The organism is Marinomonas sp. AWM4_232, assembly GCF_056158325.1.
On record NZ_JBSWTA010000001.1, the window covers coordinates 2,282,501 to 2,513,186 of the forward strand.

Annotated in this window: 185 protein-coding genes, 3 tRNA genes, 2 rRNA genes and 2 pseudogenes (2 of these 192 cut by a window edge); 127 read left to right on the forward strand and 65 right to left on the reverse strand. The window is 45.2% G+C overall.

From position 1 onward, the window contains the following. A 23S ribosomal RNA gene (locus ACXAC1_RS10940) occupies positions 1 to 2,129 on the forward strand; it begins 758 nt to the left of the window's first position. Between the two features lie 211 nt (positions 2,130 to 2,340). Beyond that, a 5S ribosomal RNA gene (gene rrf, locus ACXAC1_RS10945) occupies positions 2,341 to 2,455 on the forward strand. A gap of 146 nt (positions 2,456 to 2,601) precedes the next feature. Here the strand turns inward: rrf and ACXAC1_RS10950 are convergent. Together ACXAC1_RS10950 and ACXAC1_RS10955 are read right to left on the reverse strand one after the other, a co-directional pair. Continuing rightward, positions 2,602 to 3,765 carry an IS256 family transposase gene (locus tag ACXAC1_RS10950; protein ID WP_475061497.1) on the reverse strand — a complete coding sequence of 388 codons (1,164 nt, stop codon included), beginning with the start codon at positions 3,763 to 3,765 and terminating at the stop codon, positions 2,602 to 2,604. Positions 3,766 to 4,023: 258 nt separating this feature from the next. After that, complete coding sequence (locus tag ACXAC1_RS10955; RefSeq protein WP_475061498.1) at positions 4,024 to 5,727, reverse strand: protein adenylyltransferase SelO; 1,704 nt, start codon at positions 5,725 to 5,727, stop codon at positions 4,024 to 4,026. Between the two features lie 202 nt (positions 5,728 to 5,929). Between ACXAC1_RS10955 and ACXAC1_RS10960 the strand changes: the two genes are divergently transcribed. Further along, entirely contained in the window at positions 5,930 to 7,234 is a 1,305-nt protein-coding gene (locus ACXAC1_RS10960) for an MFS transporter (protein ID WP_475061499.1), read from the forward strand. Positions 7,235 to 7,238: 4 nt separating this feature from the next. Here ACXAC1_RS10960 and ACXAC1_RS10965 read toward each other — a convergent pair whose 3' ends face one another. The 6 genes from ACXAC1_RS10965 to gap form a co-directional block, all read right to left on the reverse strand. Continuing rightward, positions 7,239 to 7,712 carry an Lrp/AsnC family transcriptional regulator gene (locus ACXAC1_RS10965; protein WP_475061500.1) on the reverse strand — a complete coding sequence of 158 codons (474 nt, stop codon included), beginning with the start codon at positions 7,710 to 7,712 and terminating at the stop codon, positions 7,239 to 7,241. A gap of 186 nt (positions 7,713 to 7,898) precedes the next feature. Further along, complete coding sequence (gene purK / locus ACXAC1_RS10970) at positions 7,899 to 8,969, reverse strand: 5-(carboxyamino)imidazole ribonucleotide synthase (RefSeq protein WP_475061501.1); 1,071 nt, start codon at positions 8,967 to 8,969, stop codon at positions 7,899 to 7,901. Between the two features lie 3 nt (positions 8,970 to 8,972). Next, positions 8,973 to 9,464 carry a 5-(carboxyamino)imidazole ribonucleotide mutase gene (purE, locus tag ACXAC1_RS10975; protein ID WP_133563642.1) on the reverse strand — a complete coding sequence of 164 codons (492 nt, stop codon included), beginning with the start codon at positions 9,462 to 9,464 and terminating at the stop codon, positions 8,973 to 8,975. 205 nt (positions 9,465 to 9,669) lie between these two features. Next, complete coding sequence (locus ACXAC1_RS10980) at positions 9,670 to 10,125, reverse strand: methylglyoxal synthase (RefSeq protein ID WP_475061502.1); 456 nt, start codon at positions 10,123 to 10,125, stop codon at positions 9,670 to 9,672. Further along, on the reverse strand, positions 10,125 to 11,570 hold the full coding sequence (gene pyk / locus ACXAC1_RS10985; protein ID WP_133563638.1) for a pyruvate kinase: 1,446 nt from the start codon (positions 11,568 to 11,570) through the stop codon (positions 10,125 to 10,127). The genes ACXAC1_RS10980 and pyk overlap by 1 nt, the downstream gene beginning before the upstream one ends. 81 nt (positions 11,571 to 11,651) lie before the next feature. Beyond that, positions 11,652 to 12,665: a type I glyceraldehyde-3-phosphate dehydrogenase gene (gap, locus tag ACXAC1_RS10990; RefSeq protein ID WP_475061503.1), complete on the reverse strand. Its 1,014-nt coding sequence runs from the start codon at positions 12,663 to 12,665 to the stop codon at positions 11,652 to 11,654. 376 nt (positions 12,666 to 13,041) lie between these two features. Between gap and edd the strand changes: the two genes are divergently transcribed. After that, positions 13,042 to 14,856: a phosphogluconate dehydratase gene (gene edd, locus ACXAC1_RS10995; RefSeq protein WP_475063815.1), complete on the forward strand. Its 1,815-nt coding sequence runs from the start codon at positions 13,042 to 13,044 to the stop codon at positions 14,854 to 14,856. A 191-nt stretch (positions 14,857 to 15,047) separates the two neighbouring features. Here edd and putP read toward each other — a convergent pair whose 3' ends face one another. After that, a complete protein-coding gene (putP, locus tag ACXAC1_RS11000) occupies positions 15,048 to 16,541 on the reverse strand; it encodes a sodium/proline symporter PutP (RefSeq protein ID WP_475061504.1) in 1,494 nt (497 codons plus the stop codon). A gap of 351 nt (positions 16,542 to 16,892) precedes the next feature. Beyond that, positions 16,893 to 17,756 (reverse strand): transcriptional regulator HexR, encoded by an 864-nt coding sequence (gene hexR, locus ACXAC1_RS11005; protein WP_133563632.1) that lies wholly within the window; start codon positions 17,754 to 17,756, stop codon positions 16,893 to 16,895. Between the two features lie 89 nt (positions 17,757 to 17,845). Between hexR and ACXAC1_RS11010 the strand changes: the two genes are divergently transcribed. Beyond that, positions 17,846 to 18,727 carry a phosphotransferase gene (locus tag ACXAC1_RS11010; RefSeq protein ID WP_475061505.1) on the forward strand — a complete coding sequence of 294 codons (882 nt, stop codon included), beginning with the start codon at positions 17,846 to 17,848 and terminating at the stop codon, positions 18,725 to 18,727. A gap of 2 nt (positions 18,728 to 18,729) precedes the next feature. After that, complete coding sequence (gene ung, locus ACXAC1_RS11015) at positions 18,730 to 19,413, forward strand: uracil-DNA glycosylase (RefSeq protein ID WP_133563628.1); 684 nt, start codon at positions 18,730 to 18,732, stop codon at positions 19,411 to 19,413. Positions 19,414 to 19,480: 67 nt separating this feature from the next. Here the strand turns inward: ung and ygfZ are convergent, their stop codons facing one another. Beyond that, positions 19,481 to 20,392 (reverse strand): CAF17-like 4Fe-4S cluster assembly/insertion protein YgfZ, encoded by a 912-nt coding sequence (ygfZ, locus tag ACXAC1_RS11020; RefSeq protein ID WP_475061506.1) that lies wholly within the window; start codon positions 20,390 to 20,392, stop codon positions 19,481 to 19,483. A gap of 248 nt (positions 20,393 to 20,640) precedes the next feature. Between ygfZ and xylB the strand changes: the two genes are divergently transcribed. After that, the gene (gene xylB, locus ACXAC1_RS11025) at positions 20,641 to 22,152 is read left to right on the forward strand and encodes a xylulokinase (protein ID WP_475061507.1); all 1,512 of its coding nucleotides are present in this window, start codon (positions 20,641 to 20,643) and stop codon (positions 22,150 to 22,152) included. A 76-nt stretch (positions 22,153 to 22,228) separates the two neighbouring features. Here the strand turns inward: xylB and ACXAC1_RS11030 are convergent, their stop codons facing one another. From ACXAC1_RS11030 to ACXAC1_RS11055, 6 genes are all read right to left on the reverse strand, one after another. Continuing rightward, positions 22,229 to 23,119, reverse strand: a complete 891-nt coding sequence (locus tag ACXAC1_RS11030) for a cupin domain-containing protein (protein WP_475061508.1) — start codon at positions 23,117 to 23,119, stop codon at positions 22,229 to 22,231. Between the two features lie 169 nt (positions 23,120 to 23,288). After that, positions 23,289 to 24,719: a mannitol dehydrogenase family protein gene (locus ACXAC1_RS11035; protein WP_475061509.1), complete on the reverse strand. Its 1,431-nt coding sequence runs from the start codon at positions 24,717 to 24,719 to the stop codon at positions 23,289 to 23,291. Continuing rightward, positions 24,712 to 25,815 (reverse strand): ABC transporter ATP-binding protein, encoded by a 1,104-nt coding sequence (locus ACXAC1_RS11040; RefSeq protein ID WP_475061510.1) that lies wholly within the window; start codon positions 25,813 to 25,815, stop codon positions 24,712 to 24,714. Before ACXAC1_RS11040 ends, ACXAC1_RS11035 begins: the two co-directional genes overlap by 8 nt. 18 nt (positions 25,816 to 25,833) lie before the next feature. Further along, positions 25,834 to 26,664 carry a carbohydrate ABC transporter permease gene (locus ACXAC1_RS11045; protein WP_133563618.1) on the reverse strand — a complete coding sequence of 277 codons (831 nt, stop codon included), beginning with the start codon at positions 26,662 to 26,664 and terminating at the stop codon, positions 25,834 to 25,836. A gap of 10 nt (positions 26,665 to 26,674) precedes the next feature. Continuing rightward, positions 26,675 to 27,535: a carbohydrate ABC transporter permease gene (locus ACXAC1_RS11050; RefSeq protein ID WP_133563616.1), complete on the reverse strand. Its 861-nt coding sequence runs from the start codon at positions 27,533 to 27,535 to the stop codon at positions 26,675 to 26,677. 105 nt (positions 27,536 to 27,640) lie between these two features. Next, positions 27,641 to 28,948 carry an ABC transporter substrate-binding protein gene (locus tag ACXAC1_RS11055; RefSeq protein ID WP_475061511.1) on the reverse strand — a complete coding sequence of 436 codons (1,308 nt, stop codon included), beginning with the start codon at positions 28,946 to 28,948 and terminating at the stop codon, positions 27,641 to 27,643. A gap of 657 nt (positions 28,949 to 29,605) precedes the next feature. Between ACXAC1_RS11055 and hsdR (ACXAC1_RS11060) the strand changes: the two genes are divergently transcribed. The 7 genes from hsdR (ACXAC1_RS11060) (at position 29,606) to ACXAC1_RS11090 (ending at position 41,903) form a co-directional block, all read left to right on the forward strand. Next, on the forward strand, positions 29,606 to 32,077 hold the full coding sequence (gene hsdR, locus ACXAC1_RS11060; RefSeq protein ID WP_475061512.1) for an EcoAI/FtnUII family type I restriction enzme subunit R: 2,472 nt from the start codon (positions 29,606 to 29,608) through the stop codon (positions 32,075 to 32,077). Positions 32,078 to 32,166: 89 nt separating this feature from the next. Continuing rightward, a complete protein-coding gene (locus ACXAC1_RS11065) occupies positions 32,167 to 33,666 on the forward strand; it encodes an N-6 DNA methylase (protein ID WP_475061513.1) in 1,500 nt (499 codons plus the stop codon). Further along, the gene (locus ACXAC1_RS11070; protein WP_475061514.1) at positions 33,666 to 35,651 is read left to right on the forward strand and encodes a restriction endonuclease subunit S; all 1,986 of its coding nucleotides are present in this window, start codon (positions 33,666 to 33,668) and stop codon (positions 35,649 to 35,651) included. Before ACXAC1_RS11065 ends, ACXAC1_RS11070 begins: the two co-directional genes overlap by 1 nt. Before the next feature lie 11 nt (positions 35,652 to 35,662). Next, complete coding sequence (locus tag ACXAC1_RS11075) at positions 35,663 to 37,252, forward strand: AAA family ATPase (protein WP_475061515.1); 1,590 nt, start codon at positions 35,663 to 35,665, stop codon at positions 37,250 to 37,252. Continuing rightward, on the forward strand, positions 37,245 to 38,075 hold the full coding sequence (locus tag ACXAC1_RS11080) for a hypothetical protein (RefSeq protein WP_475061516.1): 831 nt from the start codon (positions 37,245 to 37,247) through the stop codon (positions 38,073 to 38,075). The genes ACXAC1_RS11075 and ACXAC1_RS11080 overlap by 8 nt, the downstream gene beginning before the upstream one ends. Positions 38,076 to 38,265: 190 nt before the next feature. Continuing rightward, entirely contained in the window at positions 38,266 to 40,599 is a 2,334-nt protein-coding gene (locus ACXAC1_RS11085) for an AAA family ATPase (protein ID WP_475061517.1), read from the forward strand. Next, positions 40,599 to 41,903, forward strand: coding sequence for an McrC family protein (locus tag ACXAC1_RS11090; RefSeq protein WP_475061518.1), 1,305 nt, complete (start codon positions 40,599 to 40,601; stop codon positions 41,901 to 41,903). Before ACXAC1_RS11085 ends, ACXAC1_RS11090 begins: the two co-directional genes overlap by 1 nt. A 48-nt stretch (positions 41,904 to 41,951) precedes the next feature. Here the strand turns inward: ACXAC1_RS11090 and ACXAC1_RS11095 are convergent, their stop codons facing one another. Next, positions 41,952 to 42,881 carry a restriction endonuclease gene (locus tag ACXAC1_RS11095; RefSeq protein ID WP_475061519.1) on the reverse strand — a complete coding sequence of 310 codons (930 nt, stop codon included), beginning with the start codon at positions 42,879 to 42,881 and terminating at the stop codon, positions 41,952 to 41,954. A gap of 524 nt (positions 42,882 to 43,405) precedes the next feature. Between ACXAC1_RS11095 and ACXAC1_RS11100 the strand changes: the two genes are divergently transcribed. From ACXAC1_RS11100 to ACXAC1_RS11165, 14 genes are all read left to right on the forward strand, one after another. Further along, positions 43,406 to 44,230, forward strand: coding sequence for a TnsA endonuclease N-terminal domain-containing protein (locus ACXAC1_RS11100; protein WP_475061520.1), 825 nt, complete (start codon positions 43,406 to 43,408; stop codon positions 44,228 to 44,230). Further along, positions 44,223 to 46,412, forward strand: coding sequence for an integrase catalytic domain-containing protein (locus tag ACXAC1_RS11105; protein ID WP_475061521.1), 2,190 nt, complete (start codon positions 44,223 to 44,225; stop codon positions 46,410 to 46,412). Before ACXAC1_RS11100 ends, ACXAC1_RS11105 begins: the two co-directional genes overlap by 8 nt. A 55-nt stretch (positions 46,413 to 46,467) precedes the next feature. Beyond that, the gene (locus ACXAC1_RS11110; protein ID WP_475061522.1) at positions 46,468 to 47,919 is read left to right on the forward strand and encodes a TniB family NTP-binding protein; all 1,452 of its coding nucleotides are present in this window, start codon (positions 46,468 to 46,470) and stop codon (positions 47,917 to 47,919) included. After that, a complete protein-coding gene (locus tag ACXAC1_RS11115; protein ID WP_475061523.1) occupies positions 47,920 to 48,804 on the forward strand; it encodes a TniQ family protein in 885 nt (294 codons plus the stop codon). 1 nt (position 48,805) lies between these two features. Continuing rightward, positions 48,806 to 49,708, forward strand: a complete 903-nt coding sequence (locus ACXAC1_RS11120) for a TniQ family protein (protein WP_475061524.1) — start codon at positions 48,806 to 48,808, stop codon at positions 49,706 to 49,708. A gap of 50 nt (positions 49,709 to 49,758) precedes the next feature. Further along, entirely contained in the window at positions 49,759 to 50,043 is a 285-nt protein-coding gene (locus tag ACXAC1_RS11125; protein ID WP_475061525.1) for a hypothetical protein, read from the forward strand. 145 nt (positions 50,044 to 50,188) lie between these two features. Further along, entirely contained in the window at positions 50,189 to 50,323 is a 135-nt protein-coding gene (locus ACXAC1_RS11130) for a hypothetical protein (RefSeq protein ID WP_475061526.1), read from the forward strand. Positions 50,324 to 50,568: 245 nt separating this feature from the next. Beyond that, positions 50,569 to 52,740, forward strand: a complete 2,172-nt coding sequence (locus ACXAC1_RS11135; protein ID WP_475061527.1) for a hypothetical protein — start codon at positions 50,569 to 50,571, stop codon at positions 52,738 to 52,740. Positions 52,741 to 53,037: 297 nt separating this feature from the next. Then, entirely contained in the window at positions 53,038 to 55,485 is a 2,448-nt protein-coding gene (gene hsdR / locus ACXAC1_RS11140) for an EcoAI/FtnUII family type I restriction enzme subunit R (RefSeq protein ID WP_475061528.1), read from the forward strand. An 89-nt stretch (positions 55,486 to 55,574) separates the two neighbouring features. After that, entirely contained in the window at positions 55,575 to 57,074 is a 1,500-nt protein-coding gene (locus ACXAC1_RS11145; protein WP_475061529.1) for an N-6 DNA methylase, read from the forward strand. Continuing rightward, positions 57,074 to 58,858 (forward strand): restriction endonuclease subunit S, encoded by a 1,785-nt coding sequence (locus tag ACXAC1_RS11150; protein WP_475061530.1) that lies wholly within the window; start codon positions 57,074 to 57,076, stop codon positions 58,856 to 58,858. Before ACXAC1_RS11145 ends, ACXAC1_RS11150 begins: the two co-directional genes overlap by 1 nt. An 8-nt stretch (positions 58,859 to 58,866) precedes the next feature. Beyond that, complete coding sequence (locus tag ACXAC1_RS11155; RefSeq protein WP_475061531.1) at positions 58,867 to 59,889, forward strand: hypothetical protein; 1,023 nt, start codon at positions 58,867 to 58,869, stop codon at positions 59,887 to 59,889. Then, complete coding sequence (locus ACXAC1_RS11160) at positions 59,889 to 60,329, forward strand: type II toxin-antitoxin system death-on-curing family toxin (RefSeq protein ID WP_475061532.1); 441 nt, start codon at positions 59,889 to 59,891, stop codon at positions 60,327 to 60,329. The genes ACXAC1_RS11155 and ACXAC1_RS11160 overlap by 1 nt, the downstream gene beginning before the upstream one ends. Positions 60,330 to 60,515: 186 nt before the next feature. Then, a complete protein-coding gene (locus tag ACXAC1_RS11165; protein ID WP_475061533.1) occupies positions 60,516 to 60,743 on the forward strand; it encodes a hypothetical protein in 228 nt (75 codons plus the stop codon). Positions 60,744 to 60,793: 50 nt separating this feature from the next. Here the strand turns inward: ACXAC1_RS11165 and ACXAC1_RS11170 are convergent, their stop codons facing one another. Beyond that, a complete protein-coding gene (locus ACXAC1_RS11170; protein ID WP_475061534.1) occupies positions 60,794 to 61,228 on the reverse strand; it encodes a pseudoazurin in 435 nt (144 codons plus the stop codon). Between the two features lie 237 nt (positions 61,229 to 61,465). On the opposite strand from ACXAC1_RS11170, the gene ACXAC1_RS11175 reads away from it, so the two are divergent. Beyond that, positions 61,466 to 61,750 (forward strand): FAD assembly factor SdhE, encoded by a 285-nt coding sequence (locus tag ACXAC1_RS11175; protein WP_133563610.1) that lies wholly within the window; start codon positions 61,466 to 61,468, stop codon positions 61,748 to 61,750. 55 nt (positions 61,751 to 61,805) lie between these two features. After that, complete coding sequence (locus ACXAC1_RS11180; RefSeq protein ID WP_475061535.1) at positions 61,806 to 62,180, forward strand: hypothetical protein; 375 nt, start codon at positions 61,806 to 61,808, stop codon at positions 62,178 to 62,180. On the opposite strand, the gene nadB is transcribed toward ACXAC1_RS11180, so the two are convergent. After that, positions 62,113 to 63,747, reverse strand: coding sequence for an L-aspartate oxidase (nadB, locus tag ACXAC1_RS11185; protein ID WP_475063817.1), 1,635 nt, complete (start codon positions 63,745 to 63,747; stop codon positions 62,113 to 62,115). The two genes, ACXAC1_RS11180 and nadB, sit on opposite strands and share 68 nt — an antisense overlap. A gap of 198 nt (positions 63,748 to 63,945) precedes the next feature. Here nadB and rpoE point away from each other — a divergent pair, with 198 nt between their 5' ends. From rpoE to ACXAC1_RS11215, 6 genes are all read left to right on the forward strand, one after another. Continuing rightward, positions 63,946 to 64,557, forward strand: a complete 612-nt coding sequence (gene rpoE, locus ACXAC1_RS11190; protein ID WP_133563604.1) for an RNA polymerase sigma factor RpoE — start codon at positions 63,946 to 63,948, stop codon at positions 64,555 to 64,557. 2 nt (positions 64,558 to 64,559) lie between these two features. After that, positions 64,560 to 65,210, forward strand: coding sequence for a hypothetical protein (locus tag ACXAC1_RS11195; protein WP_475061536.1), 651 nt, complete (start codon positions 64,560 to 64,562; stop codon positions 65,208 to 65,210). Further along, entirely contained in the window at positions 65,207 to 66,151 is a 945-nt protein-coding gene (locus tag ACXAC1_RS11200) for a MucB/RseB C-terminal domain-containing protein (protein ID WP_475061537.1), read from the forward strand. Before ACXAC1_RS11195 ends, ACXAC1_RS11200 begins: the two co-directional genes overlap by 4 nt. Further along, entirely contained in the window at positions 66,144 to 66,611 is a 468-nt protein-coding gene (locus ACXAC1_RS11205; RefSeq protein WP_133563598.1) for a SoxR reducing system RseC family protein, read from the forward strand. Before ACXAC1_RS11200 ends, ACXAC1_RS11205 begins: the two co-directional genes overlap by 8 nt. 61 nt (positions 66,612 to 66,672) lie before the next feature. After that, entirely contained in the window at positions 66,673 to 68,073 is a 1,401-nt protein-coding gene (locus ACXAC1_RS11210) for a DegQ family serine endoprotease (protein ID WP_475061538.1), read from the forward strand. Positions 68,074 to 68,205: 132 nt separating this feature from the next. Beyond that, positions 68,206 to 68,631, forward strand: a complete 426-nt coding sequence (locus ACXAC1_RS11215; protein ID WP_475061539.1) for a chemotaxis protein CheW — start codon at positions 68,206 to 68,208, stop codon at positions 68,629 to 68,631. A gap of 40 nt (positions 68,632 to 68,671) precedes the next feature. Here ACXAC1_RS11215 and argA read toward each other — a convergent pair whose 3' ends face one another. Both argA and argE read right to left on the reverse strand, forming a co-directional pair. Then, complete coding sequence (argA, locus tag ACXAC1_RS11220; protein WP_475061540.1) at positions 68,672 to 69,994, reverse strand: amino-acid N-acetyltransferase; 1,323 nt, start codon at positions 69,992 to 69,994, stop codon at positions 68,672 to 68,674. Then, positions 69,975 to 71,156, reverse strand: coding sequence for an acetylornithine deacetylase (gene argE, locus ACXAC1_RS11225; protein WP_475061541.1), 1,182 nt, complete (start codon positions 71,154 to 71,156; stop codon positions 69,975 to 69,977). Before argE ends, argA begins: the two co-directional genes overlap by 20 nt. A 112-nt stretch (positions 71,157 to 71,268) precedes the next feature. Between argE and ACXAC1_RS11230 the strand changes: the two genes are divergently transcribed. Then, entirely contained in the window at positions 71,269 to 72,240 is a 972-nt protein-coding gene (locus tag ACXAC1_RS11230; RefSeq protein WP_475061542.1) for a CYTH domain-containing protein, read from the forward strand. A gap of 31 nt (positions 72,241 to 72,271) precedes the next feature. After that, entirely contained in the window at positions 72,272 to 75,187 is a 2,916-nt protein-coding gene (glnE, locus tag ACXAC1_RS11235) for a bifunctional [glutamate--ammonia ligase]-adenylyl-L-tyrosine phosphorylase/[glutamate--ammonia-ligase] adenylyltransferase (RefSeq protein ID WP_475061543.1), read from the forward strand. Between the two features lie 80 nt (positions 75,188 to 75,267). Here glnE and ACXAC1_RS11240 read toward each other — a convergent pair whose 3' ends face one another. Beyond that, positions 75,268 to 77,199 carry a TonB-dependent receptor domain-containing protein gene (locus tag ACXAC1_RS11240; RefSeq protein ID WP_475061544.1) on the reverse strand — a complete coding sequence of 644 codons (1,932 nt, stop codon included), beginning with the start codon at positions 77,197 to 77,199 and terminating at the stop codon, positions 75,268 to 75,270. A 146-nt stretch (positions 77,200 to 77,345) separates the two neighbouring features. On the opposite strand from ACXAC1_RS11240, the gene ACXAC1_RS11245 reads away from it, so the two are divergent. Beyond that, entirely contained in the window at positions 77,346 to 78,245 is a 900-nt protein-coding gene (locus ACXAC1_RS11245; protein ID WP_475061545.1) for a LysR family transcriptional regulator, read from the forward strand. A gap of 34 nt (positions 78,246 to 78,279) precedes the next feature. Here ACXAC1_RS11245 and ACXAC1_RS11250 read toward each other — a convergent pair whose 3' ends face one another. The 4 genes from ACXAC1_RS11250 to ACXAC1_RS11265 are packed head-to-tail and all read right to left on the reverse strand — an operon-like array spanning position 78,280 to position 82,181. Beyond that, entirely contained in the window at positions 78,280 to 79,137 is an 858-nt protein-coding gene (locus ACXAC1_RS11250; RefSeq protein WP_475061546.1) for an ABC transporter ATP-binding protein, read from the reverse strand. Beyond that, positions 79,134 to 80,204 carry a FecCD family ABC transporter permease gene (locus tag ACXAC1_RS11255; protein ID WP_475061547.1) on the reverse strand — a complete coding sequence of 357 codons (1,071 nt, stop codon included), beginning with the start codon at positions 80,202 to 80,204 and terminating at the stop codon, positions 79,134 to 79,136. The genes ACXAC1_RS11250 and ACXAC1_RS11255 overlap by 4 nt, the downstream gene beginning before the upstream one ends. Positions 80,205 to 80,214: 10 nt before the next feature. Next, positions 80,215 to 81,246 (reverse strand): FecCD family ABC transporter permease, encoded by a 1,032-nt coding sequence (locus ACXAC1_RS11260; RefSeq protein ID WP_475061548.1) that lies wholly within the window; start codon positions 81,244 to 81,246, stop codon positions 80,215 to 80,217. A gap of 2 nt (positions 81,247 to 81,248) precedes the next feature. Beyond that, on the reverse strand, positions 81,249 to 82,181 hold the full coding sequence (locus tag ACXAC1_RS11265) for an ABC transporter substrate-binding protein (RefSeq protein WP_475061549.1): 933 nt from the start codon (positions 82,179 to 82,181) through the stop codon (positions 81,249 to 81,251). Between the two features lie 263 nt (positions 82,182 to 82,444). Here ACXAC1_RS11265 and ACXAC1_RS11270 point away from each other — a divergent pair, with 263 nt between their 5' ends. Further along, positions 82,445 to 82,639: a hypothetical protein gene (locus tag ACXAC1_RS11270; RefSeq protein ID WP_133563575.1), complete on the forward strand. Its 195-nt coding sequence runs from the start codon at positions 82,445 to 82,447 to the stop codon at positions 82,637 to 82,639. Positions 82,640 to 82,694: 55 nt separating this feature from the next. Here the strand turns inward: ACXAC1_RS11270 and epmB are convergent, their stop codons facing one another. Next, positions 82,695 to 83,717, reverse strand: a complete 1,023-nt coding sequence (gene epmB, locus ACXAC1_RS11275; protein ID WP_475061550.1) for an EF-P beta-lysylation protein EpmB — start codon at positions 83,715 to 83,717, stop codon at positions 82,695 to 82,697. 165 nt (positions 83,718 to 83,882) lie between these two features. Here epmB and efp point away from each other — a divergent pair, with 165 nt between their 5' ends. The 5 genes from efp to ACXAC1_RS11300 all read left to right on the forward strand — a co-directional run bounded on the left by efp (position 83,883) and on the right by ACXAC1_RS11300 (position 90,066). Beyond that, positions 83,883 to 84,458, forward strand: coding sequence for an elongation factor P (efp, locus tag ACXAC1_RS11280; protein WP_475061551.1), 576 nt, complete (start codon positions 83,883 to 83,885; stop codon positions 84,456 to 84,458). A gap of 100 nt (positions 84,459 to 84,558) precedes the next feature. Then, entirely contained in the window at positions 84,559 to 85,533 is a 975-nt protein-coding gene (gene epmA, locus ACXAC1_RS11285) for an EF-P lysine aminoacylase EpmA (protein WP_475061552.1), read from the forward strand. A gap of 32 nt (positions 85,534 to 85,565) precedes the next feature. Further along, positions 85,566 to 87,839, forward strand: a complete 2,274-nt coding sequence (locus ACXAC1_RS11290; protein WP_475061553.1) for an ATP-binding protein — start codon at positions 85,566 to 85,568, stop codon at positions 87,837 to 87,839. 18 nt (positions 87,840 to 87,857) lie between these two features. Next, a complete protein-coding gene (locus tag ACXAC1_RS11295) occupies positions 87,858 to 89,216 on the forward strand; it encodes a sigma-54-dependent transcriptional regulator (RefSeq protein WP_475061554.1) in 1,359 nt (452 codons plus the stop codon). Positions 89,217 to 89,313: 97 nt separating this feature from the next. Beyond that, positions 89,314 to 90,066, forward strand: coding sequence for a sulfite exporter TauE/SafE family protein (locus ACXAC1_RS11300; RefSeq protein WP_475061555.1), 753 nt, complete (start codon positions 89,314 to 89,316; stop codon positions 90,064 to 90,066). Here the strand turns inward: ACXAC1_RS11300 and ACXAC1_RS11305 are convergent. Then, positions 90,041 to 90,952 carry a LysR substrate-binding domain-containing protein gene (locus tag ACXAC1_RS11305; RefSeq protein ID WP_475061556.1) on the reverse strand — a complete coding sequence of 304 codons (912 nt, stop codon included), beginning with the start codon at positions 90,950 to 90,952 and terminating at the stop codon, positions 90,041 to 90,043. The genes ACXAC1_RS11300 and ACXAC1_RS11305 overlap by 26 nt on opposite strands. Positions 90,953 to 91,072: 120 nt before the next feature. Here ACXAC1_RS11305 and ACXAC1_RS11310 point away from each other — a divergent pair, with 120 nt between their 5' ends. Genes ACXAC1_RS11310 through ACXAC1_RS11320 form a run of 3 tightly spaced genes read left to right on the forward strand, consistent with a single transcriptional unit; the run spans position 91,073 to position 95,216 of the window. Beyond that, entirely contained in the window at positions 91,073 to 92,128 is a 1,056-nt protein-coding gene (locus ACXAC1_RS11310; RefSeq protein ID WP_475061557.1) for a 4-oxalomesaconate tautomerase, read from the forward strand. A 34-nt stretch (positions 92,129 to 92,162) separates the two neighbouring features. Then, positions 92,163 to 93,233: a Bug family tripartite tricarboxylate transporter substrate binding protein gene (locus ACXAC1_RS11315; protein ID WP_475061558.1), complete on the forward strand. Its 1,071-nt coding sequence runs from the start codon at positions 92,163 to 92,165 to the stop codon at positions 93,231 to 93,233. A 33-nt stretch (positions 93,234 to 93,266) separates the two neighbouring features. Continuing rightward, positions 93,267 to 95,216, forward strand: coding sequence for a tripartite tricarboxylate transporter permease (locus tag ACXAC1_RS11320; protein WP_475061559.1), 1,950 nt, complete (start codon positions 93,267 to 93,269; stop codon positions 95,214 to 95,216). A 63-nt stretch (positions 95,217 to 95,279) separates the two neighbouring features. Here the strand turns inward: ACXAC1_RS11320 and ACXAC1_RS11325 are convergent, their stop codons facing one another. After that, positions 95,280 to 97,196, reverse strand: a complete 1,917-nt coding sequence (locus tag ACXAC1_RS11325; RefSeq protein ID WP_475061560.1) for a TonB-dependent receptor domain-containing protein — start codon at positions 97,194 to 97,196, stop codon at positions 95,280 to 95,282. 19 nt (positions 97,197 to 97,215) lie between these two features. Further along, positions 97,216 to 98,274 (reverse strand): MBL fold metallo-hydrolase, encoded by a 1,059-nt coding sequence (locus ACXAC1_RS11330; RefSeq protein ID WP_475061561.1) that lies wholly within the window; start codon positions 98,272 to 98,274, stop codon positions 97,216 to 97,218. Positions 98,275 to 98,387: 113 nt separating this feature from the next. On the opposite strand from ACXAC1_RS11330, the gene ACXAC1_RS11335 reads away from it, so the two are divergent. Further along, positions 98,388 to 99,287 carry a LysR family transcriptional regulator gene (locus ACXAC1_RS11335; protein ID WP_475061562.1) on the forward strand — a complete coding sequence of 300 codons (900 nt, stop codon included), beginning with the start codon at positions 98,388 to 98,390 and terminating at the stop codon, positions 99,285 to 99,287. 254 nt (positions 99,288 to 99,541) lie between these two features. Next, on the forward strand, positions 99,542 to 100,177 hold the full coding sequence (locus tag ACXAC1_RS11340; protein WP_475061563.1) for a LysE family translocator: 636 nt from the start codon (positions 99,542 to 99,544) through the stop codon (positions 100,175 to 100,177). Between the two features lie 60 nt (positions 100,178 to 100,237). Here ACXAC1_RS11340 and ACXAC1_RS11345 read toward each other — a convergent pair whose 3' ends face one another. The 12 genes from ACXAC1_RS11345 to ACXAC1_RS11400 all read right to left on the reverse strand — a co-directional run bounded on the left by ACXAC1_RS11345 (position 100,238) and on the right by ACXAC1_RS11400 (position 115,105). Then, positions 100,238 to 101,851, reverse strand: coding sequence for a TRAP transporter large permease (locus ACXAC1_RS11345; protein WP_475061564.1), 1,614 nt, complete (start codon positions 101,849 to 101,851; stop codon positions 100,238 to 100,240). Positions 101,852 to 101,868: 17 nt separating this feature from the next. Then, positions 101,869 to 102,546, reverse strand: coding sequence for a TRAP transporter small permease (locus ACXAC1_RS11350; protein ID WP_475061565.1), 678 nt, complete (start codon positions 102,544 to 102,546; stop codon positions 101,869 to 101,871). Positions 102,547 to 102,684: 138 nt separating this feature from the next. Next, complete coding sequence (locus ACXAC1_RS11355) at positions 102,685 to 103,677, reverse strand: TRAP transporter substrate-binding protein (RefSeq protein ID WP_475061566.1); 993 nt, start codon at positions 103,675 to 103,677, stop codon at positions 102,685 to 102,687. Between the two features lie 235 nt (positions 103,678 to 103,912). Further along, positions 103,913 to 105,931, reverse strand: coding sequence for a GNAT family N-acetyltransferase (locus ACXAC1_RS11360; RefSeq protein WP_475061567.1), 2,019 nt, complete (start codon positions 105,929 to 105,931; stop codon positions 103,913 to 103,915). A gap of 102 nt (positions 105,932 to 106,033) precedes the next feature. Further along, positions 106,034 to 108,073, reverse strand: coding sequence for a methyl-accepting chemotaxis protein (locus ACXAC1_RS11365; RefSeq protein ID WP_475061568.1), 2,040 nt, complete (start codon positions 108,071 to 108,073; stop codon positions 106,034 to 106,036). Positions 108,074 to 108,321: 248 nt separating this feature from the next. Further along, positions 108,322 to 109,806 (reverse strand): 2-methylcitrate dehydratase, encoded by a 1,485-nt coding sequence (gene prpD / locus ACXAC1_RS11370; RefSeq protein ID WP_475061569.1) that lies wholly within the window; start codon positions 109,804 to 109,806, stop codon positions 108,322 to 108,324. 473 nt (positions 109,807 to 110,279) lie between these two features. After that, a complete protein-coding gene (gene prpC, locus ACXAC1_RS11375; RefSeq protein WP_475061570.1) occupies positions 110,280 to 111,407 on the reverse strand; it encodes a bifunctional 2-methylcitrate synthase/citrate synthase in 1,128 nt (375 codons plus the stop codon). 285 nt (positions 111,408 to 111,692) lie between these two features. Then, positions 111,693 to 112,574, reverse strand: coding sequence for a methylisocitrate lyase (gene prpB, locus ACXAC1_RS11380; RefSeq protein WP_475061571.1), 882 nt, complete (start codon positions 112,572 to 112,574; stop codon positions 111,693 to 111,695). Between the two features lie 26 nt (positions 112,575 to 112,600). Continuing rightward, on the reverse strand, positions 112,601 to 113,302 hold the full coding sequence (locus ACXAC1_RS11385; protein ID WP_475061572.1) for a GntR family transcriptional regulator: 702 nt from the start codon (positions 113,300 to 113,302) through the stop codon (positions 112,601 to 112,603). 155 nt (positions 113,303 to 113,457) lie between these two features. After that, entirely contained in the window at positions 113,458 to 114,171 is a 714-nt protein-coding gene (locus ACXAC1_RS11390; RefSeq protein WP_475061573.1) for an SDR family NAD(P)-dependent oxidoreductase, read from the reverse strand. A 66-nt stretch (positions 114,172 to 114,237) separates the two neighbouring features. Then, positions 114,238 to 114,642: a thiol-disulfide oxidoreductase DCC family protein gene (locus tag ACXAC1_RS11395; RefSeq protein ID WP_475061574.1), complete on the reverse strand. Its 405-nt coding sequence runs from the start codon at positions 114,640 to 114,642 to the stop codon at positions 114,238 to 114,240. A gap of 16 nt (positions 114,643 to 114,658) precedes the next feature. Beyond that, positions 114,659 to 115,105 (reverse strand): DUF3429 domain-containing protein, encoded by a 447-nt coding sequence (locus tag ACXAC1_RS11400; RefSeq protein WP_475061575.1) that lies wholly within the window; start codon positions 115,103 to 115,105, stop codon positions 114,659 to 114,661. 228 nt (positions 115,106 to 115,333) lie between these two features. Between ACXAC1_RS11400 and ACXAC1_RS11405 the strand changes: the two genes are divergently transcribed. Beyond that, a complete protein-coding gene (locus ACXAC1_RS11405; RefSeq protein ID WP_475061576.1) occupies positions 115,334 to 116,713 on the forward strand; it encodes a glycine--tRNA ligase in 1,380 nt (459 codons plus the stop codon). Between the two features lie 82 nt (positions 116,714 to 116,795). On the opposite strand, the gene ACXAC1_RS11410 is transcribed toward ACXAC1_RS11405, so the two are convergent. The 3 genes from ACXAC1_RS11410 to ACXAC1_RS11420 all read right to left on the reverse strand — a co-directional run bounded on the left by ACXAC1_RS11410 (position 116,796) and on the right by ACXAC1_RS11420 (position 120,197). After that, positions 116,796 to 117,179 carry a rhodanese-like domain-containing protein gene (locus tag ACXAC1_RS11410; RefSeq protein ID WP_475061577.1) on the reverse strand — a complete coding sequence of 128 codons (384 nt, stop codon included), beginning with the start codon at positions 117,177 to 117,179 and terminating at the stop codon, positions 116,796 to 116,798. Between the two features lie 201 nt (positions 117,180 to 117,380). Then, positions 117,381 to 119,318, reverse strand: coding sequence for a bifunctional 2',3'-cyclic-nucleotide 2'-phosphodiesterase/3'-nucleotidase (locus tag ACXAC1_RS11415; protein ID WP_475061578.1), 1,938 nt, complete (start codon positions 119,316 to 119,318; stop codon positions 117,381 to 117,383). Positions 119,319 to 119,504: 186 nt separating this feature from the next. Further along, positions 119,505 to 120,197 (reverse strand): alpha/beta hydrolase, encoded by a 693-nt coding sequence (locus ACXAC1_RS11420; protein ID WP_475061579.1) that lies wholly within the window; start codon positions 120,195 to 120,197, stop codon positions 119,505 to 119,507. Positions 120,198 to 120,532: 335 nt separating this feature from the next. Here ACXAC1_RS11420 and nfsA point away from each other — a divergent pair, with 335 nt between their 5' ends. From nfsA to ACXAC1_RS11435, 3 genes and pseudogenes are all read left to right on the forward strand, one after another. Next, entirely contained in the window at positions 120,533 to 121,270 is a 738-nt protein-coding gene (gene nfsA, locus ACXAC1_RS11425; protein ID WP_475061580.1) for an oxygen-insensitive NADPH nitroreductase, read from the forward strand. Positions 121,271 to 121,367: 97 nt separating this feature from the next. Beyond that, a tRNA-Ile gene (locus ACXAC1_RS11430) sits at positions 121,368 to 121,444 on the forward strand. A 514-nt stretch (positions 121,445 to 121,958) separates the two neighbouring features. Beyond that, a pseudogene (locus tag ACXAC1_RS11435) lies at positions 121,959 to 122,324 on the forward strand (IS66 family transposase); the annotation flags it as partial. Positions 122,325 to 122,391: 67 nt separating this feature from the next. On the opposite strand, the gene ACXAC1_RS11440 reads toward ACXAC1_RS11435, so the two are convergent. Together ACXAC1_RS11440 and ydiJ are read right to left on the reverse strand one after the other, a co-directional pair. After that, positions 122,392 to 122,583 carry a helix-turn-helix domain-containing protein gene (locus tag ACXAC1_RS11440; RefSeq protein WP_475061581.1) on the reverse strand — a complete coding sequence of 64 codons (192 nt, stop codon included), beginning with the start codon at positions 122,581 to 122,583 and terminating at the stop codon, positions 122,392 to 122,394. A 253-nt stretch (positions 122,584 to 122,836) separates the two neighbouring features. Beyond that, positions 122,837 to 125,890 (reverse strand): D-2-hydroxyglutarate dehydrogenase YdiJ, encoded by a 3,054-nt coding sequence (ydiJ, locus tag ACXAC1_RS11445; RefSeq protein ID WP_475061582.1) that lies wholly within the window; start codon positions 125,888 to 125,890, stop codon positions 122,837 to 122,839. 79 nt (positions 125,891 to 125,969) lie between these two features. On the opposite strand from ydiJ, the gene ACXAC1_RS11450 reads away from it, so the two are divergent. From ACXAC1_RS11450 to ACXAC1_RS11475, 6 genes are all read left to right on the forward strand, one after another. Beyond that, positions 125,970 to 126,905 (forward strand): LysR family transcriptional regulator, encoded by a 936-nt coding sequence (locus ACXAC1_RS11450; protein WP_475061583.1) that lies wholly within the window; start codon positions 125,970 to 125,972, stop codon positions 126,903 to 126,905. Between the two features lie 184 nt (positions 126,906 to 127,089). Further along, entirely contained in the window at positions 127,090 to 127,740 is a 651-nt protein-coding gene (locus ACXAC1_RS11455) for an ABC transporter permease (protein ID WP_475061584.1), read from the forward strand. Between the two features lie 38 nt (positions 127,741 to 127,778). Next, entirely contained in the window at positions 127,779 to 128,909 is a 1,131-nt protein-coding gene (locus ACXAC1_RS11460) for an ABC transporter ATP-binding protein (protein ID WP_475061585.1), read from the forward strand. After that, on the forward strand, positions 128,906 to 129,628 hold the full coding sequence (locus tag ACXAC1_RS11465; RefSeq protein ID WP_475061586.1) for an ABC transporter permease: 723 nt from the start codon (positions 128,906 to 128,908) through the stop codon (positions 129,626 to 129,628). The genes ACXAC1_RS11460 and ACXAC1_RS11465 overlap by 4 nt, the downstream gene beginning before the upstream one ends. A 36-nt stretch (positions 129,629 to 129,664) precedes the next feature. Beyond that, positions 129,665 to 130,558: a glycine betaine ABC transporter substrate-binding protein gene (locus ACXAC1_RS11470; RefSeq protein WP_475061587.1), complete on the forward strand. Its 894-nt coding sequence runs from the start codon at positions 129,665 to 129,667 to the stop codon at positions 130,556 to 130,558. A gap of 85 nt (positions 130,559 to 130,643) precedes the next feature. Continuing rightward, a complete protein-coding gene (locus tag ACXAC1_RS11475) occupies positions 130,644 to 131,519 on the forward strand; it encodes a nitrilase-related carbon-nitrogen hydrolase (protein WP_475061588.1) in 876 nt (291 codons plus the stop codon). Positions 131,520 to 131,589: 70 nt separating this feature from the next. Here the strand turns inward: ACXAC1_RS11475 and ACXAC1_RS11480 are convergent, their stop codons facing one another. The 8 genes from ACXAC1_RS11480 to ACXAC1_RS11515 form a co-directional block, all read right to left on the reverse strand. Next, entirely contained in the window at positions 131,590 to 132,555 is a 966-nt protein-coding gene (locus ACXAC1_RS11480; protein ID WP_475061589.1) for a GlxA family transcriptional regulator, read from the reverse strand. Between the two features lie 137 nt (positions 132,556 to 132,692). After that, on the reverse strand, positions 132,693 to 134,561 hold the full coding sequence (locus ACXAC1_RS11485; RefSeq protein WP_475061590.1) for an amidohydrolase family protein: 1,869 nt from the start codon (positions 134,559 to 134,561) through the stop codon (positions 132,693 to 132,695). A gap of 549 nt (positions 134,562 to 135,110) precedes the next feature. After that, positions 135,111 to 136,406 carry a DEAD/DEAH box helicase gene (locus ACXAC1_RS11490; RefSeq protein ID WP_475061591.1) on the reverse strand — a complete coding sequence of 432 codons (1,296 nt, stop codon included), beginning with the start codon at positions 136,404 to 136,406 and terminating at the stop codon, positions 135,111 to 135,113. Positions 136,407 to 136,438: 32 nt separating this feature from the next. Next, the gene (locus ACXAC1_RS11495; RefSeq protein ID WP_475061592.1) at positions 136,439 to 137,320 is read right to left on the reverse strand and encodes a transglutaminase family protein; all 882 of its coding nucleotides are present in this window, start codon (positions 137,318 to 137,320) and stop codon (positions 136,439 to 136,441) included. Further along, a complete protein-coding gene (locus ACXAC1_RS11500) occupies positions 137,317 to 139,887 on the reverse strand; it encodes a circularly permuted type 2 ATP-grasp protein (RefSeq protein WP_475061593.1) in 2,571 nt (856 codons plus the stop codon). Before ACXAC1_RS11500 ends, ACXAC1_RS11495 begins: the two co-directional genes overlap by 4 nt. A 22-nt stretch (positions 139,888 to 139,909) precedes the next feature. Then, positions 139,910 to 143,263 carry a transglutaminase family protein gene (locus tag ACXAC1_RS11505; protein WP_475061594.1) on the reverse strand — a complete coding sequence of 1,118 codons (3,354 nt, stop codon included), beginning with the start codon at positions 143,261 to 143,263 and terminating at the stop codon, positions 139,910 to 139,912. After that, a complete protein-coding gene (locus tag ACXAC1_RS11510; protein WP_475061595.1) occupies positions 143,260 to 144,207 on the reverse strand; it encodes an alpha-E domain-containing protein in 948 nt (315 codons plus the stop codon). The genes ACXAC1_RS11505 and ACXAC1_RS11510 overlap by 4 nt, the downstream gene beginning before the upstream one ends. Before the next feature lie 2 nt (positions 144,208 to 144,209). Then, the gene (locus ACXAC1_RS11515; RefSeq protein WP_475061596.1) at positions 144,210 to 145,664 is read right to left on the reverse strand and encodes a circularly permuted type 2 ATP-grasp protein; all 1,455 of its coding nucleotides are present in this window, start codon (positions 145,662 to 145,664) and stop codon (positions 144,210 to 144,212) included. A gap of 262 nt (positions 145,665 to 145,926) precedes the next feature. Between ACXAC1_RS11515 and ACXAC1_RS11520 the strand changes: the two genes are divergently transcribed. Both ACXAC1_RS11520 and ACXAC1_RS11525 read left to right on the forward strand, forming a co-directional pair. After that, on the forward strand, positions 145,927 to 147,132 hold the full coding sequence (locus tag ACXAC1_RS11520; protein ID WP_475061597.1) for an FAD-dependent monooxygenase: 1,206 nt from the start codon (positions 145,927 to 145,929) through the stop codon (positions 147,130 to 147,132). A gap of 34 nt (positions 147,133 to 147,166) precedes the next feature. Continuing rightward, positions 147,167 to 148,057, forward strand: coding sequence for a DMT family transporter (locus ACXAC1_RS11525; protein WP_475061598.1), 891 nt, complete (start codon positions 147,167 to 147,169; stop codon positions 148,055 to 148,057). On the opposite strand, the gene ACXAC1_RS11530 is transcribed toward ACXAC1_RS11525, so the two are convergent. Beyond that, complete coding sequence (locus ACXAC1_RS11530; protein ID WP_475061599.1) at positions 148,054 to 148,626, reverse strand: TetR/AcrR family transcriptional regulator; 573 nt, start codon at positions 148,624 to 148,626, stop codon at positions 148,054 to 148,056. The two genes, ACXAC1_RS11525 and ACXAC1_RS11530, sit on opposite strands and share 4 nt — an antisense overlap. A 101-nt stretch (positions 148,627 to 148,727) precedes the next feature. Between ACXAC1_RS11530 and ACXAC1_RS11535 the strand changes: the two genes are divergently transcribed. After that, complete coding sequence (locus tag ACXAC1_RS11535) at positions 148,728 to 149,921, forward strand: efflux RND transporter periplasmic adaptor subunit (protein ID WP_475061600.1); 1,194 nt, start codon at positions 148,728 to 148,730, stop codon at positions 149,919 to 149,921. Positions 149,922 to 149,939: 18 nt separating this feature from the next. Next, on the forward strand, positions 149,940 to 153,047 hold the full coding sequence (locus tag ACXAC1_RS11540; protein WP_475061601.1) for an efflux RND transporter permease subunit: 3,108 nt from the start codon (positions 149,940 to 149,942) through the stop codon (positions 153,045 to 153,047). Between the two features lie 73 nt (positions 153,048 to 153,120). On the opposite strand, the gene ACXAC1_RS11545 is transcribed toward ACXAC1_RS11540, so the two are convergent. After that, entirely contained in the window at positions 153,121 to 155,028 is a 1,908-nt protein-coding gene (locus ACXAC1_RS11545; protein ID WP_475061602.1) for an alkaline phosphatase D family protein, read from the reverse strand. A gap of 395 nt (positions 155,029 to 155,423) precedes the next feature. Here ACXAC1_RS11545 and tagH point away from each other — a divergent pair, with 395 nt between their 5' ends. The 34 genes from tagH (at position 155,424) to ACXAC1_RS11715 (ending at position 193,608) form a co-directional block, all read left to right on the forward strand. Beyond that, on the forward strand, positions 155,424 to 157,037 hold the full coding sequence (gene tagH, locus ACXAC1_RS11550; protein ID WP_475061603.1) for a type VI secretion system-associated FHA domain protein TagH: 1,614 nt from the start codon (positions 155,424 to 155,426) through the stop codon (positions 157,035 to 157,037). Continuing rightward, positions 157,034 to 157,540 carry a type VI secretion system lipoprotein TssJ gene (tssJ, locus tag ACXAC1_RS11555; protein WP_475061604.1) on the forward strand — a complete coding sequence of 169 codons (507 nt, stop codon included), beginning with the start codon at positions 157,034 to 157,036 and terminating at the stop codon, positions 157,538 to 157,540. The genes tagH and tssJ overlap by 4 nt, the downstream gene beginning before the upstream one ends. Positions 157,541 to 157,546: 6 nt before the next feature. Further along, complete coding sequence (tssK, locus tag ACXAC1_RS11560) at positions 157,547 to 158,869, forward strand: type VI secretion system baseplate subunit TssK (protein WP_475061605.1); 1,323 nt, start codon at positions 157,547 to 157,549, stop codon at positions 158,867 to 158,869. Between the two features lie 22 nt (positions 158,870 to 158,891). Beyond that, entirely contained in the window at positions 158,892 to 160,214 is a 1,323-nt protein-coding gene (gene tssL / locus ACXAC1_RS11565; protein WP_475061606.1) for a type VI secretion system protein TssL, long form, read from the forward strand. Further along, positions 160,214 to 163,780 carry a type VI secretion system membrane subunit TssM gene (tssM, locus tag ACXAC1_RS11570; protein ID WP_475061607.1) on the forward strand — a complete coding sequence of 1,189 codons (3,567 nt, stop codon included), beginning with the start codon at positions 160,214 to 160,216 and terminating at the stop codon, positions 163,778 to 163,780. Before tssL ends, tssM begins: the two co-directional genes overlap by 1 nt. Continuing rightward, a complete protein-coding gene (gene tagF / locus ACXAC1_RS11575; RefSeq protein WP_475061608.1) occupies positions 163,780 to 164,490 on the forward strand; it encodes a type VI secretion system-associated protein TagF in 711 nt (236 codons plus the stop codon). Before tssM ends, tagF begins: the two co-directional genes overlap by 1 nt. A 9-nt stretch (positions 164,491 to 164,499) precedes the next feature. Further along, on the forward strand, positions 164,500 to 165,234 hold the full coding sequence (locus ACXAC1_RS11580) for a PP2C family protein-serine/threonine phosphatase (protein ID WP_475061609.1): 735 nt from the start codon (positions 164,500 to 164,502) through the stop codon (positions 165,232 to 165,234). Next, entirely contained in the window at positions 165,231 to 166,592 is a 1,362-nt protein-coding gene (locus ACXAC1_RS11585) for a hypothetical protein (protein WP_475061610.1), read from the forward strand. The genes ACXAC1_RS11580 and ACXAC1_RS11585 overlap by 4 nt, the downstream gene beginning before the upstream one ends. 36 nt (positions 166,593 to 166,628) lie before the next feature. Beyond that, entirely contained in the window at positions 166,629 to 167,747 is a 1,119-nt protein-coding gene (gene tssA / locus ACXAC1_RS11590) for a type VI secretion system protein TssA (protein WP_475061611.1), read from the forward strand. Positions 167,748 to 167,858: 111 nt separating this feature from the next. Next, positions 167,859 to 168,371, forward strand: a complete 513-nt coding sequence (gene tssB, locus ACXAC1_RS11595; protein WP_475061612.1) for a type VI secretion system contractile sheath small subunit — start codon at positions 167,859 to 167,861, stop codon at positions 168,369 to 168,371. A gap of 11 nt (positions 168,372 to 168,382) precedes the next feature. Continuing rightward, complete coding sequence (tssC, locus tag ACXAC1_RS11600; protein WP_475061613.1) at positions 168,383 to 169,879, forward strand: type VI secretion system contractile sheath large subunit; 1,497 nt, start codon at positions 168,383 to 168,385, stop codon at positions 169,877 to 169,879. Between the two features lie 74 nt (positions 169,880 to 169,953). Next, on the forward strand, positions 169,954 to 171,390 hold the full coding sequence (tssC, locus tag ACXAC1_RS11605; protein ID WP_475061614.1) for a type VI secretion system contractile sheath large subunit: 1,437 nt from the start codon (positions 169,954 to 169,956) through the stop codon (positions 171,388 to 171,390). Positions 171,391 to 171,392: 2 nt separating this feature from the next. After that, positions 171,393 to 172,232 carry a type VI secretion system accessory protein TagJ gene (locus tag ACXAC1_RS11610; protein ID WP_475061615.1) on the forward strand — a complete coding sequence of 280 codons (840 nt, stop codon included), beginning with the start codon at positions 171,393 to 171,395 and terminating at the stop codon, positions 172,230 to 172,232. A 78-nt stretch (positions 172,233 to 172,310) separates the two neighbouring features. After that, the gene (gene tssE / locus ACXAC1_RS11615; RefSeq protein ID WP_475061616.1) at positions 172,311 to 172,781 is read left to right on the forward strand and encodes a type VI secretion system baseplate subunit TssE; all 471 of its coding nucleotides are present in this window, start codon (positions 172,311 to 172,313) and stop codon (positions 172,779 to 172,781) included. Continuing rightward, positions 172,781 to 174,604 carry a type VI secretion system baseplate subunit TssF gene (gene tssF, locus ACXAC1_RS11620; RefSeq protein ID WP_475061617.1) on the forward strand — a complete coding sequence of 608 codons (1,824 nt, stop codon included), beginning with the start codon at positions 172,781 to 172,783 and terminating at the stop codon, positions 174,602 to 174,604. The genes tssE and tssF overlap by 1 nt, the downstream gene beginning before the upstream one ends. Next, positions 174,601 to 175,683: a type VI secretion system baseplate subunit TssG gene (gene tssG / locus ACXAC1_RS11625; RefSeq protein ID WP_475061618.1), complete on the forward strand. Its 1,083-nt coding sequence runs from the start codon at positions 174,601 to 174,603 to the stop codon at positions 175,681 to 175,683. The genes tssF and tssG overlap by 4 nt, the downstream gene beginning before the upstream one ends. 12 nt (positions 175,684 to 175,695) lie before the next feature. Next, entirely contained in the window at positions 175,696 to 177,363 is a 1,668-nt protein-coding gene (locus tag ACXAC1_RS11630) for a protein kinase domain-containing protein (RefSeq protein WP_475061619.1), read from the forward strand. After that, complete coding sequence (tssH, locus tag ACXAC1_RS11635; RefSeq protein ID WP_475061620.1) at positions 177,360 to 180,002, forward strand: type VI secretion system ATPase TssH; 2,643 nt, start codon at positions 177,360 to 177,362, stop codon at positions 180,000 to 180,002. The genes ACXAC1_RS11630 and tssH overlap by 4 nt, the downstream gene beginning before the upstream one ends. Positions 180,003 to 180,006: 4 nt before the next feature. Next, a complete protein-coding gene (locus ACXAC1_RS11640; RefSeq protein ID WP_475061621.1) occupies positions 180,007 to 180,645 on the forward strand; it encodes a hypothetical protein in 639 nt (212 codons plus the stop codon). A 287-nt stretch (positions 180,646 to 180,932) separates the two neighbouring features. Next, positions 180,933 to 181,409 (forward strand): Hcp family type VI secretion system effector, encoded by a 477-nt coding sequence (locus ACXAC1_RS11645; protein ID WP_199461235.1) that lies wholly within the window; start codon positions 180,933 to 180,935, stop codon positions 181,407 to 181,409. Between the two features lie 139 nt (positions 181,410 to 181,548). Continuing rightward, positions 181,549 to 183,768, forward strand: coding sequence for a type VI secretion system Vgr family protein (locus ACXAC1_RS11650; RefSeq protein WP_475061622.1), 2,220 nt, complete (start codon positions 181,549 to 181,551; stop codon positions 183,766 to 183,768). A gap of 12 nt (positions 183,769 to 183,780) precedes the next feature. After that, positions 183,781 to 184,938, forward strand: a complete 1,158-nt coding sequence (locus tag ACXAC1_RS11655; protein WP_475061623.1) for a DUF2169 family type VI secretion system accessory protein — start codon at positions 183,781 to 183,783, stop codon at positions 184,936 to 184,938. Between the two features lie 26 nt (positions 184,939 to 184,964). Further along, positions 184,965 to 185,327 carry a DUF4150 domain-containing protein gene (locus tag ACXAC1_RS11660; RefSeq protein ID WP_417505256.1) on the forward strand — a complete coding sequence of 121 codons (363 nt, stop codon included), beginning with the start codon at positions 184,965 to 184,967 and terminating at the stop codon, positions 185,325 to 185,327. Positions 185,328 to 185,381: 54 nt separating this feature from the next. Continuing rightward, positions 185,382 to 186,350 carry a GH-E family nuclease gene (locus ACXAC1_RS11665; RefSeq protein WP_475061624.1) on the forward strand — a complete coding sequence of 323 codons (969 nt, stop codon included), beginning with the start codon at positions 185,382 to 185,384 and terminating at the stop codon, positions 186,348 to 186,350. Between the two features lie 14 nt (positions 186,351 to 186,364). Beyond that, positions 186,365 to 186,946: a suppressor of fused domain protein gene (locus ACXAC1_RS11670; RefSeq protein WP_475061625.1), complete on the forward strand. Its 582-nt coding sequence runs from the start codon at positions 186,365 to 186,367 to the stop codon at positions 186,944 to 186,946. Between the two features lie 208 nt (positions 186,947 to 187,154). Next, on the forward strand, positions 187,155 to 187,502 hold the full coding sequence (locus ACXAC1_RS11675; RefSeq protein ID WP_475061626.1) for a hypothetical protein: 348 nt from the start codon (positions 187,155 to 187,157) through the stop codon (positions 187,500 to 187,502). Between the two features lie 53 nt (positions 187,503 to 187,555). Beyond that, on the forward strand, positions 187,556 to 189,184 hold the full coding sequence (locus ACXAC1_RS11680) for a type VI secretion system Vgr family protein (RefSeq protein WP_475063819.1): 1,629 nt from the start codon (positions 187,556 to 187,558) through the stop codon (positions 189,182 to 189,184). Beyond that, a complete protein-coding gene (locus ACXAC1_RS11685) occupies positions 189,185 to 189,712 on the forward strand; it encodes a bacteriophage T4 gp5 trimerisation domain-containing protein (protein WP_475061627.1) in 528 nt (175 codons plus the stop codon). It abuts the gene before it with no gap. Positions 189,713 to 189,724: 12 nt separating this feature from the next. Next, positions 189,725 to 190,882: a DUF2169 family type VI secretion system accessory protein gene (locus ACXAC1_RS11690; protein ID WP_475061628.1), complete on the forward strand. Its 1,158-nt coding sequence runs from the start codon at positions 189,725 to 189,727 to the stop codon at positions 190,880 to 190,882. A gap of 27 nt (positions 190,883 to 190,909) precedes the next feature. After that, positions 190,910 to 191,272, forward strand: a complete 363-nt coding sequence (locus tag ACXAC1_RS11695) for a DUF4150 domain-containing protein (protein WP_417505256.1) — start codon at positions 190,910 to 190,912, stop codon at positions 191,270 to 191,272. 134 nt (positions 191,273 to 191,406) lie between these two features. Then, entirely contained in the window at positions 191,407 to 192,210 is an 804-nt protein-coding gene (locus tag ACXAC1_RS11700) for a hypothetical protein (RefSeq protein ID WP_475061629.1), read from the forward strand. A gap of 11 nt (positions 192,211 to 192,221) precedes the next feature. Continuing rightward, on the forward strand, positions 192,222 to 192,656 hold the full coding sequence (locus ACXAC1_RS11705) for a hypothetical protein (RefSeq protein ID WP_475061630.1): 435 nt from the start codon (positions 192,222 to 192,224) through the stop codon (positions 192,654 to 192,656). A gap of 3 nt (positions 192,657 to 192,659) precedes the next feature. Continuing rightward, positions 192,660 to 193,091, forward strand: coding sequence for a tetratricopeptide repeat protein (locus ACXAC1_RS11710; RefSeq protein WP_475061631.1), 432 nt, complete (start codon positions 192,660 to 192,662; stop codon positions 193,089 to 193,091). Between the two features lie 94 nt (positions 193,092 to 193,185). Beyond that, positions 193,186 to 193,608, forward strand: a complete 423-nt coding sequence (locus ACXAC1_RS11715) for an ankyrin repeat domain-containing protein (RefSeq protein WP_475061632.1) — start codon at positions 193,186 to 193,188, stop codon at positions 193,606 to 193,608. Here ACXAC1_RS11715 and ACXAC1_RS11720 read toward each other — a convergent pair. Both ACXAC1_RS11720 and ACXAC1_RS11725 read right to left on the reverse strand, forming a co-directional pair. Beyond that, entirely contained in the window at positions 193,605 to 194,747 is a 1,143-nt protein-coding gene (locus ACXAC1_RS11720) for an IS4 family transposase (RefSeq protein ID WP_475061633.1), read from the reverse strand. The genes ACXAC1_RS11715 and ACXAC1_RS11720 overlap by 4 nt on opposite strands. 98 nt (positions 194,748 to 194,845) lie before the next feature. Further along, positions 194,846 to 195,331, reverse strand: coding sequence for an ankyrin repeat domain-containing protein (locus ACXAC1_RS11725; protein WP_475061634.1), 486 nt, complete (start codon positions 195,329 to 195,331; stop codon positions 194,846 to 194,848). Between the two features lie 89 nt (positions 195,332 to 195,420). On the opposite strand from ACXAC1_RS11725, the gene ACXAC1_RS11730 reads away from it, so the two are divergent. The 4 genes from ACXAC1_RS11730 (at position 195,421) to ACXAC1_RS11745 (ending at position 199,312) form a co-directional block, all read left to right on the forward strand. Then, a protein-coding gene (locus ACXAC1_RS11730; protein WP_475058452.1) for an IS3 family transposase occupies positions 195,421 to 196,496 on the forward strand; the annotation gives its coding sequence in 2 pieces (ribosomal slippage) (positions 195,421 to 195,682 and positions 195,682 to 196,496; 1,077 coding nt in all). 630 nt (positions 196,497 to 197,126) lie between these two features. After that, the gene (locus ACXAC1_RS11735; RefSeq protein WP_475061635.1) at positions 197,127 to 198,209 is read left to right on the forward strand and encodes a beta propeller repeat protein; all 1,083 of its coding nucleotides are present in this window, start codon (positions 197,127 to 197,129) and stop codon (positions 198,207 to 198,209) included. A gap of 183 nt (positions 198,210 to 198,392) precedes the next feature. Continuing rightward, positions 198,393 to 198,827, forward strand: coding sequence for a DUF5675 family protein (locus ACXAC1_RS11740; RefSeq protein ID WP_199461248.1), 435 nt, complete (start codon positions 198,393 to 198,395; stop codon positions 198,825 to 198,827). Then, complete coding sequence (locus tag ACXAC1_RS11745) at positions 198,824 to 199,312, forward strand: hypothetical protein (RefSeq protein WP_475061636.1); 489 nt, start codon at positions 198,824 to 198,826, stop codon at positions 199,310 to 199,312. Before ACXAC1_RS11740 ends, ACXAC1_RS11745 begins: the two co-directional genes overlap by 4 nt. Positions 199,313 to 199,319: 7 nt before the next feature. On the opposite strand, the gene ACXAC1_RS11750 is transcribed toward ACXAC1_RS11745, so the two are convergent. Further along, positions 199,320 to 201,326, reverse strand: a complete 2,007-nt coding sequence (locus tag ACXAC1_RS11750) for a GTP-binding protein (RefSeq protein ID WP_475061637.1) — start codon at positions 201,324 to 201,326, stop codon at positions 199,320 to 199,322. Positions 201,327 to 201,618: 292 nt separating this feature from the next. Between ACXAC1_RS11750 and prfC the strand changes: the two genes are divergently transcribed. From prfC to ACXAC1_RS11780, 6 genes are all read left to right on the forward strand, one after another. Next, positions 201,619 to 203,208: a peptide chain release factor 3 gene (gene prfC / locus ACXAC1_RS11755; RefSeq protein ID WP_475061638.1), complete on the forward strand. Its 1,590-nt coding sequence runs from the start codon at positions 201,619 to 201,621 to the stop codon at positions 203,206 to 203,208. 89 nt (positions 203,209 to 203,297) lie between these two features. Next, entirely contained in the window at positions 203,298 to 203,639 is a 342-nt protein-coding gene (gene erpA / locus ACXAC1_RS11760; protein ID WP_133563479.1) for an iron-sulfur cluster insertion protein ErpA, read from the forward strand. A gap of 143 nt (positions 203,640 to 203,782) precedes the next feature. Next, positions 203,783 to 204,880, forward strand: a complete 1,098-nt coding sequence (locus ACXAC1_RS11765; protein WP_475061639.1) for a polyamine ABC transporter substrate-binding protein — start codon at positions 203,783 to 203,785, stop codon at positions 204,878 to 204,880. 82 nt (positions 204,881 to 204,962) lie between these two features. Continuing rightward, positions 204,963 to 206,084 (forward strand): polyamine ABC transporter ATP-binding protein, encoded by a 1,122-nt coding sequence (gene potA, locus ACXAC1_RS11770; protein WP_475061640.1) that lies wholly within the window; start codon positions 204,963 to 204,965, stop codon positions 206,082 to 206,084. Continuing rightward, the gene (locus tag ACXAC1_RS11775) at positions 206,081 to 206,995 is read left to right on the forward strand and encodes an ABC transporter permease subunit (protein ID WP_475061641.1); all 915 of its coding nucleotides are present in this window, start codon (positions 206,081 to 206,083) and stop codon (positions 206,993 to 206,995) included. The genes potA and ACXAC1_RS11775 overlap by 4 nt, the downstream gene beginning before the upstream one ends. Then, positions 206,992 to 207,807 (forward strand): ABC transporter permease subunit, encoded by an 816-nt coding sequence (locus ACXAC1_RS11780; protein ID WP_475061642.1) that lies wholly within the window; start codon positions 206,992 to 206,994, stop codon positions 207,805 to 207,807. The genes ACXAC1_RS11775 and ACXAC1_RS11780 overlap by 4 nt, the downstream gene beginning before the upstream one ends. Before the next feature lie 4 nt (positions 207,808 to 207,811). Here the strand turns inward: ACXAC1_RS11780 and ACXAC1_RS11785 are convergent, their stop codons facing one another. Together ACXAC1_RS11785 and ACXAC1_RS11790 are read right to left on the reverse strand one after the other, a co-directional pair. After that, positions 207,812 to 208,612, reverse strand: coding sequence for a hypothetical protein (locus ACXAC1_RS11785; protein WP_475061643.1), 801 nt, complete (start codon positions 208,610 to 208,612; stop codon positions 207,812 to 207,814). A 131-nt stretch (positions 208,613 to 208,743) separates the two neighbouring features. Next, positions 208,744 to 209,046, reverse strand: coding sequence for a YhbY family RNA-binding protein (locus ACXAC1_RS11790; RefSeq protein ID WP_273106879.1), 303 nt, complete (start codon positions 209,044 to 209,046; stop codon positions 208,744 to 208,746). Positions 209,047 to 209,659: 613 nt separating this feature from the next. Here ACXAC1_RS11790 and ftsH point away from each other — a divergent pair. From ftsH to ACXAC1_RS11880, 18 genes and pseudogenes are all read left to right on the forward strand, one after another. After that, complete coding sequence (ftsH, locus tag ACXAC1_RS11795) at positions 209,660 to 211,648, forward strand: ATP-dependent zinc metalloprotease FtsH (protein WP_475061644.1); 1,989 nt, start codon at positions 209,660 to 209,662, stop codon at positions 211,646 to 211,648. A gap of 37 nt (positions 211,649 to 211,685) precedes the next feature. Further along, positions 211,686 to 212,525, forward strand: a complete 840-nt coding sequence (gene folP / locus ACXAC1_RS11800; protein WP_475061645.1) for a dihydropteroate synthase — start codon at positions 211,686 to 211,688, stop codon at positions 212,523 to 212,525. Continuing rightward, positions 212,518 to 213,876 (forward strand): phosphoglucosamine mutase, encoded by a 1,359-nt coding sequence (glmM, locus tag ACXAC1_RS11805; protein ID WP_475061646.1) that lies wholly within the window; start codon positions 212,518 to 212,520, stop codon positions 213,874 to 213,876. Before folP ends, glmM begins: the two co-directional genes overlap by 8 nt. A 77-nt stretch (positions 213,877 to 213,953) precedes the next feature. Further along, complete coding sequence (gene tpiA / locus ACXAC1_RS11810; protein WP_475061647.1) at positions 213,954 to 214,697, forward strand: triose-phosphate isomerase; 744 nt, start codon at positions 213,954 to 213,956, stop codon at positions 214,695 to 214,697. Between the two features lie 4 nt (positions 214,698 to 214,701). Next, on the forward strand, positions 214,702 to 215,058 hold the full coding sequence (gene secG / locus ACXAC1_RS11815; protein ID WP_475061648.1) for a preprotein translocase subunit SecG: 357 nt from the start codon (positions 214,702 to 214,704) through the stop codon (positions 215,056 to 215,058). Positions 215,059 to 215,078: 20 nt separating this feature from the next. Further along, positions 215,079 to 215,164, forward strand: a tRNA-Leu gene (locus ACXAC1_RS11820). Positions 215,165 to 215,210: 46 nt separating this feature from the next. Next, positions 215,211 to 215,287, forward strand: a tRNA-Met gene (locus tag ACXAC1_RS11825). A gap of 155 nt (positions 215,288 to 215,442) precedes the next feature. Continuing rightward, complete coding sequence (gene rimP / locus ACXAC1_RS11830) at positions 215,443 to 215,904, forward strand: ribosome maturation factor RimP (protein ID WP_475061649.1); 462 nt, start codon at positions 215,443 to 215,445, stop codon at positions 215,902 to 215,904. A 31-nt stretch (positions 215,905 to 215,935) separates the two neighbouring features. Then, positions 215,936 to 217,426 (forward strand): transcription termination factor NusA, encoded by a 1,491-nt coding sequence (gene nusA / locus ACXAC1_RS11835; protein WP_475061650.1) that lies wholly within the window; start codon positions 215,936 to 215,938, stop codon positions 217,424 to 217,426. Between the two features lie 25 nt (positions 217,427 to 217,451). After that, on the forward strand, positions 217,452 to 220,028 hold the full coding sequence (gene infB, locus ACXAC1_RS11840; protein WP_475061651.1) for a translation initiation factor IF-2: 2,577 nt from the start codon (positions 217,452 to 217,454) through the stop codon (positions 220,026 to 220,028). 14 nt (positions 220,029 to 220,042) lie between these two features. Beyond that, entirely contained in the window at positions 220,043 to 220,435 is a 393-nt protein-coding gene (rbfA, locus tag ACXAC1_RS11845; RefSeq protein ID WP_133563452.1) for a 30S ribosome-binding factor RbfA, read from the forward strand. 9 nt (positions 220,436 to 220,444) lie between these two features. Then, entirely contained in the window at positions 220,445 to 221,374 is a 930-nt protein-coding gene (gene truB / locus ACXAC1_RS11850; RefSeq protein ID WP_475061652.1) for a tRNA pseudouridine(55) synthase TruB, read from the forward strand. A gap of 87 nt (positions 221,375 to 221,461) precedes the next feature. Next, positions 221,462 to 221,731: a 30S ribosomal protein S15 gene (rpsO, locus tag ACXAC1_RS11855; RefSeq protein ID WP_067206182.1), complete on the forward strand. Its 270-nt coding sequence runs from the start codon at positions 221,462 to 221,464 to the stop codon at positions 221,729 to 221,731. Positions 221,732 to 221,905: 174 nt separating this feature from the next. Then, entirely contained in the window at positions 221,906 to 224,017 is a 2,112-nt protein-coding gene (pnp, locus tag ACXAC1_RS11860) for a polyribonucleotide nucleotidyltransferase (RefSeq protein WP_475061653.1), read from the forward strand. Positions 224,018 to 224,474: 457 nt separating this feature from the next. Then, positions 224,475 to 224,765 (forward strand): annotated as a pseudogene (locus ACXAC1_RS11865) (type II toxin-antitoxin system RelE/ParE family toxin). After that, entirely contained in the window at positions 224,758 to 225,039 is a 282-nt protein-coding gene (locus ACXAC1_RS11870; protein ID WP_475061654.1) for a helix-turn-helix domain-containing protein, read from the forward strand. The pseudogene ACXAC1_RS11865 and the gene ACXAC1_RS11870 overlap by 8 nt, the downstream one beginning before the upstream one ends. A 362-nt stretch (positions 225,040 to 225,401) precedes the next feature. Beyond that, positions 225,402 to 225,890 carry a type VI secretion system amidase effector protein Tae4 gene (locus ACXAC1_RS11875; protein ID WP_475061655.1) on the forward strand — a complete coding sequence of 163 codons (489 nt, stop codon included), beginning with the start codon at positions 225,402 to 225,404 and terminating at the stop codon, positions 225,888 to 225,890. Beyond that, positions 225,887 to 226,240: a hypothetical protein gene (locus ACXAC1_RS11880; protein WP_475061656.1), complete on the forward strand. Its 354-nt coding sequence runs from the start codon at positions 225,887 to 225,889 to the stop codon at positions 226,238 to 226,240. Before ACXAC1_RS11875 ends, ACXAC1_RS11880 begins: the two co-directional genes overlap by 4 nt. A 108-nt stretch (positions 226,241 to 226,348) precedes the next feature. On the opposite strand, the gene ACXAC1_RS11885 is transcribed toward ACXAC1_RS11880, so the two are convergent. Next, the gene (locus tag ACXAC1_RS11885) at positions 226,349 to 228,811 is read right to left on the reverse strand and encodes an EAL domain-containing protein (protein WP_475061657.1); all 2,463 of its coding nucleotides are present in this window, start codon (positions 228,809 to 228,811) and stop codon (positions 226,349 to 226,351) included. Between the two features lie 301 nt (positions 228,812 to 229,112). Here ACXAC1_RS11885 and ACXAC1_RS11890 point away from each other — a divergent pair, with 301 nt between their 5' ends. Continuing rightward, positions 229,113 to 229,733 carry a cache domain-containing protein gene (locus tag ACXAC1_RS11890; protein ID WP_475061658.1) on the forward strand — a complete coding sequence of 207 codons (621 nt, stop codon included), beginning with the start codon at positions 229,113 to 229,115 and terminating at the stop codon, positions 229,731 to 229,733. Here the strand turns inward: ACXAC1_RS11890 and ACXAC1_RS11895 are convergent. After that, positions 229,698 to 230,686 carry the 3' portion of an EAL domain-containing protein gene (locus ACXAC1_RS11895; protein ID WP_475061659.1) on the reverse strand. 631 nt of this gene lie beyond the right edge of the window, so the window shows 989 of its 1,620 coding nt (coding positions 632–1,620); its start codon lies off the right edge, out of view — the gene reads right to left on this strand; it ends in the stop codon at positions 229,698 to 229,700. The two genes, ACXAC1_RS11890 and ACXAC1_RS11895, sit on opposite strands and share 36 nt — an antisense overlap.

A 230,686-nucleotide genomic window follows, 5' to 3' on the forward strand; every position in this document is an offset into this window, starting at 1 on the left:
ATAGGAGTGAAAGGCTAATCAAGCTCGGAGATAGCTGGTTCTCCTCGAAAGCTATTTAGGTAGCGCCTCGCGTATTGCCATTGGGGGTAGAGCACTGTTTGGGCTAGGGGGTCATCCCGACTTACCAACCCCATGCAAACTCCGAATACCAATGAGTATGAGCGCGGGAGACACACGGCGGGTGCTAACGTCCGTCGTGAAAAGGGAAACAACCCAGACCGTCAGCTAAGGTCCCAAAGTTACAGTTAAGTGGGAAACGATGTGGGAAGGCTTAGACAGCTAGGAGGTTGGCTTAGAAGCAGCCATCCTTTAAAGAAAGCGTAATAGCTCACTAGTCGAGTCGGCCTGCGCGGAAGATATAACGGGGCTCAAACTGTACACCGAAGCTACGGGTTTACACGTATGTGTAAGCGGTAGAGGAGCGTTCTGTAAGCCGTTGAAGGTCAAGCTGTAAGGCAGGCTGGAGGTATCAGAAGTGCGAATGTTGACATGAGTAACGATAAAGGGAGTGAAAACCTCCCTCGCCGGAAGACCAAGGGTTCCTGTCCCATGCTAATCAGGGCAGGGTGAGTCGGCCCCTAAGGCGAGGCTGAAAAGCGTAGTCGATGGGAAACGGGTTAATATTCCCGTACCGATGTATATTGCGATGGAGAGACGGAGAAGGCTAGGCCAGCACGGCGATGGTTGTCCGTGTTTAAGGCGGTAGGCTGAGTACTTAGGCAAATCCGGGTACTTAAGGCCGAGAACTGATGACGAGTCCTCTTTTGGACGAAGTGGTTGATGCCATGCTTCCAGGAAAAACTTCTAAGCTTCAGATATACATTGACCGTACCCCAAACCGACACAGGTGGTCAGGTAGAGAATACCAAGGCGCTTGAGAGAACTCGGGTGAAGGAACTAGGCAAAATGGCACCGTAACTTCGGGAGAAGGTGCGCCGGTTAGGGTGAAGGACTTGCTCCGTAAGCTCTGACCGGTCGAAGATACCAGGTGGCTGCGACTGTTTATTAAAAACACAGCACTCTGCAAACACGAAAGTGGACGTATAGGGTGTGACGCCTGCCCGGTGCTTGAAGGTTAATTGATGGGGTTAGCGTAAGCGAAGCTCTTGATCGAAGCCCAAGTAAACGGCGGCCGTAACTATAACGGTCCTAAGGTAGCGAAATTCCTTGTCGGGTAAGTTCCGACCTGCACGAATGGCGTAACGATGGCCACACTGTCTCCACCCGAGACTCAGTGAAATTGAAATCGCAGTGAAGATGCTGTGTATCCGCGGCTAGACGGAAAGACCCCGTGAACCTTTACTATAGCTTCACAGTGAACTTTGAACCTACTTGTGTAGGATAGGTGGGAGGCTTTGAAGTGCAGACGCCAGTTTGCATGGAGCCAATCTTGAAATACCACCCTGGTATGTTTGAGGTTCTAACTCAGGTCCCTAATCGGGATCGAGGACACTGTGTGGTGGGTAGTTTGACTGGGGCGGTCTCCTCCCAAAGAGTAACGGAGGAGCACGAAGGTGCGCTCAGCATGGTCGGAAATCATGCAAAGAGTGTAAAGGCAAAAGCGCGCTTAACTGCGAGACAGACACGTCGAGCAGGTACGAAAGTAGGTCTTAGTGATCCGGTGGTTCTGTATGGAAGGGCCATCGCTCAACGGATAAAAGGTACTCCGGGGATAACAGGCTGATACCGCCCAAGAGTTCACATCGACGGCGGTGTTTGGCACCTCGATGTCGGCTCATCACATCCTGGGGCTGAAGCCGGTCCCAAGGGTATGGCTGTTCGCCATTTAAAGTGGTACGCGAGCTGGGTTTAGAACGTCGTGAGACAGTTCGGTCCCTATCTGCCGTGGACGTTTGAGATTTGAGAAGAGTTGCTCCTAGTACGAGAGGACCGGAGTGAACGAACCTCTGGTGTTCCGGTTGTCACGCCAGTGGCATTGCCGGGTAGCTACGTTCGGACGGGATAACCGCTGAAAGCATCTAAGCGGGAAGCCTCCTTCAAGATAAGATCTCACTGGAACTTAGAGTTCCCTAAAGAGCCGTTCGAGACTAGGACGTTGATAGGTTGGGTGTGTAAGCGTTGTGAGGCGTTGAGCTAACCAATACTAATTGCTCGTGAGGCTTGACCATATAACACCAAAGTGGTTTTACTGAGATTGTTCCAGACAATCTCGAGTACTTCCTCCATCCATGGAGGTCGTGCACTACAAAGAATTTACGATACAAACCAACGGTTTGACCTTGGTTATCGACTACTTCAAAGTCTAATTGTTAAAGATATCAAGTTTACGAACTTGCGTGTTTTGATCAAACAGAATCAGAACGAACGCAAACCAGTTTGCTTGACGATCATAGAGGCGTTGAACCACCTGATCCCATCCCGAACTCAGAAGTGAAAAGCGCCATCGCCGATGGTAGTGTGGGAGATCCCATGTGAGAGTAGGTCGTCGTCAAGCTTTTCATTAAGAAGCCCTGATCGCTAGCGCGGTCAGGGTTTTTTTGCGTTTGTCGAAAATGCTCAGCCTTGATCTCCCCTGGGGTTCTATCCGGTACCGTCCCATTGAGTGTGTCTCTGCTCTCATCAAACATCTTTATTTATCTCTTATTTAAATAAATTGCTCTTTTGGAATCGACTCACTGGGTGACGATAAGTACTGCTATTCATATCAATCGCAACCTTGCTTAAAAGAGTTAACACTGATTCAACATTAGGCATCGAGTTTCTAATTTTCAATGTTCTTTTGAAGGCTTTGTTCAGTCGCTCAATCCAGTTGGTGGTGTAAATCATATTTCGGATATCATACTCGAAGCTTAGATAAGTTGAGTAATATGAGAGCCAATATGGATCAGCTAGCCTTTTCATATGAGGGTAGTAGCGCTGCCACCGTTGGGCCACTTGTTGTGCTCTGTCTAGCAACTGTTCTTTTGTATCCTCCCGATTTTCAATTTGAAAAATCTCATTCAAGTCACTGACGACGGCTAGGCGATGCTGCTTTTTGACCTTGTTCAGTATGGATCGCTTGAGATGTAGCACACACTTTTGAATTGAAGCATCAAAGTGCTTTTCTAATGTGCTATCGAGTTCGGTAAGGTTATCGATGACGAATAAGTCTGTTTGCTGCATTCCCCTGTCTTTAAGATCTTGGCAAATCTCATCCCAAAAACTTGATGACTCTGTTGGTGCATTATAGATACCAATCACTTCTCGAGTCATATCAGGTAAAACCGCTAACGCTATGTAATACGCCTCACTGGAGACTCTTTCTCGTTTGGTTTTCACAAACGTGGCATCAAGATATACGATGGGATAATAGCTGTTTAGTGGCCGTTCTCTAAACTCTCGCATTGCATCGGACAAGCTAACAGTAATACGAGAGATCTGGCTTTTTGACAGATGCTGACCGTAGATAGTATGTGTAATGGATTCGATATCACGCGTTGTTAAGCCCTTAGCATACAGCTCAAAACACAACTCATTCAGCGTGTCCGATTGATTCCTCATAATATTGAGTAGTGTCGGCTTGAAGTGCCCTAATCGATCCCTTGGGATTTGCAGTGATAAAGCCTCTCCGATACCAAAACCATTCACGTTGCGATAGCCATTCGCTTTATTGCCTTGTACAGCAGCCTCAAGATAAGCTGCTCGCTCGGCCTTCACCAGGCTGTTGATCGCCATCTCGAGTAATTTATTGATACCGTCAGGCTGCAAAGTTAGCTGATCAACGGCGGCTTGTATCTGTTGAGTGTTTAGTTTTAAAGTGTCCATAGTCTCTCTTTTGTTAAATGGTTTGTTTTTTGGTCGAAACAAAAACATTTAATGAGAGAGAGGCGCCTAATACAACGTCCTTTACTAGACACACTTCTGGGGACGGTATGTTCTATCCCCGATAGAATCGTACGAGCTGTCTCCTGACAGCGACTCAGATGGTTGTACGAGATCGCTTTCCCGCGCCAAGGGCGGTCCTACAATTCAAGAGCAATAACTTTGTAGGACTTCGCTGTGCGAAGGAAGGAATAGGCAAACTTAGGAAGAACAGCTGTAATGGCTAACGCCACCCATTCGGTAAAACTCTTCTGGGCGAAGTCGATAGTACTTATTTTCTATCTCTTGCGACTGTGCTTGGTAAGGGTTGTTAAGGACTTCTTGTAACTCTTTAATCAGGGCATAGTTAGCTTGTTCTGCTTGTTGATATGCAGGAACGATAAGCCATTCACGCCAAGTGTATTTAGGGTTTACTTGCTTCATTGCTTGGCTGACGCTGTCTTGCTGCTTTTCAGCATTAATGGCGATGCGCCATTGATCCAACCAATGCTGCCATTGGGTTAATTGATCTTCGGTTGGCTGTTTATAAAAGGTGCTACATAAAGCTGAGGCGTCTTTTGGCACATGAGATAACTCACGGAATAACATATTGAAATCAGTACGTGTACTGATCATTAATTTCAATAATGGTAGTACAAGCTCTGAGTCGTATTGATTAAGGCCTAGCTTAAGAGCCCACATGTTCTCAACTTTCTGTTCCATTACATGAATAAATCCATCACGGATTTGCAACAATTCCTCGTGGGCTTTTGGCTCGTCCTGCAACAATGGCTCCAGAGACTTGCAAAACATGCTGAAGTTTTGCTGTGCAGCCAAGGGCTGATTTAAAAAAGAGAAGTGGCGTCCGCCACCTGTCCAAGGCTGAAATGCAGGATCAAACATTTCGCAGAAGCCAAATGGGCCATAATCTAGTGTGTAGCCGCCAGCTGGGCAGTTATCACCATTAAAGTTGCCTTGGCAGTACCCTACTCGAATCCAGTTGGCGACCAATGAGCTTAGGCGTTCACGGAATAATTCAGCAAGTTTGATCAGTTGTTTAGAAAAAGACAACGCTAGATCGATTTCACCTTTGTACTCTCTATCGATCAGGTGTTGCACTATCATCTCAAGCTCTTTTAACGAATTGGGGTGCTCGTTAGTTCGTGCTCTACGTGCAAATAGTTCGAGCTGACCAACACGTATAAACGACGGTGCTACTCGTGTTGAAATCGCTACAGGATTAGACACCATAATTTCAGGTTCAGTAGACTGTGAGCCATTGTGATACCAAGGGCGATGCACCTGTTCAGTTTTCGAAACAAATAGGCTAAGAGAGCGGGATGTTGGAATACCCAAGGCATGCATGGCTTCTTGCGCAAGAAATTCTCGTACGCTTGAACGTAGAACAGCGCGACCATCACCACCACGGCAGTAAGGTGTGCGCCCGCCGCCTTTTAACTGCATTTCCCAACGTTTACCTTTAAATACCCCTTCAAATATGGACATGGCACGCCCATCACCATACCCGTTTCCTGTTCTGAAAGGGCACTGCTGAGTGTACTCTGTGCCGTAAATAGATAATGCGTAACCTGTTGCCCAACCTGATCTCAACATCGGTGTTGGAACGTTTGACAGGTCCCCAGAAAAGACTTCTTGAAATGTTTCTGTGAGTGCTAAGGCATCATCTAAGCCGAGCTCTTTAAAGAGTGTATTGCTATGAGCAACGTATTCGAAGTCTGGCAAAGGCGTGGGTTTCACTGGTACATAGTGTCCTGAAAAGACTTGTCTCGGATGATGCTCGTTGCCATCTGAATCGCTTTCTGGGTCAGCGTTAAGTGAATCCACTAGAGAATAGTCAGCTAGCTTAGCAAAGTCTTTCATCGTCGTGACTTTAGGGTTGAGGTCGCTGCTGTTGTCATGTGCCATGTTGGGATCTTCTCTTGAATTAGTGATAAGCGGATTCGACTTACTTTTAATAAATTGTATTTATGCTAAGACTTGATAGATAGTCCTACTTAAACTTTCTTACCCTGAACCTCATTACTTTAAGATTAGCTGCGCAATTAATTAAACTGTTTCTATAAAATAGTACGTACGTTATTAAGTCGTGAAAATAAGGATTTGGTGAATGAATCGTCAATCATGGGTAGTGAGTCTGTATAACTGGATGGTGAAGTCAGACGAGAAAAAGGATGAAGACAAGCCTTCTGTAGCAAGGAATTTTATTCGCTTAATTACGGCTCAGTTTTTGACTAATACGGGTGATGCAATCGTTAACCCTAAGGTGACTCTTCCTTGGCTGTTGCAGTCGGTTGGGGCACCAACATTCTTAGTGGCTTGGCTGGTGCCAATTCGAGAATCCGGTTCGCTATTACCTCAGTTATTCATTGCCAGTGCTATGCGCCGCTTAACCATACGTAAGTGGGTGTGGGTAGTAGGAAGTGTTATTCAGGCTTTGTCTTTGTTGTTGATGGCTCTCGCTGCCAGTTCACTTGAGGGCTATATTGCAGGCATTAGTATCATATTGTTGCTGGCGTGCTTTAGCTTAGCTCGTGGACTTAATTCTGTTGCGACAAAAGATATCTTAGGTAAAACCATCCCTAAGTCAGAGCGAGGCCAAGTGACAGGGCTGTCTGCCAGTGCAGCAGGTCTAGTAACGATCGGAATTGGCTTCATGATGGCTCTTAGCTATGCCTACGATTGGCAGACATCGTCTTACTTTATATGGGGGTTGATTGCCGGTGCAGTACTTTGGTTGTTATCTGCACTTATCTTTTCTAGGGTTGATGAGCCTAAAGGGGAGGCGGACGACACGGACTTCAGTGTGATGCGCTCCTTGTCTCAGCTATCACTGCTAATATCTGATAAGGAGTTTCGCCATTTCGTTATAACACGAGCGTGTTTCTTAGGAACCGCTTTAGCGGCACCTTATTACGTTCTGTTAGCAGAGGAACGAATTGGTGACTCGATTTGGGTGTTAGCCATGTTTATGGTGATCAGCGGCTTAGCTGGTCTCGTCTCAGGGCCTTTTTGGGGGCGCTTTTCTGATGTCTCAAGCCGTAAAGTTCTGATCTTAGCATCGAGTTTAGGAGCGCTGACAAGTATTGCTCTTTTTGCTATCGCTCAGTGGCTACCGGAGGCGCTTGAGAGCTTTTGGTTATTACCAGGCTTGTATTTTTTGCTGACCGTTTTCCACCAAGGCATTCGTGTTGGCCGTAAAACCTATTTAGTTGATATGGCTGAGGGAAATAAGCGTACTAGCTTCGTAGCGGTAGGAAATACGGCAATAGGGATGATGCTGCTAGTATTCAGTTTGATTGGCTTGCTAAGTGAAGTAGTGACGCTAGATAGTCTGATTTTTATTTATGCTCTGATCACGATCGTTGGAGTATTAATGGCAATACGTTTACCAGAGGTATCTAAGCGCTCATGAGCGCTTAGTTTGGTAGGGGGACGAAAGTGCAGTACTTGATTTTGTTTAATGCAAGAGTCGAGCTGACGTCTCGTACACCTTCCATGTTTGAAAGCTCATCACTCAGAAAGTCTGATAAGGCCGTAAGGTCCTGCGCAATGACTCTAAGCCAATAGTCACAATGCCCTGTCACCGAATAGCACTCTTGTACAGTCTCCATTGTCGAGACCCGTTCTTGGAAGTTCTTCCGAGCCAGACTGTTACCTTTGTCTAAGGTGATCGAAACGAATGCTGTGACTTGATAGCCTAGCTCCGTGCTGTTTAAGCGAGTGCTATACGCTTCAATCAAGTGGCTTTGTTCTAAGCGTTGTAAACGTCTAGAGCATTGTGATGGCGATAGGTTGACCTGTTCTGATAAGGCAACATTGGATAGGCGAGCATTGCTCTGGAGCGCTTTCAGTAGCTTCCAGTCATAGGAGTCGAGTTCTAAGTGGTTCATTCAAGGTTCCTTAGAATACTGCTTGGCATATTTAGTTTTAAGTTAGTTGTCGAGCCAAGTCTGTATGTTATATCCTATGGTATTCTCAGGAATAAACAAGCACATTGCTTGCTTTTTTGGGGAAATAAAAGCAGAAAAGTGCAGCGCGATATAAAAAAAGGCTGCATGTAGCAGCCTTTTTCGCAATTAACCTGTAGGTAGGTTTTCGCTCAACCAAGCCAGCGCTTGGTCATAAGGCTCTGGCATGGAGCTCAATGACTTCAGAATCGACTGCAGCTGATCGAGATCTCCTGAACAAGCATTCAGGTGGCCCACTTTACGGCCTGGGCGTACTTCTTTACGGTACCAGTAAAGCTCTAGACCCTTGATGGAAAGCCAGTTGTAGTCAACGTCAACACCGATTAAGTTCACCATCATGCTCTGGTTTTTTACTTCAGCAGGTGCTAAAGGTAAACCCGCTACGGCACGGATATGGTTTTCGAACTGGTCAACACTTGCACCAGCTTGAGTCCAGTGGCCACTGTTGTGAACACGTGGAGCCAATTCGTTGATCAATAGTTTGTCGCCGCAACGGAAACATTCCATTGCCATCACACCGACGTAATCAAGTGCGTCCATTAGCTTACCAAGCATACCTTCAGCTTGTTCTTGAAGGTGCTCAAGGCGCTGCAGAGGTGAAATGGATGCGTACAGAATGCCGTTAATGTGTAGATTTAGGGTAAGTGGGTAAAAGTATTTTTCACCGTTTTTACCACGAACACCAACAACTGATACTTCTTCATCAAAGTTGATGGCTTGCTCAGCAATCGCCAGGCCTTTCCAGTCGTCTGGGATTTCAGTGCCTTCAGCTTGCTTCAACCAGTACTGACCTTTGCCATCGTAGCCACCACGGCGGCGCTTCATCAATACGCGCTCGCCTAAGGTTTGATAAGCTTTTTCAGCCGTTGAGTCATCTTCAACAGGGAACCAAGGCGCTGTGGCTAGGTTCAGTTTATCGATCCACTGCTTCTGTGTCAGACGATCGGCTAACTGTGGGAACGTTTTCAAGTTGACGAAGTTCGGATGGGCTGCAAGCTGCTTCGTTGCAGCCGTTTCAGGCCAGTCTTCACGCTCTGCTGTGACGATGTCATCTGCTTGTAGAGGAAGCGTTTCATCGGTTTCAATATCAACAGGTTTAACGTCTAAGCCAAGTGGGTTGGCTGCCTGTTTAAGCATGGCGCCAAGTTGACCTGCGCCGAGTACCCAAATAGATGACATGGATTAAGCCTCGCGTGGATCTGGGTTAGAAAGAACCGTATCTGTCTGTTCGTTGCGGAACGCTTCAATACGCTCTGCAAGCTCAGCATCTTCATTTGCAAGGATTTGACAAGCTAATAGGCCGGCGTTGAAAGCGCCCGCTGTACCAATGGCTAGCGTGCCTACTGCTACGCCTTTTGGCATTTGTGCAATCGATAACAAACTATCCATGCCGTTCAATGCTTTGCTTTGGACTGGAACACCTAGCACAGGAAGGCGAGTGTGTGCCGCAACCATGCCTGGTAGGTGAGCTGCACCGCCAGCGCCGCCAATGATAACCTTAAAACCACGTTCAACTGCGCTTTCAGAAAACTCTGCTAGCTTAACCGGTGTACGGTGTGCTGATACCACTTCAACATGGTACGCAACGCCTAGTTTATCCATGATTTCAGCGGCTGCTTCCATGGTTGCCCAGTCACTTTTAGATCCCATAATAAGGGCTACTTTCGCTTGCAAAATTGTTCTCCTGCGCTGTTCTCCAACGGGTATGAGGGGATATGTCGGAGTTTGATTTCAAGTCTTCAAGGGAGCTGTATTCAACTCCTGCAAATAGGGGCGATAATATAGCCGATTTTCGTCGAAACCGCGAGTTGAGGGAGTGCCTAGAGGCGACTTTTTTATTTTAGAAAAGTGCCGTGTCTGAAATGAAAAAAGGCGAGACTTAAAGTCTCGCCTTTAGATAACTATCGTAATCTGGAATTTGTTTCTCAAATGGCTCATCAAACAGTGGTGAGCTGATTAAGAAGTTTGCCGACGATACACTACAAGCAATGGGAATGTTCCACACAGCGGCTACGCGTAAGAGCGCTTTAATATCCGGATCATGGGGCATTGGCTCAAATGGATCCCAGAAGAAGATTAAGATATCGACCTTGCCTTCTGCAATCATACCGCCAAGTTGTTGATCACCACCTAATGGGCCGCTAATTAAAGCGTTTACAGGGACACCTAATTGCTTTTGCAAAAGGTTACCGGTGGTGCCTGTTGCCATGAGTTCATGCTTGATCAGCTTATCTTTATGCTGCACAGCCCAAGTGGTCAACTCTGGCTTCATGTTGTCATGTGCAACAAGGGCAACGCGTTTGCGCGCTGCCGTTGTAACCGTCTTCTTATTCATTACGCAACCGCGCCGACTTCAACCACTTTGATCATGTTAGTCGTGCCGTGTGAAACAAGGTGGTCACCTTTGGTCACGATCACTAGGTCGCCGTCTTTAACGAAGCCTAATGATTTCACTTTATTCACTAGACCTGAAATGATGGTGTCAATGTTGTGCTCTTGAGAAGAGAACGCAACGGGTGTCACACCACGGTATAGTGCTGTTTTATTCAATGTTTCTTGGTTTGGTGACAATGCGTAGATTGGCAAACCAGATGAAATACGTGATAACAACAATGGTGTTGTACCTGAAGCGGTTAAACTAATAATCGCTTTTACGCCTTCAAGGTGGTTGGCTGCGTACATCGCTGACATAGCAATCGTTTCAGAGATTGACGTGAATGTCACATCAAGACGGTGCTTTGAACGCATTACTGAAGGATGTTTCTCTGCGCCAAGACAGACACTATCCATCTTTTTAACCACTTCTTCAGGGAAAGAACCAGCAGCGGTTTCTGCAGATAGCATAACGGCATCAGTGCCATCTAGAACAGCGTTGGCAACGTCGAACACTTCTGCACGAGTTGGCATTGCTTGTGTGATCATAGTTTCCATCATCTGAGTTGCAGTGATCACAGGACGGTTAAGTTGACGACAGCGCTTGATCATGTGTTTTTGTACACCGATCAACTCAGCGTCACCGATCTCAACGCCTAGGTCGCCACGAGCCACCATTACCGCATCAGAAGCTAGGATAATAGCATCTAGTGTTTCGTTGTCAGCCACCGCTTCAGCACGCTCAACTTTAGCTACGATACCTGTTTCAAGACCTGCCGCTTTAGCCAGCTCACGAGCTTCCTCAAGATCTGCTGCACTACGCGGGAAAGAAACCGCTAGGTAATCTGCTTTTAAGGCGGCTGCCGTTTTGATGTCTTCTTTGTCCTTGTCGGTCAACGCTGCTGCAGACAGGCCACCACCTTGACGGTTGATGCCTTTGTTATTGGACAGTGCGCCACCAACGATGACTTTAGTGTGAACTTCCATGCCGATCACTTCAGTGACTTCCAGCACAACACGGCCATCATCAAGAAGCAGCACGTTGCCTGGAGAAGAGTCTTCTGCAAGTTGAGGGTAGTCGATACCGACACGCGTTTCATCGCCTGCGTTCTTGTCGAAACCCACGTCTAGGATGAACTTCGCGCCTTCTTGTAGCGTTACTTTTGTATCCTTAAAGCGAGCGATACGAATTTTTGGACCTTGAAGGTCTCCAAGAATAGCAACATGACGCTTATTCTTTGCCGCCATTTCACGCACGACATTAGCGCGATTGATGTGATCTTCAGGTTGGCCGTGTGAGAAGTTCAAACGAAAAACGTTTGCTCCAGCCAAAATAAGTTTCTCAATCATCTCTGGTGAGCTAGAGGATGGTCCTAATGTGGCAACGATCTTTGTTCTGCGGGTCATATCTATTCCAAAAAAGTGATAATGCGTCAGGGAAGTATAAGAGATGAAAAAGGCTGCGTCAGCAGCCTTTTGGATTTAGTCTTACTTGGCGTTCATCAAAGCGATGGTGTTATCCAGCATTCGGTTTGAGAAGCCCCACTCGTTATCATACCAAGCCATGACTTTAACAAGCTTTCCTTGTACACGAGTTTGTGTCGCATCAAAGTTAGAAGTGTAAGTGCTGTGGTTAAAGTCAGAAGACACTAGTGGCTCATTGTTAATACACAGTACTTGTGCCAAAACTGGGTCTGCCGCAATAGCGTCTTCGATGATTTGGTTAACTTCTTCAGCCGTTGTTTCACGCGGTGCTTGGAATGTTAAATCTACTAAAGACACGTTAATCGTTGGTACACGAACAGCCATGCCGTCAAACTTGCCTGCAAGTTCAGGAACCACTAGGCCTACAGCCGCTGCTGCACCCGTTTTAGTTGGGATCATATTCATTGCCGCAGCGCGAGCACGGTACAAATCAGAGTGGTACACATCTGATAGACGCTGATCGTTAGTGTAAGCATGGATGGTCGTCATCAAACCACTTTCGATGCCAAGCTTATCGTTAAGCGGCTTCGCGATTGGAGCAAGACAGTTCGTGGTACAAGAAGCGTTTGAGATAACCGTCATATCGGATGTCAGAACATCTTGGTTAACACCGTAAACAACCGTTGCATCTACTTCTTTACCAGGTGCAGAGATAATAACTTTCTTTGCGCCAGCAGTAATGTGAGCACCTGCTGTTTCTTTGGTAGTAAAGAAGCCAGTACACTCGTAAACCACATCAACGCCTAGATCCGCCCAAGGCAGTTTTGCTGGGTCGCGCTCAGAGAACGTTAGGATTTTATCTTCGTTGATGTAGAGCGCTTCGGCATCAAAATTCACATCCGCATTGAAACGTCCGTGAACTGTGTCATATTTAGTTAAGTGAGAGTTGATTTTAGAATCACCAAGGTCGTTAATGGCTACAACTTGGATCTGGTCACGTTTTCCTGACTCGTAAAGTGCTCGAAGTACGTTGCGTCCGATACGTCCATAACCGTTAATAGCTACCTTAATCGTCATATCTCACTCCTAATATTCGAAGATAAAGTCTGTCCTAAAAAATTAGTGTAGGACAGAATTCTTTCAATGTTATTGTAAAAACACTACAAAAATAAAATTCCTCAATGACTGAATCTACCAAGAGAGTGCTGTACGTGCAAAAAGCATACAGCATTTTGTAATGTTCTGTCATTTAGCCTGTTATATGGCTCTATTCTAAAGAAAAAAAAGTGTATTGCTAATATTTTTTGGTAAATTTATTACATAAATGTGCCTTATAGCGAAATTTAGTCTTGTTTGTTGGTTTTAAATTCTTAAAATGTAGTAAAATTACATAAAACGGCTCTGGTTCCTTAGGCGAACTGATAGTTAGCCAGAGTCCAAGCGGAGAGAGATGATGAACCCTATTGTGGAAAAAGTGACCCAAGCCATTATTGAACGTAGTAAACCACTACGTTCTCAATATTTAGCGGATATGCAGCAGGCTGAGTTAAAAGGTCCACACCGTGGTTCGTTGTCATGTGGCAACTTAGCCCACGGCTTTGCAGCATGTCAGCCTCAGGAAAAGCAAAAGCTTAAGCTGATGGATGAAGCCAACATCGGTATCGTTACTTCCTACAACGATATGTTGTCCGCTCACAAACCTTACGAAACCTACCCAGATATCATTCGTAGTGCTGTTGCCGAAATGGGCTCTGTGGCGCAAGTGGCTGGGGCTGTGCCAGCTATGTGTGATGGTGTGACACAAGGTCAAGAAGGCATGGAATTATCGCTTTTTAGCCGTGACAACATTGCTCAAGGTGCGGCCATTGCTCTGTCCCACAATATGTTTGATGCAGCGCTTTTCTTAGGTATCTGCGACAAAATCGTTCCGGGATTATTGATCGCCGCATTACGTTTCGGTCATTTACCTTGTTTATTTGTCCCTGCTGGTCCGATGCCATCAGGCATTACTAACGCGCAAAAAGCCGCTGTTCGCCAGCGTTTTGCGAAAGGCGAAGCCAGCCGTGATGAGCTACTTGAGGCTGAATCTGCTTCATACCACAGTGCTGGTACTTGTACTTTCTACGGTACAGCTAACTCTAACCAATTATTGGTTGAAATGATGGGGCTGCAGCTACCAGGGTCTTCTTTTGTCAATCCTGATAGCCCAATGCGAGATGCGTTAACGCGCTACACAGCACAATTGGCCACCAAAACAACGGCACTCGGCAAAGATTACCGACCAATCTATAAAGTGATTGATGAGCGTTCCATTGTGAATGCCATGGTCGGTTTGTTGGCAACAGGTGGTTCAACAAATCACACCATGCATATTGTTGCGTTTGCTCGTGCGGCGGGCATCGTGATCAACTGGCAAGATTTCTCAGAGCTGTCAAAGGTTGTGCCACTTTTGACACGTATCTACCCGAATGGGCAAGCAGACATTAACCATTTCCAAGCCGCAGGCGGTATGGCTTTCCTAACTAAGCAGTTATTGAAAGCTGGCTTAGTACACGAAGACGTGAATACCATTGTAGGTCATGGCCTAACGCATTACACCAAAGAGCCTTTCATGGAAGGCGGCCAGCTAGTATGGCGTGATGGTGTGGAAGCCAGTTTAGACGATGAAGTCGTTCGATCCATTGATAACCCATTTAGCAAAGAGGGTGGTTTATCTTTGTTAGAAGGTAACCTCGGCCGTGCGGTGATTAAGGTTTCAGCAGTAAAAGAAGAGAACCGCGTGATCGAAGCGCCTGCTGCTGTTTTCCACGATCAAAATGATTTGGCTGAAGCGATTCGTACTGGTGAATTAAAGCGAGACTGTGTTGCGGTAGTACGTTACCAAGGCCCGAAAGCCATTGGTATGCCAGAACTACACAAGTTGACGCCTTTCCTTGGCAACTTGCAGGACCAAGGCTACAAAGTAGCACTTGTTACCGATGGGCGTATGTCTGGTGCCTCTGGTAAGGTGCCTGCTGCTATTCACTTGACTCCTGAAGCATTGGCAGGCGGTCTCATTGGCAAAATCCAAGATGGTGACTTGGTTCGCTTGGATGCGAATAAAGGCACGTTATCTGTATTGGTAAGCGATGCTGAACTGGCTAAACGTGAGCAAGCTAGCTGTGATCTGACGGCTTCCCATCAAGGAATGGGGCGTGAGATGTTTGCTGGATATCGCATGCTAGTTAATGGCGCTGAGCAGGGCGCTTGTTCACTTTTCCCCGAGTAACAGATTTCTCTGACTACTAACGTTTGTTAGTAATGGTGTTTAGGCCTCCTTTTGGAGGTCTTTTTTTTGATCTCTAGAAAAAGGTTTTGTAACGAGAGCTTGGACGGATATTCGGCAAAGAGAAGTTGTCAGATAGCCACAAAAAAGCCGAGCGCTAGACTCGGCTTTGAAGAGATGAAGACTCTAGAGCATTAGTCTAGTGTGTTCAACTTACCTTCGTATGATTCAAAAGAATCCAATACTTTCTTCTCTGGAGTGCCAGACATAAGGCTAACTACAACAATGGCAATGGTCGATAAGATGAAGCCTGGAACGATTTCATAGACATCAAAGATACCGCCAGAAATTTGTTTCCAAACAACGATCGTAATACCACCCACTAGGATACCTGCTAGGGCACCATTGCGGTTCATGTTGCGCCAGAATAGACTCAAAATGATGGCTGGACCAAAGGCTGCACCAAAACCAGCCCAAGCGTAAGACACTAAGCCAAGTACCGAGCTCTCTGGGTTAAAGGCTAGAATAAGCGCGATAATCGATAGAGCAACAACACCAAAACGACCGATGTTTACGATTTGCTTTTGTGTAGCATTTGGGTTGATCCAAGCTTTGTAGAAGTCTTCCGCTAACGCAGATGAAGACACCAACAACTGAGAGTCAGCTGTACTCATGATCGCAGCAAGAATGGCTGCTAGTAGAATACCGGCTACCACTGGGTTAAATACCGCATTAACCAAGATCATAAAGATCTTTTCGCCGTCTTCTAGCGCGCCGCCCATATTTGTGTCTACGTAGACGATACCCACTACACCAATCAATAGTGCACCGACCATTGAAAGAGCTGTCCAAACAACGGCAATACGACGTGCGGTAGTGATGTCTTTATTGGAGCGAGCCGCTTTGAAGCGAGCAAGAATGTGAGGCTGACCGAAGTAACCTAGACCCCAAGCAACCAATGAAATGATACCAATAATGCTCAGAGGCTCACCATTTACATCGCGCCATAAGGATAGTAGCTCTGGATTTTTTGCTTCTAGTGTCGCTGGTAGCTGCGACCAGTCGCCTTCCATAATTGCGATTGGCACGATAACCAATGCCGCACACATCAACAGGCCTTGCACTAGGTCTGTCCAAGACACAGCTAAGAAACCACCAAATAGTGTGTAAGACACAACACATACCGTGCCGATTACAACTGCCCAACGGTAGTCTAGGCCAAATACTGTTTCGAAAAGTTTACCGCCTGCAACTAAGCCAGAACTTGTGTAGAACAAGAAGAATAACAAGATAAAGAACGCAGAAATGGTTTGAATCAGTTTTGATTTATCTTGGAAACGAGTAGACAGGTATTCAGGTAAGGTTAGAGAGTTGGCTTCGATACTGTAAGTACGAAGGCGTTTCGCACAGATCAACCAGTTTAACCATGTACCAAGAAGTAGACCGCCTGCTAGCCAAAGTGATTCCATACCGGCCGCGAATGCGTAACCTGGAAGCCCTAGTAATAACCAGCCACTCATGTCCGATGCACCAGCCGATAGGGCAGTAGGCCAAGGGCCTAGAGAACGACCACCTAGGAAGTAGTCTTCTGAGCTGGATGTGCGTTTGTATGCGTATAAACCGATCCCTAGCATCACCACTAAATAGGCTAGGAAGGTAAAGCTTATCGCTAAGCTGTTTTCAATCATTATAGTCCCCATGATTCGATTTTTTATAACGAAGTCTACTGTGCCGCGTTCTGATAAGTTGGATCAAACGTAGACCAAAACCTAGCATCTAGCGAGGCTTTGGAAGCATGTCATCTTCGGGTGTTAGATTGCCTAAAATAATCAGATTGATGTTCCTCGCTCGAATGGTGATTTTTTTGACAAAAAATTACCATTTCACAACCTGACCGGCGATTCTATGAAGAGGATGAGGAATTATCTTTCAAAATCCTCTGGTAAAATGTCAAATTTCTCTTATTAGAGGGTATTAACATTTGTTAAGCGTGGATTTGTTACAAAAAAGAAAGGCGCTTTGCAGCGCCTTTGAATACTTTAGTTATCCTGCTTAGGAAGGCGCGTATCTTGAACGCTGAGTTTCAACTTGCGCAGATGCTCGTTGAATTCTGGACCGCGCTTCAGCAGTACACCTGTTGCCAGTGCATCGATCAGTGTCAGATACACGATACGTGAACTCATCGGTGTGTAGATGTCCGTATCTTCGGTTTCTTCGATGGGAAGCACAATAGAACAATGTTCCGTCAATGGCGAACCCGGGTTGGTAATACCGACGACCGTTGCTCCGGCTTCACGTGCGACACGGGCGGTTTCGATCAATGGCAAAGTACGACCAGATAATGAAATCAGTACCACTGCGTCTCCTGGGTGAGTCCCCGCCGCCGCCATACGTTGAACCAAGATGTCGGTGTAAGCGACAACTGGCATATTTAAGCGGAAGAACTTATGGTGCGCATCTTTCGCGACAGGGCCAGATGCTCCCAGTCCATAAAATTCGATACGGCGTGCTTGTGCTAAAACATCCACTACACGACTAATTAATGTTTCAGGAAGTAGTTCCTGTGCGCGAGTAAGGTTGTTTTTCGCTGCCTCAAAAATCTTATGAGTAATGGCGCCTGGCGCATCATCTGGCTCAACATTAAGGTTCACATAAGGTGTCCCTTTCGCTAGGCTTTGTGCTAATGCGACTTTGAAGTCCGGAAAGCCGCTGCCAATTAAGCTGCGACAAAAACGGTTCACCGTTGGCTCACTGACCTCGGCACGCGCGGCAAGCTTCGCAATGCTGGAGTGAATAGTCGTTTTAGGGTCGGCTAAAATGGCTTCAGCAACCTTACGCTCAGATTTACTCAGCGTACTTAGTTTTTCTTGGATTCTGCGAATAATGTCTTCGTGCTTATTCATTTATGTGCTTCAACAGTAAAATATTGACTCAAATGGGTATCAAGGACATTCTGACAGCGGTTTCCCCCTCTGGCAATAAGTGATTGAAAATGTATGCACTTTCTGAGTATTTGAAGCAAATGAACTCCATTTTACCGAAAGATGGCGTATACGAATTAGTGCCTCTGGAGGAAGGGTTCTCCAACCAAACTTTTTGCATCCGTTGGTGTAATCAGCCTCAGCTGGTGCTGCGTTTAATGCAAGAAAGTGATGATCTATTTGGTGTAAACCGTGAGCTTGAATTCCATATTTGGCGACAAGCAGCCCAGCAGGGGTTAACCGCGAACATCGTTTGGCAACAGCAATCGTGCGTGGTTAGCCAGTTTTTAGCGGGCTATACCTTTTCTTGGGCTGTTGCTCATCAAGACGCAACCTTAAAGCCCGTCTGTGAGGTGGTGCAGCGTTTACATCAACAACCAAGCGTTTCTCAAGAATACTGTGTGTATGCGTTATTAGAGCGCTGGCTACAGGCCTTGTCAGAGAATCATTGCGATTCGGATATGCTGACGCCTATAGAGCAAGTACAACGTTTCTATCGCATGTTACCGAAGGCACCACGGCCTGATACATTGGTGCTATGTCACAACGACTTGAACCCTAAAAACGTTATTCTCAAGTCCAATAGAGCTTGGCTTATTGATTGGGAATGCGCTGCGATGAACGATCCCTTGTTTGACTTGGGGGTTTTGGCTCATGCGCATCACTTGAATTACGAACAACTCCAGCAGGCTTATTCAATCATTATTGGTGGTGCGTTAGATAAAGAGCACCGCTACCGCATCGAATGCTATCGTCAGGCCTATGTCTTACGTGAGTTGGTCTGGTTGTTACTGAGACAGGTAATGGGTGGCACTCATGAATTGGATGGTGTGCAGTGGTATCATGCGCTATTAAATGACCCTGTGTTTAACCCTTATTTTAAAACTGAGTAATTATGAATCTTGCATCCGACTGGCAGGCACATTTAGCCGATGAATTTAACAAAGACTACATGCAGCGTTTGCGTGAATTTTTAGTGCAGGAAAAAGAAGCTCGAAAAGTGATTTTCCCTCACTCAAATGATTGCTTCAATGCTCTAAACGAGACGCCTTTTGAGCAAGTGAAAGTGGTTATTCTTGGGCAAGACCCTTACCACGGTCCAAACCAAGCCCATGGTCTGTCGTTCTCAGTGAAACCTGGTATCAAAACACCGCCATCTTTGGTCAATATCTACAAAGAATTAGAAGCTGACTTAAATATACCGATTGCCAATCATGGTTACCTGATCAATTGGGCGCGACAGGGTGTGCTTTTACTCAACAGTGTATTGACTGTTGAAGCATCAAAAGCTGGCTCACACCAGAATAAGGGCTGGGAAACTTTCACAGATCAAGTGATTCAATTAATCAACGAGCACCATCAAGGGGTGGTATTTATGCTGTGGGGTTCTTACGCTCAGAAAAAAGGTCGCCATATCGATCGCTCTAAGCACTGTGTTTTAGAGAGCGTGCATCCATCACCATTGTCTGCTTACCGTGGCTTCTTTGGTTGTGGGCATTTCTCAAAAGCGAATCAATACCTTGAAAGTATCGGTAAAGCGCCAATCGATTGGAGTGCCCATTTACAGTCGGCAGAGTAGTCGCCTGAGAGATAAAAAAAGCGCGCTTGGATACCCTAAGCGCGCTTCTCTTTTGAACTTCGAAAAATTAGTTGCCCAGCTCATAGGGTAGAGGCAGTAGATTAATATCGTAGCCTTCTACTGTGGCGCTGCCAACGTCGTTTTGATCAACATTTAGGATCAATTGAGCGACTTGTACGTCAGCCAAAGGTGCAACATCAAAGACTGATCCAATCGCTTTTCCTTCTTCGTTCATCACATCCGCACCCATCTTCATTGGGCCTGAACAGGTACCAAGCGCTAAGTGCTTTTTCGACTTGCCACGGTATTTCATACGGGCAACGATTTCCTGTCCGGTATAGCAACCTTTAGTAAAGCTGATGCCGCCGTTGCGTTGCATATTGATCCATTGCGGTAGGATCTCTTCGAGGTGCTCTTTGCCGAGCAGTGGGCGTGCTGCCAACAAAGCCATTACTTTATGTGCAGCCGGATCTTCCGCATCAGGAAGCTCTTCTGAAGCAGGGGCAACGGTTAGTGTTTCTTGGTAATAGGTGTTGTTCAGTACCAATTGGCTGCAACCATCTTGGTGGCTGGTTGGGATTGCCAATTCATACTGTGTTTGTGGCTCAACTGTGTCTGTTAGCGCAAACAAGGAGCTGACATGGTACTGAGTACTGACATCGGCAAGCTCCGTTTTGAAAAATACGGCGTACTTTTTCAAATGGGCTAACAATGTTTCGAGCACATCCCGCTTCACCACCACTAAAAAAGAGTCTGCTGCGTTCTGCAAAATATAGAAATTGGCAATGATGCGCCCCTTCGGTGTACACACAGCGCCGAATACACTGGTTTGTTCGTTAACCAGCTTCAAGTCAGCTGTGGTCTGACCTTGTAGCAATTTAACGCTGTCAGGACCTTGGACAGAAATCACACCTAGGTCTTGGCTATGACCGTAGCTGGTAGCAGGAAGTGTTTCACTGAGAAGCTGCTGGAGCTGCATAAAGACCTCAAAAAACCGATAAATGAATTGTTTTAATTATGTGGGGCAAGATTGAGTGAAATCAATGCATCCAGAGTGCAAATCCACCCTCTATGCAAAAAGTGCGTCAAATTGATGCATTTTGTCTTGGACTGATACGTAAAAAGCAGATTACTGATCAGCCATTGACTAAATAGTCACAACTTCTGACACTCGATGAATACACAACAATAACGATTCACTGCAATCATATTTAGCAGGTAAGAAATATGTTCTTAGGGTTAGATTTAGGTACGTCTGGGTTAAAAGGAGTGGTCATTAATGATGAGGGGCAGGTTGTTGCACAAGCCAGCCAAGCACTGAATGTGAGCGCTCCTCATCCAACTTGGTCAGAGCAGGCTCCGAGTGATTGGTGGGAGGCCGTTGGGCAAGTATGTGAGCAACTGTCTCAGAGAGTGAATCTTACGCGTATTGAGGCCCTTGGTTTATCCGGTCAGATGCACGGGGCGACGTTATTAGATAGGCAAGGGCAAGTTCTGCGTCCCTGTATTTTGTGGAACGATGGTCGCAGTAAAGCGCAGTGTGACGAAGTGATGCAAGCCCATCCTGAGTTACTAGCGCTTTCGGGCAACTTGGCGATGCCAGGCTTTACGTTGCCAAAAGTACTTTGGTTGAAAGAGCATGAGCCAGACATTTTTCAAGCCATCGATAAGATTTTACTGCCCAAAGATTACCTTGTATATCGCCTAACGGGATTATTCACCAGTGATTGTTCCGATGCTGCCGGAACGTTATGGCTTAATCCTGAAACACGTCAATGGGACGATCAATTACTTGCCATGACAGGCCTAACAAAGGCGAACATGCCGACGGTTTATGAAGGCCAGCAAGTGATTGGTTGCTTAAGTGATGAGGTGGCCAAGCAGCTTGGTTTGCATACTATTCCTGTTGTAGCGGGAGCCGGAGACAATGCGGCGGGCGCTGTAGGAATGGGGGTGACTGAACCGGGACAAGGCTTTGTTTCACTTGGTACTTCTGGAGTCTATTTTGCGGTGTCAGAAGCGCACAACGCCAAGCCTGAAAATACTGTACACGCGTTTTGTCATGCCTTACCTAATCGTTGGCATCAAATGGGGGTGACCCTCAGTGCGGCAAACTCTTTGGCTTGGTTTGCCAATCTTGTGTCTAAGCTGGTACCGGACTTACTCGAAGAGCTCGAACATAGTTCGATTACCCAAACATCCGTTGTGTTTCTGCCTTATTTAAACGGCGAACGAACGCCCATTAATGACCCTCTAGCAAGTGGGCAGTTCTATGGTTTGGTCAATAGCACTCGTCGCGAGGAAATGACCTTGGCGGTACTAGAGGGCATTGCGTTCTCTATTTTGGACTGTCAAAACGCTCTGGAAAGTGCAGGCACTGTTGTTGATGAGCTGTCATTGATTGGTGGTGGCGCGCGCAGTGAGCTTTGGTGTCAAATCATCGCGAACGTGTTGGCAAAAACGCTAACTTACCGTGACGGTGGAGAAGTGGGCCCAGGGCTTGGTGCGGCGCGTCTTGCTCTGATTGGTTTAAAGGCGCAACAAGGTCATGAGGTGGAGTCGCTGATTAAAGCGTATTGCCCATTACCGGAGGTTATCGCAACGCATACTCCGAACCACTCGGTTCAACCCTATTATCAAGCCAAGTACGAGATTTATCGTCAGCTATATCAACAAACCAAAGTACTCAATGCATCGTTGGATCAGTTACGTACTACAGCACAGTATAGTAAGTGCTAAAAAAGCCGCCACGGTTGTGGCGGCTAAACTTCCCTTCAGTAGGGCTATAACTACTGGGGGAAACACAATGAGAGAGCTACTGGCCTTCAATACGTTTGTAGTATTGGGTACGAAAATCTCTAGGTGTGACGCCTTTTAATTCATGAAAACGACGGTTAAAGTTCGCTACGTTATTGAACCCAACTTGGAAACAAATGTTGGCAATTTGTTGATCGGTTTCGGTGAGTAAGTTGCAGGCTCGGCTGATACGCATGCGATTCACAAATTCGGTGAAACGGTTTCCGGTGGCCTTCTTGAAAAAGCGAGAAAAGTGGCTGTCAGACATGCCAATTAAACTGGCCACATCCGCCAGTGTAATGTCATTGGCATAGTTCTTAGACACATAGTCAACGACAGTATTGATCTTGCGTTGCAGTGTTTCACTGGACTTTAAGTCAATCTGGACCGTCGACAGCAAGCGGTAGTTACGGCTCTGGGAAAGTTTGTGTAGCAGTGGTAGGGCGTTGATCACACGCTGTAAACCGGACGAGTCACGGACCTTCTCAAATACACTTTTGAGGAAGTCGTAATCTAAATCGAAAAACTCAATGCCTGATTTTGCACGCAACAACATCGGCATAACTTCGGCTAGCTCAGGGAATATTTTCGCACCGTATTCAAACGACTCGTGATCAAAGCGAATCACCATATCGCGCAGAGGCACATTGGTATCACCGTCTTGGCAGATCCAGTTATGGGGCAGGCGTGGCCCTGTTAAAATCAGCTGCCCTGGCTTGTAGTTGCCGATGTAATCGCCGACAAATACTTTACCTTGCGAAGCCACAATAAAGTGCAGCTCATAGTCGTCGTGGGCATGCCAGCGAATTAACTCACTAGGGAAGCCATGTTCCAAATAGCGAATGGTTTCGATGCCATCGTCTACGAGTTCATATTCGGGGGTGACCCTTTTTGTTATTGTAGTAGCCATATTTATACCAACTTCGATTTTGCCGGATAGCAAACGGGTTAATGTCTCTGCAGCGCTTGCTCCGGCGTATCGCAAGACGTAAATCCATGGTCGTCTAGCTTGTATGTTACAGCTTAGAACATTCAGAAGCGCTGATGAGCGTTACGGCCTATCAGCGCTTCCTATGTCGCTAAGCGTATTGCGATTGCATTGCGTTGATCGCTGCTGTGAGATCGTCTTTGAATGTAGGGTATTCTGTCGGAATTTCTCCCCAAAGAAAACTATCAGAGACAAACGCTGCGATTCCTTGAGGGTCATCCGTAAATGGCTCAAGCGCTTCTAAGTTCGGTTCATGATACGGTGTTGCCACCGTGCCCGCTCGCGACTTTTGTACATAGACAAACCATGCTGCAATCCCTTGAAGGGTTTTCGCTGGTGTGCGTCCAATTTTGTAACAGCCTACTAAAGAAGGGTACACAAAGATCGGGAACTTAGCGTAGCCATCGGTACAGATTCGCTCTACCGTATCGCCAATGTTAGCGTTACTGAAACGACGTGCGATGATTTTATGGTAGGCCGGCAAATCAACGATGGACTCCCCAATCGCGGGGATGGAATCCTCAGTGATAAAGCGGTCAAAGTAATCTCTTAGCTCTTCGTCACGCATGGCCTCATCAAAGAACTGCATGCCTTTCAATGCCGCTTGGTACACCACATTGGTATGACCAGCATTAAGAATGCGAATTTTTGCTTCTTCGTATGCTACGACATCGTCAACAAACTGTGCATTGACTAAGTCTAGGGCAGGCTTGTCTGTTGCAAAGTGATCTTGAATGACCCACTGTAGGTAGTCTTCACCCATCACCGTCATTTGATCATCTATACCAAACGTTTCTTGCACATCTTGCACATGCACAGGGCTAGGCTTCGGTGTAATACGATCGACCATGGAACAAGGGAAAGTCACATTTTCTTCTACCCAAGCCGCAAGTTCAGCATCGCCTTTTGCCGCTAGGAATTGCATCAGACCTGCTTCCATCACTTCACCGTTATGACGCAAATTATCGCAACATAACAAAGTGATCTTCGCTTTCGAAGTTTGGCTACGACGTTTTAGTCCTGCGTAAAGGAAGGCGTAGATAGTATTACGCCCACCCGCAATGTCGGCTTCGATTGCTTCATGATCCAGCATGAGTTGGCGGTTTTCATCTAAATAGTAACCGCCTTCCGTGACCGTCGATGTAATCAACTTAATGTTTTCGCTGGCCATGGTTTCATCGACCAGTTCAGGAGTCTGAGCCCCGTCAATTTGTCCGATGATGGCACGAATATGTTCATATTCTGTATGGCCTTCAGGATCCATAGTCTTTAGAACGTATTCGCCTTTTTGCGCTACAAAACGACTAAATGCTTGTGAATCATGGGGGCGTAAATTCACCCCAATGATGCCCCAGTTTTTGCCTTCTGGTGTTTCCAGCAATCGATCAAAGTACACGGCTTGGTGTGCTCGGTGGAAAGCCCCGACACCAAGATGTATGACACCTGCTTGAATGTCTGAGCGATCATAATTGCGCACCAATAACTTATCCGCATTACGCGTAGCATGTAATTGATTACTCATGGCCAGCTTCCTCAGCAACAACAGAAAACACGCGATCGTTCTCATTGAATAGAATGATTTCTTCGCGATCTACGCGAATTTGAACTTCTTCGCCATCCTTGATGTTGGTTCGAGCAGACGTTTTCACGATGATGGTTTGATCATTGGCTAAACGAATGTGGGTATATGCTTCAGAGCCAAGGTGCTCAATCAGTTCAACTTTACCCATGACATCGCCGTCACTTTCAACGATGTGCATGTGCTCTGGGCGAATCCCCATGATTGCATTGTCTGGCAATGGACCATGTGTTCTAGCGACAGGGAAGTCGATGCTAGCATTCAGTAATTTGAGGTGCAGTGTATCGGCTTCGCGCACCACGTTGTCCAGTTCAATCAGGTTCATCTTAGGTGTACCGATAAACTCTGCAACGAAGCGGCTGTTTGGTGAGCGGTACAACTCAAGTGGAGTACCCACTTGCTCAATTTGACCAGCGTTCAGGATTACCACGCGATCGGCCAAAGTCATGGCTTCTACTTGGTCGTGGGTCACGTAGATCATAGTCGTGCCAAGTTTTTTGTGAAGACGTGCTAGCTCTAAACGCATTTGTACACGTAATGCCGCGTCTAGGTTGGACAGAGGCTCGTCAAATAGGAAAACCTTTGGTTGGCGCACAATCGCGCGACCGATGGCCACACGTTGGCGCTGACCGCCGGACAGTTCTTTCGGTTTACGTTCTAGCAACTTATCAAGCTGTAGTGAGGCTGAAACCGATTTCACTTTCTCGTCAATTACGCTTTGTTCTTCTTTCGCTAGGCGCAGGGCAAAGCTTAGGTTGTCGGCCACAGTCATGTGTGGGTACAAAGCATAAGATTGGAACACCATGGCCAAGTCGCGCTTAGAAGACGACAACTCGGTGATGTCGCGGCCATCTAATTTGATGGTGCCACCAGTGCTGGATTCTAAGCCTGCAATGGTACGAAGTAGTGTCGATTTACCACAACCAGACGGACCAACGAAGACAATGAATTCGCCTTCTTCGATGGCTAAGTTAATGCCGCGCAGTGCGTGGTAGTTGTCATAGTGTTTTTGTAATTCAGTTATGTTTAAGTAAGCCATTCTTATTATTCCTATAAACTATTTCACTGCGCCGAATGTTAGGCCTTGTACCAATTGTTTCTGACAGAACCAGCCAAAAATCACGATAGGGGCACAAGCAAGTGTGGATGCGGCAGATAATTTCGCCCAGAACAAGCCTTCAGGGCTTGAGTAAGAAGCGATCATTGCTGTGAGAGGCGCTGCCTCTGATGCGGTTAAGTTCAATGACCAGAATGCTTCATTCCAGCACAATACGATGGATAGCAAACCCGTTGACGCAATACCGCCAACAGAAAGAGGCAACACAACCTTAATCATTTCATCCCAAGGTGTTGCACCGTCCATACGCGCCGCTTCCAAGATTTCTTTTGGTAGATCTTTGAAGTACGAGAACAGCATCCAGACAATGATCGGCAGGTTCATCAGGGTAAAGATAATCACTAGACCCAGTTTCGAATCCAGCAGACCGTAGTCGCGAGATAGGATGTAAATAGGCACCAGTACACCTACTGCTGGAAGCATTTTGGTGGACAGCATCCATAGCAGAATGTCTTTGGTTTTCTTACCCGGGAAAAAGGCCATGGAGTACGCTGCTGGAATCGCAATGATCAGAGCCAAGATAGTGGCACCAAATGACGTTACCACGGAGTTCCAAGCATGCTTAAGGTAATCACTACGCTCCTGAACAATTGAGAAGTTCTCAAAGGTTGGTTCAAAGAACAGCTGTGGCGGTACAGAGATCGCTTGCAGCTCAGTTTTGAACGACGTGATAAACATCCAAAAAATCGGGAAGAACAGCAGCAAAGCAACTGCCCATGAGGCCAGCCCTACTAAAATGGTTTTTAATTTTCGTTGTTGCGTTAAAGTCATGATCGTCCCCTTACACCGTTAGATTTTTGCCGACAGCGCGGATTAAGAAGAACGCTACAATGTTGGCGAGTAGTACAGCGAATAAACCACCAGCTGAAGCAACACCGACGTCATATTGAAGCAAGGCTTGGTTGTAAATCAGGTAAGCAAGGTTGGTACTGTCGTAACCTGGACCACCACCTGTCGATACGTAAATTTCAGCAAATACTGCCAGTAGGAAAATGGTCTCGATCATGACAACGACAGCGATAGGGCGTGCCAGATGAGGAACCGTTAAGTAGCGGAAAATATGCCAGCCATTCGCGCCGTCCATTTGAGCCGCTTCTTTTTGCTCGGTATCTTGTGATTGCAATGCTGTGACAAATACTAGAATAGCGAAGGGTAGCCATTGCCAGCTCACCATAATGATGATGGACATCAGCGGATAATTGGACAGCCAATCAATCGGCTCAAGCCCTAAAGAGTTCGAAATCCAAGCGAAAATACCGTACACCGGGTTCATCATCATGTTTTTCCAGATCAAGGCGTTAACCGTTGGCATGATGAAAAATGGTGAGATCAGTAACACGCGGACGATGTTTCGCCCGAAGAATGGTTTATCAATCAACGCAGACAGCGCAACACCCAGCACCACTGTGATGACCAATACCGACCCTAACAAAATCAATGTGTTAGAAACGGCTATCCAGAACCCTGGATCGGTTACAAAGAATTCAAAGTTCATCCAACCAACAAAGTTGTTACGACCAGGGTAGAGCAGGTTGTAATTGATGGTTGAGAAATAGATAGTCATTGATAATGGCACTATCATCCAGACCAACAGCAGAATGACTGAAGGCGCCATTAACAAGCGAGTGATGGAACGCTTCATGGGATTTTCTCTCGTGATTAGCTTTTAGCGCGTCTCGCGACGATTTATAAGAGGCAAGAGAGCAGGGCTAGGCCCTACTCTCAAGCGATAACGTCAAAACGTTATTTAGTAGTAACCAGCCTGACGCATTTGGCGATCCGCCGAACGGTTTGCAGACTCTAGCGCTTTATCGACCGACATGCTGCCGGACAAGGCACCAGAAACCATTTGGCCAGTGGTTGTACCAATTGCTTGGAACTCAGGAATCGCAGCAAACTGCACACCAACATATGGCGATGGTTTTAGTGTGCTGTCATTAGGGTTAGCAGAGTTGATGGCTTTTAGCTCAGCCTCTGCAAACACCGCGGCTTTTGTGAACTCAGGATTTTCATAAGTCGATGTACGAGTACCAGTTGGAACAGCGCCCCAACCATTGTGCTCAGCCACTAACTTGATGTATTCCTTAGACGTTGCCCAGCGAACGAACGTTTGTGCTGCTTCAGCATGTTTTGTTGCTGCAGGGATGCCCAATGCCCAAGACCATAGCCAGTTTGCACCTTTTTCAGTTACCGCAAACGGAGACTGAGCAAAAGCGACTTTGTCAGCGACTTTTGACTGCTTAGGATCCGTTACGAAAGATGCTGCGATTGTGGCGTCAATCCACATACCACACTTACCTTCGTTGAACAGCGCCAAGTTTTCATTGAAGCTGTTACCGCTGGCACCTGGAGGTCCGTATTCATTTAGCAGGTCAACGTAGAAGTTAACCGCGTTTTTCCACTCATCACTGGTCAACTGTGGTTTCCAGTCCATATCAAACCAACGAGCTCCGAAAGAGTTCGCCATTGCCGATAGGAAGGCCATATTGTCACCCCAGCCGGCTTTACCACGAAGACAGATACCGTAAACGCCGTTATCAGGATCATTCATAGCTGCCGCAGCATCACGAATGTGTTCCCAGCTATCACGGTCACCGATGGTTACGCCAGCTTTATCAGCTAAGTCCTTGCGGTACATAACCATAGAGCTTTCACCATAGAATGGCGCTGCATACATAGTGTCGTTGTAAGATAGGCCCCCACGAATAGACGGAAGAATATCTTCAACATCATAGTCGCCACTTGTGTCAATCGGCTCTAACCAACCGCGCTCACCCCAAATCGGAGCCTCATACATACCGATGGTCATCACATCATACAAGCCACTGCCGTTAGCAATATCTTGAGTAACGTTTTGACGCAAAACACCTTCTTCAAGTGTGACCCACTTCAATTTGATGTCAGGATATTGTTTCTCGAACTCTGGGGTCAGTTTTTGCATTTCGATCATGTGACCGTTGTTAACGGTAGCGATCGTAATTTCAGTTTCTGCGAATGCATTGAAGGCAGCTAGAGAGACAGCACATGCGATGGCTGTTTTGGTAAGACTTTTCATAGGTTCTCCCATTTGGGTAAGTTTCTTTTTATTGTCGCACCTAGTGGCTTGAACACTTTTAAATCAAGCCCGGTAAATATAGAACAAGTCTCAATTGACTCACTAGTACACAAATAGCCACTATTGGTACTTTTTTGTTTGTATATGTGAAATTTGACTAAAAATGTAGTCAAAATAATACTCTTTTGACTTTGCTGTATTTGATTGTTTTATGAGCAGAGTTTAGTGGTGTTCCAATTCAATAAAAACGAAGAATGGAGTAATTCAACGAAGAGGAGGGGCTAATCTTCGTTTTTTGAGTGATATATTGAAAATTATGGCTAGTACAAAAAAGTATCAGGGGATTTGAATAGTACTTCCCAAGAACTGTCATATTGGTCTTGGCAGAATGAGGTAAGAAGTAAGTGAAATCGGCAGTGTTACGAGGGAGAGTGTTGAGGTTCTGAGGCTCTTGTAGTTCGACAAATCCATATGCCGCCCAATTTGACTCAAATAACTAGCTATTCAAATCATGTAATGATGCGAATAAGGTGATTTTTCACATCATCATTAACTGATATAAGCTACTTAGTTCTTGTGCATCACATTGGTTCTATCGGAATGGTCTAAAAAGTAAGTTATTATCAAGTTATCTAAATATAGTTATGGATTACTTGCATGTCTCAAGGGATTAACAAAGCCAAGCTTACCGAAACCGATATCATCACCAAACTCGTCCTGCCTGCGATTAAGAGTGCTGGTTGGGATGATATGACCCAGATCCGCCAGGAAGTGAAACTGAAAGATGGTAAGGTGGTGGTTCGAGGACAAATGGCTGCTCGCCAAAAAGTCAAAGCCGCAGATATCGTGCTGTATCACAAAACGGGTATGCCGTTAGCGGTCATCGAAGCCAAAGCCAATAAGTTTGAAATTGGCAAAGGGATGCAACAAGCCCTTGGCTACGCTGAGCTGTTAGAAGTGCCGTTTGTATTTTCCACCAATGGCGATGGCTTTTTACTTCATGACAAAACCAATATCACACAGATTGAAACTGAAATCGCGTTAGAAGACTTTCCAACGCCTGAGCAACTATGGCTTAAGTTCGCGCAATGGAAAGGCTATGAAACCGATCAGTTGCCAATCGTGACGCAAGACTATCATGACGATGGCACAGGCAAAGCTCCGCGTTACTATCAGCTTCAAGCTATCAATAAAACGGTTGAAGCGATTGCCCGAGGGCAAGACCGTAACTTACTTGTGATGGCAACTGGTACGGGTAAAACCTATACCGCCTTTCAGATCATTTGGCGTTTATGGAAAGCACGAGCGAAAAAGCGCATCTTGTTCTTAGCGGATCGTAATGTCTTGGTCGATCAGACCTTTATTAATGACTTTCAGCCGTTTGGCTCAGCCATGACCAAGGTGAAAAATCGTAAGGTTGACCCCTCTTATGAGATTCATCTAGCGCTGTATCAAGCGTTAACGGGCCCTGAAGAATCACAAAAAGCCTATAAACAAGTTGATCCTGATTTCTTCGACTTAATTGTTATCGACGAGTGTCATCGTGGTAGTGCTTCAGAAGAAAGTGCTTGGCGTGAAATTCTAGAATATTTCAGCGGTGCCACGCAGGTGGGCTTAACCGCCACACCAAAAGAAACCGAAGAAGTCTCCAACATTGAATACTTTGGCGATCCGATTTACACCTACTCGCTAAAACAGGGCATCGAAGATGGCTTCCTTGCGCCTTATAAAGTGATTCGTGTCGATATCGATATCGATGTACAAGGCTGGCGTCCCAACAAAGATCAAGTTGATAAAGACGGTCACTTAATAGAAGACCGTATCTACAACCAAAAAGACTTTGATCGAACCATTGTCATTGATGATCGGACTCAGTTGGTGGCGCAAACCATTACCAATTATTTGAAGCGCACCGACCCGATGGCTAAGACAATCGTCTTCTGTAACGACATCGACCACGCGGAGCGTATGCGTCAGGCATTGGTGAACTTAAATCCTGAGCAGGTCGCCAAAAACGAAAAATATGTGATGCGCATTACGGGTGATGACGCGATAGGTAAAGCGCAACTGGATAACTTTATTAATCCCAAGAAAGCGTACCCAGTGATCGCCACCACGTCAGAGCTGATGACTACAGGTGTAGACGCCAAGACTTGTAAACTGGTGGTACTGGATCAAGGTATCCAATCGATGACCAAGTTTAAGCAGATTATTGGCCGTGGCACACGTATCGACGATAAATACGGTAAGCTGTGGTTTACCATTTTAGACTTCAAAAAAGCCACCGAACTGTTCGCCGATCCACGCTTTGATGGTGAACCAGAGCAAGTCAAAGTCACTTCAGCAGGGGACTTTGAAGATGATGACACCCTCGACGATATCATTGATGAAGGGGCTGAAACGGACCTTTCTGAAGAAGGCGATATCGACCTCGAGACAGTACAGGAGCCAGAAGCCGATTATCAGCATGATGGCAATGATTCATCTGACCACTGGGATTCATCAGATAACAGTGACTACCACCTGACTGATGATGACTGGAATGACGAAGAGAAAGTACGCAAATTCCACGTTAAAGGCGTCAAAGTCAAAACGCTAGCGGAGCGTATTCAGTACTACGACACCGATGGAAAATTGGTTACGGAATCCTTCAAAGACTACACCCGAAAAGCCATCGCTAAGCAATTTACCAGCTTGGATGAGTTTGTGAAAAAATGGCAAGGCGCGGATAAAAAGCAAGCCATTATCGATGAGCTGGAAGAGCAGGGCGTGATCTGGGAAATCCTAGAGCAAGAAGTCGGTAAAGACCTTGATCCGTTCGATATGATTTGCCATATCGTATATGATCAGCCGCCTTTGACGCGCCAAGAGCGTGCCAACAACGTCAAAAAGCGTAATTACTTCACCAAGTATGACGGCGTAGCCCAAGAAGTGCTTAGCCGCTTGCTCGATAAGTACGCCGATGCAGGTGTGAGTGAAATTGAAAATATCAATGTGCTTAAAGTCACACCCTTTGATGAGTTAGGTCGCCCATTAGAAATTATTAAAAAAGGTTTTGGTAATAAAGAGTCTTACCTAGCCGCCGTACATGATTTAGAAAACGAGCTTTATCAACCTAAATCCGCATAATACACAGCATCACAGCCTTTGCTAGTATCGCGTTGGCTGTGCGGCGATGACGTTTACGTCACTTCAGAATTCAGTTAATAGAGAATCTTATGTCCATCAGTACCGTAATCAAATCCATCCAAGACATTATGCGCAAAGACTCCGGTGTAGACGGCGATGCCCAGCGCCTTGGTCAAATGTCTTGGCTACTATTCTTGAAAGTCTTTGACGCCCAAGAAGAAGAGCTAGAATTTGAATTAGACGACTACAAAGCGCCGATTCCAGAGAATTATCTGTGGCGTAACTGGGCGGCTGATCCTGAAGGTATCACTGGTGAAGAACTTTTAGACTTCGTAAACGATGATCTATTTCCTGATATGAAGGCGCTAAACGCTCCACGCGATTTAAACCCGCGTGGCTTTGTGGTGAAAGAGGCGTTTAGTGATGCCTACAACTACATGAAAAACGGCACCTTGCTGCGTCAGGTGATCAATAAACTCAACGAGATTGATTTTACCGACTCTCAAGAGCGTCATTTGTTTGGTGATATTTACGAGCAGATCCTGCGTGACCTACAAAGCGCGGGTAATGCGGGTGAGTTCTATACACCACGCGCTGTGACTAAGTTTATTGTTAATCGTCTTAATCCTAAGTTGGGCGAGAACATCATGGACCCAGCAGCGGGCACAGGTGGTTTCCTTGCCTGTAGTTTTGACCATGTTAAAGACAACTACGTGAAAACCGCAGAAGACCATCAAACCCTGCAAAAGCAAATCCATGGCGTAGAGAAGAAGCAGCTGCCGCATTTGCTATGTATCACCAATATGATGCTTCATGGTATCGAAGTGCCTTCACAAATCCGCCACGGCAATACGCTTAATAAGCCGCTTTCTAGCTGGGACAGCGATATTGATGTGATCGCCACCAACCCACCCTTTGGCGGTACGGAAGAAGACGGTATCGAAAAGAACTTCCCAGCGGAGATGCAAACCCGTGAAACAGCGGATTTGTTTTTACAGCTCATCATTGAGGTGCTTCGCGACAAGGGACGAGCTGGCGTGGTATTGCCAGATGGAACTCTATTTGGCGAAGGTGTGAAAACCAAGATCAAAAAGCTACTGACCGAAGAATGTAACCTGCACACCATCGTGCGTTTACCCAATGGCGTATTTAACCCATACACCGGTATCAAGACCAATATTCTGTTCTTTACCAAAGGCCAGCCAACCAAAGACGTTTGGTTTTATGAACACCCGTACCCAGAAGGTGTGAAGAACTACAACAAATCCAAACCGATGAAGTTTGAAGAGTTTCAAACGGAAATCGATTGGTGGGGCAAGGAAGAAGATGGCTTCGCTAGCCGTGTTGAGACCAACCAAGCGTGGAAAGTGTCCATTGATGACATCATCGCTCGTAACTTCAACTTGGATATTAAAAACCCATACCAAGAAGCAGTGGAAGTGCACGATCCAGAAGAGCTACTGGCAACCTACCAACAGCAACAGACCGAAATCAGCGAACTGCGCCTACAGCTGAAAAATATCTTAGGCGATGCGCTAATGAGCACGGCAAACAGCCAGCGGGACGACTTGGAAGAGGAGCGTGGCTAATGGCTGAGCTTCACAACATACAAACACTAATTACCCAGCATATTGACCTTTGGACGGGTGCGGTTAAAGACAAATCCAGTGCAGGTCGTGGTGGCAGTAGTAAGCGAGAACTTTATGGCATAAAAAAACTGCGCGAGCTGATTTTAGAATTGGCGGTACGTGGCAAGCTGGTTTCTCAAGACCCGAGTGATGACCCCGCTTCGGTCTTATTGGAACGCATCGCTGCTGAGAAAGAAGAACTGGTTAAACTAGGCAAAGTCAAAAAGCCCAAAAAACTTCCAGATATTAGCGAAGACGAAAAGCCCTTTAAACTTCCGGAAGGGTGGGAGTGGTGCAAGCTCGGTCATTTGGTTGAAATGTACAATGGTAGAGCTTTTAAATCATCAGAGTGGTCAGACAAAGGTCTTCCTATCGTTCGGATTCAGAATTTAAATAATGAAAATTCTGAGTTTAACTACTTTTCTGGGGAATTAGCTACCCACCATAAAATTGACAATGGGTCTTTTTTGATCAGTTGGTCTGGTACTCCAGGAACTTCGTTTGGTGCCTTTGTATGGCAGCGTGGCGAAGCCGCATTAAATCAACATATCAATAATTGTATTTTTTTCGATCAGTCGCCTAACTTAATGTTTATGAAGTTAGCAGTTAATGGCTGTATGTCATACTTGATTTCATCAGCTCAAGGTGCAGTCGGATTGAAGCATGTTACCAAAGGTACGCTCGAAAACTCTATTATTGCTATGCCGCCTGAGTATGAACAGGCAAGAATTGTAGCTAAAGTTGATGAACTAATGGCACTGTGCGATCAGTTGGAAAAGCAAACTGAATCCAGCCTTGATGCTCATCAAACCTTGGTGCAAACCCTACTGGATACCCTGCTACAAAGCGGCGGTGCCGAAGAACTAGAGCAAAATTGGCAACGCCTAAGCGCCCATTTTGATCTGTTATTTACCACCGAGCAAAGCATCGATCAGCTAAAACAAACCATCCTGCAACTTGCCGTGATGGGCAAGCTTGTGCCCCAAGACCCAAACGACGAACCTGCGTCCGAGCTACTCAAACGCATCGCCACCGAAAAAGAAGAACTGGTTAAACAAAAGAAAATCAAAAAACAGAAACTACTACCGCCGATTAACGACGATGAAAAACTATTTCAACTGCCTAAAGGGTGGGTGTGGTGTCGGTTAGGAGCCTGCATGCATTTAATTTCTGGGCAGCACCTAAAACCTAACGAATATAGCGAGAGTGAAATTGATAGTGGTCTACCTTATATCACTGGGCCAGCAGAGTTTGGAGAAGTGCATCCGAGCTATAGCAAATTTACAGTTGAAAAAAGAGCGATTGCTGAGTCCAAAGATATCCTGATTACTTGTAAAGGGGCCGGTCTTGGTAAGCTAAATGTAGCTAATTGCGCAATTGCTATAAGTCGTCAGCTGATGTCAATACGCCCAATTCAAGTTAATGGAAAGTACTTATATTGCTACTTGAACTCACAGTATGATTATTTTCAATCTAAAGGCGTAGGGATTGCAATTCCTGGCATATCTAGAGAAGACGTTACCAATTTAGCGACAATGTTACCTCCATATGAAGAACAACACCGTATTGTTGCGAAAGTTGATCAGCTAATGGCTATTTGCGACCAGCTAAAAGCCAAGCTGCATAATGTAAGAGAAACTCAAATTAATCTAACTGATTCTATTTTGAACAGCTTTTTGGGCTCATCGCCTATATCAAATGTAGGAAATAAAGAGAAGGTAAATCAGAGTATGAATATATCGACTGTTTTAGTTGTTGCTCACGGAAGAGTTGATGAAAACTCTCCTTTATCTTCTTTGGTTATGGAAAATGGAGGGAGCGCAGATGCAAAAGAAATTTGGAAGGAGAGTGCTCTTTCACTGCCAGATTTCTATAAACAGTTAAAGAAAGAAATTGAAGCAGGGCATCTGAAAATGCCTGAACCTGCAATAGCTGATAATAATTAAGGAAAGACGTTGTGAAGTTAAAGCGGCTATTTATACCAAACTACAAAGGCTTTGTAGATTTTGAAACGACATTTAGTGAACGCGAAGCTGTTACAACCATCATTGGTGTAAATGGAGTTGGCAAGTCCAATCTAATAGAGTTAATTGTTTCTATTTTTAGAGCGATAGATTTAGATGATACTACGTCGTTTGATTATGAGATTAGCTATGAATGCCGCGGCCATGACATTGATATATCGTATTTTATGGACAAAAAAGACGAGAGTGTTGTGTTTATTGATGGCGAAAAAAAGACGTTTTCATATTTGAGAAGAATGGCAAATGAGTACTTGCCTCTCAATATTTTTACTTATTATTCTGGAACAAATGAACGGGTTGAGCAGCTTTTTAATAAACACCAAACTCGGTTTTATAACGCGCTAACTAATGGCGATGATGGACTAATTCGGCGTTTTTTCTATTGCCGTGAAGTGCACAGTTTCTTTGTCTTATTAGCCTTCCTTGTTGATAAAGATCCTGCTTGTAAAGAAATTTTGAATAATCTCGGAATACAGTCCCTTGATTCCGTCTTATTTTGTCTCAAAAAGCCCTATTGGTATAAAAACAAGCCGTCTCAGATCATGCTAGAGGAAGGTGATTCCCGTTTTTGGTATTCGAGGGGAGTTGTTAGAGACTTTCTAAGTACTATGTGGAAGTACGCGATAGCACCTATTGATAATAAGGAGCGGAAAACTATTGACTTCAGAGGCCGTACAGAAAATCAAGAAAGGCTATATTTATTTCTTCCAGATGATCAATCGTTGAGAGGTTTAGCCAATGAATATCCCGACACAACCTCTCTATTTAAAAATTTAGAAAGTACTTATATTGCTGATTTACTAGAAAATGTGGAAGTAGCGGTAACATTGACGAATGGCCAGCAGGTCACCTTTGATCAGTTATCCGAAGGGGAGCGTCAGCTACTTACAGTTCTTGGGTTAATGCGGTTCACTCGCAATGATGAGTCATTATTTCTACTTGATGAGCCCGATACCCATCTTAACCCAAGATGGAAACTTAAGTACTTCGATAGAATTGAAACCATTCTCAATCATAAAATTGAAGGCTCAAAAAAATCAGCTCTGGACTCCAGCCAAATATTACTTACAACCCATGATCCACTAATGCTGACTTCACTAAATGCAGACCAGGTTAGGGTTCTTTCATGGGATAGTACAACGGGTAAAAAAATATCAGAGATTCCTGAAATAGATCCTCATACGATGGGAGTTGAAGCTATTATTCAGTCGGATCTCTACGGTATTCGGACTAGTCTCAATGAAGAACTTCAAAATAAAATTGATACTAGAAATAAATGGTTATCTTCACTGAAAGAGGGTGAAGATATTCCTCAACAGCTTATTGACCTTAACGATGAACTGGATCAGATAGGCATATCTCAAGCTCATCCTAATCCATATTACTCGAATTTTGCCAAAGCCCTATCGCGTAACCCTCGGTTTAGAAAGCCGACATTTTCTCCTGAAGAGTATGAGCAGCTTCAGATGTTTACTGATGAACTTCTAGAGAAAATTCTCAGCCAGGAGAGTGGTGATGATTAAAATTGACTTACCTTCAGAGCTGCCTCAAGAGATTATTGAATGGCAAAGAGAAGCTGAGCAAATAACACAGCAATTGCTGAAAGCTCAGACATTAAAAGAAAAACACCGAATTATTGATAGTAATCAGCAGCATTGGCGTAAGCAGGAACTGGTAAAATGGCTATCAGATCTGAGCTTTGAGAAGTGTTGGATTACCGAAACAAAATTTGGTGGTGACTATCAAGAAGTTGAGCATTTTCGACCAAAGAAAGGAACTAAAGAGCGAGATGGATCAAAGTGTGTTGATCATAATGGCTACTACTGGTTAGCCTTTGATCTAAAAAACTATAGATTGTGTAAACGTCGGCCAAACGTTAAAAAAGGAAATTTTTTCCCTATCTGTGATAACAGATTTAGGGCTTCGAAGCCTCAAGACGCATGGTGTGATGAGATCCCTCTTTTTTTAGACCCGTTAAAGCAAAGCGATGTTTTGTTACTAAGTTTTAATGATGATGGGGCTCCCGTCCCACAAGATGGCATCGGGGCAGTAGATATTGATCGAGTAAAATTTACTATAGAAAGATTCTATCTTGATGAACGGATTCTAAACGATAGAAGAATGCAGACATGGCGTACCACAAGAGCTTTGTACAATGATTACTCTCATGCTGTTCTCGAAGCCAATAGAAACGGCAGCATAGCTAAAAGAACAGAAGCTGAGCAAAAACTGATTCAAATACAACAGCTTTGTGCTCGCAATGCTGAGTTTTCAAGTGTGGCGAGAGAATCCTTAATGAAGCTGCCTGATCGTATGGCTTGGCAGATAGCTAGTAGAGTTGCTTAGTTAGCTGGTGGAGTAGGTTTGCATTTAGCATACCCTCGCTCTCTTAATCAAACCGATGCCCTTGCTGATAGGGCAGCTGCTTAATGCATTCGAAGAACGAATTCGGTGAGTCGGCTTCACCGAAACAAGTTAGAAAACTCGTTTACACAGCTTCTAGCGAGTAAGAAACAGATTAAAAAGGATGATTTAAATGGCTGACTACAGCTGGATAGACACATTTAGCGCACTAGCAAATAAGCTTTCGAAGTATGAAAATCGTCAGCCAGAACTCGTAGAAATTTTACGTGCGATTGGCGTTGATAAAGGGTTAGAAGATAAGTTGGTGGATGGAAGCCGTTCTACCTTAGAAGTAATTGACCCTTTCACGTTTTTTTCTACCTTTATGAAATATGGTATTCAGACACGTCTACAGTTTTTTAGTGAGCTAGCTAAACAAACTGAATGGGAAGTTCCTGTTCCTACTGGTTTTGACGGAGTGCCTTCCGCTCAGCCATTAAAAGTCTGGTTATTTCCGTATGAAGGAAAGCGCACCGACGAAATGATTCCTAGCTTATGGGCGTTATTTCATAAAGCTCGAAAACGAAATATAGATGAACAGCTATTTGACTTTGTTTTAAGTATCCCAAGTGTAGGCCTTGCAAAGTTAACACAGTGCTTGTTTTACATCGATCCTAACTATTACTTTCCGGTTGATGGACAAACCAAGCCTTGGTTGAGGGAAAATAACTACTCAATTCCGACAGATAATTGGAATAGTTATAAAGCTCTACTGGATATGCTGAAGGAAAAAAATACTAAGCCGATTTATGAAATTTCGTATGAAGCTTGGTTTGCTAATCAGTCTCAAAAAAGTACGAATACAGCGGTCTCTGTTCAGGCTCCAGTTACAAGCAACGGGGTAGCGACAGGTAATATATCCGAGCAAGGTTCCATTTATACAAAATCATCAGCCGCACTAAACCAGATTCTGTATGGGCCTCCAGGCACAGGTAAAACTTATGCTACGACAGAGCTTGCGGTAAAAATTACAGACCCTGAAGTCTACAAAGCATTATGTGAAAAGTATGTCGATGAAGATCTCCACGATGCAATTAAAGCCAAATACGATGATCTGGTAAGCCGTGGCCGTATAGACTTTGCAACATTTCATCAGAGCTTTTCATACGAAGATTTCGTTGAAGGTATTCGTGCAGAAACGTCTGATGATGACGGTAGTTTGACGTATAAAGTTGCTGAAGGTGTTTTTAAGCGTATTGCTGACTTGGCTTCCAAAACTATCGGTGGAGAAAATTCTTTGGGCTTAGCCGAGTCTCCGACTATTTGGAAGATTTCCATTGGTCGTCGTGATGAAGTCGATATGCGAAACCATTATATAAATGCCGGAGAGGCGCGAATCGGATGGAATGATACAGGAGACCTGTCTATACCACTGGATGATCGTGATGAGTACGAGCAGAAGTATTGGAATGGTCTGACAAGCCCAAATCACAATGTTCTGAATGATTTCAGTGAGAGCATGAAAGTTGGTGACGTTCTACTTTGCTTCAAGGACCAGTACACAGTCAGAGCTATTGGTGTTGTTACATCAGAATATCGGTTTGATGCTAATGCGTCTGAGTTAGGCAGCAGATATTATTCACATGTGCGTGATGTGAATTGGTTGGTAAAAGGTATTAGTTTAGATGTACGGCATCTAAACGGCGGAAAAAGGATGGTCCAGAAAACGCTTTATGCACTTGGGCGTATGAACTGGAAATCGTTGATTTCTGAAGTGAAGCGTCAAGGGATTCACATACCAGGTATAGACTCAACAGATGAATCTAAACCATCTCCAAACCACGTCATTATCATTGATGAAATTAACCGAGGTAATACGGCGCGTATCTTTGGCGAACTAATTACTCTTTTGGAGCCAGACAAACGCAAAGGTGGTTCTGATGAAAGAACAGTCATCCTTCCATACTCTAAAGAGCCGTTCACTGTCCCCTCCAATCTTTATGTGATTGGCACCATGAACACCGCAGATAAGTCTCTAGCTCAGTTAGATTTAGCTCTGCGTCGCCGCTTTGAATTTGTTGAGGTAATGCCTGATGCATCACTGCTGGAAGATGTAACTGTTCATGGTGTTTTTATACAAGACTTGCTGCAAACCATTAATGACCGAATAGAAGTACTACTGGATCGTGATCACTTAATTGGCCACAGCTACTTTTGGCCGCTGAAATCAGCTAAAGATGAGCCTTCTAAAGTTCATTTACTTTCAGATATTTTCAAAAAACGTGTCATTCCATTACTACAAGAATACTTCTTTGCTGACTGGGAGAAGATTGGTTGGGTGCTGAATGATATTGGCAAACCAAAAGAGTTCCGCTTTGTGCAGTTGGGTGAATCTGAGAAGAAGCTCGATGAGTTATTTAATGCAGACATCGCTATTGAGTTAGTTGACCGTCGTTACCAAATAAATCAGGAAGCCTTTAGTAAGCCACAGGCTTACCAAGGGATTTTTCTTGGAAGTCATGAGTAATGATCAGGGTTCGTGAATATGCACGTCTGACAACTGATGCAGAGGCCCAACCAAGTTTAGATTGTGGTGTGATTACTCAAGCAACATTTGATTGGCTTCAGGATTTCACTGCGGATTGGAAAGGCAGTACCCCTGTGACTCTTATTAATGGTCATCGCTCCCTGAAACTGGGGAGCTATGTTGGCTTTCTGCGGAGTCCTTCAGGGGAATCTATCGAGGTTCTGCCAAAGACTCGGTTGGGGGTTGAAAGCCCAGAGGAAGCCAGAAATATTCTGCAACGAATGTTATTGGCTTCATTTGGCATTAAGCCAAGAGTAGTCGGTTCTGCTAGTTTGCTACGTAAGAACGAACCTTTGCATGAGTGGATTTTTAGCCAATTTCTGGCCGAACTTCAGCTATTAGTTCAGCGGGGGCTTCGCTTTGATTATGAGAGAGTTCAGGAAGAAAGTCGGTTTATTCGTGGACGTTTGCAAGTCAGCCAACAGCAGCGTCAGCTTCCAGGAAAGCAGCACCTCTTTCATATCGAGCATGATGTGTTCTCACCTAATCGGGTTGAAAACCGATTGCTTAAATCGGCTCTGGAGTCGGTAAGACTTTGCTGTAAATCCAATGAAAACTGGCGGGTGGCAAATGAGCTGTCTCATTTAATGGCTGATATTCCATCGGATGCCTCTCCACTACATAACTTAGATAAATGGGCTAGTAATAAGCTGATGCAAGGTTATGAGCCAGTGCAGCCATGGTGTCGGTTAATTATTGAGAAGCTCAATCCTAACTTCCAGAAGGGGTTACATAAAGGGATCTCCTTGCTGTTTCCAATGGAAGTTTTATTCGAGAAATATGTGGAAGCTTCTTTGTCAAAAGTTGTTGCGACAGGGACATCCCTAAAGGCACAAGCCAGCTCCCGCTATTTGGTAAGCCATAAACCAGTAGAATCTGATGTTGCTTCCAAGATGTTTCAGCTTAAACCGGATCTTATGTTGGAAACAGGACAACAAAAGCAGGTATTGGATACTAAGTGGAAGCTACTGGATCAACAGGCAAGCAATTCGAACGACAAGTACGGCATTTCGCAGTCAGATTTGTATCAACTATTTGCTTATGGTCATAAATACCAAAATGGTTCGGGTCATATGATGCTGATCTATCCGTCGCATGAAGGGTTTGAAAGCCCGCTTCCAAGATTCGACTTTTCAGAACAGCTAATTCTTTGGGTTGTTCCGTTCTGTTTAAAAAGTGAAATGATTATCGGCGGAGATTGGAGCGGATTCTTCCAACTATACAGGGAAAATGAGCCGATTTAGGCTCATGGCAGAGATTTGGCTATCTTTCAGTTCACACTTAAGAACTTATTACCTTTCAAAAAACTCTTCATCAATCTTCTTAAGGTGAAGAGTCTGCTCATTACGACTACCAATGTTGTAGCGCAACATTAGTTTTGCGAGTTGCTGCCCGTTAATTAGAACTATGCGCGATCCAAGGTCTCTTGCAGTGCTTGTAGCAGAGGCAGTGAAATCTGATGTAGTGATGAATAGGCCTTTCTGAGCTCGCTTCAGATTAAGCGCTCCAAAGAAATCCCTTATATCGCCAGAGCTAACATTGTTGCCAGCCGCGTAGCGCTTAGCTTGAATGTAGATCTGATCTATCCCAAGAGGGTCTTGGTTGATCACGCCATCCACACCGTTATCTCCGCTTTGACCCAGTGCATGAGCGGTACTTTCACCTGTTCCACCGTACCCCATCGCCATTAGTAGATCGATCAGTAGCTGCTCAAAGAATGCCGGAGAGACTTTTCTAGTTCGAGTTAGAAGCTCTTCTTGAAGTGCTTGGTTAATACGGTGATAGGCCTTAAGTAACGCTTCATCTGGGGTGATGTCATCATCATTATCAAGAGGTTCAGACGTGTCACCATTGTTATCAGCACTCTCTATCTCATTGCTTTTATTCTTAAAAGCAATGAACTCGTCGAACTTCTTTAGGTACTCATTATTGATTTCTACGTTTTCAGATAAAGCTTGTTTACCACGTTCTGTAATAACGAAATGAGCTCGTTTAGGGCTGTCTATAAGGCCTGCTTTCAGCAGATAAGTACGAGCCCAGCCCACACGATTATCGATCATTCGCTGCTTACCACTTGGCAAAAGCTCGTTCCTTTCCTCGTCAGAGAGGCCAAAATGAGACGATATTTGATTAATTAGGTCGCGAAGCTTGCACTCATTTTCTTGATCTAAATTAAGAAAATGAAGGAATGGGCGCATGATTTCTTGGTAATTTGGGATCAATTTGCTCGTCCTTAAGCGCTCAAAAGAGGCCTTTTTGGCATGATTTTTTGAGATTTACGGGACTTATTATACAGGTATTAGGTCTTAAAAATGACTATTCAACGCCTCACATCTGCATTTTTTCAGGCCCAAATCTGATTTTTTTACACCTAAGATCTTACTTTTTTGCGGCACCTTATCTCGGGTGATGCGGCTTTCTGAAACGAAATCCAACCCTTGAAATCAGCTAACCATCAGAAATTAAAGACATTTCCCTATCACAAGACTGTGATCCTCACTGACGTAAAATCTGACTTATTATACACGAAATGAAATAGCCTTAAATTAGTGACAAATTTTACCATTTGTTTTTCATTATTTCGAAATGTATATAAAAAATCAGATGGTTTTAGATAATATACACGAAATAATATCAATAAATTCAAATACTTATGATTTAAAAAGTTCTTGACGGAAACGCTTTTGTTGGCTAATTCTATATGTATGTTTTAGTGACACTATCAATCATTTTGGAGTTAGGTGAGATGGGAAAGAAGCTAAAGGGGGTAACTATTGAGAGGCAGCAAAAGTGGTATGAAGAACACATTCAGAGTTTGAAGCCTGGATATATGTACAAACCTTTCTGGCGAGCAGATGACATAAGAAGCTCTGGAGTTAAAGTGAAAATTCCCCATAAATTCACTCAAGGACGCTTAGTTCATCTGCTTTCACAAAATGAGCTATGGATGTATTTGCATCTTGCTCGTAACCCGTTAGTAGTTGATGTGTATGAACAATACGCAGTGCCATTAGACTTTAGTTTGTCAGTTGCACATGAGGCTGGGATTAAGCATCCCACTCATCTTCATGTTAAGACACCTGCAATCCAAACGATTGATTTTGTTGCCGAGCTAATCAACCCAGAAACGGGGGAATACGAATACCATGTGATTGCAGTTAAGCATGAGGAAGAGCATGACCTGTCTTTTCGAACAATTGAAAAGCTGGCTCTTCAAGAAGCTTACGCACTTGAATACAACATGAAGTACCACCTTGTAACAGGTAGTGAGCTCAGAACCGAGCTGAGTGTGACCTTAGAGCGTCTTTATCGCCATCGAGACTTGCCACAATATTTAGCCACGCTTTCTCAAAGCTGGTTGAGTAACTTTGCAGGTGCTCTTGCTGATAGCCCTAATGAACAAACCGCTCATTTAATCTCAGAGGCATCTGAGATAACTGGCTGTAGCAATTGGATTGGTGTGCGGATTTTTTACAACGCCCTTTGGCATAAAAAGCTTACATGGGACTGGACTCAATCTTTAAAGCTTGAGATGGCGGCATCTGATTTAGAGGTTCGCTTAAATGACTGATCTAGTCGAAGGCTATATCCAAGACGAACCTAATGACGATTTACTGCCATTAACTTTGAAAGTAAATGTTGGTCTGATGAAATCTGAGACCGAAGAGTCTTATGAGTTTGGTGTGGTCGAGGTGTCTACCTCCTATCTTGTCGTTCGAATCGAAGAGGATCGGGATAAACTTTGGCTGATTAACCATGACAAAACACCAACTTTTCCATTCTATGTCTCCTACCAGGATATGCGTCAATTTATCGAGGATGATTGCGTTGATCTCATTGAAATACAGCAAAACCATCTAGCATACAGGGCATTAGATGACCTTTCTGATAGGCAGCGACAGCGGGCACTTGAGCGATATGAAGTGATAAAACCACTGGTAGGTGATTTAGATGCATTATTCACTAATCACCGCCGAGGTGATCTCGTTCAATCTGTTGTAAAGGCATCTAATCGAAGTGAGCAATATGTCTATGATGTTCTGAATGCATATTTCTACTACGGGCAGCGTATAGCGGCTTTAGCATTACCAATTGGAAAGAATATTCATGCTAAGTCTAAGAAGAAGACCGAGCAAAATAAGAAGCGTGGTCGTCCTAATTCATACGGTAAAAAAGGAAAGGCTTTAAATAGCCAAGACATTGAAGCTATGGATCGTGCTTACTCTTGGTATAACACCAAGAATGGTCCAAATATGGCCGAAGTTTACCTAAAAATGCTACGAAAATTCTATCGTGCAAAGAAGGTCAAGCTTAGTAAGCAAGAAGCGCTTGTTGAGGGAGAAGAGTTTCGAATTATTTTAAAAGGTCCTACGGAATGCCCAACTTTAGACCAGCTAAAATGGCACTTTCGTAAAAAGGGTAATGGAATTATTCCTGTTCGTGATCGAAATAGAAATAATGAGATCGAGCGAAAAAAAGATAAAGCAGGCCGAACCGGTAATGCATTTGCTGAATGTACGGCCTTTGGGCAAGTTTTTGAAATAGACGAAACGCCTTTTCCTGAGGAGCTTGTTTCAGTTTTTGACAGCACTCGCCGAACAAAAATTGGTAAAGCGACTCTGTACTTCGTGATAGACCGATTCTCAAAGTACATTATCGGAGTTTACATTACGACCGAGAACCCTTCCTATAACACAATTCGCCAAGCGATACTGAACTCAGCAATAGATAAAACAGAATTCTTGGAGTCATTTGGCTTTAATACGAAGCAAATACGTTGGCAGTATTACGGGATTCCTCAAACTATCTTTGTCGATAATGCTGAGTTCAAAAATAAAGTATCTGAGGGCGCTGTATTTGATCTTCAGACAATGGTCAAGTTTGCTCGTCCTGGTCGAGGTGACGACAAGCCAAACGTTGAAAAGCTATTTGATCTTTTCTCCAGCTTGTTCCAAGGAACAAGCAAGGCCCATCAAACTAAAAGCTTATCAGACATCGCTTCACAGCTTGCTCGTAAACATGCATGCCTAACGATTCGCGAACTTTACATAATTGCAATTATCTATATCAACTACCACAACAATGAGCGCTTGATTAAAGAATATCCATTTGATCTTTCTATGATTTGTGATGGCGTACAAGCTATTCCTTCAAAGTTATGTGAGTGGTCTGAAATATACCGGCCCGGCTACACCATTCATTACCCTGAGCATGAGTTATATCGCAAATTAATGTCGAAAGGCGAAGTAAGCGTCCACCGTGAAGGCATTACTTTTCTAAATAAAGGGCTTCGTTACAACTGTGATTACCTACTAGGCGTAGGATATCAAGACCAAAAGGCTAACCGAAATAAAGCGTTTAAATTCCCGTGTCGATACAACGAGTACTTGGTCGATTTTATATACATTGATACTCCAGATGGCTTAAAGCTTGCGGAGCTGGACAGTAAAGATCAGCGATTCCGAGGTCTTACTTTTAATGAAGCTCGTCAGCAGAAAATCCAAGAGAAGAAGAATGAGCAGGCTTATGAGTTTCATAACTTTGAGCGAAAAGGGGCGGTTTTGGAAACGCTAGAAAACCTTTTAAAAGTTGCAAACAAGGAACGTGAAAAAGGCCCCGTTCCAAATATCACAACGATCAAAGAAAACCGGTACTTCGAGAGTCTGTTGAACCGATTTTCTGATGTTCATTTATACCTGCAAGCTGCTCAGGATTTCTTGGATACGGAAGATGATGGGGAGTATGAGGAATGAGAATCCAATCAAATAAATATCTAAAACTTAATATGATCGTTTACAAGGTTAATCTATGAGCATAACAAAAGCTGTTTACCGTGAAGATATCCCATATGAACTTGCTATCAACCCATTGGTTGCTGCACTCCCACAGCGAATCTCAGAACAAAGGTTTGAAGAAGCTTTAACTCGAATAATTGATCATGCAGATAAAGAGACGCTTAATCAGCATGAGTTAGAAATGGAAATTAAAAAACTGAAGCGCTCATTCATTGTCACGGGAGACCATACCCAGTTTTATTCAGAACTTTATAAGATGATTGAAGAAGGGTATTTGCACCGTAATCCAACGAAGCCTGAAGTCGTTGCATTCAGTTATGACATAGCAGACCCGAAAGTTAACGTATCCGATCTAGTTGCTCAAAATGATATGTATACAAATACGGATACTACATCGGAGGCTATGTTTGTAACGGGCTTCAGTGGAAATGGGAAAAGTCTTATGGTCGAACGAGCGACCACGTTTTGCTTTCCACAAGTGATTGAGCACGACATAGAAGGCTTTCAAGACGCTCAAGTAGTCTTTCTAAAAGTTGATATGCCACATAATGGGTCTCGTTCAGGACTAATTACGGCTATTCTGGAAGAGCTTGATCGAGTCATGGCGCGAAGTAAGTTTGGCCCAACTAATCACTCAGAAGCTTTAAGTGGAACCTCTAAACGTATAACGATTGAGAGAATGACGCAGAAGCTGATCGCAGCGCTAAACCATCACCATGTTGGAGTACTGATCATTGATGAATTTCAGAATTTAGAAGTGACCTCTGCTCGTTATCGTGCTGAAACCATTAACTTGTTTGACCAACTCTCAAATCAGCTAAAAATACCGATTGTGAAAATTGGTACGCCTGACACGATTAGGTTGTTTGGAAACAAGACATATAATCGTCGCCGCTTAGGTAAGCTACAGGAGCTTCAGCCTTTAAGTGACAAAGCTTGGGATAATGCTATGGAGCAATTATTCCGCTTTCAGCCTGTTCCTAAGCCGATTGATCGTGAAGAAAGCATGGAGAAACTTCTTCAGGATTTAACTGCGGGCGTACCTGCTTATTTGTTCAGGTTATGGCAGGAATGCTTATTAGAAGTTCTCTTAACGAATAAGAAATCCATTACCAAAGCGTTAATAGGTCGAGTCTATAGAAAACAATTTCCGCTCTTAGGGACAGCCATTCGGCATATTCGGTTAGGAAAAACGGGCAATTTTTCAGACCTGCTAACAGTTCAGCAATTCTTAGATGAAGGACGACTGAGTGAAGCAGTAAGTGGCCTTGAGAACTTTATCAAGAAAGCTGATTTGAAAGGCTCAGCAGCTCAAGAAATTAAGGAAAGTATTGAGCAAACTATTAGCGTTGATGTATTGAAACCTTCGAGCAAGGCCAAACTTAAAGGACTTTTTTCCACACTAGACTCCAAACGACAAGAAAAGCTTGGACCTCAAACAATCGATCATAAAAAGGAGGACTGAGTGAGTTTCATCCAGCTATATCCTGATGAACATATTTACAGTGCTATTTTACGCTATTGGTATAAATCTGGAGATATGCACTTAACGAGACGCCATCGTTTTAAATTGCATGGGATACCGCACCATTCTTTTAAAGTGAAAGCGCCCATGGGCGCTGATATTAATCGAGTGATAGAGCGTTATACGTTTTCTGAGCCCGACGAGTATCTATTGAGACTCAACCACACCACTTTGCCGCTACAGCTGCTATCGGGAGATTACGAGACATTATACAAGTATGTAGATAGTAAGCATGGGTATTGTTATAAGGAGGCTCGAATCAACTCAGATCATCGTTGGCGCTTTTGTCCGAAATGTTTTGATGAAGAGCGGCTGCGTCTTGGAATAGCGTATTGGCATACTTCTCACCAACTACCAAGCTTGATGTATTGCCCAAAGCACAATGTAAGATTGCATACTCATGACTCGCTGAGTGTCTTAGATGATCAGTTACCTCATCATATTGCTGACTTAACTGTGCCTATCATGGAGACCAATAGTTGGGAAATCCCATGGCAAGCATTCATTGTCAACGTATATAACAAAATGAAAGAAAACCCTAAGTGGATTAACGGTGCTCTAAAAGAAATTGAGAGTGGAAGCCAGCATTGGATAAAGCCGAAAAACTTTAGTCGCACTAAGCATGTTCAGGATTTTCGTAGGATCATAGAAGCTGATACGGGCATTAATTTTAATTCGCTTACGGATTACACAGCGAAGACAGCTAGAGAAGTTTTTGACATGTTCTGGCTGCCTGAAATTCTGCTCATGCAAGAGTTCTCCCCATCTTCGATTCTGCTAGGACTTTATTGGAAACGTAACCATTTAAAGTGTATGGAGATGTAAGGTGTACACCGTCACTATAGAGCCTTATGAAACGATCTATAGCTGGGTTACTCGTATTCATAGAAAGCGAGGTTCTATGGACCTCGCACTAACCAACAGAGAGCTTTTTAATCAGGCTTCTGTGCACATCCACCCTTATTTACCCAACCAGCTTGCTAGGCTTGCTCATGCAACTCGGACAGATTCAAATCAATTAATTCGCTATCACACTCTATTTCCCTTATTTCATTATTTTGTACCACTAGGTGATCGATTTTATAACAGCATGAAGTTTGGTCGAAAGCCTGTCTCACGAGCTCTAAAGCTGCCTTCAACTGGTTTCTCGCAAGCAAATCATTATCGCTTTTGTCCTGTCTGCATTAAAGAAATGAGACTTACTACAGGTGTTGTCATCATAGACATTCGTCATCAACTACCAGGCGTGGAAGGCTGTTTCAAGCATGTTTGTCATTTGAACTCTATTGAGACTTCTAAAGTCTTTGATCGAGAGTTACTTAGTCCATTAACTTTAAGTCCGATTAATCCATGTCTACAGAAGACACATGCCTTTGCGTGCTTCTGCACGGAATTCCTAGCCCTAGCTGTTGAAACCAATTCCGTGTTTGATTTAGTTGTTTATAAAGGTGAGTTAGAAAGACAAGGCTTTTTCAATGAATCTGGTCGTTTGCTGGTCGGTAAAGTGGGTAGAGCCTTATTGGACTTCTATGATGATTTAGAGCTAAGCCAAGAGATGGGGAATGGCTTCTCGATTAGGTCTCTAAGCCGCCTGTTTAATCAACACAATGACTACTACATCCATCCATTGTTTCATATGCTTCTAGGATTTTGGCTGTTCGATGGCGATGTTCAAAAGTTCAGATGGCATGATTCCAAAGCTAGGTTGATAGACCAGCTCGATTTCTAGTAACGATGTCCTATGCTTAGGATTCAAAAGCTGTTTTAAGGAGAATAGCCATGTATATCGATCATGATGTGCTGACGGGCTTGCTTACCTTAGACAAAAAATTTGAGTATCACCCCACCTTAGACATCCAAGAGCGATATGTCTTTGTTTTTCTGAGAATGCTGCAAGAGCTGAACGATCAACCATATTGCTTAGAAGTGCTTCACATTGATGTTGATGACACTTATCAAATCCCCACCGCACAGCTTTACTCAAATAGTCCAAGGAGCGAGATTGATCCAATTTTAGATCACTACGGTCTGCTATTAAGACGAGTTGCAGGACTGAATAGCTAGTACTGTGTTTTCGCTATTTTGTTTATCCAGATTTGGCATTCTAAAAAATAAAAATTTTTCCGCATCACTCCCAGTCGTTTGGTTTTGGGTGTTTCCTTAAAGTGAGCACTGTCCATTACGGATTCAACTAACTAAGGAATGAACAATGACAGATACTACGAAAAAGCCTAAACCACAATCAACACATCCTGATCCAGGTGGGAATTGGCCAGCTAAAACACCAGGTAAGAAATCTGGCAAGCGCCGAGGTAATGCGATTCCCCGTAAACCAAGCGCATAATCAGAAATAATCTATTAACTTACTAATTTAAAAGGAAATAATCATGTCTAAAGGTAGCTCTCGTCCACCATCAACTCACCCTGGCCCAGGCGGTAACTGGCCTTCAACTACAGGCCGTCCATCAGGTGGCGGTCGTGGTAACGCAAAATAAGTAATTTATCAAAGGGGAAGCTTTTTCCCCTTTTTCTTTATCTTGAAGAGTTAGAATGCGTGTCTCAAGGAATAGATTAATAGGATTTATAACATTGGAAACAGTTTACCCAACCCCAGTTGAAGTCATTCGATACATTTCTTTAGTTTTTGATCTCCAGCCAGACTGCAAGAAAAAACTAGATGATAAAAAAGGAGAGATTTTTTTAGACCCAATAGAAATTGAGGAGCTAAAAAATAAGGTCCTATCTGTATTCGAAAATGTTTTAGGTGAAGATATTGGGCGTACATTCTCAAATACCCTTAATAGATTGTACGGCGGCTATATCAATCTAATTTCAACGGTTGATGTAAGTGGGTTAGAGAGGCATGAAGTCTTACCTCAAATCATTGAACGATATTTTATTGATGAGCTTTACAAGGAACTTGAGCATCCGCTTTTCGAGTTCCTACTTAGAAATCCCGGTGTGATTTACAGTGATACTCGTAAGTCTGTTAGTGCTGCGCTGAGTTTTCTCGATGGTATACGTAATGATTATCTTAACCTTTCAAGTAAAGAGGATAAGGATACGGTTTCCTCTTGGCGACGCAGCGAGCACATACCCAATACAGCTACACTAATGCGCATTGTGCCTAGTGAATTAGACAGGTTAATTCTATTGATCTCATCTGCTTTGGATAGGTTAAGAAAGAGTAAGCTAGGGCCGCAGTTTCTTGTTAGTTTGAAGTCCAAAGTTTCTGGAACTAGAGCTAAAGTAATCCCACTTGAGAAAGCTATTCATAACAGAAGAAGTTTCTTTAGACCGTTAATGGAAGAATACGCTAGGGAATCTTTGATTGTTCAAAACGGCCTAATGAGAACCGTTGCAAAAGACGAGTCATCAAAAGATTTAACGGATGATGCTTTAATGGTTTTAGAGGCGTTGTACAGAAATAATGAGTTTATAAACTCTCCTTACTACGCTCATTGGCATAGAGGTCGTTGGCATGTGATGTCAGGTGATCTTGAGTCGGCTATTCAGGAATATAAAAAAGCAGTTGAGCTGGGGGCCTTCATGTTAGGTAATCAGTTTAAGCATGTTTTAACAGAAGCCAAGGTCATAGCAGCATGCCAGCCGAAACCGGATAAAGTTTTTATCAAGAAAGTAAAATGGCTAGAGCTGTTGTTTGGATTCGAGGTGTATTCAGTGGAGAGGCATTCGCCGTCAAACCAGTTTGATGATTCCATTGAAGAGTGGGAGTTGCATGCCCTACGGTCGGACTTAAAACGGTTTTTCCCTGAAAGTGGAATGTTTCCTGGCTACTCTTTGCCGAATTTAAGTCATCGATCTAATTTTATTGTTCCTAAAAAGGTTCCTTTAGATCTCAAATCACCGGATAAAAAGGTCTATGTAGATCAGGATCGTAATAAGAGAAGCTATCAAATCATCTGGTTTGCTGAACAGGCTGACGTGCCTTCAGTTAAGTCGCTTATTGAGGCTGGAGCTCGGGTCGATGTTATATCTGATGTGAATGAAACGGCTTTGATCTTTTCGTTGCAAGAGATGAATCTTTTCGATTTAGATCCCCCTTACTTTGTAAAGCAGAACATCAGTGGTGAGCTCTTCCAATTAATCTCCAATCAGAAGCATAAAGTAGAGACCGTAAATGCCAGAACTCAGAAAAAACGATTAACGGCATTATCTCTAGCGGTTAAAACAGGAAAGTTGGAAGTTGTTAGGAAGGTGTTAAGCATGGGAGCCGATGTTAATCAGCGCTCAGGATCTGACAATCAAACGCCTTTAAATATAGTGCTCAAGTGTATTGGCTGTCTCAAAAGCAAAAATAAGATGAAGTTTGCCGCTGGGCAAAAAGATTTTTCTGATGCTGCAATAGACTCGTTTAGGAGGGAAACTGGTTCACTTTTTGGCGCAGATTTAGATGCAAATAGAAATGCTAAAAAGCTCTATGATCTTCCAATGGAGTCTTATGTCGAAGCGTTATACGCAAACCTCAAAGAACATTCGAGTTTAGAGGAGTTGCGAGCGATTGCACGAGAACTGATCTATGCTGGTAGTGATAGCAATGCAGAGCATTATACACCGCTTGAAGGCTACACGCCGTTGATGCTTGTTGCAGAGAATGATGAGATGGAGCTGTTTAATTTAATGTGTCAAACAGGAGGTGACCCATTTAAGCAGTTTTATAATCCGTCCTTGAAAAAAGGACTTAATGCCTACGAAATACGTGATTTATGGAGAAAAGCTGCTCCAGCTTTTAGTGACTAGATATGCGTTGAAGCCATTTCACGTATATTTTCAGAAAAATGGATTAACTTGCTGAAGTGTAAGGCTTTTTCTCTATTCTTCGCTGAAATTTCATCTTAGGCTCTAAATAGGGCTCCGTCACACGGGGCTTTCAAGCCAGTTTATTCTTCGTTTTTATTCCATCGGGACAGTGGGCGATACAATAAAGTATCGAAACTGGGGATTCGTTTTTAAGGTTTTCCCATAGTCAGTGCTATCGGCATGCTCCAAAAAGTAAGTTAATATCAAGTGATCTACATACCGTTATGGATTACTTGCATGCCTCAAGGGATTAACAAAGCCAAGCTTACCGAAACCGATATCGTCACCAAGCTCGTCCTGCCTGCTGTAAAAAGTGCTGGTTGGGATGATATGACCCAGATCCGTCAGGAAGTGAAACTGAAAGACGGTAAGGTGGTGGTTCGAGGGCAGATGGCCGCTCGTCAAAAGGTCAAAGCCGCAGATATCGTGCTCTATCACAAAACGGGTATGCCGTTAGCGGTTATCGAGGCTAAAGCCAACAAGTTTGAAATTGGCAAAGGTATGCAACAGGCCCTTGGCTACGCCGAGCTGTTAGAAGTGCCCTTTGTGTTTTCCACCAATGGCGATGGTTTTTTATTCCATGACAAAACCAATACCACGCAGATTGAAACTGAAATCGCGTTAGAAGACTTCCCAACGCCTGAGCAACTGTGGCTTAAATTCGCGCAATGGAAAGGCTATGAAACCGATCAGTTGCCAATTGTGACGCAAGATTACCACGATGATGGTACGGGCAAAGCTCCGCGTTACTACCAACTTCAAGCGATCAATAAAACGGTTGAAGCGATTGCCAGAGGCCAAGACCGCATTTTACTTGTCATGGCCACCGGCACCGGCAAAACCTACACAGCCTTTCAGATTATCTGGCGCCTATGGAAAGCCCGTGCCAAGAAGCGCATCTTGTTCTTAGCGGATCGAAATGTCTTAGTCGATCAGACCTTTATTAATGACTTTCAGCCGTTTGGCTCAGCCATGACCAAGGTGAAAAATCGTAAGGTTGATCCCTCTTATGAAATTCATCTAGCGCTGTATCAAGCACTAACTGGCCCTGAAGAATCACAAAAAGCCTATAAACAAGTTGATCCTGATTTCTTCGACTTAATTGTGATCGACGAGTGTCATCGCGGTAGTGCTTCAGAAGAAAGTGCTTGGCGTGAAATTCTAGAATATTTCAGCGGTGCCACGCAGGTTGGCTTAACCGCCACACCAAAAGAAACCGAAGAAGTCTCCAATATCGAGTACTTTGGCGATCCGATTTACACCTACTCGCTAAAGCAAGGTATCGAAGACGGCTTCCTTGCGCCTTATAAAGTCATTCGTGTTGATATCGATATCGATGTGCAAGGCTGGCGTCCCAACAAAGATCAAGTTGATAAAGACGGTCACTTAATAGAAGACCGTATCTACAACCAGAAAGACTTTGACCGCACCATTGTCATTGATGATCGGACTCAGTTGGTGGCGCAAACCATTACCAATTATTTGAAGCGCACCGACCCGATGGCTAAGACAATCGTCTTCTGTAACGACATCGACCACGCGGAGCGTATGCGTCAGGCATTGGTGAACTTAAATCCTGAGCAGGTCGCCAAAAACGAAAAATATGTGATGCGTATTACGGGCGATGACGCGATAGGTAAAGCACAACTGGATAACTTTATTAATCCCAAGAAAGCGTACCCAGTGATCGCTACCACGTCAGAGCTGATGACTACAGGTGTAGACGCCAAGACTTGTAAACTGGTGGTACTGGATCAAGGTATCCAATCGATGACCAAGTTTAAGCAGATTATTGGTCGTGGTACTCGAATTGACGATAAATACGGCAAGCTGTGGTTTACCATTTTAGACTTCAAAAAAGCCACCGAATTGTTTGCCGATCCACGCTTTGACGGTGAGCCAGAACAAGTCAAAGTCACTTCACCAGGGGACTTTGAAGACGCTGACACCCTCGACGATATTATTGATGAAGGGGCTGAAACGGATCTTGCTGAAGAAGATGATATCGACCCCTACACAGTACAGGAGCCTGACTATCAGCACGATGTGGACGAGCCAAATGATGGTCGCGACTATCACCTGACCGATGATGACTGGAATGACGAAGAGAAAGTACGCAAATTTCACGTTAAAGGCGTCAAAGTCAAAACGCTAGCGGAGCGTATTCAGTACTACGATACCGATGGCAAATTGGTCACGGAATCCTTCAAAGACTACACCCGCAAAGCCATCACTAAGCAATTTACCAGCTTGGATGAGTTTGTGAAAAAATGGCAAGATGCGGATAAAAAGCAAGCCATTATCGATGAGCTAGAAGAGCAAGGCGTGATTTGGGAAATCCTAGAGCAAGAAGTCGGTAAGGACCTCGATCCGTTCGATATGATTTGCCATATCGTTTATGATCAGCCGCCTTTGACACGCCAAGAGCGTGCCAATAACGTCAAAAAGCGTAATTACTTCACCAAGTACGACGGCGTGGCGCAAGAAGTGCTTAGCCGCTTGCTCGATAAATACGCCGATGCAGGTGTGAGTGAAATTGAAAATATCAATGTGCTTAAAGTCACACCCTTTGATGAGTTAGGCCGCCCATTAGAAATTATTAAAAAGGGTTTTGGTAATAAAGAGTCTTACCTAGCCGCCGTACATGATTTAGAAAACGAGCTTTATCAACCTAAATCCGCCTAATACACAGCATCACAGCCTTCGCTAGTATCGCGTTGGCTGTGTAGCGATGACGTTTACGTCACTTCAGAATTCAGTTAGTAGAGAAACTTATGTCCATCAGTACCGTAATCAAATCCATCCAAGACATTATGCGTAAAGACGCCGGTGTAGACGGCGATGCCCAGCGCCTAGGCCAAATGTCATGGCTGCTATTCTTGAAAGTCTTTGACGCCCAAGAAGAAGAGCTAGAATTTGAATTAGACGACTACAAAGCGCCGATTCCAGAGAATTATCTGTGGCGTAACTGGGCGGCTGATCCTGAAGGTATCACTGGTGAAGAACTTTTAGACTTCGTAAACGATGATCTATTTCCTGATATGAAGGCGCTAAACGCTCCACGCGATTTAAACCCGCGTGGCTTTGTGGTGAAAGAAGCCTTTAGCGATGCCTACAACTACATGAAAAACGGCACCTTGCTGCGTCAGGTGATTAACAAACTCAACGAGATTGATTTTACCGACTCCCAAGAGCGTCACTTGTTTGGCGATATATACGAGCAAATCCTGCGTGATCTGCAAAGCGCCGGTAATGCTGGTGAGTTCTACACGCCACGGGCTGTCACAAAGTTTATCGTCAATCGTCTTGATCCTAAGTTGGGCGAGAACATTATGGACCCAGCAGCGGGTACGGGTGGCTTCCTTGCTTGTAGTTTTGACCATGTGAAAGACAACTACGTCAAAACCACGGAAGATCACAAAACTCTGCAACAGCAAGTCTATGGGGTAGAAAAGAAACAGCTGCCGCATTTGCTGTGTATTACCAATATGATGCTGCACGGTATCGAAGTACCCGTGCAAATCCGCCACGGTAATACCCTTAATAAGCCCCTATCAAGCTGGGACAGCAATATCGACGTGATCGCCACCAACCCACCGTTTGGCGGCACGGAAGAAGACGGTATTGAAAAGAACTTCCCAGCAGAAATGCAAACCCGTGAAACGGCCGATTTGTTCCTACAGCTGATTATTGAAGTCCTTCGAGACAAAGGACGTGCGGGCGTGGTACTGCCAGACGGCACACTGTTTGGCGAAGGCGTGAAAACCAAGATCAAAAAGCTACTGACCGAAGAGTGTAACCTGCACACCATCGTGCGTTTGCCCAATGGCGTGTTTAACCCGTACACCGGCATCAAGACCAATATTCTGTTCTTTACCAAAGGCCAGCCAACCAAAGAGGTGTGGTTCTACGAGCATCCGTACCCAGAAGGTGTGAAGAACTACAACAAATCCAAGCCGATGAAGTTTGAAGAGTTTCAAACGGAAATCGACTGGTGGGGCGCTGAAGCCGATGGCTTTGCCAGCCGTGTTGAAACCAATCAAGCATGGAAAGTCTCCATTGATGACATCATTGCCCGCAACTTTAACTTGGATATTAAAAACCCATACCAAGAAGCGGTTGAAGTACACGACCCTGAAGAGCTATTAGCTACCTACCAACAGCAACAAACCGAAATCAGCGAACTGCGCCTACAGCTTAAAAACATCCTAGGCGATGCCCTAATGAGCACGGCCAACAGTCAACAAGACGACTCGGAAGAGGAGCGTGGCTAATGGCTGAGCTTCACTCTCCCGAGGAAAACAACCTGCAAAAGCTTATCACCGAACATATTGATCTCTGGACAGGCGCGGTTAAAGACAAATCCAGCGCAGGTCGTGGCGGTAGCAGTAAGCGAGAGCTTTACGGTATTAAAAAACTGCGCGAGCTGATTTTAGAATTGGCAGTACGTGGTAAGCTGGTGGCCCAAGACCCGAGTGATGAACCCGCTTCGGTATTGCTAGAGCGTATTGCCGCTGAGAAAGAAGAGCTGGTAAAACAAAAGAAAATCAAAAAGCCCAAAAAACTGCCTGAGATTAGCGAAGAGGAAAAGCCTTTTGAGCTACCACAAGGATGGGAATGGTGCCGACTTAATGATCTTGGTGAATGGGGAGCTGGTTCAACTCCATTACGAAGTAATAGCGCGTATTATGGCGGAGATATTCCGTGGTTTAAATCAGGGGAACTCAGCAGTGATTTTATCTCTCACTCAGAAGAAACTATTACAGCGCAGGCATTAAAAGAAACATCTGTGCGATTGAACTCTCCGGGAGATGTTCTTGTTGCTATGTATGGTGCAACTATTGGTAAGGCCTCAATTCTTAATGTGGAAGCCACTACCAATCAGGCAGTGTGTGCATGTACACCGTTTACTGGTCTTTCTAATCTTTATTTACTTCTTTTGCTGAAGGCATATAAAGGTCGCCTAACAAGTATGGGAGCTGGTGGTGCACAGCCCAATATTTCGCGAGAGAAGCTAATTAATGTTCCTGTTGCCTTACCATCGAATCAGGAACAGAACCGCATTGTCGCCAAAGTCGATGAGTTAATGGCGCTTTGCGATCAGTTGGAGGAACAAACCGAATCCAGCCTCGATGCTCATCAAACCCTAGTGCAAACCCTACTGGATACCCTGTTACAAAGCGCCGACGCCGAAGAACTAGAGCAAAACTGGCAACGCCTAAGCGCCCACTTTGATCTGTTATTTACCACCGAGCAAAGCTTCGACCAGCTTAAACAAACCATCCTGCAACTCGCCGTAATGGGCAAACTTGTCCCCCAAGACCCCAACGACAAACCTGCATCCGAATTACTCAAACGCATCGCCGCCGAAAAAGAAGAACTGGTTAAGCAAAAGAAAATCAAAAAACAGAAACCACTACCGCCGATCAGCGACGAAGAAAAACCATTCCAGCTGCCTGAGGGGTGGGAGCTGAGCAATCTAGATGACCTTGTAGATATACAAAGCGGAATTACCAAAGGAAGAAAACTTTCTGGCCGCGAGCTTACGACAATCCCTTACCTAAGTGTTGCTAATGTTCAGCGTGGTTTTCTCATTCTCGATAATGTCAAAGAGATTGAGCTACCAATTGATGAGCTGGAAAGATACGAGGTTTTGAAAGGTGATTTACTGATCACTGAGGGCGGTGATTGGGATAAAGTGGGTAGAACCGCTATTTGGGATAATGAGCTGCCTTATGCCGCACATCAAAATCATGTATTTAAAGCCAGGTTATTTTTGCCACAACAACTGCCTAAGTGGTTCGAATTATATCTGAATTCACAAGTCGCACGAGATTATTTCGCAATCTCTAGTAAGCAGACAACTAACTTAGCTTCCATCAATAAAACTCAACTAAGAGGATGTAAGGTAGCAACACCGCCAGTGCAAGAACAGCACCGCATCGTCGCCAAAGTTGATCAACTCATGACCCTCTGTGACCAGCTAAAAGCCAAACTTGCCGATAGCAAAACCACTCAGCTAAACCTAACCGATTCCCTAGTGGCACAGGCGGTGTAGGAGGAAATATGAATACAGACTTAACCTCATCATTGGTAGCTCGACAGAATATTCTGAATAACCAATATGCCATTCAGAAGTTAGAAGAGCATTTGCAATTATCGGGTTTGATTCTTGAGGGGGAGGTGATCTACACCAAGGCTCAGGTTGCCATTATTTTAGATATTGATGAGCGAACAATAGAGCGTTACATCGCTAAGAATGTCGGTGAGTTGAATACCAGCGGCTATCGCGTGATTAAAGGTAAGCTACTGAAAGAATTGAAAAAAAACTATGTCGACGACATGTGTGTCGGTGACATGATTGACCCTAAGTCTCCGTCATTAGGTGTGTTCACTTTTCGCGCAGTCTTAAACTTATCCATGCTAGTGACAGAAAGCGAACGCGCACGGGCAATGCGTAGTCGACTATTAGATATTGCAATTGATGTGATTGCTGAAAAGTCTGGGGGGCATGCGCAATATATTAACCAAAGGGATGCCGATTACCTACCTACGGCATTTATGGAAGAAAGCTATCGCAAGCAATTTACCAATGCTTTGTGTGACTATCTGGATATGGGGAATTTTAAATATGGCCTTTATACCGACAAAATTTATCAGGCTATCTTTAAGGAAAATTCTGCCGAATATAAGAAAGTGCTAAAGCTTGCAGATCGTGATAAAACCCGCGAAACCATGTATGTCGAAGTACTTAAAGTCATTGCAAGTTTCGAACACGGTTTAGCGCAGGAAATGAAAGGGGAATACGAGCGATTAGGCCGTAAGCTGACTCCAATAGAATTGGATCAGCTTATTGATAGAGCGAAAGAGTCTCCTTACATGAAGCCCAGTATTGAGGACGCTCGTGTGCGCATGGCAAGCCGTGATTTGGGCTTTAGAGCAGCGCTTCATCATAAATTGGAAGAATATATCCAAGCCGTACCACAGGGAGATTTCGAACGTTTTCTTGGTGATAAAAGCCGTACTTTGGAAGAGCAGTTGTCAGACACTAAGACGATGGATGTCTTGAGAAGGCTTAAGGATCGATAATGACATTGAAGACACTGTATTTCGATGTTCTACATGCAGTCAATGTTCATGACTGGATTATTGAACACTCTGGCGGGCTAAGTGGTACAAAAGATGTAGGACGTTTGGATAGTGTACTTGAGCATATTCAAAATGATATGTATTACCCGAGCTTTGAGGATAAGCTAACCTACTTGGTTTACGCTATTAACAAGTTCCATGCATTTAATGATGGAAACAAGCGATCTAGTATCGTGCTTGGAGCTTATTTTTTAGAGTTAAATGGCTATGACTACTGTGTTTCTGATTTTGTCATCAGAATGGAAAACATCACAGTATGGTTAGCAGAGGGAAGAGTTTCAAAGGAGTTACTACAAAAGCTCATTACATCTATGATCATTGAGGATGAGTATCCAGAAGAATTGAAACTAGAGCTTCTTTTTGCCGTGGGGGATATCTAGTTTCGAAACGTCAAGGTGGGGAGTAAAGCTGGCCTCGCCCCCTGCTGGGGACGGTGCCGTAACTCCTTCTACACATGGTAGATGAGATATGTGAACTATAAGTACACAACGAGCATTTATCAATATCAAATTGATATATTGAGCTGATTTACACGGTAACTGCTTAATAGGCTGGAGATAGAATCTATGAACAATACCTGCCAACTTTGTGATCAAGGAAATTTGAAAGCAATCGATGAATGGGTTGATGTTGAGTGCGAAGGGCAGTCAGGGATGATCAAAAGCCACTATGCCAAGTGTGATCTTTGTGGCAGCGAGCAAGCTGACAGCAGTGATGTTCATGAGAATAAGCGCGCAATGACTGCTTTTAGAAAACAAACCAAAGCTACCTCAGAGTCAATATGCACGCGTTAGTACTAAAAGTAAGCCGCTAATTAAGTCTAGTTATTGGTGCAATGTAATCTTCAGCGATTCTGGGCATATTCTTTGATGTCATTAAAGCGGCGTTTGGCCTGTTTGGGGAGCGTTTTGGGGATCTTAAACTTCGTGATATCGCCTTCGCCTGCTTGAATGATCATGACCATTCCCATGGTTAAATGTGGTGCGCATTCTATGCCGTAGAAGCCTTCTTTATTAATGGTCATGGTGATGGGTTTGCCTATGTCCCCGCGATAGCGATTTGCGCCGGTTGGGATCATGTAATTGATGGTGACAGCATTATGTCCTGGTGTGGTGGGTTCAAATGTTACAGTGTCACCTACTTTAACTTTCAGAAAACTTGGCTCAAAGGACATGTAGCCCCATTCACTTTGATTAAGCATTTTGACCGTATGCTCTGCAGCGTACGTGGCCGTTATTGGCAGTGTTAGCAGCATTAAAGTGATCAGTTGTTTTAACATGGCATCTTTTACCTTTAATTGTGTCGACAAGTTGGTGTATTGAGTTTTGCTAGGGACTTTTTTGTACTGAAGAAATCGTTAAGTCGATCAATTTTTCTAGGGTAACGTTATCTTGTGCGGAACTTTCCTGCAATCGTGGCAGATAAACGTCAACATTGCGGTATTTTGCCATGATGGTGAGTTGCCGACGCACAGTGAACCGCTATAATGGCGCGTACTTATTGGGGAGTACCAATCATGACAGATAAAATCGAATCAAAAGATTCTGCGGGCTTTAAGCGATTGAAATGGCAATGTCGCCGCGGCATGCTGGAATTAGATGTGTTGTTTGAACCGTTTTTGGATGAAGTGTTTCTAACACTGGATGACGAAGACAAACAGCGTTTTTATAAGCTTATCGAATGTGAGGACCAAGAGATCTTTCCTTGGTTTATGCAGAAGGAAGTGCCAGAAGATCCTGATTTAGCTCGCATCGTTCACTTGATTGTTACTCGTGTACAGCCTGAGAACTATCGCGCTTAAACGTTCTCGGTTGGGCTTGTTATCAAGCCTCGTCGGTTCGCTCGCAGTAGGGCTTTTGATCGTCCTGCTGCAGTGGTCCGTAGTGTGGCAAAGCGTTGGTTTTCTGGCTGTGTTGGCCTTTTTAGTTTATACACGATTAGCTCCGCTGCCGACGCTTGAAGTATTGGAAGAAACTGTTCGCTGGCAAAGTCCCCGTTGGCAGGCTGATGTCACGTTGCTGTATTTAAACGAGTATTGGATGTTGCTCGTGATGCATGCCACCCCAAACGCCACACTATGGCAGCGTCTGGTCATCTATTGCGTTAAGTACCAAGTAGTCTATCGGGACCAATTTATTGAGTCTGAATACCGAGAACTACGTTCTAGGCTTTGTGTGCAGAAGCTGCTTGGTTTGCCAGCTCAGAAGAGCGAATCCGAGGCTTCAAAATAGTGGGGCCAGTTTGCTCTAGCTTATCCGGGTAATCTAAAGTGAAGTGCAATCCGCGACTTTCTTTACGAGCCATAGCGGACTGGATGATTAAATCCGCTACCACTGCCAAGTTGCGCAGTTCAAGTAAATCCGCCGTAACACGATAATTGGAATAGAATTCGTCAATTTCAGACAGTAGCAAATCTACTCTGTGCTTTGCACGAAGCAGACGCTTGTTTGTTCTCACAATGCCTACGTAATCCCACATAAAACGTCTGAGTTCATGCCAGTTGTGGGTGATGACGACGTCTTCATCTGAGTCAGTCACCTTGGAAGCATCCCAATCTGGGATCTGGTAAGTAGCCCTTAGCGCGTTGTCCGACAAAATCTGCTGCGCCGCTGAGCGTGCGTAAACAATACACTCTAACAAGGAATTACTAGCTAGACGGTTCGCCCCATGAAGCCCTGTGTAAGAGGTTTCACCAATGGCATACAGGTCTTTGACATCTGTCGCACCAAACTGATCTACGACCACACCACCGCAAGTATAATGTGCCGCTGGTACTACGGGGATAGGGCCTTTGGTCATGTCATGACCGTAATTTAAGCAGCGCTTATAAATGGTAGGGAAGTGTTCTTTGATGAATTCTGGATCTTTATGAGAGATGTCCAGCAAGACGTGTTTCACTCCTAAACGCTTCATCTCATGGTCGATTGCACGCGCCACAATGTCCCGTGGTGCAAGCTCTCCGCGCTCATCAAAGTTGAACATGAAACGTGTACCATCAGGCAGCAATAGACGGCCGCCTTCACCACGTACCGCTTCTGAGATCAGGAATGTTTTCGCTTTCGCATCGTAAAGACACGTGGGGTGAAATTGGTTGAATTCCATATTGCCCACTCGACAGCCGGCACGCCATGCCATGGCAATACCATCACCGGAGGCGGTATCTGGATTACTGGTGTACAAATACACTTTACTGCTGCCACCTGTTGCTAACGCAACACGTCGCGCGTGGAACACTTCAACCTGCTCTGATGTTTGGTTCAGGGCATATAGACCAATGACGCGATTCTCACCCGCTAAGCCAAGCTTTTGAGTGGTGATTAGGTCAACCGCAACGCGGTCGGGGTAAAAATGGATATTTTCATGAGCCAAGGCATTTTTGACCAAAGTTTCTGAGATCGCTAGCCCAGTTGCGTCTGCTGCGTGAATGATGCGTCGATGGCTGTGGCCGCCTTCTTTGGTTAAATGGTAGCTGTCATCGTCGCCATAGCGAGTAAAGGGAACCCCTTGGTCGATCAACCAGTCGATACTTTCTTTGGAATGCTCTACGGTGAAGCGAATGGCCTCTTGGTCGCCTAATTCGGCTCCCGCTACAATGGTATCTTGTACATGGGAGTCAACCGTGTCTTTTTCTGACAACACAGCGGCAACACCGCCCTGAGCATAAAGGGTCGAGCCTTCAGCGATATCGCCTTTTGTTAAAATGGCGACGTTGTGATGGTTCGCAAGCTCTAAAGCAAGAGTGAGGCCCGCTGCACCGGCGCCAATAATAACGATATCGTGATGAATATGTTGGCTCATGTTGTTGTTCTGACTAGTGATAAACGACTCAATATTACACTTCTTTGGCATACCAATGAATACCTAGATACGACACAAGGGCTTACCGGGATTTCTGGAAATCGAATACAATAGCGAATTAAGTTCAGCGAGCGGTTTCTTCGTGGAACTCTATCGTAGTAACGCTGTCCATATATTCATCAATAAAGTGGGCACAGTATGTTAATGAATTATGAGGTGCCTATGCAGCACGAAGCGTCCAGTGATGAGGCGTTAGTTAAGCGAGTTCAAACAGGAGATAAGCGTGCGTTTGACCTGTTAGTGCTGAAATATCAGCACAAGGTCGCCGCATTAGTCTCCCGTTATATTCAGGACAAGCAAGAAGTGCTGGATGTGGCTCAAGAAAGCTTTATTAAGGCATATCGGGCAATTGACAGTTTCCGAGGCGAGAGCGCGTTCTATACTTGGTTGTATCGTATTGCAGTCAATACGGCAAAGAACTATCTCGTCAGTCGATCAAGACGCCCCCCCGCCAGTGACGTAGAACTGGATAATGAGGACGTTCATGCGGTTTACAGCGAATTGTCTGACGCTGGAACGCCTGATGCCAACTTAAACAGAGATCGCTTAGAAGTTGAAATTCAAAACGCGATTCAAGATTTACCCGAAGAGCTGCGAGGCGCACTGACTTTAAGAGAGTTTGACGGCCTGAGTTACGAGGATATTGCCCAGGTCATGGATTGCCCTGTTGGTACGGTTAGGTCGCGTATTTTTCGCGCCCGTGAAGCAGTGGAAAAACGAATTCGCCCTATTTTTGGGGGAGGAGAGTAGTCATGTCAAAATTCTATGACAAGCACGGCTCTAGCAGTGACGACAGTCTATCCGCATTTCTAGACAACGAAGCGACTCTAGCTGATATAGAACAGCTGCTGGCCAGCGATCCTATGCATCTGGCTCAGAAAGTCGATCGCTATCAAGATATTCATCAAGCATTACAGCCTGATGCAGAGGTGTTGATCTCGGACTCTGGAGGTTTTCTCGCGCAAATGCACCGTAAAATGGAGCAAACCACGCAAGAGAGCAATGTTGTGGTATTTCCTAATCAAGGTGCATTAGCAACGAAGCCGGAAAAACTTGAGCAAGTGCATTTACCAAATTTAGAAAACAGTGCAGCGCATACCAAACGTGCGTTTTTCTCAGGTTTGGCCGTGGCGGCCAGTGTGGCTTTTGTCGTGGTGCTGGGGGGCAATGCTTGGTTGAGTGACGACCAAAGTTTCACCAGCAACAATATTGTGACGGCTCAAACCAGTACGATTAAGCCGACACAGCCGTTAACGGCATTGAGTGCGGAAGAAGCGTTGGAAAACAATGAACGTCTGCAAAACTATTTACGACAACATGCACAACAAGCCTCGATGGCGGTTGGTCAAGGTATGATTCCTATGGCCAAAGTGGTTAGCTACCCACAAGGGTCTGGTCAATGATACGTGCTCTATTCCTGACGACTTTACTGAGTCTAAGTGGAGCGGTATCGGCCCACTCCGGAGTGGAGTGGCTACTGCGGATGACGGAGTCGTTTGATTCGCTGGCGTATGATGGCGTGTTTGTACATCAAGACGCGGGCGCGATGAACTCTATGCGAGTGCGTAGAGGACTAATCGGTGGGGTCGAATACGAGAGTCTGGAAGATTTAGACGGCCGACGTATTGCCGTGATCCGCGCGGACGACAGTGTTATTTGTGTTTTTCCAGATAAAGAAGACTACGTCGCTGGTTTTGTTCCAAATGAGCCTTTTAAGCGTTTCCAACAATTAGATAAGGAGCGCTTGGAGCAAGCCTACGACATCAATGTGGTTGATAAAGAGCAACGTATAGCTTCTCGCGATGCGGTAAAAGTGACCTTAACACCAAAAGATGAGTTTCGTTATGCGCACCGTTTTTGGGTTGATAAGGAAAATGGCTTTCTCTTAAAACATGATGTGTTGGGTCCTGCTGATGCATTGTTAGAGCGTATTCAGTTTACTTCAGTCACGTTTACGCCAGACTTGAAAGCGTCCGACTTCACCCCCAATGATGAGTCCTATACGCAGCACTTTACCGAAGTCGAGCCGACTGTCGTTGAACGCCATTGGCATTTTGATTGGTTGCCAGCTGGCTTTAGTTTGGTTTGGCAAGACGCGCGTCGCTTGAATGACAACACAAATATGCTGTTATTATCCGATGGAATGAGCACGGTATCCGTGTTTGTTGAGCAGACGGATAAGAAGCGCCCGGAAACCTTTATGAATTTAGGCGCGACCATAGCGGGTGAGAAAAGTATTCAAGTGGATGACAAGCTTTACTTATTAACGATGGTGGGTGAAGTGCCTGCACAAACTTTACAACGCTTAATGGCTGTGATCATGCCAGGATCAAGTAATGATTGAAGAGCAAGGTACCGTACTGTCGATTCATGACCAGATTGCCGAGGTCGAAACCATCCGTACCAGTAGCTGCGACAGCTGTCGAGCTCGTCACGGTTGTGGCCACCGAGCGATCGCTAAAGTCTCGAACAGTAATCGAATGCTAATGAAAGCCATCGCCCCAGAAGGCCTTGAAGTGGGCCAAAACGTGGTGGTAGGCATTCCTGAAGATACGTTGCTGCAGGCTTCTTTATATATGTATGCCGTGCCGTTAGTTGGCTTGGTATTGGGGGCAGCATTGCCGTCAGTTTTTACGGAACAAACGCTTTTTTCGATTGTCGGAGCGATAAGTGGATTTGCAGGTGGGCTTTGGGTGGCTAAACGGAAGTCAGCACAAGAAGCCAGCAATCCTGATTTTTATCCACGAGTTTTGAGAATCAATAAAACACAGGTGCAAACCATTCCCGTGGTTCACGACGCCTGAAATCCTCTTCACCTGACACTGTAGCATCATATAACTTTGGTACGTTTGAGGAGACCAATACATGAGCAGATTGCTAAAACGTGTGAACTGGGCTGGCATCACTTTGTTGATGTTGTTTTCAACCTTGGTGAATGCCGCGAATTTGCCGGACTTTACCGAATTAGTTGAAGACGCATCTCCGGCGGTAGTCAATATCAGCACAGAACAGACAACGACTTCGAGTAATCGTCAGCTTAGCCCGGATGCGCAAGAGCTGAATGAATTCTTTCGTCATTTCTTTGGGCAACAGCCTTTTGGCCAACAGCAACAACAGCCGCGCCAGCAACAGCGCCAAAGAAGTTCGCTAGGGTCAGGCTTTATCATTTCTCATGATGGCTATGTGCTGACTAACAATCACGTGATTGATGGTGCGGATGTGATTCATGTTCGATTGAACGATCGTCGTGAGTATGAAGCAACGTTGGTCGGTACCGATGCGCGCACGGATTTGGCGCTACTGAAGATCGAAGCGGAAGACTTACCGATTGTAACCATGGCCGATTCAGATGATTTGAAAGCTGGTCAGTGGGTATTGGCTATCGGTTCACCATTTGGCTTTGACTACACTGTGACTGCTGGGATTGTCAGTGCCATTGGTCGTAACTTGCCAAGTGATAACTATGTGCCATTCATTCAGTCAGATGTTGCGATTAACCCGGGTAACTCTGGCGGACCATTGTTTAACCTAGATGGTGAAGTCGTTGGCATTAACTCGCAAATTTACACTCGCTCTGGTGGCTTCATGGGAGTGTCTTTTGCGATCCCTTCAAATGTTGCTATGTCAGTTGTGGAACAGCTGAAAGCTGACGGTAAGGTGTCTCGTGCATGGCTTGGGGTATTGATCCAAGATGTTAACCGTGACCTAGCGGAATCGTTTGATCTTGACCGACCACATGGTGCACTGGTTAGTCGTGTTATGCCGGATTCTCCTGCGGAAAAAGCAGGTCTAAAAGCTGGCGATATCATCATGGCGTTTAACGGTAAAACCATTGAGCACTCTTCCGAGTTGCCTTACCTTGTAGGTCAATTAAAAGTTGGTACGGATGCCAAAGCCCAAGTGTTCCGCGATGGCAAAGAGCGTACCATTACGATTGCACTGGCGAAGCGCCCTGATGATGCCGAAGTGGCACAGCAGAAAGCGGATGAAAACCGCTTAGGTATGACGGTTGCACCGGTATCAGAGCAACAAGCGGATCGTCTTGGTATTGAAGGTGGTGTGGTTGTTGAGCAAATAATGGGCGGCGCTGCGGCACGTAACGGGTTGCAACAGGGCGATGTGATTACCATGCTAAATGGCCAAGTCATAGAAGGCGTTGATGCTTTCAATCGTATTGCACAAACTCTACCGTCTAATCGCTCGGTTCCTATGCGAGTGATTCGTGATGGTTACCCAATGTTTATTCCATTTAAGATTGTTGAGTAGCGTATAAGCCATTCATTGAACTAAAAACCCATTGCTAAATCAGTAATGGGTTTTTTAATGTTTGAAATAAATATTTAGACATGTAACTATTTTTTAACACTATATTTAACTTTAATTGATGAGGGAGTTGGTATGGAGGAGGCATTGTCAAAAGGGATCTGTTTTCGCTTGGGGAGTGAGCAGTATTTGCATCCTTTATCTACGATAAAAGAGGTTTTAAGCTATCAAGAGTCAGCCCCTGTGCCCGGTTCGGGAGCGGGAGTGGAAGGGATGATTGAAGTTCGAGGGAACATGGTTACGGTGCTATACGGCTCTTACCTATTAGATTTAGACCCTGAAGAATGCAAAGAAGAAGGGCACATTATTGTCTTGGATTTACCTTCTGGCTATTTTGGTATTCGAGTCGAAGGTGTTGAAAAGGTAATGGATTTGCCTGATAGCCAAACCATCCAAACCCTAGAATACAAAGAAAGTGAATTTGTACAAGGCACTATACAACGTGATGATGAGCTGTATATTCTGGTGGATTTTAGCGACTATTGTAAAACCCTATTTTGATCAATTAGGTGCGCCAATATCCGGCGCACCTAATATGTGGTTAGAGCTGCTTAGCAAAGATCTTTGAGTTACGTTGGTAGTTGTACAATGCTTGCTTTTTAGCAGGTAAGGTCGATAACGTTGTTTCGCGGAAACCCCGTTCGATAAACCAATGGGCAGTTCGTGTTGTGAGCAGGAATAGCGTATCCAAGCCTTGGCGCTTGGCTTCGTATTCAATTCCTTTAAGTAAGCGCTCGCCCCGATTAGAACCACGATATTCTGGTGATACAGCCACACATGCAAGTTCTCCTAAACGTTCTTGCTCAAACGGATACAGTGCCGCACAGGCAACGATTGCACCGTCGCGCTCAATTACGAGGAAGCGCTCGATTTCATTTTCCAGTAGCTCACGTGAGCGGCGTACCAAAATACCCTTTGCTTCCAGTGGTGCGAGTAGGTGCATCATGCCGCCCACATCATCGATGGTCGCTAAGCGCAGCTTTTCATAACTGTCTTCATCGATCATTGTGCCGGAGCCTTCACGGGTGAAAAGCTCGCTGAGCAGGCCACCGTTTTCATTAAACGAAATAATGTGAGCACGGGGCACCGCCGCACGTACCGCCATCAAACACGCTTCAAGAGCGTCTCGAGTGATCGGTGTTAGGCCGCCATTGGCGAGAATAATGTCCGCATGATGGGCCAGCAGCTCTGAATATAGTTCATCTTTCTCGTCGAAAATGCCTTCATCTTCGGTGAAGATAATGAGCTTATCTGCTTTAAGCTGGATCGCAGCCTGTGTCGCCACATCTTCTGCTTTGAGATTGAATACTTCGCCTGTTGGAGAGAAACCAAGATGCGGTAGCAGGACCATGTTATCGTCTTCAAGCAGGCGAAAGATGGCCTCACTGTCAATACGACGTACTTCACCTGAGTGACCATAATCAAAACCATCTACCACGCCCAGAGGCTTAGCGACCACATAATTACCACTACAAACTTTCAGGCCAGCATTGGCCATAGGGGTGTTGGACAAGCCCATCGATAGCTGAGCTTCTAACTGCACGCGCACAGCAGCCGAAGCTTGAATAATATCAATCAAATGTTCTTGTGGCGTGACTCGATAACCATCTTCAATACTAGAGGGTAATTCGCGTTCAGTTAGGGCCCGGTTGATTTGCGGGCGAGCCCCTTGCACTAATACCAGACGAATACCTAGAGAATCCAATAGGGCAAGGTCATGAATAATATTTGAGAAGTTAGGGCTCTCAAACGCTTCGCCGGGGATCAAGATAACAAGTGTCTTGCCGCGGTGAGCGTTAATGTAGGGCGAAGAGTGGCGAAACCAGTCTACATAATTGAGTTCGTCAGACACGCGTTGCCTCATTTTCGGTACTCGGGGTTAAACAATAACGTTCCACTAATCCCTTAATCACGTGTTGCATGGGCGCGACTTGATCGAGCGCCATAAACTCGTTGGGCTGGTGGGCTTGGTCAATCGATCCTGGACCCAATACAAGGGTTTCCATACCCAACTGATTTAGGAAAGGTCCTTCGGTGGCAAATGCAACGGAAGTCGCTTCCTTTTGGGTGAGACGTTCACATGCCTTAATGATATCGGATTCCTTTTCTGTGAAAAACGATGGGACATCCGGAAATAAATGATTTAATTCGATTTTGGTACGGGTTTGCTGTTCGATTTGGGGCAAAATGGCGCTGATCTCTTGAAAGAGAGCCGCATTGTTCATACCGGGCAGGGCTCGAATATCAAACTCCAACTCACAACGGCCGCAAATACGGTTCGGGTTGTCCCCGCCATGGATACAACCAAAGTTCATCGTAGGGTAATCAATGACAAAGTTCGCATCACGATATTTCTGTTTGAGCCCTTGGCGATAAACCATGAGTTCAGACATCACTGCATGCATGGCATCCAGAGCATTATTGCCAAGGCTAGGGTTGGAAGAATGGCCTGCTTTTCCGGTGATGCGGATTTTCTCCATCATAATGCCTTTGTGGGCATGAATCGGCGTCAAAGAAGTCGGCTCGCCGATCAGTGCGTAACGCGCTTTGGGGCGACCCGCATCCACTAACGCACGGGCGCCGTCCATGGAGCTTTCTTCATCTGCTGTGGCAAGAATGATTAAAGGCTGTTGTATCTTGCCAAGGTCCATATCGCGTATGGTATCGAGCACAATGGCGAAGAATCCTTTCATATCACAGGTCCCTAAACCGAAGAGCTTGTTGTCACGTTCTTCGAGTTTGAAAGGGTCGCTTTGCCAACGGTCATCGTCATAAGGAACGGTATCAGTGTGCCCGGATAATACTAGGCCGCCAGCGCCATGGCCGATGGTGGCGATGAGGTTCATTTTGTCGGGCTGCCCGGGTAATGGCATGATTTCACACTGAAAGCCTTGGCTTGATAGCCAACTTTCCAATAAGAAAATGACACCTTTATTTGACTGATCCCAGCTTTTTTGACTACAACTGATTGAGGGTGTGGCGATCAATTGTGTCATCATGCTCAAAAGTGAGGGAAGTGAAGACATGGGATGCTCCTAGGCGTGATGCCAAAAATAATGCAGTGTTGAACGCTTCTGGTAAACTTGCTTCTTTAACGCAGTTGTTTCCGGTATTCCGGAAGTTTAGAGGTTATAAAATATGGCTACCGAGCTTGAACTAAAGTTAATGGTTCAACCCGAGTATCTCAAGTCGGCATGCGCTTTTCTCGATGCTTTTTGCGAAAAAAACAGTTCTGATCAAGATACATCCTCCCAGAGTTCCCGCCAAGCGACACTCGATCTAATGAATGGATATTTCGATACGGCTAACGCTCTTTTGTTAGAAAATGGTATCGCACTGCGTATCCGTGCGGTAAATCGAGAATTCATACAAACCGTCAAAACTCGTGGTAGCAGTCGTGTTGGCATGCATGCCAGAGGTGAATGGGAGTGGCACGTTGACAGTGACGCGTTAGACCTCTCGTTATTAACAGAAGTGCCATTGCCTGAGCCATTACAAGATATGCAATGGTCTCGTGATCTCATTGAAGTTTTTCGCACGGATTTCCAGCGCCATGTGTGGCTGATTCATTACCAATCCTCAGTATTAGAGGTGGTTTGTGATGAAGGGGAAGTGTCCTCTGCTTATGGTCGCGACAGTATTTGTGAGTTAGAGCTTGAGCTAAAGTCCGGTGATGAAGGCGCGTTATACGAGTTTGCTCATCTTATTGCGCAGCAAGTGCCAGTCCAAGTAAGTGTTGTGTCAAAAGCGCAAAAAGGTTCGCGACTAAAACATCGTCGTATAGAGTTTCCATCTAAACCTCATCCACAGGACTCATTATTGAGCTTTGCCGAGTACTGGTATGAAACCTGGCTGGTGTATTGGGAGGCTATGTTTTACCTGAAAGACGAGGCTCTATTACAGCCGATACGCAGTGCAATATACCAATTGAAGCAATGCGTTCCTACGGAACTGTCCAAGCGATTAGAGGCCCTAGATCAATGCTATGATGGCTTGTTTAAAGTAGACAGAGTAGGACTGCTAGAACGCTTGGCGAGTAAACCAGAGACTGGCATCATGATGCTATCGACAGGGCAATGGCTTAATCAGCAACTTGATCGACCAGCCTAATGTAACGGCCAATAACAATAAGGATATCCACTTGACCTTGATTCCACTTTCGCAGCTTCAGACGTTATGCACAGCGCAACAACGAGAGATAAAACAGCAAGCTCTGACCGATGCCATCGCAAGACGAGTCGGCTTAGAGATCGATGCGCAGACACTAGAACGTGCAGAACGCATCTGGCTATTGAGTGAGTACGTTCATAAACAACTAACGCGTTTCCCCAATTGGCTAGAAACGTTGTTTGAATCAATGGAATCAGTGGTGGAGCCATCCATTGACCAGTTTTACTCTGGAGAGAAGCATTGGGGTAAACATGCCTCAGAAACGGTTGCGCAACCGGACTGGGATGAGGCTACCCTGATGCAGCAACTGCGTCGTTATCGCCATTGGTGGATGACGCGTTTAATTGCAGCAGATATCGAGCAAACCATTTCCCTTGAAACCCTAACGGCCCACCTAAGTCGCTTGGCGGATGTTGCCGTCAACGCCAGCCAACAATGGTCCATGCAGAATTATCAGGCATTGTATGGCAAAGCCCTCGATCAGCAAGGTCAAGTTCAAAAGCTGATCGTGATTGGTATGGGTAAGTTAGGAGGTTTTGAGTTAAACCTCTCATCAGACATCGATCTGGTGTTTGCGTTTCGTGAGCATGGTGAGACACAAGGAGGCAAAAAGTCACTGTCTCACCAAGAGTATTTCACAAAGATCGGGCAAAAGCTGATTCAGCATTTAGATCAAGTGAATGCGGAAGGTTTCGTATTTCGTGTGGATATGCGCTTAAGACCGTTTGGTCAGTCTGGTGCTTTGGTCATGAGTATGGATTCACTGGAGAACTACTACCAAGACCAAGGTCGTGATTGGGAGCGTTACGCCATGATCAAGGCTCGGGTCATGGCGGGAGACCCCATTGATGTGGAAGAGTTTGAAGCGCTTCGCCGTCCATTTGTGTATCGGAAATATTTGGATTTTGGTGCCATTGGTGCGCTGCGCGACCTCAAGTCGATGATCGCCAAAGAAGTGAGAAGGAAAGGGATTGAGCACAATATCAAGTTGGGGGAAGGGGGCATTCGTGAGGTTGAGTTTATTGTTCAAGCCTTACAAATTCTTCACGGGGGCCGTGACCAGCGTTTGCAAAATCCTGCTTTATTTCATGTCTTACCGGCTTTAGGGAAAGACGATTACCTAGACGCGAAACAAGTGGAGGATTTGCTTGCTGCCTATCGTTACCTGCGACGTGTTGAACATGCTTTACAAGGTGCCGCAGATGAGCAAACCCAGTTATTGCCTGAGGACGAAACAGAGCGAGCGAGGTTAGCGTATCATGTGGGCGAAGTGAGTTGGGACGTGCTTCTAGAAACCCTATGGCAACATCGCAAGGCGGTGCATCAATACTTTCAAGCATTGATTGATGATGGTGAAGAAAACTCTTGTGACCAGCAGGCGCAAGAAGCCTGGCGAGTGATTCTAAAGCAGCCTCAAGAGCAAAGTTTGATCGAAGAGGCGATGGAAAGCATTCAGTGGCAAGATCATACAGCATCGGCCCAACAACTGGGGCAATTCCTCAACTCGCGTGCGGTTGCCTACATGCAACCCATTGGACAAGAGCGCTTGGCGGTATTCCTAGCAGTTTTGATGATCTGTCTAGAAGACGAACCACATCCTGATACGGTATTGCAACGCATCATTCCCATCATGGAAGCGGTGACGCGACGCACTTCTTACCTAGTGCTTTTGTCTGAAAACCAGAGTGCCATTGTGCACTTGATTGGTTTGTGTCGGGCGAGCGTTTGGTTCTCTGAAATGATCTCTAACTCGCCTGCATTGCTAGATGAGCTGTTAGACGCCAATACGCTCTTTTCGCCACCTTCTAAAGAAGCGATGCAGCTTGAGCTAAGGCAAACCCTGATGCGTTTACCAGAAGACGATGAAGAGGCTCATATGGATGCCATGCGTCGCTTTAAGCGCTCAATTATCATGCGTGTCGCGGCTTGCGATATAACTGGTATCTTGCCTCTAATGAAAGTGAGTGATCACTTGACTTGGTTGGCTGAGGTGCTATTAGAACAAGTGCTACAGCAGTCATGGCATTATCTCACCCAGCGCCATGGTTTCCCTACAAGAGATGACAGTGATGTCACTCGTCCAGAGATGGTCATAGTAGGCTATGGCAAATCTGGCGGGATAGAGCTGGGCTATGATTCAGATTTGGATCTGGTCTTTATCCATAACGCTCAACTTAATCGTGCCACCAACGGTGAACGCAGCATTGATAACTTGGTGTTTTATACACGCTTAGGTCAGCGCATCATCCACCTTCTGACGAGCTTTACGGCGGCAGGCCGACTCTATGAAGTGGACATGCGCTTGCGCCCTTCAGGTAACTCGGGCTTGCTGGTGACTAGCTTTGAATCCTTCAAAGACTATCAAGAGAAAGAAGCGTGGGTATGGGAACATCAGGCGTTATGCAGAGCGCGAGCCTTAGCCGGGGAAGCGCAGCTGATGGCGCAGTTTGAACATACTCGAGCAGACATCATCGGTCGTGAGCGCGATCGAGAAAGCTTGAAACAAGAAGTGCTTAAGATGCGTGAAAAAATGCGTGCGCACTTGGACACCAGTGGTATTGAAAAAGGCTTCGACCTGAAACAAGGAGCTGGCGGCATTATAGACATTGAGTTTATGGTGCAATACATGGTGTTGGCATGGTCACATCGCTACCCAGATCTAATGACCTACTCGGACAATATTCGTCAACTAGAGGCTGCCGAGGCACACGATTTACTCTCGACTGAAAACGTTGCGAAGATGAAAGAAGCGTATACCTTTTATCGAGCCGCCGCTCATCGTCAGACGTTACAAAAACAAGGCCGATTGGTGCCAGTGGACACTCTGGAAGAAAACCAAGCGGTGATCGCTCAATATTGGAAAGCGTTTGCCGAGCAAGCTTGTTAGCAAAAAATCCCCTCTGAAAGACTCAGAGGGGATATGGATAAACCTAAAAATCGCGAGGTTAAGGGGCCTCTTGAATAGGCTTAGAAAGCGACTTTGACTTTCGCCTGGTAGCGACGGCCATCTAGGATTTTACCGTAGGTATCGTAGTCAATTTCTTTATCAAGCAAGTTGTAAATGCCTGCGTAGAAAGTAACATCTTTCGTCGCTTTGTAAGTGAAGCCTGTATCAACCAGCGTATATTCTGGGTAGGCTGCCGCCATACTGGTGCGAGATAAACCTTCAGTGGTCTCACCAACATAATTCACTTCACCCCAAACATTCAGGGCCTCGGTCGCATCCCATGAAAGGTTGGTGTGAATACGGTGCTTTGGAATACGATTCAGCGGCTGTCCAGCGAAGTCGCCCGACTTCTGCTCTGAGTCAGTGAAAGTGTAACCAACATCCCAATCCAATGTAGCGGTTAGAGGCATTGCATAAGAGGCTTCTACACCTTGGGTAACAACTTTATCTACGTTGTAACGAGAGCTGATAAACGAGTAGCTTTCACCATCATAGGTACAGCTAGCATCACCTGCGCTGGTATCACAGTCACGGCTTTCTGTGATCTTATCTTTGAATTCCGTATAGAAAGCGGTCAATTCCGCTTTAGTACCCTGATGGTTAGTCCAAGCAATACCTACTTCATAGTTAATGCTTTTCTCTGCTTCCAAGTCAGAGTTGCCTAAAATAATGGCGCTACCACGACCTGTTGTTTGTGCCCAGCCGTCTGTTGCTTGACGAAGATCAGGCGAGCGGTAGCCTGCGCTGATACCACCTTTTAGGGTGATGTTATCGGTTGTTTGCCAAACACCGTAAACACGTGGCGTCACTGCACTGCCGTAGTTTTCGTCTTCGTTGTAACGCAGGCCTGCTGTTAGAGAGAAAGTATCTGTTAAGTAGAATTCGTCTTCAGCAAAGACTGCTGCTTGCCAACGCTCAAGCTCGTTTAAGCCGTTGTCAGCGTTGTTGCTGTCATCACTTAGTGTTTGGTTCTCAAATTGTCCACCTACGGTCAATGTATGTTGGTCAAAGAATAAGTGGCTCTGATGGTTCAAAACCAGTGACTCGTATTGCATATCACGGGCTTTGTTGTCGTTATTTTCATAGCTGATGTAGCTATTGTGTTGGCTGTTTTCTTTGTTTAAATCGCTACTGATAGAGAAGTGATCGCGTTGGTACTCAGCTTCGCTATCTGAGGTTGCACTTAAACCAGCCGTGCGATCTCGGTTCTGTGACTCTGTACCTGCTTCGAACTTTAAGGTTTGCTCGTCATTGACCTTCCAAGACAATTTGCTTGTTAGGTTTTGCATGCTTTGTTCAGCATAACCATTAGTGATGCTGTCTTCTTCGCGCTCATTAATTTGACCAAACACTTCTAATCCAAGCGTATTGCCCACCAGAGGGCCTGATGCGTAGAAATCTGTTTGCATGCTATTGCCAGATGCATTGTCTTCTTGAATAACGGTGCCAAGGCTCAATTGTCCGTGCCACTCAGGTTGCACATCTTTAGTGATAATGTTGATCACACCGCCTAGCGCATCTGAGCCATACAAAGAAGACATAGGGCCACGAATGACCTCGATACGCTCAATCGCTGATAGTGGTGGTATCCAACCTTGCTCAATACCAGGGCCGTCAGAGTTAGGGCGTGTTTCACGGCTCGTTTGACGTTTACCATCCACTAGAATCATGGTGTATTTACCACCAAGACCACGCATGGTGATGTCAGAGGTTGAGCCGCCACCAGAAACGTATACACCTGGAACCGCTGCGAGAGCGTCAGTTACATCGCGGTAGGCTTTTTTCTCAATCTCTGCTGCGCTGATAACAGTAATGGAAGCCGCAGCATCCTGTGTATTTTGCTCATAGCCAGAAGCGCTGACGACTAACTCATCAAGGTTGAACGTCTCGGCATGGGCAGAATGGGCCATGGCCACACTAACAGCCACCAAAGAAATCGAGAAACTACGCATGAGCTTTAATCCTTAAAACAAGTACAAAAAATGCAAAATTTAATAGTAATCTTTATCATTTGTATTCTGTATTATTTGTGTAAACTTGTCCTGCGATGAAGCGTTGCGTATTTTACAACGGCGGAATCATTCAAAAGAGGGCTATCGTGTACGATCTCAATGATTTAAAAAGTTTTGTATCTGTGGTTGAAACGGGAAACTTAAGTTTAAGTGCTAAAGAGTTAGGCGTTTCCAAGTCGACTCTCAGTCGGCGTATTTCTCATCTTGAAGAAGTTATGCGTCAACCTCTCATGCGTCGCCAAGCCAATAAGATGTTTGCCAACGATGCAGGGAAGGCTTTTTTGCCCTATGCCAAGTCCATTTTGGATACCGTTTTGCGTGCTCATCGGACGGTAGATGAGTTGAAAGAAACAGTAACAGGGCGGCTGACGGTCGGTTTGTTCTCTGGTTTGAGTCGATCTTGGGCGACGCGGGAGCTGTTTCAGTTTCTCGATGACTTTCCTGAAGTGCAAATAGATGTCTACACAGTGACGGATTTTCAAGATATCCGTGAGCAAACGGATGTTGCGCTGTACATGGGCGAGCTTCGTGGCGGAACATTCAAGTCGGAGCTGCTAGGAGAGCTCGGCTGCGGTGTTTATGCCCACAAACGCTATCTTGATCAACATGGCCCGATTGATGCTATTGAAGAGCTTGAAGAGCATGATTGGGTCAATTTACATAACTTCTTTGGTAATGATCAAATGTCTGCTCTCTTTCATCCAGAGCATGGCTATAGAGAAATTCGCATGCCGCGTTCGCGTCTGACATCGGATTTGATGGGATTTCATATGGACTCCATCCTCCATTGCAGAGGGATTGGCCTTTTACCTGAGGATATGGTCGCTAGAAGAGAGGAGTTCCACCCAGGTGAATTGATCCGAGTCCTTCCTGAGTGGCAGGCTCCAAAACTTCCCTTGTATCTTCTATACGCTTTCGGGCATTTGCCGAAAAGAAACCAGGTTTTGCTGAAGCGTTTGAAGAATGCGTACTCTAACTCAAAGTGAGTACGCACCTATTGTGACGTGGTTGCCCAGTTAACTAGAGGGCTAGCTCAGTCTGCTTATTGTCGGTTGGGGCGGCAGCTTCGCTGGCCCCTGAGTGATTTGCTCGACGGACATTTACCAGAATCGGTGCGCCTGTGTGCGGGTCTGCCAACAGGTCACAATGAACTCCGTACAAACTTTCCAAAATCTCTGGCGTGATGACCTGCTTAGGTGAGCCTTGGGCAACAATTTCCCCCCCTTTCATCGCGATCAAATGATCGGCATAACGAGCGGCCATCGCTAGATCATGAACGACCATGATGATGGTTTTGCCCGCTGCCGCAAGCTCCCTAATGAGGTCGAATACTTCTATTTGATGCCCTAAGTCTAAGGCGGAAGTGGGTTCGTCGAGAAGCAAAAGAGGTGTTTCTTGAGCAATGGACATGGCGATCCAAGCACGTTGGCGCTGTCCACCAGAAAGCGTATCCAGTAAGCGGTCCCCTAAAGATTCCAGATTTGCGGCTTGTAGGGCAAATTCGATGGCGGTTCGATCATCCATCCCCCACTGTTTGAACAGAGACTGATGGGGGTGACGACCAAAACGAATCAGCTCTCGTACCGTAATGCCATCAGGGGCTGACGTCTCTTGCGGTAACAGCGCTAACTTCTTCGCCACTTGCTTAGCCGGCATGGAATGAATGTCCTTTCCATTTAGCAGAATGTGCCCTGAGGACGGCAGATGAACACGTGATAAGCCGTTTAGCAGCGTTGATTTGCCGCAGCCATTGGGGCCGACGATGGCGGTGACTTTCCCTGCTGGAAACGTGACATCCAGCCCATCGATGATGATGTGGTCATCATGTTTAAGAGTGATCGATTGAGTGCCTAAAGGCGCTTGAGTGGATGAACTCATAGAGTGCTCCGTTTAGGTTTACGAATTAATATCCAAAGTAAGTAAGGCCCGCCAACCACTGCAGTGACCACTCCGACAGGAATTTCGATGGGGCTCAAAAGTGTTCGTCCCGCGAAATCTGCCAATACCATGACAATTGCCCCACAAAGGGCGCTAGATACCAGCGGTAAGCCTCGATGCTTAGCAAAGGTTCTTGCCATTTCGGGACCAACTAAAGCGACGAGCCCAACAGGGCCAGCTAGGGCGACGGCAAAGCCAGTTAGCACCACAGAAATCGCGACTGCAGAAAAACGCAGGCGGTTGGGCGTGCGACCAAGAGCGGTCATCACAGAATCGGAAAAGGCCATTAATTGGAAACGCTGACATAAAAAAATGCTCACGAACGTTCCCACTAAAGTGATCCAGCCCATCCGAGGAATCTGTTCTTCAGGACGTGCAGACAAGCTTCCCACTGTCCATGGATAAGCCTCGTTAGCTGTATCAATATGAACTTGTGAGAGCAGTAGTTGCGACACAGCAGCGGACACTGAGCCAATGGCCAAGCCTGCAACAATAAAGCGATAACCTCGGGTGCCACTACCACCACCAATAATAAACGCCAGCGCGGTCGCAGATGCCGCCCCAGTCAGAGCCATGGCAGATGGAGCAAGGCCAATACCGACACCAACTACTGATGCGACAGCAAACGCCATGGCCGCATTATCGATGCCGATGATCCCCGGTGTGGCTAATCGATTACGTGCCACCGTTTGCATCAAGCAACCGGCAATACTAAACGCAGCCCCCGTGTAAATACCGGCTAATAATCGATTAAGACGTAATTCATTGACCACGAATTGCGTCATGGTATCGCCTTGCCCAATCAGTGCTAGCACCACTTCTTTAGGTGATAAGCTTAAGGTGCCAACGCCCAAACTGAGAATGCCAATCAAGAGTAAGGCTATGCTTAACAGTATATTTCGTCGAATCGCCTGACGGTCTAGCAGAAGACTAATGTGCTTTGAACAAACCAACCAGTAACCTGACGGAGGCGTTAGTTGAGCAGATGAAGAGTGAGATAAGGACACAATACAACTCCTAAGCCAACGTCGGCAAACGTTTAGCTCGAACGATCAACATTAACACTGGTGCGCCTACCATGGCGGTTAATACGCCCAAAGGCATTTCCGCAGGTTGAGCAATCATACGTGTAAGAATATCCGCGCCGATAATCATCAGTGGTCCAATGGGTAAGCACATAATCATAGTACGGCGAATGTCTGGACCAACCAACGCTCGGGCTGCGAAGGGCACCACGAGGCCAACAAACATAATTGGACCCGCAATAGCCGTTGCTGAACCCGCAAACAGAGCCACCGCTAGCATCACTAAATAACGAATGGTGCGCGGGTTATGACCAAGACCTAAGGCTACTTTTTCGCCTAACGCCATGGAGGCCAGGGGCTTTGATACATACAGAGTAATAGCGGCTGCGATGGCAAAGTAAGGTAATACAGTGACTAGGTTGCTTAAATGGCGTCCTGCCACGCTACCTGTGACCCAAAAACGTATCTCATCAGCTGCTCGTTGGTCGTACATTAACAAAATGGAAGTCAGTGCGGTCAACAAAGAGGTGAGCGCGGCACCCGCTAAGACGAGTCGTACAGGGTCTTTAAATTGTCCCTGAAGACGTGCAGCCATCATCACGAAGAAGCACCCAGCGAGAGCGCCCAATTGCGCAACGCCCATGGCTAGTGTCGCTGCGCTAGCGCCGAGAATCAATGCTGCGGCCACGGCAAACGATGCCCCAGCACTGACTCCTAGCAAGCCTGGCTCTGCCAAAGGGTTACGAGCTACCGCCTGCATCAGAGCACCAGAAATGCCTAAGGCAATGCCAACCACCAAACCAACTAAGGTTCTGGGTAGGCGCAGCTCCATGATGACAAAGTGCGCTTCCTCATTACCTTGTCCCCAAAGGGTGGACCACGATTCCGCTATATCAACAGTTCCGGCTCCGATCAGTAAGGATAACAGGGCACAGCCGATGGTGAGGACGCTAACGAGACAAAAATAAACGACTAAAGGGCGCTGCGAGGGCGCCCTTTGCCAAAACGATGTTGCGAAGTGCATGACTACTGATTGTCCACCAGACGTTCGATGTCATCCAACACAACATGTGCCGCCAATGGGCCTGAAGTACTGCTCCACACTTGACCGTCTACCGTTGCAACGTGATCTTTTTGAACCACATTAAGTCGTGAGAAAGCAGGTGAATCTTTGGCAGCATCCAGAGCGGCTTTACCGTCTTTATTCAATGTCGCAAGGAACAACCAGTCGTGGTCAATGGCACTGATGTTTTCCAAACTTAGAATGCTTGAATGTGGGCGACCTGCTTTGATCAAACCACCATCCTCAGCTGTAAACCCTGTTTCGGCTAATAACGTACCTGCAAATAAGTTTTTTGACATGGCCATTGGGCCTTGTGGCATCCAGCGAGCCACGTATGCCGTACGCTGATCAGCTGGGATCGTTTGCTCTACTTTCTGTTTGATCGAAGCGGCACGTTCTTCAACGGCGGTAATGGCTTTGTTTACATCGGCTTCACGGCTCACCGCTTTACCGAATAGGCGAGCCTCAGCTTTCCAATTGAATGGCGTTGAGTAATCGCTGCCAATTGGCACAATGGTTGGCGCGATTTTGGAAAGCATATTGTATTGTTCTTGAGACAAAGATGGTGAAGCTAGAATCACATCGGGGCGTTCGCTGATCACCGCCTCAAGGTTAGTCTCACGCGCGGTTCCAACAATGTCGATATCAGGCTGACGTTCAGCAAGGTAACGCGATACCGTATCACTGCCACGGGTCGCGACCGAACCTACCACTTTGAAGTTGATGGCAGACATGACATCCAAAGCACCTTCGTGCAGTGTGACCACATTTTGCACATCGTCTTTTACAGTTACTTTGCCGTACTTGGTATCTAAAGTAACGTCAGCCAGCGCGACATTTGACATAACAAACATTGCAGAAGTGGTGCTTAGCAAAATGTTGCGAGTAAGTGACATGAGATCTCCTTAAGCTAACCTATATCTGTGTCACTAATGATAATGTTTCTTATTTTTCTTTCATATGCCAATTTTCAGAATTTACTCAGTATTTTATGTGATAGGGTGTTGCATAAAATGCAACGAACTTACTGGGAATTTTGAAACTTTTACTCAAGTATTTGAGGATAGGGTCGATAAGGTTTGTAATGGATTGTAAAGCGGTGTTGCCGCTTTCTGAATGACTGTACTAAAGTAGGGATACTTAACTAAGAGGTCTGACTATGAACAGTGTCACAAATGTCAGTACGGCGTATGCAATGGAAATGATGGGTGTTGCGATGGCAAAGACTCAGCAGGAAGAGCAAGGACGTCAGTCGTTGCAACTGCTTGAGAGTGCGGCATCGTCTACTCAACAGATCCAGTCGAGCGCACCTGCTTCAGGAAACCTTGGTCAAAACATCAATATCAAAGTATAACGGTATATAGATGTGACAAAGCCGCTAGTACATTCGTGCCAGCGGCTTTTTGCGTTTACGCGTCTGGTGCAAATCTGGGTGCTAATACGGTTTTGGCAGGTTCCCCTGGGATTTCTTTTGCTAAACGAGGCATTAGGTAACCAGGTAAGTACTTGGCTACTTGGCCCATTAAGCTTTGTGCTTCGGCAATGGAAATATCGAAATGAGCACCGCCTTCGATGGGGTCAAAGGTGAACATGTAATAGGGTAAAATCCCTGCATCAAACAGTTTTTCGCTGAGCTCCACTTGAGCTACGACGCTGTCATTTACACTTCGTAACAATACACCTTGATTTAGAACGGTTACGCCGTGAGCTTTTAGTTTGGCGACTTTTTCAGCAATGGTGGCATCGATTTCATTCGCATGATTGCTGTGCAGCACTAATACAATGTCTAAGCGACTGGCTTTCACCCAGCTTAATAGTTCTTCGTTAATGCGGCTTGGAATCACGATCGGCAGGCGAGAGTGAATACGCAGTCGCTTTAGTTGTGGCAGCGCATTTAGGCGCAAAATATGTTTGCTCAGTTGGCTGTCTTTGAGCATTAAGGGATCGCCACCGCTTAAGATCACTTCGTTCACTTGAGGATGTTGTTGAATGTATTCAATGATCGAGTCCCATTCCTTCTGCGCGAGTTGGTTGTCCCCGTAAGGAAAGTGTCGGCGGAAACAGTAACGGCAATTCACTGCGCAAGAGCCTGTGGTAATGACCAGCACTCGGCGCTCATATTTATGAACGATGGCTTTTTGGGGGTTATGCTCGCCTTCGGCAAGGGGGTCTTTGTTGTACCCAGAGACTGGGAGCATTTCAATGTCATCGGCTAACACTTGCTTTAACAGTGGGTCATCTGGGTTGCCGTATTCCATGCGCGCCACAAATGGTCGTGGTACCAACATCCGAAAAGAGGCCATCGCTTGCTCTGCTTGTGGAAGGCTTGTGCTGGATAGCCCCAACAATGGCATTAGCTCTGCGGGAGATTTTATTGCTTGTGCTAGCTCGGTGGACCAATGGGTCTCTGTGGCATTTTGAATTGGGATCACGTCAAATATCTGCAAAATTAAGTTAAATTGGGTTATTATGGCGGCCAATCTTTGGCCGATTGGCCTTCGCTCTTGTGAGTCTCGCTTAATTATTCCGCGATGGACTCCAATGAACATCCCGTTCGTTCAGAGCTTTTTATCTACATCATGATATTGTGAGGATTTATGGCGAGTTATTCTACCAGCGATTTGCGCAGCGGTAACAAAGTAATGGTTGATGGTGATCCTTGTGCCGTTCTAGACAACGAGCACGTGAAACCAGGTAAAGGTCAAGCGTTCAACCGTATCAAACTGCGTAACTTAAAGTCAGGTCGTGTTTGGGAGCGTACCTTCAAATCTGGTGAATCTCTAGAAGCAGCAGATGTAATGGATACGGATATGGAGTATCTATACACTGATGGCGAATTCTACCATTTCATGGCCACTGACGGTTCTTTCGAACAGCACGGTGCTGATGCAAACGCTGTAGGCGACGCGGTTAAATGGTTGAAAGAGCAAGAAACTTACGTGATCACGCTGTACAACGGCGCACCACTTGCGGTTACACCACCAAACTTCATTGAACTTGAAGTCACTGAAACAGATCCTGGTGTGAAAGGCGATACGGCAAACGGCGGTTCTAAGCCTGCAACACTTTCTACTGGCGCTATAGTACGCGTACCACTGTTCATCAACATCGGTGAAGTGCTACGTGTTGATACCCGTACTGGTGAGTACGTATCACGCGCAACAGGTAAATAATTACCTTTTTAAAAAAGCCCCCAGCCGCAAGGTGTGGGGGCTTTTTTTTGTAGGAAACTTGCGCTTAAAAAGTTGTTTTTGAAAGTTAAAGAAGATCATTATGTATTCAAAAGACGTTTGGCAGCCAACTGCAGAGATAAGCGCGTTGAAATTTCGCGCTGAAATGTTTCATAAAATCCGTGCGTTCTTTTACGAGCGTGATGTGTTGGAAGTGGATACTCCGTGTTTATCGCTTGGCAGCATCAGTGATCCGCATATTGAAGTGCTGACCAGTCAAACTCGAACGTTGGGTAAAGATGTGACTTATTACCTACAAACGTCTCCTGAATACGCCATGAAGCGCCTGCTAGCGGCGGGTGCACCGAGTATTTACCAATTGGGGAAAGTGTTTCGTGCGGAAGAAATTGGCCGTCGTCATGGCATCGAGTTCACCATGCTGGAATGGTATCGATTAGGCTTTGATCATTGGCAATTGATGGCGGAGATGGATGATTTGTTATCGACTCTAATGGGACAAACCATTGAATCTGAACGTTTAAGCTACGCAGAAGCCTTTGAGCGTCACGTCGGCTTGAACCCTTTTACGACAAGCCTTGAAGTGCTACAACAAGCCTGTAATCGGCATACGGAATACGGTTTGGATGAAACGGATCGAGACACGCTTTTAGAACTCCTCTTTGCTACTTTAGTTGAACCCAACATTGGCCAAGAAGTTCCGTGTTTTATATATGCCTATCCTGCGTCTCAAGCGGCGTTGGCTAAGCAACAGCCAGATGAAGAGGGCAATGCTACGGCGGCGCGTTTCGAGTGGTATTGGCGCGGTATGGAATTGGCAAACGGTTACTTTGAACTCACGGATGCGGTTGAGCAGCGGCAGCGAATGCGCTCTGAAATGGCAGAGCGTGCTGAGCATGGCCAAGTATGGCGACAAGCGGATGAGCGTTTGATCAGTGCGTTAGAGCAAGGCTTGCCAGAGTGTGCAGGCGTGGCGCTGGGTGTCGATCGTCTGCTAATGTTATTACAAAAAAAAGCGCATATTAATGCAGTGATGCCGTTTGCTGGGGCGCACGCGTAACGGGACTCATCCCCTATCTTTAAGAGATGGCTATGGTAAGTTTGTCTGCAAAATTTCGTAATATGAGTTGGCCAAAGCAATATTTGGAGAACCCAAAACGCTTTGCCTGGTTATATGCGGCGGTCTTTATCATTTGTCTGCTGACACTGTGGCGCGGTGGTGATGCCTTAAAGCAGCAACAGATCCAAGATCTTTCGATAGACACAACGGAACAACTGGTTCAGCTCACAAGTGTCATAGAAAGTGCCATTGCCAAGTATCAACATATGCCAACCTTGTTGGCGTCTAATGACCGAGTGCGTAAGGCATTGCGTGATGGTCTGCCATCCGATATCAATCAGCTAAACCGCGAGCTGGAACAAATCAACCGTATTACCGAAGCGTCTGACAGTTATATTATTGATGTAACTGGCAATACCATCGCAGCGTCCAACTATCGTTTAAGTACTTCGTTTGTCGGGGGCAACTTCTCGTTTCGGCCTTATTTTAAAGACGCCATCAAAGGCAAACCGGGACGTTATTACGCTTTAGGTACGACGTCCAATCGTCGCGGTTATTATTTTTCTTACCCTGTCTTTGAAGGTGACAGCGTTATTGGTGTGGCTGTTGTTAAAGTTGATTTAACCCAATTTGAAAAGCGCTTTAGCAATCAGGCCTATGACTTTTTGATGTTAGATCCTGACGGTGTTGTGTTCAGCTCTTCACGATCTGAATGGCTATACAAAGTCATGGGGCAGTTATCTTATGAGGAGTTGACTCGTATTGCCGAGTCACAGCGGTACTTTGATCAAGCCATCGAAACCCTGCCGATTGTTAGCAAAAAGGCGTTTGAGGGCGGTGGTGAGGTCATCGAAATGCTGGATGAAGTCCAAGACAACTTAGGCAATGAGCTCGTTGAGCGGCATCGCTATTTAGTCATGAATCGTCCGATCAAGCTGCTCAATTTTCAAGTCGCGGTATTTGTACCATTAAAGGCGATTGAAGAACAAATTGCTCTATGGCGCGCTATATTTGCTGGTGGCATTACCATCACCATGCTGGTGTTTGGTTTAGCCCATTTACGGTCACGCATGTTGCAAGAGCGATCCGATGCCATCGAAATGGCGCGCCACAATCAAGCCTATATTCGAGAAGTCATTCAGCATACCCAAGCGGGTCTGGTGACATTGGATGGCGCGTTTCGAATCGAAGCGTTAAACCCCGCGGTAGAAAAGCTTGTAGCGACGCCTTTGTCGGACTTGATTGGCCAACCCCTATCTGCGTTATTTCAAGTGGCCGAGAACGATCTGTTGCGCTGGACCAACGCCTTGCAATCGGATTTTGAGAATGCCAAAGACAGTTTAACCACTGTACAAGGTACGCTCTCAGTAAAAGGCGAGTCCCCAGGTATTGCGGTAGAGGCGACGATCTGTGAGTTACAACTCCCCCAGCGACGCAGTCACCTTGTGACGTTCCACGATATGACAGAACGTAAACGTTATGAGCAAGAAATTACCAGAGCTCGACATGCTTTGGAGTTACGAGTCAAAGAACGGACATCCGAGTTAGAGCAAGCTAACCAATTGTTGCGACATGAAATCGGCGAGCACAAAGCCACTCAACAAGAGCTGATCCAAACCGCTAAGCTGGCGGTACTTGGACAGATGAGTGCTGGACTGAATCACGAACTTAATCAGCCTCTAACCGCGATTCGCTCGTTCGCTGATAATGGCTTGAAGTTTCTTGAACGGGAGCGCTACGAACAGGCAAAAGGCAATCTGCAACAGATCAGTCAATTGGGACACCACATGGGCGATATCATTGCTCGTTTTAAAGTGTTTGCGCGCAAAGGTAATGTGATGCATACGCCAATTGATGTTCAGACCGCCATCAATGGAGCCTTAAAGATTATGCAGCCTCGCTTAAAAGAAGTCGGTATTGAAAGCCATGTGCCGAGCAATGTTCAAGTGGCTGTGTTGGCGGATATGGTCTTTTTAGAGCAGGTCTTGGTGAATTTATTGGCTAATGCGGTGGATGCCATTTTAGAAGCTTCTGGGCGAGAGAAACGGGTGTCCATTGAAGTGAATTGTGAGCAGGATGTGGTGCGCATTTATGTTAGGGATTCTGGTACAGGGTTATCCGAAGAGTCTTTAGATCGTTTATTCGAACCATTCTATACGTCGAAAGAGAGTGGTTTAGGGCTAGGGTTAGGGTTGTCCATTTCCCAGCGTATCATGGACTCTATGAATGGTAGTTTATCAGCGCGAAATCACCCTGAAGGAGGGGCTGAGTTTTGTGTTACCCTTAACACCTTCCAACCCGATTAGTGCTAAGGAATAACCGCAATGTCAGAGTTAGATCGCGTGATTGTCATCGATGATGAGCAATCGGTTCGTATGGCGATTTCTCAAACGCTTGAGCTAGAAGATTTCGATGTGATGGCATTTGCGAGTGCGCAAGGTGTTGCGGATGAAATAGCGATCGACTGGCCCGGTGTGATTGTGAGTGATATCAATTTGCCCGGCATGAGTGGCTTGGAGCTATTCGAACAGGTCAAGAAAATCGACCCTGAAATCCCCTTTATTCTTATAACAGGCCATGGGGACATCAGTATGGCAGTGACCGCCATTCGCGATGGTGCTTATGACTTTATTGAGAAGCCCTTCTCAAACGATGACTTCATTGAAGTGGTGCGACGTGCCAGTGAGAAACGTCGTTTGACTCTAGAAAACCGTAATCTGCGTTTAGAACTTGCTGCGCAAAATGCACCAGGACCGCGAATTATTGGTAACACGCCAGGAATCCATCGATTACGTCAAGCGCTTCTGCATGTAGCGGATACGGGGGCGGATATCCTAGTTCAAGGGGAAACCGGTACTGGTAAAGAAATGGTGGCGCGTTTTATTCATGAACACAGCTCGCGACGTGGTAAGCCTTTTGTGGCCATCAACTGTGGTGCGGTGCCTGATTCTATTATGGAGTCTGAGCTATTTGGCCATGAAAAGGGCGCGTTTACCGATGCGAAAACCCAACGTATCGGTAAGATCGAGCACTCGAATGGGGGCACATTGTTTCTGGATGAAATAGAAAGTATGCCCATGTCGATGCAGATTCGACTCTTGCGGGTGCTGGAGGAACGTAAGGTTGAGCGCTTAGGTTCTAACAAAGGCGTTGATCTTGATTTGCGTATTTTAGCGGCGACTAAAGTTGACTTAAAAGATCTCAGCGAAACGGGTACATTTCGAGAAGATTTGTATTACCGCCTTAATGTTGTGCGTGTCGATATCCCGCCTTTACGAGATCGGAAAGACGATATTCCTCTGTTATGGCAGCACTTTTGTCTGGTGGCGACTGCCCAGTACAAGCGTGAGTCTGAGGAGCTTTCGGCGGAGCGTATGCATAGCTTAATGAGCTATGATTGGCCGGGTAATGTACGAGAGCTACGCAACCTTGCAGAGCGCTATGTTCTAATGGGTGAAGCGGGTTCCTTTGAATTCGATCAGATCATTACTAATGAAACCAACCCTGGTTTTATGACCTTGCCAGAACAGATGGAGCGCTTTGAGAAGACCTTATTAGAGCAAGAGTTAAAGCGTCAAAAGGGCTCGATCAAGAACACCATGGACGCTCTTGGGCTGCCGCGTAAAACCCTGTACGACAAAATGCGCAAGTACGATTTGGATAAGGACCTTTATAAGTCGTAATTGATTTTTTGCGTAATACCATTCAAATCGCTTTCTTAGCGCTCTGTTATTCTGTGGACGTGATAGCATCTCACGCTTCGTGATGGGAGATGTTTGAGTGACCGAGTTATTTCTAAATGGGCTATCGCCTTTTGTCTTTTGGTTGTTGATACTGACGGCTGGTTTTACATCATTGTTTACCGCAAGTTTTGGTGCGGGTGGTGGCGTGATGCTGCTGGGAGTGATGGCGCAAGTGCTCCCGCCTCAACTGATTATCCCGCTTCATGGGGTGGCACAACTCGGTTCTAATGCGGGTCGTGCCGCAATGAGTTGGCGACACATTGATTGGCGCTTGATCGGTTTATTTTTACCCGGTGCCATAGTGGGCGCTTTGCTTGGGCAGTTAGTACTAGAAGCATTAGATCCCTCTGTCATGTACTTATCCATTGCGTTGTTTATCCTGTTCTTATGCTGGGGGCCTAAGCTCCCCAGGCTGGTCTTAGGTAAGTTCGGAACGCTAATGGCGGGTGCGATGACTACCTTTCTGACGCTGTTTGTTGGCGCTACAGGCCCCTTGGTGGCCGCGTTTATCAAACAAGTGTTCGTCGACCGCTTCCGCACCGTTGCTACCTTTGCGACGGCCATGTCGCTTCAGCATGTATTAAAAATCGCTGTATTTGAACAAGCGGGCTTTCCTATTGGCTCATGGATGCCATTGCTACTGTGCATGGTGGTCAGTGGGGCGATTGGTACATGGTTTGGCTTAAAAGTACTCAAACGGGTGTCGGATAAGCACTTTAGTCGTATTTTTAATGTTATTTTGACGATTTTAGCTGTACGTTTGATTATTCAAGCTTTTCAGTCTTGGTAGACCATTGATCCAATAAAATTTGGATAAATAAGTCTGCTGAAGGCGAAACTGGAGTAGAGGTACGGCGGATTAAGCCAATGGAACGATCTATTTGCTCGCCAGCCAGAGGTCGATATGTTAACGCACTGTTGGTGCCCAGAGGCATGGATAGGCGTGGGACGATTGATAGTCCAAGTCCTGTCTCAACCAGCCCTAATGAAGTCGATAAGTGCTGAACTTCGTAAAAGCTATTGAGATTTACTTGATCTCTAGCGATAGATTTATCCAGTAACAAACGGTTACCACTGGTTCGACTTACGCTGATTAATTTATACTTTTCTAAGTCTTTCCAAGTGATTTCTGCTAATGCAGCTAAAGGGTGATCTTGACGCATACATACGACAAAAGGATCGTCGATTAGGGGAGTAAAGCTTACTTCTGAATGCTGTGCGATTGCCATATTTATGCCAAAATCAGCGTCTCCCTGAATGACTGATTCCAGTCCCTGATTTGCGCTTTCATCTAGAATCCTAATCCGAATACCTGGGTACTTATCGTTGAAGGCCTTTATGACCGAGGGCAAAAAGTAAAAGGCGGCAGTAGGTATGCAGGCAATCGTAATGGAGCCTTTCTGTTGGCTAGCCATATCTTTGATGCCCAAAACGGACAATTCAAACTCTTCTAACATACGTCGAGCTTTAGGCAGGAATTCTCGACCGACACTGGTCAATTTTGTCTTTCTTGTAGTTCTCTCAAAAAGGTTTGCACCTAAGGCGAGCTCTAGTTTTTGCATACGTCGGCTAAGTGCTGGCTGGGATAAAAATGTTGCTTCGGCGGCTTCATGAAAGTTCCCTGTTTCGGCGATTTTGATGAAGATAACCAAGTCTTTAAATTCAATTTGATGCATGAGAAGGTAGACTCTTATTAATGCGTTTCTTGCATTGATTATGCTCTATATTTGCATTTGATGCATCTTATGCGACGTGTAATTCTTAGCGTCACAAGAATAATTGCTGGAATTTCTGTGATGGCTGAACAAACAATCCCTTGTATGTTGATGCGAGGCGGCACCTCAAAAGGTCCATATCTTCGTTTGACAGATATGCCTGATGACCGTGATCAATTGGCTGAATTGTTGATGAAAATTATGGGCGCTGGCCATGAGCTTCAAATTGATGGTTTAGGTGGTGGTAACAGTTTAACAAGTAAAGTTGCATTGGTTGGCCCTTCCCGAAGCCAAGACGCAGATGTTGAATACCTGTTTGCCCAGGTTGGTACCACTAAAAAGAGCGTCGATTTCTCGCCTAATTGCGGCAACATGCTGGCAGGTGTGGCTCCTTTTGCCATTGAGTCGGGGCTTGTCTATGCCCAAGATGGTAAAACAACAGTCAGAATTAAAAACCTAAATACAAATAAAGTTATTCACTCAACAGTACATACGCCGGGTAAGCGAGTTCAGTACCAAGGCGATGTCACCATCAGCGGCACAAACTCAGCGGGTTCTCCAATTGAACTAACCTTCCTAGATGTGGCTGGCGCAAAGACTGGTAAACTCTTTCCTACGGGTAATGTAAAAGATGTGATCGATGGCGTCTCCGTAACGTGTATTGATGCGGCAACCCCTGTAATGATTATTCATGCGGATAGTCTTGGTAAAACAGGCCATGAAACCCCAAGTGAACTAGACGCTGATGAAATTTTTATGCAGCGTCTAGAGGAACTACGTCGCAAGGCAGGTTTGTTAATGGGAATGGGAGATGTATCCAATATGGTCATCCCAAAACCCATTTTAGTATCCGTACCTAAAGAAGAAGGCATTATTTGTGCCCGCTACTTTGTTCCTGATCGCTGCCATAAAGCCTTAGCCGTGACGGGCAGTATCGCAATTGTTAACGCTTTGTGTATTCAGGGAACTGTAGCTCAAGAAGTGGTCAATTGTGCATTAGGAACTAGCGAATTTAAATTAGAGCATCCTACAGGGTACATAGATTTAACAGCGAACTGGCTGGATGGGCAAGTTCAATCTGTTTCATTGGTTCGCACAGCGAAGCCAATATTTTCCGGTCTAGTCTATATCAATTAGGCTAATTCAATATAAAAATAAAAGGTATTCAATTATGAAAAAGCTAAAACACTTTGCACTGAGTGCTATTGCTGCGCTTACTGTTACAACAGCGGTTGCGGATAATGCTGTACCGGACACTGTTGATTTTACTATCCCATTTGGAGTTGGTGGCGGTACCGACGTTTGGGCCCGTTTTATGGCGCCGAACTTGACTGCTCATATTGATGGTAATCCAACGATCGTCATCAAAAACCAACCTGGTGGTGGCTCAATCACAGGTACAAACTTGTTTTACAAGCGTGCCAAAGATGACGGCTCTAATATTATCGGAACGTCAGCGTCCACATTGTTCCCTTACATGTTAGGGGACAAGCGTGTTCGCTTTAAATTAGATGAGTGGACGCCTATTCTAGCGAGCCCAACTGGCGGTGTGGTCTATGTTCAGCCAGATCTAGGCATTGAGAGTAGTGCAGAAGTTTCAGAATTATTGGATCAAGAGCTAAAATTTGCTTCACAGGGACCTACTCAACTTGAGTTGCCAATTCTCATTGCTCTGGATCTTCTTGGTGCAGATGTTAAGCCTGTTTTTGGTATGAAAAGCCGTGGCGCTGGACGCCTAGCGTTTGAACGCGGTGAAGCAACCATTGATTTTCAAACCTCTTCTGCTTATATGCGCTCAGTTCAGAGCCTAGTGGATGCAGACAAGGCTGTACCTATGTTTTCAGTGGGTGTGATGAACGCTGAAGGCAATATTGTGCGTGACCCTGCATTTCCAGATATCCCAACTTTCGAAGAAGCGTATGAAACGGTTCATGGTAAAAAGCCAAGTGGTATGCAGTACGATGTGTATCGTAAATTCTTAGCAGCAGGCTTTGCTTTCCAAAAGGTGATTTTTGTACCTTCTGATGCGCCAAGTGATGTAATTGCTTCATACAACGATGCTGTTCGAAAAATGATTGCTGATGAAAACTTCCAAAAAGAAGCGGCAGTTCAGATTGGGCCATACCAAAACGCTGTTGGTTTAGATATCGCTCAATACCTAAGTGAGGCCGTGAATATTTCTCCAGAAATGTACACTTGGATCAAAGATTGGTTGAAATCAGAATTCAACTATAAGCTGTAATTTGGTCAGTCGTTAGTATTTGTTGGAGTTATTATGTCTGTATTACTCAGTGCTCTAGATCAGGTGATGTCAGTCATGCATCTTTCTTACCTGATGCTTGGTGTAGTCATTGGCCTTGTGGTGGGAATTATTCCAGGACTAGGCGGTATTGCAGGGATGTCTTTACTGCTGCCGTTCATCTACGGTATGGACCCATCTGTTGGTTTAGGGATGCTGATGGGACTCGTGGCTGTTGTGCCGACCGGCGACACATTTACGTCTGTATTAATGGGTATTCCGGGATCGAGTTCTTCTCAGGCGACGGTAATGGATGGTTTTCCATTAGCAAAAAAAGGACAGGCAGCGCGCGCGCTGTCTGCCGCTTTTTTGTCTTCTATGATCGGTGGTGTCGTTGGAGCCATCATCTTAAGTCTGTTTATTTTAGTGGCACGACCAGTCGTGTTGGCGTTCTCTTCTGCTGAGCTTTTTATGCTTACCTTGTTGGGCTTAAGTGTAGTGGCTTCGCTTTCTGGAGGGAGTGTATTTAAAGGTTTAGCAGCATGTGGTATGGGGCTTTTAGTCGGTACCATCGGTGGTGCACCTGCAACAGGAGATTTTCGTTTCACATTTGATGTAGATTACCTTTACGATGGTATTCCGCTGATTATTGTGGGCTTGGGGATTTTTGCTTTACCTGAAATTATTTCCTTATTGATCAGAAATAAAGCCATTGCCTCGGAAGGTAACCAGCTAGGGCATGGTTTAGGTCAAGGGTTAAAAGATGTGCTTAAGAACCTGCCATTAGTTGGGCGTTCTTCTGTTTTTGGTAGTCTTGTCGGCGCAATTCCTGGTTTAGGTGGTTCTGTGGTCGATTGGATGACTTACAGTTTTGCCATGGGTGCGAGTAAAGATAAAAGTCAGTTTGGTAAAGGTGAAATCAAAGGCGTCATTGCTCCAGAGTCCGCAAATAATGCGTGTTCGTGCGGCAGTATGGTGCCAACTATTTTGTTCGGTGTTCCTGGGTCTGGCGCAGCAGCGGTCTTTTTAGGTGGCATGCTGTTACTTGGGATCCAGCCTGGCGTTACCATGGTGACGACACACCTTGATCTGACTTACACCATTATTTGGTCTCTTGCGCTAGCAAATATTCTAGGCGCAGCGTTATGTATTTTCTTAACTCGTCCTATATCTTTGCTAACGTACATTAAGTTTTCGGTTTTAGCGCCGGTTATCCTTACGCTGATTCTGTTTGCTGCGTATCAAGCGACGAGAAGTTTGGGGGACTTTGTTGCACTTGGTGGTATTGCACTGATTGGTGTGATGATGAAAAGTGCGAACTGGCCGCGACCTGCTTTCTTGATTGGTTTCGTATTGTCTGCTGGTGCGGAGAACTATTTCTTCCAAAGCATTCAGTTTTACGGTGATAGCTGGTTTACACGTCCAGGTGTACTTATTATCGCTGCTTTAATTGCATGTGGTTTATTGTTGCCGCCACTTTTCCGTAAGTGGGTTGCTAAGAAGCGTCAGTCAGATAAGAATTTAGAGGAAGCTCCTTCGACTAATTTTTCTGCAGACATTTGGATTGCAGGTTTCTTCTTAGTCGTTGCTGTCGTATTTGGCTATAAGGTTTTTGATGAGCAGTTGCTGACAAAAGCGTTCCCACTGATTGCAATTACGATTCTTGGGGCCTCTTCTGTCATGGTGATTGCTCAGCATATCAAAAATCGTGGTTTAGTTGAGACGTCTGAAATACGCCAAGGCATCATCTATGTTTTAGGCTTTTTCATCATGTCTTTCTTGTATTTTGAAGTAGGCTTCCTCGTAACGACATTCTTATTCACTTTGCTGTTCATATACTTCTTTGCTAAGGGAGGCATATTGAAATCGTCTGCTATTGCATTTGGTTTATTGGTGTTCCTATTGGTGATGGGAAGAGTGATGAGTGTGGACTATCCAGAAGGCTTGCTTGATGGTTATGTATTAACGATTGCTAACATGATTTAACAAGTCTTTTTCTACCCCCAGACTTGTCAGTAGCCAGCCCTCTCGGGCTGGCTTTTTTTTTGACTAGAAGTGGTATTCTGCTGATCCCCAATAGGTTCTGCTTGCATCAACAAAGCCATATTCGTCAAAGCTGAACGTTTCATCTGTGGCGTTATCTATACCTGCTTGCAGGATAAAGTGCTCAGATAGATGGTATTGTAAGCCAAGATCAATCATTGAATAGGAAGGTGCTTGCGTTTCCGTGTTGGAAGATAAGCCAGTGTCTTGAGATTCTTTCCCGCGAAATTCATAAGTCACCCAACTTTTAAGTTGATCATTTACTTGCCAATCAAAGGAGGCGGCAAATAAGTGAAGGGGCATTTGTGTCAAAGGTTTCCCTTTATTATCCCCAGATAACTGCTCAGATTTGGTATAGGTGTATGTTAAACGCGCTTCTAACGTGTTCGTTAGTCGATTTTTGGCGCTGAGTTCGAAGCCCTGAGTCTTGGCTTTATCAACATTGGTGTAGTAACGAGCATCCTCATCTGAACATAAGCTACTTGGGCAGTCCGTGGTGATGATTTTATCATCGAAGCGGTTGTCAAAGAGTGTCGCAGTTGCTGTGAAATCGGAGACTTGGTATGTAACACCTATTTCTTTACTTAAAGAAGTCTCGGCCTGTAATTCACTATTGCCGTAAATATCACCACCGCGACTTTCTTGTCCCCATTCAGACGTCATTTGACGAAGCTCCGGCGCTCGGTAACCGGTTGCAATGCCTGCTTTAATGACCCATTGAGGATCGAGATACCAGTTAGTAAAGACACGAGGGCTGACTTGGGCATCATAATGCTCATTTTTATCCAAGCGCGCACCCGTTGTAAGCGTTACGCTATCTGCAAGGAACCACTCATCCTCTGCATACACCGAGTATTGATCATTGCTGAGAGAGTTCAGGTCTGAGGCGTCATTCGTATCATTATCTATCAGTGATGCATGACTTGCACCTACTCCTAATGTGGTAATGTGTTCATCACTTGGTAGTACCCAGCGGCTATCAAAAACGGTGTTAGTGATCTCGATATCGCGCCCATTATTTCGCGTTGTTTCGTGCTGCAGGTAGGTCGTGTCTTCCACTTCTTCCCATTGGCCATGGTGAGTGATTGAGAATGACGTTTTATCATTATCGGTTTCACTGTCGCTTCGAGCACTGCCAGCAGCAGAGTGGCCAATACGAGTGGTACGAGTTTGCTCACTATGCATCATCGCTAACTCAAAATCGTGATCGTTATTAAGCAAATAGTTTACCTTGGCATGGTAATTTTGCAGTGCTTTCTCTGGTGTGCCGCGAGCAACGTCGTCCTCATCTTGTTCGAGGTAGCGTGCTCCAAAAGTTAAATTTAGCTTATCTTGAATAACAGGACCTGAAAGGTAGAGCTCGCCTTGTCGCGCCTTACCATATTGACTGTCTTCAGGGATGCTCACTTGAGTACGTAGGCTGCCGTGCCAGTTGTCGTTGACCTTTTTGGTAATAATATTCACCACGCCACCCATCGCATTTGATCCATACAGGGTTGACATCGGCCCACGAATCACTTCGATTTGCTCAATGGACTGTAGAGGGGGAAGCCATTCTTGGTCCAATCCGCCACCGCCATTTGGCTGAGATTCTCGTGAGGATTGGGGACGTCCATCGACTAATAACAAAGTATACTTACTTGGCATACCGCGTATGCTGATGTCTTTGCCTGATGCGCCTCCTGTGGCGAAGACACCAGGTACATGGGCCAGAACATCAACAACGTCTTTATAAGCGCCTTGGGAGATTTGTTGGGCATCAATTACGGTGATACTGGCAGGGGCGTCGACTGTTGTCTGATCATAGCCTGAGGCTGACACCACCATTTCCTCCATAGCGATAGTTTCTGCATGGGCAACTCCTGTTAGGCTTGTTAAAGCTAATGATATTGCAATAGAAAGAGCACTTTTTTGCTGAGTCATGTTTACACCAATAAATAGATTATGAGTTATCTTTTAGACGTTGTTGGTAACGTTCGACTTTGATTGCCTGCGCCATTGAGCAGTCTCGTAGTAGCTCAAAGGCAGACAATGCGTTGTCATCAACAAATGGATGCTTAGCACCTAATTTACGTTCAGTAAGCGCCTTAATGCGTTCAATGCTGTTATCACGAGTTGGATGGTTGGATAAGAATACATCGACCCCTTTTTCTTCCCCGAGAGCTCGTAATCGTTCAGCTGAGTTGGCATAAAGTTTGATTCTCTCAACCTGAGGACCAAAGTTTAAGCCAGTTCCTCCCCATAACGCGCCATAATGTGTGTCGTCGCCATCTCGCAGAGGCATGATCATAGATAAAGTACCAAGGGTATGACCTGGGGTGACGTAGAGCTCGAGAGTGGTATCACCGAGTGTAATATGATCGCCATCATTGACAGTGACATCGCGATTTGGCGCTTTACCCCATTTCGGGTTGTTGATTTCTTGGACAGGCTTTTCCAGCTCACTCCAATCACGATCACTCATGACGACTTTCGGTGCAAATTTGGACACTAAGTATTCTTGCCCACCATAGTGGTCTCCATGGGCGTGGGTAATGACTAGGTAACGTATGTTTTCAGGATCTAGGCCAAGCTCGTGCATCCCCTTAACGATGATGTTTTCCGCCTGGTTATTGGAGTTCATAGCATCGATAAGAATGAGTCCTTCGGAGGTCTCAAGGATCCAGCTAGCAACACTGCGATTGCCGACAAAATATAAATTATCAAACACTTGCGTCGGTTTTACGTAGGAGCGAGCGGCACGGTCGGCACGCTCCTCATCTGTTAGGGTACGTTTTGAGCTGCTCTTCGAGCGAGAACCTGCTTTTTTCAAGGGTTGTTCTAAGGAACATAGAGAAGCCAACCCAGGATAGTTTATACCTGCTTTTAGCCCAGACTCAGCTAATGCTTCAGGTGTTATACTTGGCTCTTGTGCTGAATTAGCAAAAGCAGTTATGCAGCTAGATGCTAGGGTCGCTGCAAGTATTAGCTTACGTGGTATTTTGTGAGGGAAAGTGCTCATTAAATCTCCATGTTAGTAAGATTGGTTATTATTTCAATTCTCACATAAGCTTGGTTGAGAATGTAGGAACGATGCGTTCCTAATGCTTCATCGGAACAATAAAGGCGTGGCATATGTACGATATGAATGATTTAGTGAGTTTCGTAAAGTTAGTAGAATGCGGCTATCTTACGGAAGCGGCTAGGGCCTTGGGCGTTTCTAAATCCACGCTAAGCCGCCGCATTACGCATCTAGAAGAAACCGTAGGGCAGCCTCTGTTATTGCGTCAGTCGAATAAAATGCACGTTAATGAGGCGGGGACTACGTTTTATCCGCATGCTAAAGCGATTTTAGAGGCTGCTCAAAAGGCTCAAGAACAAGTGGACCACTTAAAGGATGTAGTATCTGGAGAGCTGCATGTGGGGATTTTCTCTGGCCTCATTCGCTCTTGGTTCCCAAAGGAATTATTGGCGTTCTCTGAGCAATATCCTGATGTACAAATCAACTTAAAGTCAGTAAGACAATTCGAAGAAGCAAAAGAGTGTGATGTCACGATTTGGCTTGGTGCGACTCACGCGAATCATTTAAAAGAAGAAATGATAGGCCGCTTAACTTGTAGTCTTTATGCCTCAAAACAGTATTTGTCTAGGTACTCATTACCTATCAGTATTGATGAGTTAGAGAGTTTAGACTGGGTTAATATGCATCACTTTTACCAGCCTCAGGGAGATATAGCACTGGCTCACGCTGGTGATGGCACTCGGGTTATTAATATTGCTAAGTCGAAAATATGGACTGATCAGATTACCATGCAATTAGAAAGCATAGTTCGAGGTGAAGGTGTTGGGATCTTGCCAGACTATATGGTTAATATGCGAGAGAAGCATCACCCGGGAGACTTATCAAAAGTCCTTCCTGAATGGTTGCTTCCACCTTTGCCTATTTATTTATTATACCCATATGGTAGTCAGCCTAAGCGTGCATTGACGTTTTTGAGTCATTTTCGTAAGGCAACCCAAAAAATCTTATCTTAATTAAATTCTATAAATAAGCGCTCCTAGAGACGCTTATAACATTACAGGGACTCGTCAGGGAAAACTGCTGGTGCAATGATAATGAGAGGAGTAGTTGGCTCCATAAACTGATCATCAATCATAGCAGGATTTAACTGCGATGAGGAAATTGAACCTGTTGATACCAACTCTATTTTGGGGGGGCTCGCTTGCTGTTCTGAGTCCTTAGCCGTGTGTTTGATAGCACTTAATCAGCCTACATTGAGGGATTAGAAATGTTGGATGCTTCCATTCTTAGCGTGTTATTGATTGTGTTTGTGGGCCAAGCAAGTCCGGGGCCTGCTACTTTGTCTATCGCTGCGACAGCTATGGGGCAAAGTCGTGGTCATGGGGTGGCTTTGGCCTTTGGGATCTTAACGGGCTCGCTAATTTGGTCTGGGTCAGCAGCATTGGGGCTGGCAGCTTTGATGATGCATTTTGAGTGGGCGGTGGCGTTACTCAAATATGTCGGAGGGGCCTATTTAATTTGGTTAGGTTATCGCTCGTGGATGTCCTCACGGAGCGTGGCTCCGAAGGACGTTGCTGTTGAGCCTGTCCATGGAACGTCTTATCAACGTAGCTATTGGAAAGGTTTTGCTATCCACATAACCAATCCTAAGGCGATCATGATGTTTGCTTCTTTGTATAGTTTTGGCCTACCTGCGGGGGCAACTTCTCAAACCGTCTGGCTTATTTTTGTATTGGTGGCCATGCAAAGTGCTTTAGTGAACATAGGCTATGCGTTTTTGTTTTCCACGCCGTCCATGCGAAAAGGCTATATCAAGTTGAAACGTCTCTTAGATCAATTGGTTGCGGTGTTTTTTGGTGTTGCAGGCGGTAAGATGTTGTTGACTTCCAGTGGGCAAAATTAGCCATAAAAAAAAGCGCCCCGAGAGGCGCTTAAAACATGACAGCACGCTGCCATAAAAGGATTACTGAACGATTTCAGGGCCCATGATTGCGTAAGGCAATGCGGTAGAAAGCGCTGGGATGTAAGTTACCAAGATCAAGAATACGAACAATACCGCTACGAATGGCATAGCTGCTTTTACCACGCGTGCCAAGCTCATACCGGTAATCCCGGAGGTTACGAATAGGTTTAGACCGATCGGCGGTGTGATCATACCAATCTCCATGTTCACAACCATGATGATACCTAGGTGGATTGGGTCAACGCCCAGTTCCATTGCAATTGGGAATACAACAGGCGCTACGATAACCAGTAGACCAGATGGCTCCATGAACTGACCACCAATCAATAGCAGGATGTTAACTGCGATTAGGAATGTGAACCAGTTGAAACCAACGCCAAGCATCCACTCAGTGATCGCTTGAGGAATACGCTCTGCTGATAAGGTGTGTGCGAACAACAACGCGTTTGCGATGATGAACATTAGCATGATGGTTGTTTTAGTGCCTTCAAGCATTGTCTTACGAGTTTCATCACCGAACAATGCAGGGAAGAAGCCACGTGCCATCAACGAGAAGTTACGCCCCCAAATTGGCATACCTTGAGCGATACAGCTTACAAGACCATCTTCAAGCTTCGCGCCACGCTTAGACACGTAGAACAGAGCTAGAACAATCGATAGCACTAGACCGATTAGCGCTCGAGTACCTGCAGTCATTGTTTCGCTGTCAGACAATGCGAAGAATGACATGATTTCCCATACTAGGAAGAATGATACGCCGTACACGGTACCGTTGAAGCCAACTCGTGCCGCTGCTGAATCGCTTTCGTTTGTCCAAGTTTGGCCTTTAAGTGGGCCCATATCACGGTAAACAAATAGTGCGATAAAGATCGAATAAACTGCAGCAACTACCGCAGCTTCGGTCGGTGTAAACGCACCACCGTAAATACCACCCATGATGATTACTATTAGGAACAGACCCCAACCAGCGTCCTTACCACCACGAACTAGGTTTCCAAAACCTTTCCATTCTTCCGCGGGTAGGTTTTTAATACGTGCTACGACGTAGATCGCTAGCATCAACATACCACCAGCCATCAAGCCAGGGATAACACCAGCAAGGAACATACGACCAACAGATACGTCCGTTGCTGCAGCGTAAACCACCATTACGATGGATGGTGGGATCAAGATACCCAATGTACCCGCGTTGGCAATGATGCCTGATGCGAACTCTTTTGAGTAACCCACTTGGCGCATACCTGCGATGGCAATAGTACCGATGGCAACTACGGTTGCTGGAGATGAACCAGACAATGCCGCGAACATCATACATGCCAAAACAGAGGCCATTGCTAGACCACCACGGAAGTGACCTACGGATGCGATAGCAAAGTTAATCAAACGTTTTGCCACACCACCGGTCGACATAAATGACGACGCCAAGATAAAGAATGGAATCGCAAGTAGAGTGTAGTGCTGCCCTGCACCAAATAACGAGATGGCTACCGATGACAATGAGTCATGGGAGAAAAATGTAATAAATAGAATGGACGATAAGCCCAAAGAAATACCAACAGGCAGCCCGATAAAGAGCAGCGTTAGTACCATACCAAATAAAATTAAAGCTTCCACGATATGCTCCTAACCGACTAGTCTTTTAATGCGCCTTTGTTCTCTTCAACAAGCTCTTGCGCTTCGTGACCACTGATCAACATGTCGCGTTTACCTGTTGCAATCGCCCAGAAGGCTTGCAGAGAACGGTACGAAAGTAATGCCAAACTGATTGGCAGAATCACTAGAACTAACCAGCGGTGTACACGAGGTTTCAGGTCAAACATTTCAACCATGAAAGTAGGGTAACGTAGCTCTTCTTGGCCTAGACCAATACGCCACATTTTGTACCAGTACTCAATTGCACCACCACGTACATCAACACCCAACATAGCGACCCAAGTAGAATCTAGAAGGATTAAGCCGTAAAGCATTGCTCCCGCTGCGCCGATTAAAGAAAGTACTTTACAGGTGCCTTTTGGCACGGCGTTTAAAAGAATGTCCACCCCAAGGTGAGAGCCTGTTTTGATGCCGTAGCTCATGCCTAGGAGAATCAACCACGAGAACATGACCGTATTGAATTCAAGCGCTGCTACCCATCCTGTATTGAAGGCGTAGCGAGCAATCACCTGGCCGAATGAAACAACCATGATTGAAGAAATAACTAAAACCAGTAGGTTTTCTTCAAATCGTTCCATGAATTTTGGAAAACGTTTTTCCAGCACCCAGAGCGCTAGAATAAATATTAATAAGTATAAATGAGGCCAGTATGCCATGGGGTACTCCTAAACATCGAAATGCAGCGTAAAAAGGCCTTTCACACCAGTGCTCACGGGTGTGTTAACGCTTTAGTGAAAGGCTCGAAAGTGCTAGCTCCTGAACGGAGCTAGCACTGCTGCTCGGTAGTGCTTGGCTTATGCGCCAGCTGCAGCGTCGATTAGATCTTTACCGATATCGCTTTCAAACTGTTTCCAAACAGGTTTCATTGTTTCAACCCATTCAGTACGTTGTTCTGGCGTTAAGGTATTGATCGTACCGCCTGCTTTAAGAATGTTTTCGCGGTTAGCCGCTTCTTTCGCTTTTACTGATTGGTTAGCTTCTTGAGTCACGGCATCAGCAATCGCTAGGAATTGAGTACGATCTTCATCGCTTAGGCTTGATAGGAATTCAGAAGAAGTCATGAACAAGTAAGCAAGCAACTGGTGGTTTGTTTCTGTGATGCTGTCCTGTACTTCGTAGAACTTCTTAGTGTAGATGTTTGACCAAGTGTTCTCTTGACCGTCAACAACGCCTGTTTGTAGTGCGCCGTATACTTCAGAGAAAGCCATTGCTTGTGGTGATGCCCCCATAGCCGCGATCATTTGTTTAGCAACGTCAGAAGTTTGTACACGGAATTTAAGGCCTTCAGCATCGCTAGGAACCATCAAAGGTTTGTTTGCGGAGAAGTACTTCATGCCAGACATCCAGTAACCTAGACCAACGAAGCCTGCATAATCGTCCATCTCAGTTAGAAGGGCTTTACCTTCTGGAGTGTTGGTGAAGCGGATCGCGTGATCCATGTCTTTAAAGATAAACGGTAGGTCAAAAACACCGTATTTAGATGTGTATGAGCCAAACTTAGACAGAGAAGGTGCAAGCAGCTGAACGTCACCTAGCAGAAGTGCTTCAAGCTCTTTGGAATCACCAAAAAGAGTCGAGTTAGGGAAAACCTCGATACATAGCTTGCCGTCCATTTCTTTGTTTACACGATCTGCAAAGCTATTTGCCGCAACCACTTTAGGGTGAGTGGTACCACCTGTTACGTGGCTGAATTTTACAACGCGTTCACCTGAATCACAGTTAGCTGAAGCTGTTGTTGCTGTGAAAGCAAGAGCGGCAGTAGTCAGTGCAAGGCTGATTTTTTTCATGTTTATGACTCCAAATTTGAGTATTTATTATTGTTAGCTTGGTCATGGCCAAACATGCAACGCAATTCGGTTGTTGCTACTCACACTTATTACACATTTTGTGCCAATTCCTTAAAATGTTTTTAAATCATTGAAATTATTGACTAATTTCATATTTTGTAGGTTTTGTAAGTTAGGATAGATTTGAAAGCATGAGCGGGCATTCGCCCACGAGGGAATTTTGATGGGTGGATATTCACCCATTTTCAAGCGAGTTCAGTTGAAGCGAAATGATGTGTTTCAGTTGTTGGTAAAAAGCTTTTTTGCCTGAGAAACCGAGTTTGTGGGCGTCTCTTTCTGTCACTGTATTGATGGCGCAGCCCAGTAATAGCCTGTCATCCGCTGAATTAGAGCGTAATTGTCCCTGTTGCAGTCGTTGCATCGTGAGTCGTAAAAGGGCTGGTCGAATGGCATCAAAGGGACGATGATGTTGGCAGAAGTAGGTCAAATCTGACACATCTTTTGTACTCATTTTAACAATGTGTGGTTTTTCCCCCATCGTAAGTGTTGAGTGAATTGATAGAATAAGCTCAGGACTTAAATCCCTGAGATTTAAGCATAATGTCTCTAACCAACCTCTGTGAAAACTTTGAGACCAAGCTTTGGATAGCTCTTGTGACGCAGGATTAAGGCCTTTTAGCATCATTAATGAATATGCGCCGCTGGCTTGATCTTTCCCTGTACCTAAACGCACGCCTGTAAAATTGGCTTGGCGCCAAAAGTGGGTGACATCCACCGTGGCCGCGAAACTGGCGGATAAAAAGTCTACCTTCTGTTGCTTCGCATCGTGTTCGATCATATTGAGCAACTGACTACCGAGGCCCTGTCGTTGAACATCTTCGGAGATGGCTATCCTACTAATGCGCCAATAGCGATATTGACCAGCTTCTTGAATTCCTTCATGGGCGAGTAGAGATTGCGGTATTAAATGCCCTCTAGGGCGGCGAGTGCCTTCCATAACCGCTTGGCTTAATTGTTCTGGCAATTCGCCTTCTGCTGTCACGAGTGCCACGCCAACTAAGCGCTTTTGTTCATAGAGGCAATAAGTCAAAACACTTGGGTCGTCAACCATCCATCGCTTATTCTCTGGAGATGTTTGATAGTGTGCACTTACCAACAAGGCGAAGGCTTGGTCAAGGAGGCTTGGGTAAGAAAGCCACTCTTTACCCTGTAGACACTTGGGCTGATCTGGGCATTGGTTAGTAACTTGGTACTCCTTAAAGAGTAGTGCATCAAGCCAGTTTTCCAGTGGGTCATTTTCCCCCCACCTTAAAGGCGCTGCCATCGAGTGCTCATAACAGCTTTTGTTTAAGGTGTTTAAGTAGTGCCTAAAGCGAATGCCAAAGCCTCTTCCAGAGCCTTCATAGCCATAATCAGTACTGCTAAAAACCACTCGGTCGGCAAGCTCACACATTTTTTTAAGCATTGGTAAGGGAATACTGGCTGCTTCATCAATGACCAGCAAATCAAATGATTGGTTTTGTTCTAATAACGCATCAGGGGCAAAGAATGGTACTGAAGAGCTGCTAAGCTCGAAAAAGTGTTGTTCTAGTGAGGTTAAGTTCTGCAGGCTAGAGGCGGTACAAGCCACGTTGAAAGATTGTGTCTGCGCTAAAGAGATTAATTCTGCTAGCGCAAAAGATTTCCCTCGGCCTCGTGGCGCAATTAACAGGTGGTTTGCCGGTGCTTCACTCAATACTGAGTGAATAAAACTTTGCTGTTCAGAAGTAAGTGTTTGAGTGCTTGGTTCATACACGGACAGCTGCTTAGGCCACTGCTCCGTAAATGGTGAGGTTTCACTGTTAATTCGCTGCCAAAACAATTGCTTAAAGGTGCTGGGTGTTGTCTTTGACTCTAATGGGAAGGGCAGAAAGCGTGCTAATTCATGATCCTCTTGTAAGCGCCAATTTTTGCCTAAATGCACAACCAGTAATCCACCGCCTTTGATAGTGCCCGCTAAAATAGACAAAGCAGACAAATGCAGCCCTTGGGAAAGGTCGAGTAAAATGGCGTCGTAGTTTTTACCGAGTTGCCTGTTTAAGCCCTTAAAGTTTACATGCTCAACATTAGCTAACTCTAAGGTATTCGTGCTTTGTGTGGATACTATTAAGCTATTCGATACATGGCTAAGAGCATGGGCAAAATGTTCAAGGCATTCAGTCCAAGTAAGTTGGCTGAGAACACAGTGGCGGTGGGCATAACTAGATGTGGGCATGAAACTCTCAAACATAAAAAAAGAAGCCCAACATGAGCTTCTTTTTATGATACCTGCAACATTGTCTGGAGCAAGTATTAAGCGAAAGTAGCCAATTGAAGGTTAGAGCTTAAATCGGGTTAGGTTTTCCCTTAACTGTTCAGCTAAGCGACTAATTTGTTTACCTTCTTCGAGCGATCTTTGTGCTTCTTCAAACGTTTTATTAGCAACCGACTGAAGCTCTTCAGCGTTGCCACGAATTTGAGCGGCAGCAACGCTTTGTTCTTCTGTCGAAGCAGCGACATTGGAAACTCCCTGTGAAACGGAGTCCATTGCGCCATTAATACTGCTTAAAATAGAGCCCGCTTGAGTTGCTTGTTCGACACAGCTGCTGACTTGATCTCGTCCCTGTTTCATGGTGTCAACAGCTGAACGGCTTCCCTGTTGAAGGTGTGAAACTACAGCTTGAATTTCTTCGGTAGATTGCTGTGTGCGTTGAGCAAGTACACGTACTTCATCTGCGACCACTGCGAATCCTCGCCCTTGCTCTCCCGCGCGAGCCGCTTCTATGGCTGCGTTCAAGGCCAACAAGTTAGTTTGCTCTGCAATTTCATTGATGACATTAACCACATTACCGATATTCTCAGTACTATTTTCGACCTCTTGAATGGTCAGGGCAGCGTTGTCAAAGGAAGAAGATAAATTCGCAACGGTTTGCTCCACTTGTTTAGTCGCTTGGTAGCCTTGCTCTGTGGTCGAGTTTACTGAAACAGTGACCTCTGATACCTCAGTAGAACTCTGTGCTACTTCTTCAATTGATACTGACATTTGCTCAACTGCTGAGGCGACTTGTGCGCATGAATTAGAGCTATTGGTTGCAGAGCTGATCAACTGTTCATTAGCATGGGTAATCGCACTAGCGGAATGCATCAACTGTTGACTGCTTGATTGAATGGCTTTGATAAGATCCATTAGGCCGTCGCGCATATTCTGCACAGAACGTTGTAGGCGATGTGTCTCATTTTTACTATCGGCACTGACTTTGTCTTTGAAGCGATAGTTTAAATTACCTTCACCAATTTCTTTCACGCCATATGCGATCTCGCGTAGTGGACGAAGAGCTGAGCGGATATAGAGCCATAGTGCAATAGATAAAGCCGTTGCAGCCAAGGCGCAAATACCTGCCACAAAGTAAAGGATTCCCATGATTTCTTGGTCGTATTCTGATGAGTAGGTTTTAATTGCTACGACCCAGTCCCAGCCATTAACACGCTGGAAGATGGCTTTTGATTCTTGTGCTGTTTGATCCTTGCCGGCAACTTTAATCGTGTAATGAATCACACCAGAATCAGACTGATACATCTTTTGGAATTCATTACGAATATTAGGAAATTCTTGGTAAAGATTGCTGCCTTGTGCGGTTGGATGCACCAATAATTGGCCTTCGTTTTGACCAGTATCGGTGACATATGCGTAGCCGCTTTTTCCAAAGGTCAGCTGACTAATATCGGTTTGAATACTTTTTAGAATCTCATCATAGCCAAGACCGATGTATAAAATAGCGATGGTTTTTCCTGATTGAACCACCGGGGTGTATTGAGTTATGTAATGTTTACCAAATAAAGAGGCTTTACCGACAAAAGGTTGGCCATTCAAAAGCTTTTGATAACCAGGATGCTCTTTACCTAAGTAGGTGCCGATAGCTCGTTGACCTTGTTGATCTTTCAAGGAGGTGGTCACGCGAAGAAAATCATTGCCGTGGCGCACGAAGATAGTGGCCGTAGCGGCGGTAGCCGCTGTAAATCGATCAACAATATCAAAGTTTAAGTTAACGGTTTCACCATTAAATGTTAACTGGGGGCTGTCAATTGACTTGACCTGAATATTCTTCGAAGCATCTATTTCTAGGCCTTCAGCCAGTTGGTCGACAAATACATCAGACAACACGCTAGTTTGATGCGTAATGGAGCGATATTCAGCTTCTAGTTGTTTCGCGATCAAGTTGACTTCTACTTTCTGATGATCTGTAACGACTTTCGTAAGCTGATTCTCAAATAGCATTTGTATAGCGACAATTAAAACAGAGAAAATAAGTATGACTGCAAACAGCGCCCCAATGGCAAGCTGTGATGGGAGCGAAAATATACGAAAGCGTGCAAGCATGGCGGGAGTCCTTACAATATTAATGTCCAATAGCGAGAAATTATAATTTAAAGATTATGAAAATCATTCTCATTAAAGCGTTAAAATTGTAATAAATCCTTCTTATGTTAACAATTTGCTAAAAAGTAATAGATGTTACCGTATACATTGATGCTGATTTATACAGCATTGAGTCCGCCTCCTAAATTATATGAAACAGAATGTAACTTAATTGAATGGCAGCTCATTTTAATGAGCTGCCTAGTAGGTTAAATAACAAACAAATCCATAAATGAATGCACGGCCGTTTGCTCTAATTCTGTTTGATTTTTACACAGGTCAAAAATCTGCTGACTGCGAGCAGAAGGGAAGCGTGTCGCCAAGTTAGCTTTAAACTTCTTCTCTAATAATGGAATGCCTTCTTCACGACGGCGGCGATGACCAATAGGGTATTCTACAGAAACTTCTTCGGTTGACGTGCCATCTTTAAAGAACACTTGGATGGCATTGGCAATAGAGCGTTTGTCGGCTTCTAAGTATTCACGTGTAAAGCGCTCGTCTTCAACGATTTCCATCTTGTCACGTAGCTTATCAATGATCGGATTAGCCGCGTGGAAATCATCTTCGTAATGCTCCGCCACCAAGTTACCAAACGCCAATGGCACAGCGGCCATGTACTGTAGGCAGTGGTCTCGATCGGCGGCGTTAGCCAGTGGTCCGACTTTGGAGATGATACGAATGGCCGATTCGTGGGTGCGAATGACGATCTTCTCGATTTGATCCAAGCGATCTTTCACTTGTGGATGCAAGGTGACGGCGGCTTCCGCCGCGGTTTGTGCGTGGAACTCCGCTGGGAAGGAAATCTTAAACAGCACGTTTTCCATTACATAAGTGCCGTAATCTTGGGTGAATTTAAACTCTCTATCTTCAGGAGATTTTAATTGCTGGTCTTTGTTGGTTTTCGAGAATGACACATCGTAAAAGCCCCATTGTGGCGCCGTTAGCACACCAGGAATGCCCATCTCACCGCGCAAAGACATATCTGCTAGGCGTACTGCACGTGAGGTTGCATCGCCTGCGGCCCAAGATTTTCGCGAGCCAGCGTTCGGTGCATGGCGGTATGTACGAAGCGCTGAGCCATCAACCCATGCTTGGGAAATCGCTGCCATGATCTGCTCGCGGTTACCCCCCATCATTTTGGCCACTACGGCAGAAGAGGCCACACGCACCAAAAGTACGTGACACAATCCCACACGGTTAAAAGAGTTCTCAAGCGCAATCACACCTTGAATTTCATGGGCCATGACCATGGCTTCTAGTACGTCACGCATTGTCAGAGGTGCTTCACCGCGCGAAACGCGTACCTGAGACAAGTGATCGGCAACCGCCAAAATACCGCCTAGGTTATCCGATGGGTGGCCCCATTCCGCCGCCAGCCAAGTATCGTTGTAATCCAGCCAACGGATAATACAGCCGATATCCCACGCGGCTTTGACTGGATCTAAAGCAAACGATGTACCCGGTACACGCGCACCGTTAGGTACCACTGTGCCTTGTACCATCGGGCCAAGATGTTTAGTACATTCTGGGAAGCGAAGTGCTAACAGACCACAGCCTAATGTATCCATCAAACAGTTACGGGCAGTATCGAGGGCTTCTTGGCTTTCAATTTTGAAATTTAAAACATAATCCGCGATGTCTTGGATCACCTGATCGTATTCAGGGCGGTTATTTAAATCGACATTTGCACTCATGGTGGTTCCTCTGATTCTTTTGGCTCTTTCCATAGGTGAGAGGCTGCAATGGGGCTTTCAAGCACTCTTAAGCACGCGCCATGGATGGCGCAAGAGGGCGCTCTATCAGGGATGATTACGCGCCCGGCGTAGAGTGTTGAAAGGCCTCTAACACTAGGTTTGGTTGTTTGTTGCTCGATGCTTAGCCTTTTCTGTGAAGGCATAAGCACCTTGTCTGTTAACTCTGTTACTCAGTTGAACTTCGAGCTTGATGCTTTTACGCCGGTCGGATGGGGCGTCCTGCCCCAACGACCTACCGCGTCATCCTGACGCTGCTTTAAAAGCATTCAACCTCTCGCTCAATTGTATTTATCTGATGGTATTCCAAGTACTCTTAAGCCAGCGCCATGGATGGCGCGAGAGGGCGCTTTATCAGGGACGATTACGCGCCCGGCGTAGAGTGTTGGAATACCAGTTACTCTGATGAACTCGAGCTAGTCTCGATCTGCAATGTCCACCCAAGAGGCCTTTTCTGGGCCGATGTAGTCGGCACTCGGGCGAATAATGCGGTTGTTAGCACGTTGCTCCATTACATGGGAAGCCCATCCAGTGACCCGTGAACAAACAAAGATCGGTGTGAATAATTTGGTTGGGATGCCCATAAAGCGGTAAGCGCTGGCATGGAAAAAGTCAGCGTTACAGAACAGTTTTTTCTCGCGCCACATGACCGCTTCACAACGCTCTGATACCGCATAAAGGTGAGTGTCGCCTACTTCTTCAGAGAGCAGTTTTGACCACTTTTTAATGATGTCGTTACGTGGATCACGTTCGCGGTAAATGGCGTGGCCAAAGCCCATGATTTTGTCTTTGTTTGCCAGCATACCCATGATGGCATTTTCCGCTTCATCTGGGGTTTGCCAAGGCTCGATCATATCCATAGCGGCTTCGTTAGCACCACCATGCAGTGGACCGCGAAGGCTGCCAATGCCACCGGTGAAACAAGAGTGCATGTCAGATAGAGTGGAAGCACACACGCGAGCGGTAAACGTCGAGGCGTTGAATTCGTGTTCAGCGTAGAGAATCAATGACGCGTTCATCACTTTTTCATGTAAAGGGTTTGGCGTGTCACTGTGCAGCATAGCCAAGAAATGACCCGCTAAGCTGTCTACCGATGGGTTAAGCGTATCGATACGAACACCATCGTGGCTGAAGCGATACCAGTACAAGATGATCGCTGGCAAAGTGGCCAATAAGCGATCTGCGACATCTTGTTGTTGGCTAAAGTCAGTTTCGGTCTCAAGGTTACCTAAAAAGGAACACCCAGTGCGCATCACATCCATAGGGTGCGCGTCTTTGGGAATTAATTCCAAGGCAGACTTAAGTGCTTGTGGCAGCTCGCGCAGTTTCATTAACTTGGTTTTGTAATGATCCAGCTCAGCTTGGTTAGGTAGTTTGCCGTAAAGAAGTAGGTGAGCCACTTCTTCAAAGCAAGCCTTGTCAGCCAACTCTTCAATATCATAGCCGCGGTAGGTGAGGCCTGAGCCAGTTTTACCCACGGTACATAGAGCGGTTTCCCCTGCGCTTTGGCCGCGAAGGCCTGCGCCAGATAGTTCTTTAGCCATTATTAATCTCCATTCTTATTTTTCTAGACTTCGGCAAAGCTATTGCGCTTGCTAATACTTTGTTAAAAACAGACTCAAAATGCTCAAAAATATGTTGGAACAGATTTCAACAGCTTTTGCTGGCCCGAAGGGCGTAGCGCAGGGATGCGCGAAGTATTTATACCTATAAACTCCGCTTTTTCGTCTGTTTTTGCCTCGTCTTAGCTTCGCTCATAACGCTTTACATTTGTCTCTTTAGCGAGATATCTGATTACTGCTATTGATCTCAGGTGATTTTAAATTTGGTTATTTGTCCTTGGAAAAAAGTGCGTCGAGCTTTTGTTCGTAATCGTGGTAATTCAAGAAGTCGTACAAGTCCATGCGCGTTTGCATGGTGTCGACTACGTTGCGCTGGTGGCCGTCGTTCAATAGGTGTTGGTAGACGTTCAGCGCTGCTTGGTTCATAGCGCGGAAGGCGCTTAATGGATAAAGCACAAGATCGACCCCAGCGCTGGCCAGTTCTTCACGGCTAAACAGCGGTGTTGCACCAAACTCTGTAATGTTGGCCAATACAGGGACTTTTACCGCATCAACGAATTCACGGTATTGTTCAAGAGTAAGCATGGCTTCTGGGAAAATCATGTCGGCACCTGCTTCGACACAGGCGACGGCTCGCTCAATTGCGGAGTCCATGCCCTCTACAGCGAGTGCATCGGTGCGGGCCATGATGACAAAGTTGTCATCATAACGAGCATCGACACAGGCTTTGATGCGATCGACCATTTCCGCTTGACTGACGATAGCTTTATTAGGGCGATGTCCGCAGCGTTTTTGTTGGACTTGATCTTCAATATGCACCGCTGCTGCTCCCGCTTTTTCCATTTGCTGGATAGTGCGTGTGATATTGAATGCGCCACCAAAGCCCGTGTCGATATCTACCAACAGCGGCAAAGTGCTTGCCGCTGTGATTCGACGAACATCTTCTAGAACATCGTTTAAGTCGGTCATGCCCAAATCTGGTAAACCGTATGATGCGTTAGCAACACCACCCCCTGAAAGGTAAATAGCATGGTGTCCTGTTTGCTCGGCCATCATGGCGCAGTAGGCATTGACGGTGCCAACGACCTGCAACGGTGAATGGTCTTTTATCGCTTGGCGAAAACGTGCGCCGGGTGATGCTAACGTCATACTATCCTCACTTTTATTTTTATTGGCTAAGGTTGGCCAGAGTTACCCTGAGTGATGCTGTTTTGTAGCATCGCTTTTTTTAATAGATTGGCGGCGCGACTGATGTGGCGACGCATTAATAGTTCTGCGAGATCACCTTCGCGATTGGCGATGGCGTCTAAAATCGCTTTATGCTCACGCAATGCCTGACGCGGGTCAGGGCGTGAATCCGCAGTGTAGCGACGATACATGCGGATCGTGGCGTATAAATCTTGGGTTAAAACCCGAATCAGCTTTTTATTTTGGCTGGCGTGAATGATGCGTAAATGGAAGTCTTCGTTGCCATATTGGCTGGCATAGTGCTCATCGTGGTTACTATCAAGGTGAGCCTGATGTTCATCGAGTAGTTTATAAAGCTCAGTCACTTCTTGTTCGCTGATGAGCTCTGAGGCTAAGCGCGCTGCCATACCTTCCATGGCTTCACGTAAAGTGTAGGTGTCCAATAAATCATCGATATTCAGGTCGATTACCCGTGCACCAACGTTGGCGGTACGCGTAATCAACCCTAATGTTTCCAGCTTTACTAGGGCTTCACGCAGTGGGCCACGTGATACGCCATAGCGCTTAGCGAGTTCTGGTTCTGATATTTTGCTGCCAAGGGGTAAAACACCTTCTACGATTTCAGCGGTTAAGCGCTGAGTTAAATCATCCGAGAGGGTGGCTGATTTGATTTGTGTAACCTTGTCCAAGCTCAAGTCCTACTTTTTGTCTACAATGTGACTATTTATAGAGTGGATATGAGTATAGATCAAGTTAGATTGTCGACAATTCGACTTAGGTAGTAGTTGGAATATTATTCTTATTCATATATTGTCGACAATATTGGAAGGGCTCAAAAAGTTGATTACCAAGTAATAGACTGATGATTCCAGTCCATATAACTGGCTTTGCCATCCATTTCTAATGTCTCTAATAAGCTTAATAGCTGTGTTGCAACAAACTCAGGTGTAAACAATTTGCCTTCTGGAACTGAGCGCTGGAAGGGCTCGGAAAGAGGTGTGTCTGTAGTGCCAGGATGAAATGCGAGTAATTTGACGTTCTTCGCCCGACGCGCCAGCTCTACCGAAAACGTTTGCACCATCATATTAAGTGCTGCCTTAGAAGCGCGATAACTATACCAGCCACCTAACTGGTTATCGCTGATGCTGCCAATACGGGCGCTAAATAAGGCGACTTTGCAAGGTTCGGTGCTTTTAAGGTGAGGTGTCAGATTTTTTAGCCACAGGGAAGGAATGACCGTATTGGCGGTAAACACTTTAAGCATATTCTCGGCGCTAATGCTCTCTAACTTACGTTCTGGCTGAAGCTCATCTTGATGCAAGATGCCTTGGCAGATAAAAACGTTGGCTACTGGGAAGTGGATGTCTAATCCTTGGCAGGTGCTTTCGATACTGGGTTCATCGTATTGGCAATGTAGGGAAGTGATTTTAGGGTGTTGAAAGCTCTGATAGCGACTAATGGCGATAATTTGCTGACAATCATCCAAGGCAATCAATTGATCAATAATTGCTTGAGCAATTTTACTACCAGCGCCGACCACGATGGCTGAATAAGACATTTCATACTCCTGTGCTTGTATCTTATTCAATACGTAAAGGAGTGATAATTGGATGGTTTAGATCACTTATTTAGGAGAACGAGGCGGGCAGCTATCCTTGTTGCAAGCATCGCAGCGTTCTTGCCTAGTTAGCCAGTAAGAGATTTTATGGCGATGCTTAGCAAATAGAAGGTAGCCGCGATCAGCGAACCAGCGGATGAATGGCCAGCGCAAAACTCTTAGCCACTTATGCTTACCGACTGCTTGCCAAACCGCCACATTGGCATCCAATCCTGTAACCAGTTGGCCATTATTTAAAATGGCGTGCAATAGTCGGTCTGCCGCCTCTTTATTGATCTGTGGATACAGTGTTTCGAATTCATCACTGTGTATATCCACTAACGTCAATTGCTGAGCAGTATTGTAGCGTTGCAATACTGAAATCTCTTTCATGCAGAGCGGGCAGTGGCCATCGTAGAACAGTGTAACCATAAGCTTGCCTTTGAAGTTAGGACTTTGGATACAACATAAGTAGGTGCATGGCACAAACTAGTATTGTCAAAATAAAGCGTAAGTTAGGATAAAAAGACTGATCTGGGCGAATAGCCTTGAGCCAGCGAACTTCCAGCCAAAAAATACTTATATAGCCCCCCAACAGAAGTAGCAAGGATAAATGAGGCTGATAAAAGACAAGCCCTAACCAAGCTCCTAGCGCGATAAGGTTACTAGCTATTAGTAGTGGCTTTCCTTGTTTTTGGCTTGGCTGCTCTAGTACTTGTCCCCAGATTGCACCACTTAAGAAACTTAGAATGACCGCACTGTAGGCAACGAAAACATTCTGAGCATGAAACCCATAATGATAAAAATCAAAATGATACGCGATGGTACTGACCAGAAATGGAATCAATCCTAGAAAGCCAAGAGTTTTGATCAAAGTACTAGAAGAATTACGCATATTGTGTCCTAAACGTAAAGTCTGATTGACAGTAGGTACGTATTATCTAACAAAATGGATGCTACAAGGTGTGAAAGTGGTCACATATACTTAAATTTTTATAAGAAATCTTCGGAATGTCCGCCATTGAGTCAATCAAGGTCAAAGAGTACAATGTCGGACTTATTTTATCGGCTACGCCGTTGCGCGCAGGCCGCCCCAAATTAACGAATTAAGGTGTGTTTAAAAATGCCAGCAAAAACGATGGATGAACTCGTCTCCCTTTGTAAACGTCGTGGATTTATTTTCCAAGGCAGTGAGATTTACGGTGGTATGCAAGGGGCTTATGACTACGGTCCACTAGGTATTGAGCTAAAAAACAACCTTAAAAACGCTTGGTGGCGTGCCATGGTCTACGATCGTGATGACGTTGAAGGTCTAGACGCTGCGATTATCCAGAACAAGCACGTCTACAAATACTCTGGTCACGAAGACACTTTCACAGATCCAATGGTGGATTGTCACGACTGTAAATCACGCATGCGTGCAGATCACATGAAAGACATCAAAAAATGTGACAACTGTGGTTCTGATAACGTGACTGAACCACGTGATTTTAACCTAATGTTTAAGACTAACGTTGGCCCAATGGTGAACGAAGAGTCTTACACTTACCTGCGTCCAGAAACTGCACAAGGTATCTTCACAAACTTCAAAAACGTTGTGGACTCGACTTCTCGTGCTCTGCCATTTGGTATCGCACAGATCGGTAAATCGTTCCGTAACGAAATCACACCACGTAACTTCATTTTCCGTGTACGTGAATTCGAACAAATGGAACTTGAGTTCTTCTGTAAGCCTGGTGAAGACGAGCAATGGCACGACACTTGGGTGAAACTGCGTAAGCAATGGTGGTTAGACCAAGGTTTGGCGGAAGAAAACATTGAGTTTGAATACGTGACAGGTGATGACCTAGCGCACTATTCAAAAGCAACTGTGGATATCTTGTACAAGTTTCCACATGGTTTTGAAGAGCTTGAAGGTGTTGCGAACCGTACTGACTACGATCTTGGTTCCCACACAAAAGCGCAAGAAGAGTTTGGTCTGTCTGCAAAAGTTAAGAAGAACGAACACTCTACCACTAAGCTAGCGGTGCGTGATTTGGAAGAGAATAAGCAGATCGTACCTTTCTGTATCGAGCCTTCTGCTGGCCTAGACCGAGGTGTATTGGCTGTGATGACAGAAGCTTACACGGAAGAAGAGCTGGAAAACGGCTCAACTCGTATCGTTCTGAAACTTAAGCCGCACCTAGCACCGATTAAAGTTGCTGTCCTTCCTCTTAAGAAGAACAAGCCAGAAATCGTTGAAGCGGCAAAAGCGATTAAGAACCGCCTACAAAAACTAGGCCTTGGTCGTATCCTTTACGAAAACACAGGTAACGTTGGTAAAGGCTACCGTCGCCATGACGAAGTAGGTACGCCGATTTGTATCACAGTTGACTTCGATACCATCGAACAAGAAGGCGCACCAGTAACCATTCGTCACCGAGATACGATGCAACAGGAAGTGGTAAACACGGCTGATCTACCAAGTTTCATCTTGAATTATTTCGTAAACCAAGATGCTTAATCGCAACTTGTCATAACACATCAAAGCCGGCACATCTGTGTCGGCTTTTTTATGCCTCAAGCTTTCTATACTGACTGTAAAGCTAGGGCTTGCTGGTGATCATTTCTTCTAAACCACCGCCATTCAATACGTGAGTAAACCCCATGTCATAAAGCTGACGTTTTGCGTGAGAGGCTCGACTGCCAGAACGGCAATAGACGACTACAGCTTTATCACGATCAAGTGTGTTCGCAAGCTTACTAAGAGAGCTGAGCGGCATGTTCACAGCGCCCTCTATATGATCTGCTCTATATTCCGAAGCGGTTCTAACATCAATAAGTACTGCACCTTGCTCCAGAGCCTGCCAAGCTATATCAGACCGTTTTGAAGCCAATGCATTAATGCTGAAGATTGCGATAATGGCTGCAAGCAGGATAAATAACATGTGCTTGAAAGGGGTTTGAGTGTCTACCGTTAAACGTTCCATATTTCATGATCCTATGTAATAAGGGTTAAGTGCGTTAAAAAATCGTTACGGCATATCATCACGCGCTCTTAGCGCAGGGGGTCTTACGCAAGCTTTGAAAGCTTGGATCACTATTTTTTTCAAAATTTTTAAGGTGAGCTTACAGGGCAATATCGAGAGGCCGCTCGCAATCAAAAGCTGACTGCGAGCAGTAGGGGAGTCTTATTGTAATTCAAAGACCGCAAAGCCTTGGTCGTCTAATCCAGTGAACGTCATTTTCTGTGTTGCATAAGATTTAGCCTTAGGCGAGCTGGTGAAATTCACGGTGGCACCTGCAAAACTAGCAAACGTCCAATTGTTATCCGCGGCAGGGTTGATGATGGTCTGAGACAACAAATAATTCGCCACGACGTCGCGGTTTTTATCGGGTGCATCAATGACCGTTGTGGATCCATCTAGCGCAGGGAATTTACCACCACCCGATGCGCGGTAGTTATTGGTGACGACTAAGAATTCTTGGTTAGGATCAATAGGCTGATCTTGGTAAGTCACTGCTTCAATACGATGTGCGTCTTCGTTAACGATTTTCCCTTCACTGTCATAGCGATTTGGCTTTGTCACATTGATGCGATACTGAATGCCATCAATCACATCAAAGTTGTAGGTTGGGAAGCTGGTATTAATCAGTGCTTGAGGAGCTTCTAGATTAGGTTGGATTTGATTAAACTGTCCAGCGGAGCGTTCTAGCCACTCGATCACCTGCGCACCAGTAAGTTTGACGATTTTCAGATCATTTGGGTAAATGTAAAGATCGCTCACATTTTTCAGGGCAATATCGCCTTTTGGTACGTCGGTGAAATACTCTGGACCGCCACGACCGCCTGCTTTAAATGGGGCTGCAGCAGATAAAATCGGCAGGCCTTCGTATGACGTTGCGCGAACGATATTCTGTGCGTACCAAATCTGCGCATTGTTCACGATTTGGATAGAAGGGTCATCTTGCACTAGGGCGAAGAAGCTATTGATGTCAGCTGTGCTTTCACCCACTTTGCGACGCATGTACTCCAGTGTACCTTGGTGTTCATGATCAACGGCATGATTGATATGTTCATCAGCTTCTACTAATGGCACTGTAGTGCGTCCTTCGCGCTTGGCGATAGCTCTCACACTGCTGGAGCCTTTGACAACTTTCCAGCCTTGGCCTTCTTGTTCTAGAACAAGATCTACTAAGCCAAGGTGTGATCCCCAAAAACCGGGCATGGTTGCAGGCACACCAAAAACGGTTCCTGTAGCGTTGTCTACGCCTTCGATGTTATTCAGTGAGCTATCCCCTGGAAACACTTTGTGGGAGTGACCAAATAAGATGGCATCGATACCGTCTACTTTGGCGAGGTGGTAAGTGGCGTTCTCTTCCCCTTGTTCATAATTCCCCACATACATGCCACTGTGAGGGATCGCAATGATGACGTCCGCTCCCTCAGATTTCATTTGTGGGATGTACTTTTGAGCGCTGGCGATGATGTCTTTGGCAATGACTTTGCCTGTAAGATTATCTTTATCCCAAGTCATAATTTGCGGTGGCACAAAACCGATGTAACCAACATTGATTACTTGCTCTTTGCCGTCGCTGTCCAATACCGCTGTTGGTTGGATCAAATATGGCTGGAAGTAAGGCTGATCGTTATCAGGATTGGTATCTCCGTCGTCGACGTAGACATTGGCATTAATATAGGGGAAGTTAGCGCCAGCTAATGACTTCATTAAAAAGTCTAAGCCGTAGTTGAACTCGTGGTTACCAATATTGCCCACATTGTAATTCAGTAGGTTCATGGCTTTGTAAGCTGGGTGTGTTTCACCAAAACGCAACACGCGGCCTTTTGCCACATAGTCACCCAAAGGGTTGCCCTGTAATAGATCACCGTTATCGACCAGAACCGAGTTTTGAACTTCCGCCCTAGCTTGTTTGATTAATGTGGCAACGCGCGACAGGCCAACGCTGTTGCTTTGTTTGTCAGCGTAGTAATCATAGTCCACCAAATGCATATGAATGTCAGTGGTTTCCAATACACGCAGATCAACCGTTGCAGCGCTGGCTGTTGTGGAAGCTAAGCATGCCAACGTAAGGCTGGTTGGCAAAAAAAGTTTGCTCCATTGTTTCATGGTTTTATGGCTCCAAGTTCCGATTGTGACAGGCAAGAGAACGATACTTTGACTAAAAGGTCAATATTTAAGAGAACAGGAGCTTATGCAATATCTATGACGCTTTTATGTATTGAACCACAAAAGCTAGGAGAGCAGAAAACCGCAATGGTGTGGTTTTCTGCATCGGTTGCGCTGACAACTCGCCTAAGGTTGTTGTTCGAAAAAATTCGCGATATCTCTTTGAATAGGGGCTTTACTCGGAATAAACCAAATCAAGCTTGAAACCATATCGACGTGACCCATGTTTGGGTAAATAATCGTGTCGACGGCTCCATTTTTTTGACGAACTCTCTCTGCTAAAAGGTCGATGTTGCGTTGTCCAACAAGCTCATCTTTCTCTCCCCATAGCAGTAACATGGGCGGCTCATTACCTTCTATAAAGTTCGTAACGGTCATTTGAGGGTACTGATTTGGCGGCCCAAACATATCTTTTAAATCCTCTTCTTCAGGCACGAAATCATACGGTCCAGATAAGCCAGCAAAGGCTTTAATGTTTTGAGTGGAGTGGTTGAGCTGAGCCAAGTAACGTTCATCGGCATTGATCAAAGCACCGATATGAGCGCCTGCGGAATGCCCCATGATAAACAAGCGGCTTGAATCGCCATGGTATTCAGCAACGTTGTCTAACGTCCAAGCAACCGCTTGTGCACCATCTTCTACAAAGGCGGGAAACTTAACATCAGGGTATTTTCGATAATCAGGAATGACAACAACATAACCTAAATCTAAGAAAGTCTTCGCTACAAATGGGTACATCTCTTTTGAACCATCAGTCCAGCGTCCACCGTAGAAGAATACCAAGACCGGAGCTTGATTTGCCTTCGCAGAAGAAGGCACGTAAATATCCAAAGTTTGATTCGCTAACTGCCCGTAAGCGATGTCTTGATAACGTTTTGTGGAGTCAATCAGAGTAGGTAGATTGGCAACTTGTAACCCTATCTGAGTACAGCCCGCGCTGAGTAATGCGCCAATGGCGATTAATGAGTTCCTGATTTTGATAAGGCTCTCCTAGCAAGTAAATATAAATCTTACGGGATTCGACCACAGTTGGATGAGGATTATTCAAAAAAGATTTCCCCATGGAATTTTTAAGAGCCTATTGGAGTGAGGCTAGGGCGCGTTTCATAATGGGAGTATTCCAATAGGATCTAATGAATTATTAAGGAGTCATCATGAATGATGTCATTGAACTCTTACAATCTCACCGTTCAATTCGAAAATACCGCAATCAACCACTTCCTGATGGATTGCTTGAGCAACTCGTAAATGCTGCACAGTATGCCTCCTCAAGCAACAATGTTCAGGCCTACAGCATCATCCGTGTGAGTGATAAAGGTAACAGGGCACGCTTACAAGAGTTAGCCGGGAACCAAGTGTATATCTCTCAAGCGGCAGAGTTCCTAGTCTTCTGCGCTGATATGAAGCGCAATACAGAAGCAGCGGCTCGTACAGGTATTGAGCCGACGCTTGGTATGACAGAGCAACTTCTTGTTTCAACCATCGACACGGCATTGATGGCGCAGAACTTTGCCATCGCAGCAGAGTCAGAAGGCCTTGGTGTAGTGTACATAGGTGGTGTGCGTAACAATCCGCAAGAAATCAGCGATCTGTTAAAACTACCAAAGCATGTTTATCCAGTATTTGGCATGTGTGTAGGCTACCCAGAACACCATCCTGACGTTAAGCCTCGCCTACCTATTGCGACGGTTTTAAAGCAGGATTACTACGATAGTGAACACGATATTGCCTTGGTTGCAAAATATGACTCGGAAATGGATGAGTATTACCAACAACGAGCAGGTGGCAATAAAATCTCTAACTGGTCTGAAAGCATGGCACCGATGTTTAGCGGGAAACTGCGCCCGCACATGCGAGACTTCTTAATTTCTCAGGGCTTCGAGATGAAGTAATCAGTGGGCTAATCTTAGCTACTTGATTTCATAGCAGAATTTTAACTTACTGTATTGGCAAAGCGCCGCACCCTAGCTATAATGGGCGCCGTTTAAAGGCCCCATAGCTCAGTTGGTTAGAGCATCCGACTCATAATCGGCAGGTCCCCTGTTCAAGTCAGGGTGGGGCCACCATATAGAAAGGCGTAGCAGGTTAGTACCTACTACGCCTTTTTCTATTCCTGGTCTGCGGACTAGTTTTTTATCAATATTTGCTTTGATGACAGCTAAATATTGGTCCTTTAGGGGCTCCGAAAACTCCCTACATGTAGAATTCTGAACACCTAAACCTAAGAAACTCTATTTCTATTTGATGGCCTCTATTTGGGTAAGAATTTGTGATGCTTTCTTTGCACCAATGCCCGTTAAGCTAGTCAGGTCTTTAGTTGTAATTGCCTTGAGTTCTGGAATACAAGAAAACCCCTTATCTATGAGACTCAAAAGGTGGGAGGCTGTAAGGTGCTTTATATCTGCGACTTGCTCTCTGAAAATGAATCCGAAACATTCAATATCATCAAATACAATTGGTGCGCTTTCAGTTACCTTTTTTGCTCTTTCATAGGCTTCATTGAATGAGTTGGGCTTGCTATAGCTTATCGGTTGCTCGATGATTTTTCTGAAAGTGATTAAAGCAGGTAGAGCTTTACCTCCAGTGCTGCAAGACCTCAAAGCTTGGCTGGAAACCAATCACCCTAAGGTCCCCAAAGACTCGTTGACCTTCAAAGCGATCCAATATAGCCTAAACCAGTGGAAATCCTTGGTGGCCTACTGCGATCATGGCTTCGTTCATATTAGCAACGCCTTAGCCGAAAATGCCATCCGCCCGTTCGCAGTGGGCAGACACAATTGGCTGTTTGCTGATTCGTCACGTGGAGCGAACGCTAGTGCCACCTGCTACTCACTGATAGAAACCGCCAAAGCCAATGGCCTAGAACCATCAGGCTACCTCCAATACGTGCTTGATCATATAGCTGACGCAGACAGCTTAGAGAAGCTCGAAGCACTATTGCCCTAGAATATGGCGAAAGCTGACTAGATTAGCAGAACTGACCGTATCGTTATAGGAGCTGATATAAGGGCGCTTACGCGGTAGCCTTAGCATGGGCAGCTTTAGCAGAGTAATCATTTTTAGAGCACCGCTTTAACTCACGAGCAATGGTTTTATTACTTCTTGCCATCTCGTCAGCAATCTTTCGAGCGGAAAATCCTAGTTTCTTTAGGCCTTCAATCTGGTATTGTTCACATAGAGTGAGTTGCTTATATTGGTTGTTCATTTGAGCACCTTAGCGGATTGTGTGAGAACCTGAAGCATATAGGCAACTTGCTCTACTTCCTACTTTGCTAAGTGTGTCGGTTATGGCTGAAATCTAAAGTCTATATTTGAATTATTTGGTTGCATTAGGGAGCATGAAAATAAGTTGGAAAGATTGTCTCATGTTACCGACTTAATCTCGTGCTCCTTTGATATTATTGGATAGCCAAGGCTAGATTAGAATGATGTATTTCATAATTCAAAATCCCTAATCGTTAACTTTTTGATAAATACAACAATGCTTGTATAGGATGCTTTATTGATAGCTGATCAAAGCGTTTTACTTGTGATCGGCAAGAGTAGCCTGTAGCTATAATAGAATCGGTTGTCTCTGTGTTTGAAATAATGTCTCCCCAGCTTTGTTTATATATAGCCTTGGAGTTATCTAGGTTTGCCGACTCATGTCCATATGTCCCTGACATTCCGCAGCACCCTGAGTTTATAATATCCAGCTTTTGCCCTAACGCTTCAAATACTTCTTCCCAAATTCTCACTGATGAGGGGGCATTGCTCTTCTCAGTACAATGGATAAGTAGTTTGAATGTTTTAGACGTCTTTAACGTTATATTACTAAGAAAAACTTCATTTTCTTTGAGCCATTCTTGTAGCAGGTAAACTTTTGGCAAGGGGCCAGAGGTTATTTTTGAATACTCTTGTCGGAACGTCAGGGTCATTGAAGGATCTATACCAACTAAGCTGACACCATGATTCTCAATATTATTAAGAAAATTTATATTTCTCTTCGCTACACTGGAGAAGTTTTTTAGGAAACCATGGACATGTAATGGCTTACCATTAGCTTTAAAAGGCGCGACCATCACGTTAACACCTAATTTTCTCAAAAAGTCTACAATGTCTAAAAAGAGCTGCGTCTCAAAAAAACTAGTGAATGCATCTTGGACAACCACTAGCGTTTTCTTTCGCTCATCATCGGTTAGTTGCTTGAGCAGTACTGTGGATGCATATTTAACTTCTCTTCTATTGAGCTCTTTACCCAAGTTTAGGTTGCTAAGCATAGGAGTGTCCACAATTCCTATGCCATGAGTTAGAACACTTCGTGTTAAAAAGTTGCTCATCGTTAGGTTGTATAGTGAGGGAAACCTAGCAGCATATGGAATAATATATTCAAGGCCTGCAATAGCATAATCTTTCGTGGGTCGAAGGTAACGAGTATGGTAGAGAGATAAAAAACGTGATCTAAAATCTGGTACATTTACTTTTACAGGGCATTGACCAACACATGATTTACAGGCTAAGCAGCCTTTCATTGCATCATATACTTCATTGGAAAAATCATATTGCCCTTGGTTGCGTCTAATTGTATTTAAGGCACGTTTGAAAGCCCCGGTTATTCCTGTTCCTGCTGGTTCAGATATCTGAAGGTCTGATACATTTACACCTTTGTTAGATAGAAGACGCAACCACTCTCGGATGAGGGTTGATCTACCTTTAGGAGAGTGAATTCTATCTCTAGTACCCTTCCAAGAGGGGCACATTAAGTCGTTTGGGTCAAAGTTATAGCAGCCACCATTGCCATTACAGTTCATGGCCGAGCTGTATTCTTCTCGGACATTATGTGGAATTTGCCTATCAAATTGGCCTCGTGTTGGAACTTCATCTATCTTTAGTAGCTCTGCCCCCTCTACAGCTGGCGTTGCAATTTTCCCAGGATTCATCTGATTGAAAGGATCGAAAGCAGCTTTAACCTCTTGGACCAAAGGGTAGATTGGACCAAAAAACTCTGGAGCATATTCTGATCGAACTCCTTTTCCGTGCTCTCCCCACAGTAGACCTTTATATTTTTTTGTTAACGCAACTACCTCATCGGTAATTTCCCTAATTAACTTTTCTTGACTTGGATCTTTCATATCTATAGCTGGGCGCACATGAAGAACTCCAGCATCTACATGGCCGAACATGCCATATGATAGGTTTCTAGCATCAAGCACACTCCTGAACTCCATAATGAAGTCTGCTAAGTTTTCAGGAGGGACTGCGGTATCCTCGACAAACGGAATCGGTCGTTTGGAGCTATTTGTGTTGCCTAGTAGGCCCACGGCCTTCTTTCTCATGCCCCAGATCTTATTGATCTCTTTTGATCCTCTCGCAACTGTAAAGCCGAAGCTTTGGCCTGGGGTTCCTGAGACTTGTTCTAGATGTTTTGTTAAACGATGGATTTTCTCCTCTAGGCTATCTAAATTATCACTTGTATATTCAACTAAGTTAATTCCTTGTATTGTGGGCTCAAGGGAAGACGTTGGAAAATAGCTAGAAACGCTTTCCCATACGATATCTTCCATTGCTAAATTTAGAACTTTAGAGTCAATGGTTTCAATTGACGTTGGTCCCCACTCCATAAGAGCTTTTGCATCTCTCATAGAGTTCTCGAAGCTATCGTATTTGATATTTACTAATGCGGAATACTTAGGAATAGGGAGCAACCTTAATTTGGCTTCGCTTATGAAAGCTAAAGAACCTTCTGCTCCACATAGAACAGAATTCAAGTTGAACAGGCCTGATTCATCTCTTATATGAGCTAGATCATATCCAGTAAGGCACCGGTTTAGCTTTGGAAATCGAGCGATGATTTCGTCTTTGTGATTTTGTTCTAGGTTGTTAAGCTTACGGTGTACTTCACCTATAATATCCCCTCTATCAAGAATTTGAGCCAGCTCTGTATCATCAATTGCTTTAGATATCCAGGACTTACCTCCTAACCAAACACTTGTCAACTCCAGTACATGGTCTCGAGTTTTGCCATATAGAACAGACCCTTGCCCACTCGCATCCGTATTAATCATCCCGCCTATTGTGGCACGGTTTGATGTCGATAATTCAGGTGCAAAGAAAAGCCCATATTTTTCTACAGCTTTGTTTAGTTGGTCTTTGACTACACCGGTTTGAACTTTTACCCATCGCTCTTCCTCATTAATCTCTAAAATTTTATTCATGTGTTTAGAGGTATCTATTATCAACCCATTTGTAAGGGATTGGCCGTTGGTCCCAGTACCGCCCCCTCGCGCACTTAAAGTAATGTCTCTAAATTCTGGGTATGAGGCTATTTCAGCTATTAATTCGAGGTCTTTTTGATTTTTTGGATATATGACTCCTTGCGGCAGTACTTGATAGATGGAGTTATCAGTCGATAGAACCAATTTGCTGCTGTAGTCGACGTTTAGGTCACCTAAAAAGCCATCTTTCTTTAAGCGTTCAATGAATTGGAGATATGAATTTTGAGAAGTGCTGGGAGTATCGAGTAGAGGAATCATCTATGTTCACCATAAAAGTAATGACAATTTTTGTTATATGTTGCAAATTATGTTTTATTAAAACAATTGATATAAAATCATGGATTTATTGAAAATATCGAATAATGCGTCAATCAAGCATCTTGTGTCTTTTGTAAAGGTTGCTGAAGCTAAGAGCTTTACAGTTGCGGCGACGAGCTTACATATGACGCAGTCCACCTTGACCACCCAAATCAAGCAATTAGAGTCAAATGTAGGAGTAGTGTTATTTGATCGGACGACTCGATCCGTTGAGATGACTAGTGTCGGAGCGTCTTTCCTTCCAGTTGCTAAACAACTTCTAAATGACTTCAAAGTCGCGATTGAGGATCTCCATGCTCAGGCTAACTTGGACATTGGTGTCGTTAAACTTGCATCGTCTCCCTCCATTATGTCAGGGATATTGCCAAGTTCTGTCAAAAAGTTCAGAGACCAGAATCCTAAGGTTCATTTTGTGATGCGAGAAGAGGCGGCTGAGAAAATTGAAAGTTTGGTGCGCACTGGGGCGGTTGATTTCGGTATTGGAGGAAATCATTCAAATGCCCCTGACCTTGAATATATTCCATTGCTAAAAGATCAATATGGGATCGTATCTACTGATCAACCAAGGACTGAATTATGGCGACATCTAAGGTCTGAAAGTCTAGTTTGGTTATCTTTTGACAATGGAATTCGACGTGAGTTGGTTAATTTCTTCGAAAGCAATCATATAGATATTAATTTAGATAAAGTTAGTCTTGAGGTATCGAGTACTGCGGCTATGGCGTCGATGGTTAGCGCTGGGCTGGGGAAGGCGATAATTCCTGCTATGGCTGTCAGTACACCTGCTTTTGAATCACTTAATTTCTCCCCGTTAATCGAACCTAAATTGCTCCGTACTATCTATTTAATAAGACGAACGGGCAGGACACTATCGCCTTCTAGCTCGGCTTTTTTTGATATGCTGAAGTTACATGTTTCAACTCATAGATTGCCAAATGGAGTAACTCCAATTTAACAAGTATTCCTCTCTCAACGCTTGAAAAGGAGTAAGTCGTGTAGATTGTATTTTGTACCCTGAACGACTCGGTGTCGATAATTTGATTTTTGTTGTCGTAATTTTTGTATAGGGTTTTGGGCTAAGCATTGAGAATCAATTGTGCAAGGTCTGAAAAACAAAAATAATCGCAGTTGGAGAGTAAATGGAAACCATGAAATTCATTATAGATAACTGGTTGGTTATCTTAAATTTAGGGCTTGAGCATCTTACAATCGTTGTTGTCGCAGTTGGGTGTGCAATTTTAACAGGGGTTCCAATCGGTATTGCGATTACGCAGAATCAGCGCGTGGCAAATTTTGTCCTTTATGTTGCTTCAATTGTCGTAACAATTCCTTCCATTGCTTTATTTGGTCTAATGATTCCACTCTTGTCAGTGATTGGACAAGGTGTGGGGTGGTTGCCAGCAGTCATTGCAATTCTTCTTTATTCTCAGCTACCAATCGTTAGAAATACCTACACCGCAATTACTAATGTTGACCCAGCGTTACGTGAGGCTGCAAAGGGGATGGGGATGACTTCATCTCAGCGATTGATGAGAGTAGAGATCCCTCTTGCTGTTCCGGTAATTATGGCAGGCGTTCGAACTGCTGTGGTTATGAATATCGGCGTTGCTGCAATAGCAGCATATATTGGCGCTGGTGGGTTAGGGGTTTTGATATCTCGAGGAATTAGTCAAACGGACCCTCGTCAGCTGATAGCAGGTGCTATCGCAGTATCCATTCTTGCTGTAATTGCAGATAGGGGGCTATTAAAGATTCAAAAAGTGCTTACGCCGAGTGGTCTAACTAGATAAACACAAATATATCAATAAATTAAGGGCATAGAATAAGTATGATACAGCTCGAAAATCTAACGAAAACCTTCAAAACACCAGAAGGTACAACTATAGCTGCCGATCATGTCAATATGACTGTTCCTTCCGGTGAGATCTGTATTTTATTGGGGCCGTCCGGCTGCGGTAAAACAACGACTCTTAAGATGATCAACAGATTAATTCAACCAACTAGCGGCCGCATTTTGATTAATGGCGAGGACACTAGTAAGTTAAATGACATTGAATTGCGTCTACAAATTGGTTATGTGATTCAGCAGATTGGCCTATTTCCTAATATGACTGTCGAGGAAAATATTTGTGTAGTGCCTAAGCTCCTTGGTTGGGATGTTAAAAAATCGCGTCAGCGTGCTGCCGAGTTGATCGATCTAGTTGGCTTGGATCCCAATCAATTCCTAAATCGATTTCCAAAAGAGCTTTCTGGCGGACAACAGCAACGTATTGGTGTTATTCGTGCTTTGGCTGCTGATCCACCGGTAATGCTAATGGACGAGCCGTTTGGTGCAATTGACCCTATTAACCGTGAAGTCATTCAAAACGAATTTTTGAAGATGCAAAGCGAGTTAAAGAAAACCATTATGTTCGTGAGTCATGATATTGACGAAGCGGTGAAAATGGGAGACAAAATTGCCATCTTCCGTGGTGGTAAGATTGAGCAATATGCTAGTCCGAACGAAATTTTGGCCGAACCTAAAAGTCCATTTATTGCGGACTTTGTAGGCTCTGACCGTACGTTGAAACGTTTGCGTTTATTATCTACAGAAGATGTGATGAATCATCGTACTCCTGTAGTTTCACGTCATATGCTTACAACTGAAGCTTACTCTGTATGTCAGCAGGCAAACAGTAGCTTTGTAGTCGTTGTAGATCGAAACCAAAAACCTCGCGCATACCTAACACGTGAAGAAATGGCGGGTAAAGGTGGTAAGGTGGGCGACTTGGCGCACTCTTTGCGAGCGACTATCCCGTTAGGTACAGATCTACGAGCAGTTGTCTCCGAAATGTTTGCTCATGAATCATTTTGGCTTCCATGTGTGGATGCCGAAGGTCGCTTTGCTGGCACCATCCATCAAAGCGATGTCACTAGTAAGTTGAATGAGGTTTCTGGACAGGTTCGAGGTGCTTTATGAACGCAGAGTCAAAGCGCTTGTTGCCCTTGATTATTAGTGTGTCATTTTTGATCGGTAGCTATTTAGGTGCTGAGGGGCTGTATGATCAACTTGGGTACTATTGGGAAGACATCGTCTATTTGTCGCAGCAACACATTGTCCTTGTGGCAGCATCCGGTGGCGCTGCAATATTGATTGGTATTCCCATTGGTATCTGGTTGTCGAGGCCGTCTATGGAGCGTTATGCCGAAGCTGTAATGCAAGTATTTAATATTGGTACAACAATACCAACGCTTGCGGTGATAGCACTCTCAATGACGCTTTTAGGGATTGGTTTTGCACCAGCCTTCTTTGGTTTATTTATAGCATCTTTGTTACCAATTATTCGTAACACATATACAGGTTTGCTTGCCATTCCAGCCCACATGAAGGAAGCGGCTGTAGGTATGGGAATGTCTAGTTCTCAGATTTTATTCAGAGTAGAACTCCCAAACGCAGCATTTGTAATATTTTCTGGCGTAAGAACAGCTTTGGCTATCAATGTCGGTACCGCTCCATTGGCGTTTTTGATTGGTGGCGGTGGCTTAGGAGAATTAATCTTTACGGGGATTGATTTAATGGACACCAGCATGTTGTTAGCAGGCGCCATCCCAACTTCGCTTCTAGCGATTCTAGTGGATTTTCTAACGGGACAGGGGCAAATGCGCTTGATCTCGAAAGGAGCCAATCCGCTTCGTTAAGCGTTATCTAGAGACCAATAGGAGGTCACAATAAAAATGAAAAACTTACTAAAATATACTCTAGCAAGTGGTCTGATTGCTGCCTCAATATCTTTTGTTCAAGCTCAGACAATTGTGGTAGGTGGCAAGAACTTTACCGAACAGCAAATGTTGTCTTCTATAACTACGCAGCTTCTGCAGTCTAAGGGCTTTGAAGTTCAAGATCGCTCGGGAATGGGCTCTTCAGCGGTTCGTCAAGCGATGGAAAATGATCAAATTGATGTGTATTGGGAGTACACAGGAACTTCATTGATTACTTACAATAAGATCACCGAGCGCCTTGGAGCAAAAGAGACATACGACAAAGTTAAAGAGCTAGATGCTCAAAAAGGCATGACTTGGTTGAACCCATCTGAAGCAAATAATACTTATGCATTTGCTATGAAGCGTTCAAAAGCTGCTGAGGAAGATATTTCAACCCTTTCAGATTTGGCCGATAAGGTGAATGCTGGCAATGATTTGGTGTTTGGCTCAAATGCCGAGTTTTATGCCCGACCAGATGGCTTGAAGCCGCTAATGAAGGCTTATGATTTTGAATTTAGTCGTTCAAATATTAAGCGTATGGACTCTGGATTGGTATATCAGGCTCTTAAAGATGGTCAAGTAGATGTAGGTTTGGTGTTTGCTACTGATGGTCGTATTCCTGCATTTGATTTTGTTGTCTTGAGAGATGATAAGGAATATTTCCCCGCTTACGCTATAGCTCCCGTGATTCGTACAGAGATATTGGAACAACATCCTGTAATTGGTGAAGAGCTAAATAAAGTTTCTGGTTTGTTGACGGATGATGTGATGGCTACTCTTAACGCTCGAGTTGATGTCGAAAGAACCTCTATCGAAACCGTTGCTAGAGAGTTTTTACAGTCAAACTTGCTTATACCAATGATGTAGAGATGATAAAAGCTTACTATCAGAAATAAGTTACTTTACGGACATCATGAACATGATGTCCGTTTTTTTAATTTGAGTACGACAAATGAGAAGCAAAGATTTGCATGTTGGTGTTGCCCAATTTGAGAGTGTTATTGGCGATGTGGATCAAAATATTGAGAAGCATCTATATTGGATTGAGAAAGCTAGACTAGAGGGCATTGAGCTATTAGTGATGCCTGAGTTATCGTTGACAGGTCATTATGGACCGGAGTTTTTGTTGACGGCTGCAATGAGACGTAATGACCCGCGGTTGAAAAGGCTTGCTGAAGCAACTGGAACAATGGCAGTTTGTGTCGGCTTTATCGAAGAAGGGCCTGCTGCTCAATTTTATAATTCTGCTGCCATATTAAAAGACGGTAAGATGGTGCATATTCATCGTAAGATTAATGTACCTAATTACGGTAAGCTTGAGGAAGGAAAGCATTACGCATGTGGCCGTTTTGTGGAGACTTATAATCTAGATGAAGATTGGTGTACTGGATTACTGATTTGTGCAGACGCTTGGAATCCTGCGCTAACGAATTTGGCCTTTCTGAATGGTGCAACGCTTTTAGTATGTCCAGTCAGTTCTGGTATTGAGGCGGTAGGAGTTGATTTTGATAACCCTGGCGGTTGGGCTAGTACGATGCGCTTCTATTCTATGATGTATGGTGCTCCGTCTATTATGGCGAACCGTACAGGTTCAGAGAAAGATTTAAGCTTCTGGGGAGGATCTCGTATTGTTGATGCTTTTGGTAAAGAAATAGTAGTTGCTGGCTCTGATGAAGAGCTGATAAGCGCTACGTTATCTTATGATGTGGTTAGAAAGGCCCGCTACCAATTGCCTACAGTACGCGATAGTAATTTGTCTTTGATCGAACGTGAAACGTCACGTTTGATAGAGAAAATTGGTGTACCCGATTTCGTTCGGCACGATTAGTCGTTCATGTCCATGTTCACAAAGCGAGCCTATTCGGTTCGCTTTTTTGTTCTTTATATTTATCGTTTTATTACTTTCCCTGATGGAGCTTATGGCGTAGTTTGCGCTCTTCACCAGGACTACAACCAAACTGTGCTCGATAAGCACTTCCCATATGAGAAGTTGAGACAAAACCACATTTTAACGCAATAGCTGATATCGGGTCTGTGCTTTCACGTAATAAACGTTGAGCTTCTTTTAGCCTTAGTGTTACATAAAACTTTTGTGGTGATAGATTAAAGTGCTGTCGCCAAAGACGTTCCATTTGTCGTAGAGAGACATTGCTTAGCTGCGATAGATCGTGAACTGTAATAGGGTTTTCTAAGTTCTGTTCCATAAGTGCTATTGCAGATGTTATGCGTTTATCATTTACTCCAAAGCGTTGTTCAATCTCCAATCTTTGATGATCTTCACTGCTACGTACACGACCGATGAGAAATTGATCAACAACTTCAGCGGCAAGCCGTCCTCCGTAATCTTTAGTCAATTGATGGAGTATTAAGTCGATTGCAGCGATCCCTCCTGCGCAAGTCCAACGTTTTCGGTCGGTAACAAATATGTCTCTTTTTACAGATATAGATGGGAATTTCTCTGAAAACTCTGTAATTGATTCCCAGTGTAAAGTACATTCATAACCGTCTAGTAGCCCAGCTTGGGCTAATATGAAGCTACCATTACTAATTGCTCCGAGTACGCCACCGCAAGATGAAAAATGCTGTAAGTAGCTAAAGACTTTGCGACTTTTTAGCTCTGGTATATCTAAGCTTGCAATAACAAACAGGCGATCTAGCTTGACAGGATCATCGATTGAGTTAGTTTCTAGAGAAATTCCGCTACTTGACTCGATTGCTTTGCCTTCGGCGGACAGCAGTTTCCATTCATAAAATTCGCAACCAGATAGTCGATTTGCCGCACGTAAAGGCTCGAACGCAGAGGTCAAAGCCATCATAGAAAAGCCTGGATACAGAAGAAAGCCAATGGTGATTGGGGGGGGCATCTATCTAATCCTATTGTTCTTGTATTAGGTAGATTATTCGCGATTATAGGGAAAAAGTCTATTTATGATAGGGAGTTATAGAGCTGGGCTGATAACAGTCTCGGTGACTGAATCAGCCCAAAAAACACCTCAGTGTTTTAGTTTAACGAGCGGTAGCGCGTATCAATTTGAGCAATAAGCTCTTTAAAGATTGGGTGGTCTGCAACAAGTTGTTGGCCATGTTCCATTCCTTGAATGATCAAAGGAGCGTTACCTTTCTCGCCAGGGTAAACGTCGAACAGGCGTTTTGACTCTTCCGGCATGTGAAGAGTGTTGTCTGAGCCGTGTACAATCAATACTGGTGGGTAAGTGCCATTTTCTGGTTTGATCTCAGACTCTGGGTCAAACTGAACGTATGTTTGGTATGACTTGGCGGTAACATACTGTACGCCTGGCCAATGGTCTGCACCACCTACATCTGTGTAGTTCCCTAGTTGTTCATCAACGTAGGCTTGAGTATTTGGATCCAGTGGGTAGTAGCCTAGTTTCGTCGCTTCTGTCCCAGTGTCAAAAGATGGGATCGCGTCGTCTTCAGCTAAAGCGAACAAAGCTTTATCTGCACCCTCTATGTCTGCGCGTAGGTTTTGTAGGTTGCGTAAATTAGTGTAGCTCATTGGCACGTATAGAGGTAGTTGCTCGCCACCCACTGCAACCATTTGGTTTACCGCTGCTAAGCTTGCTACTGCACCCATAGCCCAAGAAATAACGATAGGCATGCGACCTGCGTGCTCGCGAGCAGCTTTAATCAGTGCTAATAGTTCTGTTGTTTGGTCTTCTAGGCTGACGTTTGTAAGCAGCTTTCCGTCCTTTTGGAAAGTGTTACGTACTGCTTTGTTAGAGAAGAAGCCAGACACATCGTAAGTTGTAACAGTGTAGCCAAGGGCTGCAAGTGCATTGCCTACTAATTGACCGTACATTGTTACACCACCTGTGTAACCTGAGTTAAATACTACAGGAGGTAAGGATTTATCAGGTTGTGTAGGAATGAAGCGGTACGCTTTCAGCTGTTCGCTTCCTTCAGCATAATTAACGGTAAAGTTGAATTCTTCTACAATTGCTTTGTTCATACTATCTTGCTCTTGTTGTTTTTTTGGATGGATAACGTCTGCGCACGCACCGCTAAGCAGTGTTTGAGCAGTGATACTATTTTCACGTGCAATGATGTCTGCGAGTGACGAGGTGAAATCGAGTGCGCTAATCGGATCAAATAACTCTGTGTATGGCTGGCCCTTATGATCTGCGCCTACGTGTGGAGAATCAGAGCACTCCAATAGCAAACGATCGTGTCCGAGTTGTTTGGCGATTTCCAGTGTGAAAGGGGCTGTGTCTTCTGGTGTGTTTGCTGTACGATAGCCTGGGCCTTTGAACCAAACATTGCCACGGCTTTTAGCTTCTTTTAATAATGCCTGGTAAAAATGGTCTTGTGGGCCGCGCTCTGGACGACAAGTGCCTAGGTGGTCAATAATGACCATGATGTGTGAAGGAATCTGCTTAAGGACGCGCAGGTTTGCTTCTGGCTCCTGTGCATAAATATGAATATGCTGGTCTTGGCGGAGGCGCGCATACAATGCTTGCCATGGTGCGTCAGAGTATTTGTCTGCACTTATGGATTCAGGCTTGGCATCATGTAATACAAAGCGGATGCCTTTAATCTTCGGGTGGTTTAAACGCTCACTCGTTGCATAATCTGGGCTCGCTAGAATGGTGCCGATTAGCTCTATATTACCGTAACGTTCAGGTTGCTCTGCTTGTAGGCGTTTCAATTCTTCAAAAGAACGAAATACGTTTTCAGAGTCAGGTAGGATACTTAAATGAACATTGTTAACTAAGCTTGGCTTGCGTCCTGCATCGATTAACGTGTCTAGGTAAGGTTTTACCGGAAACGGTTCTGGTAAACGATAAGGTAATTCATTTGTATTGTTTGGTAAATCGTCCGCCGTATATAGATGTACGTGAAAGTCAATCACATTACTCACCTGATCCAATCAGTTTATTTAGTAGAAATAGGCTACCTCTAGGATTTACTGTAAACGCTCTCGAATTCGACAAAACATATCAATACTTCGTCATGTGAATGCTTCGCTCGATAAAGTTTGTGCAAAGTAGCTACGTAGAGTCAGGTTTTTGAGGTATGCATTTGACTAGCCCATGTAGCTCTCAATTAGGGGGGGGGGGGAATCATAGGTCACTGCTAACGACCCGTTTAATTAGTATTTGATGTCACATACATTTCACGTCAGCGATAAGCTTGTTGTTTTGGTGCTACACCGGTGCTACAAAATTGGTATATTTACGTCTAACTGGATCAATCTTAGACTAACTTTTTTCTGTATTAAGTTATTGATTTTAAATTATAATTTTATTAATTTGGTAATATTCAATGACTTGCTGAAATGGGTATTCTTAAGACTCATAATCGGCAGGTCCCCTGTTCAAGTCAGGGTGGGGCCACCATATAAAATAAGGCGTAGCAGGTTAGTACTTGCTAGGGCTTTTTTATATTCTCTAGGATCTAGTTATTTCCTTTTGGCCTTAGCAAATGGGTTGCTACGAAGACCAGGGCCTTTCGTCACATCTGGCTTTTGTGGTTCTAATTTCCCTTTGGCTTTTGTTTTATGCGCCTCCGGGGCCGCACTTTTTGACTTCTTTTGGCTACGAGGGTGCGTATCAGGCACTCGATGCTCCGCTTCAAATCCGGGGATTTCTTTGCGCGGAACGCGCTGTTTTAAGAGTGCTTCAATGGCCCGTAGATTTTCGGCTTCATCGGCACAAACCAGTGATACCGCGCGACCTTCTTGACCCGCTCGACCGGTTCGTCCAATGCGGTGGATATAGTCCTCCGCAACGTGTGGCAGATCCACATTAATTACAACGGGTAGCCCTTCAATATCTATGCCTCGAGCCGCCACATCGGTGGCAACAAGATACGCTAATTCCCCAGACTTAAAGGCGTTAAAAGCCGCTAGGCGAGCGTATTGTGGCTTGTCGCCATGCATTGCTAGGGCCGAAAAGCCTTCCGCTTGTAAAATGTCTGTGATCTCGTCAGCACCGCGCTTTGTCTTGGTAAAAATCAATGCTTGTTGCCAATGCTGGCGGTTTAATAATTCCGCTAACAGTTCAGGTTTACGTACCTTATCCACGGTATAAATCTGGTGGCGCACTGTGGCTGCGACGCGGTTGCTTTGCTTCGCGGCGACCTCTTCAGGGTTATTCAGCCATAGCGCTGAAAGTGCTTTGACTGCATCCGAATAAGTCGCTGAGAACATCATGGTTTGGCGACTTTTAGGCAGCAGTGTCAGCAACTCATTTAAGGCTTCTTCAAAACCGAGGTCCAGCATACGGTCTGCTTCATCAAGTACTAGGAACTGTAGTGAATCGAATAGCACGGCGTCTTGTTTGACGAGATCTATTAAGCGACCAGTGGTCGCAACCAAAATGTCTGCACCACGTTGCAGTCCATTAATTTGAGGGAAAGCCTTCACGCCACCAAAAATGGTTTGGCTGCGTAAACCGAGTCCGCGGCTGTAGCTGCGAACACTTTCACCGATTTGGCTGGCAAGCTCGCGAGTCGGGGCCAATATCAAGGCCCGCACATGTTTCGAGTCAGCGCGATCACCGTCTTTGAGCTGTTCTAGCAAAGGTAGTGTGAAAGCTGCCGTTTTTCCTGTACCCGTCTGGGCTGCTGCCAAGACATCTTTTTTTGACAGAATTAGGGGGATAGCTTGGGTTTGAATCGGCGTAGGTTTTTCATAGCCAAGTTCATCAAGGGTGTGAGTAATGGCCTTAGATAGACCAAGTTTTGAAAAAGTCATTGTATTACCAAATTGATCGAAAATGTGAGCGCTTACACACGCTGTACATCAACTGATACGTTAAGTGCTTGGCTGTCGCCACCATCAAAGATAACGCCTTGTAGTGGCGTGACATCGGCGTAGTCACGGCCCCATGCGGTTACGATATGCTGCTCATTAGGCATTAAATCGTTGGTCGGATCGAATTCTACCCAGCCTAGATCAGGAATGAAAACAGCAAACCAAGCGTGGGATGCATCGGCACCGACTAATTTCTCTTGTCCTGGCGGTGGCAGTGTTTCCAAGTAGCCACTCATATAGCGCGCAGGCAGCCCAAGAGAGCGAATGCAGGCAATGGCCAAGTGGGCAAAATCCTGACAAACACCACGCTTATCTTTTAACACTTGTTCCGGTGGTGTGCTGACGCTGGTTGCAGCAGGGTCAAAGGTAAACTCTTCAAAAATTTGATGAGTAAAATCCATGCAGGCTTGTAGCACAGGGGTGTCATCGGTAAAGCAGCGGCGTGCATATTCGCCCAGTTCTTCTGAACGCTGGATATGCATGGAGTCCAATGTGTACTCCTTAACCATGCGCAGTTCAGGTGACTGAGAGGCTTGAATGAGGGCACGAAGCTCCGCGCAGCTAAGGTCGTGCAGAGTTAGTTGATTAGACAAGTCGTTCTGTTCGATCTCAAAATAACATTCGACATCGATGGTCAGCTTCTTATGAGGTTCTTGGACGGAAAAATAAAACGTTGGGTTGCCGAAGTAATCCACCCCTTCTGTGTGGTAAACAGGGGGTGGTGCAACCGCAATGCGTCGGCTTAAGCAACGTTGATTATGAGTATCGCGCGGCAGTAGGTGAGCCATGTTATAACACAAGGTAACAGGCGCTCCGTAAAGGTATTCCGTTAGGTGTCTAACTCGATATCTCATACATTATTCTTCCATTTCGCTTTGATGAGCTGTTGTGGCCCAGCGGTATGATCAAAGTATTTGTCACTGATAATCGTGGTCAGTTGTTCTAACTGCTCGACCACTTGGCCCATCAATTCGGTCAATTGAGCGCGGGTTTGAGTACTTTCTTCGATTTGCGCGAGTGATTCTAAATCTGCTAACTGGATATCGTTTAGTGACTTAATAATGAGTCGTTTCTCTCGAGAAAGCCCCAGTGATACTTGGTCGGATTGCGGCAATTCTTCTAAGTATTTACGCAGCTGGTCCACTTGATAAATCAAAGAACGAGGGTTACTTCGGTCAATCATTAATAGATCTAAACCGTAGGAAACTCGTGCCCGAGTGCGGTAGCGACGTCTGAACGAGATCAGTGCTTCGACACTCAATAAGACCGATTCAAGCACTTGCTGTTGCTGCAAGCTTGGTAGAGGTTTTGATAAGGTCGTTTTCAATAAATTAGCAGTCAACAACGCACGCTCAGTACGACGTCCAATTTCTTGGAACATCCAGTCCATACCGCGCAGCATACTCTCATGGTTCAAACCTGAAATCGCCAGTAAAGAGGTGACTAAACCGTCTAAAGACTCTTCTGGAACAGCAGGTAAGCCATTGACGTATGCACGGTCGACACTGTGAATGTGGTCGCGCAGCTCATTCAAAATGATACGAGTATCCGCAGACAGCATTTCTTTAACTTGCTCAGCACAAGACAGCATCAGCTGTAAGTTCGACTTAATTGAGCCAACCCGTTGACCGTCAGATACCAGTGCCGCTAGCGCATCATTTGGTTGCATCAAAAGTTCCGGCTGCTCTAAAAAGCCGGGCTGTGAACCACTGATCTCAGACATGGCACCTAGCAGAACTTCACGACTTTCGATTGGGAAATGATCAATACCGTTAAGCTGTTTAAAGATCGTTCGCATCAAACGCAAACTCATTTCCGCGCGTTCTGCGTAGCGACCAAACCAGAATAAGTTTTCGATTACTCGACTTGGGAGGTTGGCCACTTGTGCTTGGCTGATTGGTAAGTTGTCCAGTGGTACGTCTATATCGGTTTCAGTGGTGTCACTGAGTACCCACATGTCTTTGCTTCGCGAGCCAGACAGGTTTTTACTAACAATGGCTTCAGCGGTGGATTCTGCAACGCGAGACAATCCACCTGGCATAACACAGTAACCGCTTTCATTGGCGACGCTGAAGGTGCGTAAAATACAAGGACGAGCAAGCATTTCGCCATTGTCCCAAACCGGTGTCACGGAACCTGGAATATAGTCTTGTGCAACATACGCTACTGGATCTGCGAGGATTTTTGCGCGCACTTCTGATAACGCTTTTTCGTCAAGCTGATGACAATAGATACTCTTGTTATCAATGCTTCGAAAAGCCGGTTTGATGATTAACTGGTGAAGGTTATTTAGCACATAAGCCAAGTGCTCTTGCTCACCACACCAATAGCTGGTAACGGATGGCAGCAACAGAGGCTCGTTTAGTAGGGTCTGGCTAATTTGTGGCAGAAAAGCTAGCAGCGCTGGCGTTTCAAGAAGTCCTGTACCCAAAGGGTTGGCAATAATCACATTGCCTTGACGAGCAACTTCCAATAACCCCGGGACCCCTAAACTCGAGTCCGAGCGTAATTCTGCCTGATCACAGTAGGCGTCTTCAACACGACGCAGAATGACATCTACACGTGACAAACCGTTTAATGACTTCATCCAAACTTTGCCATTGCGTACCGTTAGGTCACCACCTTGAACCAGTGGATAGCCTAAGTGGTTAGCCAAGTAAGCTTGCTCAAAGTAAGTCGAGCTATAGGCCCCAGGGGTTAGCACAACAATACGAGGGGAGTCGGTTAGATCACCGGCGAGCTGGCTCAGGGTTTCGCGGACAGTCTGGAAAAAGCCTGCCAAGCGCATGGTTTGGCTATCGCGAAACAAAGACGGCAGCACTCTTGAGACCACCGTGCGGTTTTCTAGGGCGTATCCAGCACCACTAGGGGCTTGAGTTCGATCGCCTGTGGCAATGAACTGTCCCGACTGATCTCTGACAAGATCTACTGCGTGGAAAGTAAGCGCAGTTTCGCTCGGCCAATGCATACCGTGGCACTGTCTAAGAAAACCAGGATGAGAGAAAACGATTTCAGAAGGCAAGACGCCTTCTTTCAGCAGTCTTTGCTCGCCATAAAGGTCTTTATAAATCAGATCAAATAAATGAGCTCTTTGTTTGAGCGCAGCTTCTAGATTGAGCCATTCTGATTTATCTATGACGTTTGGAATGATATCGAGTGACCAAACATTCGGTGATAAAGGGTCACTTTTCAAATTATACGTGGCACCGTCGTCACGCAAAATACGTTGCGCACGAAGGTGCCTATCCTGCATCCCTTCTGTTCCTAATTGATGCACCGCCGACATCACTGGTTGCCAAGGCAAACGTGGTTGTCGGGTTTCAGAAAAGGCTTCATCGTAAGCACAATCCGGTGCAACATACGGAGCAGTCAGCGGCGCTTGATCCTGCGCCGCTAGTTTTGCAATGGTGGATTCGGTCATAAATAAGACGTTCTAATAAAGATTAGAGCCTAGTATACCTCTTCCTTAGGTCGAGCGTATGCGGATATTCATGACATATCTCTTCCTGTGGCGGTGACATGGGTCTAGTAACCCTGTCATGCTCTGTCACACTACGAAGCGCACTGTACTCTGGAGGCGGAACTAACGCACCTTGTGTGAAGCCATGATCCCAGAAACGGTTAACGCGACGCGCTTCGGCTTCATTGCTGTTAACCGGCAAGGTGTCATAATTACGGCCACCAGGGTGGCTAACATGATACGTACAACCACCAATAGAAACACCGTTCCATGTATCGATTAAATCGAACACTAACGGAGTGTCTGTACCCAGCGTTGGGTGCAATGCAGACGGTGGTGCCCACGCCTTGTAGCGCACCGCACCAACCGCTTCACCTTTACGTCCCGTGCTACGCAGTGGGACGCGACGGCCGTTACAAGACAGAACATAGCGTCCTTCAGTTAGACCACTTAGACGCACCTGCAAACGTTCTACCGACGAGTCCACATAACGTGCTGTACCAGACTGCGTGATTTCTTCTCCGAGTACATGCCAAGGCTCAATCGCCCAACGCAGTTCAAGCTCAATGTCATCAATTTGCTGACGGCCATAATGCGGGAAGCGGAATTCTTCAAACGGTGCTAACCATTCAAGTTTAAATGGCAAACCATGAGCTTGAAGATCATCCACGACTTCTTTGATGTCCTGCCAAACAAAGTGCGGCATCATAAACTTATCGTGTAATGAAGTGCCCCAACGAATCAAAGGTTTGTGGTAAGGCTCGTCCCAGAAGCGTGCAACCAAACAACGTAGCAGTAGCATTTGTACGAGCGACATACGTGCATGGGGCGGCATTTCAAAGCCACGGAATTCAAGCAAGCCTTGACGGCCACTGCTTGAGCCTGCTGCATAGAGTTTGTCTATACAGAACTCAGAGCGGTGCGTATTACCAGTGATGTCCACCAGCAAGTTACGCATCAGGCGATCTACCAACCATGGCTCGTCCACCAACCCCGTCGGGATATTCTGGAAAGCAATTTCCATTTCGTACAGGGCTTCATCACGGCCTTCGTCTGGACGTGGCGCTTGGCTAGTTGGGCCAATAAACATGCCTGAGAATAAGTACGACAAGCCTGGGTGGTGCTGCCAGAACGTCACCAAACTGCGAAGTAGGTCAGGGCGACGTAACAGCGGACTGTCAGCTGGTGTGATACCACCAAGGGTGACGTGGTTACCACCGCCCGTCCCAGTATGACGACCATCCAGCATGAACTTCTCAGTGCCCAAACGAGATTGATAGGCTTCTTCGTACAGTGTTTCTGTGTTGTATAAAAGCTCTTTCCAATTCTTCGCAGGGTGGATGTTCACTTCAATCACACCTGGGTCTGGGGTGATCAAGAACTTTTGCAAACGGTAATCTTTCGGTGGCTCATAGCCTTCGATCACAATCGGCATTTGCAATTGTTTTGCCACGGTTTCAATGGCATTGATTAACGCAACATAATGTTCAAGGAAGCTCACTGGCGGTAAGAACGCATGCAATCGACCATCGCGCGCTTCGATACAAAGTGCGGTACGAATAACGTTTTTAAGGATCGTGCTGCTTGTTTCTTCAGCATCTGCCAGCTTTTGCTTGGTTTGTGTCTGAGCAGAACCTGCTGTTGAAGCTGATTGACTGTAAACAGGCAGTGGTTCACGTGGTGCAAATGGGTCACGCTCAGGAGTTTGCTCTTCTTCACTGATGGCTGGTAACGAGTTTAGCGGCAAGCGGTAACCCATTGGACTATCGCCAGGGATCAGAGTGATCACATCAGAACGCATTGGCCAGAGGCTACTTTGCCATTGAGAACCATTAAACTCGATCGGTAAGACATAACCACTGACGCGCTCAAGGCCGCGGTTTAGCAGTTTCGCCAAGCGGCGGCGTTCTAAATCATCTTTGAGTGATGCTTTGCGTGGGTTCACATCATCAGGCAAAGAGCGCTCTAACCATAGGTAATAGAGTGTGTCTTCGTAAGTAGGCTGTAGATACTGAGACTCCAAACCTAAGTATTCACATAGAGCTTGGCCAAATTTACCTGCATGGCTTTCATCAAAGCCGTAGTTTTTGTCGACTCGGGCAAGGTATTTGGGGTCTTGCCATAGGGCTTCGCCATCCGTACGCCAGAAGCAGCCCAGTGCCCAGCGGGGAACTTCCTCGCCTGGATACCATTTGCCTTGGCCGTAATGCAGTAGGCCGTTGGCACCAAACTTAGCCTTCATACGCAACAAGAGATCTTTCGCAAGGCGTAGTTTATCCGCCCCTAACGCGCCAGTGTTCCATTGTTCAGAGTCCATATCATCAATGGAGACAAAGGTTGGTTCGCCGCCCATGGTTAGGCGTACATCGCCTTGTTCTAGACGTTTATCCACCGCGTGACCAAGGGCTTTGATGTTTTCCCATTCGTCATCACTGTAAGGCTTAGTAACGCGCGGGTCTTCATGGATACGTGTAACGATGTTGGTGTAGCTAAATTCGCATTCACATTCATCCGTGAAGCCTGTAATCGGTGCAGCAGAGACTGGTTCTGCGGTACAGGCCAATGGAATATGCCCCTCACCGGCGAACAAGCCACTGGTTGGGTCAAGACCAACCCAGCCCGCACCAGGTAAGTACACTTCACACCATGCGTGTAAATCAGTGAAGTCTTCCTCTGGTCCAGAAGGGCCATCTAACGCTTTGATATCAGACGTCAGTTGCACTAAGTAACCGGATGCAAAGCGTGCTGCTAAGCCTAAATGGCGCAGGATCTGAACCAACAGCCAAGAGGTATCACGACATGAACCTTTTTTAAGTGTGAGCGTTTCTTCACAGGTTTGCACACCGGGTTCTAAGCGGATTCCGTAATCAATTTCATTGGACAAGCGAGTGTTCAAACTCACCAAAAAGTCTACGATCGGTGTGCTTTTTAGATCCACTGTCTTTAGCCAAGCTTGCAGCTCTGGGCAATCTTCTGACTTCTGCAAATAAGGCGTGAGCTCTTCTAGTAATTGCTTGTCGTATTTAAATGGAAAGTGCTCTGCGTACTCTTCGATAAAGAAGTCGAACGGGTTTATGACCGTCATGTCGGCGATCACTTCCACGGCAAACTCAAGTTTCTTGGTCTTTTCAGGGAACACTAAACGAGCTTGATAGTTTCCGTAAGGGTCCTGTTGCCAGTTTACGAAATGATCTTCTGGCAAGACTTTTAATGAATATCCATGAATATGGGTACGTGAGTGAGGCGCCGGACGCAGACGTAAAATGTGCGGCGAAACATTAATAAAGCGATCAAATTCATAAGTGGTTTTATGCTGAATCGCTACGCGGATGGTCATGCCGCTTCTCCTTTCTGGAAGTTAAACCAGTTTTCCGTGATCTGGTGGTGCAGAGTAATGATATCAAGCTGAATATCGTTCAGGTAATCACTGAACTCACTGTTTAAATCGCTTGAATGTTCCACTGCTTTGGTGTTTTCCAATAATTTGTCTGCGCTCAAAATGACGAGGCCAGACCGCGGCAGTTGCGCTGCGGCCAGCTTGATCTGCTCTAGGCAGTAACGCTGCGAGCGAGGGAAGTATTTATCATTCAATAAGAAGGTCACCGCCTTGGCGCCGCGAATAGAGCTGCGCATGGTGCGACGGAAACTTAAGTAAGCACTTTGAGACTTTAACACCTTGGACCAAACGACTTGGCCCAACTCCATATCTTGTTCGGCTTGTGATTGGCTCATCAGGGAGGTCGCCGCATCAATAATACGAGTGTTCATATCAACGCGTTCTAGATAGCGCCCTAAGATCAAGAACTGCCAGCCTGCATCACGGTCCATGGTTGCCGCTAACAAGCCAATGATTTTCTGGCAGCCTTCAATAATGGTATTGAGATAAGCATGTCGGGCAGAGCGGTTGATGCCTTGTTTAATATTTTGTTTGGCAAATAAGTCCAGCTCATTCACCAACTCCCACATTTCATTGGGCAAGACATCTCGAGTTGTACGGATGTTTTCACGGGCCATTTTCAAAGATGAGAGCAGGGAGCTTGGGTTGTCATCGTCTGATAACAGAAACTTCACCACGTTGCGTTCATCGCGAACTTTATAACGATTATTAAATGCCTCAATACCACTGTTGATTTCGATAAGGTTGTACCAAGAAATTTGCACGACATTGTGCGGTAAATCGAACAATAAATCGTCGTAAACACTGACCAAGCGAGCCGTATTTTCCACGCGCTCTAGGTAGCGAGCACTCCAGTATAGGCGTTCTGCAACTCTTGAAAGCATGATTAAGCTCCTTTTGTGTCCACAATCCAAGTATCTTTACTACCACCGCCTTGTGACGAATTGACGACGAGAGAACCTTTTTTCATCGCTACTCGTGTTAAGCCACCTGTGGTCACGTAAGTTTTGTTGCTTTGTAAAATAAACGGACGTAAATCCAAATGACGCGGTTCCAGAGAGCCTTTACCGATCAAGGTTGGCGCCGTAGAAAGCTTAAGGGTTGGCTGAGCAATATAGTTGCGCGGGTTTTCTTTGATCAGCTCGGCAAAGATCTGTTGCTCTTTCTTAGTGGAATGAGGGCCAACAAGCATGCCATAGCCGCCCGATTCATTGGCAGGTTTGACTACTAACTCATCTAAGTGAGCTAGCACGTATTCGCGATCTTCTTCGTTATCGCAAAGATAGGTCTTTACGTTTTTAAGAATGGGCTCTTCGTCAAGGTAATAACGGATCAAATCGGGCACATAGGCGTAGACCACCTTGTCGTCTGCAACACCAGCACCCGGTGCATTAGCTAGAGCAACGTTACCAGCTTTCCAAGCGCGCATTAATCCTGGGACACCTAGTACGGAGTTAGGGTGGAACGCTTCTGGGTCAAGGAATAGGTCGTCAATACGGCGATAGATGACTTCCACGCGTTCAGGACCGTAAATGGTCTTCATGTAAACGCAGTCGTCCTCGTCCACAAATAAATCCGCACCTTCGAGTAACTCAACCCCCATCTGTTGTGCGAGAAACGCATGTTCAAAATACGCTGAGTTATAGATCCCAGGTGTTAGGACAACGATTTCTGGACATTCAATGTCGCGTGGAGACAAAGCCGCGAGGGTGTCAAACAAGTCAGAGGTGTAAGACCCAACGGGTAAAATCTCGTCGTTTTCAAATAATTCAGGTAAAACTCGCTTGGTAATGGCGCGGTTTTCAAGCATGTAAGAGACACCAGATGGCACTCTTAAGTTATCTTCCAGAACGTAAAAGTCTCCGTGCTCATCACACACTAAATCTGTGCCACAAATATGCGCCCAAACACCGTACTTGGGTGAGACGCCAACGCATTCTGGGCGGAAGTTTTTTGAATCTTTGATGATGTGTTCTGGGATGATGCCGTCTTTGATACAGCGTTGATCGTGGTAGAGGTCGTCGATGAAGCGGTTTAGTGCGGTGAGTCGTTGCTTTAATCCTTCTGCGGTGATTTTCCAGTCTTTAGCGTCGATGGTTCGGGGGACAATATCGAAGGGCCATGCTCTGTCTATATTGCCTTCTTCGGTGTAAACCGTGAAGCTAATCCCCATTTCCTGAACTGTTGCTTCGGCGGTTCTGCGCCGCTTCTCAAGTTCTTCAGGAGGAAGACTTTCAAGATAATCCAGCAATTCTTTTGCCGGTTTTCTGGCTTTTCCTTGAGCATCAATCAACTCATCGAAAAAAACGTCTGAATTATAGTTATTAGTGAGTGTATCCATATTCAAATTATCCCCTTTAACGGCTGAGGACTGCACTATCACAGTTCATTCTCGTGCGCGGCATTGGTTATTGATGAACCAAAATAGAGCTGTTGGCAAGTGAAACTTAACCTTTACTATCGAAGAGCAATTTTTGGGCCAATAAAGAGACGTTTTACAGAGGTTTCTTTCAAGAGAATCTAGGGCGGAGAAGAACTTGAATCAGGTTTAAATAATCGGTTTTTGTTATGATTTTATTATTAGGGCATGAACAAAGGAATAAATGGTGGAGCAGGTAAAATTAGCTGATCACATTATTGTTGTTGGCGCAGGCATTGGCGGATTGACCGCTGCTTTGGGGTTGGCTAAACAAGGCTTTACTGTGGTTGTTTTAGAGCAAGCCCCCGAATTAAGCGAAGTCGGGGCGGGTTTGCAGCTTAGCCCCAATGCCGTCAAAGTACTGCAAGCATTCGGTGTGGCAGATGCCATTGAACCTCATTGCTTTACCCCTCAACGTGCCTGCATTCGTGATCATCGCAGTGGTCGTCATTATCTTGATCTGCCATTGGGGCGGGACATGGTAAAGCGTTACGGTGCTCAGTATTGGCATATTCATCGCGCCGACTTGCATCAAGAGTTAGTGCGAGCCTGCCAGCAACATGGGGTCGATATTCAGCTCAATCAGCGAGTAATGAGCTACCGAAACGAAAAGGATCACGTCAAAGTTCTGCTGGAAAAACAGACGATTAGAACCGATTTATTGATTGGGGCCGATGGAGTTCACTCCCAAATTCGTGAACTGATGTTGGGTGCGCAATCGCCAATCTTTACTGGGCAAGTGGCTTGGCGTGGCACGGTGCCCATTGCCAATATTAAAGGCGCATCGGTTCAGCCAAATGCTACGGTGTGGGCTGGGCCACATCAGCATATGGTGACTTACTATCTTCGAGGCGGTGAGTTTGTCAATTTTATTGCGGTAGAAGAACAGGCCAATTGGCGCTTTGAATCTTGGCGTGAAGAGGGCGACACTGACGTCTTACGCAGTAAATTCCATGGTTGGCATCCTGAAGTCACCTCTGTTTTAGATGGCTGTGAGTCAACGTTTTTGTGGGCCTTGAATGGTCGACCAGTGTTACCGACATGGCATGATGATCGAGTGGTTTTGCTTGGTGACGCGTGCCATCCTATGTTGCCATTTATGGCACAAGGCGCGGCGATGGCCATCGAAGATGCCTTTGTGCTGTCTGGTACATTGAAAAAGTATGATTACGAATATGCTTTTATGAAGTATGAGACATTGCGTAAACCTCGTGCAACAGCTGTGCAGAAGCAGTCACGAGAGAACGCCTCGTTATATCATATGCACGGTGGTTGGCAGGGGCGTCTAAAACTCGAAGCGCTGGGAGTGGCCTCTAAATTCGCCAATGGAATTATTCAAAGTAAGCTTGATAGCATTTATGGGCATGATGTCACCGCGCTACGCCTATAGTGATCAGGCCGTGCATTAATAAAAGGATGATGTTTTGAGCACGTCGCCATCTTTGCTAAAAGCTGAACTGATTTTAGTTTCAGTCACCATTATCGCCGCGTTTGGTTGGATTTTCTCCAAAGAAGCGTTGGTGGAGTTACCGCCCATTTTCTTTCTCGGAGTGCGCTTTGTCATCGCTGGGATAGTGCTTTTTTTCGTTGGTGCTCGCTTCTTTAAAGGGATTCGTTGGCAAGACTTAAAGGGCGCGACCTTGGTCGGCGCTGTCATGAGCATTGCCATGATGTTTTGGATTGTGGGGCTCGATCAAGTGAGCAATATTGGCGTTGGAGCCTTTATTAACAGCTTGGGTGTCATTTTAGTGCCCGTTTTCGCGCGCTTTATGTTCAAGGAGCGTCCTGCTCGTAGTATTTGGATTGCTCTTCCCATTGCCGTGATGGGCTTAGGGTGTTTGGCGTTAGGTAATGGCGTGAGTTTTGAGTGGGCGCAGGGCTTCTTTCTTGTGTCAGCGATTACCTTTGCTTTTCAATTTAATCTGCTAACTCGCATGTCGACGAAACTGCATGTGCTGGTGCTGACTGCGATACAGCTGTTTACTGCGGGTGTCGTTATGTTAATGGTGTCTCCAACCATTGAAGAGGTGCCTCACTCCGTATCATTGCCCATCGTAGGCTGGTTTTTAGCTAGCACACTGATCGCCACCAGTTTACGTTTCTTGCTGCAAACTTTCGGCCAGAGCTTAACGCCTGCTAGCCATGCGGCAGTGATCATGAACTTAGAGCCTGTTTGGACAGCACTGTTGGCGGCCATTTGGTTTAGTGAAACCATGACCAGTCTTCAACTTATAGGATGTGCGCTTATTTTCTCCGCTATGCTGGTCAGTAAGTGGAGTCAGGTCCGCGCTTTTCTGAGGCGCAAAACCGCTTAATTATCGGGGAAAAGCTGGTTCAACATATGCTGAAATAGTTGGTGAGATGCCGCATCAAAAGGCCCTGCAAAAAAGCCTCTACGATGGAATAAACCATCGGTTAGTGCTACCAAAAACTGGACCCTAGCGCGGATGTCCGCTTCGTCGTCTAGGGCATAACGTTGACGCACCAACTTTACCGCGTGCTCGGTCAGGCGGTGATCCGCATTGTACTGGATTTTGGCTAATGCTGCTGAGCGATTCGCCTCAGCTTTGATTTCCATATTTAAAATGCGTTCTGCGTGGAATTCTTGTTCGTGCTCCGGTTCGAACATTCGTGCCAGCCAGCCTTTCTTTTCGAGAAACTCTTCCATCATTAGAAGATATTCTTCGGTTTTTTGCTCTACTACAGCGCGAATAATATCCTCTTTGTGGGCAAAATAGCGATAAATTTGGCCTACACTGAGTTCAGCTGTTTTCGCGATGTCGGCCATACTGGCCTTGTGAAAGCCTTTCTCCACAACGTGCACGATAAATGCATTCATAATCTGCTGGCGGCGTTCTTGCTCATTTACCGGAGTTTTTTTCATAAATATTTACACGATTTAAAGATGGGAACTGTAACCAAGCTGGATTATAGTGTGAATGAACGCTCATTCTCAAATGATAATTATTGGAGTCACCACAGTATATGCTGTCTAGGAACATATTGATTACAGGGGTTGTACTGGCCTCGGCGATTTTGGCGGGTTGTCAAGAAAGCGAAAGCAGTGCCGCAGCGAGCGCGCCAGCTCAGCAAGCACCAAAAACTCAAGTGGGTGTCATCACCATTGAAAAGCAAGAAGTAAAGCTAACGTCTGAATTGCCTGGCCGAACCAAATCCAGCCTTGAGGCAGAAATTCGTCCACAGGTGGGTGGTATCGTGGAAAAGCGTTTGTTTGAAGAAGGTCAGACCGTATCGGCTGGAGATCTGCTTTATCAGCTAGACGACTCAGTATATAAATCTAATTTAGAGCAGGCACAGGCAGACCTAGACAGCGCTCGTGCCACGCTAACCTCGACTAAACAAACCTACGAGCGTTACCGTCAGCTTAAAGAACGTAACAACGTTTCTCAGCAAAACTTAGATGATGCAAATGTCGCCTATCTATCTGCAGTTGCTGATGAAAAACGTGCAGTTGCGGCATTAAACAGCGCCAAGATTGATTTGGCTTACACGAAAATCACAGCGCCAATCGATGGCAAAATTGGCATCTCGGATGTCACAGTAGGTGCCTTGGTGACAGCTGGTCAATCGACGGCGATGACCACTATCCGTGCCATGGACCCTATGTTCGTTGATTTGGCTCAAACCAGTGTTGAACAGCTTCGTCAAAGAACTTTATTGAGCCTAGATCACGTCAGCCTAGGAGATCAAAGCGTAACTCTCACCTTAGAAGATGGCTCTGAGTACCCTTACAAAGGTCGTTTGAAAACCCGTGAAGTGAACGTAGATGAGATGACCGGCAGTGTTACCTTGCGTGCAGAGTTTGATAACCCTGATGGTCTACTGTTGCCAGGGATGTTTGTACGCGGACAGATTAACGATCTGAATGACAGCGAAGCGATTCTGGTGCCTCAACAGGGCGTTTCCCGCGATGTGAAAGGCAATGCCATTGCATACGTTGTCAATGCTGATAACAAAGTTGAGCAGCGCATTCTGGAAACAGAGCGTTCCATTGGTAATCAATGGTATGTCACGGACGGTATCAAAGCGGGTGATCGAGTTGTCGTTCAAGGCAGTTTGAAAATTCGTGCAGGGGCTGAAGTGAATGCCGTGGAACTGCAACGTGATCCACAAACGGGTCGAATTGTTGAAGCAAATGCTGCGACCACTGGCCAGTAAATTAAAGGAGCCAAGTTTATGATTGCGCAGTTTTTTGTTAAGCGCCCAGTCTTTGCTTGGGTGATATCAATTGTCATCATGTTGGCAGGTATTCTTGCCATCACACAATTGCCTATTTCCCAATATCCGAATGTAGCACCGCCTTCTATCCGAATTTCTGCTACCTACAATGGTGCATCGGCGGAAACGGTTGAAAACAGTGTTACACAAATTATTGAGCAGCAGCTTACTGGTCTAGATGGCTTGCTGTACTTCTCATCAAGCAGTAGTTCTACTGGTCGTGCCAGTATTGATGTGACCTTTGAGCAAGGCACTGATGCGGATACCGCACAAGTTCAAGTTCAGAATAAGGTTCAGCAGATCACGTCAAACCTACCGTCTTCTGTACAGCAACAAGGGGTGACTGTGACCAAGTCTCAGTCTGACTTCCTGTTGATCATGGCGCTTTATGATGAGACCGATCAGGATAACGCCAGCGACTTATCTGACTACCTAGTATCGAATATGCAGGACCCTATTTCTCGACTTGAAGGTGTAGGTAGTGTTCAGGTATTCGGTTCGTCTTATGCTATGCGTATTTGGTTAGATCCACTTAAATTAGCGACTTATAACTTAATACCATCAGATATTGCGAATGCCATTGAGGCGCAAAACGTTCAAGTAGCAGCTGGTAGTTTGGGGAGTTACCCCATCGCGAAGGGCCAAGAGCTAAATGCGACGGTAACGGCTCAGTCAAAGCTAGAAACACCGGAAGAGTTTGAGAACATCATTCTTAACTATGATGACAATGGTGCGACGGTTCGTCTGAAGAATGTGGCGACGGTTGAACTAGGTAGTGAAAACTACAACTTTACGCCACGCTTAAACGGTCACCCTTCTACAGGTATGGCGGTGATGCTGGCGCCTAGTGCGAACGCATTGGAAACCTCTGAGCGTGTAAAAGCAGCCATAGAAGAATTGAAGCGAGGCTTACCTGAAGGTTATAAAACAGCTCTGCCACTAGACTCAACAGAGTTCATCAAGATCTCTATTGAAGAGGTGGTGAAAACACTGTTTGAGGCGATTGTTCTGGTTGTCATCGTGATGTTTGTGTTCCTACAAAGCTGGCGTGCAACCTTAATCCCTGCGATCGCAGTACCTGTTGTGTTGCTAGGTACTTTTGGTGTTTTGCAGGCGTTTGGTTACTCAATCAATACCTTGACCATGTTTGGTTTAGTACTCTCGATTGGTCTACTTGTGGACGATGCCATCGTTGTGGTGGAAAACGTTGAACGGGTAATGGAAGAAGAGAAACTGTCTGCTCGTGAAGCCACGATCAAGTCGATGAAAGAAATCACCAGCGCATTGATTGGTATCGCGGTGGTTCTGTCAGCGGTATTCGTACCGATGGCCTTCTTTAGTGGTTCGACGGGGGTAATTTATCGCCAATTCTCGATCACCATTGTGTCGTCAATGGTGTTGTCGGTGATCGTGGCATTGACCTTGTCACCAGCCCTTTGTGCCACACTTTTGAAGCCAAGTCACCACAAAGAAAAGCGTGGCTTAGGTGGTTGGTTTAACCGTACTTTTGACCGTTGGACGGAACGTTACAGTGGTCGAGTGGCGACGCTAATCAAGCAACCGGTTCGTTGGTTAGCAGGTTACTTGGTGATCATTGCTGGTATGAGTTACTTGATGATCAACACGCCAACGGGCTTCTTACCGACTGAAGACCAGGGTAATGTCATGGTCATCGTATCCTTGCCAGAAGGGGCTTCGATGGCCCGTACTGAAGAGGTTATGGATAAAGTACAAGATCATTTCTTGAACAATGAAAAAGATTATGTGGACTCTATCTTTACCATCTCTGGCTTCAGCTTTATGGGAACAGGCCAAAACGCGGGTATGGCATTCGTATTGCTCAAACATTGGGATGAGCGTACTAAGCCTGGAAGTTCTGCGGCGGATATTGTTGCGCGTTCTTACCCAGGTTTAGCTGATATTCGTGATGCGCAGATCTTCTCATTGTTACCGCCTTCTATTCGTGGTCTTGGCCAAAGTAATGGCTTTACCTTCGAGCTTCAGGCTGCGGGTAATACGAGCCGTGAAACCTTGCTTGAGATGCGTGATAAGTTATTAAGCGACGCCCGCGCGAGTCAGATCTTGAGTGGTGTTCGTATGGGTGGACAAGGGGAAACCCCACAACTTCATATCGATATCGACCAAGAAAAAGCCTCGGCATTAGGGCTCTCTATGGCTGACATCAGTAGCACATTGTCTTACGCTTGGGCGGGTAGCTACGTGAATGACTTTGTCGACCGTGGTCGTGTGAAGAGTGTGTATGTTCAAGGTGACGCGGAATACCGTGGTGCGCCATCGGATTTACAGCACTGGTACGTACGTGGTGATGGTGACAAAATGACGCCATTCTCCGCGTTTGCTGACAGTGAGTGGACGTATGGCCCTAAAACACTTGCGCGCTTCAATGGCTTGCCCTCATATGAGATCCAAGGTTCGGCTGCAGCGGGTCTAAGTTCTGGTGATGCCATGACTGAAATGGCTCGTATCGCTGAAGACTTACCGCAAGGGGCTTCTTACGCTTGGAGTGGTTTGTCCTACCAAGAGCAGCAATCGGGCGGTCAAACGTACTTCTTGTATGCGGTTTCTATCTTAGTGGTTTTCCTATGTCTTGCTGCTTTGTATGAAAGTTGGACGGTACCGTTCTCGGTAATCATGGTTATCCCACTTGGGGTGATCGGTGCAGCCGGGGCTATCTACTTACGTGATCTACAAAATGATGTGTACTTCCAGGTAGCCCTATTGACCATCATAGGCCTGTCGTCGAAGAATGCCATTCTGATTGTTGAATTTGCTGAAGCGGCCTATCGTCGCGGTGAGAATGTGTGGCATGCGGCAACGGAAGGCGCACGTTTACGTCTTCGTCCGATTATCATGACATCGCTTGCCTTTATCGTTGGTACATTGCCACTGGCACTGTCTTCTGGTGCGGGTGCTAACAGCCGAATCTCAATCGGTACTGGTATTGTGGGGGGGACCTTAACGGCAACGTTATTGGCGATCTTCTTTGTACCGTTGTTCTTCGTCTTGATTCGTCGCTTATTCCCTAAGCGCCCGATTGAAGATTGATAAGAACCGAAGTGAAAAAGTAAAAGGAGCCAAACTTGGCTCCTTTTTTTATGCTGAAATGCTTGAGACTAAGCTAAGAGCGCTTAGTGCTTAGAAACGTAACACGCTCATTCTGTTTACAGAGTTGTGCGATTTCAGAAGGGCGACCTTGATCATCAAAGTGAACCAAACCAATACCGGAGTGATTCAGTAAGCGCTCGCCGTGATCTGCGTTATCGGGTTTGCGTGGTGATATCCGTAATGAGCGTCGCTTCGTAAATAGGTTTAAAGGGGACCAAGGCGCGTACAGCCAACGGTTGAGCCGGTCAAACCACTCCAAAAGATCGCGTGGGAATTCGTTACGTAATCCACTACTTGTGATTTGCCAAATATTCGGGCTGCTTTTATGACCTCTTAACTTGATGTCGTAGGCAAACGAGTAGTGTACATCACCTGATAAAATCACGAAATTTGTTGGTGTTTTGGCATGGGTAAATAGGTTCATTAATGCATAAGCTGAGCCAGGGTGTGCCATCCAGTTTTCCGCATCCACCATCAGGGGTTTACCAATCCAAGTGAAGACTTTCTGAATCGCTTCGATCAACTTTACACCGAACATGGGCGCAGGAGACACCAAGATCACGGAGTCTAGGTTTTTGATGTCCTGTTGCAGATCAGTGATGGCTTCCCAATCCATAAGACCTGATGGATTGCTAAAGCTTTTTTCTGATCGCCAACGGCGTGTGCGGGTATCTAGAACAACAAGTTTTGGTTGGGTGTCCCAGTGGTAATGCCATTGGTCGTAGGCAAGTAGCTCATCAATAAAGGTATCCCGTACTTGCGCTTCTTGGGTAAGTGCAGCTGTCTCGGCCTGTTTTATAAAAGCATGATCGTATTGTGCCGGATTGTTTCCCCAGCCCTGACAAAGCAAGTAACCAAATAAAGCATTGCCGATGATGCGTTTCGATAACGGGTGTCCGAAGGCGGTTTGCTCCCACTCTGCAGTGAGGTTCCAGTCATCCGTCACATCGTGATCGTCAAACATCATCGCACTAGGAATGTGCGCAAGCACACGTTGTACTTGCGGAAGTCCTTCCACGAACTCTTCTATGGCTTTACGTTCTTTGTCATAGCGAGTGCGATGTTCTTCTTTGATGATGCTGTCCGGACGCTCAAGAGAAATATGACGCCAAAGTGTCGGAGACCATACGAGTAGATACATACAAATTACTTCAGCAAAACTCATTAAATGGTTATGCGCGGTATCCGTTGTGAAAACGGGCTTTTTCTTGCCTTTGAAGAATTGTGTTTTGACCTCATCATTTTGATCGCTCTGGGGTAATAATGCTTCTCGCTGATAAAAATAGGGTTGTTCGGAAAGTGACTGTTCTGCACAGGGGAGATTTTCTTCGTCAATCCCGAGCAAACTGATTGCCTGTCGGATGGCATGTAACATTGGACCAGCAACGTCGTCTGCATAGATTTGATCACCAGATAACATCATTAACGAGGGCCACTCTTCGATAGGCGTTGTCGCAAGGTGATAATCCGCTTCCACTAGACCGTCTCCCGCTTGCTGGTTTTCTTTCTGATTGTGGAAGCCGTAATGGGCTTTTCGACAAGAGCCATGCAGAATTGAATTCACATTCGGGCGCCAAATAAAAGATGTGCCACACGTGCTTTTTGAATAGCTTAAATCTTCTTCGGCAAGTTGAGCTAAAGCTACTCCGTTAACATGTATTTGATAGGAGAGTGGGGTGTTTGATGGTAGTGAGCTATCAAACTGAACCTGAATTAACTTTAGATATAGTCTTTTCCCTAGGCAAACAGTATCGAAGTAAGTTGTTTGTGGTAATGCTGTATTGTCGTTATAAACCGTTATGTCAACGACATCATCGCTTTGCAGTGCAAGCCATAAGTGTACGGCATTTGAGTCCAGCTTTCGCAAGATTGGACCCGCAATGATAGGGGATAAAGCTTGTGATGTAAGCTTTTCTTCCATGTCTTGTCTCCGACAGTGAATAGTAATGTCTATCATCCTACTAAAAAAAGCTATGTGAGTATTCGAATAGATAAAAATTAAGAATCCACTTGCATAAAACAAGAAATGTTTCATTGCTAATATTAGCTAGGAAAATACTGATTTATCATTTCAGGTAAAAGCGGTCAGCGAATAACTTTGACTGAAAGTTTTTTGTAGGCAATTGCCTGTAAATTGTAAAGATTGATCTAAAAAGAAGAATGAATATGGATTGAGTTAGGCTAAATAATGGGGCTGATGTTAAAAATACGCCGATGGAAATGATCTGGATGATCTCTAATTATCATAGCTGGACTCATTTACTATCCACTTAAGATTTAATTTAAATATAGTGTTTCAGTAAAGGTTAATTATTCATGGATTTGAAGCTTATAGTCGATCAAGGACAAGAGTTACTCGGTCATCGAGCAGAGATTGCTGTTGATGCTGATGTTTTTTCGATTGGTAGAGGAAATGATAATTCTTGGGTGTTGCCTGATCCAAAGCTTCATATTTCAAATAAACATTGTGTGATCCATCGTAAAAATGACGAGTTCCATTTAACCGACATTAGCACGAATGGTGTCTATTTAAATGGTCATTCAGAACCATTAGGGCGAGGGCGAAGCCAAATACTGAGGCATGGTGATTCGATCATTATTGGTGAATACCTTATTAATGTATCGCTTAGTGGTATCAATAGCTCCTTCGTTAACAACACTACTCCTACACACGAGGAACTAGACTCTGCACATCCGAGAGATGAGGTCGAAGATCTCACGGCGGACTTGGTTGCTTCTACCAAGAATACTTCCTCTCTGGCTTCGACGAAACATGTGCTTGAAAGTGTAGTATTTGAAACGCCTTCAGCTGCTGAGCTGACGACTAAAGATGCGACGCTTGATGAGTTATTAGACGATGCTGTGCCATTGCCATCTACTGAGCCAACAATCAGTGAGTTGTTGCGTCCCGTAGCACCAGAAAAAGAATTCTATGTACCGCCTAAAGCGGTCACAGAGAAAGAAGCCTCTCACCAAGTAGAAGACTCTCCAAGTCAAGAGGAAAGCCAAACGAAACAAGCTATACCAGCAAATTGGTTAGACTTCGCAAACGAGTCTGATCAAAGTCCATTGGCTTCATCAAGAGTTGAAGCGAATACCGTTCATTCGCCAACGAACACTCCCGCCTTAGACGCTAATGATACCGTGCATAAAGCTGATGCTTTGGATCATATAGACCGTTCAGCTATACAAAAAGAAATGGATGGTAATGGTCATCCTCTTGAAAAGGAAATGCCTGACTTTGAAATTCAGGAGCGCTCAATAGCGAGTCGTATGGAGGAGCAGATTAGAACTGCTATCGCAGATGAGAAAACTCAGTCTACTAATGCCCAAGAGGTATCAGAACAACATGAGCTTTTCGATATTATGATGAAAGAGGCTGGGATTTCGGAGCATCTGTTTCACGGTAAAGACAAGCGTGATATTGCGAAATTAATGGGGCGTATGTTGCGTCAGTTTGCACAAGGAACCATAGATACATTGGCTACTCGTAGCATGGTAAAGAGCGAGTTTAGATTGCAGCAAACCATGATTCGGCCTGTAGATAATAATCCGTTGAAGCTATCGCCTTCGGGAGATGAAGCTCTGAAAATAATGTTGATGGGAGACTCTTCAGCGTATCTACCCGCAGAAAACTCGATTCAAGAAGGCTTTAAAGATATTCAAGCGCACCAATTAGCCATGATGTCGGGAATACAAGCAGCCTTCATGCATTTATTACAGCGTTTTGAGCCTGAAATGCTAACGCAAAAATTCGAAGCTCGGCCGCGCTATCATAAAGGTCTATTAAATCGGAATAAAACCGATCTATGGCGTGAATATCAAGATTATTACCATGATATTTGCGCCATGATGGAAGATGAGTTTCAAGACCTTTTTTCAAACGAGTTCGGCAAAGCTTATGAAAACCAGCTAAGGAAAATTCGATGAAACCAATTTTGCTTGGTAGCCTATTAATTGGATGTGCCTGGTTGTCGGGGTGCTCGATTAATCCTTTTTCCGATGCGGAAGATGAAGGCATCAAGCTGCAGTTTGATATGTCGGCAACCGAGTCGCTTAACCCAGATATTAATGGTCATCCTTCACCGATTGAAATCCGTGTATATCAGTTAAGTTCTACAACAGAATTTGAACGGTCGGATTTCTTCGATTTATATCAAGATGATCCTCTACCATCGAGTTTATTAGATACACGTATTTTTATTATTAAACCCGGTGAAACCACTCGAATAGTGTCAGATTTGGATCTAGAAACAAAGTTTATCGGGGTTGTTGCAGGATACCGCGATTTAGATCATGCAACTTGGCATGACGTTATTCAAGTAAGAGATGAAAGAGGCTTCCTGCGTCGTTTAATTGGGTCACATAAACGAATGACACTTCAAGCTGAAGCATCGAAAGATGAAGTGTCGCTAATGGATGAAGAAGAGTAGTTGTAAATGAGCTGGCATAGAAAAGTGGCATGGCTGGAAGGGGCGTTTATAAGACCGCAGCACTTCCAGCAACAAGATAGATATATGGAATGGAGTCTGGCTGCTCTAACGCATCAGTTGAATAGTTATGCTTGGGGGATATCTGAGCTGCAGTTTGATGAGGCCGCTTTGCGACTGGGGCACTTTGTCTTGAAAAAGTGCCGCGCTATTATGCCTGATGGTTCCATTATTGACATGCCAGCAGAAGATGACGTTCCAGCTCCTCTGGCTTTGCAAGAGCCTGATGAGGGCGTGTTAATTTATTTAGCCGTTCCTATCTGGCGAGCAGGAGCAAATGATATTGACCGCCAGCAAGCGGAAGACAGTAATGCTCGATTTCGCTTAGTAGACATGGAAGCTCCAGATATTGTGGCGCAATCAAATACGCATGCAAACATAGAGCTTGCTAATAAAAAAATAAGTGTAATCACTGACAAGGATGGCCCTAAGCAGTTCTCAACCATTGCCATTGCCCGGGTGAAGTCGGTAAAAAATAAAGCCATTGAATTAGACGAGGCTTTTATACCCGCTGCATTAGATATTAGTTCCAGCCCTGCATTGATCAATATTGTACGCGATATTCAAGGGCTTGCATTAAAGCGCGCTTTACTGCTCGCTGAGCGCTTGAAATCTTTAGGTGAGGGGGGCGGTGTCGAAATATCAGATTTCTTACTATTGCAAATGCTTAATCGATATCAGCCCATGCTGGAGCATTATCTTAGAGCCAATAATGTGCACCCTGAAAGAGTATATGAAACCCTCATCCAAATGGCATCTGAGCTTGCTACTTATACACATGTTGATAAGCGGTTAAATGATGCGCCGGTATATGAACACAGCAATTTACAAATGACATTTGAAAGCTTTGAACCATTACTTCAGCAGCGCTTAAGTATTTTATTGGATCAGAGCGCGATGCAGATTGAACTGGTGATGAAAGGCTTTGGCATTCGCATTGGCTACATACCGGAGCTGGATCGTCAGGCAAGTTTTGTGTTGTGCGCAAGAGCAGATATGCCAAATGAGGAGTTGCGCCGTTTATTGCCTCTCCAAGCAAAAATTGGTTCGATTGAAAATATCACAGATTTAGTAAATAAACAGCTGCCTGGTGTGCAGATAGCTCCTATGGCAGCTGTGCCGCGACAGCTTCCTTTCTATTCCGGTGCTGTGTACTTTGAATTAAAGACTCAAGGTAAATGGTGGCATGATATTACCGAATCTAAAGGCTTAGCTCTTCATGTAGGTAGTCAGTTCCCTGGGATTTCTCTTGAACTGTGGGTCATTAAATAATACTTAAATTGGATAATATTAAATGGATTTTAATGGTAACCGTACCGTCATCATTCCTGTTCCGGGTGGCCAAGCCACTCTTGCTGATCAAGTACCTTCAAGTCATATAAAAGGTGATGTTAACTGGGCTGACCTTTTAGATGATCCGGATAAGTTTTTGTCCTCCGGATTAAATCGCTTGGAAAGTGCTGCCTTCAAACTACTTTCTCTAGTGCCTGCAATTCGAAAGTCTCAGACAAATCCAAGTCCCGCTTTATTGCGCCAACAAATTGTCGAAGAAATAGAGGCGTATGAAACGAATGCTAGAAAAGCGGGTGTGGATGCTAGGACCGTAATGATAGGGCGTTACATATTGTGCACCATGCTAGATGAGGCGGTACTGAATACGCCTTGGGGTGGCCAAAGTGATTGGCAAAACGATTCCTTACTGAGTTTGTTTCATAAAGAAACGTGGGGCGGTGAAAACTTCTTCGTCATGCTTGATAACTTGGAAAAAGATCCGGCGGGTAACATTGACCTATTAGAGTTAATGTATGTTTGTCTGTCTCTAGGTTTTGAAGGTCGATACGCGTTAGAGGCAGATCGTTCAGGGAAGATAATTGAGATACGTTCTAAGTTATACCGATTGATTCGCTCTCAGCGTAAAGAGCCTGCTCGTTATTTATCTGTAAACTGGCAAGGTGGCAATATTTCTGGCCGTGGCTTGAGACGCTTTATTCCCCTTTGGGTATTTGTATCAGGGCTGGCTGGCATCTTAGTGTTGCTGCTGTTTATTCTACTGTATTTATTGAATCAAGCATCCCACTCGCCCTATCAAAAGATGGCGCAATTGGCACAACATACTGTAACTACCTTAGATCGCCCAAGGATCATTGACGTTTCAGCACTTAAAACGTTACGCACCTTCTTGGCTGAGGAGATTGAGCAAGGCTTAGTGACGGTCAATGAGCGCGATGGCAATGTCCGAATCGTTATGCAAGGGGATTTATTCTTTGCATCGGGGCGGGCGCAACTTATGTCGAACTATAATTCGCTTGTTGAGCGTGTAGCTCAGGCCTTACTTCAAGTGAATGGCGCAGTTGTGGTCGAAGGACATTCAGATAATCAACCAATAAGTACCCTAAAATTTCCTTCTAATTGGCATTTGTCTAAGGCTCGAGCTGAGTCAGTTGCGGGAGCCTTGCGAGGATACACGCAGGAATTCGAGCGTTTTAAAGCGGAAGGAAAAGCCGATACTCAACCTGTTGCTGACAACAAAACAAGAGAAGGGCGTGCTCAAAATCGCCGTGTTGAGATCGTCTTACTCTCTAATCTTAAGTGGCGTAACCAAGGAAGAAATAATTAATGCGATTGCCTATTCTGCGACTGCCTGTTTGGCTATTACGTTTATTGAAAATGATGATTGGTGTTATCGCATTGCTGATTTTGGCATTGTTGATATGGTTTGTTACTCCTTTAATTCGGTTTGGTGAAGCGGAGCCATTTGCTTCAAGTACAGTTCGAGCTGTGTTGATAGCGCTCATTTTTCTGACTTATTTAAGCTTCAAGTTTAAGCGTTTCTTCGTACGCAAGCGTAAAAATGAAGACTTGGCCAAAGAAATGGCAAGCGCTCCCAAATTGCAAACACCATTAGGTCAAGAGGAAGTAGCGGAGCTTTCTCATAAATTTCAGTCAGCGCTTCAGTTGTTGAAGAAAGTAAAAACTAAAGAAGGAGGTCGTGGGAGTTATCTTTATGTGCTGCCTTGGTATGCGATCATAGGGCCTCCTGGAGCAGGTAAAACCACAGCTTTACTGAATTCAGATTTACACTTTCCCCTGATAGATTCTGTCGGAGCCTCAGTGAAAGGGGTAGGGGGAACGCGTAACTGTGACTGGTGGTTTACCGATGAAGCAGTTCTACTCGATACAGCTGGACGCTATACCACACAGAACGCGCAAAATGAGCTCGACGAAGTAGAGTGGAAAGGCTTCTTAGCGTTGCTGAAGAAGTTTCGCAGTCGCAAGCCGATTAATGGGTTGATCGTTTCTTTTCCTGTGGATTACTTATTGAAACTCCCGGAAGCTGAATTGATCACACATGCTAAATTCATTAAGCAGCGTATTCATGAGTTTCAAGAAACGTTTAAGATTCGTTTTCCCGTCTACGTCACTTTAACTAAAACCGATTTATTGCCTGGTTTTAGTGAGTTTTTTGATGATTTAGGAAAAGAGGAGCGCTCGCAAGTATGGGGTATGACCTTCCCATTGAACGAAGGCTCTGACCAAGATCAGGATGTTGTTCCGGATTTTTTAATGGAGTTTCGTACTTTACAGGAGCGTATCCAATCTCTGGAAACCAGCCGCTTACAAGCTGAGTCAGACGTTAATCGCAGAGAGCAGATATATGTATTTCCTCGCGCTTTCGGTTTATTGCAAGACCCTGTTGCAGCCTTTTTAGGAGAGATTTTTAAGTCTACTCGCTACGAAACGCAACCTTTACTTCGCGGAGTCTATTTAACCAGCGGTACACAAGACGGGACGACATTAGATCGTGTTATTAGCTCTCTTGGGGCGAACTTTGGGTTAAAAACGGAGTCCGCTACAGGTCGACCAGGCAAAGGAAAAGCCTATTTCTTACACAATTTAATGACCAAGGTGATTTTTAAGGAATCGGGGCTCGCGGGAGTAAACGTTAAACAAGAGCGTCGTATGCTAATGATGCATCTAGCGGGTTATACGGCGGCTGCGCTATTGACTATTGGGTTGTCCACTTACTGGTTATATACCTATTTCAGTAATCAGCAATTGGTTGACGCGGTACAGCAGGACATCGAGGCTGCTGAGTATGAAATCAATAACATTAGCGCCTATGACCATGATTTATTAGCGCCTGTTCCAGCCTTAGATAGCGTGCGCAATATCACGACAGGTTACGCTGACGATCAAGAGGAAGGGTTACGTTCTTTTTTTCAAATGGGGCTTTACCAAGGAGATAAACTTGGCCAAGGTGCCAATGAAGCCTATCAGCAGTTGCTGTACAAGAGTTACCTCCCTAGAGTGATGGCTCGTCTTGAAAAAGCCATGTTTGAAGACCGTAGTAATGCAGATGCTTTGTACGAGACACTTCGTGTCTACCTTATGTTGTCAGATCAAAAGCATTTTGACGCGCAAATTGTTAAAAATTGGTTTAACCAAGATTGGGAAAGAACTCTACCGAAGTCCTCACAAGCAGAACAAATACATCGTTTAAGTGCTCATTTAGATGCTTTGTTAGGATTTTTGCCGTCATTGCCTGCTCTTGAGCCGAATGCTGAACTGGTGGCGAGTGCTCGATCTGTATTAAGTAAACAGCCGCCTGCACGTCGCTTCTATGCGCATTTAAAACAAGATGGCTTGAATAACCGAGAGCTTGATGAGTTTCGCCTAGTGGACGCTGTGGGGACGGACTCTATTTACTTGTTCCGCTTTAAAAATGGGCAAAAACTGACTTCGGGTATCAATGGGTTTTATACCCGCGACGCCTACCGAAAGTATTTCTTAGAGCAGCGTCAGGTCATGATTCAGAACCAATTAACGGATGAGTGGGTCATGGGGGAGGAGTATGGTCTATCCACTGTCGGTGCTAATGCGGATATGCTCTTCCACCAAGTAGAAAACCTGTATTTAGATGATTATCTTTCACAATGGCGTGGTTACATTGAAAGCATCGGCTTTAAACCAGTAAACACGAACGACGAAAGTTTACTGCTGCTCAAGCGCCTTTCTCGGGATGACTCGCCATTGATTGGTCTGCTTAAAGGAATCAAAAAACATACCTCAGCAGAAGCCTTTACATTACTGCCAGATGTAGATGCACCTAACGGTATGATGGATCGAGTCAGTAACGTTTTAACATCCGTTAGTGATCGAATGCCTAAAGGTTACCAGATGAGTACAGATAACCCAGTTGTCGAGTATTTTGCAGACTTGAACAACATGATAGAAGGCTCAGAGAACAATGCGCCTCCAATTGATGAAACCTTGAAACTATTGGATGAGCTGTATGTTTACATGAGCGCTATGGATGGCTCACTTAATCGTGGAAAAGCTGCTTTCCAAAATACCTCAGACCCAAATGGGCCTTCCGCCGTGTTGCGAGAGATGGATGTTGAAGCGTCGAGATTTCCTGAGCCGCTATCTGGGTTCATTGAACGTGTAACAGACAACGCTAGACGTCTGACGACGACCGATGCCAAAGGCTATATGGAAAGGCGTTGGCAGAATGATGTGATTCAGCAGTGTAACGCAATGATTGCCAATCGCTATCCCTTCAATAAAGCCAGCAATCGTGAGGCGACGATTGGCGACGTAAGCGCGTACTTCGGTCCTAACGGGATCGTAGAAACCTACTTCAATGATGTCATGATCGATTACGTCGATACTACAAGACGACCTTGGCAATGGAACAGTACTAACGGCATTAGCTTAGGGTTTGCAGATGAAGTACTGAATCAGCTCGAAATAGGGCGGGTCATTCGAGATACCTTTTACCGTAATGGGCAGACTGATCCAAGTGTCAATTTTGAATTGAAACCATTGAAAATGGACAAGTCGATTCTGCGAATGAGTCTACTGATCAACGGTCAGCAAATGACTTACGCCCACGGTCCTCAACGAGGGAAACGCTTCCATTGGCCTGCAGAAGACAGTGCGGAACGAGGCTTAGCGCGTCTTGTAATTGTAACCGCGGAAGGTCAAGAATCCATCACTGAGCAAGGGGATTGGGCGTTATTTAGGCTCTTTGATGAAGCGGATATCAAGCGATTAGACAGTGAACGCTACATTTTGAACTTTACCCTGAATAACGTGTACTCCGTTTCGTTAGAGCTACGTGCTGGCAGTGTTTACAACCCATTCCTAATGTCTGAGCTACAACAAGTGAGGTGTCAGTAATGTCTGGATTAACCATTGGCATCTATGGAAAGTTGCCTGCACACCCTGACTTTATTTCCGATTCGATTCACAGTGAAATTAGTAATGAGTTGTACGAATGGGGGCAAACATGCCTGTATCACAGTCAGCAGTCTTTGTCTGACATGGATTGGCTATCTGCCTATTTAGTTTCACCGATTTGGCGCATGTGCGCACCGCCTAAGGATAAAAGGAAGCATGCTTGGATAGGTATTATGCTACCAAGTGTCGATGCTGTGGGGCGTTATTTCCCGTTATTTCTGGTCTTTGAAATAGATCCTAAACATCTGTGTATGGAATGGTTGTTTAAAGAGGCTAGCACGTTGTTTGCAATTTTAGAAAAAGTCTCCTTACAGGCATTGCAACAACGTTTGTCATTGAAAGCTGTTAAGCAGCTATTGGATGAAGAGCTTAATCGTTTTGAGCTAGGAGAGAACTTGCAATTACCAGCGGGGTTGGAGGAAAGCGTTTCTGCGACTGTAAAGCAATTGAACTCAGAGGCTTTACTAGCTTACTTACCGACTCCCTTGACGCATGTTGAAAACTCTTTTTGGTGGTCTTTCGGAGAGATATATGGCCGAAAAAATCCGTTGCTGGTTGCCAATAATCTACCTAATCACACAGAGTATCAATTTTTACTGACAGGCAAAATTGCATCACAGCAATCGAAAGAACCACTAGAACAAAGTTAAGGCCGTGCCATGAATATGTATGTATGGGAAGGGCATGGTCAAACTGACACAGGCCCGCAACGTAGTGAAAACCAAGATAGCTTTATTACGCTTAATGATATAGGGCTCTGGTGTGTTGCGGATGGTATGGGAGGACATAAAGAAGGTGGTATTGCCAGTCATTTGGCAACACAAAGCCTAGAAGACATTCGTCATAAAGCTTTTGAGTCATTAGATACCTTAGCCGTAGCGGTCCGAGAAATAGTCTTAGACGTGAACCGCTCATTGTGTGAAATGTCCAGTAGCTTTTACGAGCGTGAAGTCATTGGTACGACAATCGTTGTGCTCATGATTTATCAGCAACAGGCTAAGGTTATTTGGCTGGGGGACTCCAGATTATATCGCCTGCGCGGGACCTCATTTGAGCTGGTAACACGAGATCATACACAGTACGAGGAGCTACTAAGTCGAGGTTTAGTTCATGACAACCAACCTGATCATCCTGCTCATCACATACTTACTCGCGCGCTGGGGGCTGCAGATCAGTGCGAATTAGAAGAGCTTAATCTTGAGGTTATGCCTGAGGATATCTTTCTGATGTGTACCGATGGTGTGTCAAACACGATCAGTCAAATGGATCTCGCTAAAGTTATTTACTACAGCGAAGACAAGGTTCGAGCCGTCGCGAATTTAATTAACATGGCGCTTGCAAAAGATGTCTCAGACAACGTTACCGCCGTTATCGTAGATAAGGGAGTGTTATGAAACATATTAAGTTAACTTTGCTATGCACTGTGGCGCTTCTGATGCATGGATGCGCTATGTTTCAATCGCCACAGGAACGAGCTGAGGCCGGTTGGGAAACCGTGACCATTGCGTCCTTTGATCAAATGGAGCCAGCCATCGATCCTTATTTAGGTGTGGATACGATCGGTGTGCTGACATTGATTGAGAGCGATGACAAACCAAAAGCTTTGGTGCAAAAGGCTTGGCAGTCGCTCAAAGATGGTGACTATAAGCAAGCCAGAATATTACTAGGGCAGGCGCTTTATGTTGATGGAGAATACAAAGAAGCGATTGCCTTAAATAACCAAATTACTGCCGATCTTAACGATTACGCTTACAAACACAACTTTGATTTAATGGCAGATAAAACCGTTTATTTGGCGAATGAGGGCGATTCTTTAGAAAATATTTCCGATCAAGCGTATGGTACTCAAAATTACTTTCCGTTCTTAATGCGCTTAAATACCCTCGCTCAATCCACCCTTACTCAGGGGGATATTGTCTGGACACCCCCAATAATTGGTCAGTCAAAAAGCGTTTCTATAAAAGCCAAGCCGAAAGCCGCTGTTGTAAATAAGAAATCATTACCAATTATTCAGAAAAAAGAACAAGTCTTGGAAGATAAAAATACAGCAGATAAATCGTCAAAAACACCAAAAGATACTAATAAAGGAGTATCTAAATTAAATGGAATTGTTGAATTTTCAAGTAAGAAAACCCTTCCAGAAGATAAGCAACCCCTTCCAGAAGATAAGCAACCCCTTCCAGAAGATAAGCAACCCCTTCCAGAAGATAAGCAACCCCTTCCAGAAGATAAGCAACCCCTTCCAGAAGATAAGCAAACCCTTCCGGAAGATAAGCAAACCCTTCCGGAAGATAAGCAAACCCTTCCAGAAGATAACCTAAAGAAAGAAGAAAGCGATGCGATTAATAATTCAGAACCTGATGAGTTAAAAAATATAAAGCCAGCCAAATCAGTAAAACAAACTGTCAGTATTCATCAAGAAAGTGCACAAACTGAGAATAAAGAGGGCTTGAGTGAGTTAGAAGTAAAAGGTTTGTCAGCATTGAGAAAAGGTCGCCGAAATGATGCTTATCTTCTGTTACTCTCCGCCTCAAGGCTTTCGACAGACAGCCAAAAAATCCTTGATGAGCTTAAGGTTGAATTGATAGATGAACCTTATTTGAGAGGCATCTCAAATTATCAATCTCAAAATTTAAAACAAGCCATCGCTGATTTTGATCAAGTATTAAGTGTTGCGCCTGATCACATTCAGGCTAGCTTGTATCGTGCTCGTTGTGTGCGTCTGTTAGAAAAGCTTCAAACGATTCAATAATTCAATTGACTGAACAAATCGTGTGACAGGGATAGTATGGACTATATAGACGCGCTCAAGCCGATTAATGAAGATAGACCTGCAGGGATAGATATTCGTGATGATGCCGAATTAAGTGAATTGTATTATTCGCTCCGTGATCTCAGGAATGGTATCCGGGCAGAAGAGCGTAAAATCGTCCAACTCGAAGATTTGCATTCTTTATCTGGTGAATGGCGCCCTGTTAGGGAGCAATGTCTTCAGATCCTTACTGATCATTCCAAAGATGTCGAAGTGCTTGCGTGGTTAATTGAAGCTTGCATACGCCTAGATGGTTTCCCAGGGCTGGCGCAGGCCTTGGCGCTAGCTGAACAAATGGTGTCGACATTCTGGGGAAGTTTGTACCCGCTACCTGATGAAGATGGTATCCAAGCAACCTTATATCCGCTTAGTGGTCTTAATGGAGATAATGGTGAGGGAACGCTCATCATGCCAATTCGAATGTCTCCGTTCATGTATACCCACGAAGGTGAGCCCGTATTGGTATGGGACTACATCAAAGCCTGTGAATTAGGGCAGATCCAAGATCAAGACAAACGTAAACGCCGCATTGATAACGGTGAGTTAACCGTTGATCAACTGCAACAACAGGCACACAGCAGTAATACCGATCAAATACGTACGATCGCCACTTCCGTTTACCAAGCACGAGAACATTTTATCGCGCTTGAAGACTTTCTAAATCAACAATGCGGTTTCGATTCACCGCCAACATCTGCTATCAAAAATACCTTAGCCGTAGCCCAAGAAGCCATCAAAGTCATCGCACATATTGATGTTACGGATCAGCCTGCAGAAGAAGTGCTGGTTGAAGAGCTCAATGTGGAAGCTCAAATACCTGAGCCAGTATCGCAGAACACGTTACAAGCATCGGCTTCCTTTGATCCGATGACCTACTATCCGACATCCCGAGACGAGGCCTTAATTATGACCTCGCGACTGAGTTTGTTTTTTGAAAATACAGAGCCACATTCGCCATTATCCCACCAAATGAAACGTGTTGAACGATGGGGGCGAATGAGCCTTGCAGAATTAATGGAAGAGCTTCTAGACGATGATAATGCTCGCAAGCAGTTCTTCCGTTTAATTGGCCTCAATCCAAGCAGTGGGGGCTAATGAACTACCGGTAGCTAGCGTGTCGCTGGCCACCAAAACAAAAGTTCGAAATATTTATCCATGCCTTAAGCGCCGGTAAATGTGAATTAAAGGAATAGCCGAGGACGAAACATGAGTAGTGAAAGCATTCACAAAAAATTAGAGCGAGTACGTAAGCCACGTGTTCACATCACCTATGATGTGGAAACGGAAGGTGCTGTTGTGGTCAAAGAACTGCCATTCGTAATGGGGATCATGGGGGAATTCACAGGTAATAATCCTGGGGTGCCGCTGAAGAGTCTAAAAGATCGCAAATTTGTTCAAGTTGACCGCGATAACCTAAATGAAGTAATGGCAAAGCTTGAGCCCGGTTTGGCGTTCAAGGTGGACAATAAATTGACTGAGCAGCAAGGCACTATTCCCGTCGACTTAAAGTTTCGTTCAATGGAAGACTTTGAACCAGGTCAAGTGGTGCAACAAATTGACCCGCTGAAAAACTTGTTGGATACCCGCAACAAACTTCGAGATCTATTAACTAAAGCAGATCGATCAGAAGAGCTGGAGTCTCTGCTAGAGCAAGTTCTTCAGAGTACAGATAACGTTCAGCAGCTATCTAGTGAGCTGCAAGATAATGACGGCAACTAGGGGTAACAGGGATGACTGATACGACTGCAACGCTTGATCCACAAACGCAAACACAAACGCTAGAGCAACCGAGTCTACTAGACCAAGTAATTGGTGCGACGAAGCAAACTGAAAGCAGTGTTGCGAAAGATTTGCTAAAAACGCTGGTTGATGGGGCGATGGAAGGAACCGTTGTTTGGGACCGAAATATCGCAAAAACCATCAATCAAGCCATTAACTTACTTGATCAAAAACTGTCTGAACAGCTCAATGAAGTCATGCATTCAGAAGAGTTTTTGAAACTAGAAGGCTCATGGCGTGGTTTGAAGTACTTGGTTCATAACTCTGAAACCAATACTTCGCTTAAACTGAAAATGCTGAACTTGAGCAAAAAAGACTTATACAAAGACCTTGATCGAGCGGTTGAATTTGACCAAAGTGAAATGTTTAAAAAAGTCTATGAAGAAGAGTTCGGTACACCAGGTGGTGAACCGTTTGGCGCCATCATCGGGGACTATGCATTTGATAGCTCGCCAAACGACATCGAAATGTTGTCGAAAATGTCGAATATCTCTGCGGCAGCATTCTGTCCTTTCATCGCATCGGCAGGTCCAGAGTTATTTGGTCTAGAAAGCTGGACGGAATTGTCACGTCCTCGTGACCTCGAAAAAATCTTTGATTCAAAAGAATACATCAAGTGGCGCAGCTTCCGTGATACAGAAGATTCACGTTTTGTTTCACTGACACTGCCTCGTGTTCTAGCACGTCTACCTTATGGTGATAAAACCAAACCGATTGACGAATTTGGTTACGAAGAAGCGCCAATTGATCAAACGGGTATTGCACGTGTGGCAGAGCATGATGACTACTGCTGGATGAATGCTGCCTACGTGATGGGAACGCGTATGACCCATGCCTTCTCAACAACGGGTTGGTGTACAGCAATTCGAGGTGCAGAAGGTGGTGGTCGTGTAGAAGATCTACCGACGCACATTTTCACCAGTGATGATGGTGACCTTGACCTGAAATGTCCAACGGAAATTGGTCTGACGGATCGTCGCGAAGCGGAGTTATCAAAGCTTGGATTCCTTCCGCTTTGTCACTACAAGAATACTGATTACGCGGTGTTCTTTGGTGGTCAGACTGCTCAGAAACCTAAGATCTACGATCGCCCAGAAGCGACCGCAAACGCGGCTATTTCTGCGCGCTTACCGTACATGATGGCAACGTCTCGTTTTACTCATTACTTAAAGGTCATGGGACGCGACAAAATTGGCTCTTTCATGGAAAAAGAGGACGTGGAGTCTTGGTTAAATCGTTGGTTGCTGAACTATGTCAACAACAACCCAGACTCTGGTCAGGACATGAAAGCTCGTTATCCACTGCGTGAAGCAAAAGTGCAGGTGACTGAAGTACCAGGGCGTCCTGGCTCTTACAACGTGGTGGCTTGGATGCGTCCATGGCTTCAACTTGAAGAGCTGACGGCGTCGATGCGTATGGTTGCGCGCATACCACAAATGGGTAACTAATCAGACATAGTACAAGCACTCGAAGAGCAAGAGTGCTTGTACCTGATACATAGGGATATGGTGGTGTTAGAGTCATGAGTCACGCGTTTCAAACAATTCAAAGCTACCGAAATAACGAAGCAGAAAACGTTGCTTGGGTTAATGAGCTTATTGAGGTTCTAGATTTGGATCGTCTGGATGAAGTGCCTTCTAAGCTACAAGTTATCGCCAGTTTGAACTTACAGATCGCTAAGATAGATGCCTTATTACAACGTCAATTAGATGAAGTGTTGCATCACCCTGATTTTCAGGCATTGGAAGCTGCTTGGTTGGGCTGTCGATATTTGCTGCAACAAGTCGGCCTCAATCATCAAGTAAAACTCAAACTGCTGAGTGTGTCATGGTCCGAACTCAATCGTGACATCATGCGAGCGATCGAAATTGACCAAAGTGAGATTTTTAACAAAATCTACAACGGTGAGTTTGGCATCGCAGGTGGCGAACCTTTTGGGGCGATGCTGTGTAATTACGATGTGGCGTTGTCGCCAAAATATCATGGTGTCGACGACATTCGCTTGGTTGAAGGCTTGTCACAAGTGGCCGCAGCGGCGTTTTGCCCATTTTTGTTTAATGCGCATCCTTCCTTGTTGGAGCTGGACGACTTTACGTCATTACGTTCGTCATTGAATTTACAGCGGACCTATCAGCAGCTGGACTTCATGAACTGGAAAGCGGTTCGTCGCAAAGAAGATGCGCGATTCATTGGTATTACACTGCCGCGCATCTATTTACGCAGACCATATCGACATCGTCCAACTCGTACCGATCAATTTGTTTTTCAAGAGCGCTTATCAAAGCGTTCTGACCGCCTTAAAAGCGGGGCAATTTTTGCCTTAGGCGCGGTGATGGCACGTTGTTTTGCAAACACTGGCTGGCTTGCGGAAATTACTGGTGAGCGCTATTTCGGTGGCGGTGTGATTGCCGGATTGGATGAACACACCTCAGCGGTTGATCAAGAACAGATCATAGCAAGTGAAGTGATGATTCCAGATACGCTAGAAAGAACACTGACGGAATACGGCTTTATCTCAGCATGCTATACCGCCAATGGGGGCTCGGGGCTGTTTTACAGTGTACCGTCCATTCAAAGCCCGATGCAGTACAACAATGCGCAGGCCACTATAAATGCGCGATATTCGGCCATGTTGCAATACGTGTTGTGCACCTCACGGTTTGCTCATTACCTGAAAGTCATTGTACGAGACCAAGTGGGCTCATTTTACAGTGCTGAAGAATGCCGACGCTTTTTACAAAGCTGGATCATGAATTATGTCATGGCGACAGATGAAGCCAGTGACGTGCTATTGGCGCGTTATCCACTTCGTGAAGCGCGAGTCAGTGTGACCGAGAAAGCTGGCTCAAGTGGGGCTTACATGTGTGTGGTGCATCTTAAGCCACATTTTCAATTAGAAACAATCGAAACCTCCATTCAGTTTAGTGCCGAAGTGGTTTCAAACCGAGTAACAGGATAAGTATGGATATTAAAGGAATCAGCGCGCTTTATGACCAAGGCGATTTGGCTGCAGCATTAACGCATGCGAAAGCATTTGTCAGAGATAACCCTGAAAGCAACGAAGGACGTAGTCTGTTACTGCAATTTTATTTATTCGCAGGGGAAACCGATAAAGCCATTAGCCAGTTGACGATCATGGAGCGTCAATATGAGAACGACTTGCCGTCGTTTATGACCCTAAAAGTCATGATGGAAATGCTCAAAGCCGACAATCAACGCAAAGAGTTCATGCGCACATTAAACGCTATTCCTGCGATTGATGAAGCAGACCGCGTGGCATTGATGCCAAGTTTTGAACTGATGCAAGGTTTAAAAGCGAACAGCCTAACCAAAGAAGAAGCACAGTCTTTATTGGAGCAGCGTCCTCAGCCGGTATTTGAGTGTCAGTCAGGCGAGCAGTCTTTTGTCGGTGAGCTCATTGAACCAGACGATCTGACAGCCTTTGCTCTGGAAGTATTTGTAGCAAATCAAGGCTATGGTTGGTTGCCTTGGCAGCGTATCCAAAGTATCGAATTTTTCCCCTACGAAAAACCGGTCGACCTTTTGTACCGCAAAGCGGTCATTCATTTGGTACCTAAATCCGAGGAAGACACCCCCACGCCAATGCACGTCTTTATCCCAACGGTTTACGCGGGTACTGCAAACAGTGATACCCAAGCAGCACTTGCTCGCGCAACTGATTGGGACGCGGATGAGACAACGGAAATCGTCACCGGGATCGGACAGAAATGCTGGTTAGTAGGGGATGAACTGATTCCGATTTTGCAAATCGAGAAACTGTCTCGAATACAGCCTAATTAATTCTAATTTAAAGCCCTCGCAAACAGAAACTTTGCCAAGGACTTTTACACAAGTTAACTTTTAAATACGGATAATTTAATGCTTAACGACTCTCTACAGTCTCCATTTTTACAGCTGACGCAAGACGATGCGCCGGAGCGAAAGGTTGACGGCCATCGTCCGCCTTCTGAATTCTATCGTCTGTATCGTGATGCGGTGATGCGAGACTTAGAGGATTTGTTAAATAACCGATGTCGTTCATTAAACCCTTTCGCACACATTGATGATGATGTGCTATTAACCTACGGTGTGACGGATTTTGCCCACATCAATATTTCTGCCCTCAGCGGACGAGAAGCATTGCGTCAAAAAATCCAAGACACGATTCGAATCAACGAGCCAAGACTACGAGACATTCGAGTGAGCTTAAGCGAAGAAAAGATTGACACAAACAGCTTAGGTTTTTGTATCGAGGCCAAGCTCGTTTTTTATGGTGAGTCAGAAGCTGTGGTGATTACCGCTTTATTTGAGCCAGCGCTAAAAATGTTTAACTTTAGGTCGGGACGATAATGAAGCAAGCTCTGATTGATGTTTACCAAAAGGAATTAAATTACCTAAAGCGCCGCGGTGAAGCGTTCGCTAAGGAATACCCTAAAATTGGTGCGCGTTTGCATATCGCCGATGATCACTCTCGTGATCCCCATGTCGAGCGTATTATACAAGGGGTTGCGTTTCTAAATGCGCGCATTCGCAAGAAGCTAGACGATGAGTTTCCTGAGCTTTGCCAAACATTATTGGACGTCATTTATCCGCATTATTTACGGCCGCTACCGAGTTATAACATCATTCGTTTTACGCCGGATAAGGACTTATCCACCATCGCCAATATCCCCCGCGGACGAGTGGTGGAGTCAGATGGGGACGAAGCCTACTCGTGTCGATTTACTACGGTGTATGACACACAGGTGATTCCTTTTCAGGTCAGTCGAGCGCGTTTACAAACGTGCCCGGTTGAAGCCCCAAATCCAGGCAGCTATCATTCGATTAAATCGGTCTTAACACTGCGCTTGGATACGATCAGTGCCGATGTCGAATTAGAAAAACTGCCATTAAAGCGTGTCCGTTTTTATTTGAAAGGCAATCGTCATTACAGCTTTGCCCTGTATGAATTGTTATTGAATCATTGCTTAAAGGTCGCAGTGGCAAAAGGCCCCCATGACCTAGATGCCACGTTGTTTCAAGCTGAGGACATTATTCATCCCGTTGGCTTTGAAGAAAACGAAGGGATGCTGCCTTATCCTGAGCAATCCTTTATAGGCTATCGGTTGCTTACTGAGTACTTTGCATACCCTGAAAAATTTCTATTTTTTGATGTTGATTTAAGTGCTCTTGAAGGAAAACTGGAAGGCCAACATCTAGAGCTATTTTTCTATTTTGATAAAGCGCTACCGGACATTGAAGCAACCATTGATCACAACAACTTTGTGTTGAATGCGACGCCTTTAGTGAACCTATATGAACAGTATTCGGAGCCTACTCGGTTAGAGGAATCGTCCTACGAGTACCCCGTGATTGCAGACGCTCGTCACCCTGATTGTGTTGAAGTTTACAATATTGAGTCTGTATCCATTTCAACGGATGAGACGAACCTTGAATCGGTTAGTCCATTCTTTGGGGTCAGTACCACGCCACGCTCAGATTTGACCGATGTTCGTTGGCACTCCCGTCGCGAGGAAATGGAATACGGCAATGTCCGTAGCCAATTTCAACTCTCCTTAATTCATATTGATGCATTATTAGCAGAGCAGAATGATGGCGTCATGCTGACCAGATTGCGTTGTTTTAATGGCAACCTGCCCTATAAGCTCACCCAACGTCAAAGTCACCCGCCTTTGATTCTTAGTACGGGGTCTTCGGCAGTCGACACTATCGAGTGTATGACACCCTTTACCGATGCCGTGCGTCCTCGTATGGACGATGACGTCTATTGGCAATTGCTGTCTCATTTGAATTTAAACTATGTTTCCTTGGCGGCTGGAGAGTTAGGCTCTAATGCGTTCCAGAAAATCCTTTCCCTGTATAACTTTACCGAATCTGGTGAAAACGATGGTGTGATCAACGCTGTGCAAATACGTCAGATTACCCCGAGTACTTTACGAATTGTTGATGGTCATGGCATGCCGTTTTTCTGCCGTGGTAGTCACGTTACTTTACGACTTGATGAAGCTAAATTTGCGGGCAGCTCACCATATTTATTTGCTTCTGTATTAGAGCGCTTTTTAGGGCTATATACCCAGATCAATTCGTTCGTGAAGTTAACCGTCGAGCTGCATGGCAAAGAGCAAGCTATGAAATCATGGCCAGCGCGCAGTGGGGAGCAAACGTTGCTATGACGCCGTCACAAGATTTACTCGTTACATCGCCTGATATCGACTTTTTCCAGCAGCTACGAGTGTTAGAGAGCCAGGCGCGCAAACGTAATGGTGAAGCGTCAGCCCCCATTGGTTATGACTTTCCCTTATACCGTGAGTTTGTCGACTTCTGTGTCGTGCAGTCACTGGTATCACCTTATGCCGCGAAGGTGAAACTAGAGACATTGCCCGAACAATATGGTTTTCAAAAACAACGACTGCAAGTGGCATGTTTCGGCTTAACCGGCCCTTCCGGCGTATTACCTCAGCATTACACCGAAATGTTAGCGCAACGTGTGCGTGATAAAGACTCTGCGCTGAGTGTGTTACTGGATGGCTTTAATGCCCGAGCGATCAGTTTTTTATACCGCGCTTGGCAAAAAAACCGCCTAGCGGTGTTAGAGGAGCAAGCACAGCAACAGTCGGCTAGCGAGTCCTCATTACCAACGCGAAAAATGTTGATGAGCTACACCGGTTTGCGTCATGGCTCTCCTCAGCAAACGGCATCAACAGATTCCTCAGAAGAGGAAGATGACCTAGTCGTGCCCAGCAGTGAAGACATTGCCTATTACTTTTCGGGTTATTTTAGTCAGCGTCCACGCAATGCCAATGCTCTAACAAAAATGATGAGCCATGTCCTGAAGTGCCAAGTGACCTTGATGCCTTTCTTTGGGCGTTGGTTTGATCTGGATAATACTCAGCAAAATGTTCTAGGCAGTGCCAATTGCACGCTTGGGCAAAGCTTCGTGATTGGGCGTTCAGTCTACGAAGGCGGTTTTAGTATGCGTTTAAAAACCGAACCATTGAGTTTTAAAAAGTTTCAGCAAATACGCCCTGGCGGAAAGCTGTTTGACTGCTTGCAAGAATTATTGATCGCCTATCTAGGACCGGATTACTGGGTCGATTTGCAAGTTGTTTTAAAAGGTCATGTGCGTCCAGCATTAACGCTTGGACAGCGTAACGCCAATGTTCCTGAACTCGCCTTGGGTGAAGGGCTTTGGCTATCGAGCGAGCCCGCTGCTTACGATGTAGCGGACACGATTTACTCTCTTAATCGTTAATTGGGTATGACGATGCAGCAACTTGGACGTTATGAGTTAAAAGAAAAAATTGGCGAAGGGGCGATGTCAGAGGTGTATAAAGCCTATGACCCGGCGTTACAGCGCACCTTGGCAATAAAAGTCCTGAAGCCAGAACTGGCACAAGACAAAGAGCGGCTCAGCTACTTTCTTAATGAAGTCACCATCTCGGGTAAACTAAGTCATCCTAATATCGTGCAGATATTTGATGTTGGTGAAGTGGACGACGCGCCATTTATCGTTATGGAATTGGTCGATGCGCAAAGCCTTGATGAATGGATGCGCCATCAATCTGACTTACCGCTTGAAACTGTGATCGACATTGTAGAACAATTGGCCGCAGCGCTAGAGTATGCCCATGCTAAGGGTATTGTTCACCGAGACTTAAAGCCTAGTAACGTACTGATTGAAAGCTCAGGACGCGTGCGCTTGATGGATTTTGGGGTGGCCTATTTACATGAGCCAACCCAAGAAACTGATCATACCCACGATGAAGAAACCATTGTCGGGACGCCGTATTACATGTCGCCAGAACAGTTAGCGGGTAAAACACCGGATCAACGCAGTGATCTGTATTCCCTTGGTGTGGTGATGTACCAATTGGTCTTTGGTAACCTGCCGTTCGAAGCGTCTACCATCAGAGACTTAGTGGCACTCATTCAAGCATCGGATGTCAATCTAAGTACCTCCCGTTGCCCCCATGCAGTCAAGAAAGTCATTCGCCGCTTGTTGCACAAAAAAGCGTCGTTTCGTTACAGCAACGCAACCGAGTTGCGTCAGCAGCTTTCAGCCCTGGAGTTGGAGTTATCCCATTCTTCAAATCGTTGGAGCGAACGAATCACTGCGACATGGTTGTATACCGCAGCGGTAGCCGGTGTCTTCAGTGTTGTGCTGCTTGGCTTCCTAATGTTCACACTGAACGATCTCTCCAAGAATTTGAGTGGTGTATTAAGTGACTACGGCAGCATGTTGGTTCAGCAAACGAAAGACCAAGTGGACGAGGCTTTACTGCTGGGGGATGACTTGGCTTTAAACGCCATGACCGAGCAAGTCGCCAAGAATGACCAGATAGAATACTTATACATTACCGATCACAGTGGTGTTGTGAAAGCAACCACCGCGAGCACTGGCGTGGGCGCAACGTATCAAACGCCGCCAGCATTAGAACCTCTAGGGCTACATCAGGGCAGCCGAGTAGGGCAAATCACACCTGCTGGTGAAGGGGACCGTATTTATCATTTTAATTCCCCGATCACATTCAACGGTAAGCAGATTGGCTCTGTCATTATCGGTTTGTCAGCACATTCCATTGATGACGTCTGGTGGCGTACCACAACCGTGCTGGGCTTATTTATTGTGTTTGCTTGCCTATCTATTCCAGCGCTGGTGTACGTCATATGTCGATTTTTCACCAATGAATTTAAGCAACTGGGTAAGGCGCTTCAGGGGCTTTACGTCGGCAATTATTTCACTCGTTTGCCAGTTAGCAAAATTGATGAAGTGGGTTATGCCAAACGTCAGTTCAATGAGCTAGCCGAGCAAATGGAAGCCTTTATCAAAGAATCCGATCCCGATATAGAGCGCACACAACTCAGTGACTCTACGATCGAAACCAATGAAAACCAAACGGTAGTAATCCGCAAAACAGAGGATGTTACATGAACACACGAGCGTTAATTGGCAAGCTTTCGACCACCAGTCGTGCGGCATTTGAAGGGGCTGCATCGTTGGCAGTGAGCCATAAACATCATGCTATCGAGCTTGAGCACATCGTATTAGCGTTAACTCAAAAGCCTGAAACGGGGGCGAGACAGGCCCTGAGCCGCTACGGCGTGAATGTGGATCAACTGCAAGGCGATATTTTGACGGTGTTTGAGCGCTTTGATAAAGGTCACACGGGGGCTCCATCATTTTCGCCTAATGTGGTTGAGCTGATTCGTAAGGCATGGTTACTGTCGAGCCTTGAATACGGTGATCAAGAAGTCACTGGTAACGCTTTATTAGTGGCGCTTTTCAAAGAGCCAGCTATGGCGCTGCAATTAACCTCGCAACTAGCGTCTCTGGCTCAATTTGATCAGGAAGATTTTGTTCGAAATGGTCCAAATCTGATCAAGCTAGAGAATAAACAAGCCACGTCGACTCATTCCTCCTCGACAACCAATGATAACGAAGCAGTCGCCAATGCCAGTCAGGGCGACAGCGCGCTGGCGTCTTATACTTTAGACCTAACTGGGCGTGCTCGTTCTGGCCAGTTAGACCCAGTTGTTGGGCGTGAAGCAGAGATTCGTCAGCTGATTGATATTCTTTGTCGTAGACGCCAAAACAACCCCATACTGACGGGGGAAGCAGGGGTCGGTAAAACCGCCATTGTAGAAGGCTTGGCTCAGCGAATTGTTGATGGCGAAGTGCCTGCTTCTCTCGCAGACGTTGATATCCGAATCCTAGATTTGACCTTGTTACAGGCTGGGGCTGGTGTTCGTGGCGAATTTGAAAATCGCCTCAAAGGTGTGGTGGACGAAGTAAAGCAATCCCCTAAACCGATCATCCTATTTATTGATGAAGCGCATACGTTGATTGGCGCTGGCAATTCCGGTGGTCAAGGTGACGCGGCAAATATCCTAAAGCCTGCTCTTGCCCGCGGTGAACTGCGCACCATTGCAGCGACAACTTGGGCGGAATACAAGAAATACTTTGAAAAAGACGCGGCTCTGACTCGTCGTTTCCAAGTTGTGAAAGTCGAAGAACCTTCCCCTGAAAATGCAATGCGCATGTTGCGCACATTAGCGCCTCACTTTGAACAACATCATCAAGTCATGATTTTGGACGAAGCCATTCGCGATGCGGTAGTGATGTCTAAGCGTTACATCTCAGGACGCCAAATGCCCGACGTGTGTGTCTCTGTGCTTGATACGGCTTGTTCGCGAGTGAACTTAGAGCTGCGCAACCCCCCGGCGGCATTGGATAACCTAAAAGCATTGCTGGATCAAAACTTACGCGAATTGGCGGCCCTTGAGCGTGAAGACAGTTTCCACGGAGGTTTTGCGGATGAAGTGAATGCACTGCGTTTGACCATTGATCAGCTTGAATCTGAAACCGTGCGGGTGGAACAAGCGTGGCAAACTGAAAAAGCACTGGTAGAGCAGGTTTTGGTTCTACGCGATGAAATGCGTGAACTTGATCCCGCCCAGACCCTTGAATCTGCCTCATTGAAAGACAGTCTAAACAGTGCGTTAGAAGAGTTGTCGGTACTACAAGGCGAAGCACCTTTGGTACGCCCACATGTGGACAGCCAAGTCATTGCAGAAGTGATTTCTTCTTGGACAGGGATTCCTGCTGGGCGCATGATTTCCAGTGAAATCCAAAAAGTACTCACTGTTCAAACAGAGCTACAAAAACGCATTATTGGCCAAGACCATGCGCTGGATGCAGTGAGTCAGAGTGTTCGAATTTCCAGTGCCAAATTGAAGGACCCTAAGCAGCCGATTGGTGTCTTTATGTTCTGTGGTAGCAGTGGTGTGGGCAAAACAGAAACCACATTGGCTCTGGCCGACTTGCTTTACGGTGGCGAGCAAAACCTCACTGTCATCAATATGTCGGAGTTTAAAGAAGAGCACAAAGTTTCTTTACTAATGGGATCACCTCCAGGCTACGTGGGTTACGGCGAAGGTGGTGTGCTGACGGAAGCCGTGCGCCGTAAGCCGTTTAGTGTGATTTTGTTGGATGAGATGGAAAAAGCCCACCCAGGCGTTCAAGACATTTTTTATCAAATTTTTGATAAAGGCAGCATGAAAGACAGCGAAGGTCGTGATATCGACTTCCGTAATACCCTAATCATCATGACGTCTAATGCTGGGACGGAAACGATTTCTCAATATTACGCGGACCCCGATACCGCGCCAGCACCAGAAAAGTTAGAAGGCCTGATCAAAGAAGAAATGTTGCAGCACTTTAAGCCGGCATTCCTTGGTCGAACTCGACTGGTGCCTTTCTTGCCGCTGACCGATGATGTCATGAGCAATATTATCCGCTTGCAGCTGAATCGTGTTGGTCAACGTTTGGCAGAACAATATCAGGCTGAGTTTAGCTTCAGTGATGCGGTAATTGACACGATCGTAGGGCGTTGCAAAGAAGTCGATACTGGGGCGCGTAACGCGATTCATATTATTAACCGTACGTTATTGCCTGAAGTGTCCATGCGAGTGCTGGAGTCTATGGGGCAAGAAGAGCCTATTTCATCTGTGCATATTGATATGGGTGAAGACAGTCAGTTTAGCTATCAGATTCAGCAAGGGGAGGGATAACGTAATGGATTTGATGTTTACATTGAAAACCAAAGCAGTGTGTCTTTTGTCGGGCGCAATATTGTGTTTTTCAGGCTCCGTCATGGCTGAAAATAATAATTTTCGTATCGCATTACCGGACAATTATGCCGCAAAATCTTACGCACCAAATGAAGATATGAGCGGTGGTAATGTGTTTTTTTCTGAGAGTGGGGATAACGCCATGGGTGAACGTATTCTCCATTTACAAACATTTTTGCCTCAATATTTATCGAGCAAACTGATTACACTTTCTAAAAAAGATCCTAAAGCATTTTCTGAGCAAATGATTGCCTCAGAATTAGAGAAAGAATGTGTAAATTATGAGGTAAATTTGGGGCGAGTTCGATCTCATAATAATGGCGTGATCATTAACTGGTGGAGCGCTTGCGAATCCAATACCCCCAGTAAACACAATAGCTATGAGCGAGGGCGTGTATATTCTGCGAAATTCGGAACATATATATATTCACATTACGAGTCAGGAAAGGGTAAAGATTTTAAGTTTTCCGTAAAGGATGTTAAATGGTTTGACCGTTACCTGAATAACAGCGACTTTTGTGAAAGTGGCAAAAATTGTGGTTTAGAGGGTAAACTCACCGACAAAATTTTTGTCCTTAATTGAATGGCTGAAAACGATTTAAGGTTATTCAATACGAATATCAGGAAAAATAGGTGGCTATACGTAGTAAGTTACATATAACCATACCAGTAAGACAGGGATGTCGCCACGATGATACTTAATATCAGATGTGGCATGCATTCCTTTTGAGTTATTCAACCGAATAACGACTAACGATTTGTTTCAATGATAAATAATGAGTCATTTATATACTAAGTATTAATGTTGAATTTATTTATTAGAGAAATAAAAACTAAGTTAAATTTAATTTATAAAGGAAGTGTAAATTCATGGCAATCTATCTAAAAATCGACGGTATTGACGGTGACGTAACAGCTGCTGGTCATGAAAATTGGGTTGAATGTGACTCAATGGATTGGAACATCAACCGTAGCCTGTCGACAAAACCTGGCCAAGGTAAAGACCGTGAGTCAACAACACCTGTGATCGGTGAGATCACACTAACCACAAAGATGGATAAAACGTCACCTTTGTTCTTTGTTGAAGCTTGTGTGGGTCAAGGTAAAACAGCGCAAATTCACCTTGTTCAAACAACACCAGACGGCATTGAAACATATATGGAGTACACGCTGACAAACACCCTAATCAGTGGTTACAACGTGGTATCTAATGGCGACCGTCCAGTAGAAGCTATTGCTCTTAACTTCACCAAAGTTGAGATGAAATACACGTCTTGGAACGAGCAGCACCAGCCAGAAGGCAGCGTACCATCTGGTTACGACTTGGCGACAGGTTCACGTCTGTAACCATTTCAAATATGTCGCAGCCACCCCTTGGCTGCGACATATTGTTGCTTACTCGAGTTAATACCAATACATCCCACTTTAGTGGGGATGGACTGATTAGAAATTCACATCACGCTGATTAGAAACAACAAGGAAGTATATGGCTCTTTTCTCACAACAAAGCCGACTTTTGGCCATTGACTCACCGCTTGGGCCAGACGCACTGCTGCTCACCCGCTTGGTCGGGGAAGAGAAGGTTTCGACCCTGTTTGGCTTTGAGATCGAAGCATACTCCTTACTCAAAGACATCCCACCTGCGCAAATCGTAGGCAAAAACGTCACCTTAAAAATTTCTCAAGCCGATGATAATGCACTGTTCCAAATGGGCAGCTATCGCTACATCAACGGTTATGTACAAAGCTTTCGCCAAGACGGTAATACGCTTCAAGACTTGCAAGGCTACACCGCCGTGGTTGTGCCTTGGTTCTGGTTTTTAACACAAACCAGCGATTGCAAAGTATTCCAATTTAAAACCGTTAAAGAGATCGCCTCGGCGATTTTCGCGGAAAACGGTTTTAGCGACTTTTCCTTCCGTTTAGTGGGCCAACATCCAGCCCGCGAATACTGCGTTCAATACAAAGAAAGTGACTTTGATTTCTTATCACGATTGTTTGAAGAAGAGGGTATTTACTACTACTTCGAACACTCAGCAGGTAAACACACCTTAGTCATCAGTGATCACGTTGGTGGCTACGGCCAATGCGAAGAAGCTGCGGTGGAGTTTCGCAGTGGTACCCATACAGCCCACTCGATCCATAGTTGGAATCACCGCTATGAGTTCCGCACTGGTGCCTATGCAAAACGTGATTACGATTTTAAAAAGCCCCGTAACAAATTACAGACGGGCGAAAGTGCCAGCATGAAAGTCCCCGGTGTAGGGAAATACGAACACTTTGTTTACCCAGGTCGCTACGAAGAAAAAGGCGTCGGGGATGGTTGGACACGTTTACGTGTAGAGTCTGACGAAGCCCATCACGACATCGTACACGGCGAAAGTGGCTGTCGTAGCTTTACCTCTGGCCATAAATTTACCCTCGCACGTCACGATGACTCACCGGGTGAAATCGCCGAATACATGCTGCTGACAATACGCCATGAAGCGCAGGACTATTCCTACACTGTTGATGACGAAGCGGAAATGCAATACGAAAACCGCTTCCAGTGTATCCCCTCTGGTACGGTTTACCGTCCTCCCATGACCACTGGCTGGCCACAAATGCAAGGCCCACAAAATGCCATGGTCGTAGGACCACCTGGGGAAGAGATCTACACTGATGAATACGGTCGCGTCAAAATTCAATTCCCATGGGATCGCTACGGTAGCTACGACGAAAACAGCTCCTGCTGGGTACGTGTCAGCCATAACTGGGCTGGCAAAAACTGGGGTGCGATCTTCTTACCGCGTATCGGCCAAGAAGTCATCGTCGACTTTATGGATGGCGACCCAGACCGCCCACTGATTACAGGGCGTGTTTACAATGCCGATCAAATGCCGCCATGGGAACTGCCTGCTAATAAAACCCAAAGCGGTATTTTGACACGCTCCACCAAAGAAGGCACCGCGGCCAATGCCAACTGGCTGCGTTTTGAAGACAAAATCGGCGAAGAACAAGTGTTTCTTCATGCCGAGAAAAACCAAGACATCGAAGTTGAAAACGATGAAACCCACTGGGTGGGCCACGACCGCACCAAAACCATCGACAACGATGAAACCGTCTTCGTCCACCATGACCGTACGGAAACCGTCGACAACAACGAAACCATCACCATTGGTGTGGACCGTACTGAACAAGTGGGCAACAACGAAACCATCGCCATCGGCGTCAACCGCACCGAAACCGTAGGGGTGAATGAAACGATTTCGATTGGTGCAAACCGCACGGAAACCGTCGGTGCCAACGAAACGGTTGCGATTGCAGCGAACAAAACCCATACGGTCGGCAGTAATGAAACTACCACGATTTCAAAAAACCGTATCCATACAACGGCCATGGCAGAGGTGAAATCCGTTGGTTTAGTGCGAATGCACAACGTCGGTATCAACGAAACCAATACCGTCGGTGTTGCCCAACAAAACAACATAGGTATGAAACAGTCCAATACGATCGGTGTTAGCCGAGACACCAGTGTCGGCACCAGCGATAACTTAGAAGTTGGCGAAACACTGACCATCAGCGCGGGCAAAATGATCAAACTGGTGTGCGGTAAGTCCATCCTACAAATGGACAGTGAAGGCAATGTGTTTATCAACGGTGTGAAGCTGAATATCACGGGTGAAAGCCATATTCAGCTAGACAGCTCGCGCATTGATTTAAACTAGGAGAGTTGGGAAATGAACGGACCCGAATCAGTCATCGCGCCCGACGTCAAAGGCGCGCCGCTGCCCAAAGTGCTCAACCACACGGCTTACCCTAGTCAGTATTTCCAGATGATGGACGTTAACGACGATGTCTTTCATGTCATGGTGAGCCGCTTAACCTATGACATGACCAAGGTGGATGAGGCTGGGCATTTACTGCTGGCAGATCAGCAAGCCGAGTTGGTGACCACGGATCAATATTACGAAGAGATCAATACCTCATCGGTGATCCAAGAAAGCGACTTCGCCCCTTACAAACCCAAATGCGATATCTTATTTGCCCATGCTGTGGCCTACGCTCCCGAAGGCAAGCCGAGTGAATCTTGGCCAGTAGGCGTTCGCATTGGCGATTGGGAAAAGCGTTTAAGCGTCGTTGGTCCTCGTCGAATGGAACGTTTGTTAGGCACTTGGTCTATCGCGTCCCCGGAAACAGTGGAACATGTGCCCATCCGTTATGAATTGGCCTATGGCGGTACATGCCAATGGCCAATGCCTCCTGTTGAAGGCCAAGACCCTGAACTGTATCAATATCACAAGCCCAACCCAATTGGCTCAGGCTTTAGTGACCGTACTTGGCGTAAAAAAAGCGGCATTGATTATGCCTACGCACCGTCCATCGAAGCCTTCGAAACCCCTTTTACCGCAAAACATGCGGACCAAGGTGATTACCCGGTTGTAGGACTTGGCCCTGTCGGACGTTGGTGGCAACCCAGAGCCAGCCTAGCGGGCACCTATGACGAAGAATGGAAAGCCACACGCTGGCCGAAACTGCCTCTCGATTTTGACTTTGCTTACTGGAATGCCGCCCCATCTGACCAGCAGATTGACTACCCAGAGGGTGGGGAAGAGGTCGCATTGGTCGGCCTGCATCCGCAAGGAACACTGCGCTTTAAATTACCAGTCCCGGATATCAAGTTACTGCTTCGACTAGAAGCCGGCGTGCCGTTGTTCAAAACCATGGCAACCGACACCTTAATCTTCGATATGCAGCAACTCACCGTATCGGTCGTACGTCGTGCGGCGGTCGCTGCCAAAGCGGGTATCAAACAAATGGAGCTGGGGACCTGGGACATCGAAGCCGCTCGGGCGAAAAACGCTGAGTTAATCCAACAAGCGCAAAGCGCAGGTTAACACCGTTAAAGAGGACGAAAAACACCATGGCCAATGAATCCGCCACCGCACAAGACGGGGACTTTATGTTGATCTCCCTGCTCCCCGATGTGTGCTTAACCCCTAGTAAACCGGTGGGTGTACCCGTGCCTTACATGATTACCCACACCATGGATAAAAGTAAGCAATGCTCCCCAAATGTCTTCTTTCGTAAGAAAGCGGCCTACCTGCACGATGAAAGCTTCGTGGACAACATCACAGGGGACGAGCCAGGAGCGGGAATGGGCGTGGTGTCAGGGACGCACGTCAAAATCAGCTACAGCATATTGAAAAGCAGCACCGTATACGTCAATGGCAAACCCATTGTGCGAACGGGTGATCAAGTCTGGATGAACGCTGAGAAGCCTTAGCACTTTAACAATCGCCATTGTAACAAAAGGGATTGACTCGTATAAGGATGCGAAATGAGCCACGAACTATCGTTGATGACAGTGTGTGTAGATCGGGAAACAGGCGAAGAATGTGAACTACCGGAGCCAAAGGAAGGAAGCGTTCACCCCAATGGCCAACCGGCCCCCGCAGCGCCACCTAATACTTCTGGAATGGTTGTTCCCAAAACAAGTCCCGAGGCCAGTGGCGCTAGCAACAGTGCCCCAACAATCGAACCGATAGAAGGTGAAGGAGATTGGTGGGAAGAGAATAAATCCGATGCAGCGCATGCTGCACTCGATGCTGCTGGGATGATCCCAGGGATTGGTATCTTCGCTGACGCGGCTAATGCTATTTTCTATGCAGCGCAAGGGGACCTTAAAACCGCAGGTATAAGCGTCTTGGCCATGATCCCTGGTGCTGGTCAAGGTGTAACGGCCGCGAAATATGGTGCCAAGGCTGCTGAAACAGCTGTAGAGGTGGGAGCCAAAGCCAAGGCCAAGCAAGAAGCTGCTGAAGCCGCAGCAAAGAAAGCCGACGCCCCATCGCCAAGCAAGCCACCGAAGAAAGACAAGGATACTGAAGAGCCGAAAGAAGGAGATGGCAAAGATGGTGGGTATGTTGAGGGACAGCCAGCAAGCTTTAAAAACTCGAATTTTGATGACTATGGAAATTTGACACCAGAGGCGAAAAAAAAGTACAAGAGGCCGTCTGGTTATAGAAAGGGAGTTAGAGAAGATGTGTGGGAGAATGCCAAATCATCTGATGGTAATGTTTATGACCCTATTTCTCAGAATAAAATGGAGAAGAGTTCTTCTTGGGATATGGGACATAAACCTGGGTTTGAGTTTAGAAAGCATCAAAAAAGTGCTGCAGAGAGGGATATAACTAGAAAAGAATTTTTAAATGAGCACAATACCCCTGAACATTTCAGGCCTGAGCTACCAAGTTCGAACCGAAGTCATAAAGGTGAAGATGTCACTGATAGCTACTTTGGTTTTTAAAAGAAGAGGTTCTAATGAAAATTTCCAATGAAAATAGAGATATTGCTAAAAATATTGCAGAGGCATTTTGTACAAGACCGTCAGTTAATCGCTACTGGGATGATAGTGAAATCTCTTATATCGATATTTTAGAGTGTGAGAATTCTCCTAATGATGGGGTTACATCATATGGTACAATTGGCCTATCTGATCATGTACAACATAACGGTGATGGAGATGAATTTCCACTGCGCTTGGAGCTAGTTGGTACTTGTTATGAGGAGTTTTATAATTTTCCTAATATTTTAAGTACAGCTGTATTTTATATAGTACATAATAATTGGTTTTGCACTCCAGGATCTATATTAGAAAATGTGATTGATATATATGAAGAAACAATCAGTATGAAGCATCTTTTTTTCACTTCTCCATTCTTATGGGATAAAACATTAAAGACATCTAGTTTTGGAAATAAAAAAGTAGCTTGGCTTTTGGTAGTTCCTATCTCTGAGAGTGAAAGAGAGTACGCTAGAAAATATGGATCTGAATCTTTAGAGGATTTGTTTGAAGAAAATCAAATTGATATTTTTAATTTGAATCGTGATTCTGTTATTTAGATAGATTTTCTATTTTAAAATACATAATAATATGGATTTTCCATATTATATTGACTGATGAAATTAAAAAATAGTTTTTAAAATTAAAAAATATCTCGCTATATAATACTAATTTATATTTGGTGAAAGACACGTTTCTATTTTTGATGAAACTATCTTGGTTTCATGTTTTTTGAATTATTAAAGAAGCTTATGTATAGGTTGAATAATGGGTGAAATATATTTTTTGTTTACTGGCGCTATCTACGATAATGAAAAAATACGTCTTATTTTAGATAAGGCTAAAGATATTACAGTATTGAAGGAAATAACTGACGAGTACGGTGATAATAAATTATATTTGAAAGAGGGTGTAGATTTTATTGAAGGTCGTATACAGTTACCTGTTGATGCTTTTGAATTAGACATCAATGATTTCATTTATTCTGCAGAGCACTGGTTCGATATGTTATCTGAGATAAGAAATAATAGTAACTTTAATGAGTATATAGCTGAAATAGATGGGGTAGAATTGTTTTGGGACTCTAGTGAACGCAGCTACAAAAGACCGAGATAAAGTCATTTGCAACTGTAGTTAACAAAATACGATGATATACGGAGCCGGACACTCTGCCTTTAGACCGTTTGGTCGGGGAAGAGAAGATTTCGACGCTGTTTGGCTTTGAGATCGAAGCATACTCCTTAGTCAAAGACATCCCACCTGCGCAAATCGTAGGCAAAAACGTCACCTTAAAAATTTCTCAAGCCGATGATAATGCACTGTTCCAAATGGGCAGCTATCGCTACATCAACGGTTATGTACAAAGCTTTCGCCAAGATGGTAATACGCTTCAAGACTTGCAAGGCTACACCGCCGTGGTTGTGCCTTGGTTCTGGTTTTTAACGCAAACCAGTGACTGCAAAGTTTTCCAGTTCAAAACGGTAAAAGAGATCGCTTCGGCGATTTTCGCTGAAAACGGTTTCAGTGACTTTTCCTTCCGATTAGTGGGCCAACATCCAGCCCGCGAATACTGCGTTCAATACAAAGAAAGTGACTTTGATTTCTTATCACGATTGTTTGAAGAAGAGGGTATTTACTACTACTTCGAACACTCAGCAGGTAAACACACCTTAGTCATCAGTGATCACGTTGGTGGCTACGGCCAATGCGAAGAAGCGGCGGTGGAGTTTCGCAGTGGTACCCATACAGCCCACTCGATCCATGGTTGGAATCACCGCTATGAGTTCCGCACTGGTGCCTATGCAAAACGTGATTACGATTTTAAAAAGCCTCGTAACAAATTACAGACGGGCGAAAGTGCCAGCATGAAAGTCCCTGGTGTCGGTAAATACGAACACTTTGTTTACCCTGGTCGCTACGAAGAAAAAGGCGTCGGGGATGGTTGGACACGCTTACGCGTGGAATCTGATGAAGCCCATCACGACATCGTACACGGCGAAAGTGGCTGTCGTAGTTTTACTTCTGGGCATAAATTTACCCTCGCGCGTCACGATGACTCACCGGGAGAGATCGCCGAATACATGTTGCTGAGTGTGCGTCACGAAGCCCAAGACTACTCATACACAGTCGACGACGAAACGGAAATGCAATACGAAAACCGTTTCCAGTGTATCCCCTCTGGTACGGTTTACCGTCCTCCCATGACCACTGGCTGGCCACAAATGCAAGGTCCACAAAATGCCATGGTCGTAGGACCACCGGGGGAAGAGATCTACACCGACGAATACGGCCGTGTGAAAATCCAATTCCCATGGGATCGCTACGGCAGCTACGACGAAAACAGCTCCTGCTGGGTACGCGTTAGCCATAACTGGGCCGGCAAAAACTGGGGTGCGATCTTCTTACCGCGTATCGGCCAAGAAGTCATCGTCGACTTTATGGATGGCGACCCTGACCGCCCACTGATCACAGGGCGTGTTTACAATGCCGATCAAATGCCGCCTTGGGAGCTGCCTGCCAACAAAACCCAAAGTGGTATTTTGACACGCTCCACCAAAGAAGGCACCGCGGCCAATGCCAACTGGCTGCGTTTTGAAGACAAAATCGGCGAAGAGCAAGTGTTTCTTCATGCCGAGAAAAACCAAGACATCGAAGTTGAAAACGATGAAACCCACTGGGTGGGCCACGACCGCACCAAAACCATCGACAACGACGAAACCGTCTTCGTCCACCATGATCGCACGGAAACCGTCGACAACAACGAAACCATCACCATTGGTGTGGACCGTACCGAATAAGTGGGCAACAACGAAACCATCGCCATCGGCGTCAACCGCACCGAAACCGTAGGGGTGAATGAGACGATTTCGATTGGTGCAAACCGCTCGGAAACCGTCGGTGCCAATGAAACCGTTGCGGTGGCTGCGAACAAAACCCATACGGTCGGCAGTAATGAAACTACCACGATTTCAAAAAACCGTATCCATACCACCGCGATGGCTGAGGTGAAATCCGTTGGTTTAGTGCGAATGCACAACGTCGGTATCAACGAAACCAATACCGTCGGTGTTGCCCAACAAAACAACATTGGTATGAAACAGTCCAATACGATCGGTGTGAGCCGAGACACCAGTGTCGGCACCAGCGATAACTTAGAAGTTGGCGAAACACTGACCATTAGCGCGGGCAAAATGATCAAACTGGTGTGCGGTAAGTCCATCCTACAAATGGACAGTGAAGGCAATGTGTTTATCAACGGTGTGAAGCTGAATATCACGGGTGAAAGCCATATTCAGCTAGACAGCTCGCGCATTGATTTAAACTAGGAGAGTTGGGAAATGAACGGACCCGAATCAGTCATCGCGCCCGACGTCAAAGGCGCGCCACTGCCCAAAGTGCTCAACCACACGGCTTACCCTAGTCAGTACTACCAGATGATGGACGTTAACGACGATGTCTTTCACGTCATGGTGAGTCGCTTAACCTATGACATGACCCAAGTGGATGAGGCTGGGCATTTGCTGCTGGCAGATCAGCAAGCCGAGCTGGTGACCACGGATCAATATTACGAAGAGATCAATACTTCGTCGGTGATCCAAGAAAGCGACTTCGCCCCTTACAAACCCAAATGCGATATCTTATTTGCCCATGCGGTGGCCTACGCTCCTGAAGGCAAGCCGAGCGAATCTTGGCCTGTTGGCGTCCGCATTGGCGATTGGGAAAAGCGTTTAACGGTTGTTGGTCCTCGCCGAATGGAACGCTTGTTAGGCACTTGGTCTATGGCGTCCCCGGAAACAGTGGAACATGTGCCCATCCGTTATGAATTGGCCTATGGCGGTACATGCCAATGGCCAATGCCTCCTGTTGAAGGCCAAGACCCTGAACTGTATCAATATCACAAGCCCAACCCAATTGGCTCAGGCTTTAGTGACCGTACTTGGCGTAAAAAAAGCGGTATTGATTACGCCTACGCGCCCTCTATCGAAGCCTTCGAAACCCCTTTTACCGTAAAACATGCGGACCACGGTGATTACCCTGTTGTAGGACTTGGCCCTGTCGGACGTTGGTGGCAACCCAGAGCCAGCCTAGCGGGCACCTACGACGAGGAATGGAAAGCCACACGCTGGCCGAAACTGCCTCTCGATTTTGACTTTGCCTACTGGAATGCCGCTCCCCCAGACCAGCAGATTGACTACCCAGAGGGTGGGGAAGAGGTCGCATTGGTCGGCCTGCATCCACAAGGAACACTGCGCTTTAAATTACCTGTTCCCGATATCAAGTTACTGCTTCGACTGGAAGCCGGCGTGCCGTTGTTCAAACCCATGGCAACCGACACCTTAATCTTCGATATGCAGCAACTCACCGTATCGGTCGTACGCCGTGCGGCGGTCGCAGCCAAGGCGGGTATCAAACAAATGGAGCTGGGAACTTGGGACATCGAAGCCGCTCGGGCAAAAAACGCTGAGTTAATCCAACGAGCGCAAAGCAAAGGCTAACACCGTTAAAGAGGACGTAAAAACACCATGGCCAATGAATCCGCCACCGCACAAGACGGAGACTTTATGTTGATCTCCCTGCTCCCCGATGTGTGCTTAACCCCTAGTAAACCGGTGGGGGTGCCCGTGCCTTACATGATTACCCACACCATGGATAAAAGTAAGCAATGCTCCCCGAATGTCTTTTTTCGCAAGAAAGCGGCCTACCTGCACGATGAAAGCTTCGTGGACAATATTACAGGGGACGAGCCAGGAGCGGGAATGGGTGTGGTGTCTGGAACGCACGTCAAAATCAGCTACAGCATATTGAAAAGCAGCACCGTATACGTCAATGGCAAACCCATTGTGCGAACGGGTGATCAAGTCTGGATGAACGCTGAGAAGCCTTAGCCCATCCAATAGCCAGTCAATCGGACGACGAGAATTAATCACTCATGGGAAGAAGTAAAGCGCCGAAATCCGGAAGCGTACACCCAAATGGACAACCTGCACCCGCAGCGCCTGCGAACACAACAGGACAGGTAGTGCCTAAGACAAGCCCCGAGGCCAGCGGTGCGAGCAATAGTGCTCCGCCAATAGAGCCAATGGAAGAAGAAAAAGGGTTTTGGTCGTCGGCCTTCTCGGCGGTTGCTTCGCTAGACGTTCATGATGCGCTTGATGCCGTTGGGATGGTGCCTGGTTTAGGGATCGCAGCCGACTTAACGAATGCCGCGCTCTATGCTTATGAAAAGGATTATACTAATGCGGCCATCAGTTTAGCGGCCGCTTCCCCTATTGGTGGTCAGGCTGCTACTGCAGCAAAACACGCAACCAAAGCGGCTGCCAAAGCCAAAGCCAAGCAAGAAGCCGCTGAAGCCGCAGCAAAGAAAGCTGATGCCCCACCGCCAAGTAAACCACCGAAGAAAGACAAGGATACTGAAGAGCCGAAAGAAGGTGAGGGTAAAGATGGTGGGTATGTTGAGAAATCAAAGAAAAAACCGAAAAAATTACGCGAGCAATATTTAGGGCGTACTCCAAGCAAGAAATCTCGAACTGGCCGAGAGGTTCAAGATAGAATGAGGTCTGAGGGTAAACTTAGAGATGGAAGAAATGGAGTTGAGTTTAAAGCATCAAATGGTAATTGGTACCCTTTAAAAGATGCCGATATGGCTCATACCCCTACAGATGCCGTTAGCTGGTGGAATGAAACTGGTCGTCACTATGGTGCAAAGTCAAAAGAGGTTAGAAAATGGATGCTAGATTCAAATAATTATACATTAGATCATTATTCACTAAACCGATCTGACGGTGCTAAACTCACTCAGAGATATTTACCCCCAACTAAATAGTAGGAATGACTATGATTTCAACGCTTGATCCCAAATTGAGAAATGAAATAGATGATTTATTTATATCATCTTACAATGCTTATAAAGCTAATAATCCTGATGAAATGATGAGATTAGCAAATATAGCGTGGAGTAAAATACCGGATTCGAAGTTTTCATGGGATGTATCATGGAGCTTCGTACAATCAATGGTCTATACATATATTGATTTCGGTAACATGAAAGAAGCTTTAAATTTAATCGATCTTTATATTAATGATGGAAAATTATTCGATTATGAAGATGGGCCTTTTTTTCTTAAAGGAAAAATTTTGTTTTTGATGGATCGAAAAGAGCAATCTTTTGAGTTTTTTGATAAAGCAAATAGCATTTCTAAAGGACGTTGTTTTAGAGATGAAGATGAAAAATTTTTAAAGTTTTATCTATCAGAGAAAGAGAGTGATTAAATTATGGAGTTAAGTGATAGTGTTTCTGAGAAAATAGAATTCTATGCCTCAGAAGGAAATGATTTTTATGACAATGACCAGAATTTAGAAGCAATAGAATCATGGATGAAAGGTGTTGATTTATTGCCTGAACCAAAAAATCAATGGGATGCCTATGGTTGGTTCATGGCATCAATTGGCGATGCATATTATTTTGAAGAAGATTATGAGCGATCAAAGCAAGCTTTAATAGATGCATTGAACTCTGAAGAAGGTAGAGAGAATCCGTTAGTTCATTATCGACTTGGTCAGTGTGAGATTGAGTTGGGTAATGAAAGTAAAGGTGTAGAAAACCTTTTAAAAGCATATATGCTTGATGGAGAAAGTATATTTGATTTAGATGGAGAAGAGGGAGAGTTTTATTTAAATTTAATTAAGAAGAATGTTCGTTTATAGAAAAAGAAAATTTTGCTCTAGATTTTTAAAAAAGGATGATTTGATTCTTATATGCAATAGTTTATTTACTACTTTTTCCAAGGAAGAGGACACTATGAAATTTGTTTTTCTCTTCGCCTCCATCGCCACATTTCTTTGTGGCTGCTCATTTATCGGAGGAAAAACCGTGCACGCAGACGATCATTTTGAACCCCAGATGGTTCAATTAATACATGCCATAGAAAAAGGTGACAAGAGTAAAGCTCAGCATTACTTGGATCAGGGCGTGAATTTAAATATCCGTGGTGAGCATGGTTTAACCCCTCTATTTTACTTTATAACCAACAAAGACATCGACTCGATAGAATTAGCATTACAGCTCGGGGCTGACCCAAATTATAGCGCTATTGTCTCCTCTGAAAATGGCCCTTCTTGGCGCTATCCACCGATTGATGCCATGGCGGGAGGTGGTAGCAATACAGTATTTGAATTGCTTTTAAAATACGGAGCTGATCCTGAGGTATCCCCACAAATTTAAGCATAATTTTGCTTCCTTTTCGTCAGTTGCTGAGTGAGTTGTTTGATGCCGTCTCGCCAGTCATTTTTTGATATCTGGAAGCGGGTAATTACGGCTCGTTTTCCAAGATAGAAGTGAGACAAGACTCTTCGTTTGCGTATCGTATTGACCTGGAAACACTTCGCATGACCCGTCAACTCTATGACTTTTCCTACTAAAACCAGCAAGATCGCAGTAAGAGTCGTGAGTAGTATCAGGTTGATCAGACGCTCTATTTTAAACGTGTAACTTAGCTCAAAACCCAAGCCAAATCGGCTACTTTTCATATCTCGAAACCCTTCTTCAATTTGCATTCTTGTTTCATAAGCCTTGACGCATCGATTTGCAAAAAGACGGTTCACTGGAAGAGAAGACACTAATAGCCAAGGTTCTTTTGCCCCTCTTGCTGCGGTGAGTGAAGACAAGGAAGCTCGTCTGTTTCCTTTCTGATTTATAGAATGACGTCCTTTGGGAGAGCTTTTGTAGAGAACAAACTGGTTGGTGACCGGACTTGACTGGCGATGTTTAAGCTCAAGATGCTGAGGTTTTTGATTGGCGTTTGAGAATAAAGTGGATATACAACGCCAAGCTTGAAGCGAGTTATCATAGTACTTACGTGGCTTTCTGACTCGACCGACATAATCCCAGCCTTGCTTCACGACCTCCTCTAACCAAGGTGTCTTAAAACCAGCGTCCGTTACAATGATGGGCTTCGCTTTACTTGGAAGCAGAGCTTTTAACATTCTCAAAAATTGCCGGTGCGTTTTAGGTTTTTCTTTTGTGAGTTTGTCATGAACTTCTTCATAAAGTGTAATGGATCGACCTTCAAAAGCGGTACTGGCGCGAATCAAGAAATGCTGACCACGGGCATCTAAATCTGACCAATCCACGCTGATAATTGGACGAGATCGAACCACAAAAAGCCGACTTATGTGGGCATACAGCGAAATAGATTCACGTCGCAGGTTCGGATTGGAGAGCAGGCGGTCTGAACGTTTAATACGGTGCTTTTCATAAGCACTTGATTGGATCCCTCGACCAATACTGGTTACGGTACAAAGGCTTCCTTGCGCTAAGCTGAGTACGCAAGCAGATAGCGCTTTGCGTCGAGTTTTATGCATGTTGGGGCTGACAATCGGGAGGATTTTGTTCAATATAGTAGTCGCGTTCATGGCTCTGGTGGTGAGTTGTTTTTGGCGAAATTATTGATCGCCAAGAGCTATGAACGTTCCCTTCTTGCTCTAACATTCTGATCTATATTGAAATTTTGTGGGGATACCTCAGGATCAGCTCCGTATTTTAAAAGCAATTCAAATACTGTATTGCTACCACCTCCCGCCATGGCATCAATCGGTGGATAGCGCCAAGAAGGGCCATTTTCAGAGGAGACAATAGCGCTATAATTTGGGTCAGCCCCGAGCTGTAATGCTAATTCTATCGAGTCGATGTCTTTGTTGGTTATAAAGTAAAATAGAGGGGTTAAACCATGCTCACCACGGATGTTTAGGTCAAGACCCTGATCTAAATAATTCTGGGCTTTACTCTTGTCACCTTTTTCTATGGCATGTATTAATTGAACCATCTGAGACTCAAAATGATCTTCTGCATTTATGTTTTTTCTAAAAAGTGAAGAACAAGCACATATCAATACTGAAAAAAGTGACACGAAAATAATTTTAAAACAACAATTAAAAAATCTATTCATGCTATAACACTATTGAATGGTAATCCCCCCGAAAAATAACAGCAGCCAAAAGTAGAATTTTCTCGTACTCTAAACGCAGGAGGTTCTGCATGAAAAAATCACGTTATACCGATAGCCAAATCATGGCCATACTAAAGCAAGCAGAGGCAGGCACACCCATTCCTGAGCTATGTCGAGAGCATGGTATGAGCTCGGCAACATTTTACAAATGGCGGTCCAAATATGGTGATATGGATGCCTCTTTAATGGCTCGTATGAAAGAACTTGAGGAAGAAAACCGTCGTCTTAAAAAGATGTATGCAGAAGAACGGTTAAAGGCGGAGATCATACAGGAAGCCATGGCAAAGAAGTGGTGAAGCCATCCCTTCGACGAGAGATGGCACTTCATGCTGTAGCGAATAAGGCGGTGAGCATTCGTTTGGCCTGCTCTGCTTTTATGATCAGTGAAACCTGTTATCGTTACAAGAGCCTTTTGAATGATGACAATGCTTTGATCGCTAAACTTTTAGTTGACCTAGCAGAGACTCAAACGGATTGGGGGTTTGGGCAATGCTTCTTTTATCTAAGAAACGTAAAAGGCCACACTTGGAATCATAAACGTGTCTATCGAATCTATTGCGAGTTGGCGTTGAATCTACGAATCCGCCCAAGAAGACGCTTAAAGCGGAACGTACCTGAACCCTTGAAGGAGCCAACCAAACGAGATCAGGTTTGGTCTATGGACTTTATGCATGACCAACTTATCGATGGTCGCCACTATCGTCTATTTAACGTAATCGATGACTTCAAGCGCGAAGGACTAGCGATGGAAGCAGGCTTTTCCTTACCGACCTTGAGGGTGATACGCACGCTTGAGCAATTGCTTGAATGGCGAGATAAACCACAGATACTGCGTTGTGATAACGGGCCGGAATTTGTGAGTCATGAGTTTACTCGTTGGGCTAAAAAGAAAGGCATTAGAGTTGAATACATCCAACCTGGCAATCCACAACAAAATGCTTATATTGAACGATATAATCGAACAGCTAGATATGGATGGGTAAGCAAGCATCTTTTTGAAACACTTGAGGAAGTGCAAGACTATGCAACGAAATGGTTGTGGTTTTACAATCACGAAAGACCACATACAGCTAACGGAGGCAAGCCACCTCTAATGGCTGCTTAACCTCTACTTTTGAGCTAAGTTAAAAAAGGGAGGATTACCAAAATACTCTAAGAGGTGAATATTTTTTTATTGATGATGACTACTTAGATGATGATGACTACTTAGATGATGAAGATGACTACTTAGATGATGAGCCTGATGAACCACATATCGACTGTTGCTGCAGCTTGATTTATAAAGATGTATTAGAAGGGAAGAATGTTTTAGTTAAAAATAATTTAAGTTAGGAAATATTTTAAAAAGTCATTTTAAAGAAAAGTTTATATTTTCTATCCTATTGAAATTGAATATAATTTTTTATCCTCAGGTATCGGGTTTTAACTTATTTGCATGTTTTTTAATCATGGTATAACCGAAGTCCTAAACCCCGTTATTTAAGAATCATAGTGTATTTGCCTTTTCCTTCTACCTTCTGTGAGTCGATATATTGCTAGGTAGCCTCTCACATATAACTGACTCGGGTGAATACTGACCTTGGTGAGAGGTGGTATGGGGAGCATTGTAGCCCGAAATGTATTAAAGCCCAGCTGCAAGCGTTTCATAAAGATTTTAAATGTGAGCCTACGGTAAAAGATAAAGTGGGTGGAACAGATAATGCTCAAAGCGATAATGGTATTCTGGATTAATTAAATGGCTAATATAACGACTGATAAATATAAGTATTTAGATGGTTTTACTGTTCATGACTGTTGTGTTGCTGCTGACGGTTACTACGTTGTTTCAGTTGAAGAAATCTTAGATGAAGAGAATTATGACTATTATACATCTAGAGGGGAAAGTAGGTTAGCTGTATATAATTTAGCACGTCAAGAAGATGAAGGTCCTGCTATTTGGGGCGGGATGAGATGGGGTAGACATTCCTTCTTTAATACTCGCTTAGCTAATACTGAGTACAAAGAGTGCTTAATGATGGACGATGCAGGTCAAGGTTATTATCTAGGCCTTGGCGATAATAAATTTGCCGAAAAACAGCTATCTCCCAAAACACGCTTTCATCAGCTAGCAAAAGTCGATGACCAAGTGTATGGCGTTGGTCGTGGCCGTAAGATATTTAAGCGGATGGGCTCCGAGAACTGGCAGTGTATCTCTGAGAGTATTCGTTGTCCCAGTGATGGTGATATCGGTTTTAAAGATATGCATGGCTTCGCTGAAAACGATCTTTATGCTGTAGGAGGGCACAATGATGTTTGGCACTTTGATGGTGAGCAGTGGCGTTATATTGATGTCTGTGATGAAAAGGTATTACCTTTTTCAGTGTGTTGTGCGGAAGATGGTTATGTTTACATCGGCTGTGCATGGGGGATTGTTCTACGTGGTCGCGGTGAAGAATGGGACGTATTCCATACCGATAAAAATATAAAGTTCTGCGACACCGTGGCTTATAACGGCCGTGTATTCTTCGGTAGCGAGAGTGGCGTGTTTGTATCGCAGCAAAACACAGAAGCCTTTAGCTGCCAGTCCTATGACTTTGAAGGGCAAATTGCCCCATTAAATGCGCGTCGTCTCGATGCAGGGCATGGCCTATTGCTGGCGGCGAGCCTTAACAGCGTGGCTCTCTACGATGGCGAAAACTGGCAATACCTCTATGGCGGTGGCCCAACACCTAAAGAAGAAGCCCTGTTACTAGAAATGTTAGCGCGAGAAGCTGAGCAAGATCTGGATGAACTGACTGAATTAGCCGACCAGCTAAAATCCGCGAAGGGGCAGGGCTAGATGGCGCTTTTTCCTTAATGCAGTAAGTCGATGTTTTTGGTTTATGATTCCCCAATGTCAGCTTTTTGTCACTTTTAGAGTTGGCTTGTCAGGATTTTGCAATATATCGAAATCCGTGAATCTGTGCTGTTTTTTAGGTGGTAGGATAGGGCGTTATTACTGAATATTTACAAGGAGTTATGTATGAATAATGCTACGGTTTTGCTGCGATTAGACCGTCAGGAAACGTCTGCGAATGCAACACGAGGAGTGTTGACGATTAGCGGGAAATCCGGCTCATGGTATGTGTTAGAGCCTGGTGGCCCAGATTCTACGGAAGAAGGTTCTGATCAACGTATTCCCGCGGGCAGTTATCATGTAAAGCCTTACTCTTCGCCAAAGTATCCGGATGTATTTGAGCTTCAGTCCGTTCCAGGGAGAACGTATATTTTGATTCACCCAGGCAATTATCATCGTAATACAGAAGGTTGTTTGATGCCGGGTAAGGCCAAGATGATGGATGGCGCTGATTTGGCGGTGGGCAGAAGCCGTGACGCATTTAACGAAATCAAGCGTCATTTGGCGGGAGCCACGCGTATTACCATCGACATTACCAATTCTATTGGGGATAAGTCATGATCCGTTTGTTAATGGCTTTGTCGGTTATTCTAAGTTCTATCACTGCAAGTGCGGGTTCGTTAACCGAAGCGAATATGGATTGGTTAACGCAGCATCCTAAGGAGATTCAAGAAGCCTTATCTGATGCAGAAAACCGCGACTTTGTTCCCAGTTTAAATACCGTTCTTGCACTTTGGCAACATCGTGATGGTGCGATTACTGGGGAAGTATCACCTTATCTTGTTCAAGGCATTATCACGGCGCCTGAATTGGTGTTGGGAGCATTAGAAGAGCATCCAGAATCTTACACTCGTTGGTTAAAACAGCTTTCGGGACAGGTGTTTACTGCGATCGATCCAGCGCAAGTCGAGCCACTTAATCAAATGAAACTTGAGCTGGAGTCCGCCTTAGCAAGTTATATTATTCAGCCAGATGCCAGCCATACAGAGTCCGCAAAACGCTTGCTTGAGCAGGTGCAAGCGACCACGGTTTATATGGTGGATTAATCTGCTATTACTGTAATGCACCGCGAGCCCAGAGTATGTATTTGTCCCTATCGAGCGGACTAATGCCCCGATAGGGAATACTCTGGTCTTGTTCGGGTGTACATGTCTCATACCCTGACAAGCGTGTGGTGAGTTTGGCATGACCGCCACTTAAAGACGCTAGTTGAATGGAGTATTCTAGAGACGTCGCAGCAGGGACTTTGCCTCGAATAATGACACGATTCCCTTGAAATTCTGGACTTAAAAACGTGCCGCGCATTTTGGTAATGTCGCTGGTGATAGCGCCTAACAGCTCACTGTCTGCTTGAATATGAAAGTCCAATATAGGTTCCAGTAAGTCTGTATCGGATTTGTTTAAACCATTCATAATGGCCATTGGCGTGGCAATAATAAAGTCACCGGGTCGACTGTGTTGTACATGGTCGGAGCCGTCAATTAAGGTGATTTTGGCATCGGTCACTTGCCAACCTTTAATGCCTTGTTTCAATGCTTTATCAAGATTTAGGCGAATCTCGTTTTGATATTTCGCTGCGATTTGGTTAACGCTGACTTTCGATTCGTATTGGATCCCTGAGCCACGTTCGCCAGGCTCTATTAGAAAGCGAACAATCGCCCAACAAGGTTTAGGCATCCAATAGCATTCATAGCCTTCTACAATTTTAGCAGGGGTTTCTTTGTAGATAATGCTAGGCTGCTCAAATGTGGCCGCTAAGCCAAAGCGTTGCAATAGGATGCTTTGTAATACTTCAACTTGAATCCAACCGTTGATATTGACGTGCAACTCCCGTTGTTCCGTCAACCATTCTAAGTTGAGTAATGGGTCTTCATCAGCCAGCACTGTCAGTGCGCTGGCAAGAGTACTGAAGTCTTTTTCTTGTTCAGGAATGACTTGCACGGTGAGCAAGGGGGCGGATAGCTTGTAGGCATTCGGTACAGCATTTCCATGACCTAAAATATCACCTATCTGTGCATGCTGCAGACCACTTGCCACGCCTATGTCACCAGCGTTTATGCCGTCTATATCATGATATTTACCACGAAAAACACGCTTAATTTGACTGGCTTTGTCCTCAATAACGAGGTCGTCCTGGCTACGCGTGGCATTGTGGACTTTGTCTCGTGCGTTTAGGCACCCTTCAAACACTCGGACATAAGCCATTTTTCCAATTCTTGGATCATGCTCGATCTTAAACACCACCGCAGATAACGGTTTGTCCATAGCGTGTTTGGCACTAGGTAAATAGCGAACAATGGCTTCTAGTAGAAATTCAATGCCGAGTCCTGCTTTGGCAACACCCGTTAGCACAGGATAGAGTTGGCTTTGAGCAATGGCTTGAGTGAGGGTTTGATCGATGTGGCTAAATTCAACAGGCTCGTTTTCGATCACCTTTTCTAACAAAGAATCATCGAGTTCTGTGATGCGCTCAAACAAAGGCTGAATCCAATCTTCTTGTTCATCTATTATCAATGAAGAAGAGAAAGTGTTGGCTGACCACTGCTTCTCAATTTTCGCATCAGACTGACCAAGTCCCGTTGGATGTTGTAACAACACAGCGTTAGGGCTAAGTTCTTGATATATTTCATTGAGCACTCGTTCCAAATCGGCGCCCGCTCGATCTAATTTGTTTATAAAAATTAAGGTTGGGATCTTAAGGCTGGTTAAGGCATCAAAAATACTGCAGGTATTGGCTTGTACGCCCTCTACTGCACTGATAACTAAAATGGCACAGTCCAAAGCGCGTAAGGAACGCTCCACCTCGGCACTGAAATCCACGTGCCCAGGCGTATCGATGAGGTTGATTTGATGGTCTTGCCAGACAAAAGTCTCTGTTGCTAGTCGAACGGAAATACCACGCTCTCGTTCGACCGATAATGAATCGGTAGCCGTTGTGCCATCATCCACACTGCCAGCTTTACGAGTCGCGCCAGCGGCAAACAACATTTGTTCTGTTAAAGTGGTTTTTCCTGCGTCCACATGCGCGACGATACCAATGTTTTTACATGCTTTTACCACAGGAAACCTCAACGTATAAAAGCAGTATAGTTTACTGTGGTTTGCTACGGAGTTCGAATGACAAAAGGTTGTGATCGCAAAACAATTTGGCATAACGATTAGCGGCATTATGGTTGTAGCCTTTTGTGCGGGTGGCTTCCACAAAGAGCTAATTCTGCTTCCGAGATTGTCTAAATCCCCAAGATAAGCGAAAATAGCCCCCATTCCTTATGACCGATATAAATTTGGATAAGAAGCTCCTTGTTGGGGCTTTTCTTATGTCCAAGTTTGTGACCATTTAAAAGAGTGCTCAATGGCTGACCAGCAATTTCTTGATCAAGTAGGCAAGCGCCGTACGTTTGCGATTATTTCCCACCCCGACGCCGGTAAGACAACCATTACTGAAAAAGTACTGTTGTTCGGACGCGCGATTCAATCTGCGGGTACGGTGAAAGGTCGTGGCTCCAATCAGCATGCCAAGTCTGACTGGATGGATATGGAGAAAGAACGTGGTATCTCGATCACCACATCTGTGATGCAATTCCCATATAACGATTGCTTGGTTAACCTGCTGGACACCCCCGGACACGAAGATTTCTCGGAAGATACTTATCGTACGTTAACGGCGGTGGACTCTTGTTTGATGGTGATCGATGCTGCGAAAGGTGTCGAGGATCGTACTCGTAAATTGATGGAGGTTACCCGTCTACGTGATACGCCCATCGTAACCTTTATGAACAAGTTGGACCGTGATATCCGTGATCCAATGGAGCTTTTAGATGAAGTGGAAAATGAACTGAACATCATGTGTGCACCCGTTACTTGGCCGATCGGTTGCGGCAAGTTGTTTAAAGGGGTTTACCACATACACCGTGATGAAACGATCCTATATTCGACGGGTAAAGGACACACGATTCAAGATGTTCGAACCATTAAAGGTCTTGAAAACCCTGAACTTGATGAAGCTGTAGGCGAAGAGCTTGCCGAGCAGTTGCGTGAAGAACTTGAGCTTGTTTTGGGCGCATCCAATGAGTTTGATCAAGAGTTGTTCTTAGAAGGTGAATTGACGCCCGTTTACTTTGGTACAGCCTTAGGTAACTTTGGTGTTGACCACATGCTGGATGGCCTAACTCAGTGGTCGCCAGCACCACTACCACGCCAAACTAACGAGCGTGAAGTGGCGGCAACGGAAGAGAAGTTCTCTGGTTTCGTGTTTAAGATTCAAGCCAACATGGACCCGAAACACCGTGACCGTATTGCATTTATGCGTGTGGTGTCTGGTACGTACAGCCAAGGCATGAAAATGAATCACGTGCGTATTGGTAAGCAGATCAGCATTTCAGATGCGGTGACGTTTATGGCGGGTGACCGTTCCCGTGCAGAAGAAGCCTTTGCCGGTGACATCATTGGTTTGCATAACCACGGTACTATTCAGATCGGTGATACGTTTACACAAGGTGAGAGCTTGAAGTTTGCGGGCATCCCGAACTTCGCGCCTGAGTTGTTCCGTCGTATTCGCCTAAAAGATCCATTAAAGCAGAAGCAGCTGTTAAAAGGTTTAGTACAGTTGTCAGAAGAAGGTGCGGTACAGGTTTTCCGTCCACTGCATAATAACGATTTGATTGTTGGCGCTGTCGGTGTCCTTCAGTTTGACGTTGTCGTGGCTCGCTTGAAGGCGGAATACAACGTGGAAGCGATTTACGAAAGTGTCAACGTTGCCACGGCGCGTTGGGTCGAAGCGGAAGAAGGCAAGAAGTTTGAAGAGTTCAAGCGTAAGAACGAAGCGAACTTGGCCTTAGATGGTGGTGACAATCTGGCTTATATTGCGCCAACGATGGTGAACTTGAATCTAGCGAAAGAGCGTTACCCTGAAGTTGCGTTTCGTGCAACAAGGGAACACTGATCAATACTTGACTGATTTACTCGGTTAAGAGGATAATTCTGGTCATGTTCCGATCGTCTATGACGATTTAATGATGGGTGGAGTAAGTAATGGTGGAATCAGCGGATCCGATTTCCATGACGCAATCGGCAGCAGCCAAGTTGCAGTCATTGATTGAGGAAGAAGAAAACGAACGCTTAATGTTGCGTGTCTATGTGACAGGCGGCGGCTGTTCGGGCTTCCAGTATGGATTCACATTTGATGAAGAACACCAAGAAGATGACACTGAAGTCATTCGCGATGGTGTTAAATTAGTGGTGGATCCATTGAGCTTCCAATATTTGGTTGGCTCGGAAGTGGATTATCAAGAAAACTTAGAAGGCGCGCGCTTTACTGTGACCAACCCTAATGCCACATCGACCTGTGGATGTGGGGCGAGTTTTAGTATTTAAGGGCGGCCTAAACGCGACAGATTATTTCTGTTCAAGACCCTCGCTTCGCAGCGGGGGTTTTTTTATGGCATCATCTTTATCTCATCAATACGGATGCGTATGATAGCCCGCTTTTTAAAATGATTCAGACGAGGGGACATTCTATGAAATTGAAGTCTTGTGTGTCGGCTTTGGCCGTAGCGGCCACCTCAGCGGTGTCGCTTTCTGCTCAGGCAGAAGAGGTAGTACATTTTTATAACTGGTCAGACTACATTGACGAAGAAACCTTGCCTAGTTTTGAAAAAGAAACGGGGACTTCTGTTGTATACGATGTATTCGACAGTAATGAGGTGCTAGAAGCGAAGTTGCTTTCAGGGCAGTCTGGCTTTGATTTAGTGGTGCCGACTAATGACTTCTTAGGTAAGCAAATACAAGCGGGCGCTTTTATGCCCCTAGATCGTGCGGCTTTACCAAACTGGTCTAATTTGGATCCGCATATGATGAAGCTTTTGGAAGATGTGGACCCTGGCAACCAGTATGCTGTGCCTTATATGTGGGGCACCACAGGTATCGGTATTAACGTCGAGAAAGTTGAGCAGGCGCTTGGCGATGATGTGCCGCTAAACAGTTGGTCTCTAGTATTTGAAAAAGAGTATTTAGAAAAGCTGCAATCTTGTGGTGTGGTGGCATTGGATTCGCCTACGGAAGTGTTAAGTTCGGCAAAAAACTACTTAGGTATTGATCCGAACAGTACGAGCAAAAGTGATCTAGATAAAGCAACGGATCTATTACTTTCTATACGCCCATACTACCGTTATTTCCACAGCTCTAAGTATATTAATGATTTGGCAAATGGCGATATCTGTGTCGTTATTGGTTGGTCTGGCGATGTTGCGCAAGCTGCGGCTCGAGCTGAAGAAGCAGGTAATGGCGTTGATGTTCAATACATCATTCCAAAAGAGGGGGCTTTGATGTGGTTTGACATGCTTGCTATCCCACGTGACGCGAGAAACCCAGAAGGAGCTATGGCGCTAATGAATTTCTTAATGCGCCCTGATATTACTGCGAATATTACTAATTACGTTTGGTATGCTAACGCGAACCCTGAATCCATGACGATGGTTGACCCAGAGATTGCGGATGACGAAAGCATCTTTCCACCGCAATCTGTGATGCAGAAACTTTGGCTACCAAAGGTTTTGGATCAGCGTACTACACGCACAGTGACACGTGCTTGGAACCGTATTAAAAGCGGTCAATAGTAAGTGCTGGCGTAGCCGGTGCTACGTCAGTTTCTCTTTCAATGCAAACATTTGCTAGGCATGCATGCCTTGAGGGTACTTAATGATTGAGCCGAGTCTTTCGCGCGACAGTGCTGATGGTCATTTTCTTCAGATAAAAAGTATTGTTAAAACCTATGATGACGTCGTCGCTGTGAACGATGTCTCGTTGGATATTGCTAAAGGCGATATTTTTGCCTTGCTTGGCGCTTCAGGCTCAGGCAAATCCACTCTATTGCGAATGCTCGCAGGCTTTGAAAACCCGAACTCAGGACAAATCATCCTCGATGGTGAGGACATCGTCTCGCTGGCGCCTTACCGCCGACCTATTAATATGATGTTCCAATCCTATGCTTTATTTCCGCATATGACGGTGGAGCAGAATATTGCTTACGGCTTGAAACAAGATCGTATGCCGAAAAATCTAATCGCTGATAAAGTGGTGCAAATGCTGCGCTTGGTGCACATGGAAAAATACGCCAAACGCAAACCTGAGCAGCTATCGGGAGGTCAGCGTCAGCGAGTCGCTTTGGCCCGCAGTTTGGCGAAATCACCTAAGCTTTTGTTGCTCGATGAACCGATGGGAGCATTGGACAAAAAGCTACGTAACCGCATGCAGTTAGAAGTGGTCGATATCCTCGAAAGTGTTGGCGTGACTTGTGTGATGGTGACCCATGACCAAGAAGAAGCGATGACCATGGCCAATCGTATTGCCATCATGGAAGAAGGTCGTATTGTGCAGGCGGGTACCCCTCGTGATATTTACGAAGCACCGAACAGTCTCCAAGCAGCGGAATTTATCGGCAGCATGAACCTGTTTCATGGCACGATCACGGTAGACGCTCAGGACCATGCGGTCATTCAAACGACAGAAGTGGCAACGCCGATGTACGTTTCTTATGGGGTCACGACGGCGATTGAAGACAAGCAAGTGGTGTTTGCTGTACGTCCTGAGAAAACGTTGATTTCGCGCGAACAGCCCGATAGCCAGTACAACTGGTGTCACGGAGTCGTGCATGATATTGCCTATTTGGGTGGGCACTCGGTTTACCATATCCGTTTAGATAACAGCAAAATCGTTTATTCGTTTATGATCAACTCAGATCGTTTTGCAGATCTGCCAACGTGGGAAGAATCTGTCTACGTTCATTGGTCTGCGGACAGTGGTCTGGTATTGCGCCCATGAAGAAATTGCTCGCTCGTTTATCTCTGCATGCTGGCGCTGGAAAGAAATGGGTGATTGCAGTCCCAACCTTGTGGTTGGGTTTGTTCTTTGCTTTGCCGTTTCTGATCGTCTTGAAAATAGCCTTTGCTGAAGCCGATATTGCGATTCCGCCCTATACCGCTTTGTTGTCTATGGCGGATCAAGCGTTTGATTTGCATGTGTACTTTGGCAACTTCGTATTCCTTACGGAAGATAGCCTGTACCTTACGGCCTACTTAAACAGCCTTAAAATGGCGGCTTTGTCAACATTGCTGTGTTTGCTAGTGGGCTACCCCATGGCCTACTACATCGCCAGAGCGAAATCGAGTACGCAGCCTATTTTATTGCTGTTGATACTGTTACCTTCTTGGACTTCTTTTCTGATTAGAATTTACGCTTGGATTGGTATCTTAAAAAGCAACGGTGTGTTGAATAACGTGCTGCTGTGGGTGGGGGTTATTGATCAGCCGCTGGCGATTTTGAATACGAACATTGCGGTCTATATCGGTATTGTTTATGCCTACTTGCCCTTTATGGTGCTGCCTCTTTATGCCAATCTGGTGAAACACGACTACAGCTTGATTGAGGCGTCTCAAGACTTAGGTGCGCGTCGTTTAAAGTCGTTTTGGAATATTACCTTTCCACTTTCTCGCAATGGCATTGTGGCTGGTAGCATGTTGGTGTTTATTCCTGTGGTGGGGGAATATGTTATTCCTGAATTGCTGGGCGGCACGAACTCAATCGTCATTGGTAAAGTTATGTGGCAGGAGTTCTTCAATAACCGGGATTGGCCTTTGGCCTCTTCGTTGGCTTTGATTATGCTTCTGATCCTAATGATTCCGATTCATTTGTTTAGAAAGCATCAAGAGAAAGAGTGGGAGGGCAGCAAATGAAAATGTCGTTTCGCTTTTCTGGGGTAATGTTCTGGCTTGGTATGGCGTTCTTATATCTGCCAATGCTGAGCTTGATCGTCTACTCCTTTAATGAATCGCGCCTCGTGACGGTTTGGGCGGGTTGGTCAACCAAATGGTATGGCGAGCTGTTTCACGATAAAGATCTAATGATGGCTGTCTGGCGCAGTCTGGAAGTGGCCTTTTGGAGTGCGAACACTGCAGTATTACTCGGTATCATGGCATCGGTAGCGTTAACGCGTTTTGGTCGCTTTCGCGGTCGTTCACTGCTACACAGTTTAGTGGCTGCACCGCTGGTTATGCCGGATGTCATCATTGGCTTATCGTTGTTGCTGTTGTTTGTCTCTATGACGGATGTGATCGGTTGGCCCCGGCAGCGTGGTCTGCTTACTATCTGGATTGCCCATGCGACGTTTTGTACAGCGTATGCAACGGTAGTGATTAGCTCACGTTTGAAAGAGTTGGATCGCTCCTATCTAGAGGCTGCAATGGATCTGGGGGCGACACCGCTAAAGGCGTTTATTCAGGTGACTTTGCCAATCATTATGCCTGCCTTGGTATCAGCCTGGTTGTTGTCTTTTACGTTGTCTTTGGATGACGTAGTGATTGCGAGTTTTGTCTCTGGCCCTGGCTCCACGACATTACCGATTGAAGTATTCAGTTCGGTACGATTAGGAGTGTCACCTAAAATCAATGCTCTGGCGACGATCATTATCTTGATCGTGTCTCTGTTCACCTTGTCTGTCTGGTGGTTATCACGACGCAAGTTAAAGCGTGATAATCAAGCGCTTTAGTCATTTAAGCATTTAGATCTAACGAGCCTGAGGTGTTAACGTTTTCCTCAGGCTCATCTTCCCTCGCGCTGTAAGTCTCGTAATTTCCTATGTAAATGTAGCCAAGTTGTTGGTCGCTGATCAGCAATGGAAGTGAATCCTGCTGTCTCTCAAACCAAATTTGTAAGCCGTTGTACTGGATTGTTTGAGCTTTGGCGGACGTATGAAGCGATGCCAACGGCTCACTTTCGCCGTCCTGATCAATTTCGAACAGCCAATGTTGTGGTAGCGAATCGAGTTCATTGGAAGTGTAGGGGGTTGTTAGACTCTGCTTTGGATTGAGTGTGAGTAATGCCTCTCGCAATGGCGCTGATAAGTGATGAGGAATAAAGGTTAATAGACAGGGTTTATTGGTGCTATCACTGCCCAACAAATGAAGTTCAATACGCTTAAATTGCTTCTCATGTTTTAAGTCTTTGGCGCTGTCAGCATAACTCGGAGCCTTGTCATTCTGGCTGAGTGGCGGTGTTTGTAGCGTTAGATGCCAAGAGTTGTCTCTTGGTGCGAACTGGCTTAACGCCTCGACATGAATGTGTTGGTGTTCAAGTTGTTGTAAAACCGCTTCTAGCATATTGGCAATGATGCTGTCAGTTGGGGTTAAAGCGGTTGCGTATTCATAGGATAGGTTGATTTGCTGCACATGTGATGCAGCTTCGCTCAAGGTAAGGCTATCCTGAGAAGCTTTGTTCCGCCTGCGACGAAAATGGGTTTGCTCTTCACGTTCGGGTAGCTGTGTTAGCTTGTTAATCGTGTCGATAAAAATCATAGCGTCGTCTCTTTTCTACTTAGAAACAGTTATCGACGTATAAGTTCAATAGTTTAGTGGTGTGTTATTTTGCAGAGGGGGGAGGGAAGTATTAAGGCCAGTGTTGAGGGCTGACCTTAATGGTTTCGTTCTTAGCGAAGCAGGTTAGAAAGCTTCGGATTTGGCTCAAGCGCTGCGCGGTGGAAAAGTGCAACTTTACCGATGGTTTGAACAATCTGTGCTTTCAATACTTTGCTTGTTTCTTCGATCAGTTCGTAGCGTGCTTCACGATCGGTAACGCTGTAGCGAACTTTGATTAGCTCATGGTCTTCTAGGGCGCGATCGATCTCAGTTAGCACGGATTCAGTTAAGCCGTTACCAGCAACCGTCACAACAGGGTTAAGCGTGTGACCGATATTGCGGTATTGCTTTTTTTGTACGTTTGTCAAACTCATAATTAAAATTTCTCATCTTGGTTGATCCTCGCTATTGGAGGCTTCAGCGGTTAAGCGATATTATAGCGGAATATCGGTGTAATTAGGTATGATGAAAGCGTGTCAGAATGTATGGAAATGCGATTTTAAATGTGGAACATTTCAGATAGACCTTTGTCCAAAGGTCCGCCGAGCGAATTCTACAGTGATCGGATGTATCCGTTAAGACGTAGCTTTTGATATATTAATGAAATTCGTCTGCGCTAAGAATTGAAAAGCCGCATAGATAACGAAAAACTACTTTGAGTGAATGGAATCCGAGTGTCAGATCTTGTAATTTCAGATGAGGCCCCAATAGTATGTTTGTATGTATCTTTTTGATGTGGCCATACCGTACCTTGGCTTGACATAGTTAAGTTGGTATTACGCCCGGAATGATTTCCTGCTAAGGTTCCATGCAAACGAATCATTAGTAGGGGCTTGAAGCGATACAGAACCATTCGGTTCTGATGTCACCCGTAAACTTTACGCTTTGATGTATTGGCGTTAAAGCAACTACTAGGACGACAAATTAAAGGTTATATCGCCTGTGTTATGTCAACATCTGGCCTTCTAACCGTTAAGAGGTGTGCTCTTGAACGATATGCTTAAAAATATTTTATTGTGGTTGGTGATCGCTGCCGTGTTACTGACAGTGTTTAACAACTTTAATACCTCTGCGGATACTAATCGAATCTCTTACTCTGAATTTGTGCAAGAGGTTCATGATGGACGTATCGCAAAAGTGGTAGTAGATGGCTACACCATCAGTGGTTCTCGAACCAGTGGTGATACTTTTGAGACCGTGCGTCCTGCAGCAGCCGATCCTAAAATTATGGACGATTTGCTGAGCAATAACGTTGTCGTTGAAGGCCGTATGCCAGAGCAACAAAGCATCTGGACTCAATTACTGGTAGCAAGCTTCCCGATTTTGCTGATTCTGGCGATTTTTATTTTCTTCATGCGTCAGATGCAAGGCGGTGGCGGTGGTAAAGGTGGTCCAATGTCCTTCGGTAAATCGAAGGCTCGCTTACTGCCTGAAGACCAAATTAAAACAACATTCGCTGATGTGGCGGGTTGTGATGAAGCCAAAGAAGACGTTGAAGAGCTAGTAGACTTCCTGCGTGAGCCTGGTAAGTTCCAGCGCTTGGGCGGTAAAATTCCGCGCGGTATCTTGATGTGTGGACCTCCAGGTACAGGTAAAACATTACTTGCTAAAGCCATCGCTGGTGAGGCTAAAGTACCATTCTTCACGATTTCTGGTTCTGACTTCGTAGAAATGTTTGTCGGTGTCGGTGCTTCTCGTGTGCGTGACATGTTCGAGCAGGCGAAAAAACATGCACCATGCATCATCTTTATTGATGAGATCGATGCGGTAGGTCGTAACCGTGGCTCCGGTATGGGCGGTGGTAACGACGAGCGTGAGCAAACGCTAAACCAGTTGTTGGTTGAGATGGATGGCTTCGAAGGTAATGAAGGCATTATCGTAATTGCCGCAACGAACCGTCCGGATGTATTGGACCCAGCGTTATTGCGTCCTGGCCGTTTTGACCGCCAGGTGACCGTGGGCTTGCCGGATATCCGCGGTCGTGAGCAGATTCTAAAAGTTCACCTGCGCAAAGTGCCAGTGGCTGACGATGTTGAGCCAAAGAACATTGCTCGCGGTACGCCAGGTTTCTCTGGTGCAGACCTTGCCAACCTTGTGAACGAAGCAGCATTGTTTGCTGCCCGTTCAAACCGTCGTCTGGTTAACATGGAGCTGCTTGAACTTGCCAAGGATAAAATCCTAATGGGTGCTGAGCGTAAGTCCATGGTGATGAAGGAAGAAGAGAAGCGCAACACGGCTTATCATGAAGCAGGTCACGCCATTGTTGGCTACCTAATGCCAGAGCATGATCCTGTTTACAAGGTAACCATTATTCCGCGTGGTCGTGCCTTGGGTGTGACGATGTACCTACCTGAAGAAGACAAGTACAGCTTAAGCAAGCGCGGTCTTGAATCGCAGGTGTGTAGTTTATATGGTGGCCGTATTGCTGAAGAACTAATTCATGGCTTTGATGGGGTTTCTACTGGTGCATCGAATGATATTGAACGTGCATCAAGTATTGCTCGTAACATGGTTACCAAATGGGGGCTTTCTGAAGAGCTTGGCGCTTTCGCTTATGAAGAGGAAGAGCAAGGCGGTTACTTAGGTGGTGGTACTGGTGCCAAAGCAAACTACTTCTCACCGGAAACAGGTAAGAAGATCGATGCTGAAGTGCGTGACATCATTGAACGTTGCTACAAAAAAGCGACGGATATTCTGATCGAAAACCGTTCTAAGCTAGACATGATGGCTGAAGCGTTGATGGTTTATGAAACAATCGATGCTAAGCAAATTAAAGAAATCATGGATGGAAAAAAACCAAGCCCACCAGCTGGTTGGTCTGATCCGTCTGCGGGTGGGAACAGCTCAAACCCTGAGGCAGAAGAAGCGGCACAAGCTTCTGATCAACAAGCCTCTGGTTCAAGTGATACCATGGCAGATACTTCTGATTCTTCAGACGAAACTCCTATTCCTCAAAAACCAACTGGCGAAGCGTAAGCTTCGTCAGTGTTGTTTTCAGCTAAGTGATACATTCATGTCAGTAATGGTTTTTGGCGATAAGTCTTTAGACTTATCGCTTCCTCGCGTTATGGGGATTTTAAACGTAACCCCAGACTCCTTTTCCGATGGCGGCAAGCACAACAGCTTTGATGCCGCAATGCGTCAGGTTGACTCCATGATTGCAGACGGTGCTGATTTCATCGATGTGGGCGGGGAGTCGACTCGCCCAGGTGCGACAGTAGTGGGCGAGCAAGAAGAGTTAGAGCGAGTGCTGCCTGTAGTGGAGGCGATTAAACAGCGCTTTGATACCATTGTGTCGGTTGATACCAGTACGCCTTCTGTCATCACAGAATCTGCAAGTCTGGGTGTTGGTTTTATCAATGATGTGCGAGCTCTAGAGCGGGATGGTGCGCTTGCAGCCGCAGCCGCGACTGGGCTGCCTGTTTGCCTAATGCATATGCGCGGAACACCGCAAACAATGCAAGAATCACCAGCTTACGAAGACTTGGTGCTGGATGTCGAGCGATACTTAATTGAGCGTATCGAAGCTTGCGTCGCCAATGGTATTCAGAAAGAGCAAATTATTTTGGATCCTGGTATCGGTTTTGGTAAAACTCTCGTCCATAATACGACCTTACTGAAGCACACAGAGCGGTTATTGGCGTTAGGTCATGAAGTGCTGATTGGTGTGTCGCGTAAAACTATGATTGGTGACATTTTAGGGGTGCCTGTTTCTGAGCGTTTGTTTGGCACCATGGGGGCAAATGCTTCTACCTATCTAAAAGGCGCTCGAATCTTCCGTGTCCATGATGTTAAGCCTCATGTGGATATGTTGAAGGTCATGCATCAGATTGAAGAGAGTCGTAATGCGTAAATATTTTGGTACCGATGGTATTCGTGGCGAGGTTGGTAAAGGGCCGATTACGCCAGAATTTATGTTGAAACTGGGGTGGGCTGCGGGTCAGGTCTTCAAAGAACATGATAAGAAAATTTTAATTGGTAAAGATACTCGCATATCAGGCTACATGTTTGAGTCTGCACTAGAGTCAGGAGTTGTCGCAGCGGGAGCAGATGTACGTTTGGTCGGCCCTATGCCGACGCCAGCTATCGCTTATTTGACGCGTACGTTTCGCGCGAGCGCAGGGATTGTGATCAGTGCTTCTCACAACCCTTATACGGACAATGGAATTAAATTTTTCTCGGCTCAAGGCGGTAAGCTATCCGATGAGTTAGAAGAGAAGATTGAATATTATCTAGATCAACCGATGCAGGTGGTAGACTCTAGTCTCATTGGTCGTGCTAAGCGGATTGATGATGCCGCTGGGCGTTATATTGAGTACTGTAAAGGCACATTCCCAATCGGTTTGCAGTTATCAGGTTTGAAGATTGTTGTGGACTGTGCTGATGGGGCAACCTATCACGTGGCGCCACGCGTATTCTCAGAGCTGGGTGCTGAAGTGATTCCAATTGGTGTCAATCCAGACGGTTTAAATATTAATGAAGACAGTGGTGCGACCAAGCCCGAGTTGTTGCGCAAGAATGTATTAGCAGAAGAAGCAGATATTGGTATTGCCCTAGATGGTGATGGTGATCGTCTGATCCTAGTTGATCGCTATGGCAAGGTGTGTGATGGTGACGATGTATTGTACATCATTGCTAATCATCTGATGGATACAGGTCGATTCAATGGTGGTGTTGTTGGCACACTCATGAGCAATTTTGGTTTAGAGTTGGCTTTTTCTGAAAATGGTATTGGCTTTAGTCGAGCCAAAGTAGGCGACCGCTACGTTAATGAAAAGCTAATTCAGCACGGTTGGGTGTTGGGTGGTGAACCATCAGGACATATTGTATGTCGAGATATCACGACAACTGGAGATGGTATCATTGCTGCTTTGCAAGTACTGCGTGCCATGGTCGAAGAGGGCAAGGCGCTGCATGAATTGCTTGGTGGGTTAATCAAATTTCCGCAAAAACTTAAAAATGTCCGTGTGGCAGCTCGCTTTGCGCCAGCTGAAGAGCCCGCTTTGCAAAAAGCCATTGCCATGGCAAATGAGAGGCTAAATGGTTTGGGGCGCGTTTTGTTAAGGGCGTCAGGCACTGAGCCTTTAATTCGCGTCATGGTAGAAGGTCGTGACCAAGAAATGGTTGATGAATTAGTCGATTATTTAGCTGCTGAAGTGGAGCGAGTGGCAAAGGAAAAGAATGGGCAATTAGCTGATTCCTAAATTAAAAACCGGAAATAGCGCTTGATCTAGTATAGACAATTCCCTAGAATAAGCGCCTCTAAATTAGAGGTATCGTTATGACACGTCGTAAGATCGTCGCAGGTAACTGGAAAATGAATGGCTCATCTGAGTCGGTTGTACAGCTGGTTAAAGGTTTAGAATCTAACGATGCCGTTGATGTGGTGATTGCTCCAACGTTTGTGTATCTGCCCATTATATCAGAAGCCCTCAACGGCTCAGAGATAATGCTTGCAGCACAAACAGTTTCGGAGTTTGCTTCGGGTGCTTACACAGGTGAAGTAAGTCTAGCTATGCTAAAAGACTTTACTGTTACACATGTGATTTTGGGGCATTCTGAGCGACGCTCTCTATTTCTAGAGACAGATGCGCAAGTAGCTAATAAAGTTCTGGCGACGCTTGACGCAGGGCTTACACCTATTTTATGTGTGGGTGAAACGCTGGAGCAGCGTGAAGCCGGCACAACACTTGAAGTCTGTAACGCTCAAGTGGACGCTGTACTTGAAAAAGTCGGTGTTGAATTGTTTGAGAAAGTTGTGATCGCGTACGAGCCTGTTTGGGCAATTGGTACGGGCAAATCAGCAACTTCTGAGCAAGCTCAAGAAGTACATAAAGGAATTCGAGATAACATTGCTGAGAAATCCTCGGAAATTGCACAAAAAGTTGCGATTTTGTATGGTGGCAGTGTTAAAGCGTCAAACAGTGCTGAGTTATTCGCTCAGCCAGATATAGACGGCGCCCTTGTTGGTGGTGCCTCTTTAGATGCTAAAGAATTTAATTCGATTATAGAGTCTGCGAAGTAAAAAAATGGAAGCTTTAGTTTTAGTTGTTCATGTATTAGCGGCTGTTGCTATCATCGGGTTGGTGTTGATACAGCAGGGTAAAGGTGCTGATGCGGGCGCTTCCTTTGGTGGGGGTGCATCGCAAACAGTGTTTGGAAGCCAAGGTGGCGGTAGTTTTTTTGGTAAATTGACTGCTGTATTTGCGTTGGTGTTCTTTTTGACAAGTTTTGGTTTGGCGTTTTTTGCAAGCGAGCAAGCTAAAACAGTTAGTGGTGGTTTGGAATATGTTCCAAATGCATCTCAAGTTGAAGAAACAGTGGAAATGCCTGAGATTGATGCGGGTAGTTCTTCAGCGAATCAGGATATTCCCTCTGTAGATTAAAAATCTACATCTAGAAAATTGCCGATGTGGTGGAATTGGTAGACACGCCATCTTGAGGGGGTGGTGGCCTACGGCTGTGCCGGTTCGAGTCCGGCCATCGGCACCAATCTTGTGATGAGCTTATATCTAATGTATAATATGTTCATTGTTGACGCGGGATGGAGCAGTCTGGTAGCTCGTCGGGCTCATAACCCGAAGGTCGTCGGTTCAAATCCGGCTCCCGCAACCAACCTAACTTAATACTTTATTTCAAGTTTTAAGTTGAGGTCTGAAAAGATCTTAGAGTTTGGATGGCCCCTTTATGGGGTTTTTTGCTATCTGAACTCCTGTTAAATGGGCCTAGTGCCCGTTTTTTGTTTCTACGCTTTTTATCGGAGAAGTTATTTGTCTACTAAATTTGCACAACTAGAAGAGCTTATCAGGCCTGTTGTAGAGGGTTTAGGCTTTGAATTTTGGGGGCTTGAATATCTTTCTCTTGGCAAGGACTCTGTTCTACGTGTGTTCATCGAAACAGACGCCGAGAAAGGTATTGATGTAGAAGATTGCGCAGCCGTGAGTCGCCAAGTCAGTGCGATCATGGATGTTGAAGATCCTATTTCTGGCGAATATAACCTTGAAGTGTCATCTCCTGGTTTAGATCGCCCATTATTTGAACTCAGCCAATACCAGCGCTTTATGGGCTCGGTTGTGTCATTACGCTTGCGTGTACCTTTTGATGGTCGCCGCAAATTTAAAGGTCAACTCACCAGCATTGAAGGTGATGAAGTGGTGCTGCTCGTAGATAACGAAGAGTACTTGCTGCCAATTGAGTTGATTGAAAAAGCAAACATTGTTCCTCAGTTTTAATTTATTCAACCTTTGAAGAGAGGCTAAAAGGATGAGCAAAGAGATTCTTTTGGTAGTAGAAGCGGTATCCAATGAAAAAGATGTGCCAAAACAGGTAATCTTTGAAGCCGTAGAAACTGCTTTAGCAAGCGCTGCAAAACGTCGTTTTGAAGGCGAAGCAAAAGTGCGTGTATCGATTGATCAGCGTACAGGTGATTACAAAACTTTCCGTCAGTGGGACATTGTTGCTGACGAAGATTACTCTGCGCCAGATTCTGAATTAACAACAGATGATATGGAAGAGATGGGGCTTGCTCTTGGAGCAGGGGAAATCTTTGAGGAAGAAATTGAATCGGAAGAGTTTGGGCGTATTGCTGCACAAACAGCCAAGCAAGTAATCGTACAAAAAGTACGTGAAGCTGAGCGTGCGAAAATGGTGGCTCAGTATAGCGATAAAGTTGGTAAGCTCGTTCACGGCCAAGTGAAAAAAGTAACCCGTGATAGCTTAATAATTGACCTAGGTGAAAACGCTGAAGCATCTTTGCCAAAAGACGCTCTCATTAACCGCGAAACATTCCGTTTAAATGACCGTATTCGTGCGTTGTTACAAGAAATTCGTGAAGATAACCGCGGGTCTCAATTAGTGCTTTCACGTACTTCTCCAGAATATATGGTGGAATTGTTCCGTCTTGAAGTGCCAGAAATCGCAGAAGAAGTGATCGAGATTCGTGGCGCCGCTCGTGATCCTGGTTTACGTGCGAAAATCGCTGTTAAAACTAGCGACCGTCGTATTGACCCGATTGGGGCTTGTGTAGGTATGCGCGGCGCACGTGTACAGGCGGTTTCCAATGAAATGAATGGTGAACGCGTTGATATCGTGCTTTGGGATGATAACCCTGCACAACTTGTTATCAATGCAATGGCGCCTGCCGAAGTAGACTCAATCGTGATTGACGAAGACTCTCATGCTATGGATGTAGCAGTGAAGAGCGACAACTTAGCTCAAGCGATTGGTCGTAATGGTCAGAACGTTCGCCTAGCATCAGCCTTAACTGGCTGGACTTTGAACGTAATGACTGCTGAAGATGCTCAAGCGAAGCAACAGGAAGAGTCTCAGAAACTGATTGACTTGTTTGTTTCTGCATTGGACATCGATGATGACCTAGCGATTCAGCTAGTAGAAGAAGGCTTTGCAACGATTGAAGAAGTTGCATACGTGCCAATGGAAGAAATGTTAGACATCGACGGATTTGATGAGGATTTAGTAAACGAACTACGCACACGTGCCAAAGAAGCGTTATTGAACCAAGCGCTGCAAGCGGAAGAGCAGTTAGAAAGTGCTCAACCAGCGCAAGACTTGCTAGATATGGATGGTATGGATAATCACCTAGCCTTGGTTTTAGCATCGAAAGGCGTTGTGACAATGGAAGACTTAGCAGAGCAATCAGTTGATGAGTTACTTGAGATTGATGGTATGGATGAAGAGCGTGCCGCAGCATTAATTTTGACCGCGCGTGCACCATGGTTTGCTGAATCTGAATAAAATCTGAGTAAAAAGGGGGAACTTAATGACAGTTCAAACCGTTAAGATATTATCTGAACTGGTCAATACGCCAGTCGAGAAACTATTAACTCAGATGAAAGATGCTGGTCTACCACACAATAGTGCGGACCAAGAAGTATCTGATGTTGAGAAGCAAATACTGTTAAACTACCTAAAGCGTCAGCATGGTGATGTAGGTGAAGGCGAAGGTGAAAAACGAATCACTCTACAACGTCGCACTAAGAGCACACTATCAGCGGGCGCAGGCAACAAAACAGTAAATGTTGCAGTTAAGAAAAAACGCACATACGTACAACGCACAGATGCCAATGATGAGCTAAAACGCCAACAAGAATTGTTGGCAGAGCAACGCGCGGCAGAAGAGCAAGCACGTATTGAGGCTGAAAAAGCTCGCGAAGAGGCGGCAAAACTTGAAGCCGAACAGGCAGCGAAAGCGAAAGCTGAAGCTGAAGAAACAGCTCGCAAAGAAGCGGAGCGCTTGAAGAAAGAGCGTGAAGCAGCGGAACGAGCGGCACAGCAAACGGAGCCAAACGACTCCGATATGGGAGCGGATAAACTCGTGGATAATTCGAAAGAGACCAAAACCAATCGTAAGGTTTCTCCAGCAGCAGGTGAAGGCAAGTCAAACAGCCCAGCACCAAAAGGCAAGAAAGCTGCGCCTAAACACAACGATCGTAAAGATGACAAGCCACGTGGTCGCGCTGATCAGAAGCGTGGTGGCCGTGTCTCAATGAATGACGATGACGAGTTCTCTCGTCGTGGTGGTAAGCGCAAGCTTAAGAAACCTTCTAAACAAGAGCATGGTTTCCAGAAACCAACGGCTCCAATCATTCATGAAGTCGCACTACCAGAGAGTATCACGGTTGCTGACTTGGCTGAGAAAATGGCCATCAAAGCCGCAGAAGTGATTAAGGTAATGTTTAAAATGGGCGCAATGGCGACCATTAACCAAACGATCGACCGTGACACAGCGACTCTAGTGGTTGAAGAAATGGGTCACAAAGTTAAGTACATCGATGAGAATGCACTAGAAAACGACATGATCGATGCGATCGATTACGAAGGTGAATCGATCAAACGTGCACCAGTTGTAACGGTAATGGGTCACGTTGACCACGGTAAAACATCGCTACTTGACTACATTCGTACAACTCGCGTTGCAGCAGGCGAATCTGGTGGTATCACACAGCATATCGGTGCTTATCACGTAGAAACTGACCACGGTATGGTGAGCTTCTTGGATACACCTGGACACGCGGCGTTTACATCAATGCGTGCTCGTGGTGCACAAGCAACGGATATCGTCATCCTAGTGTGTGCGGCAGATGATGGCGTAATGCCTCAAACGATTGAAGCGGTTCAGCACGCTCGTGCTGCGGGTGTTCCAATCGTTGTTGCTATGACTAAGGTCGACAAAGAAGCAGCTGACATCGATAAAGTTAAAAACGAGCTAGTAGCACAAGAAGTTGTTCCTGAAGAGTGGGGCGGTGACGTTCAATTCGTAGGTGTGTCAGCGAAGTCTGGCGAAGGTATTGATGAGCTTCTAGAAGCCGTACTTCTACAAGCCGAAGTTCTTGAGCTAACAGCAGTACCAAGTGCACCGGGTAAAGGTGTGGTCGTTGAATCTCGCCTAGATCGTGGTCGTGGTTCAGTTGCTACTGTTCTTGTACAAAACGGTACATTGAAGAAAGGTGATATCGTTTTGGCTGGCCTACAAATGGGGCGTGTCCGTGCTCTGCTTGATGAAAACGGTAAAGCAGTCAACGAAGCAGGTCCATCTATCCCAGTAGAGATTCTAGGTCTTGACGGTACACCGGATGCAGGTGAAGAATTCATCGTGGTTGCCGACGAGCGTAAAGCGCGCGAAGTTGCCAACTTCCGTCAAGGTAAATACCGTGAAGTACGCTTTGCTCGTCAGCATTCAGCTAAGCTTGAGAACCTATTCTCAAATATGGGACAAGACGAAGTAGGTACGCTAAATATCGTACTAAAAGCCGACGTTCGTGGTTCTTTGGAAGCTTTGATCAAGTCTTTGACTGACCTAAGTACTGACGAAGTAAAAGTGAACGTAGTATCGAGCGGTGTAGGTGGTATCACTGAAACTGACGCGACCCTAGCACTTGCTTCTAATGCGGTAATCTTCGGTTTTAACGTTCGTGCAGATAGTTCAGCGAAGCAGTTTATCGAGCGTGAAAGCGTAGACCTGCGTTACTACAGCGTTATCTACAACATCATCGATGATGTGAAACAAGCCCTATCAGGCATGTTGACACCGGATCTACGTGAAGAAATCGTAGGTACTGCTGAAGTACGTGATGTATTCCGTTCACCTAAGTTCGGCCTGGTTGCAGGTTGTATGGTGGTTGAAGGTACGGTTTACCGTAACGAGAAGATCCGTGTTCTACGTGATAACGTGGTTATCTTCGAAGGTGAACTAGAATCTCTACGTCGCTTTAAAGACGCTGTAAACGATGTCCGTCAAGGTATGGAATGTGGTATCGGCGTTAAGAACTACAACGACGTGAAAGAAGGCGATAAGATCGAGGTCTTCAAGACTATCGAAGTCGCTCGTACACTTTAATATAGGGCAGCAAGATGGCAGGCGAATTTAGTCGTACTAGTCGTATTGGTGATCAGCTCCAAAAGGAGCTGGCCTCCCTTATTCAATTTGAAGTGAAAGATCCACGCCTAGGCATGGTAACGATCAACGAAGTCCGAGTCGCAAAAGACTTGGGCTACGCGGATATCTACTACACCGTATTAGGTTTGGATGACAATGCAGAGCGCTTGGCGGAAAACCAAGCGGCTTTGGACAGCGCGAAAAACTTCTTACGTCATCGCTTGGCGAAAGAAGTAAAACTTCGTGTGATGCCGCACCTGCGTTTCCATTACGACGCCAGTGTTGTAAACGGTGCGCGCATGTCTGCATTGATTGAAGAAGCTGTTCAGAAAGATCAGCGTAAGAACCAAGATTCAGAAGAAGAGTAAGCGCTTACCATGGGTAAAACGCAATGGCGCGCCATTGATGGCGTTGTGCTACTAAACAAACCTCTGGGTCTTAGCTCTAACCAAGCGTTACAAAAAGTTCGCCGTGTGTTCCGTGCTGCCAAAGCCGGACACACGGGGGCACTTGACCCACTTGCCACTGGCATGCTTCCGCTGTGCTTAGGCGAAGCCACCAAATTCTCGCAATTCCTTCTCGACGCTGATAAGCGTTACATCACTTGTATTGAACTGGGTATTCGTACTACCACAGGTGATAAAGAAGGTGACATTCTGACTAACGAAACCGTACCGCAGCTTTCTGATGATGAATTAGAGACGCTACTTAACCGTTTTCGTGGTGAGATTGAGCAAGTTCCACCGATGTACTCCGCGTTGAAGCACGAAGGTAAACCTTTGTATGAATACGCACGCCAAGGCATCACCATTGAGCGTAAGCGCCGCAAAGTGTTTATCTCAAACTTGCAGGTGCTAGAGCGCAGTGAAAACACCTTAACTTTGGACATTAGCTGCTCCAAGGGGACTTATATTCGCACCATTGGTGAGGATATCGGTGAAGCGATGGGCTGTGGTGCGCACCTTAAGACTCTGCATCGAGTGTCGACAGCGGGCTACGATCCGGCGGATATGTTGACCATTGAAGAGTTTGAAGCGTTAGCTGAGCAAGGTGAGGGTATTCTTGACCAACAACTGATGGGCTCAGATACAGCTGTGCTGCATTTGCCTGAAGTTGTCATGTCAGTGCAAGAATCCCAAGATATAGTATTTGGTAGATTACTAAACGACACGCGTGGTTTTGATGAAGGTCAATTGCTGCGTCTATACGTGGATGGCTCACGTGCTTTCATGGGCTTAGGCGAAGTGAAAAAAGGCAAAATTAAGCCGCATCGATTGGTAAATACGAGTGAGTTAGCCAAAAAATAGTGCTAGAATACTCGGCCTTAGGATGACTGAAAATATGCTCGGCCACCCTGAATTTTTAATTGCATATTATTATCGGAGATACAGATTATGGCATTGTCTGCAGAACAAAAAGCAGCATTGGTTGCAGAGTTTCAAACTAAAGAAGGCGACACTGGTTCACCAGAAGTTCAAGTTGCATTGCTAACTAAGAACATCGAAGGTCTACAAGGTCACTTCAAAGCAAACAAAGGTGACCACCATTCTCGTCGCGGTCTAATCCGCATGGTAAACCAGCGTCGTAAGCTGTTGGACTACCTAAAGCGTAAAGACGCAGCACGTTACACTAGCTTGATCAAAAAGCTAGGTCTACGTCGCTAAGACAGAGAAAGGGCCATAGAGATATGGCCCTTTTTTCTTAAAGGCCTCCCAAGGGACAGCCTGTACTTCACATGTATTTTTTCGTTCAGCGAAGCAGCAAAGAATACATCTGAGTACTGGCTACTAAAGATTGTCTTTGGGAGAAAGTTACAAAAAATAAGTTAAGGAATACGAGTGAGTATTACGACTAAAACTTTCCAATACGGAAATCAAGAAGTTACCCTAGAAACAGGCCGTATCGCACGTCAAGCGACAGGTGCTGTTCTATGTACAATGGGCGATGCACAAGTACTTGCAACAGTGGTAGGCGCAAAAAGCGCTAACGCTGGTCAAGACTTCTTCCCTCTATCTGTACACTACCAAGAGCGTACTTACGCAGTAGGTAAAATCCCAGGTGGTTTCCTAAAGCGTGAAGGCCGTCCTTCAGAAAAAGAAACCCTAACGTCTCGTCTAATCGACCGTCCAATTCGTCCACTGTTCCCGAAAGGCTTCATGAACGAAGTACAAGTTGTTTGTACAGTAATGTCGACTAACACTGACCTAGACGCCGACATCCCAGCAATGCTTGCAACCTCTGCAGCACTAGCTGTATCAGGTATCCCATTCAATGGTCCAATCGGTGCAGCACGTGTAGGCTTCAACGATGAGTCTGGTTACATGCTTAACCCACTAAACTCTGAGCTAGCAGAATCTCTACTAGACATGGTGGTTGCGGGTACTAAAGACGCAGTACTAATGGTTGAGTCTGAAGCACAAGAGCTAACTGAAGACGAAATGCTAGGTGCAGTTCTTTACGCACACAAAGAAATGCAAACAGCAGTTCAAGCGATCAACGAATTTGCAGCAGAAGCTGGCAAACCACGTTGGGAATGGTCCGCTGAACAAGCAAACGCTGACCTAGTAGAAGCGGTTAAATCTGGCTTCGCTGCGCAAATCGAAGAAGCGTACACCATCTCTGAGAAAATGGACCGTTACGCGAAACTTGGCGAAGTTCGTCAAGCGGCAATCGAAGCGCTTGTCACAGAAGAAGGCCCATACTCAGAAGGCGAAGTATCTGCAGTATTTGGCAAGCTTGAGAAAAACATCGTACGTCGTCGCGTAATCGACGGCAAACCACGTATCGACGGCCGTGACAACAAAACTGTTCGTGGCATCAACGTTGAAGTGGGCATGCTTAAGAAAACTCACGGTTCTGCTTTGTTCACACGTGGTGAAACCCAAGCCATCGCTACTTGTACACTAGGTACAAGCCGTGACGCACAGATCGCTGATGGTCTAGCGGGCGAATCTAAAGACAGCTTCATGCTGCACTACAACTTCCCTCCTTACTCAGTAGGTGAGTGTGGTCGTATGGGCGGTGTCGGTCGTCGTGAAATCGGTCACGGTCGTCTAGCGCGTCGTGGTGTACAAGCGGTGCTTCCTTCTGAAGACGAATTCCCATACACAATCCGCGTCGTATCTGAGATCACTGAATCGAACGGTTCAAGCTCAATGGCGTCTGTATGTGGTGCGTCTCTATCTATGATGGACGCTGGTGTTCCTCTTAAAGCGCCAGTTGCGGGTATCGCAATGGGTCTTGTGAAAGAAGACGACGGCTTCGCAGTCCTAACTGATATCCTAGGTGACGAAGACCACCTAGGTGACATGGACTTCAAAGTAGCGGGTACTGAAGAAGGTATCACGGCGCTACAGATGGACATCAAGATCGAAGGTATCAACGAAGAGATCATGGACATCGCTCTAACTCAAGCGATGGAAGCACGTAAGCACATCCTACGTGAAATGGCTCAAGTAATTGGCTACGCTCGTCCAGAAGTATCTCCGAATGCACCATCTATGGCGACATTCAAAATTGATCCTGAGAAGATCCGTGAAGTTATTGGTAAAGGCGGCGCAACAATCCGTTCTATCACTGAAGACACTGGCGCATCTATCGACCTAGACGACGACGGTACAGTACGTATCTACGCACCTGATAAAGCTGCATCTGATGCTGCGATGTTACGTGTCCACGAAATCACTGCAGAAGCAGAAGTCGACAAACTTTACCAAGGTAAAGTAGTACGTCTTGCTGAATTCGGTGCTTTCGTAAATATCCTTCCAGGCAAAGATGGTCTAGTACACATCTCTCAAATCGCCGAAGAGCGCATCCGTGCAGTGGCTGACGTACTAGAAGAAGGCCAAGACGTCATCGTTAAGGTTCTTGACGTAGACGCTCGTGGTCGTATCAAGCTATCTATCAAAGAAGTGACAGAAGAAGAAAAAGCAGCATTCGTAGCTGGCTAATCTTCTAACTTCTGTTAGACCCTTAAAAGGAGCACCTCGGCGCTCCTTTTTTATTGCCTGCGATTTATTGGATGGCTGTCTCAGCCCAATGGTACGACCCGATTCCATCAGGGATGAGCCTTGCATGCCTGCAGCAAACCGCAGCTTTTGTAGGACCGCGGTTCCCGCGGGAATGGCTCTTTTGTAGGAGGGGAATCTTTCCCCGATCTTTGTACGACCCGATTGTATTCGGGGATAGAGCTCATTTCTGAGATAGATATCAGAGGCTGCTGGTTTTCCAGCCTCGGCCTTCCAATTCGCTTTTTTGCTCCCTCCCATGTAATTCAATTTGCTTAAAAGTTGATCACGCAATACAATTGATTTGTACCAATATTGGTGCAATGAAGCATAAGGACTTAAAATGACCCGGAAAAGGATGCCGGCTCGGTTCTACTGCAATATTAATGGAATAGAACCGGTGAGAGAGTGGCTTTTATCGATTGATAAACAGGATAGAGCGCTAATAGGACAAGATATTAAAACCGTAGAGTATGGTTGGCCAATCGGTATGCCAACCTGTCGTTCTATGGGAGGCGGTCTTTGGGAAGTGCATTCCAATTTATCCAATGGAAAGATTGCCCGAGTGCTTTTCTGTTGTCACGCATAAAGCCTAATACTGCTCCATGGGTTTATAAAAAAAAACCAGAAAACACCAAAAACCGATTTAGATTTGGCGAAGAAGCGAAAGCAAGAGGTGGAAAATGCCTAATGTACATATTGGTTCATCATTCGATGATTTCTTGGAAGACACTGGCGCATTAGCGGAAACCAATGCCGTTGCGATCAAGCGCGTGATCGCTTGGGAAATCCAGCAAAAGATTGAGCTTGAGCACATTTCAAAAAGCGCCATGGCAAAGCGCATGAACACAAGCCGCTCGGCGTTAGACCGCCTGCTTGATCCGAACAACACCTCAGTCACATTGCACACATTAGATAACGCAGCAAAAGCCCTAGGCAAAACAATCAAGATAGAATTAGCTTAACCTGTGCGACCCGATTCCAATCGGGGAAGAGTGCCTCGCATACCTGATACAAACCACTGTCTTGTAGGACCGCGGTCCCCGCGGGAATGAATCTAGCATCTCTGAAATAGATCGCGTAGGTTGCAGGTTTTCCAGCCTCGGCCTCCCAACCAGCTACGCTGCTTTATCCCATGCAGTTTAATTTGCTTGCGCACGTCTCGTCACCTCCTCAACCATGAGTGGTGCACTTATTATCTGAATTTGCGGTGTTCTATCATAATAATGCCTTTTAGGCTGTCTTTTGTAAAATTTAAGTAAAGCTGCTTTATTGATTAATTTTAGTTCACTATCTTCTTGATCTAAATTTTCAAGGAGATAAGAAAATGCAGGAAATGCCATCATGGGATGTTTTATATAACAACTATCCGGCTTTGAAAGCTGGTCAAGTATTTAAAAGAATTGGCGGGAAAGTTGAGCTTAACTACGATATTGGTGTCTTTGCTAACGCTTGTGCAACAAGGATATCATCGGCTCTTAACAAGTCAGGTGAGCCTCATAAAATTCCATACTATAGATCCGTTGGCCCGAGCGGAAAAGTTGAAGCGCAAGTCTCATCCGGTAGCCAAAAAAACTGGCATATTTTTAGAGTTCAAGTACTGATTAAATACTTAACTGAGAAATATGGTTCACCAAAGGAGTATTCGCCCTCAAATTATGAAAGTGAAATGAAAGGACGTAAAGGTATCATTATATTTGAGGTTCAGGGGTGGTCTGATGCGACTGGTCATGCTGATTTATGGGATGGGAATCAGTGTGTATATCAAGGTTATGGTAACCTAGCACATAAAGTACTCTTCTGGGAGGCTTTATGAAGATCCAGATTAAATGCTTGTTTTATTTAATTTTAATACTTAGTTTTTCTAGCCATGCAACGGAAAAAATAGGTCGTGGTAGCTTATTAGAATTTTCTCAAGCAAACTGTTTATTCTGGTACTTTAAAGAGAAGGGCTATGAAACAGAGGATATAAAGAATATATCTTCTGGAATTGTTAGTTTAAGTCACTTGTCGCCTGATAAATTTAGAGAAACAGCTTTTCTAGTAAAAAACTATGCTCCTTCAGTAAGTACGAAAAAAAATATCGATCCGAATCTCAATAAATGCTTTTATATGGTGAAAGATAAACTTTTCATTGAAAAGCTGAATAATATATATGAAAGATAGTTAATGCCTGAATCTTACGATGAATACGCCTCTAGACCTAAAAAGTTGCATTATGGAGGCGTTTATGAAGCCTCGTCAGACAAAAAGTTTTCATTTGCTTCCATCTCCTCAGCTCTCCCTCAACAATACCAAGTAGTTTTCAGGCGTCATGGGTTTGTGAAAGTAATAGCCTTGGCCAATCTGGCAGTTTAGCGCTTTTACAGTCTGCATTTCTTCGTAGGTTTCAATGCCTTCGGCGATGCTTTGAGCGTGAGTTTTCTGGCACAGGTTGATGATACAGTCGCTTAAGATATAGTTAATCTTGGAGCTGTCAATTGAGCTGACAAACATGCGGTCCAGTTTTATTTCAACGGGCGAGAGTGAGACGACATTGCGCATGGAGCTGTAGCCGGTACCAAAGTCGTCAATCGAGAAGTTAAACCCTTGCTCCTTTAGACTGGAAAAGTTTGCTTTGAAAACGCTGCTGTCATCAAAGATTGCAGTTTCTGTTACTTCTAATAAAATTTGATTAGCAGGGATTTCATAACGTTTTTTCAATTCAACAATCTTGTCGCAAAACCCGGGTTGCAACAAATCTGTGGCGGAGATATTGATTGATAAGCTTCGGCCTTTTATGGCGTTAGGATTTTCTCTCAGCCATAAGAAAACGGAATTAAAAACATATTGGGTGATTTTGACAATCAGCCCCGTTTTTTCAGCCAGTGGAATAAAAAGAGCAGGTGAGACATTGCCCAGTTCCTTACAATGCCAACGTAGTAAAACTTCAGCACCAACAATATATTGATTGCTTAGGTCTACTTGTGGCTGAACCAAGAAATGCAGTTGTCCGTGTTTTAAATCTCTGTTCAAAAGTGACAGTACTTGTAAGTGATATTTATGATCAGACTTCATCTGCTTGTTAAATACACTCCAATCATCATGACTGCGCTGGTTCACCTCGGCTGCTAACTGCGCATTCTGATATAATTTCTCGATTGTACTGGCGTTCTCTGAGCAAGATGCTACCCCTATGCTAGCGGGATAAGAGAACTCTAAACCTTCAATGGATTGGTTTTTCTCCAGCGTTAGCATTAATTTGGGCAAAATGCTCTCAATATGACTGAGTGAGCAGATAAATACACCATTGCAGGTGCTCGCTCGAATTAACTTAACTCTACTGCTTTCCTGCCAAGGTATACTTTGTACCTCAGGCATCTGCATTAATGTCCGATTGATATTGATAAACATTTGTTTAACCGCGAGGTTCGCGTTAGCGGGACCGACGGCTTGGATCAAAGTCTGATGACCTGATAGCACGATCAAAACCAGACAGGCAACATCACCTTCTTCGGCTTTTGACTGACATAAAGGTTGCATTTCAGTTAGTAAGAATTGGTGATTAGGTAGCTCAGTTAGTGAATCTGTTAAATTAAAAAAATGACGGTCTTGGTTGATTTGTCTTATACGAGCACTGTAAGCAAAAGAAAACCCCAATAGCTGGCATAGGGATGATATTAGAAAGGCGTATTCCGTCCAACTGTTATAAGGAATGACTGCCCAGTAAACTAAGGATCCACTTAATGCACCCAATACAAAAATGCTCCACGAAAATAAATACAAACGCGTGGCTAGGGTATGAACAGATTTTGTATAAAATGCCCAGTAGGTACATAAAGCGGAGCCAACTATCTGCATAATCAGAAAGATTGGCGCCATTTTATTCTCTTCAAGCAACACACTAATTAAGACTAGCGCTGCAAAGATCGCATCCAATTTAAAACGGTGAATCCAGAAGAATGGGTGGTGTTTTTCAATGTTTAAAAAACTCAAACTAAAACGACATACAGTCCAGAGTAATATTGAGTGTAGAGTTAAGATATTTACTGAAAGCCACTCATGTAGAGAGTCGTTTGGCACTAGATAGCGACTAAACCCCAAAATGAAACTAAGTGATAGGATTAGTCCAGCGTTGAATAATACGTAGTAGAAAAACGAGCGCTCCCGTATCATTAGGTAGATCAAAATGTTGTATCCCAGTAACAGAATTAATGCAGTGAGCGACATTACCCAAAATGTGTGTTGCTGCTTTTTAGCTAGATCGACCGTGCTTTGATCGAATAAAGCAATGGGAAACAAAATCGGACCACTGCTGCTTCGACGAATCAACAAATTGGTCTCTTTATCAGAGGCAAGTGTAATAGGAATCCAGATGCCTTGATAGGTTGTATGTTCATTCCAAATTTGTCGATCACCTCTTGCCCATGCCTCCACTAAATCTGTACCGTGGAATAGGTAAAAGTTAAGCTCATCAATCATAAAGTTATTCACCTTCAGATAGTACGTAGTCGCACGTTTACTACCGTTCGCTGGGAAGACTAACTTGTGCCAGTAAATGGCATCGGAAAAGCTACTATTTGGGTAATGTTCAGTTGAATAGACTTGTTGCAGTGCTGCGGAAGGTAAAATTGAGGTTGTTTCAACCCAGGTCGGCAAAGGCTTAGAAAAGTATTCGCCATTTATTACAGGCCTGTCTAATCCATGTGCCTTGAACGACAAAATCATGAGAACGAGATAAAAGAGAATAGTCTTCATCCGTGAGGCCTTGAGTGTTTAATACCTTAAGTGTATATGGTAAATGGCAAACGTCAAAAAAGCCCATTCAGCCAAGTATGCGCAGGTAGCTGATAAATGACAGAAATATGCAACTCAGATGGGGAGGGGGAGCGCGTGACTGCGTTTACAAACTTAATAATGAACTGTTTGCCACGATAGTTTTAAGATAGACGTACTGTTCAATAAATTTAGCGTTCTGAAAATTTTTTAGCAAAGACTGATCGGTTCAGGCGGTGAGACCAAAAGTAACTTGGCTCAAAATCAACAGAAGGATAAAAACATGGCACTAAATAGACTGAAGATCTTCCAGATGCTGGTGCTGGGAGTATTAAATATTTTGCTTTTGCTGTTCGTGAATGACCAAGTTACTGAGAGAGTTGAAAAAATCTACTTTGAGTTAAAAAAGCAAGAAGTTGAAAATGTTGTGAAGATGTCTAAAGCATTTATCAACAATACCATCAAGATAGGAGGCGAAAGTGGCGTCTCTCAGTCTGAATTAGAGAGTAAAGTAATTGATTATATTTCCCATTCTCATGTTGAAGATCTTTATGTTTGGGCGAATGATGATCTGGGGATCGCTAGAGTACACATCAGGCCAGAGGTGGTTGGCTCATTTCAAAAATCTTATATTCGCCACGCAAAAGCGTTAGCGGGGAAAGAGATTCTCTTCGAAACTCGTGACAATATTAATCCAGTCACTGACTTCATCGAACGAAAAATAAATGGCATAACATTTATTCCTGAGTGGGGCTGGATCATTGGATACGGCAGCTATATTTATCAAAGTGATGTTTATAGAATGAAAAATGAGATTATGATGTGGGTCGCTTTGTTAGTGCTACTGCTTGATCTTGTTGCTCTAGCTCTAATTTTTCGCATCTCGATTTTCAAGCCAAAGTAGGTAATCAGAAACAGTCATAGGCTTGGCAAACAGCCATCCTTGACCTAGTGCGTTAGGCAGTTTATTGATTAATGAATCTAATTGTTTCTGCGTTTCTATTCCTTCAAATACCACATGAGGCCCCGTCATTTCATTCAATATCGAAATAATGCCCTCAAATGCAAACCCTTTTGGAGACTTCTCCCCATATGCTTGAGTGAACATTTTATCAATTTTTACTTCGTCTGGATTGAGCATGGTCAACCACGAAATATTGGAATGACCTGTACCAAAATCATCCAGAGACAGTTTGAAGCCCAGATTTTGAAGCGTTTTACATGATTGAATAAGCGAGTCTTCAGGTGTTGAGTTACGCTCAGTCAGCTCCAAGACAACCTGAGAATATGTAAAATCATACTTATTTACCTCCGATTGAAGAAAATGTGCAAAGGTTTTATTAGTGAGTACTGATGCGGAGACGTTCAGCGACACAGTTGAACTTGGCGTTGCTTCAAGAACATCAGCGAGCTCCGCAAAGGCTTTTGAGATCACAACTTTCGTTAAATCAAAAATATACCCCTTAGCCTCACAGAACGATATAAATATATCAGGGGGTACTTGTCCATACTTTCGGCTATTCCAGCGCGCAAGAACCTCAACTCCAGATTGGCGACCGTCTTCTAGGGCAAATAAAGGCTGATAAACATTGTAGATTTTTTCTCGTTTTATTGCCCAGTCAATGTTCGATGCGAAACCGCGGGTGCCAGTACGGAGCAAAGTAAAGAAGTAGAACACGATAGTGCCAATAACAAAGCTAAAAGCGCCAAAAGACAGAGCAAAGGTCTCGCTGACTCGAAACACTCCCAACTTTTTATCAATGGAAGAAATGCAAACATCCAAATAATTACTACAGCGGGTTATCGTTAATCTTTTTCCATAAATTGGTAGGTAATTGGAAAAAGAGTTCACTTTTT

What these genes read in the sequence shown, in the direction of transcription:
- ACXAC1_RS11545 (WP_475061602.1), bottom strand. Translation starts at nt 155,028, where the DNA reads ATGGAAGAAAAGCTTACATCACAAGCTTTATCCCCTATCATTGCGGGT.
- ACXAC1_RS11725 (WP_475061634.1), bottom strand. Translation starts at nt 195,331, where the DNA reads ATGAATAGATTTTTTAATTGTTGTTTTAAAATTATTTTCGTGTCACTT.
- ACXAC1_RS11045 (WP_133563618.1), bottom strand. Translation starts at nt 26,664, where the DNA reads ATGACTTTAACGCAACAACGAAAATTAAAAACCATTTTAGTAGGGCTG.
- rpsO (WP_067206182.1), top strand. Translation starts at nt 221,462, where the DNA reads ATGGCATTGTCTGCAGAACAAAAAGCAGCATTGGTTGCAGAGTTTCAA.
- ACXAC1_RS11520 (WP_475061597.1), top strand. Translation starts at nt 145,927, where the DNA reads ATGGTGGAGCAGGTAAAATTAGCTGATCACATTATTGTTGTTGGCGCA.
- ACXAC1_RS11720 (WP_475061633.1), bottom strand. Translation starts at nt 194,747, where the DNA reads ATGCATAAAACTCGACGCAAAGCGCTATCTGCTTGCGTACTCAGCTTA.
- ACXAC1_RS11315 (WP_475061558.1), top strand. Translation starts at nt 92,163, where the DNA reads ATGAAAAAGCTAAAACACTTTGCACTGAGTGCTATTGCTGCGCTTACT.
- ACXAC1_RS11665 (WP_475061624.1), top strand. Translation starts at nt 185,382, where the DNA reads ATGAGCCACGAACTATCGTTGATGACAGTGTGTGTAGATCGGGAAACA.
- ACXAC1_RS11105 (WP_475061521.1), top strand. Translation starts at nt 44,223, where the DNA reads ATGACTGATCTAGTCGAAGGCTATATCCAAGACGAACCTAATGACGAT.
- ACXAC1_RS11470 (WP_475061587.1), top strand. Translation starts at nt 129,665, where the DNA reads ATGAAAAACTTACTAAAATATACTCTAGCAAGTGGTCTGATTGCTGCC.
- tssG (WP_475061618.1), top strand. Translation starts at nt 174,601, where the DNA reads ATGACGCCGTCACAAGATTTACTCGTTACATCGCCTGATATCGACTTT.
- ACXAC1_RS11460 (WP_475061585.1), top strand. Translation starts at nt 127,779, where the DNA reads ATGATACAGCTCGAAAATCTAACGAAAACCTTCAAAACACCAGAAGGT.
- ACXAC1_RS11200 (WP_475061537.1), top strand. Translation starts at nt 65,207, where the DNA reads ATGATACGTGCTCTATTCCTGACGACTTTACTGAGTCTAAGTGGAGCG.
- epmA (WP_475061552.1), top strand. Translation starts at nt 84,559, where the DNA reads ATGTATTCAAAAGACGTTTGGCAGCCAACTGCAGAGATAAGCGCGTTG.
- ACXAC1_RS11580 (WP_475061609.1), top strand. Translation starts at nt 164,500, where the DNA reads ATGAATATGTATGTATGGGAAGGGCATGGTCAAACTGACACAGGCCCG.
- rbfA (WP_133563452.1), top strand. Translation starts at nt 220,043, where the DNA reads ATGGCAGGCGAATTTAGTCGTACTAGTCGTATTGGTGATCAGCTCCAA.
- xylB (WP_475061507.1), top strand. Translation starts at nt 20,641, where the DNA reads ATGTTCTTAGGGTTAGATTTAGGTACGTCTGGGTTAAAAGGAGTGGTC.
- ACXAC1_RS10950 (WP_475061497.1), bottom strand. Translation starts at nt 3,765, where the DNA reads ATGGACACTTTAAAACTAAACACTCAACAGATACAAGCCGCCGTTGAT.
- tssE (WP_475061616.1), top strand. Translation starts at nt 172,311, where the DNA reads ATGCTTAACGACTCTCTACAGTCTCCATTTTTACAGCTGACGCAAGAC.
- tssC (WP_475061613.1), top strand. Translation starts at nt 168,383, where the DNA reads ATGACTGATACGACTGCAACGCTTGATCCACAAACGCAAACACAAACG.
- ACXAC1_RS11495 (WP_475061592.1), bottom strand. Translation starts at nt 137,320, where the DNA reads ATGAGATATCGAGTTAGACACCTAACGGAATACCTTTACGGAGCGCCT.
- ACXAC1_RS11340 (WP_475061563.1), top strand. Translation starts at nt 99,542, where the DNA reads ATGTTGGATGCTTCCATTCTTAGCGTGTTATTGATTGTGTTTGTGGGC.
- ACXAC1_RS11070 (WP_475061514.1), top strand. Translation starts at nt 33,666, where the DNA reads ATGGCTGAGCTTCACAACATACAAACACTAATTACCCAGCATATTGAC.
- hsdR (WP_475061528.1), top strand. Translation starts at nt 53,038, where the DNA reads ATGCCTCAAGGGATTAACAAAGCCAAGCTTACCGAAACCGATATCGTC.
- ACXAC1_RS11775 (WP_475061641.1), top strand. Translation starts at nt 206,081, where the DNA reads ATGAAGAAATTGCTCGCTCGTTTATCTCTGCATGCTGGCGCTGGAAAG.
- ACXAC1_RS11335 (WP_475061562.1), top strand. Translation starts at nt 98,388, where the DNA reads ATGTACGATATGAATGATTTAGTGAGTTTCGTAAAGTTAGTAGAATGC.
- glmM (WP_475061646.1), top strand. Translation starts at nt 212,518, where the DNA reads ATGCGTAAATATTTTGGTACCGATGGTATTCGTGGCGAGGTTGGTAAA.
- ACXAC1_RS11305 (WP_475061556.1), bottom strand. Translation starts at nt 90,952, where the DNA reads ATGCATCAAATTGAATTTAAAGACTTGGTTATCTTCATCAAAATCGCC.
- ACXAC1_RS11610 (WP_475061615.1), top strand. Translation starts at nt 171,393, where the DNA reads ATGGATATTAAAGGAATCAGCGCGCTTTATGACCAAGGCGATTTGGCT.
- ACXAC1_RS11870 (WP_475061654.1), top strand. Translation starts at nt 224,758, where the DNA reads ATGCCTAATGTACATATTGGTTCATCATTCGATGATTTCTTGGAAGAC.
- ACXAC1_RS11035 (WP_475061509.1), bottom strand. Translation starts at nt 24,719, where the DNA reads ATGAGTAATCAATTACATGCTACGCGTAATGCGGATAAGTTATTGGTG.
- ACXAC1_RS11090 (WP_475061518.1), top strand. Translation starts at nt 40,599, where the DNA reads ATGATCAGGGTTCGTGAATATGCACGTCTGACAACTGATGCAGAGGCC.
- folP (WP_475061645.1), top strand. Translation starts at nt 211,686, where the DNA reads ATGTCAGTAATGGTTTTTGGCGATAAGTCTTTAGACTTATCGCTTCCT.
- ACXAC1_RS11675 (WP_475061626.1), top strand. Translation starts at nt 187,155, where the DNA reads ATGGGTGAAATATATTTTTTGTTTACTGGCGCTATCTACGATAATGAA.
- tssK (WP_475061605.1), top strand. Translation starts at nt 157,547, where the DNA reads ATGAGCTGGCATAGAAAAGTGGCATGGCTGGAAGGGGCGTTTATAAGA.
- ACXAC1_RS11155 (WP_475061531.1), top strand. Translation starts at nt 58,867, where the DNA reads ATGAATACAGACTTAACCTCATCATTGGTAGCTCGACAGAATATTCTG.
- tssM (WP_475061607.1), top strand. Translation starts at nt 160,214, where the DNA reads ATGCGATTGCCTATTCTGCGACTGCCTGTTTGGCTATTACGTTTATTG.
- tssJ (WP_475061604.1), top strand. Translation starts at nt 157,034, where the DNA reads ATGAAACCAATTTTGCTTGGTAGCCTATTAATTGGATGTGCCTGGTTG.
- ACXAC1_RS11250 (WP_475061546.1), bottom strand. Translation starts at nt 79,137, where the DNA reads ATGAGTTCATCCACTCAAGCGCCTTTAGGCACTCAATCGATCACTCTT.
- nadB (WP_475063817.1), bottom strand. Translation starts at nt 63,747, where the DNA reads ATGAGCCAACATATTCATCACGATATCGTTATTATTGGCGCCGGTGCA.
- ACXAC1_RS11325 (WP_475061560.1), bottom strand. Translation starts at nt 97,196, where the DNA reads ATGACTCAGCAAAAAAGTGCTCTTTCTATTGCAATATCATTAGCTTTA.
- tssA (WP_475061611.1), top strand. Translation starts at nt 166,629, where the DNA reads ATGGACTATATAGACGCGCTCAAGCCGATTAATGAAGATAGACCTGCA.
- ACXAC1_RS11240 (WP_475061544.1), bottom strand. Translation starts at nt 77,199, where the DNA reads ATGCGTAGTTTCTCGATTTCTTTGGTGGCTGTTAGTGTGGCCATGGCC.
- ACXAC1_RS11650 (WP_475061622.1), top strand. Translation starts at nt 181,549, where the DNA reads ATGGCTCTTTTCTCACAACAAAGCCGACTTTTGGCCATTGACTCACCG.
- ydiJ (WP_475061582.1), bottom strand. Translation starts at nt 125,890, where the DNA reads ATGATTCCTCTACTCGATACTCCCAGCACTTCTCAAAATTCATATCTC.
- potA (WP_475061640.1), top strand. Translation starts at nt 204,963, where the DNA reads ATGATTGAGCCGAGTCTTTCGCGCGACAGTGCTGATGGTCATTTTCTT.
- ACXAC1_RS11215 (WP_475061539.1), top strand. Translation starts at nt 68,206, where the DNA reads ATGGAGGAGGCATTGTCAAAAGGGATCTGTTTTCGCTTGGGGAGTGAG.
- prpD (WP_475061569.1), bottom strand. Translation starts at nt 109,806, where the DNA reads ATGAGTGCAAATGTCGATTTAAATAACCGCCCTGAATACGATCAGGTG.
- ACXAC1_RS11160 (WP_475061532.1), top strand. Translation starts at nt 59,889, where the DNA reads ATGACATTGAAGACACTGTATTTCGATGTTCTACATGCAGTCAATGTT.
- ACXAC1_RS11410 (WP_475061577.1), bottom strand. Translation starts at nt 117,179, where the DNA reads ATGGAACGTTTAACGGTAGACACTCAAACCCCTTTCAAGCACATGTTA.
- ACXAC1_RS11100 (WP_475061520.1), top strand. Translation starts at nt 43,406, where the DNA reads ATGGGAAAGAAGCTAAAGGGGGTAACTATTGAGAGGCAGCAAAAGTGG.
- tagF (WP_475061608.1), top strand. Translation starts at nt 163,780, where the DNA reads ATGTCTGGATTAACCATTGGCATCTATGGAAAGTTGCCTGCACACCCT.
- secG (WP_475061648.1), top strand. Translation starts at nt 214,702, where the DNA reads ATGGAAGCTTTAGTTTTAGTTGTTCATGTATTAGCGGCTGTTGCTATC.
- ACXAC1_RS11790 (WP_273106879.1), bottom strand. Translation starts at nt 209,046, where the DNA reads ATGAGTTTGACAAACGTACAAAAAAAGCAATACCGCAATATCGGTCAC.
- ACXAC1_RS11310 (WP_475061557.1), top strand. Translation starts at nt 91,073, where the DNA reads ATGGCTGAACAAACAATCCCTTGTATGTTGATGCGAGGCGGCACCTCA.
- ACXAC1_RS11780 (WP_475061642.1), top strand. Translation starts at nt 206,992, where the DNA reads ATGAAAATGTCGTTTCGCTTTTCTGGGGTAATGTTCTGGCTTGGTATG.
- ACXAC1_RS11640 (WP_475061621.1), top strand. Translation starts at nt 180,007, where the DNA reads ATGGATTTGATGTTTACATTGAAAACCAAAGCAGTGTGTCTTTTGTCG.
- ACXAC1_RS11415 (WP_475061578.1), bottom strand. Translation starts at nt 119,318, where the DNA reads ATGAAACAATGGAGCAAACTTTTTTTGCCAACCAGCCTTACGTTGGCA.
- tssF (WP_475061617.1), top strand. Translation starts at nt 172,781, where the DNA reads ATGAAGCAAGCTCTGATTGATGTTTACCAAAAGGAATTAAATTACCTA.
- ACXAC1_RS11585 (WP_475061610.1), top strand. Translation starts at nt 165,231, where the DNA reads ATGAAACATATTAAGTTAACTTTGCTATGCACTGTGGCGCTTCTGATG.
- ACXAC1_RS11295 (WP_475061554.1), top strand. Translation starts at nt 87,858, where the DNA reads ATGTCAGAGTTAGATCGCGTGATTGTCATCGATGATGAGCAATCGGTT.
- ACXAC1_RS11055 (WP_475061511.1), bottom strand. Translation starts at nt 28,948, where the DNA reads ATGAAAAGTCTTACCAAAACAGCCATCGCATGTGCTGTCTCTCTAGCT.
- infB (WP_475061651.1), top strand. Translation starts at nt 217,452, where the DNA reads ATGACAGTTCAAACCGTTAAGATATTATCTGAACTGGTCAATACGCCA.
- ACXAC1_RS11500 (WP_475061593.1), bottom strand. Translation starts at nt 139,887, where the DNA reads ATGACCGAATCCACCATTGCAAAACTAGCGGCGCAGGATCAAGCGCCG.
- prpB (WP_475061571.1), bottom strand. Translation starts at nt 112,574, where the DNA reads ATGACGTTAGCATCACCCGGCGCACGTTTTCGCCAAGCGATAAAAGAC.
- ACXAC1_RS11715 (WP_475061632.1), top strand. Translation starts at nt 193,186, where the DNA reads ATGAAATTTGTTTTTCTCTTCGCCTCCATCGCCACATTTCTTTGTGGC.
- ACXAC1_RS11535 (WP_475061600.1), top strand. Translation starts at nt 148,728, where the DNA reads ATGCTGTCTAGGAACATATTGATTACAGGGGTTGTACTGGCCTCGGCG.
- ACXAC1_RS11785 (WP_475061643.1), bottom strand. Translation starts at nt 208,612, where the DNA reads ATGATTTTTATCGACACGATTAACAAGCTAACACAGCTACCCGAACGT.
- ACXAC1_RS11195 (WP_475061536.1), top strand. Translation starts at nt 64,560, where the DNA reads ATGTCAAAATTCTATGACAAGCACGGCTCTAGCAGTGACGACAGTCTA.
- argA (WP_475061540.1), bottom strand. Translation starts at nt 69,994, where the DNA reads ATGAGGCAACGCGTGTCTGACGAACTCAATTATGTAGACTGGTTTCGC.
- ACXAC1_RS11030 (WP_475061508.1), bottom strand. Translation starts at nt 23,119, where the DNA reads ATGGCTACTACAATAACAAAAAGGGTCACCCCCGAATATGAACTCGTA.
- truB (WP_475061652.1), top strand. Translation starts at nt 220,445, where the DNA reads ATGGGTAAAACGCAATGGCGCGCCATTGATGGCGTTGTGCTACTAAAC.
- argE (WP_475061541.1), bottom strand. Translation starts at nt 71,156, where the DNA reads ATGTCTTCACTTCCCTCACTTTTGAGCATGATGACACAATTGATCGCC.
- ACXAC1_RS11150 (WP_475061530.1), top strand. Translation starts at nt 57,074, where the DNA reads ATGGCTGAGCTTCACTCTCCCGAGGAAAACAACCTGCAAAAGCTTATC.
- rpoE (WP_133563604.1), top strand. Translation starts at nt 63,946, where the DNA reads ATGTTAATGAATTATGAGGTGCCTATGCAGCACGAAGCGTCCAGTGAT.
- gap (WP_475061503.1), bottom strand. Translation starts at nt 12,665, where the DNA reads ATGACGATTAAGGTAGCTATTAACGGTTATGGACGTATCGGACGCAAC.
- ung (WP_133563628.1), top strand. Translation starts at nt 18,730, where the DNA reads ATGAATCTTGCATCCGACTGGCAGGCACATTTAGCCGATGAATTTAAC.
- efp (WP_475061551.1), top strand. Translation starts at nt 83,883, where the DNA reads ATGGCGAGTTATTCTACCAGCGATTTGCGCAGCGGTAACAAAGTAATG.
- ACXAC1_RS10965 (WP_475061500.1), bottom strand. Translation starts at nt 7,712, where the DNA reads ATGAACCACTTAGAACTCGACTCCTATGACTGGAAGCTACTGAAAGCG.
- ACXAC1_RS11330 (WP_475061561.1), bottom strand. Translation starts at nt 98,274, where the DNA reads ATGAGCACTTTCCCTCACAAAATACCACGTAAGCTAATACTTGCAGCG.
- ACXAC1_RS11540 (WP_475061601.1), top strand. Translation starts at nt 149,940, where the DNA reads ATGATTGCGCAGTTTTTTGTTAAGCGCCCAGTCTTTGCTTGGGTGATA.
- ACXAC1_RS11260 (WP_475061548.1), bottom strand. Translation starts at nt 81,246, where the DNA reads ATGCACTTCGCAACATCGTTTTGGCAAAGGGCGCCCTCGCAGCGCCCT.
- tssB (WP_475061612.1), top strand. Translation starts at nt 167,859, where the DNA reads ATGAGTAGTGAAAGCATTCACAAAAAATTAGAGCGAGTACGTAAGCCA.
- pyk (WP_133563638.1), bottom strand. Translation starts at nt 11,570, where the DNA reads ATGACCCGCAGAACAAAGATCGTTGCCACATTAGGACCATCCTCTAGC.
- ACXAC1_RS11130 (WP_475061526.1), top strand. Translation starts at nt 50,189, where the DNA reads ATGACAGATACTACGAAAAAGCCTAAACCACAATCAACACATCCTGAT.
- ACXAC1_RS11630 (WP_475061619.1), top strand. Translation starts at nt 175,696, where the DNA reads ATGCAGCAACTTGGACGTTATGAGTTAAAAGAAAAAATTGGCGAAGGG.
- tagH (WP_475061603.1), top strand. Translation starts at nt 155,424, where the DNA reads ATGGATTTGAAGCTTATAGTCGATCAAGGACAAGAGTTACTCGGTCAT.
- ACXAC1_RS11265 (WP_475061549.1), bottom strand. Translation starts at nt 82,181, where the DNA reads ATGTCACTTACTCGCAACATTTTGCTAAGCACCACTTCTGCAATGTTT.
- ygfZ (WP_475061506.1), bottom strand. Translation starts at nt 20,392, where the DNA reads ATGCAGCTCCAGCAGCTTCTCAGTGAAACACTTCCTGCTACCAGCTAC.
- ACXAC1_RS11890 (WP_475061658.1), top strand. Translation starts at nt 229,113, where the DNA reads ATGGCACTAAATAGACTGAAGATCTTCCAGATGCTGGTGCTGGGAGTA.
- ACXAC1_RS11660 (WP_417505256.1), top strand. Translation starts at nt 184,965, where the DNA reads ATGGCCAATGAATCCGCCACCGCACAAGACGGGGACTTTATGTTGATC.
- prpC (WP_475061570.1), bottom strand. Translation starts at nt 111,407, where the DNA reads ATGGCTAAAGAACTATCTGGCGCAGGCCTTCGCGGCCAAAGCGCAGGG.
- ACXAC1_RS11880 (WP_475061656.1), top strand. Translation starts at nt 225,887, where the DNA reads ATGAAGATCCAGATTAAATGCTTGTTTTATTTAATTTTAATACTTAGT.
- ACXAC1_RS11455 (WP_475061584.1), top strand. Translation starts at nt 127,090, where the DNA reads ATGGAAACCATGAAATTCATTATAGATAACTGGTTGGTTATCTTAAAT.
- tssL (WP_475061606.1), top strand. Translation starts at nt 158,892, where the DNA reads ATGGATTTTAATGGTAACCGTACCGTCATCATTCCTGTTCCGGGTGGC.
- ACXAC1_RS11465 (WP_475061586.1), top strand. Translation starts at nt 128,906, where the DNA reads ATGAACGCAGAGTCAAAGCGCTTGTTGCCCTTGATTATTAGTGTGTCA.
- ACXAC1_RS11655 (WP_475061623.1), top strand. Translation starts at nt 183,781, where the DNA reads ATGAACGGACCCGAATCAGTCATCGCGCCCGACGTCAAAGGCGCGCCG.
- ACXAC1_RS11210 (WP_475061538.1), top strand. Translation starts at nt 66,673, where the DNA reads ATGAGCAGATTGCTAAAACGTGTGAACTGGGCTGGCATCACTTTGTTG.
- ACXAC1_RS11065 (WP_475061513.1), top strand. Translation starts at nt 32,167, where the DNA reads ATGTCCATCAGTACCGTAATCAAATCCATCCAAGACATTATGCGCAAA.
- ACXAC1_RS11395 (WP_475061574.1), bottom strand. Translation starts at nt 114,642, where the DNA reads ATGGTTACACTGTTCTACGATGGCCACTGCCCGCTCTGCATGAAAGAG.
- ACXAC1_RS11165 (WP_475061533.1), top strand. Translation starts at nt 60,516, where the DNA reads ATGAACAATACCTGCCAACTTTGTGATCAAGGAAATTTGAAAGCAATC.
- ACXAC1_RS11270 (WP_133563575.1), top strand. Translation starts at nt 82,445, where the DNA reads ATGAACAGTGTCACAAATGTCAGTACGGCGTATGCAATGGAAATGATG.
- hexR (WP_133563632.1), bottom strand. Translation starts at nt 17,756, where the DNA reads ATGAATAAGCACGAAGACATTATTCGCAGAATCCAAGAAAAACTAAGT.
- ACXAC1_RS10960 (WP_475061499.1), top strand. Translation starts at nt 5,930, where the DNA reads ATGAATCGTCAATCATGGGTAGTGAGTCTGTATAACTGGATGGTGAAG.
- ACXAC1_RS11490 (WP_475061591.1), bottom strand. Translation starts at nt 136,406, where the DNA reads ATGACTTTTTCAAAACTTGGTCTATCTAAGGCCATTACTCACACCCTT.
- tpiA (WP_475061647.1), top strand. Translation starts at nt 213,954, where the DNA reads ATGACACGTCGTAAGATCGTCGCAGGTAACTGGAAAATGAATGGCTCA.
- purK (WP_475061501.1), bottom strand. Translation starts at nt 8,969, where the DNA reads ATGTCATCTATTTGGGTACTCGGCGCAGGTCAACTTGGCGCCATGCTT.
- ACXAC1_RS11175 (WP_133563610.1), top strand. Translation starts at nt 61,466, where the DNA reads ATGACAGATAAAATCGAATCAAAAGATTCTGCGGGCTTTAAGCGATTG.
- ACXAC1_RS11085 (WP_475061517.1), top strand. Translation starts at nt 38,266, where the DNA reads ATGGCTGACTACAGCTGGATAGACACATTTAGCGCACTAGCAAATAAG.
- ACXAC1_RS11355 (WP_475061566.1), bottom strand. Translation starts at nt 103,677, where the DNA reads ATGAAAAAAATCAGCCTTGCACTGACTACTGCCGCTCTTGCTTTCACA.
- ACXAC1_RS11515 (WP_475061596.1), bottom strand. Translation starts at nt 145,664, where the DNA reads ATGGATACACTCACTAATAACTATAATTCAGACGTTTTTTTCGATGAG.
- ACXAC1_RS11735 (WP_475061635.1), top strand. Translation starts at nt 197,127, where the DNA reads ATGGCTAATATAACGACTGATAAATATAAGTATTTAGATGGTTTTACT.
- ACXAC1_RS11740 (WP_199461248.1), top strand. Translation starts at nt 198,393, where the DNA reads ATGAATAATGCTACGGTTTTGCTGCGATTAGACCGTCAGGAAACGTCT.
- edd (WP_475063815.1), top strand. Translation starts at nt 13,042, where the DNA reads ATGAACCCTATTGTGGAAAAAGTGACCCAAGCCATTATTGAACGTAGT.
- ACXAC1_RS11745 (WP_475061636.1), top strand. Translation starts at nt 198,824, where the DNA reads ATGATCCGTTTGTTAATGGCTTTGTCGGTTATTCTAAGTTCTATCACT.
- ACXAC1_RS11875 (WP_475061655.1), top strand. Translation starts at nt 225,402, where the DNA reads ATGCAGGAAATGCCATCATGGGATGTTTTATATAACAACTATCCGGCT.
- putP (WP_475061504.1), bottom strand. Translation starts at nt 16,541, where the DNA reads ATGATTGAAAACAGCTTAGCGATAAGCTTTACCTTCCTAGCCTATTTA.
- ACXAC1_RS11080 (WP_475061516.1), top strand. Translation starts at nt 37,245, where the DNA reads ATGATTAAAATTGACTTACCTTCAGAGCTGCCTCAAGAGATTATTGAA.
- ACXAC1_RS11505 (WP_475061594.1), bottom strand. Translation starts at nt 143,263, where the DNA reads ATGACCATCCGCGTAGCGATTCAGCATAAAACCACTTATGAATTTGAT.
- erpA (WP_133563479.1), top strand. Translation starts at nt 203,298, where the DNA reads ATGGTGGAATCAGCGGATCCGATTTCCATGACGCAATCGGCAGCAGCC.
- ACXAC1_RS11050 (WP_133563616.1), bottom strand. Translation starts at nt 27,535, where the DNA reads ATGAAGCGTTCCATCACTCGCTTGTTAATGGCGCCTTCAGTCATTCTG.
- nusA (WP_475061650.1), top strand. Translation starts at nt 215,936, where the DNA reads ATGAGCAAAGAGATTCTTTTGGTAGTAGAAGCGGTATCCAATGAAAAA.
- ACXAC1_RS11360 (WP_475061567.1), bottom strand. Translation starts at nt 105,931, where the DNA reads ATGCCCACATCTAGTTATGCCCACCGCCACTGTGTTCTCAGCCAACTT.
- hsdR (WP_475061512.1), top strand. Translation starts at nt 29,606, where the DNA reads ATGTCTCAAGGGATTAACAAAGCCAAGCTTACCGAAACCGATATCATC.
- ACXAC1_RS11440 (WP_475061581.1), bottom strand. Translation starts at nt 122,583, where the DNA reads ATGAACAACCAATATAAGCAACTCACTCTATGTGAACAATACCAGATT.
- ACXAC1_RS11405 (WP_475061576.1), top strand. Translation starts at nt 115,334, where the DNA reads ATGCCAGCAAAAACGATGGATGAACTCGTCTCCCTTTGTAAACGTCGT.
- ACXAC1_RS11695 (WP_417505256.1), top strand. Translation starts at nt 190,910, where the DNA reads ATGGCCAATGAATCCGCCACCGCACAAGACGGAGACTTTATGTTGATC.
- ACXAC1_RS11400 (WP_475061575.1), bottom strand. Translation starts at nt 115,105, where the DNA reads ATGCGTAATTCTTCTAGTACTTTGATCAAAACTCTTGGCTTTCTAGGA.
- ACXAC1_RS11765 (WP_475061639.1), top strand. Translation starts at nt 203,783, where the DNA reads ATGAAATTGAAGTCTTGTGTGTCGGCTTTGGCCGTAGCGGCCACCTCA.
- ACXAC1_RS11010 (WP_475061505.1), top strand. Translation starts at nt 17,846, where the DNA reads ATGTATGCACTTTCTGAGTATTTGAAGCAAATGAACTCCATTTTACCG.
- ACXAC1_RS11710 (WP_475061631.1), top strand. Translation starts at nt 192,660, where the DNA reads ATGGAGTTAAGTGATAGTGTTTCTGAGAAAATAGAATTCTATGCCTCA.
- nfsA (WP_475061580.1), top strand. Translation starts at nt 120,533, where the DNA reads ATGAATGATGTCATTGAACTCTTACAATCTCACCGTTCAATTCGAAAA.
- ACXAC1_RS10955 (WP_475061498.1), bottom strand. Translation starts at nt 5,727, where the DNA reads ATGGCACATGACAACAGCAGCGACCTCAACCCTAAAGTCACGACGATG.
- ACXAC1_RS11290 (WP_475061553.1), top strand. Translation starts at nt 85,566, where the DNA reads ATGGTAAGTTTGTCTGCAAAATTTCGTAATATGAGTTGGCCAAAGCAA.
- ACXAC1_RS11670 (WP_475061625.1), top strand. Translation starts at nt 186,365, where the DNA reads ATGAAAATTTCCAATGAAAATAGAGATATTGCTAAAAATATTGCAGAG.
- ACXAC1_RS11645 (WP_199461235.1), top strand. Translation starts at nt 180,933, where the DNA reads ATGGCAATCTATCTAAAAATCGACGGTATTGACGGTGACGTAACAGCT.
- ACXAC1_RS11510 (WP_475061595.1), bottom strand. Translation starts at nt 144,207, where the DNA reads ATGCTTTCAAGAGTTGCAGAACGCCTATACTGGAGTGCTCGCTACCTA.
- ACXAC1_RS11365 (WP_475061568.1), bottom strand. Translation starts at nt 108,073, where the DNA reads ATGCTTGCACGCTTTCGTATATTTTCGCTCCCATCACAGCTTGCCATT.
- ACXAC1_RS11530 (WP_475061599.1), bottom strand. Translation starts at nt 148,626, where the DNA reads ATGAAAAAAACTCCGGTAAATGAGCAAGAACGCCGCCAGCAGATTATG.
- ACXAC1_RS11885 (WP_475061657.1), bottom strand. Translation starts at nt 228,811, where the DNA reads ATGAAGACTATTCTCTTTTATCTCGTTCTCATGATTTTGTCGTTCAAG.
- ACXAC1_RS11320 (WP_475061559.1), top strand. Translation starts at nt 93,267, where the DNA reads ATGTCTGTATTACTCAGTGCTCTAGATCAGGTGATGTCAGTCATGCAT.
- ACXAC1_RS10980 (WP_475061502.1), bottom strand. Translation starts at nt 10,125, where the DNA reads ATGAATAAGAAGACGGTTACAACGGCAGCGCGCAAACGCGTTGCCCTT.
- ACXAC1_RS11390 (WP_475061573.1), bottom strand. Translation starts at nt 114,171, where the DNA reads ATGTCTTATTCAGCCATCGTGGTCGGCGCTGGTAGTAAAATTGCTCAA.
- tssH (WP_475061620.1), top strand. Translation starts at nt 177,360, where the DNA reads ATGAACACACGAGCGTTAATTGGCAAGCTTTCGACCACCAGTCGTGCG.
- ACXAC1_RS11230 (WP_475061542.1), top strand. Translation starts at nt 71,269, where the DNA reads ATGGCTACCGAGCTTGAACTAAAGTTAATGGTTCAACCCGAGTATCTC.
- ACXAC1_RS11145 (WP_475061529.1), top strand. Translation starts at nt 55,575, where the DNA reads ATGTCCATCAGTACCGTAATCAAATCCATCCAAGACATTATGCGTAAA.
- ACXAC1_RS11705 (WP_475061630.1), top strand. Translation starts at nt 192,222, where the DNA reads ATGATTTCAACGCTTGATCCCAAATTGAGAAATGAAATAGATGATTTA.
- ACXAC1_RS11125 (WP_475061525.1), top strand. Translation starts at nt 49,759, where the DNA reads ATGTATATCGATCATGATGTGCTGACGGGCTTGCTTACCTTAGACAAA.
- prfC (WP_475061638.1), top strand. Translation starts at nt 201,619, where the DNA reads ATGGCTGACCAGCAATTTCTTGATCAAGTAGGCAAGCGCCGTACGTTT.
- ACXAC1_RS11205 (WP_133563598.1), top strand. Translation starts at nt 66,144, where the DNA reads ATGATTGAAGAGCAAGGTACCGTACTGTCGATTCATGACCAGATTGCC.
- ACXAC1_RS11350 (WP_475061565.1), bottom strand. Translation starts at nt 102,546, where the DNA reads ATGGCATACTGGCCTCATTTATACTTATTAATATTTATTCTAGCGCTC.
- ACXAC1_RS11040 (WP_475061510.1), bottom strand. Translation starts at nt 25,815, where the DNA reads ATGGCTTACTTAAACATAACTGAATTACAAAAACACTATGACAACTAC.
- ACXAC1_RS11110 (WP_475061522.1), top strand. Translation starts at nt 46,468, where the DNA reads ATGAGCATAACAAAAGCTGTTTACCGTGAAGATATCCCATATGAACTT.
- ACXAC1_RS11475 (WP_475061588.1), top strand. Translation starts at nt 130,644, where the DNA reads ATGAGAAGCAAAGATTTGCATGTTGGTGTTGCCCAATTTGAGAGTGTT.
- ACXAC1_RS11170 (WP_475061534.1), bottom strand. Translation starts at nt 61,228, where the DNA reads ATGTTAAAACAACTGATCACTTTAATGCTGCTAACACTGCCAATAACG.
- ACXAC1_RS11480 (WP_475061589.1), bottom strand. Translation starts at nt 132,555, where the DNA reads ATGCCCCCCCCAATCACCATTGGCTTTCTTCTGTATCCAGGCTTTTCT.
- ACXAC1_RS11690 (WP_475061628.1), top strand. Translation starts at nt 189,725, where the DNA reads ATGAACGGACCCGAATCAGTCATCGCGCCCGACGTCAAAGGCGCGCCA.
- tssC (WP_475061614.1), top strand. Translation starts at nt 169,954, where the DNA reads ATGAGTCACGCGTTTCAAACAATTCAAAGCTACCGAAATAACGAAGCA.
- ACXAC1_RS11450 (WP_475061583.1), top strand. Translation starts at nt 125,970, where the DNA reads ATGGATTTATTGAAAATATCGAATAATGCGTCAATCAAGCATCTTGTG.